Here is a 227,062-nt window from a genome sequence, read left to right on the forward strand (position 1 = left end):
GGCCGTGCCGCACCGATCGCCATGGGACTCGACCAATGGCAGGACCTGCGGAGCCCCCTTTCCGGCGGCGCCTTAGAGTGCTTCCGTCAGCGCTCTCCACCCACCCCCGGGAACCAGCCATTCACGCTCTCGCCTCCCGCATCCGCCGGCTCGCCCCCTCGTGCGGCCCGGTCCGGCTCGTCGGCGTCGACGGGCACGCCGGCTCCGGGAAGTCCACGTTCGCCGGACGGCTGGCCGAGGCGCTGGACGGGGCCCCGGTGCTGCGGCTCGACGACATCGCGAGCCACGGGGAACTGTTCGGCTGGACCGGACGGCTGATGAGCCAGGTGATCGAGCCGCTCGGCCGCGGCGAGACCGCGCACTACTCCCCCTACGACTGGCGGGCCCGCGGCTTCGGAGCGCCCCGCCCGCTGCCGCCCGCCCCCGTGATCGTCGTGGAGGGCGTCGGGGCGGGACGCCGGGCCCTGCGCCCGCATCTGGCGCTGCTGCTGTGGATGGACCTGCCCCGGGAGGAGGCGTGGTCCCGGGGACGGGCCCGGGACGGGGAGGAACAGAGGGAGTTCTGGGACGGATGGGTCGGGGCGGAGCGGGAGCACTTCGCCGGCGACCCCTCACGGCCCTTCGCCGACCTTCTGGTGCGGCAGTGCGACGAGGGGTACGAGGTGCTCTGCGGGCCTGCCGGGACTGCCGGATCCGACCGTCCGCTCACTCAGGGTGACGGGCCGTCCGCGGTGTGGTGATCCCGCGAAGGGGGGCGTCGAACAAGTTGCCGGAGTACCCCAACGCGGCTTGACCCGGGGGCCGTACAGGACTTACGTTCTCAATGTGCGGCCATTCGGAGCCGCCGACAGACACGAAGCCCCCGGTTGTTCCCCCGTGATCGGGGGCTTCGTTCTGTCCTTTTCACGTCCCGCGGGTGCCCACTGGCATATGACGATCACCCTCGGTCACGACACCCGCCCCGCGCCTCCCCCTCACTGCGTCCCCCGGCGTGCGCGGCACCCTACGGAGCTGACGCCGCCGCAGGTACGATGCCCTCGGTGCGACCTACGGACGCTGCTTCGCGCACCTTGCAACTCCGGTCCGCGGCACAGCGGTTCGACCAAAGGGAGCCGACGGGCGAGGGCCGGCCGGCACACCGACGGGGGCACGGTTCGTGGGGGGACGTGATGGACTTCGGCACGCAGGGCCCGCAGGCCCCGGCCGACCTCGCCTGGCTGCGGGGCGTTGACGCCTACACGATGGGCGCCTATCCGCAGGCGGAGGAGGAGTTCCGGGCCGCGGTGCGGATCGACCCGGGGATGGCCGACGGCTGGCTCGGGCTGCACGCGCTGCGCGTCGACACGACGACCGCGCTGCTGAGGATGTTCCGGCACCGGGACCGCTTCGGCGAACAGCGCTCCCGGCATCACCGTACCCTCAACTCCTGGTACTGGCTGGGCTGGTGGGTGCAGCCGGTGCTGGAGAGCCCCCGCGACCTGCTGCTGGCGCACGCCTCCCACTGGCTGGACGGACGCCACGTCCCCGAGCTGGACCGGGCGCTCGCCGGGCTCCCCCCGGTGGACGCCGATCCGCAGGTCCGCTTCCTGCACGCCTGCCGTGCCTATCTGGTCAAGGACTGGGAACAGCTCGTCCGGCACACCGATCCGCTGGTCGAGGACCCGGTGCTCGGCATCGAGGCGGGCCTGTTCGGCGGCATGGCCCGGGTCCGCCTGGAGATGTACGGACAGGCCGAACCGCTGCTGTCGGCGGCCCTGATGCGCTGCCGCAGCGAGCAGCCGCAGCGCAAGGAGCTGCGCTACTGGCTGGCGCGCGCCCACGAGGGGACGGGGCGCAGCGCCGCGGCACTCCCGCTGTACCGGGCCGTGCACCGGGTCGACCCGGCCTTCATGGACACCTCGGCCCGGCTCGCCGCGATCACCGAGGGCGACGGGTACGACGACTCCGCCGACCTCGCCGCGATCACGCTCACCGGCACGGGCCAGGACGCGATGGACGGTCCGGACACGCTCGACCCGCTCTTCGGCACCGAGGGCCGCGATCTCAGGCTCTCCGATCCCGAGCCGCCGCCCGCTCCCCTCCCGTCGGTCGTCGGCCCGGCGGTGCGCGAGAAGGCGGGCGCCGCGGCGCCGCCCCTGCCCACGGGCCCCACCGACCCCGGATTACTGGAGGAGGCGCTCGCCGAACTGGAGCGCATGGTGGGTCTGGAACCGGTGAAACGCCAGGTCAAGGCGTTGTCGGCGCAACTGCACATGGCCCGGCTGCGGGCCGGGCAGGGGCTGCCGGTGCAGCCGCCGAAACGCCACTTCGTCTTCTCCGGCCCCTCCGGCACCGGCAAGACCACCGTGGCCCGCATCCTGGGCCGCGTCTTCTACGCCCTCGGCCTGCTCGGCGGTGACCACCTGGTGGAGGCCCAGCGGGCGGACCTGGTCGGCGAGTACCTCGGGCAGACGGCCGTGAAGGCCAACGAGCTGATCGACTCCGCGCTCGGCGGGGTGCTGTTCGTCGACGAGGCCTACGCGCTCTCCAACTCCGGTTACGGCAAGGGGGACGCGTACGGCGACGAGGCGCTCCAGGTGCTGCTGAAGCGGGCCGAGGACAACCGCGACCACCTGGTGGTGATCCTGGCCGGCTATCCGGAGGGCATGGACCGGCTGCTGGCCGCCAACCCCGGGCTGTCCTCGCGCTTCACCACCCGCGTCGACTTCCCCTCCTACCGTCCCCTCGAGCTCACCGAGATCGGCAAGGTGCTCGCCGCCGAGAACGGCGACCTGTGGGACGAGGAGGCACTGGACGAACTGCGGTCGATCGCCGGGCACGTGGTGGACCAGGGGTGGATCGACGAGCTGGGCAACGGGCGGTTCCTGCGGACGCTGTACGAGAAGAGCTGTGCGTACCGGGACCTGCGGTTGTCGGTGTATCCGGGGTCGCTGACGCGGGAGGACCTGGCGACGCTGCGGCTGCCGGACCTGATGCAGGCGTACGGGGAGGTGCTGTCGGGCAGGGGGCCGCAGGACCCGCCGTCGACGTGACGCCGACGGGTCCCACGGCCCCGCACCACCGCGGTTCCGCGGCCCGGCGTCAGCCGGTGAGCGCTCCCTCCTGGGCACCGCTCCTGGGCTCGGTGAGCTTGACGCCGGCCGTGCCGTCCGTCCCGGTCCCCGGCGCGTCGCCCGGCGTCGCCCCGGTCCTCTCGCGGTGCGCGGGATCGCGCACCTCCCCCACCAGGAGCTCCAGTACGTCCTCCAGGGCGACCAGGCCCAGGACCCTGCCGGACGCGTCGGCCACCTGGGCGAGGTGGGTCGCGGCGCGGCGCATCACGGTGAGGGCGTCGTCCAGCGGGAGTTCGGGCCTCAGGGTCGTCATGGGCCGCCAGAGCCGCTGCGGCACGGCCCGGTCGGCGTCCTCCAGGTCCAGTACGTCCTTCACGTGCAGGTAGCCCAGGAAGGCACCGCCGGCCGCGGCCACCGGGAAACGGGAGTACCCCGTGCGGGCGGTGAGCTCCACGATCCGCTCCGGGGTGACCGCCGGGTCGACGGTCACCAGCGACTCGTGTCCCAGCAGCACGTCCGTGACCGGCCGGGAGCCCAGCTCCAGGGCGTCCTCCAGGCGTTCGGCCTCCTCGGGGTCGAGGAGGCCCGCCTGGCCGGCGTCCTCCACGAGCCGGTTGAGCTGCTCGCTGGTGAAGACGGCCTCGACCTCGTCCTTCGGTTCGACCCGGAACAGCCGCAGGACGGCCCGGGCGCAGGCGCCGAGCGCGAGGGTGACCGGCCCGCACAGGCGGGCGAACCAGACCAGGCCGGGGCTCAGCCACAGCGCGGCCTTCTCGGGCGCCGCCATCGCGAGGTTCTTCGGGACCATCTCGCCGATGACGAGGTGGAAGAAGACCACGACGGCGAGCGCGATGACGTAGCCGAGCGGGTGGATCATGCCGTGCGGCAGGTGGATCCACGCGAAGACCGGCTCCAGCAGGCGGGCGACCGTCGGTTCGGCGACCGCGCCGAGCGTCAGCGAGCAGACGGTGATGCCGAACTGGGCCGCCGCCATCATCTGCGGCAGGTGTTCCAGACCGTACAGGACCTGGCGGGCGCGGGTGGTGCCGAGCGGTTCGATCTGGCTGCGGCGGACCGACACGAGCGCGAACTCGGCGCCGACGAAGAAGCCGTTGGCGAGCACGAGCAGCGCGGCGAACAGGAGTTGCAGCACGCTCATCCGGCCGCCTCCACGAGCGGCAGCGGAGCCGTCCTGACCAGGCGGATCCGTTCCGCGCGGTAGTGGCCGACCCGGTGCACCGCCAGCCGCCAGCCGGGCAGTTCCGCGTGGTCGCCGACGGCCGGGATCCGGCCGAGCAGGTCCGCGACCAGGCCGGCGACGGTCTCGTAGGGCCCCTCGGGCACCTCCAGGCCTATGCGCCGCAGGACGTCGACCCGGACGCCGCCGTCGACGTCCCAGGCGGGGTTGCCGTCCTCCGGCGGGGCGGCGGCGAGCTCGGGGACGTCCTGCCCGTCGTGCTCGTCGCGGACCTCGCCGACGATCTCCTCGACGATGTCCTCCAGCGTGACGACGCCGGCGGTGCCGCCGTACTCGTCGACGACGACCGCGATGGGCTGCTCGCTGCGCAGCCGCGCGAGCAGCGGCCGTACGGGCAGGGTCTCGGGGACGAGCAGCGCCGGACGGGCGATGCGGTCGACGGGCGTGCGCAGCCGGTCGGGCGCGGGCACCGCGAGGGCGTCCTTGAGGTGGACCATGCCGGCGATCTCGTCGATCCGCTCCCGGTAGACGGGGAAGCGGGACAGACCGGTGGCCCGGGTGAGGTTGACGACGTCCTCGGCGGTCGCGGAGGACTGCAGGGCGCTGACCTTCACGCGCGGGGTCATGACGGCTTGCGCGGTCAGCTCGCCCAGGGACAGGGTGCGGACGAAGAGGTCCGCCGTGTCCTGTTCCAGGGCGCCGGCCCGGGCGGAGTGCCGGGCCAGGGAGACGAGTTCGCCGGGGGTGCGGGCGGAGGCCAGCTCCTCGGCGGGCTCGAGGCCCAGGGCGCGCACCAGGTGGTTCGCCACGGCGTTCAGCCCGGCGATGACCGGGCGGAACAGGCGTGCGAAGACGTGCTGCGGACCGGCGACGAAGCGCGCGACCTGCAGCGGGCGGGACACCGCCCAGTTCTTGGGGACGAGTTCGCCGATCACCATCTGCACGGCCGAGGCCAGCAGCATGCCGACGACGACCGAGACGCCGGGCACGGCGCCCTCGGGGACCCCGACCGCGGTGAACGGGCCGCCCAGCAGCCGGGCGAGCGCCGGCTGGGCGAGCATGCCGACGACGAGGGAGGTGAGGGTGATGCCGAGCTGGGTGCCGGAGAGCTGGAAGGACAGCTCCTTGAGGGATTCGACGACGCGGCGGGCGCGCCGGTCGCCGTCGGCCGCGGCCCGCTCGACGTCCGGTCGCTCGACGGTGACCAGGCCGAATTCGGCGGCCACGAAGAATCCGTTGGCGAGAATCAGCAGGAAAGCGGCTGCCAGAAGCAGCAGGGGCGTGGTCATGATGCCGCCGCCTCCGCACGGGCGCGTCCCTCGTGGAGTCGGTCCGCGCTATGTCGGCAGGGGGCGGCGCAGGTACTGCAGGACGATCCGTCCATCGCCGGAGAGGGTCACTCCTCGGGTAGCAGGAGCCCCTGGCGCACCGGGCGGGGCGGCAGGGGCGGAGGCGCTGTCGGCGCGCCTCCGCCCACCAGATTAATCACGACAGGGGCGACCGCGGCAGGGTGGACGACCCCGACACGTCCCGTGCGTCAGCCCCGGGGCGACTCGGGGCCGGCCGTGGAACGGGCCTCGACGAGCGCCCGCAGAGCCCGTGCGTCGGCGATGGCCTGCTGCTTGGCGATGCCCGGCTGGATGCCGAGCGTGGGCAGGCTGGTGCCGTCGCTGAGGTCGAGGAAGACCCACGGATCACCGGGCCGGAGATTCACCTGAAGGATCTCCGCCCATTCCAGGCGGCGCCTGCTCGTGATGTTGACGACGGTGACGCCCGTCTCGTCGGCGACGACCTTCGGCCGGGCCAGCAGGTACAGCACGCCGGCCAGCAGGGCGGCGGTGAACACGAAGCTGAGCTTCTCGCCCGGACCGAGCTGCTCCAGCAGCAGGGCGACCAGGGTGATGACCGCGAAGATGGCGACGGCGGCCGTGAGCAGCACCGCGCGGGTGCGGCCCGGCCGGAAGGTGACGGGCAGGGCGGGCGGTCCGCCCGGGCTGGCGTCCGACATGGTGGTGCTCCGGATCGCGGTCAGAGACGGCAGGCGTGGATGGCGGTGGTGAGGATGGCGCGCGCGCCGATGTGGTAGAGGTCGTCCATGATCCGCTGCGCCTCCTTGGACGGGACCATCGCGCGGACGGCGACCCAGCCCTCGTTGTGCAGCGGGGACACGGTCGGGGACTCCAGGCCCGGGGTGAGCGCGACGGCCTTCTCCAGCTGCTCGACCCGGCAGTCGTAGTCCATCATCACGTACGTCCGTGCGACCAGGACGCCCTGGAGGCGGCGCAGGAACTGCTGCACCTTGGGCTCGACGGCCTCGTCCACGGCGCCGGTGCGGCGGACGACGACCGCCTCGGACTTCATGATCGGCTCGCCGATGACCTCCAGGCCCGCGTTGCGCAGGGAGGTGCCGGTCTCCACGACGTCGGCGATGACCTCGGCGACGCCCAGCTCGATGGCGGTCTCGACGGCGCCGTCGAGGTGGACGACGGAGGCGTCGATGCCGTGGTCGGCCAGGTGCTTGGCGACGATGCCCTCGTAGGAGGTGGCGACCGTCATGCCGTTCAGGTCCGCCACCGAGTTCGCCGTGCCGGGCTTGGTGGCGTAGCGGAAGGTGGAGCGGGCGAAGCCCAGCGGCAGGATCTCCTCGGCCCTGGCTCCGGAGTCGACGAGCAGGTCGCGGCCGGTGATGCCGATGTCGAGGCGGCCGGAGGAGACGTAGATCGCGATGTCGCGGGGGCGGAGGTAGAAGAACTCGACCTCGTTCTCCGGGTCGACGATCCGCAGTTCCTTGGACTCGCGGCGCTGCTGGTAGCCGGCCTCATGCAGCATCTCCGCCGCAGGGCCGGACAGTGAACCCTTGTTGGGGACGGCGATGCGCAGCATGAGGTCGGCTTCCTTTGCGTGGAGGGGGTGTCTGTGGGGGACGTACGGTCACAGGTGGGCGTAGACGTCGTCGAGGGAGATGCCGCGGGCGACCATCATCACCTGGACGTGGTACAGCAGCTGCGAGATCTCCTCGGCGGCCGCCTCCTTGCCCTCGTACTCGGCGGCCATCCAGACCTCGGCCGCCTCCTCGACGACCTTCTTCCCGATGGCATGGACGCCCTTGTCCACCAGCTCTGCGGTGCGGGAGGTGGCGGGATCGCCGTGGGCGGCCTTGTGCTGGAGCTCGGTGAAGAGCTCCTCGAACGTCTTCTTGGACATGGTGGTCCTTACCCTACGCGGTGACGGGGGCTGCTCACCGCCAGGGTTCGGATACTGAACGCAAGCAGGCCGCGGTCGCCACCGCCGCGGTGACCGCCTCGTGCCCCTTGTCCTCGCTGGAGCCCTCCAGTCCGGCGCGGTCCAGGGCCTGCTCCTCGGTGTCGCAGGTGAGCACGCCGAAGCCGACGGGCACGCCGGTGTCGACCGAGACCTGGGTGAGGCCCTGGGTGACGCCCTGGCACACGTAGTCGAAGTGGGGCGTGCCGCCCCGGATGACGACGCCGAGGGCGACGACCGCGTCGTAGCCGCGTCCGGCCAGGACCTTGGCGACGACGGGGAGCTCCCAGCTGCCGGGGACCCGGAGCAGGGTCGGCTCGTCGATGCCGAGGTCGTGCAGGGCGCGCAGGGCGCCGTCGACCAGTCCGTCCATCACCTTCTCGTGCCACTGCGCGGCGATGACGGCGACCCGCAGGTCCCCCACGTCGCGTACGGACAGTTCCGGTGCACCCTTGCCGCTCACGTCTCTCCTCGGTGTTCTCTTACTGGTTGCCGCAGGCGGGCACGGTCGGCGTGTCCAGCCAGGGCAGGTCGTGGCCCATCCGGTCCCGCTTGGTGCGCAGGTAGCGGAGGTTGTGCTCGCCCGCGGTGACGGGCATCGGCTCGCGCCGGACGACCTCGATGCCGTGGCGGACGAGCGCGTCGGACTTGTCGGGGTTGTTGGTCATCAGGCGGACGCTGCGCACGCCGAGGTCGGCGAGGATCTGCGCGCCGGCGGCGTAGTCGCGGGCGTCGGCGGGCAGGCCGAGCTCGAGGTTGGCGTCGAGGGTGTCCCGGCCGCGCTCCTGGAGTTCGTAGGCGCGCAGCTTGGACATCAGGCCGATGCCGCGTCCCTCGTGTCCGCGCAGGTAGACCACCACGCCCCGGCCCTCGGCCTGGATGCGGTCCAGGGAGGCGTCCAGCTGGGGGCCGCAGTCGCAGCGCTGGGAGCCGAAGACGTCTCCGGTGAGGCATTCGGAGTGGACGCGGACGAGGACGTCCGCGCCGTCGCCGATGTCGCCGTGGACGAGGGCGACGTGCTCGACGCCGTCGACGGTGGAGCGGTAGCCGTGCGCCGTGAAGGTGCCGTGGGCGGTGGGCAGGTGGACCTCGGCCTCGCGGCGGACGGTCGGCTCGGAGCCCCGGCGGTAGGCGATCAGGTCCTCGATGGAGACGATCGTCAGGCCGTGCTTGCGGGCGAACGGGATCAGCTCGGGCAGCCGCAGCATGCTGCCGTCCTCGCCGGCGATCTCGACGATGGCCCCGGCCGGGCGCAGTCCGGCGAGACGGGCGAGGTCGACGGCGGCCTCGGTGTGGCCGTTGCGCACCAGCACGCCGCCCGGGCGGGCGCGCAGCGGGAAGACGTGGCCGGGGCGGACGAAGTCGGCGGGTCCTGCGGTGCCGGTCGCCAGCAGCTGGAGCGTGGTGGCGCGGTCGGCGGCCGAGATGCCGGTGGTCACGCCGTGGGCGGCGGAGGCGTCCACCGAGACGGTGAACGCGGTCTTCATCGACTCGGTGTTGTCGTCCACCATCTGCGGGAGTTCCAGCCGGTCCAGTTCCCCGCCCTCCATGGGGGCGCAGATCAGACCGCGGCACTCGCTCATCATGAAGGCGACGATCTCGGGGGTGGCCTTCTCGGCGGCGATGACGAGGTCGCCCTCGTTCTCGCGGTCCTCGTCGTCGACGACCACGACCGGCCGGCCGGCCGCGATGTCGGCGATGGCCTGCTCGATGGGGTCGAGGGCGAGGTCCTCGGCGCCGTCGGTGCTGTACAGGACGGGTGCCGCGGTCATGCGGGCGCTCCTTCCAGGGTGGGCCGCGCGTCCTCGCGGGAGCGCAGCCACCAGTCGCGCAGTCCCCACAGGACGAGCGCGCCGTAGACGACGTAGACGAAGCCGGAGAAGGCGAAGCCGTTGGCGAAGTTCAGGGGGACGCCGACGAGGTCGACGAGCAGCCAGGCGAACCAGAACTCGACCATGCCGCGGGCCTGGGCGTACATGGCGACGATCGTGCCGACGAAGATGTACGCGTCCGGCCAGGGGTCCCAGGACAGGGACGGGTAGAGGGTGAACAGCCCGCCGACGGCGAGGGTGCCGGCGGCCGCGGCGGCGGCCAGCACCGCGCGCTCGCGCCAGGTGGCGAAGCGGACCGCGATGGAGCCGTCCTGGGCCTGCCGCCGGCCGCGGTTCCACTGCCAGAAGCCCCAGGCGGCGACGAGCATCACGACGATCTGCTTGCCGGCGCTGCCGGAGAGGTGGGCGGTGGCGAAGGCCGCGAAGAGGATCAGGCCGGAGACGAACTGGGCGGGCCAGGTCCAGATGGAGCGCCGCCAGCCGAGGGCGAGGGCGACCAGGCCGATCACGTTGCCGATCATGTCCGACCACTTGATGTGCTGGTCGAAGAGGGTGAAGGCCTCGGAGTTGAGCCAGTTCACCGTGCGGCCCCCTCTCCGACGGCACGGTCGCCGATCATCCGCTCGACGTACTTGGCGATGACGTCCACCTCGAGGTTGACCGGGTCGCCGGGCTGCTTGAGGCCGAGGGTGGTCAGGGCGAGGGTGGTGGGGATCAGGCTGACGGTGAAGAAGTCGGGCCCGGCGTCGACGACGGTGAGGCTGATGCCGTCGACGGTGACGGAGCCCTTCTCCACGACGTAGCGGGAGAGGTCCGCGGGCAGCGAGATCTTCACGACCTCCCAGTTCTCGGACGGCTTGCGCTCGAGGATCTCGCCGGTGCCGTCGACGTGCCCCTGCACGATGTGGCCGCCGAGGCGGGCGCCCAGGGCCATGGGGCGTTCGAGGTTGACGCGGGAGCCGACGGCGAGGGCGCCGAGGCTGGAGCGGTTCAGGGTCTCGGCCATCACGTCGGCGGTGAACTCGTCGCCCTCGTGCTCGACGACGGTGAGGCAGACGCCGTTGACGGCGATCGAGTCGCCGTGCTTCGCGCCCTCGGTGACGAGGGGGCCGCGCAGGCGGAAGCGACAGGCGTCGTCGAGGGTCTCGACGGCGGTGACCTCGCCCAGCTCTTCGACGATTCCGGTGAACACTTCCCGGGTCCTCCTGCCTCTTCGGGCACGGACTCCGGGGCTGTCGATGACGACAGAGAACACGGGCGAGGACACCGGGAGCGACGCCGGACAGGGCTCGCCCCACGGGCGAACCGGTACGGCGGCGCGCATGGATGCCCGCCCGCCGCGCACTGCCTCCCATCCGGACTTTAACCGTCGGTCCAGGAATTTCACCTGGTCAACCGGTCGCTGGAGGCGACCGGGTCGCGGACTGTAACCGCCGGTTCGGACTTTCACCGACCCCGGAGTGCGCTGCTACTGGTACAGGGCCAGTGTGCCACGCCCGGGCGCCGTCCACGCAGGCGAGGGGTGTGGAGTGGCTCACAACGGGTGACGTCCGGTCCGCCGGGCACGGCGCGGTGCGGTCCGGTGAGCCAACTCCCGCCTCGCCGCCCGCGCTTGGACCCGTGCGAGATTGGTCCATACCTATTGACGCTGTGGTCTAGTCCTCTTAAGGTCTGCGCCAACTTCCGTGGAGAGGAACCCACTGTGCCGTCCCCCTCGCGCACCGGGGCGAGACCCGCCCTGCTCGCCTCCGCCGCCGCCGTCGCGGGCCTGCTGCTCGCCGGGCTGCCGGCCACCGTCTCGCACGCCGCCGACCAGGACTCCTGCCGTCCCGACGGCCTGTACAGGACCCCTGGTGCCGACGTCCCCTACTGCTCGGTCTACGACTCGGCCGGGCGGGAGAAGATGGGCTCCGACCACCAGCGCCGGGTGATCGGCTACTTCACCGGCTGGCGCACGGGCGAGGACGGGAAGCCCGCGTATCTGGCGTCCGACATCCCCTGGGACAAGATCACCCACATCAACTACGCGTTCGCACACGTCGACAAGGGCAACAAGCTCTCCGTCGGCCCGGACGGCGCGACCAACCCGGCCACCGGCATGACCTGGCCGGGCGTGGCCGGCGCGGAGATGGACCCGGACCTCCCGTACAAGGGCCACTTCAACCTGCTGAACAAATTCAAGAAGCAGCACCCCGACGTCAAGACGCTGGTCTCGGTGGGCGGTTGGGCCGAGACCGGCGGTTACTTCGACGACAACGGCGACCGGGTGGACTCCGGCGGCTTCTACACGATGTCCACCAACGCCGACGGCTCGGTCAACCAGGCCGGCATCGACACCTTCGCGGACTCGGCGGTCGAGTTCGTCCGGAAGTACGGCTTCAACGGCGTCGACATCGACTACGAGTACCCCACCTCGATGAAGGACGCCGGCAACCCGCTGGACTACCGGATCTCCAACGCCCGCCGCGCCGGCCTCAACCAGGGCTACGCCGCCCTGATGAAGACGCTCCGCGAGAAGCTCGACCGGGCCGGAGCCGCCGACGGCAGGCACTACATGCTCACCGTGGCCGCCCCCTCGTCCGGCTACCTGCTGCGCGGCATGGAGACCTTCCAGGTCCAGAAGTACCTGGACTACGTCAACATCATGTCGTACGACCTGCACGGCGCCTGGAACGAGTACGTCGGCCCCAACGCCTCGCTCTTCGACGACGGCAGGGACGCCGAGCTGGCCGCCGCGAACGTCTACGGCAGCGCCCAGTACGGCGGCGTCGGGTACCTCAACACCGACTGGGCCTACCACTACTTCCGCGGCTCCATGCCGGCCGGCCGCATCAACATCGGCCTGCCGTACTACACCCGCGGCCACAAGAACGTCCAGGGCGGAACCGACGGCCTGTGGGGCAGGGCGGCCGCCTCCTCCTGTCCGGCGGGCTCCGGCCTGACCAAGTGCGGTGACGGCGCCGTCGGCATCGACAACCTCTGGCACGACCTCGACTCCGATGGCGAGGAGTCCCCGGCGGGCTCCAACCCGATGTGGCACGCCAAGAACCTCGAGAAGGGGATCGTCGGCGACTACGTCACCGACTACGGCTTCCCGGCGGACACCGAGCTGACCGGGACGTACGCCCGCAAGTACGACCCGACGCTGGTCGCCCCCTGGCTGTGGAACGCCGAGAAGAAGGTCTTCCTGTCCACGGAGGACGAGCAGTCGGTCGCGGCCAAGGCCGACTACGTCGTGGACCGCGGCATCGGCGGCACCATGGTCTGGGAGCTGGCCGGCGACTACGACTGGAACGCCGCCAAGGGCCAGTACGAGACGGGCGACACGCTCACCTCGCTGATGTACGACAGGTTCAAGGCGGCCGCGCCGTACGGGGCGAGGAAGTCGAACGCGGACCTGCCGGCGGAGGCCGTGAACGTGGACGTGGAGTTCACGGACTTCAAGCTGGGCGACTCCAACTACCCGATCACGCCCAAGCTGCGGATCACGAACAACACGAGGACCGCGCTGCCGGGCGGCACGGAGTTCCGGTTCGACTACGCGACCTCGGCCCCCGCGAACGCCTCCGACCAGTCCGGCTTCGGCACCAGGGTCATCAGCAGCGACCACACGGGCGACAACGTGGGCGGCCTGAAGGGCGACTTCCACCGGGTGTCGCTGAAGCTGCCGGCGTGGCAGCCGCTGGCGCCGGGCGCGACCGTCGACCTGTCGTTCAACTACTACCTGCCCGTGTCGACCCCGTCCAACTGGACGGTGACGATCGGCGGCGAGAGGTACGCCCTCGCCGGGGACCTGGCGCGCGGGACGACCGTCGTCGAGCCGGGCGGCGGCACGACGCCGACGGACCCGCCCACGACGCCGCCGCCCGGCGACTGCACCGCCCCGGCCTGGGACGCCGCGGCATCGTACGGCGGCGGCAGCGTGGTGTCCCACGAGGGGCACACCTGGAAGGCGCAGTGGTGGACGAAGGGCGAGGAGCCCGGCACCACCGGCGAATGGGGGGTCTGGCGGGACCAGGGAGCCTGCTGACCTCGCGCGAGACCGGCCCGGCGGCGGTGACGACGGCCCTTGCCCGCCGCCGGGTCTCACCACATCACCGCGGCTCCCGCGGCACGCGCTCGAGCGCGTGCCGCGGGAGCCGCTCGCGCGCGGGCGACCGGTGCGACCGGTCGAACGGGCTCGTCCCCCGGGTGCGGGCCGCGGTGGACTCGGACAGGCTGGACCTCGTACGCCGTCGGCCGGCGCCGCCGCGGAACTCGCGGCGACGGCTCCGCGAGTCGATGTCACACGGCGCGGCGGCTGCCCGTCCTGGTTGACGGAGGGTGCCCCGGCAGGGCGGCGCCCGGTGTCCGAAGGGGCTGAACAGCATGACCACGATCCTGGTGACCGGCGGTACCGGAACGCTCGGCCGGCTCGTCACCGAGCGGCTGCGGACGGACGGGCACGAGGTGCGGGTCCTCAGCCGGCACTCCCGGCCGTACGCCGTCGACCTGCGCGAGGGCGGGAGCGCACTGGACACGGCCCTCGCGGGCGTGGAGACGGTCGTGCACTGCGCGACGTCGCCGCGCGGCGACGAGAGGGCGGCGGCGAACCTGATCGCGGCGGCCCGGCGGGCCGGGGTGGCTCACCTCGTGTACATCTCGATCGTGGGCGTCGACCGGGTGCCGTTCGGCTACTACAAGTCCAAGCTCGCGGTGGAACGGCTGATCGAGGAGTCGGGGCTGGGCTGGACGGTGCTGCGCACCACCCAGTTCCACGATCTGCTGCTCACGGTCTTCCGGAGCCTGGCCAAGGTGCCGGTCCTGCTGCTGCCGGCCCGGGTGAAGGACCAGCCGGTCGACGCCGCCGAGGTCGCCGAGCGCCTGGCGGAGCTGGCCCGGGGCGGGCCGGCGGGCCGCGTCGCGGACATGGGCGGCCCGGAGGTGCGGACGTTCGAGTCCCTGGCCCGCGCGTACCTGCAGGCCACGGGCCGTCGGCGTGCGGTGGTGAAGGTCCCCCTGCGCGGCGCGGCGTACCGCGCCTTCCGCGGCGGCGGCCATCTCGCCCCGGAACGGGCGGTGGGCAAGCGCACGTTCGACGAGTTCCTGGCGGAGCGGTCCGGGGGCGCGGGGCGCCGGTGAGCCGGTCCGCCCCCGCCGGCGGGCGGGCCCGGCCCGCGCCGGCGCCCTGACCGCACACGGCCGGGGCGGCGGCGCGGAGCCGTTCCCCGGCAGGACCTGCCGCCACGCGGGCCGGGTCGTCTCCCCGGAGCCCGGTACCGGCGCCGGGCACCGGGGAGGGCCACGGAGCGATGACGCCCGCGTCGGGCGTACGGCCCCGGGACGTCCCGGCCACGCGGCGGGGTGCCACGGGGCCGCAGCGGTCGCCGGCCCCCTCGCGCGGTTCCGTGACCGCCGCGGGCCGGCCCGGCCCGGAGCCTCCGAGTCCGGCGTGACCCGGAGGACCGGCGGGACCCGACGGGGCGGCGGGCACGTCACCGGGGGACGCGAAGGGGCCTCGGTGCGTCGACGGCCGGTGGGCCGACCGGGGTGAGCCCGCGCCGGGACCGGCCTGCCGGCCGACCGGATCACGGACCGCCGGCCGGATCACGGACCGCCGGCCGGTTCGCGGAGCCGCTTCGGAGGAACCGGCGGGCCGTCGCCGCGGACCCGCCCGGGCGGTGTCAGCCGACGGTGCCGGGGTGCCAGGGCTCCTGGACCCCGAAGAGTTCGTCCTGGGCGCGGTCCCGGGCGGTCAGCAACGCGCCCCGCAGGACCGCGCCGCCGCCCAGGGCGCCGGCCCGCACCTCGACGGGCAGGGGTGAGAGGACGGCCAGGCGGCCCTGCACCCGGGAGGCGAGCGCCTCCCCGCCGGCCTGCCCGATCTCCCCGCCCAGCACCACGCACCCGGGATCCAGCAGGGCGACCACCGAGGCGACGCCCACCGCGATCCGGTCGGCCAGCGCGTCGAGGAAACGCCCCCGGGCGGACGCCGGTCCGGCTCCCCGGACGGCCGCCCGCACCGCCCCCGCCGCCACCGGCTCGACCCCGGGATCGGCCACGACGCCGTACTCCTCCGCCAGTTCCGCGACCGCCGCCGCCCCGACCAGGGAGTGGAAACCGCCCGCGCAGTCCGCGGCCGACGGCAGGCCGTCCGTGCCCGGGACCGGGAGGAAGCCGATCTCGCCCGTGCCGCCGGAGGCGCCCCGGCGCAGGGCGCCGTCGAGGATCACGGCCGCGCCGGTGCCGTGGCCCAGCCACAGCAGGACGAAGGTGTCCCGGTCGCGGGCCGCCCCGTCGCGCTGCTCGGCCAGTGCGGCGAGGTTGGTCTCGTTCTCCACGCTGACGCGGGCCTCGGGAAGGCGTTCCTGGAGCGTGGCGACCAGGCGGCGGTGCCATTCGGGCAGGCCGGTGGAGTCGCGCAGTTCGCCGCTCGCGGGGTCGATCAGTCCCGGCGCGCCGATCCCGACGGTGTGCGGCCGGTCGGCGCCCGCCTCCTTCACCGCCCGCTCGACCAGCGCCACCGCCTGCTCCACGGCCGGCCCCGTCCCCGCGTCCCCGGTGATGGGCACGGACGCCTCGGCCAGGACCTCGCCGACGAGGTCGGAGACCACCACGGCGACGCCCTCGGTGCGCACGTCGAGCGCGGCCAGGTGCGCCCGGCCGGCGACGATGCCGTACAGCCTGGCGTTGGGTCCGCGCCGCTGCTCCCCCGCCTCCCCGACCACCGCGATCAGACCGGCGGCGGTGAGGCGCTCGACGAGGTCGGCGACGGTCGGCCGGGAGAGTCCGGTCAGCTGCTTCAGCTGACCTGCCGTCAGTGGACCTTCCTGCTGGAGCAGACGCAGGGCGAGCCGGTCGTTGATGGCTCTGGCGGTGCTCGGGGATGCGGCCATGCCGGGATCCTTCCAGATCGGCGGGACCGGTCGGGGCTCGGGACCGGCAGCGCGGGGTCAGCCGTACACCATTTATCTTTCAGGCAGGGACCCTGATAGTTTACGGCCGCGCGTAAGGGGACGGACGACCGAAGGGGCGGGACGATGAGCGAAGTGGTCCACGGGCGGCTCGAGGTGAGGCGGGCGCGGTACGCCGTGGCCGCCGTGTTCGCCGTGCACGGCGCCGTCACCGGCTCGTTCGCCACCCGCGTCCCGTGGATCCAGGACCACGCCGGGGTCGGCGCGGGACAGCTCGGGCTGGCGCTCGCCTTCCCGGCGCTCGGCGCGTCCGTCGCGATGCCGCTCGCGGGGAGCATCAGCCACCGCTTCGGCGCCCGCACCGCCCTGCGGGGCCTGATCGCCCTGTGGACCCTGTCGTTGGTCCTTCCCTCCCTCGCCCCGAACCTGCTGACGCTCTGCCTGGCCCTGTTCGTCTACGGCGCCACGGCCGGGATGTCCGACGTGGCGATGAACGCGCTGGGCGTGGAGGTGGAGAACCGCCTCGACAAGTCGATCATGTCCGGGCTGCACGGCATGTGGAGCGCCGGCGCCCTGGTCGGCTCGGCGGCCGGCACGCTCGCCGCGCACCTCGGCGCGGACGCCCGGCTGCACCACGTGCTCGCGGCCGCCGTCCTGACGACGGTGGGCGTCACCGCCTGTGCCTGGGTGCTGGACCTGCAGCCCGCCGAGGACGAGGAGCCGCCGCCGCGGTTCGCACTGCCGCCGCGCTCCGCGCTGCTGATCGGCGCGATCGGGTTCTGCGCGGTCTTCGCGGAGGGCGCGAGCCTGGACTGGTCGGCGGTCTACCTGCGCGACCAGCTCGGCACCTCGGCCGGTCTCGCCGCCGCCTGCACGACCGGTTTCACGCTGACCATGGCGATCGCCCGGATCGCCGGGGACCGGGTGGTGGACCGCTACGGCGCCGTCCGCACGGTCCGCGTGAGCGGTGTGCTCGCCGTCCTCGGCGGACTGCTGATCGTCCTCGCGCGGCACCCCGCGACGGCGATGGGCGGCTTCGCCCTGATGGGTCTGGGCATCGCGGTGGTCGTGCCGCTGTGCTTCGCCGCGGCCGGCCGCAGCGGTTCCAACCCGAGCCTGGCCATCGCGGGCGTCGCGACCATCACCTACACCTCGGGGCTGATCGCCCCGAGCGCGATCGGGCTGCTCGCCCAGGCGACCAGCCTGATGGTGTCGTTCGTCCTGGTCACGGTGTTGTCGTGCGGCCTGGCCGGCTTCGCGGGCGTGCTGCGCGCCGGCGACCGCACGAAGATCACGCGTCCGGACGCAGCAGTTCCCGACCCGCGGCCCTGAACGCCTCGCTCCAGGGCGCCGGGCGCAGCGTCCCGGCGTCCAGCCGCACCAGCACCCGGCTGCCCCGCGCGTACGTCACCGCGCCGTCCCGCGAACAGAAGCGGAACCCGTAGGTCAGCCCGGTCGTGCCGAGCCGGTCCAGCCAGAGGTGGACGGCGTAGGCGCCGGGCCGGGTGACCGGCGCCTCGTAGCCGATCCGGAACTCCTTGACCGCGTTGCAGGCGTCGCCGGCCGCGGCCCAGTCGCCCTCGAAGCGGATGCCCTTCTCCTGCCACAGCTCGGTCCAGGCCCGCTCGACCAGCAGCGGATAGCGGGCGTTGTGCAGCAGCCCCAGCGCGTCGAGGTCGTCGAAGTGGACGGTCACGGGGATCAACCGGCCGTGGGACGGGGCGGGGGCGGTCGGGGCTTCGGCGGTCACGGCGGGGCTCCTGGGAGGTACGGGATGAGTGCCGCCTACAACGAACAGCGGCGCGCCCTCATCCTAAGCAGACGCTCACCCGGGGCGGACGGGCCCGGCGGGCGGTCCGGAGCACCCCCGCCCACCCCCGACAATGGTCCGGACACGCTGCACGTACGACGAAAGCGACAGCCCATGAATCTCGGCGTCCGCTGGACACTGCACGGCGACGGACGCACCCCGGCGCCGGGGGCGGTGGTCCGCCCCGACGAACGGCTCTCCTGGCCCCGCACCGCCGGACTCGGCGCCCAGCACGTCGTGGCCATGTTCGGTGCGTCCTTCGTCGCGCCGGTGCTCATGGGCCTGGACCCCAACCTCGCGATCATGATGTCGGGGGTCGCGACCGTCGTCTTCCTGCTGGCGACCCGGGGGCGGGTGCCCAGCTATCTGGGCTGCTCGCTCTCCTTCGTCGGCGTCGCCGCGGTCATCCGGGCCGACGGCGGGTCGAGCGCCACCGTGACCGGCGCGGTGTTCGTGGTCGGGGCGGCGCTGTTCCTGGTGGGTCTCGCGGTGCAGCGCTTCGGGGCGCGGATCATCCACGCGGCGATGCCACCGATCGTCACCGGTGCGGTCGTCATGCTGATCGGCTTCAACCTGGCGCCGGTGACGGCCGCCACGTACTGGCCGCAGGACCAGTGGACCGCCCTGTTCGTGATGCTGTTCACCGGCCTCGCGGTGGTCTGCCTGCGCGGCTTCTGGTCCCGGATCGCGATCTTCCTCGGGCTGGTCTTCGGCTACGCCCTCTCCTGGGCCCTGGACCGGCTCTTCGGCAAGATCCACTCGGCGGACGCGAGCGGCCAGGTCACCGACCACTGGCGCCTCGACCTGTCCGGGGTGGGCCGGGCCGACTGGATCGGCCTGCCGACCCTGCACGGCCCGTCCTTCGAGTGGTCGGCGATCCTGGTCGCCCTGCCGGTGGTCATCGCGCTGATCGCCGAGAACGCCGGACACGTCAAGGCGGTCGGCGAGATGACCGGCGACGACCTCGACGACAAGCTCGGCACGGCGATCTCCGCCGACGGCGTCGGCTCGATGCTGTCCACGGCGGTCGGCGGCCCGCCCAACACCACCTACTCCGAGAACATCGGCGTGATGGCCGCGACCCGCGTCTACTCGACCGCCGCCTACTGGGCCGCCGCCGGCTTCGCCCTCCTGTTCGGCCTGTGCCCGAAGTTCGGCGCGGTCGTGGCCGCCATCCCGGGCGGCGTGCTCGGCGGGATCACCGTCATCCTGTACGGCATGATCGGCCTGCTCGGCGCCCAGATCTGGATCAACGCCAAGGTGGACCTGCGCAATCCGCTGAACCTGGTGCCGGCCGCCGCGGGCATCATCATCGGCGTCGGCAACGTCACGATGGAGTTCACCGACACCTTCTCGCTGAGCGGCATCGCGCTCGGCACGCTCGTCGTCATCACCGGCTACCACGCGCTGCGCGCCTTCGCGCCCGCCCACCTCAAGACGCAGGAGCCGCTGCTCGACGAGGGCACCTCCTCCTACGACACCGGCGACGGGGGCGACCCGGGCGGCGAGGGTCCTCAGCGCGCCAAGTCGTAGGCGTACGACGGGGTGAAGGTGCCCGGCGCCCCCTTGCAGCCGTCCGACTCCCCCGGCAGCTTCACCCACAGGTAGGCGTCGATCCCCGACTCTCCGGTGCTGAGCGTCGGGGCACGGCCGAGCTTGCGGCCCGCCGGGTCGCACCACTCGCCGTCGGCCGGGGCGCCGTTGCCGTTGCGGCTGGTGTCGATCACCGCGCCGAGACCGGGCGGACCGCCGAGGGCGTCGAGAACGGCCCGGTCGTAGGCGACCTCGTCGGCCGTGTCGTGGAAGTTGGACACGTTGCTGAAGACGCCGTCGGAGGAGGCGGCCGAGGCGGCCCCGGCCTGGCGCAGCCAACCGGCCTGCTTCGCGGGCGCGTTCCAGCCGGAGTGCCCGGCGTCGTAGTAGACGCGCGCCCTGGGGTTGGCCTCCTTCAGCACCCGCCCGGCACGGGCCAGCGAGGCGAACCGGTCGGCGCGCTCGCCGGCGGAGAGGCACTCGGACTGGGCGATGGAGTCCGGCTCGAGGATCACGATGACCTCGCCGGTCCCCAGCCCGGCGGCGAACCGGTCGATCCAGCCGTCGTAGGCGTCCAGGCCGGGCGCCCCGCCCTGGGAGTGCCCGCCGCAGTCGCGGTCGGGTATCGCGTACGGCACGACGACGGGCACCCGCCCCTGCGCGGCACCGCCCGAGGTGACCGCGCGCACCCGCGAGGTGACGGTGTCCGGGGAGTAGTCGGCGAACCACACCGCCGCCGGCCGGTCGGCGATCCGGGACTCGATGACCTCCCGGCGCGGGTCGTCGGGGTTGCCGCGCACCCAGTCCAGCACCTGGGACTCGGGGTGGAGGTAGAGACGGGTGGACGCGGGGGCCGCCTGCGGCTTCCGCCCGGTCCTCGACGCGGACGGCCGGGGGCTCGCCTTCTTCTTCGGGCTCGCCTTCGCCGTGGGAGACGGGGACCCGGTCACCGACGGGGAGGGCGACGGCACGGCGGGCAGCGGTTCCAGGAGCGGCGACGAGGTCACCTGCGGCCTCGCCACGTCCGGGCCGTCCCCGTCGCCGGCCGCCGCCATCATGCCGGTGACGCTGCCGACGGCGACCACCACGGAAGCCGCCGCGACCATCGTGCCGCGCCGGGCGGCGCCTCGACGCTGGGCCCTCCGCGCGGCCAGGCGCTGGGCACGCGAGCCTGACACAGTGCTGCTCCCCCCTCCCCCGCGACGGGCGGGTTCCCCCGATCCGGGGAAGCGCCGGGCCCGTCGCCTTCGGTCCCACCCTAAAGGTGGGACTCTGCGCTCATGGCGCACTGCGAGCAAGTCCTCACCCCCGTGGACGGGATCGTCTCCCGCATGCGCGCCCTCGACGCGGCCCTGCCCGCGCGGGACGGGGTCGCGGTGTTCAACCGCGTCTACCTCGCGGTCACCGAGGCCGTGGACGGGTGCGTCGACGCAGGCCGGTTCACGGACGCCCGGGCGGCGATCACGCTGGACGTGCGGTTCGCGGAGCGCTATCTGGACGCGGTCGACGCGGTGGCGAAGGAGCGGCGGCCACCGGCCTGCTGGCGTCCGCTGTTCCAGTTCCGCCGCCACCCCGGAGTACGTCCCCTGCAGTTCGCGCTGGCGGGGATCAATGCGCACATCGGCCACGATCTCGCGCTCGCCGTCGTGGACACCTGTCGTACCCTCGCCTGCGAACCCGTCGATCTGGAGGACGAGTTCGACCGGGTGGGCGACCTCCTCGTCTCGCTGGAGGAACGCATCCGCGAGGAGCTGATGCCGGGCCCCGATCTGCTCCGGATCGCCGACCCGCTGACCCACCTGCTCGGGGCCTGGAGCCTGGAGCGCGCCCGGGACGCCGCCTGGACGGCGGCCCGTGCCCTGTGGGCACTGCGCCGACTGCCGGACATCGCCGGGGAGTTCACCGAACGCCTGGACACGGCGGTGGGCTTCGCCGGACGCATGCTGCTCACCCCGCTGCCGGACTGATCCGGCCGCTTCCGCGCCGCTCCCGCGCCGTGCCGGCCGCCCCTTCCCGAACTCCCTTGCGAGCGTTGTGCGCTCGACAGGAGTGGACCTCTCGCAAAGGAGCGCAGGGCGCGGCGGCGCCTCGTCGACCGCGCCGACGGCCGGATGCCGGCGGGCACGGGCGCCGAGGCCGTCGCCGCGCAGTGGCGGGAACTGCGGGACCCGGCGGCCGAGCGCGGACGCCCCGAGCCGATCCGGACGGTCCTGCGGGCGAACGCGCAGTACGCGACCGCGACGTGCGACGGCTCCGATCGCGGCCCCCTCCAGGGCAGGGCCGCACGGGACGCCGAGGAGCTCGAGGACGTCGCCGCGCAGGTCCACGAGAGGGCGGGGCGGCCGGAGTCCGTACGTGCCGTCCGGCGTGGTCGCCGGACGGCACCTCTAGTCCTCCGGGAGCTCCACCGGGGCGATCTCGTCGTAGAGGTCGCCGGGGCCCGGGTTGGTCGGGTCGGTCTCGCCGCCGAAGTGGTGCATGACGCCCCAGACCGCGTTCAGCGCGGTCTGGACGGCGCCCTCGGCCCAGCCGGCCGTCCAGGAGATGTCGTCGCCGGCGAGGAAGATGCCCCGCTTGTCCTCGGGCAGCCGGTCCTGCATGAAGTGGGTGAACAGGCGCCGCTGGTAGCGGTAGTGGCCGGGCAGGTTGGCCTTGAACGCGCCCATGAAGTAGGGCTCGTTCTCCCAGGAGACCGTCACCGGGTTGCCGATGATGTGCTTCCTGATGTCGACCTTCGGGTAGATCTCGCCGAGCGACTTCAGCATGACCTCCATCCGCTCGTTCGCGGACAGCGGCAGCCACTTCAGGCTGTCGTCGCACCAGGTGTAGGACAGGCAGATGACGGCGGGCTTGTCCGGGCCGTCGTCCAGCAGGTAGGTGCCGCGGGTCATGCGGTCGGTGAGCGTCATCGACATGACGTCCCGGCCGGTGTCCTCGTCCTTGTCCAGCCAGAAGGGCCGGTCGACGGGCACGAAGAGCTTGCTGGACTCCATGTAGTGGGTGCGCTCGATCGCCGTCCAGTGGTCGATCGGGAACAGCGAGTCGTCGCAGGCGATCTTGGACAGCAGCATCCAGGACTGGGCGGTGAAGATCGCCGCCCGGTACGTGCGGATGTCGCCGTTCGCGTCCGTCACCGTGATGTGGTTGCCCGCGGTGCGGTGCAGCCGGGTCACGGCGGGGCGCGGTTCGCCGTCCACGTGCAGGGACTTCAGCGAGGTGCCGTACGGCCAGTGGACGATCTTCTCCGGCTCGCGCTCCCAGAGCCTGAGCGGCAGCTGCTGGGAGCCGCCGACGATGCCGCGGTGGTGGTCGTCGGCCTCGGTGTAGACGACCCGGAGGATCTCCAGGATGGAGTTGGGGAAGTCGGTGTCCCAGCCGCCGGTGCCGAAGCCGACCTGGCCGAAGATCTCGCGGTGCCGGAAGGACTTGAACGCCTCGGAGTCGCAGAGGAAGCCGTAGAAGGTCTGGTTGTCGAGCTTCTCGACGAGCTTCGACCAGATCTCGCGGATGCGCTTGACGTCCCGGTGCCGCAGGGCGCGGTTCATGTCGGAGAAGTCGGCGCCCTCCTCCAGGCACCTGGCCCAGGCGTCGGCCACGTCCCGGTAGACCTGGGGCAGGTCGTCCAGGGTCTCGGCGTAGTGCGTCTCGCCCTTGAGGTCGACGACGGTGGACGGGGTCGCCTCGGCGAGGGGGTTGGGGAAGGGACGGGTCTCGAGGCCCACCAGGTCGATGTAGTGCTGGAGCGCCGTGGAGGACGGCGGGAAGCGCATCGCGCCCATCTCGGCGGTCAGGGAGGGGTCGCAGCCCTCGAAGCCCACGGTCCGCAGCCGGCCGCCGATCCGGTCGGCCTCGTACACGACCGGCTTGAGGCCCATCTTCATCAGCTCGTACGCGGCGACGACGCCGGACAGGCCGCCGCCGATCACCGCGACCTCGGTGCCGTGTTCGGTCGCGGGCACCTGCCCGAGGCCCGCCGGGTGGGCGAGGAAGTCGTCGTACGCGTAGGGGAAGTCCGGGCCGAACATGGTGATCGGCGGCTGCTGCTCGTCGGCGTGCTCGACGGCGTTGGGCACCGTGGACGTCATGGGGTACGGACTCCTTGCACGAGAAAGACTGCGTGGGGGGGGGTACTGCGGAGAAGGTCAGACGAGGGACCCGTAGAGACCGGGGCGGCGGTCCTTCAGGTACGGGTTGTCCTCGCGGGAGGCGGCGAGGAACACGGGGTCCGCGTCGGCGAGGACGAGTTCCTCGGCGCGGCCGGCCCGGGTGCGGGCGACCCCGTCGGGGCCGGCCAGGGTGGACAGGCCCACGAACTCGAACTCGCCCTCCCGGCCGACCCGGTTGACGTACGCGACGTACATCTGGTTCTCGAAGGCCCGCACCGGCACGACCGACTCGGCGACGAACTGGAACGGGTGCATCTGGGCCGTGGGCACCAGCAGGAGGTCGGTGCCGGCCAGGGCGTGGGCGCGCACGTTCTCCGGGAACTCCACGTCGTAGCAGATCATCAGGCCGACGGTGAGGCCGTTCAGCTCGGCCTGCACGACCTGCCGGTCGCCCGGGGTGAAGTGGTCGCGCTCGAAGCAGCCGAAGAGGTGGGTCTTGCGGTAGTTCGCGAGCCGCGTGCCGTCGGCGGAGACGAGCTGGACGGAGTTGTACACCGTGTCGCCGGCGCGTTCCGGGTAGGCGTAGGCGATCGCGAGCCCGTGCCGGGTGGCCGTCTCGGCGATCGCGTCGGCCGCGTCGCCGTCGGCGGGCTCGGCGAGCCGGGCGACGTCGTCGCCGATCGCGTACCCGGTCAGGAACATCTCCGAGGTGACGAGCAGCCCGGCGCCCGCGGCGGCGGCGCGGCCGGCGGCCTCGTCGAGGACCTTGAGGTTCTCGGCGACGGATCCGGGCCGTCCGGAGCTCTGGAGCAGGGCGGTGCGCATGCGTGTTCCTCACCGGTACGCGGGGGGTTCGGGGGCCAGATAGACGGTACGGTCGGCCGGCTCGGCCGGACAAGGAGGAGCCGTTGCGCGCCGGTGAGCGGTTCGTTGCGTCCGGGGCGGGGTCGGCGGCGATTCGTTGCGCGACCCTCGTCGTACCCCGGCCCCGCCCGGAGGCGCAGGCCGGGGCGGGCGTTCCCCGCCGCACGGGGGAGGCGGGTCCCGCCCCGGGTGCGATGTGCGTCCGGGACGACGCCGGGACAGTGGTGACCGTCCGTTTCACCTGCGGAGAGGACCCACCGTGAACCGCCGTACGAAGCACACCCGGGCCGCCTTGCTCGGGGTCGCGCTGCTGCTCACCGCCGGTGCCGCGAGCACCGCGACGGTTTCCGCGTCCCAGGACCGCCCCCGGGCGTCCGCCGCCCCGGCCGAGCGGCCCCGGGAGGCCGCCGCGCTCACCGGGACCGCCGAGCTGTACCGCTCGGCCGGGGACGACATCACCTTCACCTTCGACGCGCACCTGGCGGCGGAGGACCGCGACGACCCGCTGGAGGCCACCGGCACCTTCGCTTTCGCGCACTACCTGAACGGCAGGGGCGCCCGGGCGGAGGCGAAGGTCGACTGCCTGCTCACCGGCGGCAAGGTGGCCGTCGTCAGCGGGGTCATCACCTCCTCGGACCTGCCCGGCGCCCGGGGCAAGCGGGTCGGCGTCACCGTCCACGACCGGGGCCCCGGTCACCGGGACCGCCTCGGCTACAGCTGGGCCGCGACCGGCAGCCCGGCCGAGACGGAGGGGCTGCCGAAGTGCGTGGGCTCGGCGCCGTTCGAGCGGGTGAAGCGGGGCACGGGCGACTTCACGGTCGTGCCCTGGCAGCCCGCGCTCTGACCCCCGCGAGCAGCAGCGCCGCCGTCGCCGGATAGACCACCGCGAACACCGCGAAGGCGGTGCTGTGCGCGTTCCCCGAGGCGATCACCGCGTAGCCGCCGAAGACCGCGACGGTCGCCAGCTCCGTGCCCAGTCCCGCGACCGAGGTGAGGGTGGCCCGCCCGGTGTCCTCGATGCGCCGCTGGAGCCGGGCGTCGGCCAGCACGGTCGCCGCCTGGAAGCCGCCGAAGGCGAGGGCGACGAGGACGAGTCCGGCCGGAGTGCCGGCGACCGAGCCGGCCGCCAGGGCGAGGCCGGCGCCCGCGAGCAGGGCCGCGAGCCCCGTCGTGCCGAGGCGCTCGCCCTCCCCGGCGAGCAGGCTGCCGGCGGTGGCACCGGCCCAGACCAGCAGGAGCAGCCAGGGAACCGTCGTGTCGGCGACGCCCGTGTCGCGGACCAGCAGCGGCGTGTACTCGTCGAGGGCGCCCCACACGGCGCTCACGGCCGGGACGAGCAGCAGCGCCCCGCGCACGGACCGGTCGGCGCGCGCCTCGGCGAGTCCGGCGCGCAGGGTCGCCGTCCAGCCGTCGTGTCCGGCGGCCGGGGAGCGGTGCTCGGGGAACCGGGTGGCCGCGGCCGCCGCCAGCAGGCACACCAGCACGCTGGCGGCGCCGACGGCGGTGTGGCCGCCCCAGGCGAGCACGGGGCCGGCGAGTCCCATGGCCGCCATGACGGCGACCAGTCCGGCCGCGCGGGCCCGGCCCATGACCCGGGCGTAGCGGTCGGCCGCGCCGAGGCGTTCCAGCTCGTCGTAGACGAGTGCCTCCAGCGCGCCGGAACCGAGCGCTCCGCCGACGCCCCACAGGACGAAGCCGACCGCGAAGGCGCCGTACGACGGCAGCAGCACCCACAGGGCGAAGCCGGCGGCGGTGAGCAGCGGGCCGAGCCACAGCAGCAGCCGGCGGGAGACGGCGTCGGCCCAGGCCCCGGAGGGGACCTCCAGCAGCACCCCGGTGACCGACCAGAGGGCGAACAGGGAGGAGATCTGCCAGACCGTGAGGCCGGTGTCGCTGAACAGCAGCGCGTACACCGGGTAGAGCAGGACGAAGTCTTCGAGGAACGCGTAGCCGTACAGCGTGGTCGTCAGACGTCGCACGCGGACGTCGGGCCCGTGCGTGGGCGTGAGAGTCATGAGGCCTTCCCGTGAGGGCGGTTCGGACACCGGACGTGGAGGACGTACGGCGCCCGAGGCGGCCCTCGGGAGGCACGGCTGGTGGATCAATGTCGCCAGGTCATGACACCGATGGTAGACGGGCCGGGGCGGGCCCGGCCCGTCGTTCTCGCGGTTCCCCCCGCGCGGATTCCCCCGCGGGTCTCCCCTCGTGTGCGGATCCCCCTACGTGGGCGACCCCGACGAGAAGCGCCGCAGCAGCGGGGACAGCACCAGCACGGACTTGGTCCGCTCGACGAACGGCTCCCCGGCGATGCGCTCCAGGACCCGTTCGAAGTGGCGCATGTCGGAGGCGAAGACCTGGGCGATCGCGTCGGCGTCACCGGTGACGGTGGAGGCGGCCACGACCTCCTGGTAGCGCTCCAGACCCCGCTGGATGGTCTCCGGGGAGGTGTTGCTGCGGCAGTAGATCTCGACGAACCCCTCGGTCTCCCAGCCCAGGGCGGCCGGGTCGACCCGGACGGTGAATCCGGTGATGGCCCCGGTGGCGCGCAGCCGGTCCACGCGCCGTTTCACGGCGGGTGCGGACAGGCCGACGAGCTGGCCGATGTCCGCGTAGGAGCGGCGGGCGTCCTCGGCGAGGGCGTGCACGATGCGTTCGTCGAGATCGTTCAGCACTGCGGGTGGTTCACTTCGCTTCTGACGGGGCCGGTGCGGCGAGCCGGGAGCGGCGGTAGCCGTACAGGAAGTAGAACACGAGCCCGACGGCCATCCAGACACCGAAGACCACCCAGGTGATCGTGGACAGGCTGCCCATCATCCACACGCAGAAGCCGAAGCCCAGCGCGGGCAGGACCGGCGACAGCGGCACCCGGAAGGTGCGGGGCATGTCGGGGCGGGTCCGGCGCAGCACCACGACGGCCACGTTGACCAGCGCGAAGGCGAACAGGGTGCCGATGCTGGTGGCGTCGGCGAGCTGGCCGAGCGGGACCGCGGCGGCGAGCACGCCGCAGAACAGGGAGACGATCAGGGTGTTGGTGCGGGGCGTGCCGGTCTTCGGGTGGACCCTGGCGAACGCCTTCGGCACGAGCCCGTCCCGGGCCATGGCGAACAGGACCCGGGTCTGGCCGTAGAGCACGGTCAGCACGACGCTGGCGATGGCGATGACGGCGCAGAACGCGAGCAGGGTGCCCCAGAAGGTCTGGCCGGTGACCTCGCGCATGATCTGGGCGAGCGCGGCCTCGGAGTCGGTGAAGTTCTTCCAGGGCTTGGCGCCGACGGCGACGGCGGCGACGAGGACGTACAGCACGGTGATGATGACGAGCGACAGCAGGATCGCGCGGGGCAGGTCGCGCTGGGCGTTCCTCGCCTCCTCGCCGGCGGTGGAGGCGGCGTCGAAGCCGATGTAGGAGAAGAAGAGCGTCGCCCCGGCGGCGCTGACGCCGGCCATGCCGAGCGGCATGAAGTTCTCGTAGTTGCCGGAGCGGAAGCCCTGGACGCCGATGGCGCAGAACAGCACCAGGGCGCCGATCTTCACGATGACCATGACCGTGTTGGCGCGGGCGGACTCGCGGGCGCCGCCCAGCAGGAACGCCATGGCGAGCAGGACCACGATCAGCGCGGGCAGGTTGAAGACTCCGCCGTCGCCGGGCGGGGCGGACAGCGCGGCGGGGATGGTGACGCCGATGGTGCCGTCGAGCAGTTCGTTGAGGTACTCGCCCCAGCCGACGGCGACGGCGGCGACCGACACGCCGTACTCGAGGACCAGGCACCAGCCGCAGACCCAGGCGACCAGCTCGCCCATCGTTGCGTACGCATACGAGTAGGAGGAGCCGGAGACCGGGATGGTGCCCGCCAGCTCGGCGTAGGAGAGGGCCGAGAAGAGGGCCGTCAGACCGGCGATGACGAAGGAGAGGGTGACGGCCGGACCGGCCTTGGGGACGGCCTCGCCGAGGACGACGAAGATGCCGGTGCCGAGGGTGGCACCGATGCTGATCATGGTCAGCTGCCACAGCCCGAGGGAGCGGCGCAGCGAGCCTCCCTCACCCTGGCCACCCTCGGCGACCAGGTGTTCCACGGGCTTGCGGCGCATCAGGCGCGCGCCGACGCCCGAGGCGGACGGCGCGGTGGGCCTGCTGTTGTGCGGGGGTGCGCCTTGGTCGAGCACGCGCTGGCTCCTTCGTCACTGCCGGTCTTCCGCGGCGGGGACCGGCGGCGCCCCGCGACAGCCGGGACCCGTCGAGCGGAGTCCCCGCCGCACCACGTACAGCGCGTAACCCTACGAGGTCGGGCGTTGCTGCTGAAATGCAGCAACCTTGCGCACCGCCGTAAGATCGTTGCGTTCCTCGCGCCGGAGCGGGTGTTCGTTGCGCCGGGGCTTTCGTCCGTTGCGTCCGGACCGGGCCGGGCCGCGGGTCAGGCCGGCTCCCCGGCGGGCAGTTCCCTGACCAGGAAGGTGCACGGATCGGCGCGCTCGTGGCGGGTCCCGTCGGCGTCCCGGTACGTCCAGCGGTCGAGGTAGTCGGTGAGGGGCGGTGGCCGAGCCGTGCGTAGAGGGCGCCCGCGCGCGGGGTGTGCCGGACGCCACCCCGAGACCGACGGCCGTGTGGCCGCGCTCCCGGGCCGGCGCCTCGGCCCTGCGGAGCAGCGCGCTGCCGATGCCCCGCGAGCGCAGGCGCTCCGGCCAGACGCCGAGACCGTTGATCTCCGGGCAGCCCGGCCGTGCGGCCCGTACACCGGGGTCCGCGCAGCCGCCCCAGCGCACCTCCGCGTGGCCCACGGGCCGTCCGTCCAGCCAGACGACGGGGGAGGTGCTCTCACCGGCCCGCTGGCGCGCGAACCGGCGGGCGTGGAAGGAGGTGGCTCCCGCGGAGCCGATGTACCGGTCCAGCCGTTCCACGTCCGCGGCCCGGCAGACGGTGATCCCCATGACGACGACCGTACGGGCCCGGACGCACCACGGCCCCCGTTCTTCCCGGCGGGCGGGGTCGGCGGGGGCCGTGGGGGGGGGAAGGCGGGCGCCGTCAGTTCCAGCTGGCGTGCAGCGGCTTGCCCTCGGCGTAGCCGGCGGCGCTCTGGATGCCGACGATGGCCTTCTCGGCGAACTCCTCGAGGGAGGCGGCACCGGCGTAGGTGCAGGAGGAGCGGACGCCCGCGATGATCGAGTCGATCAGGTCCTCGACGCCCGGCCGGGCCGGGTCGAGGAACATGCGGGAGGTGGAGATGCCCTCCTCGAACAGCCCCTTGCGGGCCCGGTCGTAGGCCGACTCCTCGGAGGTCCGGTTGCGCACGGCACGCGCGGAGGCCATGCCGAACGACTCCTTGTAGGCACGGCCGTTCGCGTCGTGCTGGAGGTCGCCCGGGGACTCGTAGGTCCCGGCGAACCAGGAGCCGATCATCACGTTGGACGCGCCGGCCGCGAGCGCCATCGCCACGTCGCGCGGGTGACGGACACCGCCGTCGGCCCACACGTGCTTGCCGTACTTCTTCGCCTCCGCCGCGCACTCCAGGACGGCGGAGAACTGCGGGCGGCCGACGCCGGTCATCATCCGGGTGGTGCACATGGCGCCGGGGCCGACGCCGACCTTGACGATGTCCGCGCCCGCCTCGACGAGGTCGCGCACGCCCTCGGCGGAGACGATGTTCCCGGCGACGATCGGGACCTGCGGGTCGAGGCCGCGCACCAGCTTGACGGCGTTGATCATCGACTCCTGGTGGCCGTGCGCGGTGTCGATGACGAGCGTGTCCACGCCCGCGTCCAGCAGCTGCTTGGCCTTCCCCGCCACGTCGCCGTTGATGCCGACGGCGGCGGCGATGCGCAGCCGGCCCCGGTCGTCGGTCGCCGGGGTGTACAGCGTGGCGCGCAGGGCGCCCTTGCGGGTGAGGATGCCGGCCAGCCTGCCGTCCCCGTCGACGGCCGGGGCGTAGCGGCGGTTGGCGTGGTCGAGGGTGTTGAAGGCCTCGCGCGGGTCCATGTCCGCGTCGATCAGCAGCAGGTCCTTGGACATGACCTCTTCGAGCTGCGTGAAGCGGTCCACGCCGGACAGGTCGGTGTCGGTGACCACGCCGACCGGCTTGTGCCCGTCGTCCACGACGACGCCCGCGTTGTGCGCGCGCTTGGGCAGCAGGGCGAGCGCGTCGGCGACGGTCTGGTGCGGGGCCAGCACGATGGGGGTGTCGAGCACCAGGTGGCGGCTCTTGACCCAGGAGACGACCTCGGTGACGACCTCGATCGGGATGTCCTGCGGGATGACCACGAGACCGCCGCGGCGGGCCACGGTCTCGGCCATGCGGCGCCCGGCGATGGCGGTCATGTTGGCGACGACGAGCGGGATGGTGGTGCCCGTGCCGTCCGGGGAGCTGAGGTCCACGCCCTGACGCGAGCCGACCGCGGACCGGCTCGGCACCATGAAGACGTCGTCGTACGTCAGGTCGTACGCGGGCTGGATGTCGTTGAGGAAACGCACGTGCTGCACATCCCAGTCGATCAGAGGTGGCCCCCGGACAGGTCTGCCAGGGGGAAGAGCACGTACTTCATTGTCCCATGTCGACCGGTATGCGGTCCCCGGGCACATCGTCCAAGCAGGTCAGGGGGTCTCGGGAGGAACCTCCAAAGCGGGAGGGGGGATGGGGCCGCCCGCGGGAGGGGGCGGCGGCGACCGCCCCCTCCCGCGGGGTCGTCAGTTTCCGTCGGGGTCGGCCCGGTTGAGCGCCGGCTTCGGCGTCGGTCCCGCCGTCATCAGGTAGTCCGCGGCCGAGGTGTCCGTCACCAGGCTGGTGACGAGCCCGGAGCGCAGCACCGCGTCGATCGCCGGTCCCTTGCGCTGTCCGCCCGCGATCGCGACGACCTCGGGGACGCGCCGGAGCTGGTCGGTCTTGACCGTGATGCACCGCTCCCCCAGGTCCCGGCCGACCCGGCGCCCCTCGGCGTCGAAGAGGTGCGCGGACATCTCGGCGGCGACACCGAGGGAGGCGTAGTGCGCGCGCTCCTCGTCGCTGAGCATGTCGTGCACCGTCGAGATGCCCGGCTCCCAGGAGCCGATGGACACACAGGCGACCGTGACCTTGTCGAAGTACTCGAAGGCCCGCGCGATCCCGGTCTGGTGGCGCAGCGCCGCCGCGGTGGCCGCGTCCGGCAGCAGCATCGGCGCGTAGATGGGGTGGGCGTCGCCGCCCGACACCTGCGCGGCGCGGCGCACGGCCTCCACCGAGCCGCGTTCGGCGGTCCCGGCGTCGTACACCCCCGTCAGCTGCACGACCGTGCAGGGCGGCAGCCGGTCCAGGGCCGCCGCCATGTGGATGGTGGACCGGCCCCAGGCCAGGCCCAGCACGTCCCCCTCGTTGACCAGCTCGCCGAGCAGGTCGGCGGCCACCTCTCCCAGGTTCTCGGGGTCGGGTGTCTCCTCGGCCTCGGCCGGGGACTCGACCACGACGGCGTGCCTGAGGCCGTAGCGGGCGCGGAGCGCGTCGGAGCGCTCGGCGTCCAGCTCGGCCGGCACGCGGATCTCGATCCGTACGAGATCCCGTTCGAGGGCGGTCTCCAGGACCCGGGCCACCTTGAAGCGGCTGACGCCGAACTCCTCGGCGATCTGGATCTTGGATTTGCCCTCGAGGTAGAAGCGGCGGGCCATGGCCGCCGCCTGCACCAGCTCAGCGGGTCCCATCCGCATGGCTGACCGGCCCGCCGACATACCCGACACGGCGATCTCCTCACTGCTGTTCACACTCTGGATTCGCCGTTCATCCTTGCAGATCCGGCGCGGTTGATCAGCCCTGCTGGGAGCCGTTCACGTTCCTGACGCTCAGTGGTCGCACGCCCACGACGCCTTGCCGGTGGCGGCCTCGGCCTGGTTGCGCAGTGCACGGACCGCCTCGGCCGGGTCCGACGCCCCGTACACGGCGGAACCCGCGACGAAGACGTCGGCGCCGGCGTCGGCGCACCGTTCGATGGTGGACGCCGAGACCCCGCCGTCGACCTGCAGCCAGAGCTCCAGACCGTGCTTGTCGATCAGTTCGCGGGTGCGGCGGATCTTCGGGAGCATGATGTCGAGGAAGGCCTGGCCCCCGAAGCCCGGCTCGACCGTCATGATCAGCAGCATGTCGAGCTCGGGGAGCAGGTCCTCGTACGGCTCGATGGGGGTCGCGGGCCTGAGCGCCATGGAGGCGCGCGCGCCCTTGGCCCGGATCTCCCGGGCGAGCCGCACCGGTGCGGTGGCCGCCTCGACGTGGAAGGTGACGGAACCGGCCCCCGCTTCCACGTACTGGGGCGCCCACCGATCGGGGGCCTCGATCATCAGGTGGCAGTCCAGCGGGGTGTCCGTCGCACGGGCGAGCGACTCCACGACCGGCACGCCGAGCGTGAGGTTCGGGACGAAATGGTTGTCCATGACGTCGACGTGGAGCCAGTCGGCTCCCTCGACCGCCCTGGCCTCGTCCGCGAGGCGGGCGAAGTCGGCGGACAGGATGCTGGGATTGATCTGCACGGCCATGGGACCAAGCCTGCCATGCCCGCGCCCGTATGTTCCCCCCGGTCCGGACCTGGTTTTTCATCGGATGTTCCGACGCCGCCGCCCGTGCCGGTGCTGTGGCTGACGGTGCTGTTCGTGACCGCGCCCCTCGCGCAGAGGCCGGCGGACGCCCAGGACGACGACGCGGCGTCCCGGCCGCCGGGGTCCGCGGAGTCGCCCCGGGTCCTGGAGATCTCCGAGGACTTCCGGCCCTGGCGGATCCCCGCATCGTGGTCCACGCCCGGGAGGCCGGTCCGCGTGCGGCGCGGGTCTTCGTGCCGATCGCGACGGACGCGAAGGGCTGGGAGCGGATCGCGCCCGTGGTCGACCCGGTCCGGGACGACGCCGGCGGGGGCGGCGACGGGCTCGCCGTGCGCTTCACGGGCCCGGGCGGCACCTCGGCCGGGCCCGGTCCCGGCCGCACCTTCGCCGCCCTCGGCACGCTCCCCGGGGCCGCCTCCGCCGAGGCCGGCCTCGCGGTCGCGCCGGGCGTCCCGCCGGACACCTGCGTCGTGCGGTCGGTGCCGGTCACGTCCCTGTTCCCGGACGTGGGCCCGAGGGTGTGGTGGCCGGACTGTGAGGGCGACCGGGACGACGGGGACGACCGGGACGACGGGACCGAGGCGGGGGCCGGAGGCGAGCGTCAGCCGGTCCGGCGGATGAGCGCCAGGTACATCGCGTCGGTCCCGTGCAGGTGCGGCCACAGCTGTACGTCGGGGCCCTCGCCCAGATCCGGCACGCCCGGCAGCAGCGGCCGGGCGTCGACCAGTCCGGTGTCCGGGAACTGCTTGAGGAGGTCGGCGACCACCGCCCGGGTCTCCGCGAGGTGGGGCGAGCAGGTGGCGTAGCCGACGACCCCGCCGACCCGCACGGACTCCAGGGCGGTGCGCAGCAGTCCGCGCTGGAGCGGGGCGAAGCCGTCCAGGTCCTCCGGCCGGCGCCGCCAGCGCGCCTCGGGGCGGCGGCGCAGGGCGCCGAGACCCGTGCACGGCACGTCGACCAGAACCCGGTCGAAGCTGCCGGGCCGCCACGCCGGCCGCGTCCCGTCGGCGGCGACGACCTGGTACGGCCCCGGATTGCCGGACAGTGCCTTCGCCACCAGCCCGGCCCGGTGCGGCTGCTTCTCCGAGGCGAGCAGGACGGCGCCCCGCTCGGCGGCGAGCGCCCCGAGCAGCGCGGCCTTGCCGCCGGGCCCGGCACACCCGTCCAGCCACATCCGGTCACGGCCCTCGACCGGCGCGTTCGCGAGCGCGAGGGCGACGAGCTGGCTGCCCTCGTCCTGGACACCGGCCCGGCCCTCGGCGACCGCCGCGACGGCGCCCGGCTCACCGCCCTCGGTCAGCCGCACGGCGTAGGGCGACCAGCGCCCCGGCACGGCCGCCTCCTCGCCGAGCAGTTCGCCGGTGGTGGCCCGGCCCGGCCGGGCGACGAGCGTGACCTCGGGCCGCTCGTTGTCGGCCCGCAGCAGGTCCTCGATGCCGGCCCGTCCGCCGCCGAGCGAGTCCCACAGCGCGGAGACGACCCAGCGGGGGTGCGAGTGCACGACGGCGAGATGGTCCTCGGGGTCCTCGTCGTAGGGCGGCGCGACGCGCTCCAGCCACCCGTCGAGATCGTCCTGCGCGACCTTGCGCAGCACGGCGTTGACGAACTTGGCCCGCCCGTCGCCCAGCACCACCCGGGCCAGTTCGACGGAGGCGGACACGGCGGCGTGCGTCGGGATCCGCGTCCCGAGCAACTGGTGCGCGCCCAGGCTCAGCACGTCCAGCACCGGCGGGTCGACCTCGCGCAGCGGCCGGTCGACGCAGGCCGCGATGATCGCGTCGTACGTCCCCTGCCGGCGCAGCGTCCCGTAGACCAGCTCGGTCGCCAGCGCCGCGTCCCGGGCGTCGAAGTCACCGCTCTCGCGCGCCTTGCGCAGCAGCGGCGGCAGCACGAGGTTGGCGTACGCGTCCCGCTCGTCCACGGCCCGCAGGGCGTCGAAGGCGAGGATGCGGACGGGGTCCTTCTGGGGCCGGCGGTAGGGCTTGGCGGGCTTGCGGGGCCGACGGGGCTGGTCGCTCACGAAAAAGGTGCTCCGGAAGTGGGGTGGGGTGCGCGGTCCAGCCTACGTCGTCGGGGCGGACCGCCGCCCCGCGGCGTCAGGCGCCGACGCCCTCCCCGGCGGCGATCCGCACCCCGCGCGCCCAGTCCGCCGCCCGCATCGGCTTCTTGCCCTGGGCCTGCACCCACAGCAGCTCCACGGCGTACGAACCGGTGCCGACGTACACGTTGTTCTTGCCGGCGGCCAGCTCCCCGGGCGCGAGGTCGGTCCGCCCGGGCACGGGGGCGGCCTGGACGATCTTGAGCCGCTCGCCCCGGAAGGTGGTCCAGGCGCCGGGCGCGGGGGTGCAGCCGCGCACCACGCGGTCGACCCGCAGCGCCGGGGTGTTCCAGTCGACACGGGCGTCCTCGACGGTGACCTTGGGCGCGAGGCTGACGCCCTCGGCGGGCTGCGGCACGGCCTTCAGGGTGCCGTCCTCGATGCCGTCCATGGTCGCGGCGAGCAGTCCGGCGCCGGCGAGGGCGAGCCGGGTGAGCAGGTCGCCGCTGGTGTCGGTGGGGCGGATCTCCTCGGTGAGGGTGCCGTAGACGGGCCCGGAGTCGAGGCCCTCCTCGATGAGGAAGGTGGAGGCGCCGGTGATCTCGTCGCCCGCCATGACGGCGTGCTGCACGGGGGCGGCCCCGCGCCAGGCGGGCAGCAGCGAGAAGTGCAGGTTGACCCAGCCCCGGGCCGGGATGTCCAGGGCCGCCTTGGGCAGCAGGGCGCCGTAGGCGACGACGGGACAGCAGTCGGGGCCGATCTCCTTCAGGCGCTCCAGGAACTCCGGGTCCCTGGGCCTGGCCGGCTTGAGCACCTCGATCCCGGCCTCCTCGGCCCGCTCGGCGACGGGTGAGGCGACCAGCCTGCGGCCCCGACCGGCCGGCGCGTCGGGCCGCGTGACGACGGCGGCCACCTCGTGCCGCCCGGAGGCGAGGAGTGCGTCCAGCGCGGGAACGGCGACCTCGGGGGTACCGGCGAAGACGAGCTTCATGGGGTGCTTCGGGCCTCTCGGGCAGGGACGGACACGGGCGGCGCACCAGTCTATGGGGGCGGTGACCGAAGCACCCGTGCGGGGAGAGCCGAAAGGCGCCGGGGAAAGCCGGGGAGAGCCGTCGGAGGTCGAGGCGCACGCACCCCACGGGGGCGTACGCATATGCCGCCGCGCCCCCACCCCGTGACCCGCGGAGCGAATCCGCGTTGGTCAAGAAAGAGTTGACCACGGGCCCCCGACACGGGCCCATTCCTTTCAACGCCGGTTCGAGAGGCTTGTTCATGGCCGACCACGCAACCCACGACGCCCAGGCTCGGGCCAGCCTGCACTTGCTGGTGCGGGACATCGAGCGGGTCCGCCGGCAGGTGGACGCACTGCGCACGCTCACCGCCCAGTTGGGCAACGTCTACCGTCCGCGCCGCTCCGGCCCCTCCACAGGCTTCGTCGTCTACGGGCGCGCCCCCGCTCCGACGGTCCGTCTCGCCCAGGAGCTGCGGGACAGTGTCGAGACCCTGGTCACGGCGGCCGTGGACTTCGACCGTTCACTGGGCTTCTCGTGGGACGCGGTGGGCTCCGCACTGGGCGTCACCAAGCAGGCGGTGCACCGCCGTTACGGCTCCCGCCGGGCCCCCGCGCAGGCGCCGAAGGCCGCCGAGGCCGAACGCGCGGCGGAGCCGTCGGGCACCCGTACGCTCAACGTGGGTGCCGGTCTCTCCACGGTGCCGACCGTCCCCGAGACCCGCTCCATGCCGACCCAGCCCACCGCGGGCAGCCCGTCCCTCCGCGACGAGCCACGGCCGACGGCCTTCCCCGGCCCCCGCAACGGCTGAACCGCCCGCTCACCCCCCTGGACCCGCCCTCCCGGACGCACCGCCTCCGGGAGGGCGGCGGCGTACCGCACGGCGTCCCTCACCCGATGTCCGGCGGGTCGATCCGCACCCGCACCGCCTCGCCTCCGCCGCGCGCCGTCCGCGCCGCCTGCGCGGCCTTCAGCGCGCTCGCCAGGGCGGCGCCCCTGCCCGGCGGCACCCGGATCAGGCCCCGCTCCCAGTGCTCCCCGGGAGGCGGTCCCCCCGGTCGCCGCGGTCGCCCCGCGGCGGTGACCGGCAGCGGCACCGGCCCCAGCACCTCCGCCTCCCTCGGCAGTTCGACCGCGCGGAGGAACTCGCCCACCGCCTGCCCCGGCCCCGACACCGCCGCCATCCGCGACACCGGGGGGAATCCCAGTTCGGCACGCTCGGCCAGCTCCCGCACCGCGTGCCCGACCGGATCCCACCGCACCAGTGCCTGCACGGGCCGCAGCGACGGCTCGGCGACCACCACCACCGTGCCCCCCGCCGACTGGGGACGGACGAGTGCCGCCGCGCCGATCCAGCGGCGCAGCGCGTCCTCCCCGGCCCGCAGGTCGGGGCGGCCCAGCATGGCCCACCCGTCCAGCAGCAGGGCCGCCGCGTACCCGCCCTCGGCGACCGGCTCCGCGCCGGGCGTGCTCACCACCAGCGCGGGCGCCGCCGGCACCGTGTCCAGCACGTGCTCGCGCCCCGAGGTGCGCACCGGGACGGCCGGGAAGGCGCGGCCCAGTTCCTCGGCGGTCCGCCGCGCCCCCACCACCTGGGCCCGCAGCCGGAATCCGCCGCACTCGGGGCAGTGCCAGCCGCTCTCCCCGCGCCCGCACCAGCCGCACCGCAGGTCGTCGGAGCCCTGCGCCTCCAGCGGTCCGGAGCAGTGCCGGCACCGGGCCGGTGCCCGGCAGCGGGCGCACGCCATCCGCGGTACGTACCCCCGCCTGGGCACCTGCACCAGGACCGGCCCGCGCCGCAGCCCTTCCCTGACGGCCTGCCAGGCGAGCGTCGGCAGCCGCGCCGCACGGGCGGCCTCGTCGCGCGCGAGGTCCTCGTCGCCCACGGTGCGCACCAGCGGCGCGGTGCCCCGCACCCGCTCCCTCCCGGCGACCAGCGGTCGGGCCCAGCCGGTCTCCACGAGCTGGGCGGCCTCCACGGTGCAGCTCCAGCTCCCCAGGAGGAACCCGCACCCGTCCTGCGCCGCCCTCAGCAGCAGCACCTCACGGGCGTGCGGCTGCGGGGCGTGCTGTTCGCTGTGGCTGTCGTCGCCGTCGTCCCAGACGGCGACCAGTCCGAGGTCCCGCACCGGCGCGAACATGGCCGCGCGCGTCCCGACGACGGCCCGTACGGATCCCCGCCGCACGGCGAGCCACTGCGCGTACCGCTTCTCCGGTCCGGCGTCGGCGGTGAGCACCGCGTGCCGCCCCCGGCCCAGCAGTGCGGTGAGCGCGGCGTCGACGCGGGCGACGGCCCGTCCGTCCGGCAGGACGACCAGCGCGCCGCGCCCGGAGGCCAGCGTCGCCGCGACGGCCCGCGCCAGTTCCTCGCTCCACTGCGGACCGGGCAGCGCGTTCCACACCGCCCGCGGGGCGCCGCCCGCGGCCAGCGACTCCAGGAACGCCGCCCCCTGTTCGTAACGGCCCCAGGAGCCCGGCTCGGGTGCCGGGGGCGGCGGCAGCGGGGCGGGCGAGGGCCGCTGCTCGGCACGGGCGTTGCGCGGCGGCACGGCGAGCTGGAGCACGTCGGCGAGGCTTCCGGCGTACCGGTCGGCGACCGCCCGGGCGAGCCCCAGCAGTTCCCCGCTCAGCACCGGCTCGGGTGAGACGACCTGGGCCAGCGCCGCCAGGGGGCCCGAGTAGTCGGACTCGGCGAGCCGCTCGACGAGGAACCCGTCGATCAGTCCGCCGCCCTCGCGCCGTCCCTCGCGCACCCGGTGCCGTCCGGCGCCGAACCGCACCCGCACCCGTACCCCGGGCTGCGCGTCGGCGTCCAGTTCCTCGGGCACGGCGTAGTCGAAGTACCGGTCGAGGTGGAGCACGCCCTTGTCGACGAGGACCCGGGCGACGGGCAGGTGCTCGGCGAGCGCGGCCCCCCGCCAGGTACGCGGCTTGGCCCGGGGTGTCCTGGCCTTGCGCACGCTCTCCCGGATGAGCGCGAGCTGCTCGGGCGGCGCGCCCTCCGCGCCCCCGTCCGCCTGTCCGTTCTCGCTGCTCACGCCTGCATTCTTACCAAACGCCACTGACAGCGGCACCGGCCCGAGATCGGCCGGGGCACGGATCGCGAACGCCGGACGGCGCTTCTGCCTTGGGCCACTCGGCCATGCCGGTCCGGGGACCGGCAGCAGGATTCGAACCTGCGGGGGATCACCCAGAAGTATCCGTGCCCGTCGCACCGGGCCGGGCGCCGCCGTGCTCCCGGGCGCGGCCGGGACCGCCGCACCGGGAGACCACCAGCGTAGGCGCCCGCCCGCACGGCGTGCGAACCGTTTGCGAAGCGGCCCGGCACGCGCCGGGGCCCGGCGCCCCCGAAGGAGCGCCGGGCCCCGCTGCCGGCTCCGGTGCGGCCGTACGTCCTACAGGCCCGCGGCCTTGCGCAGCGCGTCCACGCGGTCGGTGCGCTCCCAGGTGAAGTCGGGCAGCTCACGGCCGAAGTGACCGTAGGCGGCGGTCTGGGAGTAGATCGGGCGCAGCAGGTCCAGGTCACGGATGATCGCGGCCGGACGGAGGTCGAAGACCTCGTCGATGGCCTTCTCGATCCGCTCGCTGTCGACCTTGGCGGTGCCGAAGGTCTCGACGAACAGGCCGACCGGCTCCGCCTTGCCGATCGCGTAGGCCACCTGGACCTCGCAGCGGGAGGCCAGGCCCGCGGCGACCACGTTCTTGGCGACCCAGCGCATCGCGTACGCCGCCGAGCGGTCCACCTTGGACGGGTCCTTGCCGGAGAAGGCGCCGCCGCCGTGGCGGGCCATGCCGCCGTAGGTGTCGATGATGATCTTGCGGCCGGTCAGGCCCGCGTCGCCCATCGGACCGCCGATCTCGAACCGGCCGGTGGGGTTGACCAGCAGACGGTAGTTCTCGGTGTCCAGCTTGATGCCGTCGTCCAGCAGCGCCTTGAGCTCCGGCTCCACGACGAACTCGCGGATGTCGGGGGCGAGCAGCGACTCCAGGTCGATGTCGGAGGCGTGCTGCGAGGAGACCACGACGGTGTCCAGGCGGACCGCCTTGTCGCCGTCGTACTCGATGGTGACCTGGGTCTTGCCGTCCGGGCGCAGGTAGGGGATCGTGCCGTTCTTGCGCACGTCGGACAGGCGCTTGGACAGGCGGTGCGCGAGGAAGACCGGCAGCGGCATCAGCGTCGGCGTCTCGTCCGTCGCGTAGCCGAACATCAGGCCCTGGTCACCGGCGCCCTGCCGGTCCAGCTCGTCGTCGTCGCCCTCGACGCGGGTCTCGTAGGCGGCGTCGACGCCCTGCGCGATGTCCGGGGACTGCGCGCCGATCGACACCGACACGCCGCAGGAGGCGCCGTCGAAGCCCTTCTTCGAGGAGTCGTAGCCGATTTCCAGGATCTTGTTGCGGACCAGCGTCGCGATGTCCGCGTACGCCTTGGTCGTGACCTCGCCGGCCACGTGCACCAGACCGGTGGTGATCAGGGTCTCGACGGCGACCCGGGAGGCCGGGTCCTCGCGCAGCAGCGCGTCGAGAATGGTGTCGCTGATCTGGTCAGCGATCTTGTCGGGGTGACCCTCGGTCACGGACTCCGAGGTGAACAGACGACGGGACACAACGCTCCCTGGGGTTGCAGCGGCTGCTGGCTGATCATTGGCGGACGGCGGGGGCTGCACCCGGCGCCGTCCGTGGAACAGTTTATCGGTCGCGCTCCGCCGCCGGCCCTCCTGTCTCGCCTCTCGGGAGCGCTGTGACCTGCGGCACGGGCATTCTGCCCATGTCGAGCGATGTTGGCCAGAGGCACCGCACTCCGAGGGGCGGGGTTTCGGGGAACCGGACGGCGGATGCGCTCGCTCATCCGAGGCGCTCGGCCACCAGGTCCCACACGGTTTCGGCCAGGGTCTCCTTCGGGCCGTGCGCGACGGGGGTCTCGCTGCCGTCGGCGCCCAGCACCACGGCCTCCGTCTCCTCGGAGCCGAACGTCTTGCGCTCCCCCACCTCGTTCACCACCAGCAGGTCGCAGCCCTTGCGCTTCAGCTTGGCGCGGCCGTTGGCGAGGACGTCGTCGGTCTCGGCGGCGAAGCCGACGATCACCTGTCCGGGGCGCGTCCGGTCGCCGGAGATCTCGGCGAGGACGTCCGGATTGCGCACCAGGGCGACGGGCTCGGGCTCCTGGTCGTCCTTCTTCTTGATCTTCCCGGTCGCGTAGGCCGCCGGGCGGAAGTCGGCGACGGCCGCGGCCATGACCACCGCGTCCGCGTCGGCGGCGGCGGCGAGCACGGCCTCGCGCAGTTCCACGGCGGTCCCGACGGGGACGACGTCCACGCCGGCCGGGTCGGGCAGGGCGGTGTTGGCCGCGATCAGCGTGACGCGGGCGCCCCGGGCGGCGGCGGTGCGGGCGAGGGCGTAGCCCTGCTTGCCGGAGGAGCGGTTGCCGAGGAAGCGGACGGGGTCGAGCGGCTCCCGCGTGCCTCCGGCGCTGACCACGACGTGCCGCCCCGCGAGGTCGGGCTCGGTGACGCCGCGGGCCAGCACCCGGCGGCAGACCTCGAAGATCTCGGCCGGGTCCGGCAGCCTGCCCTTGCCGGTGTCGACGCCGGTGAGGCGGCCGACGGCCGGCTCGACGACGACGGCGCCGCGGCGGCGCAGCGTCGCCACGTTCTCCTGGGTGGCCGGGTGCTCCCACATCTCGGTGTGCATGGCGGGGGCGAAGACCACCGGGCAGCGGGCGGTGAGCAGGGTGTTGGTGAGGAGGTCGTCGGCGAGGCCGTGGGCCGCCTTGGCGAGCACGTCCGCCGTGGCCGGGGCGACGACCACCAGGTCGGCGTGCTGCCCGATGCGGACGTGCGGCACCTCGTGGACGTCGTCCCAGACCTCGGTGGAGACCGGGTGGCCGGAGAGGGCGGACCAGGTGGCGGCGCCGACGAAGTGCAGCGCGGAGGCGGTGGGGACGACCCGCACGTCGTGCCCCGACTCGGTCAGCCGCCTGAGCAGCTCACAGGCCTTGTACGCGGCGATGCCACCGCTGACCCCCAGAACGACCTTCGGCTTGTCCACCGTCTCTCCCCGGACCTCGGAAATGTGCGACCACCACCCATGAGACACCACAGGCCCGGCAGACGTGCTGCCGGGCCTGTGGAAAAGTCAGCCGAAATCAGCTGGTGCGACTTACTGACCGGGGCCCTCGACGGCCTCGGAGGTCAGCAGTCCCGCGTTGATCTCGCGCAGGGCGATCGAGAGCGGCTTCTCGTGGACGTGGGTGTCGACGAGGGGACCGACGTACTCGAGGAGACCCTCGCCGAGCTGCGAGTAGTACGCGTTGATCTGGCGGGCCCGCTTGGCCGCGTAGATCACGAGGCTGTACTTCGAGTCCGTGGCCTCGAGGAGCTCGTCGATCGGCGGGTTGATGATGCCCTCGGGCGCGGAGATGGAAGAGGACACGCTCTACCTTCCGATGGATGGGAAAGATTCAGTCGGGGTGACCGGTGAAGGACTGCTCACGATCACACGACGTTCATCAAGGCTAGCAGCTCGCGGGCCACGGCCTCGACGGAGGTGTTGACCAGGGTCTTGTCGAACTCCGGCTCGGCCGCGAGCTCGGTCTTCGCGGCCTGCAGGCGGCGCTCGATCACCTCGGGCGACTCGGTGCCGCGGCCCGTGAGCCTGCGCACGAGCTCCTCCCAGGTGGGAGGGGCCAGGAACACCAGCTGGGCCTCGGCCATCGACTCGCGGACCTGCCGCGCGCCCTGGAGGTCGATCTCCAGCAGGACGGGCACGCCCGCCTCCAGGTGCTCCAGCACCGCCGCGCGGGGCGTGCCGTAGCGGTTGCCGGCGAACTCGGCCCACTCCAGCAGCTCGCCGTTGGCGATCAGCTTGTCCATCTCCTCGTCGGTGACGAAGAAGTAGTGGACTCCGTGCTGCTCGCCGGGACGGGGCTTGCGCGTCGTCGCCGACACGGAGAGCCAGACCTCGGGGTGCTCCTTGCGCATATGGGCGACGACCGTGCTCTTGCCGACCCCGGAGGGGCCGGAGAGCACGGTCAGCCGCGGACGTGCGTCCGGGGGTTCGGGGGTCGTCCCCCGGGGTGTTGCAGCCATGCAGCGATTATTCCAGCAATCGCGGGATGCCCGGGACGTCGGTCCCGGACCGCCCGGGACTCAGGAGCCGGTGCTGCCGAACTCACGCTCCAGGGAGGCGATCTGGTTGGAACCGAGACCGCGCACGCGGCGGCTCTCGGAGATGCCCAGTCGCTCCATGATCTGCTTGGCGCGGACCTTGCCCACGCCCGGCAGGGACTCGAGCAGGGCGGAGACCTTCATCTTGCCGATGACGTCGTTCTCCTGGCCCTGCTTGATGACCTCGTGAAGGGAGGCGCCGGAGTGCTTGAGTCGATTCTTGACCTCGGCCCGCTCCCGGCGAGCCGCGGCGGCCTTTTCGAGCGCGGCTGCGCGCTGTTCAGGGGTAAGGGGCGGAAGAGCCACGCCTACGTCACCTCGGATGTCGAACTGTCGGATACGGACCGGTGAGGAACCTAGTCGCCCCACACCTGGGGAGCCACGAGCAACACGCTTGCCCGTTCTCCCCCACTGCCTGAAGGGCGTGGGAGGTACCCCCACCCGTCGGAGACTAGCGGGCAACTCCGTCTGAGTCAGCGAGAACAGCGGAAAAGTCCTGGTCAGCCTCCGTCAGGCCGGACATTTAAGACATATTGCCTCCGATTTGAGGATGTATCCAGGTCCGGGGAGCGCGGAATTCCTCGTCGGCCGGTTCAGGCCGGCGTCACGGCGGTCCGGATCTCCTCCGCGAAACGGTCCGCGGCGTCACGCAGCGTGACGGCGTCGGGACCGTGACGCAACACACCCCGGCTGACGTTCGGCACGACGTTGCGCACCGCGCGCCCGAAGACGGCCGGGAGGTCGGCCGCCGTGGCCCCCTGGGCGCCGATGCCGGGCGCGAGGATCGGGCCGCCCGTGTCCAGGTCGTACGAGGACAGGTCGCCGAGTGTCGCCCCGACCACCGCGCCGAAGGACCCCAGGGGCTCCTCCCCCGCGTTCTCGAGGGCCAGGTGTCCGAGCACGGTCGCCCCGACGGTGCGCCCGTCGGGACGGACCGCGTGCTGCACCTCGCCGCCCTCCGGATTGGAGGTCAGTGCCAGCACGAACAATCCCGTGCCGCTCTCCCGGGCCAGTGCGACGGCCGGGCTCAGCGAGCCGTAGCCGAGGTACGGCGAGACCGTGAGCGCGTCGGAGAACAGGGGCGCGTCCGGGTGCAGGAAGGACTCGGCGTAGGCGGCCATGGTGGAGCCGATGTCGCCGCGCTTGGCGTCCATGACGACCAGCGCGCCGGCCGCCCGCGCCTCCCGGACCGTCCTCTCCAGGACGGCGACGCCGCGCGAGCCGAAGCGTTCGAAGAAGGCGCTCTGCGGCTTGAGCACGGCGACCCGGTCGGCGACCGCCTCGACGACCGTGCGGCTGAACCGCTCCAGGCCCGTCACGTCGTCGTTCAGGCCCCACTCGGTGAGCAGGGAGGCGTGCGGGTCGATGCCCACGCACAGCGGACCGCGCTCGTCCATGGCCCGGCGCAGCCGCGCGCCGAAGGGTTCGAGGCCGCTCATGCCGTTGTCCTCGCGTCGGCGCCCACCGCGTCGGCGAGCGTGGCGTACGGGCTGGTGCGCAGGCGCGCGGCGAGCCCCTTGTGGATGGTGCGGGCCCAGAAGGGCCCCTCGTAGACGAACGCGCTGTAGCCCTGGATCAGCGTGGCGCCGGCCAGGATGCGCTGCCAGGCGTCCTCGGCGTCCTCGATGCCGCCGACGCCGACCAGCGTGATCCGGTCGCCCACGCGCGCGTACAGGCGGCGCAGCACCTCCAGGGAGCGCGCCTTGAGCGGGGCGCCGGACAGGCCGCCCGTCTCCTTGACGAGGGCGGGGTCGGAGCGCAGACCGAGGCCTTCGCGCGCGATGGTGGTGTTCGTCGCGATGATGCCGTCCAGACCCAGTTCCACGGCCAGGTCGGCGACCGCGTCGACGTCCTCGTCGGCGAGGTCGGGCGCGATCTTCACCAGCAGCGGCACCCGGCGGGCGGGGACCGCGCGGTCGGCGGCCTCGCGGACGGCGGTCAGCAGCGGGCGCAGCGCCTCGGTGGCCTGCAGGTCGCGCAGTCCCGGCGTGTTCGGGGAGGAGACGTTGACCACCAGGTAGTCGGCGTGCGGCGCCAGGCGCTCGGCGGACTTCACGTAGTCCGCGACGGCCTCGCTCTCCGGTACGGCCTTGGTCTTGCCGATGTTGACCCCGACGACCGTCCGGAAGACGGGTGTGCGGGAGGCCAGCCGGGCGGCGACGGCGAGCGATCCGTCGTTGTTGAAGCCCATGCGGTTGATCAGCGCGCGGTCCGCCACCAGCCGGAACAGCCGCTTCTTCGGGTTGCCGGGCTGCGGCTCGCCGGTCACCGTGCCGATCTCGACGTGGTCGAAGCCGAGCATCGCCATGCCGTCGATGCCGACGGCGTTCTTGTCGAAGCCGGCGGCGAGCCCGAAGGGGCTGTGCAGGCGCAGCCCGAGGGCCTCGGTGCGCAGCTCCTCGTGGCGGGGAGCGAGCACGGCGGCGACGAAGGTGCGCAGCACGGGGACGCGCGCGACGAGACGGATCCAGCGGAAGGCGAGGTGGTGTGCCTGTTCCGGGTCCATCCGTTTGAACACCAGACGGAAGAAGTACTTGTACATGCCTGTCCTCGAGAAGACCTCATGAAGAGGGGGACACCGTTTCCGGTGTCCCCCTCCTCGGCTGCTAGTCGCGGGCCGCGGTCAGGTGTTCCGCGTGTTCCTGGAGCGAGCGGACGCTCACCTCCCCGCGGCCCAGGGCGTCGATGCCCTGGACCGCGGCGGCGAGCGCCTGGACCGTCGTCAGGCAGGGGACGGACCGCGCCACGGCCGCCGTGCGGATGTCGTAGCCGTCGAGGCGGCCGCCGGTGCCGTACGGGGTGTTGACGATGAGGTCGACCTCGCCGTCGTGGATGAGCTGGACGATGGTCTTCTCGCCGTTCGGTCCGGTGCCCTCGGACTGCTTGCGCACCACGGTGGCGTTGATGCCGTTGCGCTTGAGGACCTCGGCGGTGCCGGAGGTGGCGAGCAGCTCGAAGCCGTGCGCGACCAGCTCGCGCGCCGGGAAGATCATCGAGCGCTTGTCCCGGTTGGCGACCGAGATGAACGCCCGTCCCTTGGTCGGCAGCGGGCCGTACGCGCCCGCCTGCGACTTGGCGTACGCCGTGCCGAAGACGGAGTCGATGCCCATGACCTCGCCGGTGGAGCGCATCTCCGGGCCGAGGACCGTGTCGACGCCGCGGCCGTGGATGTCACGGAAGCGGGACCACGGCATCACGGCCTCCTTGACGGAGATCGGCGCGTCCATCGGCAGCGTGCCGCCGTCGCCGTTCGCCGGGAGCAGGCCCTCGGCGCGCAGCTCGGCGATGGTGGCGCCCAGCGAGATGCGGGCGGCGGCCTTCGCCAGCGGGACCGCGGTCGCCTTCGAGGTGAAGGGCACCGTGCGCGAGGCGCGCGGGTTGGCCTCCAGGACGTAGAGGATGTCCCCGGACAGCGCGAACTGGATGTTGATCAGGCCGCGCACCCCGACACCGCGCGCGATGGCCTCCGTGGAGGCGCGCAGCCGCTTGATGTCGAAGCCGCCGAGCGTGATCGGGGGCAGGGCGCACGCCGAGTCACCGGAGTGGATGCCGGCCTCCTCGATGTGCTCCATGACGCCGCCGAGGTACAGCTCCTCGCCGTCGTAGAGCGCGTCGACGTCGATCTCTATGGCGTCGTCGAGGAAGCGGTCGACGAGCACCGGCCGGGAGGGGCTGATCTCGGTCGACTCGGCGATGTACGACTCCAGCCGGGCCTCGTCGTAGACGATCTCCATGCCGCGTCCGCCGAGCACGTAGGACGGCCTCACGAGGACCGGGTAGCCGATCTCGTCGGCGATGGCCTTGGCCTCGGCGAAGGTGGTGGCGGTGCCGTGCTTGGGGGCGGGCAGGCCGGCCTCCTTGAGGACCCGGCCGAAGGCGCCGCGGTCCTCGGCGGCGTGGATGGCCTCCGGGGAGGTGCCCACGATCGGCACGCCGTTGTCCTTCAGCGCCTGCGACAGGCCCAGCGGGGTCTGGCCGCCGAGCTGGACGACGACGCCCGCGACCGGTCCGGCCTGCTGCTCGGCGTGGACGATCTCCAGCACGTCCTCCAGCGTGAGCGGCTCGAAGTAGAGCCGGTCGGAGGTGTCGTAGTCGGTGGAGACGGTCTCCGGGTTGCAGTTGACCATCACGGTCTCGTACCCGGCGTCGCTCAGCGCGAAGGAGGCGTGGACGCAGGAGTAGTCGAACTCGATGCCCTGGCCGATGCGGTTCGGGCCGGAGCCCAGGATGATGACGGCCGGCTTCTCGCGCGGGGCGACCTCGGTCTCCTCGTCGTAGGAGGAGTAGAAGTACGGCGTCCTCGCGGCGAACTCGGCGGCGCAGGTGTCGACCGTCTTGTAGACCGGGCGGACGCCGAGCGCCTGGCGGACCTCGCGGACCACGTCCTCGCGCAGGCCGCGGATCTCCGCGATCTGCTGGTCGGAGAAGCCGTGCCGCTTGGCCTCGGCGATCAGGGCGGCGGTCAGTTCGGGCGCCTCGGACAGCTCGTCGGCGATCTCCTTGATGAGGAAGAGCTGGTCGACGAACCAGGGGTCGATCTTCGTCGCCTCGAAGACCTCCTCGGGGGTGGCGCCCGCGCGGATGGCCTGCATGACGGCGTTGATGCGGCCGTCGGTCGGGCGGACCGCCTCGCGCAGCAGCTCGTCCTTGTCGCCCGTCTCGCCGACGAAGGTGAACTGGCTGCCCTTCTTCTCCAGCGAGCGCAGCGCCTTCTGGAAGGCCTCGGTGAAGTTGCGGCCGATGGCCATGGCCTCGCCGACCGACTTCATGGTGGTGGTCAGCGTGGAGTCGGCCGAGGGGAACTTCTCGAAGGCGAACCGGGGCGCCTTGACGACCACGTAGTCGAGGGTCGGCTCGAAGGAGGCCGGGGTCTCCTGCGTGATGTCGTTCGGGATCTCGTCGAGGGTGTAGCCGACGGCGAGCTTGGCGGCGATCTTGGCGATCGGGAAACCGGTCGCCTTGGAGGCGAGCGCCGAGGAGCGCGACACGCGCGGGTTCATCTCGATGACGATGACGCGGCCGTCGGCCGGGTTCACCGCGAACTGGATGTTGCAGCCGCCGGTGTCGACGCCGACCTCGCGGATGACGGCGATGCCGATGTCGCGCAGGATCTGGTACTCGCGGTCGGTGAGCGTCATCGCGGGCGCGACGGTGATCGAGTCGCCGGTGTGCACGCCCATGGGGTCGAAGTTCTCGATGGAGCAGACGACCACGACGTTGTCGTTCTTGTCGCGCATCAGCTCCAGCTCGTACTCCTTCCAGCCGAGGATGGACTCCTCCAGGAGCACCTCGGTGGTCGGCGAGAGGGTGAGTCCCTGGCCGGCGATGCGGCGCAGCTCGTCCTCGTCGTGGGCGAAGCCGGAGCCGGCGCCGCCCATGGTGAAGGACGGGCGGACGACGACCGGGTAGCCGCCGAGCTCCTCGACGCCCTTGAGGACGTCGTCCATGGAGTGGCAGATGTAGGAACGGGCGGACTCGCCGTGCCCGATCTTCCTGCGGACCTCCTCCACGACCTCCTTGAACCGGTCGCGGTCCTCGCCCTTGTGGATGGCCTCGACGTTGGCGCCGATCAGCTCCACGCCGTACTTGTCCAGGACGCCGTTCTCGTGCAGCGAGATCGCGGTGTTGAGGGCCGTCTGGCCGCCCAGGGTGGGCAGCAGGGCGTCGGGCTGCTCCTTGGCGATGATCTTCTCGACGAACTCGGGGGTGATCGGCTCGACGTAGGTGGCGTCGGCGATCTCCGGGTCGGTCATGATCGTCGCAGGGTTGGAGTTGACCAGGACGACCCGCAGGCCCTCGGACTTGAGGACGCGGCACGCCTGGGTGCCGGAGTAGTCGAACTCGGCGGCCTGGCCGATGACGATCGGGCCGGAGCCGATGACCAGGACGGACTGGATATCGGTGCGCTTAGGCACGCTGGCCCTCCATCAGGGAGACGAAGCGGTCGAACAGGTAGGCGGCGTCGTGCGGGCCCGCTGCCGCTTCGGGGTGGTACTGGACGCTGAAGGCCGGCTTGTCGAGGAGCTGGAGGCCCTCCACCACGTTGTCGTTCAGGCAGACGTGGGACACCTCGGCACGGCCGAACGGGGTGTCGGAGACCTGGTCGAGCGGGGCGTCGACGGCGAAGCCGTGGTTGTGCGCGGTGACCTCGACCTTGCCGGTCGTGCGGTCCTGCACCGGCTGGTTGATGCCTCGGTGGCCGTACTTCAGCTTGTAGGTGCCGAAGCCGAGGGCCCGGCCGAGGATCTGGTTGCCGAAGCAGATGCCGAACAGCGGGGTGCCGCGCTCCAGGACGCCCTGCATCACGGAGACCGGGTGGTCGGCGGTGGCCGGGTCGCCGGGGCCGTTGGAGAAGAACACGCCGTCCGGGTCGACGGCGTAGACGTCCTCGACGGTGGCGGTCGCGGGCAGCACGTGCACCTCGATGCCGCGCTCGGCCATGCGCTGCGGGGTCATGCCCTTGATGCCCAGGTCGACGGCGGCGACGGTGAACTTCTTCTCACCGATCGCGGGGACGACGTACGGCTCGGTGGTGGCGACCTCGGCGGACAGGTCGGCGCCCTTCATCTGGGGCGCCTCCTGGACGCGGGCGAGCAGCGCGGCGTCGTCGCGCACGGCGTCGCCGCTGAAGATGCCGACGCGCATGGCGCCGCGCTCGCGCAGGTGCCGGGTCAGCGCGCGGGTGTCGATGCCGCTGATGCCGACGACGCCCTGTGCGGCGAGCTCCTCGTCCAGCGAGCGGCGGGAGCGCCAGTTGGACGGTGTGCGCGCGGGGTCGCGCACGACGTAGCCGGAGACCCAGATGCGCCTGGACTCGGCGTCCTCGTCGTTGACGCCGGTGTTGCCGACGTGCGGGGCGGTCATCACCACGACCTGGCGGTGGTACGACGGGTCGGTGAGAGTCTCCTGGTAGCCGGTCATGCCGGTGGAGAACACCGCTTCGCCGAAGGTCTCCCCCACCGCCCCGTAGGCACGGCCGCGGAAGATCCGGCCGTCCTCCAGGACGAGTACGGCGGGAACCCTGGCGGCTCCCCTGGTGGAGGTTGTCATCGTGCGCCTTCCGTCTTGTTGATCATCTGGTTCAGGGTCTCGACCCATTCGTTGTGCTCGGCCGCGTGGTCGGAGCGGAAGCCGGAGTCGATCAGCCGCTCTCCGTGCGCCCAGGTGACCACCAGCAGACCGCCCTCGGTGAGGACCTTGCCGGCGATGCCCTTGTCGAGCCGGGCGCCGCGCAGCGCGTGGGCCGGCACGAAGAAGTCGTCCGCTCCGGGACGCACGACGTCCAGCCCCGCGTCGGTGAGCGTCAGCTCGGCCCGGCTGCGGGTGCCCAGACCGTGCGCCACGATGCGGTCGAGCCACTGACCGGCGGTGGTGGAGCCGTGGTAGCGGCCGCTCATGACCAGTTTCACCGGGCCCGGATCGTCCGGCGCGCCGGGCAGCTCCGGCAGGTCGCCCTGGAGCGTGCCGCGCCACCGCCAGCCCTCGCGCATCAGCCAGTAGACGAGTGCGACGAAGAGGGCGAGGCCGACGACCCAGCCGATGCGGGCGGCCCAGTCGGTCACTTCCGCCGATTCCTTCTCGGCGGCCAGCAGGATTACAGGTGTCACGTGAGCTTCCCGTCGACGAGCGTGGCCTTGCCCCGGAGCCAGGTGTGCGTGACACGCCCCGGCAGCTCACGGCCCTCGTACGGGGTGTTGCGGCTGCGCGAGGCGAAGCCCGCGGGGTCCACAGGGCCACGGTATGCCGTGTCGACGAGGGTGAGGTTGGCGGGCTCACCTGCCGAGACGGGACGGCCGTGGCCCTCGGCCTGTCCGATGCGCGCGGGCGTGAAGGACATGCGGTCGGCGACGCCGGCCCAGTCCAGCAGGCCCGTGTCGACCATGGTCTCCTGGACCACCGACAACGCGGTCTCCAGGCCGACCATGCCCATGGCGGCGGCGGCCCACTCGCAGTCCTTGTCCTCGTGCGGGTGCGGGGCGTGGTCGGTGGCGACGATGTCGATCGTGCCGTCGGCGAGCGCCTCGCGCAGCGCCGTCACGTCCCGCTCGGTGCGCAGCGGCGGGTTGACCTTGTAGACCGGGTCGTACGTCCGCACCAGCTCGTCGGTGAGGAGCAGGTGGTGCGGGGTGACCTCGGCGGTGACGCGGATGCCGCGGGACTTGGCCCAGCGGACGATCTCGACGCTGCCCGCCGTCGACAGGTGGCAGATGTGCACGCGGGAGCCGACGTGCTCGGCGAGCAGCACGTCCCGGGCGATGATCGACTCCTCGGCGACGGCCGGCCAGCCGCCCAGGCCCAGCTCGGCGGAGACGACGCCCTCGTTCATCTGGGCGCCCTCGGTCAGCCGGGGCTCCTGGGCGTGCTGGGCGACGATCCCGTCGAAGGCCTTCACGTACTCCAGGGCGCGACGCATGATCACGGCGTCGTGGACGCACTTGCCGTCGTCGGAGAAGACGGTGACGCCGGCCGCGGACTCGTGCATGGCGCCCAGCTCGGCGAGTTTCCGCCCCTCCAGGCCGACGGTGACGGCTCCGACGGGCCGCACGTCGCAGTAGCCGTGCTCCTTGCCGAGCCGCCAGACCTGCTCGACGACGCCGGCGGTGTCGGCGACCGGGAAGGTGTTGGCCATGGCGAACACGGCCGTGTAGCCGCCGCTCGCCGCCGCGCGGGTGCCGGTCAGCACGGTCTCGGAGTCCTCGCGGCCGGGCTCGCGCAGGTGGGTGTGCAGGTCGACCAGGCCCGGCAGCAGCACCTTGCCCCCGGCCTCGACGACCTCGGCCCCCTCGGCGGGCAGCCCGGTGCCGACCCGGGCGATCGTCTCGCCGTCGATCAGGACGTCCTGCGGCTCGCCGCCGAGCACCTTCGCACCGCGGATCAGGATCTTGCTCATCGTTCTTACTTCTCCTCGGTGGTACGGAGTTCGGAGGCGGACGCGGAGCGCCTCGTCGCAGGGGTGGTGGGCGACGGGTGGGTGACGGCGGGTTCGTTGCCGCCGAGCAGCAGGTACAGGACGGCCATCCGGATGGAGACGCCGTTGGAGACCTGCTCGACGACGGTGCAGCGGTCGGAGTCGGCGACCTCGGCGGTGATCTCCATGCCGCGGACCATCGGGCCGGGGTGCATCACGACGGCGTGCTCGGGCATCCGCGCCATGCGGTCGCCGTCGAGGCCGTAGCGCCGCGAGTACTCGCGCTCGGTGGGGAAGAACGCGGCGTTCATCCGCTCCCGCTGGACGCGCAGCATCATCACGGCGTCGGACTTGGGCAGCGTCGAGTCGAGGTCGTAGGAGACCTCGCAGGGCCAGGTCTCGACGCCGACCGGCAGCAGGGTCGGCGGGGCGACGAGGGTGACCTCGGCGCCGAGGGTGTGCAGCAGGTCGACGTTGGAGCGGGCGACCCGGCTGTGCAGGACGTCGCCGACGATGGTGATGCGGCGGCCGGAGAGGTCCTGGCCGAGCCCGGCGTCCGGGCCGACGAGCCGGCGGCGCATGGTGAAGGCGTCCAGCAGGGCCTGGGTGGGGTGCTGGTGGGTGCCGTCGCCCGCGTTGATGACGTGGGCGTCGATCCAGCCGGAGGTGGCCAGGCGGTACGGGGCGCCGGAGGCGCCGTGCCGGATGACCACGGCGTCGACGCCCATGGCCTCCAGGGTCTGGGCGGTGTCCTTCAGGGACTCGCCCTTGGAGACGCTGGAGCCCTTGGCGGTGAAGTTGATGACGTCCGCGGACAGCCGCTTCTCGGCGGCCTCGAAGGAGATCCGGGTCCTCGTCGAGTCCTCGAAGAAGAGGTTGACCACGGTCCGGCCGCGCAGGGTCGGCAGTTTCTTGATCGGCCGGTCGGCGACCCGGGCCATCTCCTCGGCGGTGTCGAGGATCAGGACGGCGTCGTCACGGGTGAGGTCGGCGGCCGAGATGAGATGGCGCTGCATCTGTCAGGCTCCGTAAGGCAGTTCAATCAGGCGAAATCGGGCAGACGGGTACGCGCGAGGGCGTGCCGAGCCGGCGCACGCCGTCGACGTGCGCCCGATGTGCTACTGGGCGGTCCGCTTCGCACCGAGCAGGACGGTGTCGCGACCGTCCTCCTCGGCGAGCAGGACCTTGACCGTCTCCCGCAACGACGTGGGGAGGTTCTTGCCGACGTAGTCGGCGCGGATGGGCAGTTCGCGGTGGCCGCGGTCGACGAGGACGGCGAGCTGCACCGCGCGGGGACGCCCGATGTCGTTCAGCGCGTCGAGGGCGGCGCGGATGGTGCGGCCGGAGAAGAGCACGTCGTCGACGAGGACGACCAGGCGGCCGTCGATGCCGTCACCGGGGATCTCGGTGCGGGCCAGCGCGCGCGGCGGCTGCATGCGCAGGTCGTCGCGGTACATGGTGATGTCGAGCGAGCCGACCGGGGTCTTGCGCTCGGTGATCTGCTCGAGCTTGGCGGCGAGCCGCTGGGCGAGGAAGACGCCTCGGGTCGGGATGCCGAGGAGCACCACGTCGTCGGCACCCTTGGCGCGCTCGACGATCTCGTGGGCGATGCGGGTCAGCACCCGCGCGATGTCGGGACCCTCGAGAACGGGCCGCGCATCGGACTGCGTGTCCATGAGAAACGGACCTCCTTCTCCGCCTCACGGGACGGACCTTAAAGGACGTCGGATTGCGTCACTCAGGCTATCAGGCCGGGATCCGGGCGGAGCGACACCCCCGATCACCCCTATGGCGCAACCGACCTTCGCTACCACGGAAGAGTCGGTGTGGACCATTCGGCTTGACGCACGAGAGTAACGCTGCGTAACCTCACAGTGAGTTACCAGCCGCGCGGCATGGAAACCAAGCCAGTCGCGTCGCCACAGTGCCGGGGAGCTATATGTCCAGCGAATACGCCAAACAGCTCGGGGCCAAGCTCCGGGCGATCCGCACCCAGCAGGGCCTTTCCCTCCACGGTGTCGAGGAGAAGTCCCAGGGACGCTGGAAGGCGGTCGTGGTCGGCTCGTACGAGCGCGGGGACCGCGCCGTGACCGTGCAGCGCCTCGCGGAGCTGGCGGACTTCTACGGCGTTCCGGTGCAGGAGCTGCTGCCGGGCACCACCCCGGGAGGCGCCGCCGAGCCGCCGCCGAAGCTGGTCCTGGACCTGGAACGGCTGGCCACGGTGCCGGCCGAGAAGGCGGGCCCGCTGCAGCGCTACGCGGCGACGATCCAGTCCCAGCGCGGTGACTACAACGGCAAGGTGCTCTCGATCCGCCAGGACGACCTGCGCACCCTCGCCGTCATCTACGACCAGTCGCCCTCGGTCCTCACCGAGCAGCTGATCAGCTGGGGCGTCCTGGACGCGGACGCGCGGCGCGCGGTGGCCTCCCACGAGGAGAGCTGACCACTCCGCTCCGGAGCAGAGGAGCAAAGAAGCAGAAACGTACCGCCGGGGTGGCCGGACCTGCACGGTCCGGCCACCCCGGCGGCGTTCCGCGGGCCGGGCGCCCCGGTTCGCCCGGAGCCCGCGACGCCGAAGGGCCCGCAGCGTGAGTCGCTGCGGGCCCTTCGGCGTATCCGTGCCCGAGCCTCAGACCTCGTCGCGGCGCAGCGACGGCTTGAGCTCCTTGAGCCGGCCGAGCAGGCCGTTGACGAACGAGGGCGACTCGTCCGTGGAGAACTCCTTCGCCAGCTGCACCATCTCGTCGAGGACGACGGCGTCCGGGGTCTCGTCGACCCAGATCAGCTCGTAGGCGCCCAGACGCAGGATGCTGCGGTCGACGACCGGCATCCGGTCGAGCGTCCAGCCGACCGAGTACTGGGAGATCAGCTCGTCGATGCGCCGCGCGTGCTCCGCGTAGCCCTCGACCAGCTGCATCGTGTACTCGCTCACCGGCGGCTGCCGGGTGTCGGTCCGGGAGTGCCGGATCCAGTCCGCGAGGACCGTCAGGACGTCGGCGCCGCGCTGGTCGCCCTCGAAGAGGATCTGGAAGGCGCGCTTGCGGGCCGTGTTGCGGGCGGCCACGGTTAGCTGTTCACCCGGCCGAGGTAGTCGCTGGTGCGGGTGTCGACCTTGATCTTCTCACCGGTGGTGATGAAGAGCGGGACCTGGATCTGGTGGCCGGTCTCCAGGGTGGCGGGCTTGGTGCCGCCGGTGGAGCGGTCGCCCTGGACGCCCGGCTCGGTCTCCTGGATGGTCAGCTCCACGGCGGCGGGCAGCTCGACGAAGAGCACCTCGCCCTCGTGCTGGGCGACGGTGGCCTCGAAGCCCTCGACGAGGAAGTTGGCGGCGTCGCCGACGACCTTGCGGTCGATGTGCAGCTGGTCGTAGGTCTCCATGTCCATGAAGACGAAGTAGTCGCCGTCCATGTAGGAGAACTGCATGTCGCGCTTGTCGACGGTGGCCGTTTCGACCTTGACACCGGCGTTGAAGGTCTTGTCGACGGTCTTGCCGGAGAGCACGTTCTTGAGCTTGGTGCGCACGAAGGCCGGGCCCTTGCCGGGCTTGACGTGCTGGAACTCGACGACGGACCAGAGCTGGCCGCCTTCGAGCTTGAGCACCATGCCGTTCTTGAGGTCGTTCGTGGAAGCCACGGTTGAGGAATCTCCTGGACTGGACTGACGTGGACGACCCCGGGGCGGCGCACAGCGCGAGGCTAGAGCGCGAGCAGCTCCTTGGTCGTGATGGTGAGTAGCTCGGGTCCGCCGTCCGCCTCGGGGCGCACGACGAGCGTGTCATCGATCCGGACACCACCCCGGCCCGGGAGGTGGACCCCCGGTTCGACAGTGACCGGCACGCAAGCGTCCAGTTTACCCATGGCCGCGGGGGTCAGCCGAGGGTCCTCGTCGATTTCGAGTCCGACCCCGTGTCCCGTGAGGGCGGGGAGGGCGTCGGCGTACCCGGCGGAATCCAGCACGTGGCGTGCCGCACGGTCCACGTCACGGCAGGCGGCGCCCGGTACGAGGGACTCCCGTCCGGCGCGCTGGGCGGAGAAGACGAGGTCGTACAGCTCGATCTGCCAGTCCGCGGGGGCCGTGCCGATGACGAAGGTGCGGCCGATCTCGCAGCGGTAGCCGCGGTAGGTGGCGCCCAGGCAGACGGAGAGGAAGTCGCCCTCCTCGACGCGGCGGTCGGTGGGCCGGTGACCGGGCCGCCCGGCGTGCGGTCCGGTGGCGACGGAGGTGGGGAAGGCGGGGCCGTCGGCGCCGTGGTCGACGAGGCGGCGCTCCAGTTCCAGGGCGAGGTGGCGTTCGGTGCGGCCGACCAGGATGGACTCCAGCAGCTCGCCGAGGGCCTGGTCGGCGATCTCCGCGCCGATGCGCAGACAGGAGATCTCCTCCTCGTCCTTGACCACCCGGAGCTGCTCGACCGTGCAGCCGACGTCGGCCAGGCGCAGCCGGGAGGCGACCGAGCGGATGGCGCGGTGCCGGGCCACGGTGAGGTGGTGCTCCTCGACCGCGAGGGAGTCGGCGCCCTGGGCGGCGGCGAGCCCGGCCGCCGCGACGGCGGCGTCACCGCCGGCCCGGGGCACGACGTGCACGCGCAGCGCCTCGTCGGGCCGGGCCTGCGGGGAGCGGTCGTCGGGCGGTCCGGCGCACACCAGCACGTCCTCGGTCCTGCCCAGCAACAGCACGGCGCCCTCGGGGGCGGCACCCGCGAGGTAGCGCACATTGGCGGGCCGGGACACCAGCGCCGCCGCGCTGCCGCCCGCGTTGCAGCATTCCCGTACCCGCGTCCGGCGGACCGCGTACACCTCTGACATGACCCGAGCCTATGAGCGGTGGCCCGATACCGCCGGTCGGGAGGTCCGAGTGGGCGTCGCCGCCCGCGCCGCGCCGACCGGGCCGGTGGTCCGGGGCGGCGGTCCGGGGCGGCGGTCCGGGGCGGCGCCCCGGCCTCACCAGGCCGGCGGGCTCGCGATCGACCTGGCCAGGACGTCGTCCAGGATCCTCGCCGTCTCCGGTATGTCGAGCTGGGAGTTGTCGATGATCGGGAGCCCGGAGCCGTACCAGCCGGCCATGCGGCCGTGGATGCGGGCGACCTCCTCGTCGCCGAGGCGGCGGTTGCCGGAGCGTTCCGCGTTGCGCTCCAGGACGATGTCCAGGCCCGGCAGGAGGACGACCGGCAGCAGGCCGGGGCCCACGTGCCGCTTCCAGCCGCCCAGGCCGACGACCGGGCGGTCGGGGAAGACGGCGTCGTCGAGGATGCACGAGATGCCGTTGGCGAGGAAGTTGCGGGCGGCGAAGCCGCAGGTGCGGCGGGCCAGGCGGTACTGGGCCTCGGAGTTGTCGTTCCACCCCGTCTGCGGGTCGGCGAAGCCCGAGCGCACCCACTCGCGCACGTCGTCGAGGCTGATGTGCGCGGTCGGGACCCGGCGGTGGTCCGCCCAGTACTTGGCCACGCTGGTCTTCCCGGCGCCCGCGGGCCCGATGAGCAGCACGGCGATGGTCGTGCCGGCCGGGTCGGGGGGGACGGCGGCCTGGGGGGCGCTGGGCACGGCGACGGGGCCGCCGGGCGGCAGCGGCACATGGCCGGTGGTGTCCGGCGTCGGGGGCGCCGGGGCGTGCCGGGGACCCGCGGGGGACGGGGCGGGCCCGGGCGGAGGCGCGGGGTAGCCCGGTGCCGGAGGCGGCACGGGCACGGGGGCGGGCCCCTGGTGCGCTCCCGGGTGCTGACCCGGGTGGTGTGCGGCCGGTGACCAGCCGACGGCCGGTCCGTGCCCCGGCTGGTGGGGCGGCGGCAGCGGTGAACCCACTGCGTGCTGCATCCGGTGCCACTCCGTCTCGTACAGGCTATGGGGCGCTGACAGCAGGGGGGTACCCCGCGTGCTACCGAACGGTACCGCCCCCCGCCGTTGTTGTGTGAACGGCCGGGGGCGGCGATGAGTGCCCGGCGCGGCCGGCCGGTGGCCCGGCGCGGCGGGCGGACGCCGATCCCCGGGACTACTCCCCCACCTCGCCGTACGCGGCGAGCAGGACGGCCGGGTCCGGTCCCTCCAGCACGGTGGGCTTGGCGAGACCGTCGAGGACGATGAAGCGCAGCAGGTCGCCGCGGGACTTCTTGTCGACCTTCATGGTCTCCAGCAGCTTGGGCCACTGGTCGTAGCGGTAGTGCAGCGGCAGACCGACCGATTCGAGGATCGTGCGGTGGCGGTCCGCGGTGGCGTCGTCGAGACGGCCCGCCAGGCGGCCCAGTTCGGCCGCGAAGTGCATGCCCACCGACACCGCCGCGCCGTGACGCCACTTGTAGCGCTCGTTCTTCTCGATGGCGTGGCCCAGCGTGTGACCGTAGTTGAGGATCTCCCTGAGGCCCGACTCCTTCAGGTCGGAGGAGACGACCTCGGCCTTGACCCGGACGGACCGCTCGATGAGCTCGGCGGTGTGCGGGCCGGCAGGGGTGCGGGCGGCCTGCGGGTCGGCCTCGATGAGGTCCAGGATCACCGGGTCGGCGATGAAGCCGGCCTTGATGACCTCCGCCAGCCCCGAGACGTAGTCGTTGACCGGCAGGGAGTCCAGCGCGGCCAGGTCACACAGCACGCCGGCGGGCGGGTGGAAGGCGCCCACCAGGTTCTTGCCCTCGGCCGTGTTGATGCCGGTCTTCCCGCCGACGGCCGCGTCCACCATGGCCAGCACGGTGGTCGGGATCGCGATCCAGCGCACCCCGCGCAGCCAGGTGGCGGCCACGAACCCGGCCAGGTCGGTGGTAGCGCCGCCGCCCACACCGACGATGACGTCGGTGCGGGTGAAGCCGGACTGGCCGAGCGCCTTCCAGCAGTAGGCCGCGACCTCGGCGGTCTTGGCCTCCTCCGCGTTGGGCACCTGGATGGCGACCGCCTCGTAGCCCTGCTCGGCCAGGTCGGCGCGGAGCGCGTCGCCGGTCTCGGCCAGCGCCTCGGGGTGCACGATCGCCACCCGCTTGGCCCTGTCGCCGATCAGCCCGGCCAGCTCGCCGAGGAGCTGACGGCCCACCAGGACGTCGTAGGGCTCGGTGCCCGCCGTGCCGCCGATGTGGATCCGGGTCACTGCCTCGCTGCTCATGCTTCCTTCAACTCCAGTGCGTTCAGGGCGGCTTCGGCGACCTCTTCGGGGGTGCGGCCGTCCGTGGGCACGACGGCCGTGGCGACCTCCTCGTACAGGTGCCGGCGGGCCTCCATCAGCTCGCGCCACTGCTTGCGCGGATTGACCGCGAGCAGCGGCCGGGCGACGTTGAGTCCGGTGCGCCGGACCGCCTCCTCGACGTCCATCGACAGGTAGACGACCCGCTGCCCGGCGAGCAGCGCGCGCGTGTCCGCGTCGAGGACCGCGCCGCCGCCCAGCGCCAGGACGCCGTCGTGTTCGGTGAGCGCGGTGCGCACCGCCCGCTTCTCGAGCTCCCGGAAGGCGCCTTCGCCCTCGTCGACGAAGATGTCGGCGATGCCGCGGCCCTCGGCGGTGACGATGTCGTCGTCGGTGTCCCGGTAGCCGACGCCCAGCCGATCGGCCAGCAACTGCCCGACGGTGGACTTGCCGACCCCCATCGGACCGACCAGCACGATCACCGGTGAACTCATCGGACGGCCAGGTTCTCGAGGTACGACGTCACGTTGCGGCGGGTCTCGGTGACGCTGTCGCCGCCGAACTTCTCCGCGACCGCGTCCGCGAGGACGAGGGCGACCATCGCCTCGGCGACGATGCCGGCGGCCGGCACGGCGCACACGTCGGAGCGCTGGTGGTGGGCCGCGGCCTCCTCGCCGGTGGCGACGTCCACGGTCCGCAGCGCCCGCGGCACCGTCGCGATCGGCTTCATCGCCGCCCGCACCCGCAGCAGCTCACCGGTGGACAGCCCGCCCTCCGTGCCGCCGGAGCGGCCCGAGGCGCGCTTGATGCCCTCGTCGGTGGCGAGGATCTCGTCGTGCGCCTTCGAGCCGGGCACCCGTGCCAGGTCGAAGCCGTCGCCGACCTCGACACCCTTGATCGCCTGGATGCCCATGAGCGCGGCGGCCAGCCGGGCGTCGAGGCGCCGGTCCCAGTGCACGTGCGACCCGAGGCCCACCGGCACGCCGTAGGCCAGCACCTCCACGACGCCGCCGAGGGTGTCGCCGTCCTTGTGGGCCTGGTCGATCTCCGCGACCATCGCCTTGGAGGCGTCCGCGTCCAGGCAGCGCACCGGGTCGGCGTCCAGCCGCTCCACGTCGGCCGGGGTCGGGTAGACGCCGTACGGCGCCCTGGCCGCGGCCAGCTCGACGACGTGGCTGACGATCTCGATGCCGGCGGTCTCCTTCAGGTACGACCGGGCCACCGCGCCCAGCGCCACCCGGGCCGCGGTCTCCCGCGCGGACGCCCGCTCCAGCACCGGACGGGCCTCGTCGAAGCCGTACTTCTGCATGCCGGCGAGGTCGGCGTGGCCGGGCCGTGGACGGGTCAGCGGCGCGTTGCGCGCCAGGCCGGCCAGCACCTCCGGGTCGACCGGGTCGGCCGCCATGACCTGCTCCCACTTCGGCCACTCGGTGTTGCCCACCATGATCGCGACCGGGGAGCCGAGGGTGAGGCCGTGCCGGACACCGCCGAGGAAGGTGACCTCGTCCTGCTCGAACTTCATCCGGGCACCGCGACCGTAGCCCAGCCGCCGCCTCGCCAGGTGGTCCGCCACCATCTCCGTGCTGATCGGCACGCCGGCGGGAAGACCCTCCAGCGTCGCGACGAGTGCGGGACCGTGGGACTCCCCCGCGGTCAGCCAGCGCAACCTGCTCAACGGTGCTCCTCCGTGCTCGCGCCCCGGTACTGCCTGCTTACGCGTCTCCTCGCGTACGGCTGCGGCGTGACGGGGTGCGCGGCCCCGGTCCGCCACCTCCGATCCTCCCACGTCCGGGCCGCGTACCCGGCCGCCGGTCCATCAGGCGGACGGGCGGCGCACGGACCGGACGGCCGCGGAATCAGACCGGGCCGTCGCCCTGCCGCTGCTGCCGGGGCGCGTGGGCGCCGAGGAAGTCGGCTCCGCTCTCCTGCCGCCGGGGCGCGTGCGGGCCGGGGTGATCGGCCCCGCCGCCCTGCTGCTGCGGCGCGTACTGCCCCAGGTGGTCGGCTCCGCTCCCCCGCCCGTACCGGGCCGCCGCGTGGACCGGCTGCCCGGAGCGGACGGCGCGCCGGTGCGCGATCATGCGCTTGGTCTTGACGACCCAGGAGGCCACGACGGCGAGCACGACCAGGGCCAGCACCGTGATCTGCATCCAGTCGGGCAGGAAGCCCGGCGCGGACTCGAAGATCTGGGACTTCCACGATGCCAGCGGCACGGCTGCGGACATGGAACGCGTTCCCCCCGTTCCGCCCCCTGCGGAACCGGAGGTGGATCCTAGCGGGCGGCGAGGGCCCGTTCGCCCGCTTTCCGCATGGCCTCCAGCGGGGCCGGCGTCCGTCCCGTCATCTGCTCGACCTGGAGCACGGCCTGGTGCACCAGCAGGTCGAGCCCGCCGACCACGGCACCGCCGTACGCGGACCAGCGGGCGGCGAGGACGGTCGGCCACGGGTCGTAGAGCACGTCGAAGAGGGCCGCCGGGCGTTCCGGGACGGCCCGGGCGAGGCTGTCCGTGACGCCGGCCGGGGTGGTGCTCACGACCAGCGGGGCGTGCAGGGCCTGCTCGGCGTCGTCCCAGTCGGCTGTGCGCACCGTCACGTCGAGCCGCTCGGCCCACTGCCGCATCTCGGCGGCGCGGGCCTCGCTGCGGACGTGGACGACGACCTCGCCCGTGCAGATCCGCGCGAGCGCGGCGAGCGCGGAGGAGGCGGTGGCACCCGCGCCGAGGATCGCGGCGGTCTCCACCTTGTCAATGCCGTGCTCGCGCAGGGCGGCGACCATGCCGGGGATGTCGGTGTTGTCGCCGGTCCGGCGGCCGTCCTCGGCGAAGACCACGGTGTTCACCGCGTCGACCGAGGCGGCGGTGTCGCTGATCCCGTCCAGCAGCGGGATCACGGCCCGCTTCAGGGGCATGGTCAGCGACAGCCCCGCCCACTCGGACCCGAGCGTCCCGAAGAACTCCGGCAGCGCCTTCTCGTCGACCTCGAAGCGGTCGTACGTCCAGCCCTCCAGGCCCAGCTCCGCGTAGGCGGCGCGGTGCAGCACCGGAGAGAGGGAGTGCGCGATCGGGGAGCCGAGTACGGCGGCGCGGCGGGGTGCGGCCATCAGTTCTTCCTCGAGGCGTTCCACTTGTCGACCAGCTTCTGGTGCTCGGCGTTGGTCTTGGTGAACTCGCTCGTCCTGCCGTCGAGCGAGATGAAGTAGTACCAGCCTTCGTCCGTCGGGTTGAGCGCGCCCTTGATCGCGTCCTCGCCGGGGTTGCTGATCGGTCCGGGCGGCAGGCCCTTGTAGTAGTACGTGTTGTACGGGTTGTCGTAGTTCCTGAGCTCTTCGAGGGTCAGGTCGATCTTGCTCTGGTTCTTGATGTAGTTGTACGTGGAGTCGAACTCCAGCATGCCGTTGGTCTCGGTGTTACCCGGTTCGAGGCGGTTGTAGATGACCTCGGCCATCTTGCGGAAGTCGCTGTGGCTGGTGCCCTCGGCCTGGACGAGGCTGGCGACGGTGATCAGCTGCCACGGGTCCTCGAGGCCGAGGCTCTCGGCCTTCTTCTCGACGCCGAGCTTCTCGTAGGTCGCGGTGGCCTGGGCGACCATGCGCTTGAGGACGTCCTCGGGCTTCTGCCCCTTGGACACGCCGTAACTGGACGGGAAGAGGAAGCCCTCCAGCGGGTCCTTGACGTCCTCGTGGCCCTGCGCCCAGTCCGGCAGGCCGAGTTCCTCCCAGTCCTCCTTGGCGATCCTGGCGGTGGTGCCCGCCTTGACCTCGAGGCGCTTGTCGATGAGTTCGTAGATCTCGGCGTTGCGCCGACCCTCGGCGATTATCAGGTTGTCGCGGCTCTTCGGGCTGAGCATGAGCGCGACCGCGCTCTCGGCCGACATCTCCTTCTCCAGCGTGTAGACGCCGTCCTGGATGTTCTTGCCCTGGGGGTTGCCCGCTTGAGCCGCGACGAAGGCGTCGACGCTCTTGACGACGCCCTTCTTCTTGAGCTCCTGGCCGATGACGTACCCGCCGGCACCCTTGGGGATCGTGACGGTCACCTGCTCGCCGTTGCCGTCCCCCGCGAAGTCCGGGGCGCTGCCGAAACGATCCTGGTAGAACTGGTACCCGAAATATCCGATTCCGGCGATGCCGCCGCCGAGGACCAGGACCACCACCAGGCAGGCGGTCCCGTTGCGCCGTTTCTTCTCCTTGCCGCCCCGGCCCCGCCGCTCACCGCGCCCCCGGCGGTCGCCCGCGTCGTCGCCGTGGTCGTCGCTGTGGTCGTCGTCATCACCGCCTCCCGCGAAGAAGGCGTGCTCGCCCTCGTCGGGGCCCGGTTCCCAGTCGGTCCGCGGTTCGGGTTCGGCGCGCCGGCGGCCGGGCGGCTCGGGCGGCGGATAGGCGTCGGGGGTTCCGTAGTGGTCGGCCTGCCCCCCGCCGTACGCCCCGGTCTGCTGCCCGTACGGGTCCGTCGGGCCGGCGGCGTACGGATCCTGGGAGTGGGCACCGGTGTGCCAGCCGCCGGTGTCGTACTGCTGCTGCGGCTGTTGCTGGGGGGCGTACTGCTGGCCGTACTGCTGCTCGTACTGGGGGTACTGCTGCTGCGGCTGCCCGTAGCCGTCCTGCTCGGTGGTGCCCCAGTCGCCGTACTGCTGCTGCGCCTGCGGCTGCTGCGGATAGTGCTGCGGCTGGCCGTCGTGGGGGAACTGCTGACCTTGCTGGGCCTGCTGTCCTCCCCATCCGCCGTCCCCGTACAACGGGTCGTCCGGATGCCACGGTTCGGAGCCTTGGCCCCGGCCATACTCAGTCATCGATCCCCTAGAGCCGCGAGGCGGCGGTCACCCCGGCCACCTGAAGACCACGGCTCCCGTCCCGCCTCTCTCTGTGCGGCGGCTGTTCGAACACCGCCGCATCGCGCGGAACGTTACCGTATCGCGATCAGATGACCACTTCGACGCCCTCGCCGGGTGGTTTGCCTGACACCCGTTCGGATTCCAGCGCCTGCTGGAGGATGACCACGGCGGCCGCCTGGTCGATGACGGAACGTCCCTTCCGGGACCTCACGCCCGAGGCGCGCAGCCCCTGGCTCGCCGTCACCGTCGTCATGCGTTCGTCCACGAGTCTCACCGGAACGGGCGCGATCATGCGGGCCAGCTCCCGCGCGAAGCCGCGGACCTTGGCGGCGGCGGGGCCCTCGCCCCCCTTGAGGGAGCGGGGGAGACCGACGACGACCTCGATCGGCTCGTACTCCTCGACGAGCTGCCGCAGCCGGCGGTGAGCGGCCGGGACGTCCCGGCCGGGGACGGTCTCGACCGGGGTGGCGAGGATCCCGTCGGGGTCGCACGAGGCGACCCCGATGCGGGCGTCCCCGACGTCGATCGCGAGCCGGCGGCCGCGGCGCATCACCGGGCCGCCCGCCTGCTCGTCCTCCGTACCGCTCACTTGGCGGTGTCCGCCACGAGCCGCTCGACGGCGTCGACGGCCTCGCCGATGGCGGCGGGGTTCTGACCACCGCCCTGGGCGACGTCCGGCTTGCCGCCACCGCCGCCGCCGAGGGTCTTGGCGGCGGTGCGCACCAGGTCACCGGCCTTCAGGCCGCGCTCGCGGGCGGCCTCGTTGGTGGCGATGACCGTGAGGGGCTTGCCGTTGACCGTGGTGAACAGGGCGACCACGGCGGCCCGGCCGCCCTGGATGCGGCCGCGCACGTCGAGGACCAGCTTGCGCAGGTCGTCGGCGGTGGTGCCGTCCGGGACCCGGCCGGTGACGACGGCGATGCCGCGGACGTCCTTGGCGGACTCGGCGAGACCGGCGGCGGCCTGGAGCACCTTCTCCGCGCGGAACTTCTCGATCTCCTTCTCGGCGTCCTTCAGCCTGCCGAGCATGGCGGAGACCTTCTCCGGCAGTTCCTCCGAGCGGCCCTTGAGCAGCTCGGTGAGCTGGTTGACGACCGTGTGCTCGCGGGCGAGGAAGCTGTAGGCGTCCATGCCGACCAGGGCCTCGATACGGCGCACGCCGGAACCGATGGAGGACTCGCCGAGCAGCTTCACCAGGCCCAGCTGGGCGGTGTTGTGCACGTGGGTGCCGCCGCACAGCTCCTTGGAGAAGTCGCCGATGGTGACCACGCGGACGCGCTCGCCGTACTTCTCGCCGAACTCGGCGATGGCGCCCTGCTTCCTGGCCTCGTCGATGCCCATGATGTCGGCCCGGACGTCGAGGTCGCGGGCGAGCACCTCGTTGATCTTCTGCTCGACGTCGAGCATGACCGTCTGCGGCACGGCGGACGGGGAGCCGAAGTCGAAGCGGAAGCGGCCGGGCTGGTTCTCGGAGCCGGCCTGGGCGGCCGTCGGGCCGAGGGCGTCGCGCAGCGCCTGGTGGGTGAGGTGGGTGGCCGAGTGGGCACGGGCGATGGCGTGGCGCCGCTTGGCGTCGATCGAGGCGTGGGCCTTGGCGCCGACGGTGACCTCGCCGACCTGGACGACGCCCTTGTGGACGTAGACGCCCGGCACCGGCTTCTGGCAGTCGCGCACCTCGATCACGGAACCGGAGTCGGTCCTGATCCGGCCGGTGTCGCCGATCTGGCCGCCGCCCTCGGCGTAGAACGGGGTGCGGTCGAGGACGATCTCGACCTCGTCGCCCTCGGTGGCGGCCGGCGAGGAGACGCCGTCGACGAGGATGCCGACGACCGTCGACTCGCCCTCGGTGTCGGTGTAGCCGATGAAGTCGGTGGCGCCGGCCCGGTCGGCGATCTCGCGGTAGGCGCCGAGGTCGGCGTGGCCGGTCTTCTTGGCCTGGGCGTCGGCCTTGGCGCGCTCCCGCTGCTCCTTCATCAGGCGGCGGAAGCCGTCCTCGTCCACGGACAGGCCCTGCTCGGCGGCCATCTCCAGGGTGAGGTCGATCGGGAAGCCCCAGGTGTCGTGGAGCAGGAAGGCCTTGTCGCCGGGCAGGACGGTGCCGCCCGCGGCCTTGGTGTCGGCCACGGCGGTGTCGAGGATGTTGGTGCCGGCCTTCAGCGTCTTGAGGAAGGCGTTCTCCTCGGCGAGGGCGACCTTCTCGATGCGCTCGCGGTCGGTGATGAGCTCGGGGTACTGCTGGCCCATCATGCCGATCACGGTGTCGATCAGGTCCTTGACGACCGGGCCGGTGGCGCCGAGCAGGCGCATGTTGCGGATGGCGCGGCGCATGATGCGGCGCAGCACGTAGCCGCGGCCCTCGTTGCCCGGGGTGACGCCGTCGCCGATGAGCATGGTGGCGGTGCGCATGTGGTCGGTGACCACGCGCAGGGAGACGTCGGAGGCGTGGGCGTCGCCGTAGCGGACGCCGGTCAGCTCGGTGGCCTTGTCGATCACGGCCATGGAGGTGTCGATCTCGTACATGTTCTGCACGCCCTGCAGAATCATGGCGAGCCGCTCGAGGCCGAGGCCGGTGTCGATGTTCTTGCTCGGCAGGTCCCCGAGGATCTCGAAGTCGTCCTTGCCGGTGCCCTCGCCCCGCTCGTACTGCATGAAGACGAGGTTCCAGATCTCCACGTACCGCTCGTCGTTGACGGCGGGGCCGCCCTCGGCGCCGAACTCGGGGCCGCGGTCGTAGTTGATCTCGGAGCAGGGACCGCAGGGGCCGGGGACGCCCATGGACCAGAAGTTGTCCTTCTTGCCCAGGCGCTGGATGCGCTCCTTGGGCACGCCGACGACCTCGTGCCAGATCCGCTCGGCCTCGTCGTCGTCCTGGTAGACGGTGATCCACAGGCGCTCGGGGTCGAGGCCGTAGCCGCCCTTGTCCTGGGGCGTGGTGAGCAGCTCCCAGGCGAGCTTGACGGCGCCTTCCTTGAAGTAGTCGCCGAAGGAGAAGTTGCCGCACATCTGGAAGAACGTGCCGTGCCGGGTGGTCTTGCCGACCTCCTCGATGTCCGGCGTGCGCACGCACTTCTGCACGCTGGTGGCACGGTCGAAGGGCGGCTTGACCTCGCCCAGGAAGTAGGGCTTGAAGGGCACCATGCCGGCCGGGACGAGCAGCAGAGTCGGGTCGTCCGCGATGAGCGACGCCGACGGGACGACGGTGTGCCCGCGCTCCTCGAAGAAGCTCAGCCAGCGGCGGCGGATCTCGGCCGACTCCATCAGTGGTCCTCATTCCGGTTGTACGGGTACGTCCTGTACGTCGGCCCGGCCTCCGGGCCCGCGACGTACTTGGGGCTGTTGCGGTTCTCGATGACGGCGTGGTGCCGGGGTGCCGGGAGCCCGCGGTCGACGGGGGCGTTCAGCCCGAGCGCGTCGCCCAGTTCGGCCTCCCGCTGGGCCATGTTGTCGCGGACCTCGAGCGCGAAGTCCACCGCGCGGTCCCTGAGCCGGCCGCCGGCCTCGATCGCCTTGTTCGCCGCGGTCACGGCGAGGCTCTCGGGCGTCAGCTGCTTGAGCTTGCGGTTCACCTTGGTGGTGGCCCACACGCCGGCGGCGACGCCGGTGGTGAACCAGAAGGTACGACGGAACATCGCGGGTCAGTCCCTCTTTCCCCGGGTGCGCTTCTCCCGCCGCGCGCCCGGGACGGCGCGGCCCACGATCACGGTGCGCGCCGGCGCCTTGGCCCCGGCGTCCTCCTTGCGGCCGCTGACGGCCCGTCGGACGCCGTAGCCGAAGGCGGCGACCTTGACGAGCGGGCCGCCGAAGGTGGAGGCCACGGTGGTCGACAGCGCGGAGGCGTTGGAGGTGACCTCCTGGACGTCGGAGGCGATCGCGTCGACCCGCTCGATCTGGGTCTGCGCGGAGCGCACCGCCGCGGAGGCGTCGGCCAGCAGCGGGACGGCCTGGTCGGTCACGTCCGCCACGAGCTTGGTGGTCGCCCTGAGCGTCTGGGCCAGTCTCGCGAGAGCCACCGCGAGGAAGGAGACCAGGATCGCCCAGAAGACGGCCACCAGGATTCCGGCCACCTCTCCACCGGACACTGTGTGCACCCGCTCCCTGAAAACGTGCCTGAACATCGAGAAAGTCGTGTCACCGAGCCTATCGCGCCGGTGACGGGACTCCGTACCGGATTACCGTCCGGCGCCGGTGGAGTCGCCCGGGGCGATTGTACGGAGTGCATACGGTTCAGTACGCTGCGTATTCCATGCGGGACCTTCGGCACGATTCCACGCCGGCGCACGGCAATCTTCCCCTGGAGCCGGACCCCTTCGTGGGGCGCTCCGCGGAGCTGGCCGAGCTGTCCCGGGCGCTCGGCGCCTCGCGTCTGGTGACGGTGACCGGGGCCGGCGGGGTCGGCAAGTCCCGTCTGGCCGTCCGCGCCGCCGCCCGGTGCGCGCCCCGGGACGGGGCGTGGCGGGTGGAACTGGCTCCGGTCAGGGACCCGGAGTTCGTGGAGCACGCCGTCGTGGAGGCCATGGGGCTGACGGACCACACCACCCGGTCGCCGTGCGAGACGCTGCTCGCCCATCTCGCCGGGCGCGAGGTCCTGCTGGTGCTGGACGGGTTCGAGCACCTGGTGGACGCCTGCGCCTCGCTGGTGGCCGAGCTGCTGCGCCGGGCACCGGGTCTGCGGGTGCTCGCCGTGGGGCGGCGGGCCCTGTCCGTCGCCGGGGAGACGCTGTTCCCGCTGCCTCCGCTGGACGAGGAGGAGGCGGTGGCGCTGCTGGAGGTGCGCGCGGGGCAGCAGGCGGTGTCCGCCGGGGACGACCGTGAGGCGCGGGCGCTGTGCCGGCGGCTGGACGGGCTGCCGCTCGCGATCGAGCTGGCCGCGGGGCGGCTGGGGACGCTCTCCCCGGGGCAGCTGCTGGAACGGCTCGACGACCGGTTCCGGCTGTTGACCGGCGGCTGCCGGGACGCCCTGCCCCGGCACCGCACGCTGCGTACGGCGATCGGCTGGAGCCACGAACTGTGCACGGCCGAGGAGCGGTTGCTGTGGGCGCGGCTGTCGGTGTTCGCGGGGCGGTTCGACCTGGAGGCCGCCGAGTACGTGTGCGGCGGGAACGGTCTGCCCGCCGGTGACGTCCTCGACGTGCTGTCCGCGCTGCTCGCGCAGTCGGTGCTGACCCGCGAGGAGACGGCGGCGGGGGTGCGTTACCGGATGCTGGACACGGTGCGCGCGTACGGCGCCGAATGGCTGGAGGCGACGGGCGACGCGGACCGGGTCGGGCGGCGGCACCGGGACTGGTACGTGGGGCTGGCCACCTGGTGCGAGCTGGACTGGTTCTCGCCGCGGCAGGGTGAGATCGCCGCGCGCGTGGAGACGGAGCTGCCGAATCTGCGCCGTGCCCTGGAGCTGGCCCTGGCCGAGCCGGAGGAGGCGCACCTGGGGCAGTTCCTCGCGGGCTCGCTGTGGTTCTACTGGGTCGGCTGCGGGCGGCTGTCGGAGGGGCGGCACTGGCTGGAGCAGGCCGTCCGGCTGGACACCGGCCACGAGCAGTCGCGGCTCAAGGCCCTGTGGGTGCTGGGTTACGTGGCGATCCTGCAGGGCGACACGGTGCCCGCGCTGGCGGCGCTCCAGGAGTGCCGGGAGGAGGCGGAGCGGCTCGCGAGCGACAAGGCGCTGGCGTACGCCGAGCACCGCACCGGCTGTCTGGCCCTCGTCACGGACGACATGCCGCGCGCGGAGACGCTGCTGCGTTCGGCGCTGGACCGCTACGGGGAGATCGGCGAGCTCAACAGCAATGTCCTGATGAGCCAGGTCGAGCTGGCGATGGCACGCGCCTTCCAGGGCGACCTGCCGGAGGCGGTGCGGCTGTGCGAGGACGTGCGCCGGATCTGCGACGACCACGGTGAGCGGTGGGCCCGCACCTACGCCCTCTACGTCCTGGCGTACGCGGCCTGGAGCGAGGACGACCTGGACGGGGCGCGGGAGCTGCTGACGGACTGTCTGAAGGGCGCCCACGCCTTCCGCGACCTGCTCGGCGCCGTGCTGTCGCTGGAGCTGCTGGCGCTGGTCACGGCGGCGGAGGGGCACGCGGCCGAGGCGGCGGTGCTCCAGGGGGCGGCGGACCGGATGTGGCCGTCGGTGGGACTGCCGCTGTTCGGCTCGGCCCACTACAACGCGCCGCACGTGCTGTGCGAGGCGCGGGCCCGCGAGCACCTCGGCGACGAGCGCTACGAGGAGTGCCGGCGGAGGGGGACGCGGCTCGGCCGGGACGAGGCCGTCCGCCGGGCGCTGCGGCGGCCCGGGCCGCCCGCGCCGCGCGGGCCGGGCGCTGCGGCGGCCGCGGGTGCCCCCACGCACGAGCCCGCCGCCTCGCCCACCCGGAAGGGCGGGGAGACGGCGGGCTGAGGTACCGCGTGCCTGCCGGGGTCAGCGGGCGTAGTACTCGACGACGAGCTGCTCGTCGCAGATCACCGGGATCTCCTTGCGGTTCGGCTCGCGGTCCAGGCGGAACGCCAGGGCCTTGAGGTTCACCTGCAGGTAGCGCGGGATCTCACCGTCGGGGGCGAAGCCGCCCTCACGAGCGATCGTGAAGAGGGTCTTCTCCTTGCTGCGCTCGCGGACCTCCACGACGTCGTCCGGGCGGACGCGGAAGGAGGGCTTGTCGACCTTCTTGCCGTTGACCTGGATGTGGCCGTGGGTGACCATCTGGCGGGCCTGGTAGATCGTGCGGGCGATGCCCGAACGCAGGACCAGCGCGTCGAGACGGCGCTCGAGCTCGATGACGAGGGCCTCGCCCGTCTTCATCGACGTCTTGGAGGCACGCTCGTAGGCACGGACGAGCTGGCGCTCGGAGAGGTCGTACTGCGCGCGCAGGCGCTGCTTCTCCAGCAGACGGACCTTGTAGTCCGAGTTCTGCTTGCGGCCGCGGCCGTGCTCACCCGGCGGGTAGGGGCGGGCCTCGAAGTACTTGACGGCCTTCGGGGTCAGCGCGATGCCGAGGGCACGCGACTTCTTGACCTTGGGGCGGGACTGGTTCGCCACTTCTCTTCCTTTTCCTTTTCGGCTGCCTCAGGGTTACGGGAGGTCGCATCCGCAGCCGGGGAATTCCTGACGGGCCCGCGAGGGACGTGTCAGGCAGCCGCTCCCCTGGTCTGGGCACATACGTGCAGCACACGAACGGCCCACCGACCGCTCCCGGGACTACGGGTGGTGGTGGGCTGCCCGCGACACCTACGACGGTGCGCGACGCTCCTGGATCGAAGGATCCGGCTGGATGTCCCGCCTGAGGCGCCGACCGGAGCCGGACACGGGACGCAGCACTCCGGGTAAGTCTACAGGGCGTTCAGGGCCGCTTCCGACCGAGGTGCTTCCTGGTCCACTCCACGGCGTCCGCGTACCGGGCCTCGGCGCCGTGCCGGGTGGGTTCGTAGTACTGCCGGTCCTTGAGGGCGTCCGGGGCGTACTGCTGTGCGGCGATGCCCTCGGGCAGGTCGTGGGGGTAGACGTATCCCTGGGCGTGCCCCAGCTTGGCCGCGCCCTTGTAGTGCCCGTCGCGCAGGTGCGGCGGCACGGGGCCGGCCAGGCCCTTGCGCACGTCGTCGAGGGCGGCGCCGATCGCGGTGGTGGCCGCGTTGGACTTGGGGGCCAGGGCGAGGGCGATGGTGGCGTGGCTGAGGGTGAGGGCGGCCTCGGGGAAGCCGATCATGGCGACGGCCTGGGCGGCGGCGACCGCGATCGGCAGGGCGTTCGGGTCGGCGAGCCCGATGTCCTCGCTGGCGGAGATCATCAGGCGGCGGGCGATGAAGCGGGGATCCTCGCCGGCCTCGATCATCCGGGCCAGGTAGTGCAGGGCGGCGTCCACGTCGGAGCCGCGGATGGACTTGATCAGGGCGCTGGCGACGTCGTAGTGCTGGTCGCCGCTGCGGTCGTACTTCACCGCGGCCCGGTCGACCGTCTCCTCCAGGGTGGTCAGGGCGATCTCCGCCTCGCCCTTGTCGAGCGCGGCCCCGGCGGCGGCCTCCAGGGCGGTCAGCGCGCGGCGGGCGTCGCCGCCGGCGATGCGCAGGAGGTGGCTCTCGGTGTCCTCGGGGAGGGTGACGGCGCCGTCCAGGCCGCGCTCGTCGGTGAGGGCCCGCTTCAGCAGGCCCCGGACGTCGTCGTCGGTGAGGGGTTCGAGCGTGAGCAGGAGGGACCGGGACAGCAGCGGGGAGATGACCGAGAAGTAGGGGTTCTCGGTGGTCGCGGCGATCAGGGTGACCCAGCGGTTCTCCACGGCGGGCAGCAGGGAGTCCTGCTGGGCCTTGCTGAAGCGGTGGATCTCGTCGAGGAAGAGGACGGTCTCCTGGCCGTACCCGCCGGAGGCGCGGCGGGCGCCGTCGATGACCGCGCGGACCTCCTTGACGCCCGCGGTGATCGCGGACAGCTCGACGAAGCGCTTGTTGGTGGCCTTGGAGACCACGTAGGCCAGGGTCGTCTTGCCGGTGCCGGGCGGACCCCAGAGGATCACCGAGGAGGGTCCCGCGGGGCCCGAGGCCCCTTCGCCGACCAGTCTGCGCAGGGGGGAGCCCGGCTTCAGCAGGTGCTGCTGGCCCACCACCTCGTCGAGGGTGCGCGGGCGCATCCGGACCGCCAGGGGGCTGCCGGTCGGGTCCTTCTCCTGGCGTTCTTCTGCTGCGGCGGTGAACAGGTCGGGCTCCACGCCTGAAACCCTAAATCACCGCACCGACAGCCCCGCGGGGCGCCTCAGCCGGTCCAGAAGTCCCACCAGCGGGTCAGGACCAGCATGCCGATGATGCCGATGTGCAGGACCGGCGGCACCCAGGTGAACTCGCCGAAGAAGCCCTTCAGCCAGCCCGGGGCGGGCAGGAACCCCTGGCGGACGTTGAACGACGTCACGTACCAGAACATGATGATCGTGGCGACCCAGGCCAGGCAGCACCACAGGCACAGCGCGTTGATCCGGTACAGGGACTGGAACATGAGCCAGGCGCAGAAGACCGTGCCGAAGAGCGTGCCGGCGTTGAAGGTGAGCCAGTACCAGCGCGGGAAGCGGGCCCCGGCGAGCAGGCTCACGCCGACGCAGACGACGATGCCGTAGGTGACGAGGCCGAGCATCGGGTTGGGGAAGCCGAAGACGGAGGCCTGGTCGCTCTCCATCACGCTGCCGCAGGAGACGACGGGGTTGAGGCTGCATCCGGGGACGAAGGTCTCGCCCTTGACCTTGGCCTCGAGCAGCTTGAACTTGTCGAGCGTGATCACCCAGGCGGCGAGCACACCGGCCGCACCGGTGATCACCAGGAGCAGGGCGAGGGCCCGGCCGCTCCCCTCGGTGCGCCGCGCGGGGGCGCGCTCCGGCGAGTGCGAGCGCGGGGATTCGGGCTCCATGGCGACGTCCTTGACTGTCGTCTTGCTCATCACGCCGATTCCGTCACTAGAGAGTGTGGACCTGCTTCGGGCAGGGCCATTGTGCCGCACGGGACTGTGCGTGCACCGTCCGCCGGGCACAAGGACATACGCGTGGTCGCCCGTGGGCGTTCGGTTCCGGCCGACACGCGTTCGAGGGGGGCTCGCACGAGCGGACCCGTGCGCGCCCCCGCCGACCGCGGACCCGGGGAACGGCTAGCCGAGCCGTGACTCCAGCTCCGCCACGATCTCGTTGACGCCGACCGACGTCTGCTCACCGGACTCCATGTCCTTGAGCTGGACGACGCCCTCGGCGAGGTCGCGTTCGCCCAGGACCAGGGCGTAACGGGCGCCCGAGCGGTTGGCCGCCTTCATCGCGGCCTTCAGCCCCTTGCCGCCGTAGGAGAAGTCGGCGGCGACGCCGTTCTTGCGCAGCTCGGTGACCTTCGCGAACAGCACCCGGCGGGCCTCCTCGCCGAGCGGGACCGCGAACACGCTGGTGGTGGCGGGCAGTTCGAGCTCGACGCCCTCCGCCTCCAGGGCCAGCACGGTGCGGTCGACGCCGAGGGCCCAGCCGACGGACGGCAGCGCGGGGCCGCCGATCATCTCGGACAGGCCGTCGTAGCGGCCGCCGCCGCCCACGGCGGACTGGGAGCCGAGACCGTCGTGGACGAACTCGAAGGTGGTCCGCGTGTAGTAGTCCAGGCCGCGCACCAGCTTGGGGTCGTCCTCGAAGGCCACCCCCGCAGCCGTGATCAGCTCCCGGACCTCCTCGTGGTACGCCTTGCAGGCGTCGCAGAGGTAGTCGCGCAGCAGGGGGGCGCCGGTCAGCTGCTTCTGCACCGACTCGCGCTTGTCGTCCAGGACGCGCAGCGGGTTGATCTCCGCCCGGCGCAGGGTGTCCTCGTCCAGGTCCAGGCCGCGCAGGAAGTCCTGGAGCGCGGCCCGGTACACCGGGCGGCACTCCTTGTCACCGAGGCTGTTGAGCAGGATCCGGAAGTTCCGCAGGCCCAGGGAGCGGTACGCCTGGTCGGCCAGGATGATCAGCTCCGCGTCCAGCGCCGGGTCCTCCGCGCCGATCGCCTCGGCGCCGACCTGGGAGAAGTGACGGTAGCGGCCCTTCTGGGGGCGCTCGTAGCGGTAGTACGAGCCGGAGTACCAGAGCTTGACCGGGAGGTTGCCCGCCTTGTGCAGGTTGGCCTCCAGGGCGGCGCGCAGCACGGAGGCGGTGCCCTCGGGGCGCAGGGCGAGCCTGTCGCCGCCCTTGGTCTCGAAGGCGTACATCTCCTTGGTGACGATGTCGGTGGACTCGCCGACGCCGCGCGCGAACAGCTCGACGTTCTCGAAGCCGGGCGTCTCGATGTAGCCGTAGCCGGAGTTGCGCAGCGGGGCGGCGATCGCCTCGCGGACGGCCAGGTACTTGGCGGAGTCCGGCGGCAGCAGGTCGTACGTGCCCTTGGGGGCCTTGTAGGTGCTCACGGAAGTAATCTCGTCACATTCCTCGTCGGGGAGCCTCCTGGGCTCCCGGGCCGGCCGCCACCTGCCGCAGATACGGGTTGGTGGCGCGCTCCTGGCCGATGGTCGTCTGGGGGCCGTGGCCGGACAGCACCACGGTCGAGTCGTCGAGCGGCAGGCACACGCGGGCCAGCGAGTCGAGCATCTCGGCCATGTCACCGCCGGGCAGGTCGGTGCGTCCGATGGAGCCGGCGAACAGCAGGTCGCCCGAGAAGAGGACCGGCGGGATGTCCGCCGCCTCGGGCAGGCCGAAGGTCACCGACCCCTTGGTATGGCCCGGCGCGTGCGCGACCGTCAGCTCCAGGCCCGCCAGCTCCAGCTTCGTGCCGTCGGTCAGCTCCTTGACGTCGTCCGGCTCCCCGACGGTCAGCTCGCCCATGAGCGGCATGCCGATGGCGCGGCCTATCCCCTTCTCGGGGTCGCTCATCATGTAGCGGTCCTCGGGGTGGATCCAGGCCGGTACGTCGTGCGCCCCGCAGACCGGGACGACCGAGGCGACGTGGTCGATGTGGCCGTGGGTGAGGACGACGGCGACGGGCTTGAGCCGATGCTTCCGGACCGCCTCCTCCACTCCGGGGGCGGCCTGGTGGCCGGGGTCGATGATCACGCACTCCTCACCGGCGGCGGGGGCGACGAGATAACAGTTCGTCCCCCAGGCCCCGGCGGGGAACCCGGCAATGAGCACGATCGTCCTTCGTTTGTGTCGGTACGGGAGGCTTGCGACGGGGCTGCGCCCGTGGTCAGAGCCTACCGGCGCTGCCGATTCCTCAGCGAACCCATATACGGTACGGGGCACACGCAGGCGGTCGGCTCACCGCACGCACGCACGCGTACCGGCCGGCACACGAGACGCATGAGGAGAGAACCCGGTGGTCAGCCAGGAACAGCGGCGGCGTCAGCTCGCCCGGGAGAAGTTCTTGCGGCAGCAGCAGCGTCGCACCGAGGCGCGGCGCAAGGCGCGGATGCGCAACTCGGTGATCGCTTCCGTGCTCGGTGTGGTCCTGATCGGCAGCGTCGCGCTGTACACGACCGGGGCGCTCGAGCAGGACGACGACCAGGCCAACGCGAGCGCGGAGGTCACTCCGAGCGCGTCGGCCCCGAGCAAGGCGCCGGACCCGTGCGACAAGCCGGCGAAGGGCGAGCCCAAGTCGGAGACCTGGAAGAAGGAGCCGGCGATGTCCATCGACAAGTCGGCGAAGTACACCCTGAAGCTCGACACGACCTGCGGCGAGATAGACGTGGCCCTGAAGGCGTCGGCGGCGCCGCACACCGTCAACTCGTTCGACTTCCTCGCCGGCAAGGGCTACTTCGACCACACCAAGTGCCACCGGCTGACCACCAACGGCATCTACGTGCTGCAGTGCGGTGACCCGACGGGCACCGGCACCGGCGGTCCCGGCTACACGATCCCGGACGAGAACCTGAAGGACAAGAGCCTGAAGGACAACGTCTACCCGGCGGGCACGGTCGCGATGGCCAACACCGGGCAGAAGGACAGTGGCGGCAGCCAGTTCTTCCTGGTCTACCAGGACAGCCAGCTCCCGCCCAGCTACACACCGTTCGGTACCGTCTCGGAGGCCGGCATGAAGGTGCTGAAGAAGATCGCCGACGCCGGGGAGGGCACCGGGATGGGTGACGGGGCGCCCAACGCGACGGTCGTCATCGACAAGGCGACCGTCACCGAATCCTGACCCTCAACTGCGAAATTTCGGTCGCGCGGGATGCGGACAGGCGTCCCGTCGGTCGCCTATGTTGGCCGTGACGAAACTGTGGACGATGCCCGGGGGAGCTCGCAGGCCCCCTCGACGGCATCATGTGGAGGAGGCGCTGTGAGCAGCGACCCGTGGGGCCGCGTCGACGAGACGGGGACCGTGTACGTGCGTACGGCCGACGGCGAGAAGGTCGTCGGTTCCTGGCAGGCCGGCTCTCCCGAGGAGGCGCTGGCCTACTTCGAGCGCAAGTACGAGGGCCTGGTTGTCGAGATCGGCCTCCTCGAGAAGCGAGTGAAGACCACCGACCTGTCGTCCAAGGACGCGCTGACCGCGATCGAGCACCTGCGGGAGCAGGTCGACGCCCACCACGCGGTCGGTGACCTGGACGCCCTCGGCAAGCGGCTGGACAAGCTCGTGGAGCTGGTGGAGGCGCGTCGCGAGGAGCGCAAGGCGCAGCGGGCCCGGCAGTCCGACGAGGCGCGCCGGGCCAAGGAGGCGCTGGTCGTCGAGGCGGAGGAGCTGGCGCAGTCCGACCAGTGGCGGGCCGCCGGTGAGCGGCTGCGGGCCCTGGTGGACACCTGGAAGGGCCTGCCGCGGCTGGACCGGAAGTCCGACGACGAGCTGTGGCACCGGTTCTCGCACGCGCGGTCGGCGTTCTCCAAGCGGCGCAAGCAGCACTTCGCGCAGCTGGACGCGCAGCGCGAGGAGGCCCGCCGGACCAAGGAACGGCTGGTGGCCGAGGCCGAGTCGCTGTCGGACTCGACGGACTGGGGGCCGACCGCGGCGCGCTACCGCGAGCTGATGACGGAGTGGAAGGCCGCGGGCCGCGCCCAGCGCGAGCACGAGGAGGACCTGTGGAACCGCTTCCGCGGCGCCCAGGACGTCTTCTTCGCCGCCCGCAGCTCGGTGTTCGCCGAGCGTGACGCGGAGCAGGCCGAGAACCTCAAGCTCAAGGAGGAGCTGGCCGGGGAGGCCGAGAAGCTCCTGCCGATCACGGACCTGAAGGCCGCGCGGGCCGCGTTCCGCGCGATCAACGAGCGCTGGGAGGCCATCGGTCACGTGCCGCGGGACGCCCGCCCGAGGGTCGAGGGCCGGATGCACGCCGTGGAGCGCGCCCTGCAGGAGGCCGAGGAGGCCGAGTGGCGCCGGACGAACCCGGAGGCACGCGCGCGTGCCGCGGGTCTGACCGGTCAGCTCCAGGCCGCCGTGGACAGGCTGAAGGGCCAGATCGAGCAGGCCCGGGCGCAGGGCAACACCGCCAAGGCGGAGAAGCTGGAGCGGGAGCTGGAGGGCCGCCAGGCCCTGCTGGACCAGGCGCTGAAGGGCCTGCAGGAGTTCGGCGGCTGACGCACGGCCGACGAAGGGGCTCCCGTACTCGGTACGGGAGCCCCTTCGTCGTCGTACGCGGCCCTACGACCGGTTGCGGGCCGACGTCACGCGGTAGACGTCGTAGACGCCCTCCACGCCCCGTACGGCCTTCAGGACGTGTCCGAGGTGCTTGGGGTCGCCCATCTCGAAGGTGAAGCGGGAGGTCGCCACGCGGTCGCGGGAGGTCTGGACGGCCGCGGAGAGGATGTTGACGTGCTGGTCGGACAGCACGCGCGTGACGTCCGAGAGCAGCCGGGAGCGGTCCAGGGCCTCGACCTGGATGGCGACCAGGAAGACGGAGGACTGGGTGGGCGCCCACTCGACCTCGAGGATGCGCTCGGGCTCGCGGGAGAGCGAGTCGACGTTCACGCAGTCGCTGCGGTGCACCGACACTCCGCTGCCGCGGGTCACGAAGCCGATGATCGGGTCGCCGGGGACCGGCGTGCAGCAGCGGGCCAGCTTGACCCACACGTCCTCGACGCCCTTGACGATCACGCCGGGGTCGGAGCTGGAGCGGCGCTTGCGGCCGCGGCCGCGGGCCGGCGGGACCGCCTCGTCGATCTCCTCGGTGGCCGCCTCCTCGCCGCCGAGGGCCTGGACCAGCTTCTGCACGATGTTCTGCGCGGAGACGTGGCCCTCGCCGATCGCCGCGTACAGCGCGGAGATGTCCGAGTAGCGCATCTCGTGCGCGAGCGTGACCAGCGAGTCGCCGGTGAGGATGCGCTGGATCGGCAGGTTCTGCTTGCGCATCGCGCGGACGATGGCGTCCTTGCCGTGCTCGATCGCCTCGTCGCGGCGCTCCTTGGAGAACCAGGCGCGGATCTTGTTGCGGGCGCGCGGCGACTTCACGAAGCCGAGCCAGTCGCGGGAGGGGCCCGCGCCGGCCGCCTTGGAGGTGAAGACCTCCACCAGGTCACCGTTGTCGAGGGTGGATTCGAGCGGTACGAGGCGGCCGTTGACCCGCGCCCCTATGGTGCGGTGGCCGACCTCGGTGTGGACCGCGTACGCGAAGTCGACCGGCGTGGCACCGGCCGGGAGCGCTATGACGTCGCCCTTGGGGGTGAAGACGAAGACCTCGTTGCGGGACAGGTCGAAGCGCAGCGACTCCAGGAACTCGCCGGGGTCCTCGGTCTCCTTCTGCCAGTCCAGGAGCTGCCGCAGCCACGCCATGTCGTTGATGGCGTCCTTGTCCTTGCCGGACGACTTGGGCGCGTCGGTGCGGATCTTGGAGGCGCCGGCGACGGCCTCCTGCTTGTACTTCCAGTGCGCGGCGATGCCGTACTCGGCGCGGCGGTGCATGTCGAACGTGCGGATCTGCAGCTCCACGGGCTTGCCGCCGGGGCCGATGACCGTCGTGTGCAGCGACTGGTACATGTTGAACTTCGGCATCGCGATGTAGTCCTTGAACCGGCCGGGGACCGGGTTCCACCGCGCGTGCACGGTGCCGAGCGCCGCGTAGCAGTCGCGGACGGTGTCCACGAGGACGCGGATGCCCACCAGGTCGTAGATCTCCGCGAAGTCGCGGCCGCGGACGATCATCTTCTGGTAGACGCTGTAGTAGTGCTTGGGGCGGCCGGTGACGGTGGCCTTGATGCGGGCCGCCCGCAGGTCCTGCTGCACCTCGTCGGTGACGATGGCGAGGTACTCGTCGCGCTTGGGCGCGCGCTCGGCGACCAGGCGGACGATCTCGTCGTACATCTTGGGGTAGAGGATCGCGAAGGCGAGGTCCTCCAGCTCCCACTTGATGGTGTTCATGCCCAGGCGGTGGGCGAGCGGCGCGTAGATCTCCAGGGTCTCGCGCGCCTTCTTCTCCTGCTTCTCGCGCTTGAGGTAGCGCATGGTGCGCATGTTGTGCAGGCGGTCGGCGAGCTTGATGACCAGGACCCGGGGGTCCTTGGCCATGGCGACGACCATCTTGCGCACGGTCTCGGCCTGCGCGGCCTCGCCGAACTTGACCTTGTCCAGCTTGGTGACGCCGTCGACGAGGAGGGTGACCACGTCGCCGAAGTCGCGGCGCAGGTCCTCCAGGCCGTACTCGGTGTCCTCGACGGTGTCGTGCAGCAGTCCGGCCATCAGCGTGGCCGGGTCCATGCCCAGCTCGGCGAGGATGGTGGTGACGGCGAGGGGGTGCGTGATGTACGGGTCGCCGCTCTTGCGCTTCTGGCCGCGGTGCCAGCGCTCGGCGACCTGGTAGGCCTTCTCGATCTGGCGGAGCGTGGCGTTCTCGATCTTGGGGTCGTTGCTGCGCACGATCCGCAGCAGCGGCTCCAGCACCGGGTTGTACGGGTTCGCGCGCTGGACGCCGAGCCGGGCGAGACGGGCGCGGACGCGGTTGGAGGAGCCGGAGCGGGCGGGCTGGCCGGTGTTCGGGCGGACCACGGGGGCGCCGCGCTCGGACGACGGGGATCCCCCCGCTCGGGCCGAGTCGGGAGCGGGGGACGGCTTCGGGCGCGGCTGCTCGGGCTTGTCGGCGGGGGCGGCCTGGGCGTGCTGGACCGGCCCGCGGGTGTCGTTCTTCGCCTGCGGCGCGCTCGGCGCGGGCTTGGCCACGGCCGCCGAGGCGGACTCGGGCTTGGCGGCGGTCAGGTGCTGGGCCTCGTCTGGCAAGAGGGCTCCTCGTGCGCGATCCGGGTCCCCCGGTCAGGCTCCGGAGACCCCATGGTAGCGATCCCGTGCCTTCCGATCGCCTTCGGAACGGTGTGAGGACCGTCTACCCGGGAAACGCACGGGGCGGACACCGGATTCCTCCGGGTCCGCCCGTGTGTGACGAGGACTCCTCCGCCGGTGCCGGCGGCCGGTCAGACGGTGAGCAGCGCCTCCAGCGGTGCGCCCGCCAGGGCCGGTTCCAGACGGGCACGGCCCCCGAGGAAGCCCAGCTCCATCAGCACGGCGAGGCCCGCGACCTCGGCACCCGCCCTGCGGATGAGCTGGAGCGACGCCTCGGCGGTGCCTCCGGTGGCGAGGACGTCGTCGACCACCAGGACGCGGTCGTCCCCGGAGAGGTCCTCCGCGTGCACCTCGATCTCGGCGGACCCGTACTCCAGGTCGTACGCCTGGCTGAGGGTGGCTCCGGGGAGCTTGCCCGCCTTGCGTACGGGGATGAAGCCGAGGCCCGCGCGGACGGCGACCGGGGCGGCGAGGATGAAGCCCCGGGCCTCCAGGCCGACGACCTTCGTGGCACCGGTGCGCTCGGCGGTCCGGGCCAGGGCGTCGGTGAGCGCGGTGAACGCCGCCGGGTCCGCCAGGAGCGGGGTGATGTCCTTGAACACCACGCCCGGCTCCGGGTAGTCCGCCACGTCCCGGATACGGCTGAGCAGCAGCTCCTCGATGTCGGTCATCGGCGCTTCCCCTGGGTCCGGCCCCGGCCGCGGCCGCGCGACGCGGGCTGGCTGCGCGGACCGACGACGGCGGGGGCGGCCTCTTCGTCGTCGTACGCGTCGTCGTCGGTGACCGGGGCATCCCGGAGCTCGTCCTCGGCCGCGCCGTGCGCCCGCTTGGCCAGGACGCGCTTCCTGAGGGTCTTCATCCCCGGCTCGAGCTCCTTGAGGTCGGCGACGAGCGGGGTGGCGATGAAGATCGAGGAGTACGCACCGGCGGCGAGGCCGACGAACAGCGACAGGGAGATGTCGTTCAGCATGCCGGCGCCGAGGACGCCGCCGCCGATGAACAGCAGGCCCGCCACCGGCAGCAGCGCGACCACCGTGGTGTTGATGGAGCGGACCAGGGTGCTGTTGATGGAGCGGTTGGCGATCTCGCTGTAGGTCCAGCGGGTCTGTTTGGTGATGTCCCTGGTCTGTTCCTTCAGGCTGTCGAAGACGACGACCGTGTCGTAGAGCGAGTAACCGAGGATGGTCAGCAGACCGATCACCGTGCCCGGCGTGACCTCGAAGCCGACGAGGGCGTAGATGCCGACGGTGATGGTGATGTCGTGGATCAGCGCGACGAACGCGGCGACCGCCATGCGCCATTCGAAGGCGATCGCCAGGTAGATCACGACCAGGACCATGAAGATGCCGAGGCCCTGCCATGCCTTGTTGGCGATCTGCTCGCCCCAGCTGGGGCCGACGAGTTCGGCGTTGATCTGCTCGGCGTCGACCCCGAGGTCGTCGGCGAGCTCGTCCTTGATCTTGTCCGAGGTGCCGGTGTCGATGCCCGCGACCTGGATGCGCAGGCTGCCGTCGCCGAGCTTCTGGACGATGGCGTCGTGGCCGGAGGCGTCCTCCGCGTACTCCTCGGCGGTGGCGACCGAGACGCTCGTGTTCTTCGGGGTGGTGAAGACCGCTCCGCCCTGGAACTCGATGCCCATGTGCAGGCCCCTCACCGCCAGGCCGACGATGGCCGTGATGGTGATCAGGATGGAGATGCCGTACCAGATCTTGCGGTTCTTGACGAAGTCGTAGCCGATCTCGCCGTGGTGCAGTCGGGCGCCGAGGGTGCCGAGCTTCGACATCTCAGAACTCCTTCGTCTCGACGGGGCCGGCGGCGGCCGGGACGGGGCGGCGGGTGCGGCGCAGCGGCGGCTTGGCGCCCAGGGCCTTCGGATCGAGGCCGGACCACTTGTGACCGCTCGCGAAGAACTTCCGCCGGGCCATCAGCGTCAGCAGCGGCTTGGTGAAGAGGAACACCACCACGACGTCGAGCACGGTGGTCAGGCCGAGCGTGAACGCGAAGCCCTGGACCTTGCCGACGGTGACGACGAAGAGCACCGCGGCGGCGAGGAACGACACGAAGTCGGAGACCAGGATGGTGCGCCGGGCACGCGGCCAGGCCCGCTCCACGGCGGGGCGCAGGCTGCGGCCCTCGCGGATCTCGTCCCGGACCCGTTCGAAGTACACGATGAACGAGTCCGCCGTGATGCCGATCGCCACGATCGCGCCGCACACGGCCGGCAGGTTCAGCGCGAAGCCGATGGCCGGGCCGAGCAGCGACATGATCACGTAGGTCAGTGCGGCGGACACCATCAGCGAGAGGATCGCGATGAAGGACAGACCGCGGTAGTACACCAGCAGGTAGATGATGACCAGCGCGAGGCCGATGGCGCCGGCGATCAGGCCGGCCTGCAGCTGCTCGCCGCCGAGTGCGGCGGTGACGGTGGTGACGCTGTCCTCGCGGAAGGTCAGCGGCAGGGCGCCGTAGGACAGCATGTTGGCCAGTTCCTGGGCCGACTGCTGGGTGAAGTTGCCGGAGATCTCCGCGTTGCCGCCGGTCAGGGCCTGGCTGACGTACGGGTCGGAGACGACCTCGCCGTCCAGGACGATGGCGAACTGGTTCTGCGGGGACTGGTTCTGGGCCAGCCGGCCGGTGATGTCGGCGAACTTCTTGGCGCCCTTGTCCGAGAACTTCATCGTGACGGTCCAGCCGGCACCGGTCTGCGTGTTCAGGACCGCCTCGGCCTCGTCGACGTCCGTGCCGTCGACCGCGGCGGGGCCGAGGATGTACTTCTGCCACTGGCCCTGGGAGTTCTGGCCGCAGGCGACGGTCGACTCGGAGGCCTTGGCACCGTCACCGGCCTTGGCGCGGACGGACTCCTTGGTGCAGTCGAGCGCGGCGTACTGGGCCTGGAGCTCGCTGTCCGTCTCGCCGGAGGTGCCGCCGGTCGCGGACGGGGAGGGGGCGGCCTCGCCCTCGGCGGAGGCGCTCGCGGAGGCGGAGGGCGTCCCGTCGGCCTTCAGGGCGTCGGTGAGCGCGCGGCCCTGGGTGGTGGAGCTCGCCGACGGGCTGGCGGAGGCGGACGGGGAGGAGCCGTCGGTCGCCTTGTCCGTGGCCTTGTCCTTGCCGGTGTCCTCGCCCGAGGGGCTTCCGGAGGCGCTCGGCGTGGGGGCGGTCCCGCCACCGGCGATTTCGGTGGCGACGACCGGGCGGAAGTAGAGCTTGGCGGTGGTGCCGACCTGGTCCCGGGCCTGCTTGGAGTTCGTGCCCTTGGGAATGTTGACGATGATGTTGCGGGTGCCCTGCGTCTGCACCTCGGCCTCGGAGACGCCAAGACCGTTGACACGGCGCTCCATGATGGAGACCGCGGTGTCCATGTTGGTCTTGTTGATCGCCGACTCCTGGCCGGCCTCCGGCTCCGCGGCGAGCGTGATGCTCGTGCCGCCGGCCAGGTCGATGCCGAGGCGCGGAGTGGTGTGCCCGGTCGCGAACATCCCTCCGGTGAGCGCCACGATGGCGATCATGATCAGGGCCAGCGAGCGCCCGGGCTTGCTCTGGGCGCTCGCCTTCTGTCCCTTTTTGATTGCGGCCACCTTCTCGTACTCCCTCTCGGGCCGCTGCGCACCGGCTCAACCGGTGGCGCGGCCATGACATGGTGTCGGGACTCCGTGCGAGCCGGTCGCGCCCCAGGGCGCGCGGGCCGGGCCCGCGCGCCCTGGGAGACGACTACTTCGCCTCGGAGTCGCCGTCGGTCTTCTTCGGCTGGTCGTCCGCCTGCGCGTCGACGGCCGGCTCGTCGGCCGTGTCCTTCTTGCCGAAGTCGACGGGCTTGTCGTCGGGGGCGGCGGCAGCGTCGGAGGACTCGTCGGTCTCGGTGAGGGAGGAGGCGTCGTCGGGGACGATGTCGGCGTCGGACTTCAGGTCGTGCTCGATGCCGTGGACGATGCGGTTGTACTCGTCGTCGCTCAGGACGGCACCGATCGAGTTCTTGGCGAACAGCAGCTCCACACCCGGTCCGGCGTCGAGGAGGACCGTGTCCTCGTTGACCTCCTTGACCGTGGCGTACATGCCCCCGATCGTGCGGACGCCCGAACCGGGCTGCATCTGGTTCCGCATGTCGATGGCGGCCTGCTGCTTCTTCTTGGCCGAGCGGGTCATCAGGAACATGGCCCCGATGAGCACGATGAACGGGAGGAGGGTCACGAGGCTATTCACGGGACGATTTCCTTCGCACGACCGCGCAGGTGGGCGGCCTGTTGGCTGGGGGTGTGTCTGCCGCCGCGGAAGGGCGGCATCGGCGGAGTCTAAGCGAGTCCGCGCGCAGGGAACAACGCTCAGCATGGCACCCGGGTTCCTGCCCGGGCCAACGCCTCCGCCGTCACGCCCCGAACAAGTCCCCTTGTCCGTTTCCGGGGGCCGGTGAGCGGGGCGGGGTGAGGCCGAGGTGCGCCCATGCCGCCGGGGTGGCGATCCGCCCGCGCGGAGTGCGGGCGAGCAGGCCCTCCCGCACGAGGAAGGGTTCGGCCACCTCCTCCACGGTCTCGCGTTCCTCCCCGACCGCGACGGCGAGCGTGGACAGGCCGACGGGGCCGCCGCCGAACAGCTTGAGCAGGGCCTGGAGCACCGCGCGGTCGAGCCGGTCCAGTCCGCGGGCGTCGACCTCGTAGACCGCGAGGGCCGCCGCGGCGATCTCCTTGGTGATCAGGCCGTCCGCCTTGACCTGCGCGTAGTCGCGGACGCGGCGCAGCAGACGGTTGGCGATCCGGGGCGTGCCGCGGGAGCGGCCGGCGATCTCGGCGGCGCCCTCGGTGTCGATCTCGACGTCGAGGAGGCCCGCCGAGCGGTGGACGACCCGCTCCAGCTCGGCGGGTCCGTAGAACTCCATGTGCGCGGTGAAGCCGAAGCGGTCGCGCAGCGGGGGCGGCAGCAGGCCCGCCCGGGTGGTGGCGCCGACCAGGGTGAAGGGGGGCAGTTCGAGGGGGATGGCGGTGGCGCCGGGGCCCTTGCCGACGATGACGTCGACGCGGAAGTCCTCCATTGCCATGTAGAGCATCTCCTCGGCGGGCCGGGACATGCGGTGGATCTCGTCGAGGAAGAGCACCTCGCCCTCCTGGAGGGAGGAGAGGATCGCCGCGAGGTCGCCGGCGTGCTGGATGGCGGGGCCGGAGGTGATGCGGATGGGGGCGCCCATCTCGGCGGCGATGATCATCGAGAGGGTGGTCTTGCCGAGGCCGGGGGCGCCGGAGAGCAGCACGTGGTCGGCGGTGGCGCCCCGCGCGCGGGCGGCGCGCAGCACGAGGTCGAGCTGCTCGCGGACCTTCTCCTGGCCGATGAACTCGCCCAGGTCCTTGGGGCGCAGGGCGGCCTCGACGGCCTGGTCCTCACGGTCGGCGACAGATCCCACCAGCCGCTCCGCGGCGGGGGTGTCGGTCGTGTCGTCCCAGTTCATTGCTCGTGCCTCGCGGGTCGCGGTCGGATGGGTCGTCGTACGGGGAGCCGGTCGGGGTCCCGGTCAGCGCGCTCTGTTGAGCGTCTGCAGGGCCGCCTTCAGCAGCTGCCCCACCTGCGGGGCGCCCCCGGCCGCCTCGGCCTGCGGGGCCACGGCGGCCACCGCCTCGTCGGCCTCGCGGGTCGCGTACCCGAGGCCGATCAGGGCGGCGTGCAGCTGGTCGCGCCAGCCGGTGGTGACCGGGGCGCCGACGGCCGGTGCGCCGACCGGTTCGCCGAGGCGGTCCTTCAGCTCCAGGAGCAGCTTCTGGGCGCCCTTCTTGCCGATGCCGGGAACGGCGGTGAGTGCCTTCTCGTCGCCGGTCGAGACGGCCCGGCGCAGGGCGTCGGGAGTGTGCACGGCCAGCATGGCCTGGGCGAGGCGGGGGCCGACGCCGCTGGCGGTCTGGAGCAGTTCGAAGATCTGCCGCTCGTCGTCGTCGGCGAAGCCGTAGAGGGTGAGGGAGTCCTCACGGACGACCAGGGACGTGGCCAGCCGGGCCGGCTGTCCGACGCGGAGGCCGGACAGTGTGTTCGGCGTGCACTGGACGGCCATGCCGACGCCTCCCACCTCGACGACCGCGGTGTCGGGGGCGAGGGCGGCGACGGTGCCGCTGACGAAGGCGATCATGCCGTACGGCCTTTCGTTGCATGTGCTGCGTGCAGGGCGACCGCCTGCTGGAGTCGGTTCTGCGCGGGGGCGCGCCAGATGTGGCAGATGGCGAGGGCGAGCGCGTCGGCCGCGTCGGCGGGTCTCGGGGGCTCGGCCAGCCGCAGCAGGCGGGTGACCATGGCGCCGACCTGCGCCTTGTCGGCGCGTCCTGAGCCGGTGACGGCGGCCTTGACCTCGCTGGGGGTGTGCAGGGCGACGGGGATGCCGCGGCGGGAGGCGCACAGCAGGGCGACGGCGCTGGCCTGGGCGGTGCCCATGACCGTGCGGACGTTGTGCTGGCTGAAGACGCGCTCCACGGCCACGTACTCCGGCCGGTGCTCGTCCAGCCACTGTTCGAGGCCCTGCTCGATGGCGACGAGGCGGTGGCCGAGGTCGGCGTCCGCCGGGGTGCGGACGACACCGACCCCGAGCAGGGTGAGCGGCCGCCCTGCGACGCCCTCGACCACGCCGACACCGCACCGGGTCAGTCCCGGGTCCACCCCCAGTACGCGCACGCCCGGCCCTCCCTTTCGATCGCCTGTTTGTGCAGGCTATCGGGTGCCACCGACAACGTGGACAGAGCGACGGGCCGACGGGTGTGCCCCGTCGGCCCGTCGATCCGGCTGGAGCCCGTGGCGGCGTTACGCGCCGACCTTCTCCATGATCTCGTCGCTCACGTCGAAGTTGGCGAAGACGTTCTGCACGTCGTCGCTGTCCTCCAGCGCGTCGATCAGCTTGAAGATCTTCTTCGCGCCCTCCTCGTCCAGCTCGACCTGCATGGTCGGGACGAAGTTGGCGTCGGCGGACTCGTAGTCGATGCCGGCGTCCTGGAGGGCGGTGCGGACCGCGACCAGGTCGGTCGGCTCGCTGAGCACCTCGAAGGACTCGCCGAGGTCGTTGACCTCCTCCGCGCCCGCGTCCAGCACGGCGCCGAGGACGTCGTCCTCGGTCAGCTCGCCCTTGGGGACGATCACCACGCCCTTGCGGTTGAACAGGTACGACACCGAGCCCGGGTCGGCCATGGAGCCGCCGTTGCGGGTCATGGCGACGCGGACCTCGGAGGCGGCGCGGTTGCGGTTGTCGGTGAGGCACTCGATGAGCACCGCGACACCGTTCGGCCCGTAGCCCTCGTACATGATCGTCTCGTAGTCGGCGCCACCGGCCTCGAGACCGGCGCCGCGCTTGACCGCGGAGTCGATGTTCTTGTTGGGGACCGACTGCTTCTTGGCCTTCTGGATGGCGTCGTACAGCGTCGGGTTGCCCTCGGGGTCCGCGCCGCCCATTCGCGCCGCGACCTCGATGTTCTTGATCAGCTTCGCGAAGAGCTTGCCGCGCTTGGCATCGATCACGGCCTTCTTGTGCTTCGTCGTGGCCCATTTAGAGTGGCCGGACATCTGCCTGTCTCCTTCGCGTAACCCATCTCTGCAACGAACGCAGGAATCCTACAAGGACTCGGCCGTCCGCCACGCGCGCACCATTTCCACGAACAGGCCGTGCACGCGGTGGTCTCCGGTCAGTTCCGGGTGGAACGACGTGGCCAGCGCGTTGCCCTGGCGGACCGCGACGACGTGTCCGGCGTGCTCGGCGAGCACCTCGGCCCCGGCGCCGACGGACTCGACCCAGGGGGCGCGGATGAAGACGCCCTCCACGGGGTCCCCCACGACGCCCTTGAGGTCGACCGCGGCCTCGAAGGACTCGTTCTGCCGTCCGAAGGCGTTGCGGCGCACGATCATGTCGATGCCGCCGATCGTCTCCTGACCGGAGCGCGGGTCGAGGATCTTGTCGGCGAGCATGATCATGCCGGCGCAGGTGCCGTAGACGGGCATGCCGTCCCGCACGCGGGCGCGCAGCGGTTCCATCAGGCCGAAGAGGACGGCCAGCTTGGAGATGGTGGTGGACTCGCCGCCCGGGAGGACGAGGCCGTCGACCTCGGCGAGTTCCTCGGGGCGCCGCACCGGCCTGGCCACGGCGTCGGCCGCGGCCAGGGCGATGAGGTGCTCCCGTACGTCGCCCTGGAGGGCCAGGACGCCGATGACAGGTGCTTCGGTCATGAGGGGACTACCAGCCGCGGTTGGCGTAGCGCTCGGACTCGGGGAGGGTGTCGCAGTTGATGCCGACCATGGCCTCGCCGAGGTTGCGGGACGCGTCCGCGATGATCTTCGGGTCGTCGTAGAAGGTGGTCGCCTTGACGATGGCGGCGGCGCGCTTGGCCGGGTCGCCGGACTTGAAGATGCCGGAGCCGACGAAGACGCCCTCGGCGCCGAGCTGGCGCATCAGCGCGGCGTCCGCCGGGGTGGCCACACCACCGGCGGAGAACAGCACCACCGGGAGCTTGCCCAGCTCGGCGACCTCCTTGACCAGCTCGTACGGGGCGCGCAGCTCCTTGGCGGCGGCGTAGAGCTCGTGGTTGTCGAAGCCGCGGAGCCTGGCGATCTCGTTCTTGATCTGGCGCAGGTGGCGGACGGCCTCGACGACGTTGCCGGTGCCGGCCTCGCCCTTGGAGCGGATCATGGCGGCGCCCTCGGCGATGCGGCGCAGGGCCTCGCCCAGGTTGGTGGCGCCGCAGACGAAGGGGGTGGTGAACGCCCACTTGTCGGAGTGGTTGACCTCGTCGGCCGGGGTGAGGACCTCGGACTCGTCGATGTAGTCGACGCCGAGCGACTGCAGCACCTGGGCCTCGACGAAGTGGCCGATGCGGGACTTGGCCATCACCGGGATGGAGACGGCGTCGATGATGCCCTCGATCATGTCCGGGTCGGACATGCGGGCCACACCGCCGTCCTTGCGGATGTCGGCCGGGACCCGCTCCAGGGCCATGACGGCGACGGCGCCCGCGTCCTCGGCGATCCTGGCCTGCTCCGGCGTGACGACGTCCATGATCACGCCGCCCTTGAGCTGCTCGGCCATGCCGCGCTTCACGCGCGCGGTGCCGGTCTCGGGACCCTGGTTTTCGGAGAGCGTGCTGGACACGAATGACCTCGCTGGGGGGAAAGGGGGTTTCTGCAGCACCGAGGAAACGTGAGCGGACCAGTCCACAGCAAGGGCCAATGGGAAGGCGGTGGATCCTTTTCGGTCGGCGACGGCCTCCGGACGTCCGGGTCCCGCCCTACGCCGCCCGCCCCGTCAGCGCCGCCGGCGGCTCGTCGTCCATCTCGAAGGCCATCGGGAACGGCGCGTGTCCCGCCAGCCGGAACCAGCGCACCTTGCGGTGCCGCCGCAGTGCCCGCGCGGCCCGTACGGCGTCGTTGTGGAAGCGGCGGGCCATGGGCACCCTGCGCACCGCCTCGGCGAGTTCCAGGGCCGCCTCCTCTCCCCCGGGCGCCTCCCTGACCGCGTCCACCTGCTGCGCCTCGGCGAACACCGCGCGCAGCGCCTGGCTCAGCTCGCTCTCGGCGACCTCGCGCTGTTCCTCCACCGCCTGACGCGCGGCGTGCGCGGCCTCGTAGAGCACGATCGAGGCGGCCGGGTCGAGCACACCGGAGGTGGCCAGTTCCTGGGCGACGGAGGCGCGGCGCAGCAACTGCGCGTCGAGCGCGGCCCGGGCGGCGTCGATGCGGGCGTGCAGCCGGTCCAGCCGCCCCGCCGTCCAGCTCAGGTAGAGGCCGATCACGACGAGGGCGACGAGGATCCAGATGAGCGTTGCGGTCACGGGCGGCAAGGCTAGTACCGCCGGCCGCGGGTGCCGCCCCCGGGGGCCTCGCTCCCCGACGGGCCGGCGGCCGCCCTCAGTCGCGGGCCAGGCCGAACCGTGCCCGCAGGCCCGTCGTGCGGTCGTCCGCCGCCACCGCCGCCGCGCCCGCCGTCACCGTCTCGTAGACCGAGAGGATGTCCGCGCCGACGGTGGACCAGTCGAAGCGCCGGACGTGGGCGCTGCCGTGCTCGCGCAGCTTCGCGCGGCGCTCGGGGTCCTCCAGGAGGCGCACGGCGGCCTCGGCGAGCGCGTCGGCGTCCTCGTTGGGGAACAGCTCGCCCGCCGCCCCCCGGTCGAGGACCTGCGCGAAGGCGTCCAGGTCGGAGGCGAGCACCGGCGCGCCCGCGGACATCGCCTCGACCAGGATGATGCCGAAGCTCTCGCCACCGGTGTTGGGCGCCACGTACAGGTCGACGCTGCGCAGGAAGCGGGCCTTGTCCTCGTCGCTGATCATGCCGAGGAACTCGACGCGCGCGTGCAGCTCCCGCGGCAGCGACTCGACGGCCTCCTTCTCGTCGCCGCGGCCCGCGACCAGCAGCCGGGTCCGCGGCCGGGCGGCCAGGATCTTCGGCAGGGCCTTCATCAGCACCGGCAGGCCCTTGCGCGGCTCGTCGATGCGGCCGATGAAGCCGATGGTGTCGCCCTGCCACTCGGGGTTGGGCTCGGCCCCGGCGAAGAAGTCGACGTCGACGCCGTTCGGGATCACCACCGCGTCCCCGCCCAGGTGCTCGACGAGGGTCCGGCGGGCGTACTCGCTCACGGCGATCCGGGCGCTGATCTTCTCCAGGGCGGCCTGCAGGATCGCGTACGCGGCGATCATGGCCCGGGAGCGCGGGTTGGACGTGTGGAAGGTGGCGACGATCGGCCCCTCGGCCGCCCAGCAGGTCAGCAGGCCGAGCGAGGGCGAGGTCGGCTCGTGGATGTGGATGACGTCGAACGCGCCCTCGTGCAGCCAGCGCCGCACCCGCGCGGCCGACAGGAAGCCGAAGTTGAGCCGGGCCACCGACCCGTTGTACGGCACCGGCACCGCGCGGCCCGCGGAGACGACGTACGGCGGCAGCGGGGTGTCGTCGTCGGCCGGGGCGAGGACGGACACCTCGTGGCCGAGGCGGATGAAGTACTCGGCGAGGTCGCGGATGTGGAACTGGACGCCGCCCGGCACGTCCCAGGAGTAGGGGCAGACGATGCCGATCCTCACGGGGTCCCCTCCCGGGCCTTCGCGGGGTCCCGCGAAGGATCGAGGTCCTTCAGCCACAAGCGCTGCAGCATGTGCCAGTCCTCCGGATGCTCGGCGATCCCCGTGGCGAAGGCGTCGGCCAGCGCCTGTGTCATGACGGACGTCTTCTCGGCGCGCGTACCTGACCCGGGTACCTCGACCGGCGGGTGGACCCGGCCCCGCATCACGGGCGAGTCGTCGTACCAGAGCGTCACCGGCAGCAGCAGCGCACCGGTGTGCTGGGCGAGCAGGGCCGGGCCGGCCGGCATCCGGGCGGTCTCGCCGAAGAAGTCGACCTCGACGCCGGAGGAGGACAGGTCCCGGTCGGCGACCAGGCAGACCAGTCCCCCGTCGCGCAGCCGCCGGGCCAGCGTGCCGAAGGCGCTGCCGCCGCTGTGCGGGAGCACCTCCATGCCGAGGCCCTCGCGGTAGGCGACGAACCGGTCGTAGAGCGTCTCCGGCTTCAGGCGCTCGGCGACGGTGGTGAAGGGTATGCCCAGCTTCGTGGTGACCCAGGCGCCGGCGAGGTCCCAGTTGGCGAGGTGCGGCAGCGCCAGGACCACGCCCCTGCCGGCCGCCATGCCGTCGGTCAGGTGGTGGAGGTCCTTGACGTCGAGGCCGTCCGCGATGCGCTCGGCGCTCCAGGCGGGCAACCGGAAGGACTCCATCCAGTAGCGCAGGTACGACCGCATGCCCGCGCGGGAGAGCTCGGCGAGCCGCGCGGGGTCCGCGCCCGGCACCACGCGCGCGTAGTTGCTCTCCAGCCGCTCCACGCCCTTGCCGCGCCGCTTCCAGGCGAGGTCGGCGATGGTCCGGCCGAGGCGGACGGCGACCGGCTCCGGAAGCCTCCTCACCGTGCTCCAGCCGGCGCCGTACAGGGTGTCGGCCAGCCGTTCCCGGGCGCTCATGTCGCGGTCTCGCTGTCCTGGGCCCGCTGCCGGTCCGCGGCCTCGGCCTCCGCCTCGGCGGACTCCCGGCGCACGGTGACGACCCGCTGGACCAGCGTGACGAGGCTGCCGACCGCGACGATCCACAGGGCGACGGGCAGCAGGTACCGGACGCCGGGCACGCCGAACGCGTGCAGGCCCGCGAGACCGGCCGCGACCAGCGAGACCACGAGCCGTTCGGCCCGCTCGACGAGCCCGTTGACGGCCACCGGCAGACCGATCGACTCGCCGCGCGCCTTGGTGTACGACACCACCTGGCCGCTCGCCAGGCAGAAGATCGAGACGGCGCACAGGACGTTGTCGTTCCCGCCGCCCGCGTACCACAGGGCGAAGCCGCCGAAGATCGCGCCGTCGGCGACCCGGTCGAGGGTGGAGTCCAGGAAGGCGCCCCAGCGGCTGGAGCGGCCCAGCTGGCGGGCCATGTTGCCGTCGACGAGGTCGGAGAACACGAACAGCGTGATCACGACGGTGCCCCAGAAGAACTCACCCCTGGGGTAGAAGACCAGCGCGCCCGCGACCACACCCGCCGTGCCGATGAGCGTGACCGTGTCGGGGCTGACCCCCCGCCGGATGAGAAACGCGGCGAACGGTGTGAGGACACGCGTGAAGAATGCACGCGCGTACTTGTTCAGCATGGCCTTCCCGACGGTCGGTGGGGCCGTGCGGCCCCTGCTGGCCACCCGGCGGGCCCAATCGTAGCCACGCGCGCGCGGGGGCGGTGGCGGGGCACCCGGGCCCCTGCGCCGGGGCCCGTCGGGGCGGTGGTCCGCGGGGCCGTGAGCAGGGCCGGGCGACGCGGCGGCGTCCCTCGTATGGACGCGTCGTGACGGGAGTGGGAAGGTCGAAGGACCGCGGGCGCCGCCGGAGCCGCACCGCACGCGGATTCCGCCGGGTCCGCGCCCACAGTGACCTCACCGTGCACGGGAGGCAGGACCATGGGCGACAAGGCGCGCACACACCCCGGAGCCGCCGGCAGGGCACAGGCGGCCGACCACCCCGCGTCCGTACGGAATGTGGTGCTGGTCGGCCACTCCGGATCGGGCAAGACGACTCTGGTGGAGGCTCTCGCGCTGACCGCGGGAGCGATCAACCGGGCGGGCCGCGTGGAGGACGGCGGCACCGTCTCCGACTACGACGACATCGAGCATCGGCAGCAGCGCTCCGTCCAGCTCTCGCTGGTGCCGGTCGAATGGGACGGCATCAAGGTCAACCTGCTGGACACCCCCGGATACGCCGACTTCGTCGGGGAGCTCAGGGCCGGTCTGCGAGCGGCGGACGCGGCCCTCTTCGTCGTCTCGGCCTCGGACGGCGTGGACGGCTCGACCCGGATGGTGTGGGACGAGTGCGCGGCGGTCGGCATGCCGCGCGCCATCGTCGTCACGCACCTCGAGGCGGCCCGCGCGGACTTCGAGGAGATGACCCGGATCTGCGCGGAGGCCTTCGGCGGGGACGACCCCGACGCCGTGCTGCCGCTGTACCTGCCGCTGCACGGCCCGGAGGGACCCGACGGGCACGCGCCCGTGACGGGGCTGATCGGGCTGCTGTCGCAGAAGCTGTTCGACTACTCCACCGGCGAGCGCAAGGAGTCCGAGCCCGGCGAGGACCAGCTGCCGCCGCTCGAGGAGGCCCGTGGCCGGCTCATCGAGGGGATCATCGCCGAGAGCGAGGACGAGACCCTCATGGACCGCTACCTCGGCGGCGAGCAGGTCGACGTCAAGACGCTGATCGAGGACCTGGAGCGGGCGGTCGCGCGCGGGGCGTTCTTCCCCGTCCTGGCCGCCGCCCCCGCGGCCGAGGGCGCCCGCCAGGGGCTCGGCACGGTCGAGCTGCTGGAGCTGATCACGCGCGGCTTCCCGACCCCGCTGGAACACGGCACCCCGCGCGTGACCACCGTGGACGGCCGGCCGCGCGAGCTGAAGCCGTGCGACCCCGACGCGCCCCTGGTCGCGGAGGTCGTGAAGACCTCGTCCGACCCGTACGTCGGCCGGCTCTCGCTGATCCGGGTCTTCTCCGGCACCCTGCGCGCCGACCAGACGGTCCACGTCTCCGGGCACGGAATGGCCGACCGGGGTCACGAGGACCACGACGTCGACGAGCGGATCGGCGCCCTGTCCACGCCGTTCGGCAAGCAGCAGCGGCCGGTGTCGCACGTCATCGCGGGCGATCTCGCGTGTGTGGCGAAACTCAGCCGCGCGGAGACCGGGGACACCCTGTCCGCCAAGGACGACCCGCTGCTCGTGGAGCCGTGGGAGATGCCCGACCCGCTGCTGCCGCTGGCCATCCAGGCGCACAGCAAGCCCGACGAGGACAAGCTGTCGCAGGGGCTGGCCCGGCTGGTGGCCGAGGACCCGACGATGCGCCTGGAGCAGAACCAGGACACCCACCAGGTGGTGCTGTGGTGCCTGGGCGAGGCGCACGCGGACGTGGCCCTGGAACGGCTGCGCAGCCGCTACGGCGTCCAGGTCGACGTCGTACCGCACCGGGTCCCGCTCCGGGAGACGTTCGGCGGCAAGGCCGCCGGGCGCGGCCGGCACGTCAAACAGTCCGGCGGGCACGGGCAGTTCGCCATCTGCGAGATCGAGGTGGAACCGCTGCCGGGCGGCTCGGGCATCGAGTTCGTGGACAAGGTGGTCGGCGGAGCCGTGCCGCGGCAGTTCATCCCGTCGGTCGAGAAGGGCGTGCGGGCCCAGGCCGCGAAGGGGGTCGCGGCCGGTCACCCGCTGATCGACGTGCGGGTGACGCTGCTGGACGGCAAGGCGCACTCGGTGGACTCCTCCGACGCCGCGTTCCAGACGGCCGGCGCCCTCGCGCTGCGGGAGGCGGCCTCGGACGCGAAGATCCATCTCCTCGAGCCGGTGGCCGAGGTGAGCGTCCTGGTCGGCGACGACTACGTCGGCGCGGTGATGAGCGACCTGTCCGGCCGGCGCGGCCGGGTGCTCGGCACCGAGCAGTCGGCCGGCGGCCGCACGCTGATCAGGGCCGAGGTGCCGGAGATCGAGATCGGCCGGTACTCCGTCGACCTGCGCTCCCTGTCGCACGGCACCGCCCGCTTCAGCCGCCGGTACGCGCGGCACGAGCCGATGCCGCCGCAGATCGCCGAACGGGTCCGCGAAGAGGCGCGCGCCGCCTCGTAGCCGGCGCCGGGCGCCCGCGGACGGTCCCCGCGGGCGCCCGCGCACGCCGGTCCCTCCCGGGCGGCTCCGGAACGCCCCCTTCGTGCCGGCGGGCGGCTTCGGCCGTCCGCCGACGCGTGCCGGGGACTGCGGATACGCTGAATACCTGATCAACAGGTGTGCACGGCAAGGAAGTCGGGAAGGCCGCAAGACGACAGTCGCGGCGATCGGGGGCGGGAATGACCGTTGAGAGCGGTTACGCGGACTTCTTCGGTCCGCAGGTGCCGCGCATGGGCGACGAGGGGCAGACGCCGACGTTCGCGCTGGCCTCGGCGGCCTATCGGGACAACGAGGCCGAGGAGATACTCAAGGCCAACAACGAGTGGCACAAGTCGGCGGTCAGCAAGCCCCGGCTGAAGCTGTTCCGGCCGAACCTGGGCGAGGCGTTCTCCCGGGCGATCATCGACCGGATGCTGGGCCCCGGGCGCGCGCCGCTCATCCAGTCCTTCGGCACCCAGCCGCAGGTGGTGGTGGAGCACGCGCTCGCGGCGCACCGCATCCGCCGGGAGCGCGACAACTGGCTGAGCGCCGTCATGGTCCTGTGCGGCCTGCTGTTCCTGCCCGGCCTCCTCGTGTGGCTGCTGGTCTTCCAGATCCGCACCACCGTCGCCAAGCGGGAGGACAAGCGGGCCGGCGCGCTCGCGACGACGCTGCTCGTCGCGGTGGGCGCGCTCGCGGTGCTGTTCCTGATCCGCATGCCGTTCGGCGGGTTCTGGGGCTGGTACGCGCGCGCGGCGGTGATCGCCCCGGTGGTGGGCTGGTTCTGGGCCAAGCACATCTGCGAGCGCACCGCGAGGGACCTCAGGGAGCGCTGGGACAGCCTGCTCTCCGGCAGCAGCGTCGGCGCCAAGGTGCCCGAGGCGGTGCCGAGCAGCCCCGGCGAGACGGCGGCCGAGGCACTGCGCCAGTCCCTGGCCCGGCTCAGCGCCGAGCAGCAGTCCAACTCCGTGTTCTACGCCGGGCCCAAGGGGATCCTCGGCATGGGCACGCGCTGGGGCAGCTGGCAGTTGGCCGAGGACCTGGTGCAGGCCGACCCGGACCGGGAGATCCACCCGTTCCGCAGCTGGGACGTCATCAAGTCCATCCACGACCGGCTGCGGATGCTGGAGCGCGGGCCGCTGAACACCGGGGGCTTCCCCACACCGTCGATACGGCACTGGATCGTCACGCCCATCGGGGAGAACGCCGACGCGGTCTCCCGGCCCGAGGGCACGGACGTCGAGGCGTACCAGGTCAAGTCGCACGCCATACAGGACATCTGCAACAAGCAGCAGTTCGGCGCCGGCGACCGGCACTACCTGGGCGTCCAGTGGACGCTGTGGGACGGCCAGCTGGTCCTCACCATGCTGATCACGGTGACCGTGCTGCACGAGACGCTGCGCATCGAGGTGACCGGACACGCGCTGGGACCGGTGCACTCCCTGTTCACCACCAAGCCGGCGGCCAAGGAGAAGGAGGTCCAGAAGTCGATCAGGTTCTGGGAGACCCGGAAGGTGAAGCTCCCTCTGGTCGACACGGACGAGGTGGTGCGCCTGGCGGCCCGTGCGCCCCTGACCTGGTATCCGCCGCTGCTGTACTGGCTGGGCGGCAAGCTGACCCTGCCGGAGCCCTTCGGTCTGCGGCACGCCTGGGCGGACAAGCCGTGGCGGCACCGCTTCATGGCCGACGACGCGCTGCGCGCGGCGGCGCCGGTGCTGCGGGTGGTGCACGCGGCGGCGATCAAGGTGCTGGAGGAGAACGGCGTGGACACGGAGAAGTTCGGTGCGCGGTCGTCGTTCCTCAGCACGGCGGTGCAGGACGCGTCGCCGCGGAAGGCGGACGTGTACGAGGCGTAGGCCCCCGGCGGTCGGGCCGTGTGCGGGGGGCGGGACTGTGCTCCCGGCCCCCCACTGGATGTGGCTGGATGTGGCCGGCCCCCGCTGCGGGGTCATGCCGTCGGCCAGGCCTCCGCCAGCATCTTGCGGGTGTCGGCCAACAGCTGCGGCAGCACCTTCGTGTGGCCGACCACCGGCATGAAGTTCGTGTCGCCGCCCCAGCGCGGGACGATGTGCTGGTGCAGGTGGGCGGCGATACCGGCGCCCGCGACCGTCCCCTGGTTCATGCCGATGTTGAAGCCGTGCGCGCCGGAGGCGGTCCGCAGGGCGGTCATCGCCTGCTTGGTGAGCTCGGCGAGCTCGGCGGTCTCGTCCGCCGTGAGGTCCGTGTAGTCGGCGACGTGGCGGTACGGAACGACCATGGTGTGGCCGCCGGTGTAGGGGTACAGGTTGAGCACCGCGTAGACCAGCTCGCCGCGCCGGACGACCAGCCCGTCCTCGTCGGACTTGGCCGGGATCGAGCAGAAGGGGCAGCCGTCGTCGGCCCCGGGGCCGGTCGGCTTGTTCTCGCCCTGGATGTAGGCCATCCGGTGGGGCGTCCACAGACGCTGGAACGCGTCCTGCGTGCCCACTCCCGACTGCTGCTCCGGCTCACTCGTCATGCGTGCAGCATATGGCGTCGTCCGGGGGCCGCGGAAAAGGCCCCCGGGTCGTCCCCGGGGGCCTTCGCCGTCGTCCGTGCGGTCAGACCTGCGCCCGCTCCTCGACGACCTTCACGATCTTCGCGATGGCCTCGTCGACGGGGATGCCGTTCTCCTGTGAGCCGTCGCGGTAGCGGAAGGAGACCGCGCCGTTCGCCATGTCCTCGTCGCCCGCGATCACCATGAAGGGCACCTTCTGCTTCTGGGCGTTGCGGATCTTCTTCTGCATCCGGTCCGAGGAGGAGTCGACCTCGACGCGCAGCCCCTGCTTGCGGGCCGCCGCCGCGAACTTCTCCAGGTACTCGACGTGCGCGTCGCCGATCGGGATGCCGATCGCCTGGACCGGCGCCAGCCATGCCGGGAAGGCGCCCGCGTAGTGCTCGAGCAGCACGGCGAAGAAGCGCTCGATGGATCCGAACAGCGCACGGTGGATCATGACCGGGCGGGTCTTGGAGCCGTCCGCGGCCGTGTACTCCAGGTCGAAGCGCTCCGGCAGGTTGAAGTCGAGCTGGATGGTCGACATCTGCCAGGTGCGGCCGATGGCGTCCTTGGCCTGCACGGAGATCTTCGGCCCGTAGAAGGCGGCGCCGCCCGGGTCCGGGACCAGCGGCAGACCCTGCTTCTCGGCGACCTGGCGCAGCGTCTCGGTGGCCTCCTCCCAGGCCTCGTCCGAGCCGACGAACTTCTCCGGGTCCTTGGTGGACAGCTCCAGGTAGAAGTCGGTCAGGCCGTAGTCGCGCAGCAGGTTGAGGACGAAGGTGAGGGTCTTGTCGAGCTCCTCGGACATCTGCTCGCGGGTGCAGTAGATGTGCGCGTCGTCCTGGGTGAAGCCGCGGGCCCGGGTCAGGCCGTGCACGACGCCCGACTTCTCGTACCGGTACACGGTGCCGAACTCGAACAGGCGCAGCGGCAGTTCGCGGTAGGAACGGCCGCGCGCGTCGAAGATCAGGTTGTGCATCGGGCAGTTCATGGGCTTGAGGTAGTAGTCCACGCCCTCGTCGAGCTGCATGGGCGGGTACATGCCGTCGGCGTACCAGTCCAGGTGGCCCGAGGTCTCGAAGAGCTTCCCCTTCGTCGCGTGCGGGGTGTAGACGAACTCGTAGCCCTCCTCCTCGTGGCGGCGGCGCGAGTAGTCCTCCATGACCCGGCGGACGATGCCGCCCTTGGGGTGGAAGACGGCGAGGCCGGACCCGATCTGCTCGGGGACGGAGAACAGGTCGAGCTCGGAGCCCAGCTTGCGGTGGTCGCGCTTCTCGGCCTCGGCGAGGAACTCCAGGTGCGCCTTCAGCTCCTCCTTGGACGGCCAGGCGGTGCCGTAGATGCGCTGGAGCATCGGGTTCTTCTCGCTGCCGCGCCAGTAGGCGGCGGCGTTGCGCATCAGCTTGAACGCCGGGATGTTGCGGGTGGTGGGCAGGTGGGGACCGCGGCAGAGGTCCTTCCAGCACAGCTCGCCGGTCTTGGCGTCCAGGTTGTCGTAGATCGTCAGCTCGCCGGCGCCGACCTCGACGTCCGCGCCGTCGTCGTGCGAGGCGGAGCCCTTGAGACCGATCAGCTCCAGCTTGTACGGCTCGTCGGCGAGCTCCTCGCGGGCCTCGTCGTCGGTGACGACGCGGCGGGAGAAGCGCTGGCCGCGCTTCTGGATCTCCTGCATCTTCTTCTCGATGGCCTTGAGGTCATCGGGGTGGAAGGGCTTGTCCACGTCGAAGTCGTAGTAGAAGCCGTCCTTGACCGGCGGGCCGATGCCCAGCTTGGCCTCGGGGAACAGCTCCTGCACGGCCTGGGCCATGACGTGCGCGGTGGAGTGGCGCAGGATGTTCAGGCCGTCCTCGGAGGAGATCTCGACCCCCTCGACGGTCTCGCCGTCCTCGACCTCGTAGGAGAGGTCCCTGAGCTCGCCGGCCACGCGCGCGGCGATGATCGAGCGCTCGCCGGCGAAGAGCTCGGCGGCCGTAGTGCCCGTCGTCACCACGCGCTCTTCCCGCTCGGAATCGCGTTGGATGATCACACGGACGTCTGACACCGGTCTCTCCTGACTGAAGGTGGGGTTGCGGCGCCATACCGGAGCGCGCGCACGAGTCCCGATCGTACCGACCCGGACCCGCCCTTAGCGAAATCAGTCCTCGCAGTCCGGACCGCAGGCCTCGCCGAAGAAGGCCGCGGTCTCGGCGTTCTCCTGGATCGCCTTCATCAGCCGGTCCCGCTCGGCCTCGTCGACCTGCACCGGTGCGACCTCGCCGGCCCCGGTCACCCGGCGGAAGCCGCCCCGGCTCTCCAGCCGCCCGCGCACCCGCACCGGCAGCCCGACGAGGTGGGCGTGTCCGGCGATGCGGTAGTCCTCCTCGCCGAGCGTGATCCGGACGTGGCCGACCTCGGCCCCGGCGAGCACGCGCAGGCGTACCGTGCCCTCGCCGCGCGGCCCGGACCTGCGCATCCGCACCACCGTGCCGGTGATCCGCACCGGCACGGAGGGCTCCGCGCGCCGGTAGCGGAGGCCGGCCTCGCGCAGGACGGGCAGGTCGCCGGGGGAGAACTCGACGGGTTCGGCACAGGCCGCGCAGCCCTCGGGGACACCGGCCGACGGGGCCCACGCCACGGCGATCCGGGCGCCCTCCGTGCCCCGGACCAGGGCGACGAGGGCCTCGGTGAGCTCATGGCTGACGCCCGCCCCGACGGCCGTGTCGAAGGCGTCCATGCCACCGGTGGCCCGGCGGTAGTCGACGGCCTCGCGGGTCGCGTACAGGGCCTGGTGGAGGCGCACGGCGAGGGAGCGGCCGGTGACGACGGGGGCGAACGCGGTCAGCCGGCGTCCGCCCGCCGCCGGCCCGACCAGGACGGTGTCCAGCGCGGCGGCGGCCGGGCGCCGGTGCCGGGCGCCGTGGAAACCGGCGCGTGCGTGCAGGGCGAGCGCGGCGGCGAGCAGCGTCCGGCGGGCGGCGGAGCGCAGCTGCTCCTCGGATGTCCAGGCCGTGGCGCCGCCGGGGCCGGCCGGTACGTCGCGCCACCAGCGGATCTCGTCGCTGGGCACGGCGAGGGCGAGCAGGATCTCGCGGGCGGAGGACGTGGCGCTGCGGGACAGCGCGTGCAGGGCCTCGGCGAGCAGGTCCTCGCTGTCGGGGAAGGCGCGGCTCTCCGGCACCAGCAGGCTCGTGCCGCCGCCCGGTCCCGGCGGGGTCCAGCGGCCGTAGCGTCCGGCGGCGCCGCCGCGCCGCTGCCAGCCGTGCCGGTGCAGGAGGGCGGCGAGGACCGCCGGGTCGGTCTCGGCGGGCTCGGGCGGCCGGTCGGTCCGGGCGGCGTCGGCGGGGTGCGGACGTACGGGCCGCAGGGGTCCCTCGGTCGGGCGGTGCGTCACGGTTTTCCTCCCGTCCCGACCCGCGTCATGATCTCGCACAGCGCCCGGTCGTCGAAGATGCGTGAGGTGGGGATCCGCACGGTGGTGCGGTGCCGGCCGGTGACCGGATGTCCGGCGAGGTTGGTCCAGTAGCAGCAGTGCCGCAGGTCGAGCCGGTCGTGACCGGCCCGCAGCCAGTCGTCCTGCGAGCGCGGGACGAGCATGACGACGAGGATCTTGTGCACCGAGACCGGGGTGCGGGCGAGCTTCGCCAGGTGCGCGTTGTCGAGCGTGAAGGAGAAGGAGCGGCCGGGCGGGCCGGGCGCGATCTGGTAAGTCGCCTTGAGCTGCACCTTGATGGTCACCTCGTCGTCGACCGTGTGCCCGGGGGCGCTGTGGCTGACGTGCCAGTCGATGCCGTTGTCCGGGAAGGGCTGGGACAGCGAGCAGCCCGCGGCGGCCGCGACGGCGTGCAGATAGCCGACCTGCAGGGTCTCCATGCAGGCGGTGGTGGCGAGGGTGCCGCGAGCGGGTGGCGTGCGCTCGGGCAGCAGCCCGCCCCGTTCGGGCTGCGCGATGGCCATGGCCAACAGCCTTCCAGAACAGTCGAGTCCCCGTTGTGGGTCTCTGAACTGCAAAGACCCGTACTCCTGTTGTCTCCTTCCGGCGTACGGCGCAAACAGCCCGGGTATCACCGGATCGGGCAGCGGACGGTGCGTCGACTGCCGAAGGCGAACGAGGGGTTGTTGGGTATGACGTGCTGGTACGAGGGGCCGCTGGCCGCTTTCGACACGGAGACGACGGGTGTGGACGTCGAGGCCGACCGGATCGTGTCGGCCGCGCTCGTCGTCCAGGACGCCCCGGGAACCCGGCCGCGGGTGACCCGCTGGCTGGTGAACCCGGGGGTGCCGGTGCCCGCCGCGGCGACGGAGGTGCACGGGCTGACGGAGGAGCATCTGCAGCGCAACGGCCGCTGGCCGGCGCCGGTGATGTACGAGGTGGCCCAGGCGCTGGCGGAGCAGGCCCGGGTGGGCCGCCCGCTGGTGGTGATGAACGCGCCGTTCGATCTCACCCTGCTGGACCGGGAGTTGCGCCGTCATCGCGCCTCGTCGCTGGGCCACTGGTTCGAGCGGGTACCGCTGCTGGTGCTGGACCCGCGGGTGCTCGACAAGCATCTGGACCGCTACCGCAAGGGCCGCCGCACGCTGACCGACCTGTGCGCGCACTACGGCGTCGAGCTGGAGGGGGCGCACGACGCGGCGGCGGACGCGGTGGCCGCGCTGGAGGTCACCCGGGCGCTCGGGCGGCGTTTCGCGGCGCGGCTGGAGCGCCTGTCCCCCGGTGAGCTGCACACCCTGCAGGCGGTGTGGCACGCGGCGCAGGCCAGGGGGTTGCAGGCGTGGTTCGCGCGCACCGGCACGGAAGAGGTGGTGGACCCGGCCTGGCCGCTGCGTCCGGACCTGCCGGCGGCGGCGTGAGGACGCCCCGGGCGCAGAACAAAGCCGGTCCGTCGAGGACGGACCGGCTCTCCCGGTGGGCGATACTGGGTTCGAACCAGTGACCTCTTCGGTGTGAACGAAGCGCTCTCCCACTGAGCTAATCGCCCGGGAACGCACTGAACAATACAGGTCTCGGCGCGCTTCCTTCAAACCGCTTCCAGGTGGGCGGCCAGTCCGCGCCGTCCGGCCCGCATCATCAGGGCGTGGTTGACCCGGAAGACGGGCCGCCCCGGCACGGCGAGCCGCCGCAGCAGCGGCTTGCGGACGTCCACCTCCTGCTCGTAGTGGGCGAGGCTGCCGCCGGGCCCCAGCCGGGTGACGGTCCAGCGGGCCCAGCCGTCGATGTCCCCGGACAGGCCCACCTCCAGGATCCCGGCCTCCGCGTCGCGCCGCCCCTCGCGCAGGGTCGCCCTCAGGTCGAAGGGCGCCAGGGAGCGGATCCGGACGGTCCCGCTGGTGTCGTCGAGCCGGACGACCTCCCGCACCTGGGGCCACCACAGGGGGTAGTCCTCGATCCGCTCCAGGACCCGGTAGACCACCGGTGCGGGCGCGGGCAGGGTCCACAGACTGCGGAATCGGTAATGGTTCCAGTCCATGTACGGAGTGTGCCCGCCCGCGCCCGGAACGTTCCGCTACGGCATCCGGTCCCCCAGCAGCGCCAGGTTCTCGATGGCGGCGAGGCCGTAGAGCGCGGTGTCGTTGGTGGACACCCAGGGGGCCTCACTGCCCGCGACGAGTGCCGTCGGGCCGCTCACCTTCTCCGTCCGCCAGGGCGCCGACTCCTTGTACCCGTCGGAGTCGTAGAACTTCTGCCAGGCCCTCTTGGCCAGCTTGTCGTCGCCGGTCCGCACGGCGGCGTACGCGTCGAGGCGGGAGTGGCCCTGGAAGAGGATCAGGCTGCCGAAGTTCGAGCCGTAGCGCGCCGCCTGCTCGGCCTTGGTGGCGTTGAAGTAGCGGCAGTAGTCGTAGTACGCCTCCTCGAACTCCGGCATGTCGACCAGGTCGATGAGCTCGGCGCACAGCTCGTTCAGGCCGAAGACGGCCGACAGGTGGGAGACCTCGACCTTCGGGGTGTCGGCGACGGCGAACTTCCCGGTGTCGAGGTCGTACAGTCCGCTGCCCTGGACGAAGCCGTTGGGCTGGGCGGCGATGGTCTCCATGGTGGAGAGCACGCGTGCCTTCGCCTTCTCCCACTTGGGTCCCCTGCGCTCCCACTCGGTGAGCCAGGCGGAGACCAGTCCGCTCCAGTCGGTGCCGAAGCCGATGGACAGGGCGTTGCGGTCGGGCGTGTACGGTTCGGTGCGGATCTTGCGCAGGGGGTCGAGGGCGAGGAAGGTCTCGTCGGAGTCGACGTTGGCGTGCATGAGGTCGCCGACGCGTTCGTCGGCGGTGAGGAAGTAGTAGTAGCGGCGGTAGGTGGTGTTGGCGATGCGCTGCTGCTTGGCGCTGTCGGCGAAGTGCTGGACGCCGTGCCGGGTGCCGAGGCCGGCCCACTTGCCGAGGTGGTAGACGTCGACCTCGCCGGTGTGGCGGGTCATCGCCTCGGCGAAGCGGAAGATGTCGGCGCGGCCGCTCCTGAGGTACGCGTACCAGAGCCACAGGTCGGGCGAGAGCTCGGAGTTGTCCCAGGCGTAGCCGCCGACGTCGTACCGCCACTGGTGCCGCACGGTGTCGTAGGTGTGCATGATGTCGCCGTAGTCCCAGAAGCCGTACCAGCGGCGCTGCTCCACCTGGTCCTTGTAGTAGGTGAAGAGGAAGTCGAGGTGGTCCTCGATCTTCGCCTTGGCCGGGGTGGAGCGGTCCGGCTCGGAGAACAGGCCCTTGCCGAAGACGCCCGCCTCGATGAGCTGCTTGGGCGGGGCGGCGAGCTGCGGGAGGACGCGGACGGCCTCGACCTGTTCGGCGAGCTTCTCGGCGCTCGGGGTGGACTCGTTGGCCCAGAAGAGGAGTTCGGAGGTGCGGGCGATGCCGTACGGGGTGCCGAACCCGGGCTCGTAGTCCTCGTAGGTGATGTTGAGTCCTTCGAGCTGCTCGGGGAAGGTGTCCTGGCCCAGGCCGTCGTGGTAGAAGCGCAGGTCCATGGGCTGCGCCTCCGGCGACCAGAGCCACAGGGTGACCTCGGCCTCGTCGGTGTGGGCGTCGCGGACGTCGAGCTGGGCGGGGTGCTTCTCCCAGAAGTCGCGCAGGCCGAAGGAGAGGCCGCCGCTGACCCCGCCGACGTAGCCGAAGCCCGAGGCGCGCCGGCCGCCGCCCGCGCCGATCCAGCCGTGGCCCTTCTTGGTGCGCTTGCGCAGGGTGAAGCCGTCGGCGGAGAGCTGGGAGAGGGTGTAGTCGCCCCACTCGGGGATGTACTGCAGGCGGGTGGTGACCCGCTGGTCCCAGGTGGAGGGGTCGGGGAGCTTCTTCCCCTCGAACTGGGCCTGCTGCACGGCGGTGCCCGGGTCGCGGCGCAGTCCGGTGATGCCCTTGACGGCCTCGCGCAGCATCCCGGTGCCCTCGCCGCCGATGCGGACGTGGCGGTCGTAGGACTCGTCGCGCAGGGGCACGCCGAAGCGGACGCCGATGCCGCGGACGAAGTCGCCGCTCGCCTTTCCCGGTTCCTGCCTCCCGTCGTAGGTGATGGTGTGCACCATGCGGAAGGAGTCGGCGCCCGCGTAGAAGTAGAGGCGGACGGAGAAGGGCAGCAGTCTGCGGTCGCCCTTGCGGTGCCTGCCGTCGATGCGGACGACCGCGCGGACCGGTCCCTGCTGTTCGACGGTGACGTCGGAGATCGCCCCGTCGAAGCGCTCCGTCCTGACCGTGGTCTGGTCGCCGTCCTCGTACTCGGGCTGGCGCAGCAGGACGAGCCGGCCGTTGCGGGCGATCTCCGTCGAGCCGCGGGTGACCGACTTGATGACGGTGGTGCCGGACGTGCCGATCCTCGCGGTGATGACGCCGGTCGACACGTCGATGGTGCCGCCGCGCCGGCCGACGGTGACCCTCTGCTCCGGCGCGGCGGGCGTCCCCGCGGCCAGGGTCAGCTTGCCGGAGCCCGAACTCACCGCGTGCGCGGTCCACTTGAGGGACCCGTCCGGCCAGTAGGCGATCGGCCAGGACTGCACGGGGACGGACTTTCCGTCGGCGTCGGTCAGCGCGAAGGTCTGGTCCTCCCGGTGGGCGCCCTGGGGCCAGGGCACGCCGACGGTGGAGCCGGGCGCCGCGCCGAGGCCGCCGTCCTCCAGCCAGTCGAGGGTGACCGGATCGGCGTCGGCGGCTTCCGCGCGGGGCGCGGCGGCGGCGTTCTGCGCTCCCAGGGCCCAGCTGAACTGGGCGGCGGCTCCGGCGACGGCGGCCGCCTTGAGCAGGGATCTGCGGGGGATGGGGGACATGGCCTTTCCTTTCCGTTGCGGGGTGCAAGGTGATGTCAAGGGCATGACAGGCAGAGGCGCGGCGCCGAAGCGCCGGCCTCGCAGGAGGGCACCGCCCGTCAGCGGTGCCGGTACCGCTCCTCGACGGCGACGGCCGCCGCCGCGACGGCCCCCAGCACGGGGACCGCCAGCGGCGGGACGAACCACGCGGACAGGGCCACGACGGCCAGCCCGCAGACGACCAGGAAGGACCCGGCGGGATCGAGCACGGCCCGCCGGCCGGCGTCCGCGAGCAGTGCCCGCCAGGCCGCGCCGGGCGCCCAGACGGCGGTCGCCCGCAGCAGGGCCACACCGGCTCCGATCAGCGCGAAGACGCCGACGGCCCCGACGAGCGGCCCACCGGGGAGTCCGGCCCGCGCGGCCAGGACGTCCACCCACACCGCGACGGCCACCGCCCACCCGGCGAGCCCGACGACCCACCCGCCGCGCACGGCGGTGCGGAAGTCCAGGGCGAACTCCCTCAGGCCGCCGCCCTGGTGGGTGGTACGGCGCCGCAGGTGCCGCGCGCCGGCGGCGAAGGCCGCGGGGTAGGTGACGACCCCGAGACAGGCCACGGCGATCCACACGCCGGTGAGCAGGCACTCGGCGAAGACCGCGAAGCGCTCGCCGAACACGGACTCCTTGCGCGGGGTGCGGGCCCTCACGCGTGCTTGCGCCATGGTGACCGCCTCAGCCCTTCAGTCCGGAGGTCGCCATGCCGTCGATGAGATAGCGCTGGAAGGCCATGAAGAAGGCGATGACCGGCACCAGCGCCACCAGCGACATCGCGATCATGCTGCCGTAGTTCGAGATGCCCTCCTGGTCGCGGAACATCATCAGGCCGAGCGAGACCGTGTACTTCTCGGGGGTGTTGAGGTAGATCAACGGCCCCATGAAGTCGTTCCAGGCGTTGATGAAGGTGAAGATCGCGCTGGTGATGACCGCGGGCCGGCTCAGCGGCAGCACGATCGACCAGTAGGTGCGCAGATGACCGCAGCCGTCGAGCTTGGCGGCCTCGTCCAGTTCCCTGGGCAGTCCGCGCATGAACTGCACCATCAGGAACACGAAGAAGGCTTCCGTGGCCAGGAACTTGCCCGCGACGAGCGGCACCAGGGTGTCGGTGAGCTCCATGTTGCGGAAGAGCACGTACTGCGGGATGAGCAGCACGTGGTACGGCAGCAGCAGCGTGCCGATCATCAGCGTGAAGAGCAGGTTCCGCCCGGCGAACCGGATCTTGGCGAAGGCGTACGCGGTCAGCGAGCTGGACAGCACGACACCGACCACGGCGAGGACCGCGTACATCAGCGAGTTCCAGAAGAAGCTGCTGATCGGGATGCCGGAGATGCCGTCGGCGAGCCCGGAGAAGTTCGCCCAGACCGGCTCGGTGGGCAGCAGGTCGAGGCTGGCGATGATGTCCTTGCTCGGCTTGAACGAGGCGCCGACCACCCAGATCACGGGATAGAGGACGACCGCGAGGACGAGGAGCGCCCCCGCGTGCCAGGCGATCGATCCGAAGCGCCGCCGCTCGTTCGCGGTGTGCAGGGCGGGGCTGGTGGCACTGGTCACTTGGCGGCCTCCTCGTAGTGCACCCACTTCTTCTGCGACCAGAACAGGACCGCCGTCACGAGCGCCACCGCGATCACCAGCGTCCAGGCCATCGCGGAGGCGAAGCCCATCTGGGCCTCCTTGAAGCCCTTCTGGTAGAGGTAGCAGGTGTAGACGAGCGTGGCGTCGGCGGGCCCGCACCGGGTGTCGGAGACGACGTAGGCGGAGCCGAACACCTGGAACGCGTGGATGGACTCCAGCAGCACGTTGAAGAACAGCACCGGGGAGATCATCGGCAGCGTGATGTTCCAGAACCGCCTGAACGGTCCGGCCCCGTCCACCTCGGCGGCCTCGTACAGTTCCTGCGGGACCTGCTTGAGGCCGGCCAGGAAGATGACCATGGGCGCGCCGAACTGCCAGATGCTCAGGGCCACCAGGGCGTAGATGACGTAGTCCGGGTTGCCGATCCAGCCGCCCACGTCGAGACCGAAGACCTTCTGCGTACGGTCCACGATCGCGTCGTCCGAGAACAGCGCCCGCCACACGAAACCGACGGAGACGCTGGCGCCGATGAGCGAGGGCATGTAGAACGCGGCCCGGTACAGGCCCTGTCCGCGCCGCTTCTGCGCGAGCAGCAGCGCGACGCCGAGCGCGAGCAGCAGCTTCAGGGGGGTCGCCACGACGACGTACTGGAGCGTGACCTCGACCGACTTCTGCCAGCGCGGGTCCTGGAACATCGTCGTGAAGTTGTCCAGCCCCACCCACTGGGGCGGCGTGAACAGGTTGTAGCTGGTGAACGCGTAGTACAGCGACGCGATCATCGGCCCCGCCGTGAGCAGCAGGAACCCCGCGATCCACGGCGACATGAAGAGGTAGCCGGCGAGATTCTCGCGGCGCCGCCCGCGCCGCCCGGCGGCGGGAGCGGCGGGCCGCTTCCCGGCCGGGCGCACGGGCGCTTCCTTGACGAGCGTCATGGTGGTACGTCCCCTCAGCCGGCGAACGCGGCCTTGGCCTCGCTGAACAGTGCCTTGGCGGCGTCGGCCGGCTTGGTCTTGCCCTGGGCGACCTCGCCGCCGATACGCAGGAACGCCGCCTCGATGACGTCGGCGCCCGACGGGTGCGGGGTGATCCTGCCGAGGACGCCGGCCGCGGCGACCTCTTCCTCGTAGGCCGCGACACCCTTGTTGTTGTCGTCGGTGGGCTTGAACGCGTCGTACTGCTCGGTGGTGGCGAGGATGCCGCGGTCGTAGCCCATGATCCTGCCGACCTCGGGGTCGTGGACCATGAAGTCGATGAACTGGGCCACTTCCTTGGGATGCTTGGTCCCGGAGAAGGCGCTCAGCATCAGCGAACCGAGGTACTGGCCGGTGGCCTTGCCGTCCGTGGTGGGGATCGGCGCGAGCCCGTAGTCCGACTCGCCCTCGCCCTCGTAGCGGATGGAGAAGTTGTCCCAGGTGAACTCGGACGCGGCGAGGCCCGCCGAGAGCGCCGACTTGGGCTTGACCTGCTCGACCTTCTTCGGGTCGGCGACGAGCCCGGACCGCACGCGCTTGTAGCCGTCCTCCCACCACTGCGTCAGGTCGTCCTCGGTGAAGCCGAGATCGGTGTCCGTGAAGAAGGCCTTGCCGTTCTGGCGCAGGTAGAGGTCGTAGAGGTACATGATGCTGAAGTAGCCGGTGTCACCGGCGATCCTCAGCTTGTCCTGGATCGTCTGCAGCGCGTCGAAGTACTCGTCCCAGGTCCAGCCGAACTTCGCCTCCACCCCGGCCTTCTCGAACGCCTTGAGGTCGATGACGAGCGCCATGGTGTTGGCGCCGACGGGGACGGCGATCTGCTTGCCGTCGACCTGACCGTTCGCCAGCACGCCGTTGCGGAAGTTGTCCAGGCTCAGATTCCCGGCGTCCGCCTGCGCCTTGAGGTCCAGCAGGACACCGCGCTTGTCGTACTTACGCAGGAAGCCGACCGCATTCTGGAAAACGTCCGGCGGATTCCCGCCGGAGGCCTGGGTCTGGAACTTCTCCCAGAACGCCTCGTAGTCGGTGAATTCAGGCTTGATCTTGATCTTCGGGAACTTCTTCTCGAAGAGCGCGATCGTCTTCTTGATGGCGATGGTGCGCGGCTCGCCGCCCCACCACGCGTAACGGAGTGTGACCGTCCCGTCTCCGGAACCGCTGCCGCCGCCACACGCGGTGGCCGTCGCACCGAGCCCCGCGACGGCCAGCGAGGCCCCCGCCGCTTTGAGGATCGTCCGCCTCTCCACCCTGTCGCCCTGCTGCATGTGAGCCTCCCCGCGCCGTTCGCGTCCGCCTCATGAATCGTTTCAAGTAAGCGCTTGCTGGCACAAGTTACGGAGGGCCTACGGGCACGTCAATGATTCGGACAGGAATTGCCGACCGCCCGGACCGCGCGAGAAGGGCGACCGCTTCGGCCGCGCGCTCGTGCGTGCGGCGAAACCCGCAGGTCGGCACCCCGTGGTCGACCGACCGAACGTCGGCGGACCGGACCGGGAGGGCGCCGCGGAAGGTCACGGTTGGATGAAGACGGCCGGAAGCGGAACGGCTCGGCCGCCCCCCGGGCCCCGGACGACACCGGCGGCGGACGCACAGGGAGCGGGCGCGGAGGGAGCGGGCGCAAAGGAAGCGGGGCCCCGCCCCGTACACCACGGCGGCCCGGCTCACGTCTCGTGAGCCGGGCCGCCGTGTGGTCCGGTGGGCGATACTGGGTTCGAACCAGTGACCTCTTCGGTGTGAACGAAGCGCTCTCCCACTGAGCTAATCGCCCGGGTGCAGGAAGAACATTACCCCATGTCAGGGGGTGCCCGTGACCGGCGGGGGCCGGATCACCGCACCCCCGCCGGGGATCACTGGTCCTCGATCTTCCAGGGCATCTGAAGGCCGAACTTCCACAGATAGACCCCGGCCAGCGCCGCCACGATCACCACACCGATCGTGGTCAGGATGATGTTCCGGCGCCGCACCTTGGGGTCGAGCGCGCGCTGCGCCGCCTCGGTGACCTTGCGCTTGGTCCACCGGAGCACCAGCTGGGCCCAGACGAACTCGGTCGCCCAGATCGCCATGCCGCCGAAGATCACCACCCAGCCCGGCCCGGGCAGCACCAGCATCGCGGCGCCGGCCACCACGACCGCGAGGCCGACGATGAAGACGCCGACCTGCCAGCTCAGGTGCAGGACGCGACGCGCCTTGATGAATTCCGGTGCCCGCGAGCCGAGCCCTCGCGCCTCGTCCTGGCCTTCGTCCACTGTCACCCCGTGAGCCGCCACGGCGGCTTCGCCAGGCTTGTTACTCCCCGTGTTCATGCAGCCAAACCCTACCTGAGCGAAACACATCACCGGAATGGGTGCACGCCGTGGGCGACCTCTCGGCCGGAAGAGTTACGTAAACGCACGCAAAACACTCAGAGGGGTTTACAACGGCACCGTAGGTGGCATGTCGATTTCGCCGACGTGCGAATCCCCGAGCGCACACTGAGCGAAAGGCCCTGGCGCTTATGAACACCACGGTCAGCTGCGAGCTGCACCTGCGCCTCGTTGTGTCGAGCGAGTCCTCCCTGCCTGTCCCCGCAGGCCTGCGGTACGACACGGCCGACCCCTACGCCGTGCACGCCACCTTCCACACCGGAGCCGAGGAGACCGTCGAGTGGGTGTTCGCCCGCGACCTCCTCGCCGAGGGACTGCACCGTCCCACGGGCACCGGCGACGTCCGCGTCTGGCCGTCGCGCAGCCACGGTCAGGGCGTCGTCTGCATCGCCCTGAGCTCGCCGGAGGGGGAGGCACTGCTCGAGGCCCCGGCACGGGCTCTGGAGTCCTTCCTGAAGCGCACCGACGCCGCCGTGCCCCCCGGCACGGAGCACCGGCACTTCGATCTCGACCAGGAGCTCTCGCACATCCTGGCGGAAAGCTAGGCGAGGCTCGGCAAGCCGCCCGGCGCCGTCGACTCGGGGAGACGGCTCGGGCCCGGACACAGCCGCATCACGGACAACCGCATACGGCATACACCGGCGCCGGCGTCGTGGGGACCTCCCGCGGGCGGCGCCGTTGTGCCGTGCACCCGCCACGACCGACCGCGTGCGCTGTGTGACGGCTCGGGAACGCCACGGGGTGCTCCGACGTTGTATTCGAAGCCATGTGCGGAGCGGGGGCGGTGCGGTGCTTGCCGGAGCCACTACCATCGGCCAGCATCGACGGGCGCCCGCCCGACCCCCAGGCCAGGGAGCGAATCGTGCTGATCACCCACGACACCCGGTGCGCGCTGGACACCGTGGTGGATCTGGTGAACACCGCGCCGGAGGACGACGCGACGCCGGACGGACTGCCGGATGTCGCGGCTCTCGAGGTTTTCGTGCAGAAGCACGAGGTCAGCGAGGTCGGAGTGCTCACGGAGCTCGATCTGGCCGCGGTGCGCAAGATCCGCGGCCGGTTCGCGGCGGTGTTCGCCGCTCCCGACGCCCGCAGCGCCGCCGGGCTGATCAACGAGCTGATCGCGGCCGCGGGCACCACCCCCCGGCTCACGGACCACGACGGCTACGACTGGCACGTGCACTACTTCGCGCCCGGCGCCTCCGTCGCCGACCACCTGGCCGCCGACTGCGGGATGGCGCTGGCGTTCTTCGTGGTCGCGGGCGAGCAGGAGCGCCTGCGGCGCTGTGAGGCCCCGGACTGCCGGCACGCCTTCGTCGACCTCTCCCGCAACCGCTCGCGCCGCTACTGCGACAGCCGCACCTGCGGCAACCGCCTGCACGTCGCCGCGTACCGGGCGCGGCGCAAGGAGGCGGCGGGCTGACCGTCCGGGCAGCCCGGCGAGGCCCCTGGACGGAGGTCCCGGAACCGAGGTCCCGGAACAAGGGGCACGGGGCCGGTGGGCGGGTTCTCCCGGCGCTTCCCTGTGCCGTGCCGACGCGGTCCCGACGGGTGACGCCGGGTACCGCGGGTACGGCTCACAGCCACAGCAGGTCGTGCAGGGCAGCCGTGAGCAGCAGACACCCGATCACCGCAAGGAAGATCATCAGCGGTGGCTGGGATAGGGCGAAGAGGCATCCACGCGGCTCGTCCTGAGGCGGCGCGGCATCGCTCTGTTTCGTGTCCAGCATCTCGCGGCGATGATGACGCATCGGGAGCGTTGGAGGCGATCAAGACGCACGGGGTGAACGCGGGTTCGCCGATTCCGTGATCTACGGATCGGGTTGTGATCACTTCCGGACGCCGCGGGATCCCCTATGACGTTTCAGCCCGCTCACGCCCGTCGCCCGCGGTCAGGCGCACCGTCATATGCCGTGCTTCTTGAGGATGGCCTCGATGTCGCTGAAGTCGTCGTCGCCCCGGGAGGCGGGCGCGGGCCGGGTCGCCGGGCGGGAGCCCTGCCCCAGGGAGGGCGCCGAGGCCGCCGGGGCCACCGTCTCCGGCTGTGCCGCCGCCCGGGCCGCCTTGCGCTCCTTGCGCGTGCCACCGCGTCGGCGCTCCACGGTACGCGTGGTCGCGAACAGCACCCAGGACAGACCCAGCACGCCGAAGCCCGCCCAGGCCGTCGGGCTGAAGGCGGTGTCGGCCAGCCAGTCGACGACGCCGGTCATCACCAGACCGACGGGGACGAGCGCGTAGGCGGCGATGCGGGCCGCGGCGAGGAAGCGCTTGCGGTAGGCCGTGACCACCGCGATGCCCAGGCCCGCCGCGGAGACGGCGGAACAGACGGTCTCGGCAATCATCCGGTCCTCCAGGCGGCGTGCGGTCGCAGCGGGTGCTTCGTCCCTTCCATCCTGCACCTGCCGGACCCCGCCGGGCCATGCTCCGGCCGGACATCAGGGACATCTCCGGGTCGACTCCTCCGCAGGTGCCGGTGGTGGCGTACGACCGGCCGGGAACGGTTCCGGGGTTTCCGGGACCGCGCGGGGTCCGATTGGGTGGACCCGGGCGGGACTGGGAGACTGTGGCCATGAGCGACTCCTCCCCCGACCGCCCCGCCGCCCCCGTCCTCGACGTGTGGTGCGAGCTCCAGTGCCCGGACTGCCGCGACGCCCTCGACGACCTCCGCGCCCTGCGCGCCCGCTACGGGGACCGTCTGGAGCTGCGGCTGCGGCACTTCCCGCTGGAGAAGCACAAGCACTCCTTCGCCGCCGCCCAGGCCGCCGAGGAGGCGCTGGAGCAGGGACAGGGCTGGCCCTACGTCGAGGCGGTGCTGGGCCGGGTCGAGGAGCTGGACCGCCGGGGGGAACCCTTCCTGGTCGAGGTCGCCCGGGAACTCGGTCTGGACGCCGAGGAGTTCGACACCGCACTGATCGACGGGCGACACATCCTGGTCGTGGACGCGGACCAGGCCGAGGGCAAGGCGATCGGGGTGACGGGCACCCCGACCTACGTCATCGGCGGTGAGCGCCTCGACGGCGGCAAGAGCCAGGAGGGCCTGCGCGAGCGCGTCGAGGAGATCGCGGACCGGCTGCTGGCCGGCCGGGAGGGCTGACGGCCACGCGGTCGCGGCGTGCCCGGGGGCGGCTGGGCCCGATCGCGTGACGGCCGGCTCCCGGGGCCTGCGCGCCGCCGGGCGGCTCAGGGCCTCCCGCCGCTCTCCGGCCGCGGCCACGGGGCAGGTCGTCAGGGCTCCGCCCGCCCGGCTCGAACCGCGGACACGGTGCGTGCCGGTGCGCGGGTCCGCTCCCGCCCGCCGCTCAGGAGCGGTGGTCCGGGAGCCTCACCGGCTACAGCAGCGTCTTGTACATCGCGTACCCGACCGTCCCGTAGCCGAGTGACGCGTAGAGCCGCTCGGCCGGCGTGTTGCCCGCGAAGACGTTGAGGCCGAGGGTCCGTTTGCCCGCGGCGATCGCCTGGGCCTCGGCGAGCAGCATGAGGGAGCGTCCGTGTCCCCGGCCGCGGTGGGCGGCGTCGGTCTCGACGTCGAAGACGTAGCCGTGCTCCTCGCGCACCGAGAGCCACAGGGTGCCCACGGGCGTGCCCTCGTGCTCCAGGACGCTGAAGAGCATGCCCCCGGTGGCGCGGCCCTCGGGCAGCAGGACGGCGTTGTCCCTCTCCGCCTTGGCCCGCGCCTCGGCCTCGGGCACCCCGCGCGCGATCCAGTCCCGCGCGTACTTCTCGTCGCCCCTGGCCTTCCACGGCCCGTACTCGGCGTCGGTCATCGGCCGCGCCCCGCTGCCCTCCGGGAGAGCGGGCGGGGTGTCGCCGAGCGGCTTCTCCATGCCGCGGCTGCGCACGACGTAGCCGAGCGCCGTGGCGAGGCGGAGGGCCGGTCCGGCGTCGGCGGGGACGGCCACCTCGATGCGGCGGCACCCCCAGCCGCGCACCACCTCCTCCGCCGCGAGCGCGGCCACCGTGCCCCGGCCGCGCCGACGGTCCGGTTCCTCGATGTGCAGGCTCGTGATCCGGGCCACGGCGTCACCGAAGACGGGGTGCGTGCCGAGGTGGACCGCCCCGACGGGACGGCTGTTGACGCACACCTGGTAGCGGCGCGAGCGCGTGCCGTCGGGGTTCTGCTGAAGCGGCTCGGTCGGCCGCAGGGTCGTGGTCATCACGGGTGTTCTACCCGCTGCCGCGCCCCGGTTCAGCCGAATATCCGGGCCGCCGCGGCCGTCACGGATCGAGGTCGGCGCCCGAGCGCTCGTCGAAGATCCGCATGGCCTTGGCGGTCACCGGGCCCGGGGCGCCGGGCAGTTCGCGGTCGTCGACGCGGTGCACCGCCTGCACGTCGCGCAGGGTGGAGGTGAGGAAGACCTCCTCGGCCCGTTCCAGCACGTCCAGCGGCAGGTCGGTCTCCTTGGCGCCGGTCCACTCCACGGTCAGGGCGCGGGTGACGCCCGCGAGGCAGCCGGAGGCGAGCGGCGGGGTGTGGATCTCTCCGTCGAGGACGACGAAGACGTTGGACCCGGTGCCCTCGCAGAGCTGTCCGACGGTGTTGCCGAACAGCGCCTCGGAGGCGCCCCGTTCCCGGGCGCGGGCGAGGGCGACGACGTTCTCGGCGTACGAGGTGGTCTTCAGGCCGGTGAGCGCGCCGCGCTCGTTGCGGGTCCAGGGCACGGTGACGACGGCGGTGGAGTCGGGGCGGCGGGTGGTCTCCCCGAGGGCGACCACGAGGGTCGGACCGTGCTCGCCGCGGTCGGAGCCGAGCGGGCCGTGGCCTCCGGTGCAGGTGATGCGCAGCCGGCCGAGCGGCATCGGGTTGGCCTCGAGGACGGCGGCGCAGGCGCGGCGGACCTCGTCCAGGTCGGGGTCGGGCAGCCCGAGTCCCCGGGCGGACCGGGTCAGCCGGTCGAGATGCCGGGTGAGCGCGAACGGACGGCCGTCCACGGCCTTCACCGTCTCGAAGATGCCGTCGCCCACGGTCAGTCCGTGGTCGAAGACGGAGACGCGGGCGGACTCGATGTCCTGCAGCCCGCCGTCGAGCCAGATCTTCACCTCTTAGGTCCCTTCACTCACCTCGTACGTCCCCGACGCTACCGCGAGCAGCCGGGAAGCCTTCAGTTCGGTCTCCCGCCACTCCCCCTCGGGGTCGGAGCCCCAGGTGATCCCGGCGCCGGTGCCGAACCGCAGGACGGCACCGCCGCCGGCGTCCCGGTCGATCCAGAAGGTGCGGATGCCCACCGCCAGCTCTCCGGCGCCGCGGTCGGCGTCGACCCAGCCGACGCCTCCGCAGTAGGGACCGCGGGGCGCCGTCTCCAGCGCGTCGATGATCCGCAGTGCGCTCGACTTGGGCGCGCCGGTGACGGAGCCGGGCGGGAAGGCGGCGGCGAGCAGCTCGGGCCAGCCGGCGCCGGGGCGCAGCTCGCCCCGGACCGTCGACACGAGGTGGACCAGCCCCGGGTGCTTCTCGACGGCGCACAGGTCCGGCACCGTCACGGTGCCGGTGGCGCAGACCCGCCCGATGTCGTTGCGGACCAGGTCGACGATCATGACGTTCTCGGCGTAGTCCTTCTCCAGGAGGTCCGCCTCGGTGCGCCCGGTGCCCTTGATCGGTCCGGACTCGACGACACGCCCGTCGCGGCGCAGGAACAGCTCGGGCGACGCGGTGGCGATCTCCACCCCGTGCCCGGGCAGGCGAATCGTTCCTGCATACGGCGCCGGGTTGCCCCGGGCCAGCAGGGCCGTGAGGGCGTCCACGTCGGCGCCGGACGGCACGGGCGCGGACAGCACGCGGCAGAGGTTCGCCTGGTAGACCTCGCCGGCGGCGATGTGCTCGCGGACGCGGCGGACGGCCGCCGTGTACGCGGCGCGGTCCAGCGAGGACGTCCACTCGGCGACGCCCGGCCCCCGCCAGGCCCCCGGCCGGGGCACCGGCACCGGCTGCTCCCGGACGTCCCGGAAGCGGGCGCAGGTCAGACGGCCCTCGAAGCCGGCGACGACGGCCCAGAACCCGGTGGAGTCCAGGGCCGCGGGGTCGTCGGTGACGTCGAGGAGCCCGGTGGCGACGCGGTTGCCGAAACGGGCGAGAGGTGGGAGGTCAGGCACGCGACGAGTCTATGGCGGGCGCCCTCCCGGCGGCCCGGCCCGGCCCGTCCGGGCGCCCCGGCCGGGTCCGTGAACAGGCGCAACGCAGCACGCTGCACAAACGCGTTTTTGTACTGGCCCCGGAATCCGCTAGAGTTCAACTCGTCGCCGGGAAGCGCAAGCCGACCGAAACGACAGGCGGACGTAGCTCAGTTGGTAGAGCGCAACCTTGCCAAGGTTGAGGTCGCGAGTTCGAGCCTCGTCGTCCGCTCGCAGGAAGAGGGGGCTTCCCGGTCCCCTGCACTCCTGGTGGAGTGGCCGAGAGGCGAGGCAACGGCCTGCAAAGCCGTCTACACGGGTTCAAATCCCGTCTCCACCTCCAAGGACGATTAGCTCAGCGGGAGAGCGCTTCCCTGACACGGAAGAGGTCACTGGTTCAATCCCAGTATCGTCCACTGGATCTTCGGATCCCCCGCGCGATTAGCTCAGCGGGAGAGCGCTTCCCTGACACGGAAGAGGTCACTGGTTCAATCCCAGTATCGCGCACGCAGTGCCCGTGATCCGCTCCTCGGAGTGGTCGTGGTCCCGAGGACGATTAGCTCAGCGGGAGAGCGCTTCCCTGACACGGAAGAGGTCACTGGTTCAATCCCAGTATCGTCCACATCACACCGGAGCCCCCGGTCGCGACAGCGGCCGGGGGCTCGGTCGTCCTCGGGCCTTCAGGACGAGAACAGCATGTGGCCGAAGCTCTTGTGGCGGCGGTGACCGTGGTGGCCACCGTGCGGGGCGCCCCACGCGGGAGGCGGCGGGGCCGCCGGATACGCCTGCGGAGCGGCGGGCGGAGCGGGCGGTGCGGGCTGGGCCCACTGGGCCTCCAGCCGGGTCAGCGACTCCAGCTCGCCGTAGTCGAGGAAGATCCCCCGGCACCCGCTGCACTGCTCGATCTGGACACCGTTGCGGTTGTAGCTGTGCATCGGCGCACGGCACTTCGGACACTGCATGATCGATTCGACTCCTCGCCGGTCGGCCCTGCTTCACACGTCGCCAGGACAGACTCCGTCCGGCTTCGCTCGGTTGCACCCTAGTCCGTGGACGTGTGCGTCGACCGGGGCGGGAGCGCGGCCATGCGCGCACAGGCGTCGATCACGGACTGCTCCACCTCGTCCGGGGACCGCCCGTCCGCCGTGGCCTTGGCGATCATCCGCGCGGCGGTCTGCACGGTGAGGGCACGGGCCGGGACGTCCAGAACGGCCCAGGGGTCGCCGTCGCCGGGGACGGCCGGCCCGCCCGCGGCGCGATAGGCGTCGAGGAACCGTCCCCACTCCTCCCCCGGCAGCAGCCCGCAGGCGTACCAGGCCGCCGGACGCGCCAGGTCCCAGGCGGGGACGCCCACCCCCAGGTCGTCGACGTCGATCAGCCGCCAGGAACCGCCGGGGAGACGCACGAGCTGCCCCAGGTGGAGATCGCCGTGGCAGAGGGTGGTGCGGTCCGGCATCGGGGCCTCGGCGCGGGCCCACGGGGGCAGGGCGGCCCAGGCGCGCAGGACGGGGACGGCGGCCGGGGCGGAGCCGAGTGCCCGCAGCCGGGTGACGGCGCGGGCCGCCTTGGCCGGGCCCCGCATGGCGGACAGCGGCACGGGGGCGGGGGTGCGGTGCAGCAGGGCGAGCAGGGCGGCGGCGGCCTCCCACGGGGCGGTGTCGGGATCCTCCGGGTCGACCGGTGTGCCGTACGGCCAGAAGGTCACGAGCCGGCCGTGCAGGCCGACCGGGCCCGGACCGAGCGGGGGCAGGAAGACGTCCGGGAGGCGCGCGGCCACGGTGAGGCGCCGGGCCAGTTCCACGGGGTCGGCGTCCGGGGCGTGGGCCTTCGCGACGGTGTCCGCGTGGCGTACGACGGTGCCGTCGGGGCGGTCGGCCAGGGTGCCGGTCGCACCGCAGGGGCAGGCGGGGGTGCGTGCGTGGGCCACGCCTCTGACGCGGGCGGTGAGGTCGGGGAGGAGGGCGTCGGCGGTCATGGGGCTCCCTGGGGCGCGGGTCTGGAGGGAGGGTACGCGGAGGGGCGCGGTGCCTCCGCCGGCCCGCCGGAGGCAAAAGCAATGCCGGCGCAGCTCCCCAGCTGCGCCGGCATCTGTGCCGTCCGCCGCACCCCCGTCCCCACGGGGTTTCACGGGTGGATGTCCCCGCCCGGACCGCTCTTCCGGGCCTGGGGTCGCCGCTCAGCGCCCCAGCATCTCGCCCACGGACGACGCCTGTGTGGCCACCGTCTCCCACCCGTCGAAGACGAGGAGGAGCAGGACCGCCAGGGGAAGGGCCATCAGCGTCGCCACCAGCGGGTGGCGGCGGCCCTCGCGGCGCGGCCGGAACACGGCGGTGTCCGCCATCCGTTCCCGCGTGCGGACCAGTGTCCGCGGTGCCGTGTGGGCCATGGCCCCTCTCCTGACCGTTTCGGTTGTCGTGCTGCCGTGTTGTCGTGTGCTGTCGTCGGCAGCGGCGGGCGTCCGACCTCGGGGGACGAGTGCTGCACCCGCCGCTTGACCTCAAATCTAGGGGCCCGGCGCTCCCCGGACGTCATGCCCTCGTACCGATTGCCGGGCCTCCCGGAGGATGAGCCGTGACCTGCGGTGTACTCCCCTGGGTGGAGACGGGGTCCTACGTCTCAGGGACATCCCGGAAGGGCCGACCGCTCTGTCCGGCTTTCTCCGAGGTGTCCTCCCGCGGCACCGGCTGCTCCACCAGGGCGAGCACCCGGTTCGCCATGAAGCGGGCCGTCCGCACGACTGCCCCGGTTCGGGTGACTTCGCTCACTTCCACCACCCCCCGGCGGACCGCCGTCTCCACCCGGCGCCCGGCCCGGCTCGCCACCACCTCGTACGTGCGCGTCGTGTCCCCCGCGTCCACGACTATCTCCACGCGATCACCCTTCACGCGATCAATCCCCCTTCGGTGTCGGGTCGTTGGGATCATGCACCGCGTGGGCCCGGCCCGCCCGCGCGCTCCCTGACCACCCTTCAAGTCTCCCACCCGGCACTGACAATCGATCGGTCCGAGAGGGCGCGGCCTCTGCGCACGGGCGGCCGGGGAAACGTAAGCTGTGGCACGTCACAGGACCGGGCAGCGGGGATGAACATGGCGATGATGCGCCTGAGGCGCGAGGACCCGCGCGTCGTCGGCTCTTTCAGGCTTCACCGACGGCTCGGCGCGGGCGGGATGGGCGTGGTCTACCTGGGCTCCGACAAGAAGGGGCAGCGGGTCGCGCTGAAGGTCATCCGACCCGATCTGGCGGAGGACCAGGAGTTCCGCTCGCGGTTCGCGCGCGAGGTCTCGGCGGCCCGGCGCATCCGCGGGGGCTGCACGGCACGGCTGGTGGCCGCCGATCTCGACGCGGACCGGCCCTGGTTCGCCACGCAGTACGTGCCCGGCCCGTCCCTGCACGACAAGGTCGCCGGCGAGGGGCCGCTCCGCGCGGCCGAGGTCGCCTCCATCGGCGCGGCCCTGTCCGAGGGGCTGGTCGCCGTGCACGAGGCCGGCGTGGTGCACCGGGACCTGAAGCCGTCCAACATCCTGCTGTCCCCGAAGGGACCGCGGATCATCGACTTCGGCATCGCCTGGGCGACCGGCGCCTCGACGCTCACGCACGTCGGCACCGCGGTCGGCTCGCCCGGCTTCCTCGCCCCGGAGCAGGTGCGCGGCGCCGCCGTCACCCCGGCCACGGACGTGTTCTCGCTGGGTGCCACGCTCGCGTACGCGTCGATGGGCGACTCCCCCTTCGGCCACGGCAGTTCCGAGGTGATGCTGTACCGCGTCGTGCACGAGGAGGCACAGCTGCACGGCGTTCCGGACGCCCTGGCCCCGCTCGTCCGCGCCTGTCTGGCGAAGGACCCCGAGGAGCGGCCCAGCACGCTCCAACTCTCGCTGCGGCTCAAGGAGATCGCGGCCCGGGAGGCCCAGGGCCTGGCCGACGTCCGGCCGCCCGCGCCGCGCGCCGCCGAGGCGGAACGACTCACCGGACGCCTCGCCGACACCTCCCCTGACTCCCGCCCGGACCGCGCTCAGGGACGGCGGCCGGGCCGTCGCGGCACCCAGCCGGGCCAGGGGACTCCCGCGCCGCGCGGTGCGGCCGCCGGACGGGGCTCCCCCGCGACGGGGGGCGGGTCCACGCCCCGGCGCGGCACCCGCGGCGTGCCGCCGTCGCGGGGCGGCGGCACGTCCCGCGGCGGCGCCTCGCGCGGTGGCACGCCGTCCCGGTCCGGCGCCCGGCCCACCCCCGTGTCCCGGACCCCTGTCCGGTCCGGCGCCGGCCCCCGGCGCCAGGGGCCCCGGACGACGGGCACCGGTCTGCGTCCGGCCAATCCGCGGCTGCTCAGGCAGCGGTTGTTCGTGTTCGTCGTCGTGACGCTGGTGGTCGCGCTCGGCATCGCCCTGGTGCAGGGCTGCCAGGGGCCGTCACGGGGACTCGGCGGCGACGGGGACGGGGTGCGGGAGCAGCGGCAGGAGCAGGTGCCGGGCGGCGGCCACGAACCGCTGGACGAGGGCGGACTCATGTCCGAGCGGTACGTCTCGACCCTGGAGCAGGACGGCTGAAAGGCCGTCCCTACTCCTGCGGCCGCCCCGTGGCCACGGCGTAGAAGGCGACCGCCGCCGCGGCGCCCACGTTGAGGGAGTCGACGCCGTGCGACATCGGGATGCGGACCCACTCGTCGGCGGCGGCCAGGGCCCGGGTGGACAGCCCGCTCCCTTCCGCACCCAGCATCAGGGCCACGCGGTCCATCCGGTGGGGCGCGGCCTCGTCGAGTGACCGGGCCTTCTCGTCGGGGGTGAGGGCGAGGAGGGTGAAGCCCGCCTCGCGGACCGGGCCCAGCCCCTGGGGCCAGGGGTCCAGCCGGGCGTACGGCACGGAGAAGACCGCGCCCATGGAGACCTTCACGCTGCGGCGGTAGAGCGGGTCGGCGCAGTCCGGGGAGAGCAGGACCGCGTCCATGCCGAGGGCGGCCGCCGAGCGGAAGATCGCACCGATGTTCGTGTGGTCGTTGACCGACTCCATGATCACGACCCGGCGGGCGGTCCGCAGCAGGTCGGTCGCCGCGGGCAGCGGCCTGCGCTGCATGGAGGCGAGCGCCCCCCGGTGCACGTGGTAGCCGGTGACCTGTTCGGCGAGCTCCGGGTCGGCCACGTAGACCGGGGCCGGGAGTTCGTCGACGACGTCGCGCATGGCGTCGACCCACTTGGGCGAGAGCAGCATGGACCGCATCGCGTAGCCCGCGTCCTTGGCCCGTCTGATGACCTTCTCGCCCTCGGCGATGAACAGCCCCTCGGCGGGTTCGCGCCTGCGGCGCAGCTCCACGTCGGTCAGACCCGTGTAGTCGTGCAGGCGCGGGTCGCCGGGGTCCGAGACGGTGATGAGTTCGGCCATGTCACACCGCCCCGTGCGGGCCCACGCCGACGACCTCGCCGATCACGATGACGGCCGGCGGCCTGACCTCCTGCGCGACGACCGTCTCGGCGACCGTGGCCAGGGTGGCGTCGACCCGGCGCTGGGCGGCCGTGGTTCCCTCCTGGACCAGGGCGACCGGGGTGTCCGGGGACTTTCCGTGCGCCACCAGGGTCTCGGCGATCCGTCCGATCTTGTCGACGCCCATGAGGACGACCAGCGTGCCGGTCAGCTTCGCCAGGGACGGCCAGTCGACCAGGGAGCGTTCGTCGTCGGGGGCGACATGGCCGCTGACCACGGTGAACTCGTGGGCCACACCGCGGTGGGTGACCGGGATGCCGGCCGCGCCCGGCACCGAGATGGAGCTGGAGATGCCGGGGACGACGGTGCAGGGGATGCCCGCCTCGGCGAGCGCCTGGAGCTCCTCCATGCCGCGGCCGAAGACGTACGGGTCGCCGCCCTTGAGCCGGACCACCGACTTGCCCTGCCTGGCGTGTTCGATCAGCGCGTTGTTGATGGCCTCCTGGGCCATGAAACGGCCGTAGGGGATCTTCGCCGCGTCGATCACCTCGACGTGCGGCGGCAGTTCGGCGAGCAGGTCGCGCGGGCCGAGCCGGTCGGCGATGACGACGTCGGCCTCGGCGAGCAGGCGGCGGCCGCGCACGGTGATCAGGTCCGGGTCGCCGGGGCCGCCGCCGACCAGGGCGACGCCGGGGGTCCGGGTGCGGTGGTGCGGGGCGACGAGGGTGCCGTCGCGCAGGCCCTCGACCACGGCGTCGCGGACGGCGGCGGTGTGGCGGGGGTCGCGGCCCTTGGCGTCGGTGGTGAGGACGGCCACCGTGACGCCCTCGCTGCGTCCGGTCGCCGGGGTCCAGGCGGTGGCCCGGTCGGCGTCGTCGGAGCGGACGCACCAGACGCGGTGCCGCTCGGCCTCGGCGGAGGCCCGCTCGTTGGCGTCGGGGTCGCTGGTGGCGATCAGGGCGTACCAGGCGTCCGCGAGGTCGCCGTCGGCGTATCCGCGCCGCTCCCAGGTGATCTCGCCCGCGTCGGCCATCGCCTCGACGGAGGGGGTCGCCTCGGGGGACACGAGGAGGACGTCGGCGCCGGCCGCGACCAGGGCGGGGAGGCGGCGCTGGGCGACCTGGCCGCCGCCGAGCACGACCACTCGGCGGCCGGTGAGACGGAGGCCCACGGGGTAGGCGGGGTGTTCGGCCATGAGGGTACGGCTCCTCGTACGAGCGGCGTGCGGGGGTACGGCGCGGGGGGGCGCTACGGCACTGGAGCGGCCCTGACGTGCGGATTCTAGAGGCGGGGTTCAGCGTACGGCGGGGGTGGGTCCGTCGGCCGGGGTGGGCCCGACGGCGACGGTGCCCGTCCCGCCCGTGCCCACCCCGGCCGACGCTCCTCCCGGCTGCTTCTCGGCTACTTCTCGGTGACGCCCGCCGAGTCGAACGTCGCCACCTCGTGCATCGCCCGCGCCGTGCTCTGCACCAGCGGCAGCGCGAGCAGTGCGCCGGTGCCCTCGCCGAGGCGCAGGTCGAGGTCGACCAGGGGGCGCAGGCCCAGCTTGTTGAGGGCGGCCACGTGGCCGGGCTCGGCGCTGCGGTGTCCCGCGATGCAGGCGGCCAGGACCTCGGGGGCGATGGCGCGGGCCACCAGGGCGGCGGCGCCGGCGCTGACGCCGTCCAGGATCACCGGCGTCCGCAGGGACGCGCCGCCGAGCAGCAGGCCGACCATGGCCGCGTGCTCGAAGCCGCCGATCGCGGCCAGGACGCCGATCGGGTCGGCCGGGTCCGGCTGGTGCAGTTCGAGGGCGCGGCGGACGACCTCGGTCTTGCGGGCGAGGGTCTCGTCGTTGATGCCGGTGCCGCGACCGGTGACCTCGGCCGGGTCGGCGCCCGTGTAGACCGAGATGAGGGCGGCGGACGCGGTGGTGTTCGCGATGCCCATCTCGCCGGTGAGCAGGGCCTTGTTGCCGGCCGCGACCAGGTCGCGGGCGGTCTCGATGCCCACCTCGACGGCCTTCTTGGCCTCCTCGCGGGTCATCGCGGGGCCGGTGGTCATGTCGGACGTGCCGGCGCGGACCTTGCGCGGCAGCAGACCGGGCGTGGCCGGCAGGTCGGCGCAGACGCCCACGTCGACGATGCAGACCTCGGCCCCCACCTGGTTGGCGAAGGCGTTGCAGACCGCTCCCCCGCCGAGGAAGTTGGCCACCATCTGGGCGGTGACCTCCTGCGGCCAGGGGGTGACGCCCTGGGCGTGCACCCCGTGGTCGCCGGCGAAGATCGCGACGGCCGCGGGCTCCGGGATCGGCGGCGGGCACTGGCGGGACAGGCCGGACAGCTGGGCGGAGATGATCTCCAGCATGCCGAGCGCCCCGGCCGGCTTGGTCATGCGCTTCTGGCGCTCCCACGCCTCGCCGAGCGCCTTGGCGTCCAGCGGGCGGATCTGCGCGACGGTCTCGGCGAGCAGGTCGTGCGGTTCCTCTCCGGGCAGGGCGCGACGGCCGTACGTCTCCTCGTGCACGACCCAGGACAGCGGGCGGCGCTTGGACCAGCCCGCCTGCATCAGCTCGGGCTCGTCCGGGAACTCGTCGACGTAGCCCACGCACAGGTAGGCGACGACCTCCAGGTGCTCGGGCAGGCCGAGGGCGCGGACCATCTCGCGCTCGTCGAAGAAGCTGACCCAGCCGACGCCGAGGCCCTCGGCGCGGGCGGCGAGCCAGAGGTTCTCCACGGCGAGCGCGGAGGAGTACGGCGCCATCTGCGGCTGGGTGTGCCGGCCCAGGGTGTGCCGGCCGCCGCGGGTCGGGTCGGCGGTGACGACGATGTTCACCGGGGTGTCGAGGATGGCCTCGATCTTCAGTTCCTTGAACTGCTTCGCCCGGCCCTTGGGCAGCGACTTGGCGTAGGCCTCGCGCTGGCGCATGGCCAGTTCGTGCATGCTGCGCCGGGTCTCGGCGGAGCGGATGACGACGAAGTCCCAGGGCTGCGAGTGGCCGACGGAGGGCGCGGTGTGGGCGGCCTCCAGGACCCGGAGCAGCACCTCGTGCGGGATGGGGTCGCTGCGGAAGCCGTTGCGGATGTCCCGGCGCTCGCGCATGACCTTCAGCACGGCCTCGCGCTCGGCGTCGTCGTAACCGGGGGCGGCCGGGCCCGTGGGCCGTGCCGCTTCCGCCTCGGTCCCCTCCTCCCGCGCCTGCCGGTCGTCCACGCCGGCGCCCCGGGTGTCCAGGTCGTCCGCGTTCTGCACGCGGTCGGGGTCCGGCTCCGCGTCGGGTGCCGGTGCGGCGCCGGCCTCGGGCTCGCGGGGGGCGGGCACCGTGGCGGCCGCTTCCGGCGCGGGCTGTTCCGCCCCGGCCTGCTCCTCCACCGGAACGGCCAGGCCCCGGGGCGGGGTCGGCGCCAGCTGCGGAGTGGTGGGCACGGTCCCCTCCACGGGGACGAACTGCCCCAGGGGCTGGTCCGGCCCGGGCTCCAGGTGGACGGTGCCGGGGAGAGGGGTCGCGGGGCCGGCGGGCGCGCCGGGTGCGGGCACGGGCGTGCCGGGGACGTCGGCGCCGGGTGCGGCGGGAGCGTCCGCGCCGGGGAGCTCGGGGCCCACGGGGTCCGGCTGCGCGGGGACCGGCGCCCACGCGTCCTGCGGCCCGGGCTGCGCGGGCTGTCCGTCCGGGGCGGGCGCGGCCGGCTCCGCTTCCACCGGCTGGTGGGGTTCCGGCGGCTGGTGGGGTTCCGGCGGCTGGTGGGACTGCTCGGTGTCGGCCTGCCGCAGGGGCTGCCCGGCCGCCGCGGCGGGTTCCTGCGCGGACGGAGCCGCGACCGGGGGGCCGTCGACGGGCTGCGGGGTGACCTCGGCGGCCCCGGACGGGACGGGGGCCTCCGGGGCCGGTGCGGGCGGCACGGTCCCGGCGGGAGCCCCGGGCTCGACCGCGGGGGTGGTGTCCTCCGGCCGGGAGGCGGCCGCGGCCTCGGGGACGGGGGACACGGCGTCGGCGACGGGGCCCGGCACGTCCACGGCCGGGCCGGGCTCGCCGGCGGGAGCGGCGTCGGCCGCCCCGGCGGGGGCCTGGGGGGTGTCCTGGCCGACGACGACCGGGTCCTGGGGTGCGGGGGCCGCCTGCGCGGCGGTCCCCTCCCCCGTCGTCCCGGGGACGGGCGCGGCCTCTTCGGAGAGGACCGGTTCCGGGGCGGGCTGGGCCACGGGGGCCTCGTCCGCCGTCCCGGGACCGGGTTCCGCCTCCGGTGCCGCGGCAGCGGGTTCGGTGACGTCCGGTTCGGCGGCGACCCCCTCGGGGGGCGTGGCGCCGGGGGCGGTGGGGTGGGCCGCGGGCTCGGCGGCCGGCGCCGGCGAGGGGTCCTGGCCCCGGTCCGGCGCGGCGGCGGCCTCGGGAGACGGCACGGGCTCGGACGCCGGGCCGGTCCCGGGCGCGTGTGCGGCCTCGGCGACCTGTCCGGCCTCGGCGACGGGAGCCGGTGCGGGGGCGTGCGGGGGTTCCGCGTCCGGGGCCGGCGTGGGCACCTCCCCGCCCTGTGCGACGGCGGCCTGGCCGGCCTCGCCGGTCCCCGCGCCGGGCACGCCCGCGGCACCCTGCCCGGCGTCTTCGGCGACGGCGGCGGCCGTGTCGTGCCCGGTGCCCGCGACGGGGGCGCCCTCCGGGTCCCGCCCCGGCTCCGCGGGGGAGGCCTGCGCCCGTCCGGCGCCCGCCTCGGTGGCGACGCGGGCGACGACCGCCTGGGCCGCACCCACCGGATCCGCCGGAGGAACAACCGTTTCCGCGGGGGCCGCCCCCGCGCCCACCGCGGCCTGCGTGCCCCAGGGAGCCGCCGCCTGCGGGGCGGCCGTCTCCTGGGCGCGCGGGACGTCGAGGTACTCGGGACCCAGGGTCGGCGGCCCGGACTGACGGACCGGCACGTGGGCGGGGCCGCGGTCGGCGAGGGAGCGGACCGGGCCGGCGGAGAGGTCGGGGACGGGCGGCCCGAGGTGCAGCGGGCGGCGCGGCGCGGTCGGCGCCGACTGCTCGTGCGGGGCCGCGAACCCGGGCGCCGGCGCCTGCCCCTGCCCCGGGTCGGGCAGACGGACGCCGCCGAGGTCGACCGAGCCGCTGTCGCGGCCGGACGTCTCGTGCGGGCCCGGCTCGTGCACGGTCTCGACGACCGGCTCGGGAACGGGCGGGGCGACCTCGTTGCCCCAGGCTCCCTGGGCTCCGGGCAGCAACAGGTCTTCGTCCTCGGCGGGACTGCCGGAGAGGTAGGTGTACGGGTCGGGCGCGGGGACGCCCGGCTGTTCCACCATGCCTGCGTTCTCCGGCAGTCCCTCGGCCGGGACCTGGCCGGTGTCGGTCATGCGTACCCCTCGCCCATCGGTTAGTGCTCCCTACGACCAGCTCACCCGGAACGGCGCACCGACCGCCCCACACTGGAGAACGAGCGTGCGTCCCCAGCGGCACGAACGGCCCGCCCGAAAAGGCGACAAAGCCATTCACTGGCATTGTCGCGGCCGCACGGCCGCCGCGTCAGCTTGATCGGCGACGGTTCCGCTGTGGACTGCGCCACGTTGCGCGTCCTCCGGTTCTGCCGTACCACGACCCGCCCCAAAACGGACGCGTTTTCCGGACATTGGCCGACGAAGCACCGGGGGTCCGAGTGCGGTACAACAATCGGCCAGCCTACCGCGCGCGGTACGACAACCCGATCACGGGGACGGCACCCGGATCAGCCGCTGCGCGCGGGCAGCACCCCGCTGAGCAGGAACGCGACGCTCCGTTCCTTCTCCGTCCAGGCCCGGGTGTCGAGTTCGACGGACTGCAGCAGGGCGCACTCGACCTGGTAGCCGTGCTCCGCGAGGTTCCGGCCGATGAGTTCGGCCGCGTCGCGGGTGGCGGCGTGCGTGACGATGCGCTGCGGGCGGCGGTCGGCGACCGCGGAGACCACGGCCGCTCCCCCGCCGCCGACCCGGACGACGTCCGGTTCGGGGAGGTTCTCCAGGACCTGCGGGGCGGTGCCGTGGACGATCTGGAGCGGGACGCCGTGACGGCGGGCGGCGGACTCGGTGCGGGCGCAGGCCGCCGGGTCGCTGTCGACGGCGATGACGGCGGCTCCGGCGCGGGCGGCCTCGGTGGCGAAGGCGCCGCTGCCGCAGCCGATGTCCCAGACGAGGTCGCCCAGGTGCGGTCCGAGCCGGGCGAGTTGGGAGATGCGCAGGGGCTCCCGCTCGCCCTCGCCGAGTTCGCCGCCGTACGCCGCGGCGGGCAGCGACCAGCCGCGCGGGCCGACGGAGGGGTCGCGTCCGGCGATCCAGCCGGTGGGCTCACCGGCGCCGACCGGGCCGCCGATGACGATGACGACGTTGGGGTCGCGCCAGGTGTGGTCGGCGGCCTTGTCGGAGGTGACGACGGTGACCCGCTCGTGCTCGGTGCCGAGCTCCTCGCAGATGACGAAGGTGCGGTGGACCCCCTCCAGCAGCAGGCCGAGTTCGGCGGGGCCGGCGCCGGGTGAGGTGAGGACCGCCACTTTGCCGTGGGCCCGGCACACGTTCACCGCGCGTCGCAGGGTGCGCGGGTGTGCGACGACCACATGGGCGTCGTCCCAGGGCATGCCGGCGCGGGCGAAGGCGGCGGCGACGGAGGAGACGGCGGGGACGACCTCGACCTCCAGGCCGAACTCGGGCGCGCGCAGGGTCCGCACGACGCCGAAGAACCCGGGGTCGCCGTCGGCGAGGACGACCGCGGTGCCGCGGTGGGCGGCGATCCGGCGGGCGGCGAGGGCGACGGACCCGAGCCGGATGCGCTCGGCGCCGGCGGGCACCTCGGGGAGCGCCAGGTGGTGGGCCGCTCCGGCCACCAGCGTGGCGGCGCCCAGCGCGGCGCGTGCCGCGGCGGTCAGCGGCGAACCGTCCCAGCCGATCACCGTGACCCGGTCGGCCATCGTCGTCAGTCTCCTGGGGTCTTCGCAGGTCGTCGTCGGCTGTTCCCGCCCGGGGGCGGGTTCGGTGAGCGTACCCGGTGCGGGCCGCGGACCGCTCCGGCGGTACCGCCGGCCGGGGGGCGCGGGCCCCGGAAAGGTCAGTTCCAGTCGGCGTAGGCGGCGAACCCGCCCGCGTCGGCCGACTGCCCGTCCGCGCCCTCGACGTCCTCGGGCAGCAGGCTCCACACGATGAAGTCGGTGCGCACGTCGGTCCAGCCGCCGTCCTCGGTGCGGACGCGGGCTATGCAGGCGTTGCGCAGCACGCCCTCGTTGATGCAGCCGATCTTCTGGGCGACCTGCTGCGAGGCGGTGTTGTCGGCGGCGGTGCGCAGCTCGACGCGTTCGAGCTTCTGGTCGCCGAAGAGCCACTGGGCGGTGGCGAGCGCGGCCTCGGAGGCGTAGCCCTCGCCGCGCGCCCAGGGGGCGACGATGTACGACAGCTCGGTGGACCGGACGTGCCAGTCGGTCCTGGCGAGCCGGACGACGCCGACCAGGCGCTGGGTGAGGAACTCGGTGACGGCCAGGTCGAGTCCGCGTCCGGCCGTGCGTTCGGCGGGGGCCTCCTCGGTGATCCAGGTGTGGGCGGCCTGTTCGGTGAAGGGCTGGGGGACGTCGGTCCAGGCGGCGACCTGTTCGTCGTTCATCATCTCGGTCAGGGCGGGCACGTCGTCCGTGTCGAGGGGACGCAGCACCAACCGCTCCGTGCTGATGGAGATGTTGGGGAAGGTGCTCGTCATGCGCCGCTCCGTAACCTGAGAGACCGTCGGGTGCTGCTGAACTGCCCAGCATGCAGCATGAAGGCACTGAACCGCACCACGGGGTCTCCCCACCGCCTGAACGGCGTGGGGGTACCCCCACCCCACTGCCTGAACGGCGTGGGAGTACCCCCGCCATGTGGTCGGAGTGGACCCCGTGGGTGCCGCGCGGATCGTGCGGGACGCGTCGGTCAGAAGGAGGCGACGACGGAACCGGCGTACTTGTCCTCGATGAACTTCTTCACCTCGGGGGAGGTGAGGAGCTTCGCGAGCTTCTTCACGCGCGGGTCGTCCTCACCGCCCTCCTTGACGGCGAGGAGGTTGCTGTTCGGGTTGTTCTCGGCGGACTCCAGGACGAGGGCGTCCTTCGCGGGCTTGAGGTCGGCCTCGATGGCGTAGTTGCCGTTGACCACCGCGGCGTCGACGTCGTCCAGGGAGCGCGGCGTCTGGGCCGCCTCCAGCTCCTTGAACTCGAGCTTCTTGGGGTTCTCGGTGATGTCCGCGGGGGTCGCCGCGGTGCCGACGCCGTCCTTGAGGGTGATCAGCCCGTTGGCGGCGAGCAGCTGCAGGGCCCGGCCCTCGTTGACGGTGTCGTTGGGGATGGCGATCGTCGCGCCGTTCTTCAGCCCGTCGGCCTTCTCGACCTTGTGGGAGTACAGGCCGAGCGGCTCCAGGTGGACGTCGACGACGGACACGATGTGGGTGCCGTTCTTCTTGTTGAAGTCGTCGAGGTACGGCTGGGTCTGGAAGTAGTTGGCGCCGACCGAGCCGTCCTCCGTCGCCGTGTTCGGGGTGACGTAGTCGGTGAACTCCTTCACCTCGAGGTCGAGGCCGGCCTTCTCGGCCAGCTCGTCCTTGACGAAGGTGAGGATCTCGGCGTGCGGGACGGGGCTCGCGGCGACGACCAGCGGGCCGGAGGTGTCGGAGGCGGCGTCCTTCTCCGAGCCGCAGGCCGTGAGCCCGAAGGTGAGGGCTCCGGTGGCGAGGACGGCGGTGGCGATCTTGGCAGTGTTACGCACGAAAAGTGCCTTTCCTTGGGTGGTGCGGCCCCGTATCGGGTGGAACGGGGAGTCTTGGTGGGGGGCGTTACGCGACCTTGCCGACGTCGGCCGCCGCGGGCTCCTCGGCCCTCAGGAGCCGCAGCTTCGGGCCGGGGCCGGAGCGCGCGCCGCGGTGGTGCAGGGCGCGGGCGGCGTAGTCGCCGGCGAACTGGATGAGGGAGATGACCACGGCGAGGACCGCGACGGTGACCCACATCAGGTCGGTCTGGAAGCGCTGGTAGCCGTAGCGGAGGGCGAGGTCGCCGAGTCCGCCGCCGCCGACGGTGCCGGCCATGGCCGAGTAGCCGATGAGGGCGATGACCGTGGTGGTGGTGGAGGCGATCAGCGAGGGCAGCGCCTCGGGGACGAGGACCTTGCGGACGATCGTCCAGGTGTTGCCGCCCATCGCCTGCACGGCCTCGACGAGCCCGTGGTCCACTTCGCGCACGGCCGTCTCGACGAGGCGGGCGAAGAACGGGATGCCGCCGATGGCGAGCGGCACGATCGCGGCCTCGCTGCCGATGGTCGTCCCGGTCACCCAGCGGGTGAAGCCCATCAGGGCGACCATGAGGATGATGAACGGCATCGAGCGGCCGATGTTCACGACCTGGCCGATGACCTTGTTCACCACGGTGTTCTGCAGCAGTCCGCCCTTGCCGGTGAGGACGAGCAGGACGCCGAGCGGGAGGCCGCCGACGACGGTGATCAGGCTGGACCAGCCGACCATGACCAGCGTCTCGGTACCCGCCGCTTCCAGCAGCGGCTGCATCTCGGACCAGGTCACTTGGCCCCCTCCTTCACCAGCACGGGTTCCTTCCGGTCGACGACGTCGATCTGCAGGCCCTGTTCGCGCAGGAAGCCGATCGGCACGACGTTGTCCTCGTAGCGGCCGGGCAGTTCGATGCGCATCCGGCCGACCTGGAGACCGCCGACGGTGTCGATGGCGGCACCGAGGATCGATATGTCGATGTTGTAGGTGCGCGACAGCTGGGAGATGACCGGCTGGGTGGCGCTGTCGCCGTGGAAGGTGACGTCGACGACGGTGCGGTCGTCACCGGAGGCCTCGCCGCCGACCGGGAACAGCGCGGAGGCGAGTTCGGAGCCGGGGGTGGCGAGGAGGTCGCCGACCGTGCCGGACTCGACGATGCGGCCCTTCTCCATGAGGGCGGCCGAGTCGCAGATCGACTTCACGACGTCCATCTCGTGGGTGATGAGCAGGACGGTGAGGCCGAGCTGCCGGTTGAGGTCGCGCAGCAGGCCCAGGATCGAGCGGGTGGTCTCCGGGTCCAGGGCGCTGGTGGCCTCGTCGGAGAGCAGCACCTTGGGGTCGCCGGCCAGGGCGCGGGCGATGCCGACGCGCTGCTTCTGGCCGCCGGAGAGCTGGGCGGGGTAGGCCTTGGCCTTGTCGGCGAGGCCGACCAGGTCGAGCAGCTCCAGCGCCTTGCGGGAACGTTCCTTCCCCGATGTGCCGAGGATCTCGAGCGGCAGCTCGACGTTGTCCTGCACGGTGCGGGTCGACAGCAGGTTGAAGTGCTGGAAGACCATGCCGATCCGGCTGCGCGCCCGCCGCAGCTCCCGGCCGGCGCGCGGGCCGCGCCCGGCGAGGGCGGTGAGGTCCTGGCCGTCCACGGTCACGGTGCCCGAGGTGGGGCGTTCCAGCAGGTTGACGCAGCGGATCAGCGAGGACTTGCCGGCGCCGGACTGGCCGATGACGCCGTAGACCTCGCCTTCGCGGACGTGCAGGTCGACGCCGTCCAGGGCGGTGACCTCGCGGCCGCGTGAGCGGTAGACCTTCGTGAGGCCCGTGGTGGTGATCACGTGGGATTCCGTCACTGTCGAGTGCGCGGCGCGCCGTCGGGCGCCGGGCACGGGGCATTCAGGGTCGAAAGCAGCCGTGACACGGCGGGGTTTCCCCCGGGCGCGACGAGAGGGGCCGTGCCGTGGGGAAACGTGCGTGTGGGGGCGTGGCTCGGTCGCGCATGCGGGGCATGCGGGCGGACACGAACGGGCTCTCGCTTCGGGGCGCGAGGCTCAGATGGTGCAGGGGCCCTCTAGAAGGCACGCATTCGGCGCGGACACATACAACGAGCACCGGGCGGCACGGTCGCCTCGGTCGCGGGGATGCGGTCGCTCGTCGTGGTCATGCGATCAGTAAAGCAGACGTTCCACTCTGACCGGACACGGCCGTCCGCATAGTGGACAGCCGTGGACGCCGGTGTGCGCACGTCAGGGGCGTACGGAGATCTCCATCCCCGCGTCCGTGACCAGTACGGACAGGGCGGACAGGTCCTCGACGACGAGGTCGGCGGTGAGTTCGTGGGCCCGGTGGGTTGTGGCCAAGGCCACGGTGGTCATACCCGCGGCACGGCCGGCCTGGAGCCCGGCGGGGGCGTCCTCGAAGACGACGCAGTGGGCCGGGTCGACGCCGAGGGTGCGGGCGGCGAGCAGGTAGGGCTCGGGGTCGGGCTTGCCCCGGGTGATGTCGTCGGCGGCGACGAGGGTCTTCGGCAGGATGCCGACGGCGCCGAGCCGGGCCTCGGCGAGCCGCCGGGTGGCGGAGGTGACCACGGCCCAGCGCTCGGCGGGCAGCGCGCCGAGGAGGTCCTCGGTGCCCGGCAGCAGGTGCACGCCGCCGTCCGGTACGTCCTCGACCTCCAGGTCCTCGATCCGCGCGACGGCCTGCGGGACGACGTGGGCGGGCAGCAGGTCGGCGGCTATCTCCGCGGCCGGCCGCCCGTGCAGCTCGATCCGGCCGAACTCCTCGGCCGTGATCCCGTACTCCACGGCCCACCGCGTCCAGCAGCGGCGCACGGATTCGAGGGAGGACACGAGGGTTCCGTCGTTGTCGAACAGGAGGGCTTGTGCGTGGATCGTCATGCTCTCGACCCTACGGTGCCGCCCGGTCCTGCCCGGCCGCGGTCCGCGAGGACCACCGCGGCATGGGAGGTGAGCGCCTTCGCGGCGATCGGGCCGCCGCCCCGCCGGGAGGGGCCGACGAGGAGGAGGCCGAACGGCGGCAGCGGCGACCGGAGGAGGTCGCGCGACCGGTGGGCCTCGTCGAGGCGGAGGCCACGGCGGGCCGCTTCGGACCGGCCGGCTGCCACGGCCCCGCCCGGCCCCCGGTCCGTCCGTCCGAGGCCGCGCCGGGGCCGGTCCCCGCGCCCCGGCCGGCTCCCGGGGCGGGCGCGCACGCGCCGGTCCGGAGGCGGGCCGGGACGGCCGGCCTGGCGCCGGAGGGCGGGTGGCGGGGCGGCGTCCCGGGTGCCGCGGCACCCGGGACAGGGTCGAAGGGGGCCCGGTTTCTCCGGCGTAATAAGGTCGCTGCCATGCTTGATGTCCTGATGCCGGTGACCGGCGTCGCCGCGTTGCTGCTCGCCGCCTGGTGCGGCTGGGCCGCCTACCGTGATCAGCCGACGAAGGACTGGCACTTCATCGGCATGGCCGTGGTCACGCTGCTGGCGCTGGTCCAGCTGGTCGTCGGGATCGTGCTGCTGGCCCGCGGCGAGGAGCCGGGGCAGGGGACGACGATCTTCGTGGCGTACCTGCTGGGGTCGTTCGCGTGCGTCCCGGCGGCGGCCTTCATGTCCCTGGCCGAGCGCACCCGCTGGGGCTCGGTGACGGTCGCCGCGAGCGGTGTCGTGCTGGCGGTGCTCGAGGTGCGGCTCTATGACATCTGGGGAGGCTGAGATGGCCGGGACGCGGGAGGAGCCGGGCCGGACCCGGTTGATCGGCGGGCCCGGGCTGCTGCTGGTGTGGCTGTACGGGGTGATGGTCGTCGGCGCCGTGTCGCGCTCCGCGTACCAGATCGCCACCGAGTTCGACCGCGCGCCGCTCGCCTACACGCTGTCGGCGGTGGCCGGCGTCGTCTACGGCTTCATCACCTACACCCTGGTCCGCGGCGGCGAGACGGCCCGCAGGGCGGCGCTGGTGTGCTGCGCCGCCGAGCTGGTGGGCGTCCTGACGGTCGGCACCTGGACCCTGGTGGACCCGTCCGCCTTCCCCGACGCGACCGTGTGGTCGGACTACGGGATGGGGTACCTCTTCATCCCCGTGCTGCTGCCCCTCACCGCCGTGTACTGGCTGCGCCGGGCGCGCACGGAGCAGCCGGCCTCCTGACCCGGCGGTCAGGCCGTCGTCGCGTACGCCTCCGCCTTCTTCTCCAGGACGACCATCGGTACGCCGTCCGCGCCCTGGGACGTCCCCACCCGCTGGTAGCCGACCTTGTTGTAGAGCCGCAGGTTGCTCTCGCTGCGGTGCCCGGCGTGCAGCCGGAAGGTCCGGGCTCCGCGCTCGTCGGCGAGGGCCGTCTCCGCCGCCCGGAGAAGACGCGCGCCGATGCCGTGCCCCTGGAGGCGGGGGTGGACGCAGAGCTTGCCGATGGCGGCGGCGCCGTCCTCGGTGATCCTGCCGCGCACCGAGCCGACGACCTCGTCGCCGAGGCGGGCGACGAAGACGCAGTCGGCGGCGACCTCCTCGCGGACCGAGTCGAGGGTCTGGACGAGCGGGTCGATGCGGTAGTTGCCGTAGAGCGCCGCCTCGCTCTGGAAGCACAGGTACTGCAACCTGAAGATCTGCTCCGCGTCCTGCTCGGCCGCCGCAGAGATGGTCACGCTCATGCCCATGTGCGCACGCCTCCCGCTCACCTGATCACCTGTCGTCCCCCACTCCTATCCCCGTCCTCAGCGGGCCGCAACCTCCGGTGTGAGCAAACGACGCAGACATCCCAGGCATCTGGAACGTTCCGGGCCGAGACTGCCCTGTGAGATACCCAACTCCCCTGCGATTTCCCGGTATGTCGGGTCCTGCGGGGACAGCAGCGCCTCCATCAGCCGGGGGCAGCGGCCGGGCAGCCGCCGCACGGCGTCCCGCAGGTCGCGACGGCGGGCGGCGGCGAGTGCGAGGCGTTCGGGATCGTGGTCGCCGCCGTCGGCGGGTTCGCGGCCGAGCGGTGCCTCACGGCGGACGGCACGGCGGGTGCGGCGGACCTCCGCCCGGACGGCCCGGCGGAGCCAGCCCCGGGGATCGCGCGGCGGGTCCTGGGCGTCGAGGCGTTCGAGGAGGCGGAGCCAGACCGCCTGTTCCAGGTCCCCCGGTTCGGCCCCGGAACCGGGCGCCTCGGCGGCGGCCTCCGCGGCGAGCAGCGGACGGAGGGCGGCGACCAGGTCGGCGGCGACCGGGTCGTGCGTCGTGACCGGCACGTGTGTCATATGCGCAACGACTCGGCCGCCCCGGGCGAGGTTGCACGGAGCGGCCGAAGCTCACCCCGAACGGGGCAAGACGTCTCAGTCGTTGACGAAGTCCTCACGGGCCAGCAGGCCGGTGTCGGGGTGGTCGGTGAAGACGCCGTCGATACCGGTGGCGAAGTACGCCCGGTAGGCGCCGAAGACGTCGCCGTAGGCGTCGGGGTCGGTGCCCCTGCGGAAGTCGGCGGGCAGGAACGGGTTCTCGTTGCGCAGGGTGTAGGGGTGCAGGATCAGGCCCGCCCGGTGGGCGTCGCGGACCAGGGTGGTGGGCTCGGTGAGCCGGCCGTTCCTGTCACGCGGGATGACGAGGTCCAGGGTCGGGCCGATGCCCTGGGCGTAGGAGGCGATCTCCTCCAGGCCCTCGGGGGTGATGAGGTCGGCGACGGTGCGCGGGTCGCCCGCCTCGACGAAGTCCCAGGGGCGGCTGTTCGCGTTCGACAGGAGGACGACGAGCGGGTTGTCGACGAGCCTGCTGAACCGCCGGATGCTGGTCGGCTCGAAGGACTGCAGGATGACCGGGGAGTTCCGGCGGTCCTTGCCGTACCGGCGCAGCAGCTTCGCGACCCGCTCCTCCAGGCCGAGGCCCAGTCCGCGGAAGTAGGTGGGGTGCTTGGTCTCGGGGTAGATCCAGACCTGCTTGCCGCGCTTGCGGGTCTGCTCGTCCTGCCAGCGCAGCACCTCCTCGAAGGTGGGGATCTCCCAGCGGCCGTCGTAGAGGGTGTTGTGCGGGCGGTTGGCCGGGATGCGTTCGACGGCGCGCAGCCGCTTCAGTTCGGCGAGGGTGAAGTCCTCGGTGAACCAGCCGGTGACCGGGACGCCGTCCAGGGTCTTGGTGGTCCTGCGGTCCGCGAACTCGGGGTGGTCGGCGACGTCCGTGGTGCCGCCGATCTCCGGCTCGTGCCGGCAGACGATGTGGCCGTCCCTGGTGGGCACGAGGTCGCCTGCCTCGACGACGTCCGCGCCCATGTCGAGGGCGAGCTGGTAGGCGCCGAGGGTGTGCTCGGGCCGGTAGCCGCTGGCCCCGCGGTGGCCGACGATGGTGGGGACGGGCAGGCCCTTCAGCCCCCGGCCGCCGCCGTGCCGGGCGCCGGCGGCTCTCGCCGTGCCGATCGGTCCGAGGACCGTACCGCCGACGCCGAGCACCGCCGCGCCCAGGAGGGCCCGCCGTCCGGTTCCGCCCGCCTGCTCGTTCGACTCCCGCGTTCCCATGAGCGCCTCCTGCCGTCGACTCGTCCGATGCGGGCCGATCGTAGGGGGGCCCGGATGACGGGCGGGAGACCTCCGGCGGAACACATGGGTGACGTCGAGTGGCGTACGGCCGTCGCACGCGTGTCGTACGTCCGTCGTATTCCGCCGGGGATGTGAGGGCCCGTCGGATTCGTCCGGCCGGATCGGGGCACGCGTCCGGTGCACGGGTCCGGGCACGCCGCTACGGGTACATCCGTGTCAATAGTGCGTAAGACCTCGGTGAATCCCATGAGCCCGATGTGCGCGACTCCCGGAACCGCGAGTAATGTCCTCACCTGCACAGACTCATACGGCATCCATCGACGTCCGCTTCCCACCGGAGGGCCCGTTGTCCCGCTTCGCGCTCATCAAGGCAGTGCTCGGCCCGATCATGCGCCTGATGTTCCGCCCACGGGTGGAGGGCGCGGAGCACATCCCGGGCGACGGTCCGGTCATCCTGGCCGGCAACCACCTGACGTTCATCGACTCGATCGTCCTGCCGATCGTCTGCGACCGCCAGGTCTTCTTCATCGGCAAGGACGAGTACGTCACCGGCAAGGGTCTCAAGGGCCGGCTGATGGCCTGGTTCTTCACCGGCGTCGGCATGATCCCGGTCGACCGGGACGGCGGCCGGGGCGGTGTGGCGGCGCTGATGACCGGGCGCCGGGTGCTGGAGGAGGGCAAGGTCTTCGGCATCTACCCGGAGGGCACCCGCTCCCCCGACGGCCGCCTCTACCGGGGCCGCACCGGCATCGCCCGGCTCACCCTGATGACCGGCGCGCCCGTCGTGCCGTTCGCGATGATCGGCACCGACAAGCTCCAGCCGGGCGGCGCGGGCCTGCCCCGGCCGGGCAGGGTCACGGTCCGCTTCGGTGAGGCGATGGAGTTCTCCCGCTACGACGGCATGGACCGCGACCGCTACGTCCTGCGCGCGGTCACCGACTCGGTGATGGCCGAGGTGATGCGGCTGTCCGGGCAGGAGTACGTGGACATGTACGCGAGCAAGGCGAAGGCCGCGTAGGGCTCCGGCGGAGAGCGGACGGTCGACGGCGGGCCCTTCGGGGCCCGCCGTCGCCGCGTGCACGGCGGGCGGTGCGCGGGGAGAAGGAGCGGCGGGCCGTGCCCGCGCCCCGTCGGGGTCCGTGGCTCACGGGTGCTCCGCCGCGCCCTCCAGGCGCTGCCCCCGCAGCAGGAACCACGCCGCGACCGACGCGGCCAGCAGCACCGCCGCGCCCACGCCGGCCGCGAGCGCCAGGCCGTCGACGAAGGACTGACGGGCGGCGTCCAGCATCGCCTCGGCGGTGTGGGCGGGCAGGTGCGAGGCCGCCTCGACGGCCCCGCCCAGCGACTCGTGGGCCGCGGCGGGAGTGCCCGCGGGGCCGGCGAAGTCGCGGTAGACACCGGTCACGACGGAGCCGAGCACGGCGATGCCGAGGGCCGCGCCGAGTTCGTACGCCGTCTCGGAGACTGCGGAGGCGGCGCCCGCCTGCTCCCCGGGCACGCTGGAGAGGATCACGTCGGCGGTCACCGTGAAGGAGAACCCGGCGCCCAGACCGACCACCAGCAGCGCCGCCCCGAGCAGGGGGTAGCCGGTGGACTGCCCGATCACCGTCAGCGCGGCCAGCGCGAGACCGACGGCGGCGAGCCCCCCGGCGACGACCGACCGCACCGAGAAGCGCCGGGCGGCACGGCCCGCGACCAGGCCCGCCGCCACCGCGCCGATCGCGGCGGGCAGTTCGGCCAGACCCGCCTCGAGCGGGCGCCTGCCCTGGACGAGTTGCAGGTACTGCGAGAGGAAGAACACCAGCCCGGACAGTCCGAGGATGGTCAGCAGGTCGGCCAGGACGGCTCCGCTGAAACCGCGGTGGCGGAACAGCCGCATGTCCAGCAGCGGAGCGGGGAGGGTGAGCTGGCGGCGCACGAACCCGTACAGGGCGCCCGCGCCCAGCAGCCCGGCGGCCGGGACGAGCGGGCCGAAGCCGTGCGTCGCCGCCTCCTTCACCGCGTACACGACGCCGACCATGCCGACCAGCGACAGGACGACACCGGCCAGGTCCCAGGGGCCGGGGTTCGGGGTGCGGGACTCGGGGAGCAGCTTGGCGCCGACGGCCACCAGGACGGCCATCACGGGCAGGTTGATCAGGAAGACCGAGCCCCACCAGAAGTGCTCGAGCAGGAATCCGCCGACTATGGGACCGACCGCGGTGCCCGCGGAGGCGGTGGCGCCCCAGACGCCCACGGCGAGACTGCGTTCGCGCGGGTCGTGGAAGAGGTTGCGGATCAGGGCGAGGGTGGCCGGCATCAGGGTGGCTCCGGCGACACCGAGCAGGGCCCGCGCGAGGATCATCAGTTCGGGTGTCGTCGCGTAGGCGTTCAGCACGGAGAGCGCGCCGAACGCGGTGGCGCCGTAGAGCAGGATCCGCTTGCGGCCGATGCGGTCGCCGAGGCTGCCCATGGAGACCAGCAGGCCGGCGATCACGAACGAGTAGATGTCGCCGATCCACAGCAGCTGGCTGCCGGTGGGCCCGAGGTCCTCGCTGATGTACGGGGTGGCGAGGCCGAGGACGGTCGCGTCGACGGCCACCAGCAGCACGGCGAGCACGAGGACGCCGAGCGCGAGCCACCGGCCCGGCCGCCGCACCGCCCCGGCGGCGTCCGCGGTCTTCAGGGTGCTGCTCATGATTCCTTCCTCTGCGGTGCGGTGTCCGGGCGCCGGACGCCGCCGAGCAGCAGCTCGACGATCATGTGGGTGAAGTCCTTGGGCGCGACACGGCCCTCGGCCACCGCCCAGGCGGCGGAGGCGAGCAGCCCGTAGAGCGCCTCGGTGAGCCAGGCCGGGGTGAGGTCGATCCGGAACTCCCCGCTCGCCTGGCCGCGCCGGAACAGGGCGGCGATCCGGTCGTCGATCCTGGCCCAGCCCGCGTTCTGCTCCTCGCCCTCGAACAGCTGGTTCTCGGTGTAAAGAAAAGCGAGCAGAGGGGCGTGCGGCTCGATCCCGGCGACCAGGCGGCGCACGGCGTCACCGGCGGGCCCCTCGTCGGGCCGGGCCGCCTCCAGGGCGGCTTCGCACTCCGCGATCCCGAGCGCCTCCAGGGCCCGGACCAGCGCGTCCCGCCCGGCGAACTGCCGGTGGAGCGTGGCGCGGCTGATCCCCGCCGCCTTGGCGACCTCGTCCATGGTCGCGGTGGATCTACGGGTCAGCAGGGCGGCGGCGCTGCGCAGCACATGGTCACGGTCGACAGCCATGAGACAAAGATACCTCACATGAGACATCAGTGTCTCATTGCGGGCACGTACGTCTCACCTCGGCCATGCGCGTCCCACGTCACGCGCGACGGTGGGTGTGCCAGGGGTGCTCAGTGCCAGGGCAGCCGGCCGCGCCGCTCCCAGTAGGCGTGCGGCTCCTCGGTCAGGACGGCGAGACGGGAGAGGTGGTCGTCGGTGAGGTCGACGACGGCGGCGTGCAGGTTGGAGGCGAGCTGGGTGACGGTCGCCGCGCCGGAGAGGACGACACCGGCCCAGGGCTGCCGCAGGACGACCGCGAGGGCGACGGCGTCGCAGCCCAGGCCGGTCTCGTCGGCGACGGCCCGCAGCGCCTGCGGGGCGTTCGGGGCGGCCAGCCGGCCGTTGGCCATGCCCTCCTTGACGATCACCGTCAGTCCGGCGTCGTGCGCCTCGGCGAGCGCGGGCCCGGCGGAGGTCTCCAGCACGTTGTACGTGGACTGGACGGTACGGAACAGGGGCTCGCCGCCGACCGTGACGGCGAGGGCGGCGCGGACGGCGTCGGCCTGGGCCGGGCCGCTGGTGGAGAAGCCGACGGTGAGGCCCTGGGCCGCCGCGTCGGCGAGGCGGGCGTGCAGGTCCCGGTCGGTGAGGGCGGGGCTGTCCGGGGTCACCGAGTGGATCTGGTACAGGTCGAGACGGTCCCCGAGCAGCGCCTCGGACTCGGCGCGCTGCCGCTCGTACGCGGCGAGGGAGTGGTCCTTGACCTCGTGCCGCTCGGCGTCGGTGGACCAGTCGGCGGTGTAGGTGTAGCCCCACTTGCTGCCGACGACGACGTCGTCGGCGCCGGGCCGGTTCTTCAGCCACTCGGCGAGGAACTCCTCGGAGCGGCCGTAGGAACGGGCGGCGTCGACGTAGCGCACGCCCTGGGCGTAGGCGGCGTCCAGGAGTTCGTGGGTGCGGGTCCGCAGGGCGTCGACGCCGCGGTCCCCTCCGAGGTCGTGGTCCCGGCCGAGGTTGATGTAGCCGGGCCGGCCGACGGCGGCGAGTCCCAGGCCGAGGTGGCACGTGGGGGTCGTGGCTGAGGCCAGTCGCGCGAAGGGCATCGCGGGCTCCGTTCGGTCGGCTCCTTGCGGCTGCCGACCAACGTAACCCGCGATGCCCCCGCGGCACCCGATGAGCTACTTCTTGGCGTCCGCCCAGGCGTGCTGGACCGCCACGTCCGCCTTCACCTCGGTGAGCTGGACGGCGACCGCGCTCGGCGCCGTGCCGCCCCGGCCGCTGCGGGAGGCGAGGGCGCCGGGGACGTCGAGGACGGTGCGCACCTCGGGGGTGAGGTGGGTGGAGATCTTCGCGAACTGCTCGTCGGTGAGCTCGTCCAGCTCCTTGCCCTCGGCCTCGGCGACCTTGACGCACTCGCCGGCCACCTCGTGCGCGACGCGGAACGGCACGCCCTGCTTGACCAGCCACTCGGCGATGTCGGTGGCCAGGGAGAAGCCGGCCGGGGCCAGTTCCTCCATGCGCTCGCGGTGCACGGTGAGGGTGGCCATCATGCCGGTGAAGGCGGGGAGCAGGACCTCGAGCTGGTCGATGGAGTCGAAGACCGGCTCCTTGTCCTCCTGGAGGTCGCGGTTGTACGCGAGCGGCAGCGCCTTGAGCGTCGCCATCAGGCCGGTGAGGTTGCCGATCAGCCGGCCCGACTTGCCCCGTGCCAGCTCGGCGATGTCCGGGTTCTTCTTCTGCGGCATGATCGACGAGCCGGTGGAGAAGGCGTCGTGGAGGGTGATGAAGGAGAACTCCTTCGTGTTCCAGATGATGACCTCCTCGGCGATCCGGGAGACGTTCACCCCGATCATCGCGGTGATGAAGGCGAACTCGGCGACGAAGTCCCGGGAGGCCGTGCCGTCGATGGAGTTGGCCGCGCTGCCGTGTTCGAAGCCGAGGTCGCGGGCCACCGCCTCCGGGTCGAGGCCGAGGGAGGACCCGGCCAGCGCGCCCGAGCCGTACGGCGACACGGCCGTGCGCTCGTCCCACTGGCGCAGCCGCTCGGCGTCCCGGGACAGCGCCTGGACGTGGGCGAGGACGTGGTGGGCGAAGAGCACCGGCTGGGCGTGCTGGAGGTGGGTGCGGCCGGGCATGGCCACGTCCGGGTGGGCCTCGGCGAGGCCGATCAGCGCGTCCTGGAGGTCGGCGATCAGGCCGCCGATCGTGCGGGCGTGGTCGCGCAGGTACATCCGGAAGAGGGTGGCCACCTGGTCGTTGCGCGACCGGCCGGCGCGCAGCTTGCCGCCGAGGTCGGGGCCGAGGCGCTCCAGGAGGCCGCGTTCCAGGGCGGTGTGCACGTCCTCGTCGGCGATGGTGCCGGTGAACGAGCCGTCGGCGACGTCCGCCTCCAGCTGGTCCAGGCCCGCGATCATGCGCGTGAGCTCGTCCTCGGTGAGCAGCCCCGCCCGGTGCAGCACGCGCGCGTGGGCGCGGGAACCGGCGATGTCGTAGGGCGCGAGCCGCCAGTCGAAGTGGACGGACGCGGACAGCTTCGCCAGGGCCTCGGCGGGACCGTCGGCGAAACGGCCGCCCCAGAGCCGTACGTCACCGCTGTTGCTGCTCACTTGCGTTGCTCCTCAAGGCTGTCGATGTGCCGCCGCCTCCCCACGGTGGAGCGAGGAGGCGGCTGTCGGGCTGGTGCGGGTGAGGGCCCGCCGGGCGGTTACGCGAGGTCGCGCTTGGCGGCGATCTTCGACGACAGGCTGTAGATGTCGATGAAGCCCTTGGCGGCGGCCTGGTCGAAGGTGTCGCCCGTGTCGTACGTGGCCAGGTTGAAGTCGTACAGCGACGACTCGGAGCGCCGGCCGGTGACGACGGCGCGACCGCCGTGCAGGGTCATCCGGATGTCGCCGGTGACGTGCTGGTTGGCCTCGTCGACGAAGCCGTCCAGGGCGCGCTTGAGCGGGGAGAACCACAGGCCGTCGTAGACCAGCTCGCTCCAGCGCTGCTCGACCTGCCGCTTGTAGCGGGCGAGCTCGCGCTCGACGGTGACGTTCTCCAGCTCCTGGTGGGCGGTGATCAGGGCGATCGCGCCGGGGGCCTCGTAGACCTCGCGGGACTTGATGCCGACGAGGCGGTCCTCGACCATGTCGATCCGGCCGATGCCCTGGGCGCCGGCGCGCTCGTTGAGCTGCTGGATCGCCTGCAGGACGGTGACGGGCTTGCCGTCGATGGCGACGGGGACGCCCTCCTTGAAGGAGATGATCACCTCGTCGGCCTCACGGGCGAGCGCCGGGTTCTGGGTGTACTCGTAGATGTCCTCGATCGGGGCGTTCCAGATGTCCTCGAGGAAGCCGGTCTCGATGGCGCGGCCGAAGACGTTCTGGTCGATGGAGTACGGGGACTTCTTGGTGGTCGCGATCGGCAGGCCCTTGGCCTCGCAGAAGGCGATGGCCTTGTCGCGGGTCATGGCGTAGTCGCGGACCGGGGCGATGCACTTCAGGTCGGGGGCGAGGGCGACGATGCCGGCCTCGAAGCGGACCTGGTCGTTGCCCTTGCCGGTGCAGCCGTGGGCGACCGTGGTGGCGCCGTGCTTCTGGGCGGCGGCGACGAGGTGCTTGACGATCGTCGGCCGGGACAGGGCGGAGACCAGCGGGTAGCGGTCCATGTAGAGGGCGTTGGCCTTGATCGCCGGGAGGCAGTACTCCTCGGCGAACTCGTCCTTGGCGTCCGCGACCTCGGCCTCGACGGCACCGCAGGCGAGGGCGCGCTTGCGGATGACGTCCAGGTCCTCGCCGCCCTGGCCGACGTCGACCGCAACGGCGATGACCTCGGCGCCCGTCTCCTCGGCGATCCAGCCGATGGCGACGGAGGTGTCCAGACCGCCCGAGTAGGCGAGTACGACGCGCTCGGTCACGGGTTTCTCCTCACAGTGCATTCGCTGACATGCATGAGTATGCAGGAGTCCGCATGATTCGTCAATCCGCCGACGGATCCGGTGCCGGTTGAACGCGAAGAACCGCTTTCCCGTACGTGTCGCCGGACGCGGGCGCCGCGTCGACCGATCGGGACACCCCCGACCCGAGTGAGGCATCCGCATGTCCAGGGCCCTTCCGAAGCACGACGAGCGCCGCGTCGGTCCCGTCGGCGCCGCCGCCGTGGCGCTGCCCGGCGCGGTGATCGCCGGCTCCGCCCTCGCCGGTGAGCCGTCCGGGGACGGCGGCGAGGCGGACGCCCGGCCCCTCGCGGGACCGGGCACCGTCTCCTGCCCCGCCGTGGCCCCCGAACCGCCCGCCGTCCCCGCCTCCGCCCGGGCCGGGGCCGACCGCAACCTCGGCGACCTCGACCGGCAGACCGCCGAGGCGAACAAGCGACTCGCCGACACCGTCGGACAGGGCGGACCCGACTTCGCCCAGAACGCCGTCCTCGGCCCCCTCGAGGACGAGCGCACCGCCGCCATCAACCGCATCGCCGCCGCCATCGGCCGCACCGCCGAACGCCCCGCCGACCTCGCCCCCCCCCGGCCGCCTGCACGCTCACCGGGTGAGGTGGCAGGCGCCGTGGCCGCCCCGTGTACGCGCCGGCCGGGGCGGCCACGGTTCACCCGTCGCTCCCCCAATTCCTTAGACACTCGAAAGATCTGCGCCCATAATCGTTGGACATGGGAAAGACGTATGAGCGCATCGACGGCCGCCTCCGCACGTTCATCGAGGAACAGCCCGTCTTCTTCACCGCCACCGCTCCCCTGTCCGCCGACGGCACGGTCAACCTCTCGCCCAAGGGCCTCAAGGGCTCCTTCGCGGTCCTCGACGAACTCACCGTGGCCTACCTCGACTTCGCCGGCTCCAACGCCGAGACCATCGCCCACCTGCGGGAGAACGGCCGGATCACCCTGATGTGGTGCGCCTTCCAGGGCCCGCCCAACATCGTGCGCGTCCACGGCCGCGGCGAGCCCGTCTTCCGGGACGACCCGCGCTTCGCGGAGCTGCTCGCCCGCTTCCCCGGCATCGACCACACCACCCACGGTCTGCGCGCGATCGTCGTCGTGACGGCCGAGCTCATCCGCGACACGTGCGGGTACGCGGTCCCCTTCATGGCGTACGAGGCGGAGCGGGACCTGCACGGCAAGCGGTTCGCCCGGGAGGACGACGCCTCGCTGAACGCGTACTTCACCAAGAAGGAGCACGTCGCGACCAGCCTGGACGGACTACCCGGGCTGCCGTTGCCGCTGCCCCCGTCTACGGTCTGAGCCATGCGTCCAGGTGCCGCCCCCGCCGCCGTCCTCGCCCTCCTGTCCCTCTTCGCGCTCGGCGCCGGGCAGCCGTCCGCGCCGCTGCCGGACCGGATGGCGGACACCGGGGGCGGCACCCAGCTGATCACCGCCGTCGCCCCGGAGACCGGTCCGGCCTCCGGCACGGTCACCTGGTGGGACCTGGAGGACGGGCGCTGGGTGGCGGCCGGGACCGCCCCCGCCCGCTTCGGTGCGAAGGGTCTCGTCGAGGGGAGCGCGCGGCGGCAGGGCACGCACACGACACCGACCGGGCTGTACGGCATGCCGTACGCCTTCGGCACCGAGGCGGCGCCGCGCGGGACGGCCTACCCCTACCGCCCCGTGCGCGAGAACTCCTGGTGGTGCCAGGACGGCGACTCGCGCTCCTACAACCGGTGGACCGAGCCCCGCGCGGCCGACTGCCGGGCCGCCGAGGCCGAGCACCTGATCACCTACCGCGCGCAGTACGCCCACGCGCTCGTCGTCGACTTCAACTACCACCGTCCGGTGCGCGGCCGGGGTGCCGGCATCTTCCTGCACGTCGACGGGCGCGGCGCGACGGCCGGATGCGTGTCCGTGCCCGAGGAGGCGATGCGGAGGATCCTGCGCTGGGCCGATCCCGCGCAGCAACCGCACATCGCGATCGGGACGGAGAGCGGACGGACGGCGATCACGCGGTACTGAGCCGCGATTCGCCCCGAGCACACCGACGCTGAACACTCCCGCGTCACGGCACGTATCTGTGGGCCAAGGGTCAAGTCCCCACGGAGGAACCGTGACCACCACGCTCGCCGGCGGCCGTGCCGCCCGCCGCCAGACGATGCGCCGCATCCGTCCGCGCCGCTCCCCCGCCGTGCCCCTGCTGCTCGCCGTGGGTGCGGGCGCGGCGGCCGTGCTGTGGTTGTGGTGGACCAGCACACCGTCCATCGCGGACACCACGGGCAGGATCGTCGCCGCGGGCCGGATCACCGGTCTGCTCGCCGGCTACCTGATGGCCCTCGTGGTGCTGCAGATGGCGCGGGTGCCCGCGCTGGAACGCCGGGTGGGCTCGGACCGGGTCGCGCGCTGGCACGCGACGAGCGGCCGCTACACCGTCTGCCTGGTCGTCGCCCACGTCTTCCTCATCATGTGGGGCTACGCCCTCCAGGCGGGCAAGAGCCTCGGCGACATCGTGCAGCAGACGGTCGCCTCCGTCACCACGCTGCCGGACATGGGCAAGGCCGCCGTCGGCACCGGTCTGCTGTTCGTCATCGCCCTCCTCTCCGTCGGACCGGTCCGCCGCCGGCTGCCGTACGACGGCTGGTACCACGTGCACCTGCTGACCTACGCGGCCGTGTACCTGACGTTCTGGCACCAGATCACCACCGGCAACGAGTTCGCCGTCGAACCGTCCGCGAAGACCTTCTGGTACGGGCTCTACGGCACCGTGACCGCGCTGGTCCTGTGGTACCGGGTCATCACCCCGATCCGGCTGAACCTGCGGCACCGGATGCGGGTCGAGGCGGTCATCGAGGAGACGCCGGGGATCGTGTCGGTGCTGATCGGCGGGCGCAGGCTGCACCGGATGGGCGCGGAGGCCGGGCAGTTCTTCCGCTGGCGGTTCCTGGCGCCCGGGATGCGCTTCAGCTCCCACCCGTACTCGCTGTCGGCGGCGCCCCGCCCGGACATGCTGCGGATCACGGTGAAGGCGATCGGCGACCACAGCTCCCGGCTGCGCGAGCTGGAGCCCGGCACGCGCGTGTGGGCGGAGGGCCCGTACGGGGCGCTGACCGCGCAGCGCCGCAGCCGCGGCAAGGTGCTGCTGGTCGCGGGCGGTGTGGGCATCACCCCGATGCGGGCGCTGTTCGAGACGCTGCCCGGCGCCTCCGGTGACATCACCCTGCTCTACCGTGCCAACAGCACGCAGGACCTGGCGCTGTGGGACGAGCTGGCCAAGATCGCCGACGAGCGCGGCGCCCGGCTGATGTACGCGGTGAACAGCCCCGACGGGGAGCGCCCCGACATCTCCGCGGACAGCCTGCGGCGGAAGATCCCGGACATCGACCACCACGACGTCTTCCTGTGCGGGCCGCCCGGGTTCGCGCAGTCGGTGTACGACGCACTGCGCGGCGCCGGGGTCCCCGCGCGCCGCATCCACCACGAGTCGTTCGAGATGTGACCGACGGGTCATCCACACCCATCAGGAGCCTGAGAAGCGATGAGGAAGAGTCACCCCGTCCGGCGTGCCGTGCTCGCCACCGCCGCCACCGTCTCCGGGATCGTGCTGCTGCTGTCGCTGAAGCCGGCGTCCGACCCGGGGTCGGCCGCCGCCGGCGGCGCGGTCCCGCCCGCGGCGGCCCAGTCCCCGCAGGGCGGCGCCCAGCCCATCGGGAACGGCACGGTCACCGGTGACGCGGCGCAGACCCAGTACGGCGCGGTGCAGGTCCGCCTGACGGTGAGCGGTGGGAAGATCACCGAGGCCGAGGCCGTACGGGCGCCCCGGGGCGGACAGAGCGACCGGATCACCTCCGACGCCGTGCCCAGGCTCAACCAGGCGGCCGTCGCGGCACAGAGCGCCGAGATCGACGCGGTCTCCGGGGCCACCTACACCAGCGCCGGGTACAAGGAGTCGCTGCAGTCGGCGCTGGACAAGGCGCGCGCGGCCGGGTCCGCCGGGGCGCCGGGGGCGGCCGGATCCGGGCAGGGCCCGGGAAGCGCGCGGGCCCGGACCGTCACCGGTGACGCGGCGCAGACCCAGTACGGCCCGGTCCAGGTCCGGATCACGGTCGACGGCGGGAAGATCACCGAGGCCGAGGCCGTACGGGCGCCCCGGGGCGGACAGAGCGACCGGATCACCTCCGACGCCGTGCCCAGGCTCAACCAGGCGGCCGTCGCGGCGCAGAGCGCCGAGATCGACGCGGTCTCCGGGGCCACCTACACCAGCGCGGGTTACCGGCAGTCGCTCCAGTCGGCGCTGGACCGGGCCGGTGGCTGACACCGTGGCCGGGTCCGCCGAGGCTCCCGCCGCGGTACGTCATGTGGAGGAGACGATGGGGACCGTCTTCTCCCTCGACGTCCGCGGCGGGGAACCCGGTGCGGTGCGCGCGGCGCTGGAGGCGGCGGTCGCCGGACTGCGCCGGGTCGACGAGGTGTTCAGCACGTACCGCGACGACAGCCAGGTCTCCCGCCTGGCGCGCGGCGAGCTGACCGTCGCGGAGTGCGATCCCGAGGTCGCCGAGGTGCTGGCGCTGGCCGCGGAGGCGGAACGGGTGAGCGACGGCTGGTTCAGTCCGCGCTACCGGGGCCGGCTCGACCCCACCGGCATCGTCAAGGGCTGGGCCACCGAACGGGCGGCCCGCACGCTCGCCGCGGCCGGGGCGACGGGGGTGAGCGTCAACGGGGGCGGGGACGTCCAGCTGCTGGGGGCGCCGGGGGCGGGGCGGCCGTGGCGGGTGGGGGTGTCGGACCCGTTGCGTCCGGGTGGGCTGGCCGCTGTCGTCTCGGCGGCCGGGGCGGACGAACTGGCCGTGGCGACGTCCGGGACCGCCGAACGGGGGGATCACATCGTCGATCCCCGTACGGGGCGGTCGGCGGTGACCGACCTTGTCGCCGTGACGGTGGTCGCGCCTCGGCTGACCTGGGCGGACTGCTGGGCGACGGCGGCGTTCGCGATGGGCTCGCGGGAGGGGTTGCGGTGGCTGGAGTCCTTGCCGGACGCCGAGGGCCTGCTGATCACCGCGGGTGACGAGGTGCGGTGCACCGGAGGGCTGGCGGATCGGCTGGGATGAGCGGCGCCCCGGGGTGGACGGCGCCGCGGCTGAGGCGCCGGCGCGTCACCCACCGCGTTCGCGGGGTGCCTCCCGGGCCCTCGAGGCACCGGGGAGGCACGACTGCCCGCGGGCCGGGGCGGGGGCCGCTCGACGGGCGGTGCCGCACCCCCTCGGGGCGCGGGGAACCGCGCGACCGGCCAGGGCGCACCCGCGGTCGGCGGTCCGCCGCCCCGTCGTCCCCTTCAGTGGCCGTTCTGGGCCAGCCTGAGCAAGTGGTCCGCCAGGGCCTGGCCCCCCGTCGGCTCCCTGCTGATCAGCAGCAACGTGTCGTCGCCGGCGATCGTGCCGAGGATGTCGTGCAGTTCCGCCTGGTCGATGGCCGAGGCGAGGAACTGGGCCGCGCCGGGCGGCGTGCGCAGGACCACGAGGTTCGCGGAGGCCTCCGCGGAGATCAGCAGCTCCTGGGAGAGCCGCCGCATCCGCTCCTCCTTGGCGGACTCCCCCAGCGGCGCCCGGGGGGTCCGGAAACCCCCCTCGCTCGGCACCGCGTAGATGAGGTCGCCGTCGGTGTTGCGGATCTTCACCGCGTTCAGCTCGTCCAGGTCCCGGGAGAGCGTCGCCTGGGTGACGCTCAGTCCGTCGTCCGCGAGCAGCTTCGCCAGCTGGCTCTGGCTCCGCACCGGCTGCCGGTTGAGGATGTCCACGATCCGGCGGTGGCGTGCGGTGCGGGTCTGCGGCACGGCGGGCCCGGCGTTCCGGTCCTGGTCCTGCTCCTGGCTCATCGTCGTCTCATTCTCCGGATCGTCCTTCCCCGCCTGCCCGGCCGGCCTCGTCCAGGATGCCGGGCAGCGCCCCGAGGAAGGCGTCCACCGCGTCGTCCCCGAGGGTCAGCGGCGGCATCAGCCGTACGACATCGGGGGCGGGCGCGTTCACGAGGAAACCGGCGTCCTGAGCCGCCTGTTGCGCCCGGGGCGCGAGCGGCTCGGTGAGCACGATACCCAGCAGGAGGCCCGCACCCCGGACATGGGCGACCAGCGGGTGGCCGGTGGCCTCGATTCCGTCGCGGAGTTTCTCGCCCTGCCGCTTGACGTTCTCCAGCAGCCCCTCGTTCTCGATGGTGTCGAGAACGGCGAGTCCGGCGGCGCAGGCGACCGGGTTGCCGCCGAAGGTCGTGCCGTGCTGGCCGGGCTCCAGCAGGTCGGCCGCGCGCCCGAAGGCGACGGTGGCGCCGAGCGGCAGCCCGCCGCCGAGCCCCTTGGCGAGGGTGACGACGTCCGGCAGGACGCCCTCGTGGGCCTGGTACTCGAACCAGTTGCCGGTCCGCCCGATGCCGGTCTGCACCTCGTCCAGCACGAGCAGCGCCCCCGTGGCGGCCGTGATGGCGCGGGCGGCCTTGAGGTAGCCGGGCGGGGGCACCACGACCCCCTTCTCGCCCTGGATCGGCTCGATGATCACCAGTGCCGTGTCCTCGGTGACCGCGGCGGCCAGCGCCTGCGCGTCGCCGTACGGGACGTGCGTGACGTCCCCGGGCAGCGGCAGGAACGGCTCCCGCTTGCCGGGCTGGCCGGTGAGCGCGAGGGCGCCCATGGTCCGGCCGTGGAAACCGCCGTCGGTGGCGACCATGTGGGTCCGCCCGGTCAGCCGGCCGATCTTGAACGCGGCCTCGTTCGCCTCCGCGCCCGAGTTGCAGAAGTAGACCCCGCCCTCGCGGCCGAAGAGCTGGAGGAGCCGCTCGGCGAGCGCGACGGGCGGTTCGGCGACGAACAGGTTGGAGACGTGGCCGAGGGAGGCGATCTGCCGGCTGACGGCCTCGACCACCGCCGGGTGGGCGTGGCCGAGCGCGTTGACCGCGATGCCGCCCACGAAGTCGGCGTACTCCCTGCCGTCGGCGTCCCACACCTTGGCGCCCTCACCGCGCACCAGGGGCAGCCGCGGGGTGCCGTAGTTGTTCATGAGCGCCCCCTGCCACCGGGCGGTCAGTTCCTGGTTGGACACGGCGTTGCTCACGACTCCCCCTGTGCGTCCGGCGCTTCGTCTGTATCCGGCGTCTCGTCGGGCACGACCATGGTGCCGATGCCCTCGTCCGTGAAGATCTCCAGCAGGATCGAGTGCTGGACCCGGCCGTCGATGACGCGGGCGGTGGTCACGCCGCCCCGCACGGCGTGCAGACAGCCCTCCATCTTCGGCACCATGCCGGAGGACAGCTCCGGCAGGAGCTTCTCGAGCTGGGACGCGGTGAGCCGGCTGATCACCTCGTCGGAGTTCGGCCAGTCCTCGTACAGGCCCTCGACGTCCGTGAGGACCATGAGGGTCTCGGCGCCCAGTGCAGCAGCGAGTGCCGCAGCCGCCGTATCAGCATTGACGTTGTAGACATGGTGATCGTCCTGGGAGCGGGCGATCGACGAGACGACCGGGATGCGGCCGTCGGCCAGCAGCGCCTCGATCGCGCCGGTGTCGATCTCGGTGATCTCGCCCACCCGCCCGATGTCGACCGGCTCGCCGTCTATCTCGGGCCGGTGCCGGGTGGCGGTGAGGGTGTGCGCGTCCTCGCCGGTGAGGCCGACGGCGAGCGGTCCGTGCCGGTTGAGCAGTCCGACCAGCTCCCGCTGCACCTGCCCGGCCAGCACCATCCGTACGACGTCCATGGCGTCCTCGGTGGTCACCCGGAGGCCGGCCTTGAACTCGCTGACGATGCCGTGGGTCTCGAGTGCCCGGCTGATCTGCGGGCCGCCGCCGTGCACGACGACGGGCCTGAGGCCGGCGTGGTGCAGGAAGACCACGTCCTGCGCGAAGGCGGCCTTCAGCTCCTCGTCCACCATGGCGTTCCCGCCGAACTTGATGACGACGGTCTTGCCGCGGTGCCGGGTCAGCCAGGGCAGCGCCTCGACGAGGATCTGCGCCTTGGGGAGCGCGGTGTGTTTGCGGGTGGTGGTCATGACGAGTAGGCGCTGTTCTCGTGGACGTAGTCGGCGGTGAGGTCGTTGGTCCAGATGGTGGCGGTCTCGGAGCCGGCGGCGAGGTCGGCGACGATGTGCACCTCGCGGTAGCGCATGTCGACCTTCTCCCGGTCCTCGCCGACGCCGCCGTTCTTGCACACCCAGACGCCGTTGATGGCGACGTTCAGTTCGTCGGGCTCGAAGGCGGCCTTCGTCGTGCCGATCGCGGAGAGCACACGGCCCCAGTTGGGGTCCTCGCCGTGGATGGCGCACTTGAGGAGGTTGTTGCGGGCGATGGAGCGGCCCACCTCGACGGCGTCGTCCTCGGTCGCGGCGTTGATCACCTCGACCTTGATGTCCTTGCTGGCGCCCTCGGCGTCGCGGACGAGCTGCTGACCGAGGTCGTCGCAGACGGTCCGTACGGCCTCGGCGAACTCCTCGTACCCCGGGGTGGCTCCGGAGGCGCCGGAGGCGAGCAGCAGCACGGTGTCGTTGGTGGACATGCAGCCGTCGGAGTCGACCCGGTCGAAGGTGACCTTCGTCGCGGCGCGCAGGGCCTTGTCCAGGGTCCCGCCGTCGAGGTCGGCGTCGGTGGTGAGGACGACGAGCATGGTGGCGAGGCCGGGGGCGAGCATGCCGGCGCCCTTGGCCATGCCGCCGACGGTCCAGCCGTCCTTGGTGACGACGGACGTCTTGTGGACGGTGTCGGTGGTCTTGATGGCGATGGCGGCCTTCTCGCCCCCGTGCTCGGAGAGCTGGGCGGCGGCGGTCTCCACGCCCGGGAGGAGCTTGTCCATCGGCAGGAGCACGCCGATGAGTCCGGTGGAGCAGACGGCGACCTCGCCCGCGCCCGTCCCCAGCACCTCGGCGACCTTCTCGGCGGTGGCGTGGGTGTCCTGGAAGCCCTTCGGGCCGGTGCAGGCGTTGGCGCCGCCGGAGTTGAGGACCACGGCCGACAGCTGCCCGCTCTTGAGGACCTGTTCGGACCAGAGCACGGGCGCGGCCTTGACGCGGTTGGAGGTGAAGACGCCGGCGGCGGCGCGGCGGGGGCCGGTGTTGACCACGAGGGCCAGGTCGGGGTTGCCGTTCTCCTTGATCCCGACGGCGACGCCCGCCGCCGTGAATCCCTTCGCTGCCGTCACACTCACGGCGCAACTCCGATCGTCGTCAGCCCGGTGGTCTCGTCGAGCCCCAGGGCGATGTTCATGCTCTGGACGGCACCGCCCGCGGTGCCCTTGGTCAGGTTGTCGATGGCGCTGATCGCGATGATCCGCCCCGCGGCCTCGTCGTACGCGACCTGCAGCTGAACGGCGTTGGAACCGTGGACGGACGCAGTCGCGGGCCACTGGCCCTCGGGGAGGAGGTGGACGAAGGGCTCGTCGGCGAAGGCCTTCTCGTAGGCGGCCCGGACGGATTCGGCGGTGGCGCCGGGTCCGGCCTTCGCGCTGCAGGTGGCGAGGATGCCGCGGGGCATCGGCGCGAGGGTGGGGGTGAAGGAGACGGAGATCCGCCCGCCCGCGACCGCGGAGAGGTTCTGGATCATCTCGGGGGTGTGCCGGTGCCCGCCTCCCACGCCGTACGGCGACATGGAGCCCATGACCTCGGAGCCCAGCAGGTGCGGCTTGGGCGTCTTGCCGGCGCCGGAGGTGCCGGACGCGGCGACGATCACGGCCTCGGCCTCGGCGAGCCCCGCCGCGTACGCCGGGAAGAGGGCGAGCGAGACGGCGGTCGGGTAGCAACCGGGGACCGCGATGCGCTTGGACCCCTCCAGCGCGGCGCGGCCGCCCGGCAGTTCGGGCAGGCCGTAGGGCCAGGTGCCGGCGTGCGGGGAGCCGTAGAACCGCTCCCAGTCGGCCGCGTCCTTCAGCCGGAAGTCGGCGCCCATGTCGACCACGAGCACGTCCGGCCCGAGCTGCTCGGCGACGGCCGCGGACTGCCCGTGCGGCAGCGCGAGGAAGACGACGTCGTGTCCGGCGAGCGCCTCGGCCGTGGTCGGCTCCAGGACCCGGTCGGCGAGCGGCAGCAGATGCGGCTGCAGCGCTCCGAGCCTCTGTCCGGCGTTGGAGTTGCCGGTCAGGGCGCCGATCTCGACCCCGGGGTGCGCGAGCAGCAGACGCAGCAGCTCCCCGCCCGCGTACCCACTCGCTCCGGCCACTGCGGCACGTACGGTCATGGAACCTCCTCCTGGACGGCATGACTATACGCATCACTGCACTTTTATGCAACGCCATGCGCGGCGGCGCCGAGCCGGTCGGCCGGTGGTCGGAGGGCGCCTCACCCGGCGGACGGAGTCGGCCGGGCCTCCCGGAGGACGCCGGGGGGACGGGGCGGCCACGACGATCGAGGAGTACGTGAATCCCAAAGTCCTCGTCGATCGGAGCCATGTCGTGCTGAAGCCGGTTCTGCGCGCCGCCGCCGTTCTCGCCCTCGTCGCCGCGGTCGCGGCCCCGGCCGCCGCGTCGCCGCCGGCGCCGCCCTCGACCTCCGAGGTCTCGCTCCGGGGGACGGCGCGGCTGGGTTACCCGGTCGCCGAGGAGGAGGTCCGGGTGACCGTCGACGCCCACGCCGCCTTCGGTGCGGGCAGCTTCCCCACCCGCTCCTGGGGCACCTTCCGCATCTCCCACGTCGTGGACGGCCGGGACCACTGGGGCGTCTTCGAGGTGGACTGCCTCACCAGCGGCGGCCCCACCGCCACCGTGACCGGCCGGCTCGTCCGCACGAGCCCCGGCCACGTCTGGCGGAAGGAGCTGGAACCGCACACCCGCATGGGCCTCGGCTTCTACGTCCCCGGGGGCGGCACCGCCCGCGTGGGCCTGTCCGGAGCGACGGCCGAGGGGGAGCCCCTGCTGACCCGGTGCATGGCGCCGGCCGCCGACATGGAGGTGGTCGACGGCGGCTACAGCTTGCGGGGGGCGCGCTAGGCACCGCCCGCCCGGTGAGGCGGCGGGCCGCCGTCCCCACGGGGGTGGAACGGCGGCCCACCGCTTCCGCACTACCTCTGCTTGATCCTCAGGAACGTCACCGAGTTCGCCGGGAACGTGTACGTGAACTCGTCCGCGACTCCCCGGAAGGTGGACGTCACCGGGGTGACCGGGGTGTCCGTCTGCGTGTTCACCGCGTCCGCGTCGGCGGCCAGCGTGGTCACGCGGGCCCTGGAGGCGACCTCCGCGCCGCCGAGGTCGATCGTCGTGCGGGCCTCGGCCGGCTGGGCGTTGACCACCTTGACGATCAGGTCACCGGTCCGGTCGTCCTCCGTGACCACCTGGCGGAACGGCTCGGCCGGCTTGTCGTCGGTGAAGCTGCCCCACTCCTGGCCGTCGAGGTAGAGGGTGACCTGGCGGCCCCGCACCTTGACGTCGATGTCGTAGGCGCGGCCCGTCTCGATCGACCCGGCCTTGGAGATCAGCGTCGACTTGCCCCCGTCCACGGCCTGCTCGACGGCGGACTGGGTGTTGTTCCAACCGCCCAGGTTCCACCAGTAGTAGTTCCCGGTGTCCTTGACGCCGAAGGCGACGAGGAAGCCCTCCTTGCCGGACTTCTTGGTGGCCCTCACGTGCAGGTCGTAGTTCTGCCAGGCCGGGTCGCCCGCTGTGACCAGGGTGTTCTCGGCCGTCTCGTCGGTCTGGACGTAGGCCCCGTCCCGGACGGTCCAGCTGCCGCCGCCGCGGTGCGTCCACCGCGCGGCGTCACCGGAGAAGTCGTCGCTCAGCAGCGTCGTGCCGTCGGCGGCGGTCACCCTCACGTCGTCGTACGCGGCACTGGTCGCCCAGGTCGAGAGGCCGACGGCGCCGGCGATGGGGCCGCTGACGTCCGGCGTGGTGGTCGCCCTCGACGGGACCACGCGGTCCCCGACGTTGTTCATGAACAGCTTCTGGACCTCGTAGTTGGCCGAGCCCCAGGAGGCGTGGTTGTTGAACCAGATCATGTCCGGCGACCACTGGACGTAGTCCTCGTTGGCCAGCAGCGGCGCGTACGAGGCGAGTTCGACGACGTCCGCGTTGCGCTCCAGACCGGTCATGAACGCGGCTTCGGCGAGGGCGTTCTTCCAGGCGTTGCCCTGGGAGGCGTACTCGCCGAGGAAGACCTTCGGGCCGTTCCTGTCGTAGGAGTCGTAGCGGTCGTTGTTCTGCAGGAACCACTGCGGGCTGTTGTAGTAGTGCTCGTCGACCATGTCGACCTCGCCCTCGCGGTTGAGCTGCCAGGCGGTCTCGAAGGTCGTGCCGGAGTCGTCCGGGCCGGAGTTGGAGATCACGGTGATGTCCGGGTGCTCCGCCTCGATGGCGGCCCGGAACTGCTGGAAGCGGGCGAAGAACTCCCTGGGGAGGTTCTCCTCGTTGCCGACGCCGATGTGGGTGAGGCCGAAGGGCTTCGGGTGGCCCATCTCGGCGCGCACCTTGCCCCACTCGGAGGTCGCCGGGCCGTTGGCGAACTCGATGAGGTCGAGGGTGTCCTGGATGTGCCGCTTCAGCAGCGCCTCGTCGTCGGTGGCCCTGTTCTGGCCGCAGCCGGTGACCAGGGCGGGTACGACGGGCAGCGGCATGGCGCCGATGTCCTCGGCGAAGCGGAAGTACTCGTAGTAGCCGAGGCCGTAACTCTGGTTGTAGCCCCAGAAGTTCGCGTTGGTCGCGCGCTCCTCGACCGGGCCGACGGTGTCCTTCCACTGGTAGGAGCGCTTGCGCTGCCAGCCGGAGGCCTCGCTGTAGTCCTCCATGGATCCGGTGTTGACGATGCATCCGCCGGGGAAGCGCAGGAAGCCCGGCTCGAGGGCCTCGATCTTCTCGGCGAGGTCCTTGCGCAGGCCGTTCGGCTGCCGCTTGTAGGTGTCGCGCGGGAACAGCGACACCATGTCCAGGGCCGCGGCGGAGGAGGAGGCGACGGACAGACGGCCGCGGCTGCTGGTGCGGGACGCGGTGAACGTGGCCTCGTACTTGGCCCAGTCGCCCTTCACCGCCACCCGGCGGGCGGTCGCGAGCTGCCCCGCGGCGTCCTTCAGGCCGACGGTGAGGGTGGTGCCGCCCTCGGCGCGCGCCCACACGGAGAAGTCGTACCGCTTGCCCTTCTCCACGCGGATGCCGGTGTTGTAGCCGGCGTTCGTGACGGAGGAACCGGCGCCCAGGGAGAGGTAGGTGCGGTTGCGCTCGTTGAGTCGGCCGGAGTCGTTCACCGCCTCGGCCGTGCCGCCGACCGTCCAGGAGGTCAGGGGGGTGTAGGAGGCGTTGTCGGCGGCGGAGTACTCGAAGGACCGGTTCTGCACGAGCTCGGCGTACAGACCGCCGTCGGCGGCCCGGTTGAGGTCCTCGAAGAAGACGCCGTACATCGTGTCGTCGATCGCCGCGCCCCGGGCGTCCGGGTCGACGGTGATCGTGTAGTCGGTGACGTCCTCGGCGTGCGCGGGGGCCGGGACGAGGGCGGCGGCCGTCAGGAGGGCGGTGGCGGTGAGGCCGAGTCTGAGGCGGGCACGGCTTCGTGCGGTGCGTGACATGGATACTCCGCGGCTCTCTGGGAGTTGGACACTCTGGAGTCGTTCGATATATCGACCATTGACCAGCACTTCGAACGGCAAGATAGAGAGGAGGCAGGGGCGCGTCAATGGGGCGTGCGGTACGGAGACCACGCGAGGGCGGGACGGGATGGGCGAGTTCTGGCCGGTACCCGACGTGCTGGCCTACCTGAGCGGCCGCTGGCGCGTGGAGCGGACCGTGCGCGACCTGGCGAGCGGCGACCGCGGGCGCTTCGAGGGGACGACCGTTTTCGGCCCGCTGGAGGGCGGCGGCCTGCTGCACCGGGAGTCCGGCACCTTCACCTGGCGGGGCGTCGCCCGGCCCGCCGAGCGGACCCTGCGCTTCCTGCCGGGACCGGGCGGCACGGCGGACGTGCGGTTCGCGGACGGCCGCCCGTTCCACGACCTGGACCTCACGACGGGGCGGCACGTCGCCGGTCACCCGTGCGCGGCGGACCTCTACCGGGGCGAGTTCACCGTCCGCGACGAGGACCACTGGCAGACGGTCTGGCGGGTGCGCGGGCCGGCCAAGGACCTGGAGCTGACCACCGGCTACGCGCGCACGGGCTGAGCGGACACCCCGTCGAGGCAGAGGCTCCAGCGGCCCGGCCGGCCACACGGGTCGTCGGCAGCGGGCGGACGTCGATGTTCCAGTACGTCGCCGGCGGTGCCTGCAGCACGTGCACCGGGGCCGCGCGGATCACGGCCACCACCCCGCAGCCGTCCTCCAGGGGCGGGCCGGGTGTCGAGCCAGCCGCCGACGCGCCGGACGAAGTCCGGCAGCGACTCCCCGCCGTGCGGCGTGGCCCGCGGGTCGGTGAGCCAGGCTCCCCCGACCGCCTCCGGCTCCCGGGCCATCGCCTCGCCCAGGGGCAGTCCGCGCCGGCGGCCCATGTATGTCGCAGTCGCACAGGGCGAGCTGCGCCGGCGGGGCGTAGCCGAGGCCGTCCCCGGTGGCACGGCTGCGCGGGGTCGGCGAGCAGTAGCGCAGCTCGGCCGCGGCGAGCGGCAGCAGCTCGTGGGCGACCCGTTGCACCTCGCCCCAGCCGACCCGGTCCAGCGGCCGGTCGTCCCCGAAGCGTTCGGCGAGCGCCGAGGAGCTGCCCGCGGCGGCGACGAACGTGCCCCGAAGCGCCACGCCGCGCATCGTCGGCCGCGGAAGTACGCAGGTCGAGAGGTGTCACCACGAACGTCACCCGGGGTGCGCCACGCCCTGCCCACGGATCGGGATCCGCCGGACGAGCCGTCCGTGACGCGCACCGGCCGCGCGGTCACTCGAAGACGAGCGCCATCCAGTGGTCGGGCCGGTCCAGCGCCCGGAAGCCGAGCCTGGCGTAGACGCCGTGCGCGTCGTGCGTGGCGAGCATGACGCGCCTCAGTCCGCACGGCCGCAGCTCCTCCCGTACGGCCGCCACCAGGGCCGTGCCGACGCCCTTCCCCCGTACCGACGGGTCGACGTACACGTCGCACAGCCAGGCGAAGGTGGCCCGGTCGGTGACGACCCGGGCGTAGGCCACCTGCTCCCCCGACGCCGACACGTAGACGCCGAAGTTGAGCGAGCCCGCGATCGCCGAGTCCTGCTTGTCCCGGGAGCGCCCGAGGGCCCAGTAGGCGTCGGTGGACAGCCACCGGTGCACCCGCTCGGCGTCGATCCGGTCGGGGTCGGTGGAGATCTCGTGGCCCTCGGGGAGGCCGAAGTCGTCGGTCATGCCGGGAGGTTGCCAGGTCCAAGCGTCGGCGTCGAGTGGTTTTCGCAGGTCGGAGGCGCTGTCAGCGGGGGATCAGGTGCTGCGGGCAGGAACGGGGTCACGACCGCCGCCGACCACGACCGGCTGGAGGAGCGGTACGAGGACCTCGTGGAGGCGTACCGCGCCTCCCCCGTCCGCGGCTCGCCGCCGAGGAGCTGCTCCGGGAACCGGAGGCCGAACCGGCAGGCCGCGTCACCGGCGTGACGGCTCCGCAGGCGCCGTCGTACGAGATCGACGGCTGTCCCTTCCTCAGAGCACCTCGTCGCAGGCGGTGCGCAGGCGCCGTACCCCCTCCGTGATCTCCCCGGTGCCCGCCACCGCCGCGAAGCTCAGCCGCAGGTGGCCGGCCGGGGGCTCGGCGCTGAAGTAGGGACGGCCGGGGGCGAGGGCGACGCCGGCGCGCAGGGCGGCGGCCGTCAGGGCGGGCTCGGCCGTGCCGTCGGGCAGCCGCAGCCACAGGTGGTAGCCGCCGGACGGGACGTACGGCAGGGCGAGTTCCGGCAGGCGGAGGCGGAGCGCGGCGGTCATGGCGTCCCGGCGGGCCCGCAGCTCGGCAGAGACCGCGCGCAGGTGGCGGGGCCAGGCGGGCGAGCCGACGAGTTCCAGCGTGGCCTCCTGGAGGGGACGGGGGACGAAGAAGGTGTCGACGACCTGGATGGCCCGCAGCCGCTCCAGCACCGGGCCGTGCGCGACGAGGGCGCCCACCCGGAAGCTGGGCGAGGTCGCCTTGGTCAGCGAGCAGACGTGCACCACGACCCCGTCGGGATCGTCGGCGGCGAGCGGGCGCGGCAGCGGACCCGCGTCCTCGTGCACCAGCCGCCGGACGAAGTCGTCCTCGACCACGAAGGCGCCCGCCGCGCGGGCGATGGCCAGCACCTCGCCGCGCCGGTCGGGTGCGAGCACGGCGCCCGTGGGGTTCTGGAACAGCGGCTGGCAGACGAGGACCCGGGCGCCGGTCGCCCGGAACGCGTCCGCGAGCAGCGCGGGCCGCACGCCGTCCGCGTCCACCGGGACGGGCACCGGGCGCAGTCCGGCCGCGCGGGCGATGGCCAGCATGCCCGGGTAGGTGGGCGACTCGACCAGGACGGGCGCGCCGGGCGGCGCGAGTGCGCGCAGGGCGGTGGTCAGCGCGGACTGCCCGCCCGAGGTGACCAGCACCCCCGCCGCCGTGACCGGTCCCCCGACACTGCGCGCGAACCACTCGCGCAGCTCCGGCAGCCCCTCGACGGGCGGCCTCCCCCAGGCGCCCGGCCTGCGCCCGGCCCGGGCCAGCGCCGCCGCCATCGCCCGCTCCGGCTGCAGGGAGGGGTGCAGATAGCCGCCGTTGAACTCGATCACCCCGGGCGGCGGCGCGGCGAGCGAGACCAGCACCCCGGAGGCGTCCACCGAGCGCGGCACGAGGTCGGCGGCGCCGTCCGCGCTGAGGGCGACCTCCTGCCAGGAGGTGTCCCCGGCGGGAGCGGCCGGGACCCGGGGCTGCGCGCGGAAGGCGCCGGCGCCGGGCCGGGTGACCACCAGCCCCTCGGCGGCGAGCTGCGCCAGTGCCCGGGAGACGGTCACGGGGCTCACCCGGAACCGCTCCACCAGGGCCCGACTGGACGGGAGCTTTCCACCAGGTGAGTAGCGGTCGAGTTCCCGCCGCAGCTGCTCCGCCAGTTCACCGACACTGCTACGCTCGTGCATGAGAACACAGAGTAGCGCTACCGCCGCGCCCCCGATAGCGGTCACCGCCCACCGGGACCGCGCCGGCCTCGGCACCCTCCAGGCCGCCCTCGGCGTCGTCGCCTTCTCCCTCACCTTCCCGGCCACCGCCTGGGGCCTGGAGGGCTTCGGCCCCTGGTCGCTGGTGGCCGTGCGCAGCGTGCTCGCGGCACTGGTCGCGGGCGGCTGCCTGCTGGCCCTGCGCGTCCCGTTGCCGGCCCGGCACCACTGGCCCGGACTCGCGGTGGTCGGCACCGGGGTGGTCCTCGGCTTCCCGATGCTGACCACCCTGGCGCTGCAGACCTCGACCACCGCGCACGCGGCCGTCGTGGTGGGCCTCCTCCCGCTGACCACGGCTCTGCTGTCCGCCCTGCGCGTCGGTTCCCGCCCCTCGCGCACCTTCTGGACGGCGGCCCTCGCCGGAGCCGCCGCCGTCGTGGCGTTCACCGTCCAGCAGAGCGGCGGCGCGCTGACCACGGCCGACCTGTACCTCTTCGCGGCGCTGCTGGTGTGCGCGGCCGGGTACACCGAGGGCGGCCGGCTGGCCCGGGTGATGCCGGGCTGGCAGGTGATCGGCTGGGCCCTGGTGCTGTGCCTGCCGCTCACCGTGCCCGCCGCCGCGGTCGCGCTGACGCTCGAGCCGGTGCGGCTGACCGCGCACAGCGTGACCGGACTGCTGTGGGTGGCCGCGGGTTCGCAGTTCCTCGGGCTGATCGTGTGGTACCGGGGCATGGCGGCCATCGGCATCCCCAAGGCCAGCCAGTTGCAGCTGGCCCAGCCGCTGCTCACACTGGTGTGGTCGGTGCTGCTGCTGAACGAGCACCTGACGGTGGCCGCCCCGCTGACGGCCGCGGCGGTGCTCGTGTGCATCGCCGTCACGCAGCGGGCGCGCGGCTGAGGAGCGCGTACGACCCGCTGCCGGGCGGCGTGCTCCGCCGTAGACTCGAGGCCACGGACCGCCGCTCCCGCACCTGTGAGGAGGCCCCGATGCACGCAACCGTGGGTGACCAGCTTGTCCAGCACGGCAGGGTGGTCGGTCAGCACGACAAGGTCGGCGAGATCGTCGAAGTGATAGGGCAGGAGGGCAACCCGCCCTACCGCGTCCGCTTCGAGGACGGACACGAGGGCGTGTGCTCGCCCGGCCCCGACACCGAGATCCGGCACAAGACCCACCAGCAGTGAACCCGGCGGTGGACCAGCGCGGGGGTCCCGCCGGCCGCCGGTAGCGGTCGGCGACCACCCGCGCCATCGCCCCGACCGGGTCGGGCGCCGCCTCGCGGACGGCGAAGAAGACGTGCCCGCGGGCCGGTGCGTACTCCTCGGCCGGGGCGAGGTGCCGGGACGCCCCGGCCGGGTCCCGCCGGGGCGCCCGCCCTGTACAGCGCCTCCCCCGGGTGGAGCCGGGTCCCCGGGCCCCGTACGACCTCGGCCCGCCAGGGGAGCAGTCCCGCGTGGTCGGCGGTGAGGCCGATGCTCCAGTACCGCCGCGGGCGGACAGATGCAGCCGCTCCGGTTCTCCCGGGCCCACCGGCGGGTGCCCGCGTGCAGGTCGCCGTACGTCCGCACGCCCGCCCGGGTGTCCGAGCCGTCGGGGCCTCCCTGCTCGAGCGCGGTCGAGAGCTCGGGGAAGGGTCCGCGTCGCGCCACGCCCCGAAGGGGTTGGCCCCGAAGCGGGCGCCGGGCCGGATCTCCTTGGTCCCGGCCGCCGTCTCGCGCACCAGCCGGTCGACGTTGTCCCGCCGCCACGCGGCCCGGTCCGGGAAGGCGCCGCCGCGGGCCGCACCTGGGGGATCACGGTGTCGAGCCGGGCGCGGACGGCCGCGTCGAGGTGGGCGACCAGCTCGGCGCGCCGGAGCGCGGCGCCCGGCCCCGGCCGGAAGGGCCGGTCCCGGTTGGTCACGGTGGCCAGTCACACGCCCCGCGTCTCGCCGCCCGGCGCCGCGCGCCGCCCCGGCGCGGGGGTGCCCGCGGCACCGTGGCCGGTGCGGCCGGCGTCACCGCCGCGAACGCCCTGCGTGACACTCGCCCCGTCGTGCCCCCGTGGAACCCCGCCGGACCGCCCGGTCACGGTCCGTCCCGCGCCCGGGATGCCCCACCCGGGCGATCGATCATCGATACTTCGGAGTAACGTGCACGAACGGAGCAGGCACCGGGACCCGGCGGACCTGCCACAGCCGTAAGCAGTAGCGAAAGGGACGATGTGACCGACATCGAACGCGTCGGAGTGGTGGGCTGCGGTCAGATGGGCGCGGGGATCGCCGAGGTGTGCGCCCGGGCCGGACTTGACGTCAAGGTCGCCGAGACCACCGGCGAAGCCCTGGAGATCGGCCGTACCCGGCTGTTCAACTCCCTGTCCAAGGCGGCCGAGCGCGGCAAGATCACCGAGGAGGAGCTCGAGGCCACGCAGGCGCGGCTGAGCTTCACCACGGACCTCGGCGAGTTCGCCGACCGTGACCTGGTGATCGAGGCCGTCGTCGAGAACGAGCAGGTCAAGACGGAGATCTTCCAGGTGCTGGACCAGGTGGTGGCCCGACCGGACGCGATCCTGGCCTCCAACACCTCCTCCATTCCGCTGGTGAAGCTGGCGGTCGCGACCTCGCGGCCCGACCACGTGATCGGCGTCCACTTCTTCAACCCGGCGCCGGTGCAGAAGCTCGTCGAGCTGATCCCGGCGCTCACCACCTCCGAGGGCACGCTGAGCCGGGCCCAGGTCTTCACCGAGAAGGTGCTGGGCAAGCACGCGATCCGCGCCCAGGACCGTTCCGGCTTCGTGGTCAACGCGCTGCTGATCCCGTACCTGCTCTCCGCGATCCGGATGTTCGAGTCGGGCATCGCCAGCCGCGAGGACATCGACAACGGCATGGAGATGGGCTGCGCCCACCCGATGGGCCCGCTGAAGCTGTCCGACCTGATCGGCCTGGACACGGTGGCCTCGGTCGCGCACTCGATGTACGAGGAGTACAAGGAGCCGCTGTACGCCGCTCCCCCGCTGCTGCAGCGGATGGTGGACGCCGGCCGGCTCGGCCGGAAGACGGGGTCGGGTTTCTACACGTACGGCTGACGTCTCAACTGTGGGCCCTGAGCCGGGAGTTCGGCTCAGGGCCCACACGCTTGGCCGTCGTGTGCACGACGCGCCGACGGCCGGGCCGCCGCCGGGTCCTTCCCTGCGGTGCCGCACCGCCCCTCCTCGGGCGGAGCGACGTCCCCGGTGCGACCCTCGGACGATGGTCTTCGGCGTGGGACCCTGGCAGCGGGTGCACGTCACGTCACCGGCTCGGAAGACCGTGCGGCCGGCAGGGTTGATCCCGCACAGCCGGCCAACGGGCCTCCCGCTCCGGGGCCCAGGCAGGTGGTGCGTACACGAAGTGTCGACGGACCCGCATGTCCGGCCAGACCGAGCGCTTCGGCGCCGCGCCGGTGACACCCCTGCCGAAGGCTGTCCCGCGACCACTGGCCGGTGATCACGTCCGGTCGTCCGGGTCGGGCGCCGTGCAGGCAGTTCGTAACCGCTGCTCCTCGGACCGACCGTGTTGTCAGTGGCCCGGGACACGATCACGGCCTCGATGCGCCGGACGGAGATCGTGAGGGACTCGCGGCCGTGGGGGGCGTCGCACAGGCCCCGGCACCCGGCTCGGGACCGGAGGCATCTCGCCGTGACCCCACCCCTGCCTCCCCGCAACGTCCAGGCCGTATCGGGAAAGCAGTCTGCCGACAGACGCGGGCAGCCACCGATGACATGATCTTGATGTGACTGGCGTGATCACGGCGTCGGAGCCCTCCTGGACGGCCCCGTTCGCCGGACTGGGCCCGCGGCCGTTCGGCAAGCTGGTCACCGCACCGCGGGCGCAAGGGAGCCGTCCCGATCCGCGAGGGCCGGCCCTGGAGCCTGCCGTTCCAGGGCCGGGTCCTGCCGGTCGCCGCGTACTGGCGCACGGACCTCACCCCGCGACGACCGGTGCCTCTGTCGACCGGACGTTCGGATGCGTTGTTCGAGCCGGCCGATGCCGTGCCGTGTGCGGACGGCCCGGGGCGCCCGCTGGTGGAGCGGTCGCTGGCGGGAGGGCATCGCCGCGGACACGGTGGGCTGTACGACGCCCCGGCCGCGGGCCCGGCACCGGAAGTCCGGTGCCGGGCCCGCGCCGTTCCCCTCAGGACACCAGCGTCTGCTCCTCCAGCTCGGTCAGCCGCACCGTGCACAGGCCGCCCCGCTCCGCCCTGACGCCCGTCACCTTCAGCTGCGTGCCCGGCGCGAGGATGAACTCCTCCTCCTCGGTGAAGGCGGAGAAGTCGCGGATGCCCACCGCGCGGCGCGGGGTCACCTCGAAGAGCGTCCGCTTGCCCCGGCTGCCGAGGAAGCCCCGGGCCACCTCGAGCCTGGGCGTGCAGGAGGACACGCCCCACCAGGTCACGGTCCGGCCGAGCGGGTACTGTGCGCGCAGGTCGAGCGGCACCCCGCGCCACAGCGACCGCGTGTGCGCGGGGAGCTGCGCGACCGCCGAGAACAGCAGGCGCAGGTACGGGAGATAGGGAACGACCTGGGTCCGGTCGGGGGAACGCAGCACGGCGTTGATCCTCCGGTAGAACACCGACTCGCAGGTGTAGAGGTGGAGGGCGGCGATCGCGTCCGCGGACAGGGCGCCGGCCTTCTCGTCGACGCGCCTCTTGCCGAACGCGTGCGAGCGCTCGACGTGTCGGTCGAGGGTGGGGAGCAGCTCGGTGACCGGGCCGACGGCGTCCCGGAAATCCATGAGCGGGGTGTCGAAGACGCCGGTGATCCCGGGGAGGACGAGGCCCTCGTCCTTGACGCCGGAGAGCCGCTCCAGGTAGAGCTGGTGCAGCTCCATGGTGGACGCGATGAACGCGCCCATCCGTTCGGACACGCCGGCGTCGGCCGCGTCGGCCCCCTCCGCGGTCTTGTCCCATCCCCTGCTCGGCAGCCAGTCGATCGCGTCGGCGCCGACCGACGCGAGCGCCTCGTTGACCATGGCGAAGTGCTCGCCCTCGCAGAAGACGTCACCCTGCGCCGCCGGGTTCGGGTGGTCGAGGTGCCTGACCTCGACCTCGGGGTACTTCGCCGCCAGGCGCTGGACGACCTTCTTCAGGCTGCGCGCGTGCGCCCCCCACCAGGCGAAGACGACTCCGCGGTCCGCCTCGTCGGCGCTCTGCTTGGCCTTGAGGATCTCCTCGACGATCCGCTCGGCGACCGGTCGCCAGAACCTGGTGTGCCGGTCGGCCCCCATCGCCCCGTCCGCGCTGGCGGTGAGGGCCGTGTTCAGCAGCAGCACGCCCTGTGTGAGCATCGCCTGGAACCACTCGGGCGGCTGGACGGTGTCCTGCTGCTCCAGCAGGGCGCGTACGTCCGCGATCGGGGTCTTCTTGGGGATGCCGTACTTCCACATCGCCGCCGCCTTGATGATGCAGCGGATGCTGACGACCCGTCCGAACTGGCTGTCCTTCCAGTCGTGGAAGGTGTTGTCGAACATGGCGATGCCGGTGGCGCTCTCCGGCCGCGGGTACGGGTTCTGGCCGAAGACGACGACCTTCCACTTGTGCGGCGGGTTGGGCTTGAGCGCCTGGAAGGTCAGTTCGCGGACGGGGACGACGCCCGGCCCGCGCCCCGGACCGATGAAGCCGGCCGCTTCCGGCTGCGCCTCGACGACCGGTTTCAGCAGCGGGAGCCACGGTTCGCCGCCGCCTTTGAACAGTTCGGCGAGGGCCAGCGGGTCGCTCGGGTCGGGCGTGGCCGGGGTGTGGGCATCGCTCATGGTCAAGGCGCTCCGGGGAATCGATCCGTACCGACGGGACGCGGCCTGCGAGGCGAACGGTGCACGCGCGAAGTCGTCGCAGGCGGCGGGCAGTTGTCGAGGACCGTAACGGACGGCACTGACATTCGGCTCCGGTGCCGGCTCCCCGGGGGGCTTCGGGGACTCGTACCGCTCCCGATGTCAGTGGCGCGCAGTAGCGTTCCGGGCAGTGGACGCACCGCCTTCTGAACGGAGTTGACGATGACCGTGGACCGAGTGCAGTCGCCGCCCCTCAGGGTGGTCCTGACCGATCTCAACGCGAAGGTGGTGGAGGCGTGGCGGGCGGCGTTCGCCGACACCCCGGGGGTCGAGATCCGCAAGGGATCGATCCTCGACGAGCAGGTCGACGCCTGGGTCAACCCGACCAACTCCAAGGGCCGCATGGACGGCGGGGCCGACGCGGCCATCAAGCGGCACCTCGGGGCCGGCATCCAGCTGCGCGTCCAGCGGGCGATCCGCGACCGGTTCGCGGGCACCCTCCCGGTGGGCAGCGCGGTGTGCGTGCCGTCCGGCGCGGTCAATCCGAAGTTCCTGATACCGACGCCCACCATGGAGGGCTCCTCGCAGAACGTGAGCGAGACCCTGAACGTCGCCCTGGCCTGCGCCGCCGCGTTCCAGGCGATCCACCGGCAGAACGAGGAGGCGCCGGGCAGCATCAAGTCGGTGGCGCTGGTGGGCATGGGCGCCCGCACCGGCCGGGTGCCGGCACGTGTCTGCGCCAATCTGATGTGGACCGGTTACACGTTGTTCCACGACCACCGTTTCGAGGACTACGACGACCTGCGCAGCACGATCACCGCACAACTCGACGACATCGAGGCCGCCCCCGTCACCCGGCGCGTCCGCATCACGCCGCCCGGGTCCTCCCGGTCCCGGCGCTGACGGACGGGCGCCCGGGCCGGCGCCCGTCCCCCAGGACCACAGTGCCGTGCCCACCCCGGGCAGGCGTCAGGGCATGGTGTCCTGCCCGAGCCGGAGGTGGTGCAGCAGGAGCAACGCGGCCGCCATGCCGGCGCCCGGGACCTCGCCGCGGGCGACCAGGTCGGGGACCAGCTTGAGGGGCACCCACTCCCGGCGGTCCGACTCGAAGTCGTCCACGGGGTGGCCGACGTACTCGCCCCCGTCGGCCCAGTAGACGTGGTGCCGGGCGTCGGTGAGGCCGTTGGACGGCTCCACGCTCATGAGGTGGCGCAGGGGCCCCGGCCGCCAGCCGGTCTCCTCCTCCAGTTCCCTGGCGGCCGCCCCGGCGACGTCCTCGCCGTCCTCGACCACGCCCGCCGCGAGTTCCCACCCCCAGCTGTCGGTGATGAAGCGGTGGCGCCAGAGCAGGAGGACCTCGTTGGCCTCGTTCACCACCGTGGCCGCGGCGACGGGCCGCAGCCGTATGAGGAAGTGGTCGAGATGCCGGCCGCCCGGCAGTTCGACATCCGCGAGATTGACGCTGAACCAGCGGTTCGCATACACGGTTTGTTCGTTCTGCTTCGTCCACTGCACGGTTCTGCCACCTTCCGACGGGTCAGGGGCAATATCGCAGCAGAACGCGGCCCGCAGCAGGCGCACGGGAGGCCGCCCGTGGCGCAGCGGAAGGCGCGGGGGAGGCGCGTGCCGGGCGCGGCGTCCCCCCGGGCTGCGGCTGTCCTACAGCGGCACCCGCAGCGCCCCGTCGATGAGTTCGGCCGCCTCGGCCGTGCCGGCGCAGCCGCTGCGCACGAGGTGCTCGCGCACCGCCCGCAGCCTGTCGCGCAGCCGCTGCGACTCCATGCCGCGGGCCTGTTCGGCCATCCGCACCGCGATGGCCACCGCGCTGTCGGCGTTGCCCTGACGCAGTTCGATGGTGCTCAGCATGGCCAGCCGGTGCACCCGGCCCCGGTCGTGCGCGGGAGTGTCCACGGCCGCCGCGGCGTGCTCGCCGGCCGCCGTCAGCTCACCGAGGCTCAGCAGCGCCTCCGCCACCTGGACGTTGACCAGACCGGGCTGGACGTAGCCGGTCTCGTCGGGTTCGTGTCCGCGCCGGATGCGCTCGGCCGCCTGCTCGGCCCGCCGGATGCAGGACAGTGCGCTCGCGCCGTCGCCGAGGTGCGCATAGGCCTTGGCCTGCATCGCGTAGAGGTCGGAGGCGAGCGCCGGGGTGATGTGCCTGCCGGCCGCGCGCAGCGCAGCCTCCGCGAACGCGACGGCCTGCCGGTACTCCCGCAGGTACAGCGACTGGTTGACCAGCAGCGCTATCACGTACGCGCCGAGTCCCCGGTCCCCGCTGGCCTTCGCGAGCCGCAGCGCCTGGTGGAAGTAGCGCTGGGCGAGGCCGTGCGCGTCGGAGTCGTACGCGCAGATCCCGGCGATCGCCACCAGCCCGCCGGTGGCCCGGTGCAGTTGCCGGCCGGTGGCGTCGGTGTACCGGCCGCGCAGCAGCGGGGCGGCCTCGGCGTTGAGGAAGCCGACGATGCGGGCACGCGTCGCGATGCCGCCGGCCTTGCGGTACATCTGTTCGTAATGGGTGCGGGCGGCGCGCAGCATGTCGAGGTCGCCCTGGGTGACCCGGTGCCGGCCGCCGCGGGAGACGTCCACGTCCTCGGGCGGGTTCTCCCACTCCCACACGGGCATCACGGCGGGCGTACCGGTGACCGCGGGCGCGCCGAGGACGTGCGGGCGCTGCTGCTGGTCGGAGCGCCACAGCGCGGTGGCCCGCTCGACGAACCCGGAGAGCGAGCCGGTGTGCGCGGCGGACGGCTCCCCGGGCACGCCGAGCCCGATGTCGTCGAGGGTGACCGGGCGGTGCAGCCGGGCGGCGAGCACCTCGCAGATCAGGTCGGGCACCTGGCCCCGGGGCCGCTGCCCCTTCAGCCATCGGGCGACGGCCGTGTGCTCGTACCTCAGCGACAGTCCGCGCGCCCGTCCGGCCTGGTTGACGTGCGCGGCCAGACCCGCGTGCGAGATTCCGGCCTCGTCCAGGATCGCGTCGAGCAGAGTGTTGGGCTGCATTCGGGCCCCCGGGGGATCGGTGCCGTCAGAGTAGTGGCTGCCCGTTCACACGGGGTGTGAACGGAGTGCTCGAACCCGCAGGGTGCGCGCACTGTCGCGGAGGGTTTCCGGCCGGTTGACTGGATTGCCTCGAAAGAGGCCGACCGGGCCGTCGGCTCCCCCTCGTACAGTGCGGCGGCCCGTTTCCGCGCCGTCCGCCCAGCTGCCTGCCCGACATTCCGTGGCGGGGCGGACGGCGTACGGCCCCGCCGGTCGCCCCGGTGACGAGGTCGCGCGGTCACGCCGGGAACTGCAGGTGGTCGGTCGGGTGCAGGTCCGCCGCGGCCGATCGCGCGGGTCCCCGCGCCTCGGCGGGGGCGGGTCGGGGCGGACGCTCGTTCCCGAGGGCCAGCAGGGCCACGTCGTCCTCGGGCGGCCCGGCCGTGTGGTGCAGGAGTGCCTCGAGGACCGTGCGCAGCACGGCCCCGGGGGTGGGCGGGTGCTCGCGTGCGGCCTCGGTGAGGACGTCGCGCAGGGGGAAGAACCGGCCGTCGGCGTCCCGTGCCTCCTCGGCTCCGTCCGTGTGCAGGACGAGTGCGTCGCCGGGCAGCAGGTGCCCGCAGGGAACGACGGGGAGTTCGGGCGGCAGCGGGAACGGGCCGAGGGGCGGGAGCGGATCGGCGCGGGCGAGCGGATCGGCGCGGGCGCCGCTCAGCAGGTGCGGCCAGGGGTGCCCGCAGTTCAGGGCCCGCACCTCCCCGTCCGGGAGGATCTCCAGCACCAGCACGGTGACGAACTCCTCGGCGACCGGGCAGTCCGCGGCGGCGTCCCCGGGAGCGTGTCCGTCACCGGCCCGCTCCCTCAGGTGCCGGGCCACCGCCCGCTCCAGCCGACGCAGCACTCCGGCCAGTTCGGCCTCGTCGTGCGCGGCCTCGCGGAAGCTGCCGAGGACGGCGGCGACGGTCCCGACGGCGCCGATCCCGTGCCCGCGGACGTCACCGATGACGACCCGTACGCCGTGCTCGGTGGCGACGACCTCGTACAGGTCGCCGCCGATCCGGGCGCCCTGGTCGGCCGACAGGTGGACGGCCGCGACGGCCAGTCCGTCGACACGCGGGGGCGGCGGCCGCAGCAGCGCGCTCTGCACGGCCTCGGCGACCCGGCGGGTCCGCCACAGTTCGCGCAGCAGCCCGCGCCGGACGTGCAGCACCAGTCCGGTGCAGAGCGCACACAGCACGGCACTGCTGATGAGACGCGCGCTGAGGGCGTCGTCCCGGGCGAGCGGACAGGTCAGCCGGTAGGCGACCGCGGTGGCGCCCAGGGTCGTGGGCAGTGCGAGGTCGAGCACCCGGCGCCGCGGACGCCCCCCGCCCCGCCGGACGGCGGCACGGTGGTCGGCCGTGCGGGCCCGGAACGGAAGACGGAAGGGCGCGGGAGCCCGTGATGCGGACCGGGGCGGCACCCTGCGGGGGGTCCCAGCCTTGAAGCGGATCATGCCGATGGCCCCCCATATAGGCCCTGACAGCGCGGACCGGCCCAAAAAGGCCGGTCCGATTCTGTCGACCGCATGACCCGATCCGGGCGTATCACCCGAAATTGTCACCCGAACGAGTGAGGTGACCGGCGGTACGGGGACGTGCGGGGCGTGCGCCGTCAGAGGGACGCGTGGGGCCGCGCGACCGGCGACGGCACATGCGTGCCCGCCGCTCGGCACGGCCCCACGGTGACTAGCTCCGCAGGACGGCCCCGGTGCGCTCGCCCGCGAGGGCGACCGCCGACTCCCGGGCCGCCGACGCCTCGTCGACGGTCAGCGTCCGGTCGCCCGCACGGAACCGCAGCGCGTACGCCAGCGACTTGCGGCCCTCCCCCAGCTGCTCGGCGTTCTCGTAGACGTCGAACAGGCGGATGGACTCCAGCAGTTCACCGGCGCCCTCGCGCAGCGCGTCCTCCACGTCCGCGGCGGGCACGAACGCGTCGACGACCAGCGCGACGTCCTGCGTGGCGACCGGGAAGGTGGAGATGCCCGGCGCCTGCGGGGTGTCGTCGCCGACCTGCTCCAGGGCGTCCAGGTCCAGCTCCATCGCGCAGGTGCGCGCGGGCAGGCCCAGGGTCTTCAGGACGCCCGGGTGCAGCTCGCCGGCGTGGCCGACGACCTGCTCGGTGCCGTCGACGGTGATCGCCAGCTCGGCGCAGCGGCCCGGGTGCCACGGTCCGTACTGGCCCTTGCGGACGACGAGTTCGGCACCGGCCTCGCGGGCGACGGTCCGGGCGGCCTCGACCGCGTCGGCCCAGTCGGCCGGACGGCCCTTGCCCCACCAGCCGGCCTGCTCACGGGCCCCGGCGAGCACCACGGCGACGTGCCGCGGCTGGTCCGGCAGCGCGGCGTCCAGCCCGGCGAGCTCCTCGTCGGTGGGCCGCCGGTCGACGGGCAGCTGCGCGGCGGTCTTCCCCCCGTCACGCAACGGGGTCTCCCCTGCTCGAGCGGAGCCGAGAGCCCGGGGAAGGAAGACCAGACCCGTCTCGAACAGCGCGAGGTCGTGGCTGCCGCGTCCGTCGTTGCGGCGCAGCGCGCCGAGCAGGCCCGGCAGCAGCGAGGTGCGCAGGGCCGGCTCCTCGTCGCTGAGCGGGTTGGTCAGCTTCACCACGCGGCGGGCCGGGTCGGCGGCGTCCAGGGCGAGCTGGTCGAAGACCTGCTCGCTGACGAACGGGTAGTTCGGCGCCTCGACGTATCCGGCACCGGCCAGGGCCCGGCCGATCCTGCGGTGCAGCCGCTGCCGCCCGGTCAGGCCGCGCCCGGCGGGCGGCCTGGGCAGCGTGGAGGGCAGGTTCTCGTAGCCCTCCAGGCGGATGACCTCCTCCGCCAGGTCGTTCGGGTCGGTGAGGTCGGGCCGCCAGGACGGCACGGTGACGATCAGCTCGTCCTGCCCGTAGACGTCGCAGCCGACCTCCTGGAGACGGCGTACGACGGTCTCCCGGCCGTAGGCGACGCCCGCGACCTTGTCCGGGTGGTCCGCCGGGACGGTGATGGTGCGCGGCGCGGTCGGGGCGATGACCTCGGTGACACCGGCCTCGGCGGTGCCGCCGGCGAGCAGCACCAGCAGGTCCACGGTGCGCTGCGCGGCAGCGGCGGCGGCCTGCGGGTCGACGCCGCGCTCGAAGCGCCGGGACGCCTCGGAGGACAGCTTGTGCCGGCGGGCGGTGCGCGCGATCGAGACCGCGTCGAAGTGCGCGGCCTCGATGACCACGTCGGTCGACGCGTTCTCGCTGTCGTCGTGGTCGGCGATCTCCGTGTTGGCGCCGCCCATGACGCCGGCGAGGCCGATCGGGCCGCGCTCGTCGGTGATGACCAGGTCCTCCGGGTCGAGCGTCCGCTTGACTCCGTCGAGGGTGGTGAGCGTCTCGCCCGGCTCGGCCCGGCGCACGCCGATGGTGCCCTGGACCAGGTTGCGGTCGTAGGCGTGCAGCGGCTGGCCGAGCTCCATCATCACGTAGTTGGTGACGTCGACGGCCAGCGAGATCGGGCGCATGCCGACCTTCTGCAGCCGGCGCTTCAGCCAGATCGGGGAGCGCGCCTCGGGGCTGAGGCCGGTCACCGTGCGGGCGGTGAAGCGGTCGCAGCCGGTGGGGTCGGAGACCTGCACCGGGTAGCCGAAGGCGTTCGGGCCGGGCACGTCGAGCAGGGCCGGGTCGCGCAGCGGCAGGCCGTAGGCGGTGGCGGTCTCGCGGGCGACGCCGCGCATCGACAGGCAGTAGCCCCGGTCCGGGGTGACGGCGATGTCGAGGACCTCGTCGACCAGCTCGAGCAGTTCGACGGCGTCCTTGCCGACCTCCGTCTCCGGCGGCAGCACGATGATGCCCTTGGAGCCGTCGTCGCCCATGTCCAGCTCGTCGCTGGAGCAGATCATGCCGCGCGACATCCGGCCGTACGTCTTGCGCTCGGCGATCTGGAAGTCACCGGGCAGCACGGCGCCGGGAAGGGCCACGACGACCTTGTCGCCGACGGCGAAGTTGCGGGCACCGCAGACGATCTCCTGCGGCTCGCCGGTGCCGTTGGCCCGGCCGACGTCCACGGTGCAGAAGCGGATCGGCTTCTTGAAGCCCTCCAGCTCCTCGATGGTCGCGACCCGGCCCACCACCAGCGGGCCCTTGAGGTCGGCGCCGAGGTGGTCGACGGTCTCGACCTCGAGGCCGGCCGAAATGAGCTTGGCCTGGACGTCCCGGCCGGTCTCCGTCGCCGGCAGGTCGACGTACTCCCGCAGCCAAGAAAGCGGGACCCGCATCAGATCTCCATCCCGAACGGCCGGGTGAACCGGACGTCACCCTCGACCATGTCTCGCATGTCCTCGACGTTGTGGCGGAACATCAGCATCCGCTCGATGCCGAACCCGAAGGCGAAGCCGCTGTACTTCTCCGGGTCGACGCCGCAGGCGGTGAGCACCCGCGGGTTGACCATGCCGCAGCCGCCGAGCTCGATCCAGCCCTCGGACGAGCAGGTGCGGCAGGACCGGTCGGGGTTGCCGACGGACTCGCCCTTGCAGACGTAGCAGAGCATGTCCATCTCGGCGCTGGGCTCGGTGAAGGGGAAGAAGTTCGGCCGCAGCCGGGTCTTCATGCCCTCGCCGAACAGCGACTGCACCATGTGGTCCAGCGTGCCCTTGAGGTCCGCCATGGTCAGGCCCTCGTCGACGGCGAGCAGCTCGACCTGGTGGAAGACGGGGGTGTGGGTCGCGTCCAGCTCGTCGGTGCGGTAGACGCGGCCGGGGCAGATCACGTAGACCGGCAGCTCGCGCTCCAGCAGGGAGCGGATCTGCACGGGCGAGGTGTGGGTGCGCAGCACGACGCCGGACTCGGTGCCGCCCTTCGGGCCCTGCACGAAGAAGGTGTCGTGCTCACCGCGGGCCGGGTGGTCCGGGCCGATGTTGAGGGCGTCGAAGTTGAACCACTCGGCCTCGACCTCGGGGCCCTCGGCGACCTCGTAGCCCATGGCCACGAAGATGTCCTCGATGCGCTCCGACAGGGTGGTCAGCGGGTGGCGGGCGCCGGCCGGCACGCGGTCGTAGGGCAGCGTGACGTCCACCGCCTCCTCGACCAGCACGCGGGCGTCCCGCTCCGCCTCGAGCTCGGCCTGGCGGGCGGCGAGGCCCTTGTTCACGGCACCGCGCGCCTGGCCCACGCGCTTGCCGGCGTCGGCCTTGGCGTGCGGGGGCAGGGCGCCGATCTCGCGGTTGGCGAGGGCCAGCGGGGAGGTGGGGCCGGTGTGGGCGACCTTGGCCTCGTGGAGCGCGTCGAGGGAGTCCGCGGCGGCGAAGGCGGCGAGCGCCTCGTCCCGCATGCGCTCGATCTCTTCCGGTTTCAACGCCTCGACCTCGACAGGGTCGTACGACTTATTGGGTGCCGACATCTCTTCCCGTGCTTCCGAATTGGCTGGCTGATGGTCCCCGTCACCGACTCGTGGACGGCTCGTCACGGTTTTCGGGACACAAAGGTGCCAAAGGCCGAGTCTAACGGGGCTGGGGTACGCGGATGCGCCCGTGGTTCGTCAGGCGAGATACGCCGGTGCCCCCACGGGCAACGTAAATCGGAACTGAGCGCCGCCCTCGGGGGCGCGGCCGACCGTGATGGTGCCGCCGTGGGCCTCGACGATGCCCTTGACGATGTACAGCCCGAGGCCCGTCCCGCCGCGCTTGCTGCCCCGCCAGAAGCGGGTGAAGACGCGGTTCATGGACTCCTCCGGGATGCCGGGCCCTTCGTCGCTCACGGTGACCGACGTGGCTGCGTGCTCGGCGCCGCCTTGTTCGCGGTGGTCCCGTTCACGCGGGGACGCCGAGGGCGTGATGTCGATGGTGACGGTTCCCTCGCCGTGGCGCACCGCATTTTCCAGCAGGTTGCCGAGCACCTGGTCGATCTTGTCCGGGTCGGCCCACAGGTCGGGCAGCGGGTGCTGGACCCGCAGCAGGAACCGTTCGGCCGGCTGTCCGGCGGCGACGTACGCCTGGATGTGCCGTCCGACGGCGGCGCCGATGTCGACGGGCTGGCGCCGCACCTCCAGGCGCCCGGAGTCGATGCGCGATATGTCGAGCAGCTCGGCGATGAGCCGGGTGACCCGGTCGGCGTCGGCGTCGACGGTCTCCAGCATCAGCCGCTTCTGGTCGTCGGTGAACCGTTCCCACTTGGCGAGCAGGGTGGCGGTGAAGCCCTTGACGGAGGTGAGCGGGGAGCGCAGTTCGTGCGCGACGGTGGCGATCAGCTCGGCGTGGCTGCGCTCGGTGCGGCGCCGGGCCTCGGTGTCGCGCAGGGTGACGACGAGGCGGCGTACCGGTCCGGTGGGCCGGGTGCGGACGTAGCGCGCCGAGACGAGGACCTCGCGTCCGCCGGGCAGCAGCAGGTTGCGCTCGGGCTGGCCCACCCGGATGGCGAGGCCGCCGTAGGGGTCGGTGAGCTGCCACCAGCGGCGGCCCTCCAGGTCCTCTAACGGCAGGGCCGCCTCGAGCCGTCGGCCGAGGGCCTGTTCGGCGGGGACGGCCGTGATGCGGACGGCCGCCGCGTTGAAGCAGATCACCTTCCCGTGCTCGTCGGCGACGACGAGTCCGTCGGGCAGCTGGTCGGGGTCGATGCCGAGCTCGGCCAGATCACCGGGCCGGGGCGCGGGCGGGCGTGCCGTCCGTCGTGTTCCCGGTGCGCTGCTCGTGCCGACGCTCATCCCCGTATCCCACCTCTCGGACCTTCCTCGGGGCGCCCCGTGCTCGGGCCCGGCCGAGAGCTGGGGAGGGTCCCCGGGCTGGTCACCCTACTAGTTCCCGGTGACGGAGCGGCACCCTCCGGCGGCGCGCTGTGCACGCGCCGACGCGTAGAGACATACGGCGGCGGCGGTGGCCAGGTTCAGGCTCTCCGCCTTTCCGTGGATCGGGACGCGCACGACGGCGTCGGTGAGCGCGCGGGTCTCCTCGGGCAGCCCCCAGGCCTCGTTGCCGAACACCCACGCGGTCGGTCCGCCCATGGTGCCCTTGTCGAGCTCGTCGTCGAGGTCGCGGTCGCCGGCGCCGTCGGCGGCGAGCACCCGCACGCCCGCGTCCCGGAGTCCGGCCACGGCCCGCTCGACGGGGACGCCGACCGCGACGGGCAGGTGGAACAGGGAGCCGACGGAGGCGCGGACGGCCTTGGGGTTGTACAGGTCGACGGAGGCGTCGGTGAGGACGACCGCCTCGGCTCCGGCGGCGTCGGCGCACCGCAGCACGGTGCCGGCGTTCCCGGGGTCGCGTACGTGCGCGAGGACGGCGACGAGCCTGGGCCGGGCGGCGAGGACCCGCTCGAAGGGGGTGTCCAGGAAACGGCAGACCCCGACGAGTCCCTGCGGGGTGACGGTGGTGGAGATGTCGGCGATGACCTGCTCGGAGGCGAGGTGGACGCGGGCGCCGGCGCTCCGGGCCGCACCGATGATGTCGGCGTACCGCTCGGCGGCCTCGACGGTGGCGAACAGCTCGACGAGCGTGGGGGTGGTCCCCTCCCGGTGCGCGGCGGCCTCCCGCACGGCCTGCGGCCCCTCGGCGAGGAACAGCCGCTCCTTCCCCCGGAAGTTCCGCTTGGCCAGCCGCCGCGCGGCGGACACGCGGGGGGAACGGGGGGAGATCAGCTCGGGGCTGACGGGGGGCATCTGGTTCTTCACCTTCTGGAGATCGCAAGCACGCAGCACGTTCCGGGCAACGGCACAGCGGTTCCCCGGGGGCGCGGGGAACCGCGCGACCGGCCACGACGCGCCCGCAGCCGATCGACGGACCGCAACAGCAGGACCCGCAAGCGTTCAAGCCTGCGGGTCCTTCAGTCGCGTCGGCCTAGAGCCGACGCAGCGTCACGCGGCCTTGGGCGCGTTCACGTCCGCCGGCAGCGCCTTCTGCGCGACCTCGACGAGCGCGGCGAAGGCGGTGGCGTCGTTGACGGCCAGCTCGGCCAGGATCTTGCGGTCGACCTCGACGTTCGCGGCCTTCAGACCCTGGATGAAGCGGTTGTAGGTGATGCCGTTGGCGCGGGCGGCTGCGTTGATGCGCTGGATCCACAACTGGCGGAAGTCGCCCTTGCGCTTCTTGCGGTCGTTGTAGTTGTAGACCAGCGAGTGGGTGACCTGCTCCTTGGCCTTGCGGTACAGGCGCGAACGCTGACCGCGGTAGCCGGAGGCCTGCTCGAGGATCGCCCGGCGCTTCTTGTGGGCGTTGACTGCCCGCTTGACGCGTGCCACTTCTTAACTCCTTGTAGCGGGGCCGCGGTGGTGCTCACACGGCCCGAATTCGATTGGGTCCCGGTCTGACGTACGTACGGCGCTCGCGCGCCGGGGCGTCACTTGCCGAGAAGCTTCTTGATCTTCGCGGCGTCGCCCGGGGCCATCTCGGCGTTGCCGGTGAGGCGACGCGTCACGCGGGACGACTTGTGCTCGAGCAGGTGGCGCTTGCCGGCGCGCTCGCGGAGCACCTTGCCGGAGCCGGTGATCTTGAAGCGCTTGCTGGCACCGCTGTGCGACTTGTTCTTCGGCATAGCGCCGTTCTCTCCTCGTCGGTGGCGCTCCGGTGCCCGGTCACGAAAACCGGGCACGGTGGAGCGTCGTACTTGTTTCGGTTGCTTCCTGGGGCTCGCGCCCCGGGGAGTCACGCCTCGGCAGGCTCCTCGGCGGCCGCCTGGGCCTCGGTGTCCGCGGGGTTCTGCGAGCGGCCGGGGTTGGCCTTCGCCTCCGCCTTGCGGGCCTCCTGCGCCTGGCGGGCCTCGGCCATCGCCTCGGTCTTCTTCTTGTGCGGACCGAGGACCATGATCATGTTGCGGCCGTCCTGCTTCGGGTTCGACTCGACGAACCCGAGGTCCTGGACGTCCTCCGCGAGCCGCTGCAGCAGCCGGTAGCCCAGTTCGGGCCGGGACTGCTCGCGACCACGGAACATGATCGTGATCTTGACCTTGTCGCCCTGCTTGAGGAACCGGACGACGTGACCCTTCTTGGTGTCGTAGTCGTGCGGGTCGATCTTCGGCCGGAGCTTCATCTCCTTGATGACCGTGTGCGCCTGGTTCTTGCGCGCCTCACGGGCCTTCATGGCCGACTCGTACTTGAACTTCCCGTAGTCCATGAGCTTGCACACGGGCGGACGGGCGTTCGCCGCGACCTCGACCAGGTCCAGGTCGTACTCCTGCGCAAGCTCCAGTGCCTTCGCGAGCGGCACGATGCCGACCTGCTCGCCACTGGGACCGACAAGTCGCACCTCGGGAACGCGAATCCGGTCGTTGATGCGGGGCTCGGCGCTGATGGATCCTCCTCGGTAGCACCACGCGACGGTCTGGCGGACAGCCGCGTAACGTCTGTGTTCGTTAGACCTAACCGCGCCGAAGCAGCAAAAATGCCCCGGACGATCACAGGCGGGGCTCCTCGAACTACCGGAGCACCGCCGCGAGGGCCGCGGGGCGCGCTTTCGGGCGGATCGCCGTCACGGGGGACGGGACCGCCTGACCGGTGACCCGCCGCCCTGAGGGCGGTCAGGTGGGAGTTCGAAAGCCTCCACTTGTGGGCCGGGCTCGCGAGCCGTGAGGCATACGGGTCCGACCGGTCGTTACACAAGGTTAGCAGCTCCCGAGGGGGTGCGCTAACCGTCCGTCCCGCGCCTCCTGCCGTCAAGGGGACACGCGCGGTGCGCCTATCGTGTGGGGCATGAGTGACACCTCCGCCTCGGACACCCCCGAGACCCCCGGCAGCCCCGACTTCGACGCCATGGCCCGCGACATCGCCGAGGTCCCGGCGGTCGAGGTGATCGTGACGGTCGCCGTCAACCTGATGAGTGCCGCCGCCGTGAAGCTCGGTCTGACCGAGGAGGGCGACCAGCACAAGGACCTGGACGAGGCCCGCAAGCTGGTGCACGCGCTGGCCGGTCTGCTGGACGCCTCCGCGACCGAGATCAGCTCGTTCCACGCGGCACCGCTGCGCGACGGCCTGAAGTCGCTCCAGCTGGCCTTCCGCGAGGCCTCGCTGGTCCCGGACGAGCCGGGTCAGGGCCCGGGCGAGAAGTACACGGGGCCGGTCTACGGCTAGGGCTTCGGGGACGTGCGTGCGTCAGGGGCGCGCGTGCGTCAGGGACGGACGTACAAGGGCTCGCCCGGAGGCGTCGCCCCGGCCGGCAGGACTGCCAGGTCGAGGCCGCGCACCAGGCGGGCCCTCAGCGTCTCGTCGGCGGCCAGCCGCCGGGCCACGGCGCGGGCGGCCTCGGCGGCGGACACGGCGGGGTCGAGGACGAGGGCGAGGGTGCCGTCGGCCCGTCCCGGCCCGAGGTGGGCGCGCAGCACGGCGGGCTCCGCGGCCACGGCGGCCCGTACGGCCTCGACGACGGCCGGGTCGGCGAGCGGGTCGGTGCTCGTGCGCCCCTCGGCGAGCGCGAGCAGCGCGGGACCGGTCAGCTCGAAGGGCACGGGCCCCGCCATGTCCAGGACCACCGTGTCCGCCTTCTCGTGCGCGGCGGCCTGCAGGGCCTGGTGCAGGGGTACGGCGACGGGGCGGGCCGCCGGGTCCCAGCGGGCGAGCGAGTCGGTGGAGGTGAAGGCCGGCAGGGCGGTGCGGGGGCCCGCCTTGAGGGTGGGGACGGCCATGTCGCTGGTCTTCTCGCGGCGCAGCCCGTTCTCGTCCTCCTCGACCTCGCCGAGGACGGCCACCACCGGGACGAGCAGCCGGGCGCCCTTGAGCGCCTCGAGGACGGGGCCGACGGCTCCGCGGTCCTCGGCCCAGGCGGCGAGCGCCGCGCTCAGCCGGGGATCGGCGGAGCCGTCGTCGTCGCGGAAGCCGGGGTCGGGGATGTTCTTGTTCGCCACGGTCACCGACCTTATCGGCCACCCGCGGCCCGCCCGGACCCGGGCGGGCCGCTCGGGCCCGGGCCGTCGTGGCCCGCTAGGAGTCCTCGTCCGGCGTGCGCCGCCCCCGCCACAGGACCACCGCCGCGACCAGCAGGACGCCGCCGGCGCCGCCCGCGAGGGGGGCCGCCCAGGAGGCGGTGCCGTCGTCGGACGCGGCGGCCTCCGGGCCGGGGCCGAAGTACTTCTCGCCGTAGGACGCCGGCTTCAGGCCCTCGGGCTTCAGGCGGGCCGCGGCCTCGAGGGCGGCGGCCGGGTCGACGAAGCCGAAGCCGCGGGAGTCGTCGCGGCCGTCGGCGGGGGCGTTGCGGGCGGTGTCCTCCAGGAGCCGCTTGATCTGGGCCGGGGTCAGGTCCGGGTGGGCCGACCTGACCAGGGCGACGGCGCCGGAGACGAACGCGGCGGCGGCGCTGGTGCCCCAGCCCTTGTAGTACTTGCGGTCGGGGTCGGCGATGATCACGTCCACCCCGGGGGCGCTGACCGTGGCGTACCAGCGACGGGTGGAGAACGGGGCGCGGGTGCCGTAGCGGTCCACGGCGGTGGCGGTGATGACGCCCGGGTAGGCGGCCGGGTAGGAGACGCGGTCGCCCTTCTCGCCGCCGTTGCCGGCGGAGGCCACGACCACCACGCCCTTGCGCAGGGCGTACTGGATGGCCTCGTCCTCGCCGCGTTCGGGGTGCGCGGAGGCGGAGTCGTCGCCGAGGGAGAGGTTGATGACGTCGGCGCCGTGGTCGGCGGCCCAGCGGATGCCCTCGGCGAGGGCGTTGCCGCGGGTGCTGCGGGCCTTGGCGCGGGACGGGTCGCGGTCCTCCAGGATCACTCGGACGGGGAGGATCTCGGCCTCGGGCGCGATGCCCATGACGCCGTCGGCGTTTCCGGGACCGTGTCCGTGGCCGGCGATGATCCCGGCCATGTTGGTGCCGTGGCGGGCCCAGGCGGGGTCGCCGGGTTCGGCGCCGAAACCGACGAGGTCCGTGCCGGGGAGGACGTTCCCCTCGAGGTCGGGGTGGTCGGCGTCGACGCCGGTGTCCAGGACGGCGACGACGACGCCCTCGCCCTTGGTGGTCCGCCAGGCCTCCTCGGTGTGCATGGCCTCCAGGGCCCACTGCCGGGCGCGGATGCCGTCGGCGTGCGCGGCGGTGGCGGGCAGGAGGGCGAGGGAGGCGGCGAGCAGGACGCCGAGGGCCGCGGCGGGACGCCGCCGGCCGGTGACCGGCCTCATGAGGGTCGCTCCGTGGCGGTGCCGGCGTGCCCGCGCACGCCGCGCTCGACCCGGTCGGCCAGGCCCTGCGCCTCGTGACCGAGGCCGGCCTGCGCGGGGGCGGTGGTGACGCCGGACTCCATGGCCTCCTCGGCGGGCTGCGGGGTGTCGACGGTGCGGCCGTCGGCCCAGCCGGAGACGGCGTAGACGACGACGGGGGCGTCCGTGAGGACGGAGATCGTCCAGGAGGCACGCTGCCGGGCGCCGAATCCGGCGGCGGCCGTGTCCTTCGCGGCGTACGGCAGGGGCATCAGATCGGTACGGCGGTCCAGGCGTTCCCTGTCGAAACGGCGGGCGAGGGAGGCCATGCCGGCGGCGTCGGCCTCGGTGAACAGCAGGCCGACGGTGGTGACGTGGCTCTGGGTGGCGTCGGTGTAGGTGGCGCGCAGCAGGCGTGCGCAGCCGACGGGGGCGAGGACCTTGCGCAGCAGGGGGTCGAAGGCGCCCGCGCAGCCGCTGTCGGGGGCCACGGCGATGCGGGTCCAGGTCCGGTCGGCGCCGCCGGGGCCCGCGCCCTTGCCCGGCACGGTGGGCGGGAACAGCTGGTCGACCCGGACGTTGTGCCACAGGTCCCCGGCGGCGGCGAAGTCGCCGCGGGTCCCGGAGCCGTCGGAGTCCCCGACGAGCCAGCTCCCGGTGGCGGCACCGCCGATGAGGCCCGCCCCGAGGACGAGGCAGACGGCGGCGGCGACGGCCTGGGGGCGGCCGCGCCGTCCGAGCGGACGCGGCCGTGCGTCCCCGTCGTATCCCTCCGGTTCCCCGAACGACACGGCCGGCCGCCCGGTCCCGTGGGGACCGGGCGGGGCCGTGGGGGCACTCCACGAGAGGGCGGGGTCGGGGGCGCCGGGGCCCGGCGCGGACGGGTGGTCCGGGGCGGGGGGCCGGCCCGGACCCGGCCGGTCGCCCGGCGTGCGCGGCCGGGGCAGCCGGTCGGCCGGCCCGGGGGCCGGGCTCGCCGGGTCCGCGGGGATCGGGCGCAGGCGGGTGGTCTTCTCCGACGGAGTCTCCGGGGGCGTGATCGTGCGGCCCCCGGCGGGGCGGTGACCGGACGGCCGCGGCACGGCGGTGGAGCCGTCCGGACGGGAGGTGCCCGCGGGCCGCACTCCCCGGCCGGCGGTCGGCGGCGCGTCCGGGAAGCGGGCGGAGGCACGCGGGGGCGGTGGCGCCATGGGGTCCGTGCCGGCCGGCACGGCGGCCCCGAGGTCCGGGAAGCGGGGCCGGACCGGCGAGGAGGCGGGGGTGGCGGAGGAAGCGGGGGTGACCGTCCCGCTCCGCGCCGCGTCCCCGGACCCCGCGGCACGCCGGGGTCCGGCCGTGGCGCCGGAAGGGGACGTCCGGCCGGGACCGGCCGGACCGGCGGGGCCGGTCGTCCCGGCGTCCGCGTCCCCGCCGTCCCGGGCAGGCTCCCGCGCGTCGAACGCGCCGGTCCCCTCCGTGGTCCGCACCGGGGGCGGGGCTCCGTCCGAAGTCGCTCCCGGGGGCACGGCGCCCCTCGGTGCTCCGCGCCCGGGCCCGTCCCCGTCCGACGTCCCGTCCTCACGTCCGGCCGGGGGCCGGCCGGCGTTCCCGGACCGGCCGGAGACCGCGTTCGCGGGCCCGCCCTCGAACCCGGCCGGGAACCGGTCCGGGGCCCCGGACCGGTCGGAGGCGCCGTGCGGGGCCCCGGACCCGTACGGGGTCCGGCCCGTCGGCTCGTGGTCGTCCGGCGAGCCGTCCCGGGCAGCGGTGTCCGCGGCCGGTCCCTCCGCGGAGGTCGTGCGGGACGTCTCCCGTGGGACGGAGCGCCGGCGGTCCGGATCCGCCGTGCCGTCCTGCGCCGTCCGCGGCGGGTGCACCGGATGCGGAGGCGTGGCCGGGCGCGGAGGCGTGGCCGGGGGCGCGGACGGGGGCGTCGTGGGACGCGGGGGGTGGGAGGCGCGCCGCGCTTCCGTGCTCATGCACCCCCCGTTCCCTCGTGTCCGGGCCGTTCCTCGTGTGCGGGCCGGCGTTCTCCTGCCCGGGGCCCGGCGCGGACGCGTCCCGGGCACAGATACCCGCACCGGCGGCGCGTCATCCCGGTCCGGACCTCCGGCCGGCGCCGTTCCGCCGTGCGTGCGCGTCACTCTACGGCGTGCCCCCGCTCGGACGGGAACCAGTCCGCGGGGCCGCGGCATCTGCCCGGAACATCCCCTACCCTGCGGTAATCCCGTCTGGCAGGCTGCGCTCATGACTGCGCGCGCCTCCGACCGGGCCCGTTACGACCAGGCCACCGCCCACCTCGACGCCCCCCTGGCGATCGTGGACCTGGACGCCTTCGACGCCAACGCGGACGACCTGGTCCGCCGGGCCGGCGGGAAGCCGGTCCGGGTGGCCAGCAAGTCCGTGCGCTGCCGCGCGCTGCTCGAACGGGTCCTGGCCCGTGACGGTTTCGCGGGCATCATGTCGTTCACCCTCGCCGAGTCCCTGTGGCTGGCCCGCTCCGGTTTCGACGACGTCCTGCTGGCCTACCCCTCGGCCGACCGCGCCGGGTACGCCGAGCTCACCGCCGATCCCAAGCTCGCCGCCGCCGTCACGGTCATGGTCGACGACCCGGCGCAGCTGGACCTGATCGACGCCTCGCGCGCCGGTGGCGGCGAAGTCGTGCGGGTCTGCCTGGAGTTGGACACCTCCCTGAAGCTGCTGGGCGGGCGGGTGCGGATCGGTGCCCGGCGGTCCCCGCTGCACTCCCCCGGCGAGATCGCCGACGTGGCGCGTGCGGTGGCCCGGCGGCCGGGGTTCAGGATCGTGGGGATCATGGCGTACGAGGGCCACGTCGCCGGGGTCGGCGACGCGGTGGCCGGGCGTCCGCTGCGGTCCCGTGCGGTGCGGCTGATGCAGGCCGCCGCCCGGCGCGAACTCGCCGAACGGCGCGCGGCGGTGGTGCGGGCGGTACGGGCGGTGGTACCGGACCTGGAGTTCGTCAACGGCGGTGGCACGGGCAGTGTGCAGCACACCGCCGCGGAGGACGCGGTGACCGAGGTCGCGGCCGGGTCGGGGCTGTACGTACCGCGGCTGTTCGACAACTACACGTCGTTCACGGGGCGTCCGGCGGCCCTCTTCGCCCAGCCCGTCGTACGGCGGCCGGGCGTGGGGGTGGTGACGGTGCTCGGCGGGGGGTATCCGGCCTCCGGCGCGCCGGGCGCGGACCGGCTGCCGGTGCCGTACCTGCCCGAGGGCCTGCGCTACGACCCGCAGGAGGGGGCCGGCGAGGTGCAGACGCCGTTGCTGGGCTCGCCCGCCGACGATCTGCTGATCGGCGACAAGGTGTGGTTCCGGCACGCCAAGGCGGGTGAGCTGTGCGAGCGGTTCGACGCGCTGCACCTGATCGGGGGCGGGGCCGTGACGGCGACGGTGCCGACGTACCGCGGCGAGGGCCGCACGTTCCTGTGACCGCTCAGTCCGTCGGGCCGATGCTGCTGCCGACGCCGCCGCCGGAGTCGGCGTCGGTGACGGAGCGGATGCCCTCGGTGATCCGGTCCATGTCGGCCAGGGGCGGTCCGTCCTCGCCGGCGTCGAAGACGTACCGGACGAGGACGGGCGACCCGGTGCCGACGCTGGACGGGAAGACCAGCGACTGCACGTAGCCGCCGGGGCCCTCGGCGGTCGTCACGCGCCAGCGCACGAGGTACCCGGCGCGCCCCGCCACCGCGACCGGTCCGGACTTGACGACCTCGTGGGACTCGAGGCCGCCGTAGGGGCGGCGGCCGACGGCGTCCTCGTGGAAGGCCTCGTCGGCCGCCTCGGGGATGTCCTCCTTGGCGAGCAGTTCGGGCGAGGTCTCGTCGGACGCGGTCACCGTGCGGGAGACGACCAGGCCGTGGCGGCAGACGGAGCCTTCGCCGGGGCAGTCGTAGGTGCCGTCGGTGGTCATGACGACGTCGTCCTCGGCGACGTTCTCCGGGCGGACCCAGCCGTCGGGGAGCGGGAAGGTGATGCCGTTGAGTGGGTCCTCGACCACGGCCGGGGCCCCGGCCGGGGACTCGGAGGGGGAGGTGGACGGCGACGGGGGCGAGGTCCGCGGTGCGGGGGGCGGGGCGGTCGCCGTCGGGCCGGTCCTCGTCCCCGGGTCGCCGTCGTCCCCGCCGAGGAACACCGCTCCGGTGACGACCGCGGCGACGAGCACGGCCCCGGCGGTGGTGAGGGCCACCGCCTTGGCCCGGCCGCCGCCGGTGCCGCCCTCCCCGGGCGGCGGCAGCGGTCCCGCGGCGGCCTCGGGGGCGCGCCGGTGCTCGGTCCAGGCCGTGCCGTCCCACCAGCGTTCCAGGTGCGGGGCGTGCGGGTCGCGGTACCAGCCGGGCGGAGGCGTCATGCTCATTCCGGCACTGTAGGGCGAGCGCTACAGCGGTGTGACGTACGCGCCCGAGATTCCGCCGTCCACCAGGAAGTCGGTGGCGTTGACGAAGGAGGAGTCGTCGCTGGCCAGGAAGGCGACGGCGGCGGCGATCTCCTCGGCCTCGGCGAACCGGCCGAGCGGGATGTGGACCAGGCGGCGGGCCGCGCGCTCGGGGTCCTTGGCGAACAGCTCCCGCAGCAAAGGGGTGTTGACCGGTCCGGGGCACAGCGCGTTGACGCGGATGCCCTCCCGCGCGAACTGCACGCCGAGCTCGCGGGACAGCGCGAGGACGCCGCCCTTGGAGGCGGTGTACGAGATCTGGCTGGTGGCCGCCCCCATCCGGGCCACGAAGGACGCGGTGTTGATGACGGAGCCCTTGCCCTGGCGCCGCATGTAGGGGATGGCGGCCTTGCAGCACAGGTAGACGGAGGTGAGGTTGACCTCCTGGACGCGCTTCCAGGCCTCCAGTCCCGTCTCCAGGATGGAGTCGTCGTCGGGCGGCGAGATACCGGCGTTGTTGAAGGCGATGTCGACGCTGCCGTAGGTGTCGTGGGCCGCCTCGAACAGCGCCTCGACCTGCTCGGGGACGGTGACGTCGACGTGGACGAAGATCCCGCCGGTCTCCTCGGCGGCCGCCTTGCCGCGTGCCTCGTCGACGTCGCCGCAGACGACGCGGGCGCCCTCGGAGGCGAGCCGGCGGGCGGCGGCGAGGCCGATGCCGCTGCCGGCCCCGGTGACGACGGCGGTCCGGCCGACCAGGCGGCGGCAGATGTTCTCTTCGCTCATGAGCGGTCAGGCCTCCGTGCTGATGAAGACGTTCTTGGTCTCGGTGAAGGCGGCCAGGGCGTCCGGGCCGAGTTCGCGCCCGACGCCGGACTGCTTGAAGCCGCCGAAGGGCGTCCAGTAGCGGACGCTCGCATGGGAGTTGACGGACAGGTTGCCCGCCCGGACGGCCCGGGATACGCGCAGGGCGCGGCCGACGTCCCGGGTCCAGATCGAGCCGGACAGGCCGTAGTCGGTGGCGTCGGCCAGGCGTACGGCGTCGGCCTCGTCGTCGAAGGGGAGGACGACGGCGACGGGGCCGAAGACCTCCTCGACGGCCACGCGCGCGTGCGGTCCGACGCCGGTGAGGACGGTGGGCGGGAACCAGTAGCCGGGGCCCTCGGGCGCCTTGCCGCGGATGCCGTCGAGGTCGTCGGGGACGTAGGAGCGGACGCGGTCCAGCTGGTGCCTGGAGATCAGCGGGCCCATCTGGACGTGCTCGTCGGCCGGGTCGCCGACCCGGACGGACTCGATCGCGGGGGCGAGGAGGTCGAGGAAGCGGTCGTGGACGTCGCGCTGGACGAGGATGCGGGTGCGGGCGCAGCAGTCCTGTCCGGCGTTGTCGAGGAAGGACATGGGGGCGGCGGCCGCCGCGGCCTCCAGGTCGGCGTCGGCGAAGACGATGTTGGGGCTCTTGCCGCCGAGTTCGAGGGTGACGCGTTTGAGGTGCGCCGCGCCCTTGGCCCACACCCGTCTGCCCACCGGTGTGGACCCCGTGAACACGATCTTGGCCACGCCGGGGTGCTCGACGAGCGCGTCGCCGGTGACGGGGCCATGTCCGGGGAGCACCTGGAACAGACCCTCGGGGAGCCCTGCCGCGAGGGCGAGTTCGGCCAGGCGCAGGGCGGTGAGAGGGGTGGTCTCGGCGGGTTTGAGGAGCACCGCGTTGCCGGCGGCGAGCGCGGGTGCGGTGCCCCAGGCGGCGATGGGCATCGGGAAGTTCCAGGGGGCGATGACGCCGACGACGCCGAGCGGTTCGAGGAAGGTGACGTCCACGCCGCCCGGGACCGGGATCTGGCGTCCGGTCAGGCGTTCCACTCCCCCGGCCGCGTAGTCGAGCAGGTCGCGGACGTTGCCCGCCTCCCAGCGGGCGTTGCCGAGGGTGTGGCCGGCCTCGCGGACCTCCAGGCGGGCCAGTTCCTCGGTGTGGTCGTCGACGGCGGCGGCGAAGCGGCGCAGCAGCCGGGCCCGGTCGCCGGGCGCGAGGGCGGCCCAGGCGGTCTGCGCGCGGGCGGCGCGCTTCACGGCGGCGTCGACGTCGGCGGGGGTCGCGGCCGGGACGGTGGCGATCACCTCCTCGGTCGCCGGGTTGCGTACCAGCAGCTCGGGTGACTCGGGTGATTCGGGTGACACGTCGGGCCTCACATGCGTTCGAAGGAGCGGCGCAGCTCCCAGTCGGTGACCGCGGCGTCGAAGGCGTCGGTCTCGACGCGCGCCATGTTGCGGTAGTGCGCGACGACCTCGTCGCCGAAGGCGGCCCGGGCGATCGCGCTGTTCTCCCACAGTTCGGCGGCCTCGCGCAGGGTGGTGGGGACGTGCTCGTGACCGGCGGTGTAGGCGTTGCCGGAGCAGGGTTCGGGCAGCTCCAGCTTCTGCTCGACGCCGTGCAGCCCGGCCGCGACCATCCCGGCCACGGCGAGGTACGGGTTGACGTCGCCGCCGGGGAGCCGGTTCTCGAAGCGCAGGGAGCGGCCGTGGCCGACCACGCGCAGGGCGCAGGTGCGGTTGTCGCGGCCCCAGGCGACGGCGGTCGGGGCGAAGGAGCCCGGCTGGAACCGCTTGTAGGAGTTGATGTGCGGCGCGTACAGCAGGGCGAACTCGCGGAGCGCCACGAGCTGCCCGGCGAGGAAGTGGCGCATGACCCCGGACATGGCGTCCGGTTCCCCGGCGGGGTCCGGCATGGCGGTGGCGCCGTCGGCGTGCGCGAGGGAGAGGTGGATGTGGCAGGAGTTGCCCTCGCGCTCGTTGTACTTGGCCATGAAGGTGATCGACACGCCCTCCTGGGCGGCGATCTCCTTGGCCCCGGTCTTGTAGACGGCGTGCTGGTCGCAGGTGACCAGGGCCTCGTCGTAGCGGAAGGCGATCTCGTGCTGGCCCGGGTTGCACTCGCCCTTGGCGGACTCGACGGTGAGCCCGGCGCCGGCCATCTCGTTGCGGATGCGGCGCAGCAGTGGCTCGATCCGCCCCGTGCCGAGGACCGAGTAGTCGACGTTGTACCGGTTGGCCGGGGTGAGGCCGCGGTAGCCCGCGTCCCAGGCCTGCTCGTAGGTGTCCTCGAAGACGATGAACTCCAGCTCGGTGCCGACCTGGGCGGTGTAGCCGAGCGCGGCGAGGCGGTCCAGCTGGCGGCGCAGGATCTGCCGGGGGGCGGCGGCCACCGGGGAGCCGTCGGCCCAGGCGAGGTCGGCGACGGCCAGGGCGGTGCCCTCGTTCCAGGGCACGCGGCGCAGGGTGGCGAGGTCGGGGTACATGGCGAAGTCGCCGTAGCCGGTCTCCCAGGAGGACATCGCGTAGCCGTCGACGGTGTTCATGTCGGCGTCGACGGCGAGCAGGTAGTCGCACCCCTCGGTGCCGTGCCGGAGGACCTCGTCGAGGAAGAAGCGCGCGGCGAACCGCTTGCCCTGGAGCCGCCCCTGCATGTCGGGGAAGGCCAGGACGACGGTGTCGATCTCACCGCCCGCGACGAGGGCGTGCAGCTCCTCGACACCGAGCGGGGGTGTGCGGTCTGCCACGGGAGAGCCTCCTCGGGCTTCTTCGGCCTGCCGGGAGCCATAAGGTATTGCCGAGGACCATTGCTTGGGAAGGGGGCACGGCCACATGCCGGAGGAAGGGACGGGCGCGGTCGGGGACCGCCTCGCGCCGGTGCTGCGGCCGGTCCGCGCGGGCAACGGCTTCGAGGAGGCGCTGGAGCAGATCCTCCAGGTGGTGCGGCTGGGCCTGGTGGCGGGCGGGGAGCGGCTGCCGGCCGAGCGGGAGCTGTCGGAACGGCTGGGCATCAGCCGGGTGACGCTGCGCGAGGTGCTCAAGGTGCTCCAGGAGCAGGGGCTGGTGGAGTCCCGGCGCGGCCGGTACGGCGGCACGTTCGTGCTGCCCCGGCCGACGGACGCGGGCGAGGAGGAGCTGCGGCGGCGGATCGCCGGGGTCGACATCGAGGACGTGCTGCGCTTCCGCGAGGTGCTGGAGGTGGGGGCGGCGGGCCTGTGCGCGGCGCACGGCCTGACGGACGGGCGGGCGGCGCGGCTGCGCGAGGCGCTGGCCGGCACCCGGGACGCCCCGCTGGCCGACTACCGGCGCCTGGACACGCTGTTCCACCTCACGCTGGCCGAGCTGTGCGGCTCGCCGACGCTGGCCGCCCAGTACGCGGCGGTACGGGCGACGGTGAACGACCTGCTGGACTGCATCCCGCTCCTGGTGCGCAACCTGGAGCACTCCCAGCGGCAGCACGCCGCGCTGGTCGAGGCGGTGCTGGAGGGCGACGCGGACGGGGCGCGGGAGGTGATGCGCGAGCACTGCGCGGGGACGGCGGCGCTGCTGCGGGGGTTCCTGACGTGAGGGCGTGAGGACCTGAGGGCGTGACGCGCCTCGGGCCGGGGCAGGATTCACCGCGGCTCGACGCACGGGTCTTGCGCCGGCGCCGTCCACCCCACGAAGGTATGGGCCCACAAAGGTCTGGATCCGCCCCATTGCCCCTCATCGCCTCAGCCCTCTGGGGAGTCGCCCCGTGAGCCTTCCATCCGCGTCCCGTGAGACCGCCGGTGCGGCGGACGACTACCTCGAGCGCAGGAAGCTGCGCCGCGGCAGCGCCGGCTGGCTGCTGCTGACCGGTCTCGGCGTCGCCTACGTCGTGTCCGGCGACTACTCGGGCTGGAACTTCGGCCTGGCCGAGGGCGGCTTCGGCGGCCTGGCGATCGCCATGGTGCTGATGGGCACCATGTACGCCTGCATGGTGTTCGCCCTCGCCGAGCTGTCCTCGATCCTGCCCACGGCCGGCGGCGGGTACGGCTTCGCACGCCGGGCGCTCGGCCCCTGGGGCGGGTTCCTCACCGGCACCGCGATCCTCATCGAGTACGTCCTCGCGCCCGCCGCGATCTCCATCTTCATCGGTGACTACGTCGAGTCCCTGGGCCTGTTCGGCCTGGAGTCCGGCTGGCCGGTCTACCTGGCCTGCTTCGTGGTCTTCATCGGCATCCACCTCTGGGGCGTGGGCGAGGCGCTGCGCTTCAGCTTCGTCGTCACCGGCATCGCGGTGGCCGCGCTGGTCGTCTTCGCCCTGGGGGCGCTGCCCGAGTTCGACGCCTCCTCGCTCGACGACATCCCGGTGGACTCCTCGGCCCTCGGCGCGAGCTCCTGGCTGCCGATGGGGCTGCTCGGCATCTGGGCGGCGTTCCCGTTCGGCATGTGGTTCTTCCTGGGCGTGGAGGGCGTGCCGCTGGCCGCCGAGGAGACCAGGGAGCCGGCCCGGACGCTGCCGAGGGCGATCCGCTGGTCGATGGGCATCCTGGTGGTGCTGGCCGTGGTCACCTTCGTCGCGGCGTCCGGGGCGCGGGGTTCGGCCGCGGTCCAGGACGCGGGCAACCCGCTGGTGGAGGCGCTCCAGCCGGACGGCGAGGCGACGGCGCTGAGCCGGATCGTGAACTACGCGGGTCTGGCGGGGCTGGTCGCCTCCTTCTTCTCGCTCATCTACGCCGGTTCGCGCCAGCTGTTCGCGCTCTCCCGCGCCGGTTACCTGCCGAGGTTCCTGTCCCTCACCAGCAGCCGCAGGGCGCCCTACCTCGGACTGCTGGTGCCCGGGGCGATCGGCTTCGCCCTGGCCGCCGGGACGGGCAACGGCGCGCGCATGCTGAACGTGGCCGTCTTCGGCGCGACGATCTCGTACGCGCTGATGTCCCTCTCGCACATCGTGCTGCGCCGCCGCGAGCCGGAACTGCCCCGGCCGTACCGCACGCCGGGCGGGGTGCTCACCTCGTCGGTCGCGCTGGTGCTGGCCTGCGCGGCGCTGGTGGCGACGTTCCTGGTGGACGTGACGGCCGCGTTCATCGCCCTGGCGGTGTACATCGTGGCCGTGGCGTACTTCGGTCTGTACAGCCGCAGGCACCTGGTGGCGAAGGCGCCGGAGGAGGAGTTCGCGGCCCTGGCGGCGGCCGAGGCGGAGTTGTCCCGGGACTGAGTCGTCCCGGGACCGGCACGGACGGAGGGTGCACGGCATGACGGCCGGACCGCTCATCGGCATCAGACCACTCATCGGCATCAGCACGTACGCGGAGTCCGGCGTGCGCTGGGGCGTGTGGCAGCTGGACGCCGCGCTGCTGCCCGCCGGCTATCCCCGGCTGGTGCAGCGGGCGGGGGGACTGGCCGCGATGCTCCCGCCGGACGCGCCGGAGCACGCCGCGGCGACCGTGGCGCGGCTCGACGGCCTGGTGATCGCGGGCGGCCCGGACGTGGAGCCCGTCCGCTACGGGGCCGAGCCCGACCCGCGCACCGGACCGCCCGCGCGGGCACGGGACGCCTGGGAGCTCGCGCTGATCGGGGCGGCCCTGGAGCGCCGTCTCCCCCTGCTCGGGATCTGCCGGGGCATGCAGCTGCTGAACGTCGCCCTCGGCGGCACGCTCGTCCAGCACGTCGACGGTCACGCCGAGGTGCCGGGCGTCTTCGGCCGTCACCCGGTCAAGCCGGTGCCGGGCACGCGCTACGCCGGGCTCGTCCCGGAGGAGACCTCCGTACCGACCTTCCACCACCAGGCGGTGGACCGCCTGGGCGAGGGTCTGGTCCCGTCGGCCCACGCGGAGGACGGGACGGTGGAGGCGCTCGAACTCCCGTCGGCCCCCTGGGTCCTGGGCGTCCAGTGGCACCCGGAGATGGGCGACGACGTGCGGGTGGTGCGGTCCCTGGTCGCCGCCGCGGCGACCGCCGTCTAGGGGTGCTGCCCCGGGACGCCGGTGGCGGGCGGCGCCTTGTCGGCGCGGGTGAGCGGGCGACGGGGTGCTCCGCGCCTCCCGCGGGCGTGCGGCCCCGTCCGGGCGGCCGCCCCCGGACAGCGCGCCGGCACCGACGTCGTCGGCGGTGCGGTCCGTCGAAGCGGTGGGCGCGCCCCTCAGCCCCGGGTCAGCGACAGCAGGTCCCGCGCCGGGCCCGTGGGGCGGTGGCCGGTCGGCCAGACCGCCCGCAGGTCGCGGGCCAGCGCGATGCCGTGCACGGGGATGCGGACCAGGCGGCGCATCGCCAGCTCCTCCCCCACGGCCAGCTCGCTGAGGACCGCCGGGCCGGCACCGCTGACCACCGCCGCCTTCACCGCGGTGGTGGAGGACAGCTCCATCAGCGGGCGGGCCGGGCCGCCCAGCGCGGCGTCCAGGACCTGGCGGGTGCCGGAGCCCGTCTCCCGCAGGATCAGCGGGGTGGCCGCCAGTTCCGCCGCGGCGAGCGGGCCCCTGCGACGGGCCCAGGCGTGGGACGGCGCCGTCACGACGATCAGCCGGTCATGGGCGATCACCGCGGAGTCCAGCCCCGCCGGCACCGTCAGCCCCTCCACGAACCCCAGGTCCGCCTCGCCCGACAGCAGCCGCTCGGCCACCGCCGCCGAGTTGCCGGCGTGCAGCGACACCGCCGTGTCCGGCCGCTCGGCGCGCAGGGCGATCAGCCAGCCCGGCAGCAGGTACTCGGCGATCGTCATGCTCGCCGCCACCCGCAGCCGTGAGTCCCTGCGGTCCCGCAGGGCCTGCGCCCCCGCGTCGAAGGCCTCCGCCGCCTCCACGATCCGCCGTGCCCAGTCGGTGACCAGGGCTCCCGCGCCGGTCAGCCGCGATCCCCGCGGCGAGCGGTCCACCAGCGCCACCCCGAGCTGCCGTTCCATCGACCGGATCCGACTGCTCGCCGCGGGCTGGGTGATGCCCAGCTCCCGTGCCGCGCCGCCCAGGCTCCCCAGACGCGCCACCGCCAGCAGCAGTTCCAGCGCCCCGAGGTCCGGCACCCGGTGGGCCAGGGATCCGGTGGCCGGGGGGCGATCGCCGGCGTGGTCGTCCGTTGTGCTCATAAGGCCAGCTTATGTCGCCATAGGGGCACGCTCCCTGGCGGCCACCCTCCCCCGGTACGACCGTATGACCATGGTCATCGCAGCCCGCTCCCGTCCGCCTCTCCTCCGTGCCACCGCACGGCCCCGGCGCGCCACGGCCGTCCGTCACCTCGGGCCCAACTGGTACGCCTGTGTCATGGGCACCGCCATCGTGGCCGGTTCCGGAGCCGCGCTGCCCGTGCGCGTGCCCGGGCTGCGCACCGCGCTCACCGCCGTCTGGGCCCTGTCCCTCGTCCTCCTCGTGGTCCTGCTCGCCGCCCGCGCCCTGCACTGGGTCCACCATCGCGACCAGGCCCGCGCCCATCTGCTCGACCCGGCCACGGCCCCGTTCTACGGCTGCCTGTCCATGGCGTTGCTGGCCGTCGGCGGCGGCGCCCTCACCGTCGGGCGGGACTGGATCGGCACCGGCCCGGCCGTCGCCCTCGACGCCGTGCTGTTCACCGCCGGTACGGCCGTCGGGCTCGCGGCCGCCGTGACCGTCCCGTACCTCATGGCCGTACGCCACCGGGTCGGGCCGGAGCAGGCGACGCCCGTGTGGCTGCTGCCGCTGGTCGCGCCCATGGTGTCCGCCGCCCTCGGCCCGCACCTGGTCCCCCACCTGCCGCCGGGGCAGCCCCGGCGGACGCTGCTGCTCGCCTGCTTCGCGCTGTTCGGGCTCAGCCTGTTCGCGACCCTGGTGATGCTGCCGCTGGTCTTCGCCCGGCTGGTCACCGGCGGCCCGCCGCCCCTCGCGCTCACCCCGGCGCTGTTCCTGGTGCTCGGGCCGCTCGGTCAGTCCACCACCGCCGCCGGCGCGTTCGCCGACGTCGCCCCCGGTGTCGTGCCGGCGCCGTACGACGAGGGCTTCGGCCTGCTCGCGGTGCTGTACGGGGTGCCCGTCACGGGCTTCGCGCTGCTGTGGCTCTGTCTCGCCGGCGCCCATGTCGTGCGGGCCCTGCGCCGGGGGATGCGCTTCTCGATGACGTGGTGGTCGTTCACCTTCCCGGTCGGCACCTGTGTCACCGGCGCCGAGGCGCTGGCCCGGCACACCGGGCTGCTCGCCTACGACGGCCTCACGCTCTTCCTGTACGTCCTCCTCGTCGCCGCCTGGGTCACCGCCGCGGTGCACACCGCGCGGGGCCTGGTCAGCGGCGCGCTGCCCGCAGGGCCCGGCCCAGTACCGTCGGCGCCTCGGCCAGCGACGGCCCGTACCAGGTGAGGTGCCGGCCGCTGACCAGCGCGCAGGGCAGCCCGGGGAAGGCCTCCGGCCCGTCGTCCGCGGTGAAGCGGTACGGCTCGTCGGGGAGCACGACGAGGTCCGGGCCGCTCGCGCGCAACGCGTCGAGCCCGATCCGCGGATAGCGCTCCGGGTGGGTCGCGTACGGGTGGTCGACGCCGAGCCGGGACAGCAGGTCACCGGCGAAGGTGTCCCGGCCCAGCACCATCCAGGGCCGCCGCCAGACCGGCACCACCGCCGTCCGGCGCTCCGGCGGCGCGGGCAGGGCCGCCCAGGCGGCCTCGGCCTCGTCCAGCCACCGGGGCCGCGGGGGCGCCCCGCACGCCGTGAGCACCCGGGCCAGCTCGCGGAAGGCCTGCGGCAGCGTCCGCACCCGTGTCACCAGCACCTCGACGCCCGCCGCGCGCAGGGCCGCCAGGTCGGGCTCGCGGTTCTCCTCCTCGTTGGCGACCACCAGGTCGGGGGCGAGGGCGACGATCCGGTCCACCTTCGGGTTCTTCGTGCCGCCGACGCGCACGACGTCCAGCTCCGCCGGGTGCGTGCACCAGTCGGTGGCGCCGACCAGCAGGCCGGGGGCGGAGAGCGCCACGGCCTGAGTCAGCGACGGGACGAGGGAGACGACCCGGGTGCCGTTCATCGGCGCGGCCTGTCCCGCACCGCCTCGATGTGCTCGGCCACGGCGACGACGACGAGCCGCGTCTCCGGGACCGTGGCACGCCAGCGGTGCCGGACGCCTCCGGTGAGGTACAGGGTGTCGCCGCGGCCGAGGCGGTAGGCGCGGCCCTCCGCCTCGATCTCCACGGCACCGTCCGCCACGTACATCAACTGGTCGTTGCGGAACTGGAGTTCCCGGCCGGCGTCATGGTCGCCGGTGAACTCCGAGGCGTGCATCTGGTGGTGACCGCGCACCAGGGAGCGCACCCTCGGGTCGGGCTCCGGTTCACCGCCGGTCCCCTCGGCGCGGACGACGTCGACGCTGCACGCCGGGTCGGCCGCGGCGAGGAGCTCCACGGCGGTGGTGCGCAGGGCGTCGGCGACCTTCTCCAGGGAGCTCCGGCTGGGACGCGCCCGCTCGTTCTCGATCTGGCTCAGGAACGGTACGGACAGGCCGCTGCGCTCGGCCACGACGGCGAGGGTGAGGTCCAGCGCACGGCGCCGCCGCCGCACCGCCGCGCCCACCCGCAGGGGCTGTTCTTTGTGGTCGCCCATCGCTCCGGCTCCCTCCTTCGCCCATCGTCCCGCACCCGGCGCCCCGGTGTCCCGGCGCGCGTTCCCTGTGAGGTTGTCTGCACCCTACGCATGTCCGGCAAACCGTTTCAGGCGCCTGTCACGTCGCCGTCGCACAGGGCCGGGGCCGACCCCCCACTTCGCGCCGGCCGTCGAGCGGGCCGTTCGGTTCCCCGCGCGCGATACGGGATGTTCCCGCCATTGTTCCCCGGGGTCGGCCGAAGGTCACGGTGAGGTCCGGGGAGGGCATGGCGGTGTGTGGTTGTCCGGATTCTTGCCGTGACCGCGTGCGACGTCAGGCCCCGGACATGCCTCAGGGGCGGGACCGGCCGCGCCGTCAGGTGCGGGGCCGGGCCCGCCCCTGACGGCGCGGCCGGTACGGCGACTGCTACGGAATCATCCGCTCCGCTACTGCGGGGTCATCCGCTCCACCACGTCCGGGTGCTCCTTCAGCCAGGCGGCGACGGCCTCCTCCTCGTGACCCTGGCCGCGGTCCTTGATCTCGCGCTCCAGGGTGCCGAGCTCGTCCTCGGTCATCCTGAAGTTCTTGATCCACTCCGTGAGCCGCGGGTACCGCTCGGGGAACTCCTCGCTCGCGATGGTGTGGATCGTGTTGCCCTCGCCGAAGAGCTTCTCGGGGTCCTTCAGCTTGGTCAGCTCGTACTCGCTGTACGCCCAGTGCGGCGACCAGAGGGTGACCGCGACGGGCTTCCTCTCGGCGTAGGCGCGCTTGAGCTCGGCCAGCATCGCGGGCGTGGAGCCGTCGACGACCTCGTACTCCTCGTCCAGGCCGTAGCCCGGCAGGACCTTCGTCTTCAGCAGGTTCATCTCACCGGTGCCCGGCTCGATGCCGATGATCCGCCCGTCGAAGAGGTCGGCCTTTCCCTTGAGGTCCTCGAGGGACTTCACGTCCTTGACGTAGGAGGGCACGGCGATCTCCAGCGAGGTCGGCTCGTACCAGGTGCCGAGGTCGGTGAGCTTGTCCTTGTTCGGCTCCCAGTAGTTCTTCTGGGCGTGCGGCAGCCAGGCGTCGAAGTTGAGGTCGAGGTCGCCGGAGGCGAGGCCGGTGTAGACCGGGCCGACGTCCATCTGCTTCAGGTTCAGCCGGTAGCCGCGCCGCTCGAGGACGTTCTTCCACAGGTAGGTGATGGCGACGTCCTCCTCCCAGGGGAACCAGGCCACGTCCAGCGGCCGCTTCGCCTCGGCGGGGGTGGCACCGGAGCCGACCGGGGCCAGCTCGTCGACGATGCCCGGGTTGTCCTTCAGCCAGGCGCGGACGGCGTCCTGCTGCCTGCCCTTGCCGGCCTTGTTGATCTCGGCCTCGAGGCCGGTGAGCTGCTCCTCGGTCATCGAGAAGTCCTTCAACCACTTGCCCACGAGCGGGTTGTCCTCGGCGAAGCCCTTGCGGGACAGCGTGTGCACGCCGTCGCCCTCGCCCCAGGAGCCCTTGGGGTCCTCCAGCTTCTTCAGGTCGTAGTCGCTGTACGCCCAGTGCGGCGACCAGAGCGTGACGACGACCGGTTCCTTCTTGCTGTAGGCCCGCTTCAGCTCGGCCAGCATCGCCGGCGTGGAGCTGTCGACGACCTCGTACTCCCCGTCCAGGCCGTACTCCTTGAGGACCTTGCTCTTGAGCAGGCCCATCATGCCGGCGCTGGACTCGATGCCGGTGATCCTGCCGCCGAAGAGGGACGCCCTGCCCTTGAGGTCCTCCAGCGAGTCGACGTCCTCCATGTACGCCGGGACGGACAGCTCCAGCGACGTCTCGTCGTACCAGGAGCCGAGGTCCTCCAGCTCGTCCCCGTACTTCTTCATGTACGGCTCGTGGGTGGTGGGCAGCCAGGCGTCCGTCTGGAAGTCGACGGTGCCCTGCGCGAGCGCGGTGTAGAGCGGGCCGGCCTCGAACTGCTCGGCCTCGACCTCGAAGCCGCGCCGCTCGAGGACCTCCTTCCACAGGAAGGTGGAGGCGATGCCCTCGTCCCAGGGGATGTAGCCGATGGTGACCTTCTTGCCGTCGCCGACCCTCTCGCCGCCGGCGGTGGTGTCCGCGCCGCCGGCGTTGCCGCCGAAGAGGCCCGTGCCGCCCGCCACCAGGGCCAGGACGACGACGCCGATCACGGCGACCTGCGGGCGGGGCCGGTAGGACCAGATCTTCATCCCCTGGGCGGCGCGGGCCTTGGCGGCGGCGCGGCGGCCGAGCGGGGAGACCTGGGTGCCCAGGGCGCTGGTCATGCGGTCCAGGTAGATCGCCAGGATGACGATGGCGATGCCGGACTCGGCACCGAGGCCGATGTTGAGCTGCCCGATGGCCTCGATCACCGCGCCGCCCAGGCCGCCGGTGCCGACCATGCCGGCGATCGCGGCCATGGACAGGCCGAGCATGATGACCTGGTTGACGCCCGCCATCACCGTGGGCAGCGCCAGCGGGAGCTGGACGCGCAGCAGGGTGTTGCGGGGCGTGGCGCCGAACGCCTCGGCGGCCTCGACGAGCTCCTTGTCGACCTGGCGGATGCCCAGCTCGGTCATGCGCACACCCGGCGCGAGCGCGAAGATCAGGGTGGCGACGATGCCCGGGGCGGGACCGGTCCCGAAGAACAGGATCGCCGGGATGAGGTAGATCATCGCGGGCAGCGTCTGCATGAAGTCCAGGACCGGCCGGACGAAGGCGCTGACCCGGTCCGAGCGGGCCGCCCAGATGCCCACGGGCACCGATATGACCAGCGCGATCACGGTGGCGACGATGACCAGCGACAACGTCACCATCGAGTCCTCCCACAGTTCGAGGGAGTCCAGGAAGGCGAAGCCGGCGAAGGTGAGGACACCGGCGAAGGTGCCGCGCAGCCAGAAGGCGATCACCGCGAAGATGCCGGCGAGCAGCAGCGGCTCGGGTGCCTGGAGGACGGCGTTGACACCGTCGTAGGCACCGGTGAAGACGGCCTTGAAGAAGTCGAACAGCCAGGTCACGTTGGCGAGCAGCCAGTCGACCGCGCTGTTGACCCAGTCGCCGAGCGGGATCCTAGGCACGGGCCATCACCTTCTCGCCGCCCTTGTCCCGCGGGGAGTCGCAGGTGCCGGGGACCGCCTCCTCGTCGCCGAGGAAGCCGACGAGGCGCTGCCGGGGCACGACCCCGACGAGCGCGTCCTCCTCGTCCAGCACCGCCACGGGGTGCGGTACCCGGGCGCTGATCGCGCACAGGTCGGTGAACGGCGTCTCGGGCGTCGCGGTCTCGCAGCCGCAGTCGGCCTCGTCGCCGCGGACCTCGCGCTCCATCACCGCGCCGGCGGTGAGCACGCGGGAGCGGTCGACGTCCTGGGTGAAGGAGGCGACGTAGTCGTCGGCGGGGCGGATCAGGATGTCCTGCGCGGTGCCGATCTGCACGATGCGGCCGTCGCGCATCACCGCGACGCGGTCGCCCAGGCGCATGGCCTCGTTGAGGTCGTGGGTGATGAAGACGATCGTCTTCCTCAGCTTCTTCTGCAGTTCGATCAGCTGGTCCTGCATGTCGCGGCGGATCAGCGGGTCGAGCGCGCTGAAGGACTCGTCCATCAGCAGCAGGTCGGCGTCGGTGGCGAGCGCGCGGGCGAGGCCGACGCGCTGCTGCATGCCGCCGGACAGCTCGTCGGGCCACGACTTCTCCCAGCCGGCCAGACCGCACAGGGCGAGCGCCTCGTCGGCGCGGCGTTCGCGCTCGGCGCGGGGCACGCCCTGCACTTCCAGGCCGTAGGCGGCGTTGTCGCGGACGCTGCGGTGCGGGAAGAGCGCGAAGTGCTGGAAGACCATGCTGATCTTCTTCGAGCGGACCTCGCGCAGCTGCCGGCCGGACAGCGCGGTCAGGTCCTGGCCCCCGAAGCGCACCTGCCCGGCGGTCGGCTCCAGCAGACCGTTCAGCATCCGCAAGAGGGTGGACTTCCCGGACCCGGACAGGCCCATGACGACGAAGATCTCGCCGGGCTCCACGGTGAACGAGGCGTCGATGACGGCCGCGGTGGTGCCGTCGGCGCGCAGCTCCTCCCGGTCGGTCTCCTTCTTGCGCAGTCGTTCGACCGCCTGGTCCGGTCGTCTGCCGAACACCTTGTACAGATGCTCGGCCTCAAGCCTGGCTGACACGCGTACCTCTTGTCTCGACGGCAATGGCAAGGAGCGATGCGCGGCGGACGGTTCACACGGTCCGGACAGTTGAATCTGCAACCGGCATCGCTCCGGGGCCGCGCCTCCCCGGTTTTGCACAGGGCAAACACGTTCGTGCGCCGCCTCACACCGGCACCGCAGGACGCAACGCGTTGCGTGAAGCGCACAGCCGTGTCCGCGCACCGCGGGGCGCTGTCGGTGGCGTACGGCATGATGCGGAACGTGACCGGACGACTGATGCTCCTCGACACCGCCTCCCTGTACTTCCGCGCCTACTTCGGCGTCCCGGAGTCCGTCAGGGCCCCGGACGGCACGCCGGTGAACGCCGTGCGCGGGTTGCTCGACTTCGTCGACCGCCTGGTGAAGGACCACCGGCCGGACCGCCTGGTGGCCTGCATGGACGCCGACTGGCGCCCGCACTGGCGGGTGGAGCTGATCCCCTCCTACAAGGCGCACCGCGTCGTGGCGGAGCACGCGGCGGGTCCGGACCAGGAGGAGGTGCCCGACACGCTCTCCCCCCAGGTCCCGGTCATCGAGGCGGTCCTGGACGCGATCGGCATCGCACGCGTGGGGGTCGCGGAGTACGAGGCGGACGACGTGATCGGCACGTTCACCGCCCGGGCCGGGGGACCGGTCGACATCGTCACCGGCGACCGCGACCTGTACCAGCTGGTGGACGACGCGCGCGGGGTGCGGGTGCTGTATCCGCTGAAGGGCGTCGGCACGCTCCAGGTCACCGACGAGGCCGTGCTGCGCGAGAAGTATGGGGTGGACGGCCGGGGGTACGCGGATCTGGCGCTGCTGCGCGGTGACCCGAGCGACGGCCTGCCGGGCGTGCCGGGCATCGGGGAGAAGACGGCCGCCAAGCTGCTGGCCGAGTTCGGCGACCTGGCCGGGATCCTGGCGGCCGTGGACGACCCGCGGGCGAAGCTCACGCCGTCGCAGCGCAGGCGTCTGGACGTGGCGCGGCCGTACCTCGCGGTCGCTCCCAAAGTCGTCCGGGTCGCGGACGACGTCCCGCTCCCGGACGTCGACACGGCGCTGCCGGGTGCGCCGCGCGACCCGGCCGCGGTGGAGTCCCTGGCGGCCCGCTGGGGCCTCGGGGGGTCGTTGCAGCGCCTGCTGACGACCCTCGCGGGGTGAGCCGCGCGCGTCCTCAGCCGTCGGTGAACCGGACCGGCCTCCCGCCGACGGGGCGTCGACCACGAACGGAGTGCTAACTTAGGTAAACCTAACCACCACCGCTGGGAGGCCCGCATGGCAGAGCGACCGGCACGTGCTCCGCGCACGCCGTACACCGCCGAGGTCGTCCGCACCGAGCGGCTGACCCCGCACGTGCACCGCGTGGTGCTCGGCGGCGAGGGACTCGCCGGCCTCGCGGCGGACACCTGCACCGACCACTACGTCAAGCTGCTGTTCCCGGCCGCGGGGGCGACCTACCCGGAACCCTTCGACCTGCAGCGCATCCGGGACGAGTTCCCGCGCGAGCAGTGGCCGGTGACCCGGACGTACACCGTGCGCCAGTGGGACGCCGAGCACCGCGAGATGACCCTGGACTTCGTGATCCACGGGGACGAGGGCCTGGCCGGCCCCTGGGCGGCGAACGCCCGGCCGGGCGAGGTCGTGCGGTTCCTCGGGCCGGGCGGCGCCTACGCTCCGGACCCGGCCGCCGACTGGCATCTGCTCGTCGGCGACGAGAGCGCGCTGCCCGCGATCGCCCGTTCCCTGGAGGCGCTGCCGCAGGGCTGCGAGGCGTACGCCTTCGTGGAGGTCGCCGGGCCCGAGGAGGAGCAGAAGATCGACTCCGACGTGGAGATCCGCTGGCTGCACCGCGGGGGCCGCCCCGTCGGCGAGGCGCTGGTGGAAGCCGTGCGGGAGCTGGACTTCCCCGAGGGCCGGGTGCACGCCTTCGTGCACGGCGAGGCCCACTTCGTGAAGGAGCTGCGCCGCCTGCTGCGGGTCGAGCGCGGGATCCCGCGCGAGGACCTGTCGATCTCCGGTTACTGGCGGCTCGGCCACAACGAGGACGGCTGGCAGGCCTCCAAGCGGGAGTGGAACGCACGCGTCGAGGCAGAGCAGGAGGGGGCGGAAGCCTCTTCCTGACCTCCCGGTTCCGCCCGGGACGCGCCGCGTCACCGACGCCGGCCGGGTGAACCGGGGCCCCGTGCCGGCCCGGGGCGGCGTGGCGGGCCGGTTCCGGACGGACCGCTGCCCGATGATCCGGGCACGTGGCACACACCTTCGAAGAGCTCGTGGCCAAGCAGCGCGCGGCGGACGAGGCACACACCCGGGTACGACAGCTGGAGGAGGCCTACGGCCCGCCCGCCCGGGCCGAGTGGAGCGGGCAGCAGACCACCACCTGGGAGACCGCCTGGCGGGCCTGGCGCGATCTGGCGCGGGACGTCCGGGTCGCGGTGAACGAGTACGCGCGCGCCGAGGGCCTGCCGCGCCACGAGGTCGAGGCCCGGGTGCAGCGGGCGGTACGGCACGGGGAGCAGGGCGGGACGGACGCCCCGGACGCGTAGCGCCCCGCCCGGCACCCCCGCTCGCGGCCCGGCCTCGTACCCTTGCTCGCTGTGAGACGCAGACGCCCGGCCCCGCCCTCCCCCCTGCCGCAGCGCGACGGCGTGGACCCGGTGCGGGTGCGGCTGCCCGCCGGGGGGCCGGGGGCCACGGTGCGGGAGCACCTGGTGGGGCGGCTCGCGGCCGGGCCCGGTGTCGTCGACGGGATGTTCGCCGCGGGGCTGGTCGTCGGGGCGGACGGGCGGGCCGTGCCGGCCGACGCCCCGTACGTGCCCGGCATGTTCGTGTGGTTCCACCGGGAGCTGCCCGAGGAGGTGCCGGTGCCCTTCCCGCTGGAGGTCGTCCACCGGGACGAACACATCGTCGTCGTCGACAAGCCCCACTTCCTGGCCACGACCCCGCGCGGCGGCCATGTCGCCCAGACGGCGCTCGCCCGGCTGCGCCTCGAGCTCGGCGTTCCGGAGCTCGGTGCCGCGCACCGCCTGGACCGGCTCACCGCGGGGCTGGTGCTGTTCACGGTGCGCCCCGAGGAGCGCGGCGCGTACCAGACGCTGTTCCGCGACCGGCGGGTGCGCAAGGAGTACGAGGCCGTCGCCCCCCACGACCCCGGGCTGGAGCTGCCCCGGACCGTGCGCAGCCGGATCGTGAAGGAGCGCGGGGTGCTCGCCGCCCGGGAGGTCGCGGGCGAGCCGAACGCGCTGACCCGCGTCGAGCTCGCCGAGCACCGGGCGGACGGCCTGGGCCGGTACCGGCTGGTGCCCGGCACCGGGCAGACGCACCAGCTGCGGGTGCACATGAACGCCCTGGGCGTGCCGATCCTCGGCGACCCGCTGTATCCCGAGGTGACCGGCCCCGTCCCGGCCGGTGACTTCCGGCGCCCGCTGCAGCTACTGGCGCGGTCCCTGGAGTTCACCGATCCGGTGACGGGCGTGGAGCACCGGTTCACCAGCCGCCGGGGGCTCGCGGCGTGGTCCTCGTACGAGGACTGGGCCGCCGGTCAGTAGCCGCGCCACCAGAGCAGGAAGCGCCGCCACGCACCCCGCGGCCGGACCGGTTCCGCCGTCGGCTGCGGCGGTGGCACCGACCCGGGCTCCGGGGCCGGCACCGCCGCGGGCCGCGGGGCGGGGGCGGTGCGCTGCCCGGACGGCGCCGCCGGTGCGGAGGGCGCGGGGACCGGCGCGGGCTGCGGCCGGGCGGCGCCGATGTGCCAGTCCTGCTGCGGGGGCGACTCGTTCTGGTGGCTCGGCCGCTGCCTCACGTCCTGCTGCGGCCGCGGGGTGAACCGGACGGGCAGCGACACGAGATGACGCGAGGCGATGGACTCGGTGTATTCCAACTCGTCCTCGTCCACGTCGAGTTCGACGTCGGGCAGTCGCATGAGCAGCGCGTCGACGCCGACTTCGGCGATGAGGCGGCCGATGTCCTGGCCGGGACACTCGTGCATGCCACCGCCGAAGGCGAGGTGCGAGCGATTGCCCTGCATGTCGGCGGTCGGGTCGGGACGCACCCGGGGGTCGACGTTGGCCGGTGCGGGTGCGAACAGCAGTCCGTCGCCCTTGCGGATGCGCTGACCGCCGAGTTCCGTGTCCTGCTTGGCGTAGTAGGCGAAGATGGTGCTGAACGGCGGCTCGTCCCAGAGGAGTTGTTCCACCGCCTGGGGCACGGTCATCTGACCGCCGTTGAGCTGGGAGCGGAAGCGCGGGTCGATCAGCACCTGGCGCAGCACGTTGGCGAGGAGGTTGGCGGTGGCCTCGTAGGCGGCGATGAGCACCACTCTGAGGTGCTGGCTGACCTCCTCGTCGGTCAGCCCGGCCGGATGGCTGACGAGGTGACCGGCGAAGTCGTCCAGCGGCTCCACCCGGCGGCGGGCGGTGAGGCGTTCCAGGGCCTCCATCACGTAGGCGTTGCTCGCGATCGCGGTCTCGGTGCCGCGGATCATGTCACGGGCGGCCTCGACCATGCGGTCTTCGTACGCGTCGGGCATGCCGAGGACGTGGCACATCACGGCCATCGGCAGGTGCTCGGCGTACTGACCGACCAGGTCGGCCTCGCCCGCCTCGCAGAACCGGTTGACGACGCGCTGGACGCTGCGGTTGACGTGCCGGCGCAGGCCGCGGAAGTCGGTGGCCGCCACGGCGGCGTCGATGGCGCCGCGCCACCGCCGGTGCTCCTCGCCCTCGGCGTGGGCGCACATCGGCTGCCAGGCGATGTGCGGCATCAGGGGGTGGTCGGGCTTGACCAGGCCGTCCCGGAGCGCGGACCAGATGCGGCTGTCCTTGCAGAACTGCGCCGGGCTGCGCACCAGCTGCTGGCTCTCGGCGTGGCCGAGCACCACCCACAGCGGAACGTCGTCGTGGACGAGCACGGGCGCCACCGGGCCGTGCTCGGCCCGCAGTTCCTCGTAGAGCTTCTTCAGGTCGTCCGACCGGTGCAGCCGGGCCAGCCCTCCGGGGCCCGGGCCGTGCGCGGGGCACCCGGGGGGCGGGCCGGGCCGGGGGACGTCCGTGCCGGCCGGGGAGTCCGACGTCAGGGGGTGGGATTCAGGCGTCACTGTGGTCGCTCCGGAGAAGGGGAAAGGCAGAGGTCTGGGAAGGCGCGGGATCCCGCGCGTCAGGTGAGCGAGCCCGTCATGGCGAGCGAGTGCAGGAAGCGCATCAGGGTCATCAGGACGTCACGGCTGGAGGCGCGGCGCCGCACGTCGCACTCCACGATGGGGATCTGCTCGGACAGGTCGAGGGCGGCCCGCAGGTCGGCGATGGGGTAACGCGGCGCGTCCGGGAAGGAGTTGACCGCGACGACGAACGGCACTCCGCGCTCCTCGAGCCGCCCCATGACGTCGAAGCTGACCTCGAGCCGACGGGTGTCGACCAGCACGACCGCGCCGAGCGCCCCCTCGAACAGGCCGTTCCACAGGAACCAGAAGCGTTCCTGGCCCGGCGTGCCGAACAGGTACAGCACCAGCTCGTCCGTGATCTTGATGCGGCCGAAGTCCATGGCGACGGTGGTGGCCGTCTTGGACGCGGAACCGAAGTTGTCGTCGACCCCGATGCCGGCCTGTGTCATGGTCTCCTCGGTGGTCAGCGGTTTGATCTCGCTGACCGAGCCGACCATGGTCGTCTTGCCGACCCCGAACCCGCCCACGATCACGATCTTCACCGCGGACTGCGCCGTGTGGGGCAGCTGGTCCTCGGCGCGTGGGCCCGGGATGGTGTCAGAGCCTTTGAAGTCCATGCATCACCGCTTCGAGAAGGGAACGGTCCGGGAGCGCCTTGCGGACGATCGGGGAGCGCGCCTGGACCAGTTCCGCCGACAGCATCTCGGTGAGCAGCGCGGTCACCACGCTGAACGGCAGACCGAGATAGGCCGACAGTTCGGCCACGGACAGGGGGGCGGCACAGAGCCGGAGCAGCGCCGCCTGCTCGGGGGTCGCGGAGGGCGGGGGGTCCGGGGAGCGCGCCACGATCAGCGTCACGAGGTCGATGTCGGCACGCTCGCCGTCCGGACCGGCGACGACGTACAGCCGCTCCGGGTTGCCGCCCTCGCCCTCCTTCCCGGCCGGTGCGGCCGGTTGCGGAGGGGGGGCGTCCCGGGGGGTGCGCCTCAGGCGTTGCGGAGGAGTCATACGGTCTGCCCGTTCCGTCGCGGCGGACTGGTCAGATGGGCGCCGATGCGGACGACGAGGTCGCGCATCATGCCGCCCATGCGGCCGGGTTCGCAGGTCATGTCGGAGAGCACGGCGAGATAGGCGTTGGCGCCGGCCGCCATCAGGTAGAAGTAGCCTTCGTCGATCTCGATGAGCACCATCTTCATCTCGCCGTCGCCGTGCGGGAGTTCCTGGGCGACGGCCCCGGCGAGGCTCTGGACGCCGGCGCAGGCGGCGGCGACCCGGTCGGCGGCGTCCGGCTCACCGCCGTAGCGGGCGATGCGCAGGCCGTCGGCGGAGAGCACCACGATCATCTCGACGCCGGGTACGCCGTCGGCGAGCTCCTTGAGCATCCAGTCGAAGTTGGCTCGTTGCTGGATCACTTGAGGTCCCCCTCGTCATCGGCCTCGGTGCGGGCCGGTTCGTTGATGAGATGCAGGTAGGCGGTCGGGTTCCGGGTGAAGTCCGTGGGGTGGACGCCCGGGTCGAGGTCCTTCTTCAGGCCCTCCCAGAAGGCGTCGACCCACAGCCCGGGTTCACGATCGTTCTGCTTCTTCTTCTCGGGCTCTGCGGCCGCCCAGATGTCGTGGTACTCCTCGCCCCGCTCCCTGGCCTCCCGCTCGGCCCGTTCGACGGCCGCCTGCTCGGCGTAGCGCTGGGCCAGCGGGGTCTTCACCCGGCTGCGGCGCTGCGGCAGCCCGCCGGGGGTCCACTCGGTGACCTCGGGGACGTCGTCCTCCAGGGCGACCGTGTCGGGGATGCGGGGGCTGGTGGGGCGGCGCTTCTTGGGCGTGCGCTTCGGTCCCGGGAGGGCGTCGACCGGGCGGGGCACGGCGGTCGCCCCGATGCCGTGGGCGAGGCCCACGCCGGGCTGGTCGGTGATCATCTCGCTCGGCACGACGAGGACGGCACGGACCCCGCCGTAGGCGGAGGCGCGCAGCGAGACCTGCATGTTGAACTGGGTGCACAGCCGGCCGACGACGGCGAGGCCGAGGCGCGGGTTGGCGCCGATCTCCTGGAGGTCGACGCCCCGCTGGGCGCGCTCCAGGATGTCCTCGATCCGGGCGCGGGCCTGCTCGTCGAGGTTGACCCCGGCGTCCTCGATCTCGATGGCGACGCCGGTCTGCACCTCGGTGGCGGTGACGCTCACCTTGCTGGTCGGCGGCGAGTAGCGGGTGGCGTTGTCGAGGAGTTCGGCGGCGGCGTGGATGACCGGCTCGACGTAGATGCCCTTGATGTTGACCTTGGCGATCGACTTCAGGTCGATGCGGCGGTACTCGAGGATGCGGGACATGGCGCCGCGCAGCACGCTGTAGAGCGCGACCGGCTTGGGCCACTGGCGTCCGGGGCGGCCTCCGCCGAGGACGGAGATGGAGTCGGCGAGGCGGCCGATCAGCGCGGTGCCGTGGTCGATGCGCAGCAGGTCGTCGAAGACCTCGGGGTTGCGGCCGTGGTCCTCCTCCATCTCTCGGAGTTCCTTGGCCTGCTGGTGGACGATCGCCTGGACGCGGCGGGCGATGCTGACGAAGGAGCGCTGGGAGGAGTCCCGCAGGTTCTCCTCCTCGTCGATGATCCGCAGCATCGTGCTCAGCAGCTCGGTCTGGTACTTCGGCAGGTCACGCCAGGCCGGGTCGAGGCGGGGCAGGTCGCGGAGCACCTCGGCGGGGTCGTTCCCGCGGTGCAGGTGGTCCAGGGCCGCGGGGACGACCTGCTGCGTGAAGTGCTGCGTCTCCGTGTCGTGGGCGGCGATCCGCGCCTCCAGATACGCACGGTGACGCTCGTGCTCGGCCCGCGCGTCGCGCAGGACGCGGCCGCGGCGCACCGCCTCGGCCGCGGTGGCGATCACCAGCAGGGTGGCGACGGCACCGCACACGCCGACGGCGATCCGGGCGGGCTCCGCCACCAGGGCGACGGCTGCTCCGGCCACCGCGGCCATCACTATGGCCGGCGGCAGCAGCACGCGCGTGTAGGGAAGTTCACGACGACCGGGCGGGGATTGGACACTCACCATGTAGGCCTCTGAAACGAATCGGCTGGTGGTCGGGGAACGTACGGGGCATGTCGGGAAGCACTGTGGGCATTCCGCACCAGGGGGAACAAACGCACGAATTCATGCCAACCCGGTGCGCTGCGGGCGAGCTTAGTCCGACCGGATCATCGCCATGTCATATTCAGCGAGTACCGGAAACGACCCCTGGGACAGGAGTACGCTCGGGTTCATTTGCACAGCGGGGCACCGTTCGAACACGGCGAGTGACGTCGCACGGGCGCACGGAAACCCCTCACCGTCACGGGTGAAAGGGGCGGTGCGGTGGCACCGGGAGGCCCTTCGGCGGCGTCCTGGACGACGCCGGGTGCGCACGGATCCCGATCCTGCCCACGGAACCGGCCGGTGATGCCTCCCGAGGGGGCGCACAGGACGCGACAGCCCGGCGCGCACGGGGCGCGCCGGGCTGTACGGCGTACGGAGCCTCGGGTACGGGCGGAGGCACCCGGAGCGGGTCAGCCCACGGACGAGTAGGCCACCACGCCGCGCAGCAGCCCCTCCACCGCCTTGCGGGCGTTCTTCGCGACCGTCGAGCCCTCGACGGCCGGCGCCGCCGCCGAGATCTGGCCGAGCACGTCGATGACCTGCTTGCACCAGCGCACGAAGTCGCCGGCCGGCATCTCCGCCTCGCGCAGCACCTCGTCCAGGCCCTTGCCGGACGCCCACGTGTAGGCGGCCCAGGCGAAGCCGAGGTCGGGTTCGCGCTGGCCCACGCCCTCGGTCTGGGTGATCCGGAACTCCTCCTCCAGGGCGTCCAGCCGTCCCCAGATGCGGACCATCTCGCCGAGCGCGGCCTTGGCCTTGCCCGACGGCAGCTTGGGCGCCATCGCGTCGTCACCGACCCGCGCCTCGTACACCAACGCCGAGACGCAGGCGGCGAGTTCGGCCGGGGCCAGCCCCTCCCAGACGCCCTCGCGCAGGCATTCGCTGGCCAGCAGGTCGAGCTCGCCGTACAGCCGCGCGAGCCGCTTGCCGTGCTCGGTGACCTCGTCGCCGCGCAGGTAGTCCATCTCGGTCAGCAGCGCGACGATGCGGTCGAAGGTGCGGGCGATGGTGTTCGTCCGGCCCTCGATGCGCCGCTCCAGCTGCGAGGTGTCGCGCAGCAGCCGGTGGTAGCGCTCGGCCCAGCGGGCGTGGTCCTCGCGGTCCGAGCAGCCGTGGCACGGGTGCGCCCTCAGCGCCTTGCGCAGCCGGGCGATCTCCCGGTCGTCGGCCGCCTGGGAGCGCCGCTTGCGGTGCCGCTCCGGCTCGATGTGGCCGGCCTTGGTGCGCAGCGCGGAGGCGAGGTCCCGGCGGGACTGCGGGGAGCGCGGGTTGAAGGACTTCGGGATCCGCATCCGCTCCAGCGCCTCGACCGGCACCGGGAAGTCGATCGACGCCAGCCGCTTGACCTGCCGTTCGGCGGTCAGCACCAGGGGGCGCGGACCGTCGTGGTACTCGACGCCGCGGTGGCCGTTGGAACGGCCCGCGGGCAGCCCCGGATCGAGGACCAGTGCCAGCCCCGCGTACTTGCCGGTGGGCACGTGGATGACATCGCCCGGCTTGAGCTTCTCCAGTGCGACGGCCGCCTCCGCGCGCCGCTGCACCGCGCCCTGCCGGGCCAGCTCGGTCTCCCGGTCCTTCAGCTCGCGGCGCAGCCGCGCGTACTCCTCGAAGTCGCCGAGGTGGCAGGTCATGGAGGCCTTGTAGCCCTCCAGCCCCTCCTCGTTGCGCTGCACCTGGCGCGAGATGCCGACGACCGACTTGTCCGCCTGGAACTGCGCGAACGACGTCTCCAGCAGCTCGCGCGAACGGTGCCGGCCGAACTGCTCGACCAGGTTGACGGCCATGTTGTACGACGGTTTGAAGCTGGAGCGCAGCGGATACGTGCGCGTGCCGGCCAGTCCCGCGAGGTGCTCGGGGTTCATGCCGCGCTGCCACAGCACGACCGCGTGGCCCTCGACGTCGATGCCGCGCCGGCCGGCCCGGCCGGTCAGCTGGGTGTACTCGCCGGGGGTGATGTCGGCGTGCTGCTCGCCGTTCCACTTGACGAGCTTCTCCAGCACCACCGAGCGGGCGGGCATGTTGATGCCGAGGGCGAGGGTCTCGGTGGCGAACACGGCCTTGACCAGCCCGCGCACGAACAGTTCCTCGACGACCTCCTTGAACGTCGGCAGCATGCCCGCGTGATGGGCCGCGATGCCGCGCTCCAGGCCCTCCAGCCACTCGTAGTAGCCCAGGACGTGCAGGTCCTCGGCCGGGATGGAGGCGGTACGCTCCTCCACGAGCGAGCGGACCCTGGCCCGCGCCTCCTCGTCGTTGAGCCTCAGGCCCGCGTACAGGCACTGCTGGACGGCGGCCTCGCAGGCGGCCCGGCTGAAGATGAAGGTGATCGCGGGCAGCAGGCCCTCGGCGTCGAGCCGCTCGATGACCTCGGGCCGGCTCGGCGTCCACACGCGCGAGCGCTGCCGGCGCTCCCGCTCCCGGTCCGCCTCGCGCATGTTGTTCCGCCCCCGTCGCCGATCGCCCCAGGACGGGCGGCTCGCCTCCAGGCGGGCCATGCGCGTGAGGTCGGGGTTGACGGCCTTCTTCCGGCCCTCGCCCTCCTCGAACAGGTCGTAGATCCGGCGCCCGGCGAGCACGTGCTGGAACAGCGGCACGGGCCGGTGCTCGGAGACGATCACCTCGGTGTCGCCGCGGACGGTGTCCAGCCAGTCACCGAACTCCTCGGCGTTCGACACCGTCGCCGACAGGGACACCAGGGTCACCGACTCGGGGAGGTGGATGATCACTTCCTCCCAGACGGCGCCGCGGAACCGGTCGGAGAGGTAGTGCACCTCGTCCATCACCACGTAGCCGAGGCCGAGGAGGGTCTGCGAACCCGCGTACAGCATGTTCCGCAGCACCTCGGTGGTCATCACGACCACCGGGGCGTCGGAGTTGACGCTGTTGTCGCCGGTGAGCAGGCCCACCCTGTCGGTGCCGTAGCGACGGCACAGGTCGGCGTACTTCTGGTTCGACAGCGCCTTGATCGGTGTCGTGTAGAAGCACTTCTTGCCCTGCTGCAGGGCGAGGTGGACGGCGAACTCGCCCACGATCGTCTTGCCGGAGCCGGTGGGCGCGGCCACCAGCACGCCCTTCCCCGCCTCGAGCGCCCGGCAGGCCTCGATCTGGAAGGGGTCGAGGCCGAAGTCGTACATCTCGCGGAAGGAGGCGAGCGCGGTGGCCTGCTCGGCAGCGCGCCTGCGTGCTGCCGCGTACCGCTCGGCCGGTGAGAGGTCCTCTGTCATCGTACTTTCGAGCGTACCGGGCCCCACCGACAACAGGACGATCATTATCCGGATCGGCTCCTGCGAGGTCCGGGGGTCCGCCCGGCTCAGGGGCCGACGACCCGCACGGCGGCGCGCACGCACCGTGCGGTCAGCGGCAGCGGCCCGACCGGCTCCCCGTCCGCGTACCCGGTGATCCCCTCGGCGGCCAGCTCCACGCTCGCCGCCCGGAACACGGTGACCTTCGGATGCTCGACGTGCGTGCCCCGGTACACCGTCGGGAACACCCGCAGCAGCGTGCCCCGCCCGCAGTCCCCCACCACCGTGACGTCCAGCAGCCCGTCGGTGAGGTCGGCGCCGGGGCATATCCGCATGCCGCCCCCGTAGGACGATCCGTTGCCGACGGCGACCAGCGTGGCCTCGACCTCGCGGACCCCGCCGCCGTCGAGGGTGATCCGGTAGGGGAACGGCCGGAAGGCGGCGAGCTCGGCGATCATGGCGAGGTCGTACTTGAACCGTCCCGCGGGCAGCCGCATCCGGTTGCCGCGGTCGTTGACCCGGGAGTCGAAGCCGGAGGCGAGGACGGTGCCGAACCAGCGGTCGCCGACCCGGCCGAGGTCGACGTCGCGCACCCGGCCGCACTTGAGCGCGTCGGCGATCATCCGGCCGGCGGCGGCCGGTTCCCGCAGCGGCATGCCGAGGGCGCGGGCGAAGTCGTTGCCGGTGCCGACGGCGACCAGGCCGAGCGGGGTGCCGGTGCCCACGACGGCCTGCAGCGCCAGGTTCGCCAGGCCGTCACCGCCGACGGCGATCAGGGCGCCCGTGCCCTCGGCGACGGCGGCACGCGCGCGTGCCAGGGCGTCCTCGGCGTCCGTGCCGAGCACCGTCCGCACCGAGAATCCGGCGGCCCGCAACGCGGAAGCGGCCGGCCGCGCCGCCCGGGCGCCCCGGCCGCGACCCGCGGTGGGGTTGACGAAGAGGGTGATCTCGCTGGTCACGGAGTGACCCTACGAGCTGCGGCCCGATCCTCAGGTCACGTCGTCATAACCGTTGACCCGGTCCTTGGTCGCCTGCTCGGGCAGGGCTGCCACGGGTTCCACCGGCTCGACGGCCTCGGGGGTGAGGTCCAGCTCGGAGGCCTCGTCGTCGGCGGGGCCCGACGCCTCCCTGCGGGCGCGCCGTTTGTCGTTGACCAGTGAGAACGCCACGGCGACGAAGTAGAGCAGGATGATCGGTCCGGACAGCGCGATCATCCCCACCGGGTCGGTCGTGGGCGTCGCGACCGCGCCGAAGACGAAGACGCCCATGACGACAGCGCGCCACCAGCCGATCATGCGGCGGCCGGAGACGATGCCGACCAGGTTCAGCATGATCAGCAGCAGGGGAAGCTCGAAGGCCAGGCCGAAGACCAGCACCATCCTGATGGTGAAGTCGAGGACCTCGTCGAGCGAGAGGATGTTGGCCGATCCCCCGGGGGTGAGGCTGAGCAGCACCTTGATGCTGATGGGGAGGATGACGTACGACAGGTAGGCGCCGCCGACGAACAACGGAACCGCGGCCGAGACGAAGTAGTAGGTGTACTTCTTCTCGTGCTTGTGCAGCCCGGGTGCGACGAAGGCCCAGAGCTGGTAGAGCCACACAGGGCTGGAGACGATCAGGCCGGCCATGAGGCTCACCTTGATCGTCGTGGTGAACGGCGACGTCAGCGTGTTGAAGGACACAATGGCGCAGTTGCCACCGTCGCTGTTCGCCAGGTCCTCGCATTTCGGCACCGGCTCCGCGAGGAACTGCATGAGCTGCTCGCTGTAGAACGCGGCCGCGATCATCACCACGAGGATCGCGACGACGGCCTTGGCGAGCCGATTGCGCAGCTCACGCAGGTGTTCCACCAGGGGCATCCGCCCCTCGGGATCCCTCTCCTGTTTGCGGGCAGACTTGAGCAACCCACGTTCCCATCTCGTGCGGCGGGCCGGAGATCACCGGCCCTGCGTCAGCGCTTGGTCGTGTCCGTCGGCTCCGTGACCGGGCGGGAGCTGGTCACGTCGCCGGGGGCCGCCTGGATGGTGCGCTGCGCCGGGGGCTGCTCGTCGCCGGCCGGCGGATCGGCCGGGGCGGAGGACTTGTTGTCCTCCTTCATCGCCTTCGCCTCACTCTTGAGGATGCGGGCCGACTTGCCGAGCGACCGCGCCATGTCCGGAAGCTTCTTCGCACCGAACAGCAGAATGATGACGACGAGGATCAGAATGATCTCGGTAGGTCCGAGCCGTCCCATAAGTCTTTACCTTCTCACCGAGGCGGGTGGGTGGCTGTCCGACCGGTCGGACATGTGCCCGAACGACGGCGCTGGCAGCGATCGTAACGCTCAGGGGTGAACGTCCGGCAATCCCCGTGCGTACTCCCGTCCGCGGTCCGGGCCTCGTTCTCCGGTCCGCGTTCAGCAGCGTACCTGCCGGTTCCGACAACTCGACAGGGCACAGCGGCGAACCCGCGTCCGGAAAGCGCTCGGAGAACGCTCAGAGGGCTTCGGCGGAACGGGCCGCGCCGGCCGCCGCGCGCTCCAGGTCCTCCGCGGCCCGGTTGATGCGGCGCGCGGAGTCCGTGACCTGCCTGCCGAGCCGCTCCGCCTCGACGAACACCCGGACGGCGAACACCCCGAGCACCACGAGACCCAGAAAACCCACGGCAACCGCGAACATCGGCCAGAACATGGAGTCGAGCCTAGACCGTCCCCGCGGGCGGCGGGCGTCCGGCCACCCGCCCGGACCCGTCAGACCGTCGAGTGCAGCCGCAGCGTGCGCACCCCGCCGCCGGTGAGCAGCTCGACGATCCGCTCCCCGGCCGGCTTGCGGACGGCCGCCCCGCAGACGGGGCAGGTGAAGGAGTAGAAGGTAGTGCGGCTGCTGGCGCCGATGGCCAGGCGCAGCGCGCTCGCGGCGAGCTCGAAGCGTTCCCGGCAGTCCGGGCAGCCCGCGCGGAAGACGACCGGGGCCACGTTCCTCATCCCCGCGAACGCGGACGCCACCGTCATGCCCCGCCCACCGGGCACCGCCGACTCGCTCACAGCACCCGCCCCTGTCCGTCGTCCCGTCCGTCCCGTACCGCGTGCACCGCGTGCGCCCCGCGCGGCCTCATCCGGCGGCCTCGATCCCGTCGTACGCCGCCAGCGCCTCACGGGCCGCCTGCCGGGCGCTGTCGGCGAGCTCGGGCGGCTCGACGATCCGTCCGTCCCGCCCGAGCCGCAGCGCCAGCCGCCTGAGCGAGGCCGGGTCGGGGGTGCGCAGGGTGATGCGCAGCCCGCCGTCGGGGAGCTCGTCCGCGCTGTCGTGCGGGTAGTACTCGGCGACCCAGCGTCCGCCCGGCCCGACCTCGACCACGACCTCCGGGTCCTCGGCCGCGGGCTGCACCAGCGCCTCCGACAGGTCCCGCAGCTCGATCTCGGGCGGCGCGGAGGGCTCGTCGAGGATCCTGATCTCGGCGACCCGGTCGAGCCGAAAGGTGCGGCGCGCCTCGGAGCGGCGGCACCAGGCCTCGACGTAGGTGTGGCCGACGCTGACCAGGCGGATGGGATCGATCTCCCGTTCGGTGACCTCGTCCCGCGCGGGTGAGTAGTAGCGGATCCACAGTCTGCGGCGCTCGGCGATGGCCCGGTCGACGTCGGCGAAGACGCCGCCCTCGGACTCGAAGGTCACCGAGAGCCGGGAGCTGGCGCCGGCCGCCTCACCGGCCGCGGCCTCCACCTTGGCGGTGGCCCGCAGCAGCGCCTGCCGGTCGCTCTCGCGCAGTCCGGGCAGCGTGGCCACGGCGCGGGCGGCGACCAGCAGGGCGGTGGCCTCGTCGGCGGCGAGCCGCAGCGGCTCGGCCGCCTCCGCGCCGAGCGCGGCGGGGTTGTGCCACCAGATGCGCTCGCCGTCGGTGTCGATGTCCAGCAGGTCGCCGCCGCGGAAGCTGGTGCCGCACATGGGCAGCACGTCGAGGTCGGAGACCAGCTCGTCCTCGGTGATGCCGAAGGCGCGCGCCACGTCCTCGACGCGGGCGCCGGGGCGCTCCCGCAGGTACGTCACCAGGGAGAGCATCCGTCGGGTCTGGTCGATGGCGTTCACGGGCCTGACCGGTTTGCCTGCCACGTTGTCGTCCGCTCTCCCTCAGCCCTTGGCCACGGCGCGCAGCCGGTCCACCACGTCGGCCCGCAGCTCGGCGGGTTCCAGGACCACCACGTCCGGTCCGAACTCCACCAGCCAGGCGTCCAGGCCGTGTCCGTACGGAATCTCCAACTCGTCCCAGCCGTCGCCGAGTTCCCGCACCGCGGTGGCCTTCGCCCGAAGGGGGTAACCGGCGTTCGAACGCAGCCGGATCCGCGCCGAGCGGTCGGCGGTCTCCCCCGCCCAGCTCGCCACGGTCTCGCGCACGGTGACGACGTCGGGCACCGGCGCGGTGTACCGGCCGCCGCGCGAGCGCACCTTCCCGGTGATCCGGGAGAGCCGGAAGACCCGCTCGGCGCCCCGGTCGCGGTCCCAGCCGGCCAGGTACCAGTGGCCGCGCCAGCACTCCAGCGCCCACGGCTCCACGTGCCGCTGCTCGGGCTGGGCGGCGTTGGCCTTGCGGTAGTCGAAGACGACCGGCCGGCGGTCCCGGCAGGCCAGCATCAGCGGCTCGAACGCGGCCTCGTGCACGGGGATGCGCGGCTCCAGCGCGCCGTGGGCCCCGTACGGGTCGACGTCCTCGGGCAGTCCGGCCGCGCGCAGCTTCTGCAGGGCGCCGCTGGCCGCGCCCGCGAGCCGGGCCTGCTGCCACACCTTGGCGGCCAGTCCCAGCGCGGCGGCCTCCTCGGCGTCGAGGGTGATGGGCGGCAGCCGGTTGCTGTCGCGGCGGGCCAGGTAGCCGACCTCGCCGTCGAGGCTCTCGACGGTCTCGATGACCAGTCCGAGTTCGCGCAGGTCGTCCTTGTCGCGCTCGAACATCCGGTTGAAGGAGTCGTCGGACCCCGCTTCCAGATAGGCCTCGATGGACTCGCGCAGCTCGCGCTTGCTGAGCGGCCGTCGTGTCCCGAGCAGACACAGCGCCAGATTCATCAGCCGCTCGGCCTTGGCAATGGCCATCGACGCCCTTCGCCTCCCTGTGGTGCTTACGACGGACGACCGTACCGCTCCACGGTGTCCTGACAAAAGCCGAGGGCCCACGCCCGGACAGGCGTGGGCCCCAGGTGATCGGGTCCTGTCGTACGACGATCAGACCCCGAGCAGGTCGACCACGAAGATCAGGGTCTCACCGGGCTTGATCGCCGGGGTGGGGCTCTGGTTGCCGTAGGCGAGGTGGGCGGGGATGGTCAGCTGGCGGCGGCCGCCGACCTTCATGCCCTGCACGCCCTGGTCCCATCCCTTGATGACCCGGCCGGCGCCCAGCGGGAAGCGGAAGGGGGTGCCGCGGTTCCAGCTGGCGTCGAACTCCTCGCCCGTGCTGAAGGCGACACCGACGTAGTGGACGGTGACGGTCTGGCCCGCCTGCGCCACCTCGCCGTCGCCCTCCCAGATGTCCTTGATCTCGAGGTCCGCCGGGGGCTCGCCGCCCGGGAAGTCGATCTCGGGCTTGTCGATGCTCACGTCTGATGCTCCTGCTTGTCTGCGGAAAGGCGAACACGCACAGTCTTGCATCTCACGGGCATCACAGCTTCGCGAGGAGGTCGACCGAGAACACCAGCGTGGAGTCCTTCTTGATCTTGCCGCCCTGCGGCGGGGTGTCGCCGTAGCCCAGCTCCGGCGGAATGACGATCAGGACGCGGCTGCCGACCTTCTTGCCGGTCAGCCCCTGTGCCCAGCCCTTGACGACCTGCTGGAGCGAGAACGAGGTGAGCTGCTTCCGGCTGTACGTGGAGTCGAACTCCTCACCGCCGTCCCACAGCACGCCCTTGTACTGCACCAGCACGCTGTCCTCGGCGCCGACCTCCTCGCCGTCGCCCTCGATGACGTAGTTCGCCACGAGCTTCTTCGGCGCGTCCGCGCCGGGCACCTCGACGGAGGGCGCCTTGCCGTCGGTGTTGGTGCCGACCTTGGGCAGGTCGATGTCGTCCTGGGCGACCTCGGTGCCCTTGGCGCTGCTGTTCGCCTTGAACGTGTCCTTCACGTCCACGACGAACACCAGCGTGTCGGTGCCCTCGATGCCCGCCTGCTGGTTGCCCTGCTCGCCGTATCCCCAGGTCGGCGGGACGGCCATCTGGACGCGGCTGCCGGCCTTCTTCCCGATGAGGCCGTACCGCCAGCCGTCGATGATGGCGCCCTGGGTGAGCGGGAGCGCCAGGCGGGCCCCCCGGTCGTAGGAGTTGTCGAACACCTTGCCGGTGTCCCAGATCTGGCCGAGGTAGTGGGCCACCACGAAGTCGTTCTCCGCGACCGTCCTGCCGCCGCCGGCGATGACCGTCTTCACCGCGAGCTGGCCGGACGGGTCGCCGCTGCCCTTGGCGACCGTGGGCTTCTGGTCGAACTCCGTGCCCGCGGTGATCGCCGGCAGCGGGCCGTCGACGATCTTCGGCGGCGGCGCCTCGGACGCCTGGGACGCGGAGGGCGAGGCGCTGTCGCTGGCCTTGCTCGAGTCGGACTTGTCGTCGCCGCACGCGGCGAGGGTGACCAGTCCAGCGGGTACGGCGAGGAGAAGTGAGCGTCGGCGCACGGTGGGGGCCTCGTAATCGTCGATCTTGTGAATGGCGTCCGCGCAACTCTACGGCGTGAGAAGGGCGCCGTACGGTGTAACGTACGGCGCCCGTGTGACGTTCCGGGAATTTTCGGATCCCTGGCGGAACGCGCGGCTCACATTCCGGCGATCAGCTTCTCCACCCGCTCGTCCACCGAACGGAACGGGTCCTTGCACAACACGGTCCGCTGGGCCTGGTCGTTGAGCTTGAGGTGGACCCAGTCGACGGTGAAGTCCCGGCGCTGCTCCTGGGCCCGCCGGATGAAGTCCCCGCGCAGCCGGGCCCGGGTGGTCTGCGGCGGGACCGACTTGCCCTCGAAGATCTTCACGTCGTTGCAGATCCGGGCCGCCTGCCCCTTCTTCTCCAGCAGGTAGTACAGGCCACGACGGCGGTGGATGTCGTGGTAGGCGAGGTCTATCTGCGCGACCCGCGGATGCGACATGGTCATGTTGTGCTTGGCCCGGTACCGCTCGAGGAGCTTGTACTTCATGACCCAGTCGATCTCGGTGCCGATGCGGTCGAGGTCCTCGGACTCGATCGCGTCCAGCGTGCGGCCCCACAGCTCCAGCACCTGCTCGACGGTGCCGGTGCGGATGCCGCGGCGCTCGCAGAAGTCCAGCGCCTTCTCGTAGTACTCGCGCTGCACCTCCAGCGCGGAGGCCTCCCGGCCGCTGGCCAGGCGCACCTTCCGCCGGCCGGTGATGTCGTGGCTGACCTCGCGGATCGCCCGGATCGGGTTCTCCAGGGTGAGGTCGCGCATCACGGTGCCCGCCTCGATCATGCGCAGCACCAGGTCGGTGGCCCCGACCTTGAGCAGCATGGTCGTCTCGGACATGTTCGAGTCGCCCACGATGACGTGCAGACGGCGGTAGCGCTCGGCGTCCGCGTGCGGCTCGTCCCGCGTGTTGATGATCGGCCGGGAGCGGGTCGTCGCCGAGGAGACGCCCTCCCAGATGTGCTCGGCCCGCTGGCTGACGCAGTACACGGCGCCGCGCGGCGTCTGCAGCACCTTGCCGGCACCGCACAGCAGCTGGCGGGTGACCAGGAACGGGATGAGGATGTCCGCGAGCCGGGAGAACTCCCCGTGCCGGGCCACCAGGTAGTTCTCGTGGCACCCGTAGGAGTTGCCCGCCGAGTCGGTGTTGTTCTTGAAGAGGTAGACGTCGCCCGCGATTCCCTCCTCGTGCAGGCGTCGTTCCGCGTCCACCAGGAGTCCCTCGAGAATGCGCTCGCCGGCCTTGTCGTGGGTGACCAGTTCGGTCACGTTGTCACATTCGGGTGTGGCGTATTCCGGATGTGACCCCACGTCGAGATAGAGGCGGGCGCCGTTCCGCAGAAAGACATTGCTGCTTCGGCCCCATGACACGACACGGCGGAAGAGGTACCGCGCCACCTCGTCAGGCGACAGACGGCGCTGTCCCCTGAACGTGCACGTGACGCCGTACTCGTTCTCCAGCCCGAAAATGCGGCGGTCCATGAGGGAACATTACGCCCGATCCCCCGAACTGAAACGGGGTTCGACAGCACGATTCGGATCATTTTCCGAGCGGGCCGCAACCACCGCTGTTCCGGCGGGAACTGCCAATACCCGTCCGGTGGCGATCAAAACCAGCAGCGACACGCCGCCCGCGGCCCCCGGCACGGCGAACCCCCACAGCGCCCCGCCCGCCTCGACGACCGGACCCGTGAGCCCCGTCCCGACCGACGCGCCCACGGTGAACGTCGTCACCAGCCAGGAGAACGCCTCCGTGACCGTCCCGCGCGGCGCGTGCCGGTCGACCAGGACGAAGGCGCAGGCGATGACCGGGGCGAGGAAGAGGCCGGCGACCACCGTGAGCAACGTCATGGCCACCACGCCCGGCATCAGGACCAGCGGCAGGTAACACACCGCCAGAAGGGCCACCAGCACCTGAAGTCGCCGCGCGGGTTCGCCGAACCACTGCCGCGCCCCGTACACCGCGCCGCCGATGAGCGCACCGAGGCCCAGGCCCGCCATCAGCCAGCCGTACACCCGGTCGCCACCGTGGTCGTCCGCGTACGACACCGCCGCCACGGTGATGGACCCCAGCGCGATCCCCACGAACAGGAAGGCGCCCAGCAGCGCGAGCAGCCCCGGCGAACGCAGCGCGCCCAGCCAGTGCGCCTCGCGCGGCGCCGACCGCCACGCGCGCGAGGGCGGCGAGACGACCACGGACAGGGCGCCCAGCACCCCGATGACGTTCAGCACGAGCAGCGCGGCCTGGGCCGACCACAGCGAGGTGCACACCGTCACCAGCAGCGGCCCGACGGTGAACATCACCTCCTGCGCCACGGCGTCCATGGCGTACGCCCGGTGCACCTGGTCCTCCTTGGGCAGCACCGAGGCCCACAGGGCCCGCAGACCGCCCTCCAGGGGCGGTGTGAAGAGCCCCGCGGCGGCCACGGCGCCCCAGGCCACCGCCGCCGGTTCGGTCCCCACGAGGGCGAACACGGCCATCGCCAGCGCCGACAGCACGGCGGCGGGCAGCTGCACCCGCGGCTGCCCCCGCAGGTCCACCAGCCGTCCCAGCACCGGCTGCCCCACGGCGTTGGCGACGCCGTACACCGCCGCCAGCGCACCGGCCAGGCTGTACGTACCGCCCTCGGCCCGCACGAACAGCACGATCGCGATGGCGGCGGTCGCATTGGGCAACCGGCCCACCAGGGTGCCCGCGAGCAGCCGGGTGGCGTGCCGTGCCCGGAGGATCTCCAGGTATCCCGTGGCCATGCCGAGCCCTCCACTCATGCTCGTTCGTCGAGGTTTTACGTATAACGAGTCCGTCCATACGTACCATGTCCGCTGTTCACCAGTCCAGACGAAGGAGCGGCCCGACGGTGGCACGAGCCAGCACCCGCCCCACGAGCCGGGACGTGGCCCGGGCCGCCGGCGTCTCCCAGGCCGCGGTCTCCCTGGTCCTCGGCGACAAGTGGCGCGGCCGGGTCTCCCAGGCCACGGCGCAGCGCGTCCGCGAGGCCGCCCGCACCCTGGGCTACCGCCCCAACCTCGCCGCCCGCAACCTCCGCCTCGGCCGCACCCGCACGGTCCTCCTGGTCGTCCCCGCCCTCACCACGGAATTCTTCGCGGGCGTCTACACGGGAGCCGCCCGAGTAGCCTCCGAGCACGGCTTCGGCGTGGTCCTCTACCCCTCCCCCGAGGGCATCGGCCCCGCCCGCGACCCCTTCGCCTCCGCCCAGGCCGCCCTGGACGGCGTCATCGCCTCCTCCATGGCCGCCGAAGCCCTCACCGCGATCCGCGGCGACCAGCTCCCCCTGGTGATGCTGGACAGCGACCCCGACGGCCCCACGGGCGCGGCCACGGTCAACCTCGACATCGCCGACGGCGTCCGCCAGGTCACCGACCACCTCCTCGCCCTGGGCCACCGCCACTTCCTCCACCTGGCCGCGGACGTGGCCTCCTGGACCTTCGAGGTGCGCGCCCGCGCACTCGCGGCCCGTCTCCGCGAGGTCCCCGGGACCTCCCTCCGCACGACGAGGTCCCCCATCTCCATCAAGGGAGCGGAGGCCGCGGCGCACGCCGCGCTCCCCGCTCCCCACCGCCCCACCGCCGTGGTCTGCGACGACGACCAGCTGGCGGCCGGCACCTACAAGGCGGCCCGCCGCCTGGGCCTGCGCGTTCCCGACGACCTCTCCGTCACCGGGCTGGACGACCTGGCCCTGGCCACCGCGATCGACCCGGAACTCACCACGGTCCGCCTGGACGCGGAACTCTTCGGCGAACGCGGCATGCGGGCCCTCCTCGCCGTCCTGGACGACCGCACCCCCGAGGCGGGCGACATCCCGGTCGAGCTGGTGGTGAGGGGCTCGACGGGCCCGGCGAGGGCCGACTGAGCGAACGGCTGCCGACCGGCGCCGGCGCGCGGGTGCGCAGCCCGGCGCTGACGGGGTGCCGCCGCGCCCTCGGCTGAGCGGCAGCAGCGCGCCGCCCGGCGCGCGAGGGCGGCGGTGGGCGCCCGTCGGCCGCCCACGGCGGGAAGGGAGCGGGGCGGGGTGGCCGCCCGCGGCGGCCGGCGCGCCGACACCAGCGCTTCCACCGAGTCACCGGTCCCGCGCCGGACCGAGGACGGACACCTCCGACGCGGCCCCGACCCACCCACCGGACCATGGGCGCCGGCTGCCCGAGCCCCCGCCGAACCGAAAGCCGCGCCGCAGGCCTCGGACCCGCGCCCCCACCCACCCGCACACGCTGCGCGCCCCGGCCGACCGACCGGGGCGCTCAGCGAAACCTCGGGTGAAGCCGGGGCTACTCCACGTCTCCCCCGGACTCGGTGTCCGCTTCCGCCTCCGACGCCGTCTCCGCGCCGCCGGCCTCCAGCAACCGCGACAACTGCCGCCCGGTGATCCGCTTGAACTTCCGCTTCTGCGGCCGCGTGCGGTCCAGCACCGCCACCTCCAGCCGCTCCGCGGGAATCTCCCGCTCGCTGCCGTTGGTGTCCCGCGACAGCGACTGCACGGCCAGCTTCAGCGCCTCCGCCAGCGTCATCCCGTCCCGGTGCCGCTGGTCCAGGTACCCGCTGATCTGCTCCGCGTTGCCCCCCACCGCCACCGAGCCGTGCTCGTCCACGATGGAGCCGTCGTGCGGCAGCCGGTAGATCTGGTCCTGCTCCGGGGTCTCCCCGACCTCGGCCACCACCAGCTCCACCTCGTACGGCTTCTCCCCCACGCTGGAGAAGATCGTGCCCAGCGTCTGCGCGTACACGTTCGCCAGGCCCCGGGCCGTCACGTCGTCCCGGTCGTAGGTGTAACCCCGCAGGTCGGCGTAGCGCACGCCCCCGATCCGCAGGTTCTCGTACTCGTTGTACTTGCCGGCCGCGGCGAAGCCGATCCGGTCGTAGATCTCGCTGAACTTGTGCAGCGCGCGGGACGGGTTCTCACCGACGAACACGATGCCGTCGGCGTACTGCAGCACGACCAGGCTGCGGCCACGGGCGATGCCCTTGCGGGCGTACTCCGCCCGGTCGGCCATCGCCTGCTGGGGTGAGACATAGAACGGCGTCGACACCGGTTATCCGTCCCTTTCTGTCGAAGTCACTGGACCACCCTGAACAACCGAACCCGCCCGCGCCTACAGCAGCGCCGCCCGCGGACCGTCCGGCTGCTCCAGCCGCCGCTCCAGCACGGACCGGGCGATCCCGGACGCCTCGTCCTCGGTCAGCCGGCGGAAACCGTCCTCGGTGATCACGGTGACGATCGGGTAGATCCGGCGGGCGACATCGGGACCACCGGTCGCCGAGTCGTCGTCTGCCGCGTCGTACAGGGCCTGCACCACCAGCGTGGTGGCCTCGGCCTCACTCAGGTCGTCCCGGAACAGCTTCTTCATCGCACCGCGCGCGAAGATCGACCCGGAACCGGTGGCCGCGTACCCCTGCTCCTCCGAACGTCCGCCCGTGACGTCGTAGGAGAAGATCCGCCCCTTCTCCCGGTCCACGTCGTACCCGGCGAACAGCGGCACCACGGCCAGCCCCTGCATGGCCATGCCCAGGTTCGAGCGGATCATCGTGGACAGCCGGTTCGCCTTGCCCTCCAGCGACAGCTGCGCGCCCTCGACCTTCTCGAAGTGCTCCAGCTCCAGCTGGAACAGCTTCACCATCTCCACGGCCAGACCCGCCGTACCGGCGATCCCCACCGCCGAGTACTCGTCCGCCGGGAACACCTTCTCGATGTCCCGCTGCGCGATGACGTTGCCCATGGTGGCCCGCCGGTCACCGGCGAGCACGACCCCGCCGGGGAAGGTGACGGCCACGATCGTGGTGCCGTGCGGCGCCTCGATCGCGCCCTGGACGGGCGGCAACTTCCTCTTGCCGGGCAGCAGTTCCGGCTGGTGCTCGGAGAGGAAGTCCATGAAGGAGGAGGATCCTGGCGTCAGGAAGGCAGCAGGGAGACGCCCGGTGCTACGAGTGTTGGCTTCCACGCGATTCCTTCCACGTATGCGGCAGCCCGCCTTATGGCATCGGGCCGATCCTTGAACTGCCCCAGCACGGCATGACGGCTGAAGCACAGTACGCCACGGACCCTACCCGTCTTGTGGCGGTGATCCACATGCGCTGCGGGGGCCGGCGAAGGCCGCTCGCGGCACGGACCCGCCGCACCGCGAGCAGCCCTTCGTCCTCTGCTCTTCCTGCACCCACAGCCCCGACACACGACCTTCGGATCGAAGGCCGAAGCGGCCTACTGGCCACCCTTCTGAACGAAGGACCGCACGAAGTCCTCGGCGTTGGCCTCGAGGACGTCGTCGATCTCGTCGAGGACGTCGTCCACGTCGTCGCTCAGCTTCTCGTGACGCTCCTTGAGGTCCTCGGAAGCCTGCGCCTCCGCCGCCTGCTCCTCGACCTCCTCCGTGGACCGGGTGGCCTTCTGCTGTCCGCCGCCGGTGTCCTTGGTCGCCATCACCCTCACCCCGCTCGGTTCGCCCGACACAGTTGCTCGGTCAAGATCAGACCCTACAAGCCGGGTCCGACAATGCCCCCGCAGTTGCTCCAACGTACGGGGACCATCTCGATGGTTCCCGGCCCCGGGGTCTTCCACCCTGTCCGGCCGGACCTCACCGATGATCCGTGGATACCCACTCAGCCCCGGCTCACCCCCCGGACAACACCCTGACCAGGTCTTCCGCCGTGCGGCAGCGGTCCAGGAGCGCCTTGACGTGATTACGCGTTCCGCGAAGCGGTTCCAGGGTCGGGACCCGCTGGAGCGAGTCCCGGCCCGGCAGATCGAAGATCACCGAGTCCCAGGAGGCCGCCGCGACGTCGTCCGCGTACTGCTCCAGACACCGTCCGCGG

205 protein-coding genes, 7 tRNA genes, 4 pseudogenes and 1 riboswitch (1 of these 217 running past the window's edge) are annotated in these 227,062 nt (G+C 72.7%); of the genes and pseudogenes, 52 read left to right on the forward strand and 164 right to left on the reverse strand.

Annotated elements, in window-relative coordinates; all coding sequences use genetic code 11:
* Positions 1-119: 119 nt before the first annotated feature.
* Positions 120-740: a uridine kinase family protein gene (locus tag FHS37_RS22725; protein ID WP_184824851.1), complete on the forward strand. Its 621-nt coding sequence runs from the start codon at positions 120-122 to the stop codon at positions 738-740.
* A gap of 429 nt (positions 741-1,169) precedes the next feature.
* Positions 1,170-3,032: an AAA family ATPase gene (locus tag FHS37_RS22730; RefSeq protein WP_184824215.1), complete on the forward strand. Its 1,863-nt coding sequence runs from the start codon at positions 1,170-1,172 to the stop codon at positions 3,030-3,032.
* 49 nt (positions 3,033-3,081) lie between these two features.
* Here FHS37_RS22730 and FHS37_RS22735 read toward each other — a convergent pair whose 3' ends face one another.
* The 9 genes from FHS37_RS22735 to FHS37_RS22775 form a co-directional block, all read right to left on the reverse strand.
* A complete protein-coding gene (locus FHS37_RS22735) occupies positions 3,082-4,212 on the reverse strand; it encodes a hemolysin family protein (RefSeq protein ID WP_184824217.1) in 1,131 nt (376 codons plus the stop codon).
* Positions 4,209-5,540, reverse strand: coding sequence for a hemolysin family protein (locus tag FHS37_RS22740; RefSeq protein ID WP_184824219.1), 1,332 nt, complete (start codon positions 5,538-5,540; stop codon positions 4,209-4,211). Before FHS37_RS22740 ends, FHS37_RS22735 begins: the two co-directional genes overlap by 4 nt.
* A gap of 248 nt (positions 5,541-5,788) precedes the next feature.
* Positions 5,789-6,259, reverse strand: a complete 471-nt coding sequence (locus FHS37_RS22745; protein ID WP_184824221.1) for a PH domain-containing protein — start codon at positions 6,257-6,259, stop codon at positions 5,789-5,791.
* A 20-nt stretch (positions 6,260-6,279) separates the two neighbouring features.
* On the reverse strand, positions 6,280-7,134 hold the full coding sequence (gene hisG, locus FHS37_RS22750) for an ATP phosphoribosyltransferase (RefSeq protein ID WP_184824223.1): 855 nt from the start codon (positions 7,132-7,134) through the stop codon (positions 6,280-6,282).
* A gap of 48 nt (positions 7,135-7,182) precedes the next feature.
* Positions 7,183-7,455 carry a phosphoribosyl-ATP diphosphatase gene (locus FHS37_RS22755; RefSeq protein WP_004990764.1) on the reverse strand — a complete coding sequence of 91 codons (273 nt, stop codon included), beginning with the start codon at positions 7,453-7,455 and terminating at the stop codon, positions 7,183-7,185.
* A gap of 34 nt (positions 7,456-7,489) precedes the next feature.
* The gene (gene ribH, locus FHS37_RS22760) at positions 7,490-7,975 is read right to left on the reverse strand and encodes a 6,7-dimethyl-8-ribityllumazine synthase (protein ID WP_184824225.1); all 486 of its coding nucleotides are present in this window, start codon (positions 7,973-7,975) and stop codon (positions 7,490-7,492) included.
* A gap of 19 nt (positions 7,976-7,994) precedes the next feature.
* A complete protein-coding gene (locus tag FHS37_RS22765) occupies positions 7,995-9,284 on the reverse strand; it encodes a bifunctional 3,4-dihydroxy-2-butanone-4-phosphate synthase/GTP cyclohydrolase II (protein ID WP_184824227.1) in 1,290 nt (429 codons plus the stop codon).
* The gene (locus FHS37_RS22770; protein ID WP_184824229.1) at positions 9,281-9,925 is read right to left on the reverse strand and encodes a nicotinamide mononucleotide transporter family protein; all 645 of its coding nucleotides are present in this window, start codon (positions 9,923-9,925) and stop codon (positions 9,281-9,283) included. The genes FHS37_RS22765 and FHS37_RS22770 overlap by 4 nt, the downstream gene beginning before the upstream one ends.
* The gene (locus FHS37_RS22775; protein ID WP_184824231.1) at positions 9,922-10,536 is read right to left on the reverse strand and encodes a riboflavin synthase; all 615 of its coding nucleotides are present in this window, start codon (positions 10,534-10,536) and stop codon (positions 9,922-9,924) included. The genes FHS37_RS22770 and FHS37_RS22775 overlap by 4 nt, the downstream gene beginning before the upstream one ends.
* A gap of 145 nt (positions 10,537-10,681) precedes the next feature.
* Positions 10,682-10,812: riboswitch (FMN riboswitch) on the reverse strand.
* Positions 10,813-11,046: 234 nt separating this feature from the next.
* Here FHS37_RS22775 and FHS37_RS22780 point away from each other — a divergent pair.
* Complete coding sequence (locus FHS37_RS22780) at positions 11,047-13,374, forward strand: chitinase C-terminal domain-containing protein (RefSeq protein ID WP_184824233.1); 2,328 nt, start codon at positions 11,047-11,049, stop codon at positions 13,372-13,374.
* 338 nt (positions 13,375-13,712) lie between these two features.
* On the forward strand, positions 13,713-14,465 hold the full coding sequence (locus FHS37_RS22785) for an SDR family oxidoreductase (protein WP_184824235.1): 753 nt from the start codon (positions 13,713-13,715) through the stop codon (positions 14,463-14,465).
* A gap of 542 nt (positions 14,466-15,007) precedes the next feature.
* Here FHS37_RS22785 and FHS37_RS22790 read toward each other — a convergent pair.
* Positions 15,008-16,219 carry an ROK family transcriptional regulator gene (locus tag FHS37_RS22790; RefSeq protein ID WP_184824237.1) on the reverse strand — a complete coding sequence of 404 codons (1,212 nt, stop codon included), beginning with the start codon at positions 16,217-16,219 and terminating at the stop codon, positions 15,008-15,010.
* Between the two features lie 144 nt (positions 16,220-16,363).
* Between FHS37_RS22790 and FHS37_RS22795 the strand changes: the two genes are divergently transcribed.
* The gene (locus FHS37_RS22795) at positions 16,364-17,569 is read left to right on the forward strand and encodes an MFS transporter (RefSeq protein WP_184824240.1); all 1,206 of its coding nucleotides are present in this window, start codon (positions 16,364-16,366) and stop codon (positions 17,567-17,569) included.
* Here the strand turns inward: FHS37_RS22795 and FHS37_RS22800 are convergent.
* The gene (locus FHS37_RS22800) at positions 17,529-17,987 is read right to left on the reverse strand and encodes an acyl-CoA thioesterase (RefSeq protein WP_184824242.1); all 459 of its coding nucleotides are present in this window, start codon (positions 17,985-17,987) and stop codon (positions 17,529-17,531) included. The genes FHS37_RS22795 and FHS37_RS22800 overlap by 41 nt on opposite strands.
* A gap of 174 nt (positions 17,988-18,161) precedes the next feature.
* Between FHS37_RS22800 and FHS37_RS22805 the strand changes: the two genes are divergently transcribed.
* The gene (locus FHS37_RS22805) at positions 18,162-19,580 is read left to right on the forward strand and encodes a uracil-xanthine permease family protein (RefSeq protein WP_184824244.1); all 1,419 of its coding nucleotides are present in this window, start codon (positions 18,162-18,164) and stop codon (positions 19,578-19,580) included.
* On the opposite strand, the gene FHS37_RS22810 is transcribed toward FHS37_RS22805, so the two are convergent.
* Positions 19,562-20,686: a glycoside hydrolase family 6 protein gene (locus FHS37_RS22810; RefSeq protein WP_184824853.1), complete on the reverse strand. Its 1,125-nt coding sequence runs from the start codon at positions 20,684-20,686 to the stop codon at positions 19,562-19,564. The genes FHS37_RS22805 and FHS37_RS22810 overlap by 19 nt on opposite strands.
* A 174-nt stretch (positions 20,687-20,860) precedes the next feature.
* On the opposite strand from FHS37_RS22810, the gene FHS37_RS22815 reads away from it, so the two are divergent.
* The gene (locus tag FHS37_RS22815; protein ID WP_184824246.1) at positions 20,861-21,547 is read left to right on the forward strand and encodes a DUF5995 family protein; all 687 of its coding nucleotides are present in this window, start codon (positions 20,861-20,863) and stop codon (positions 21,545-21,547) included.
* 420 nt (positions 21,548-21,967) lie between these two features.
* Here the strand turns inward: FHS37_RS22815 and FHS37_RS22820 are convergent, their stop codons facing one another.
* Together FHS37_RS22820 and FHS37_RS22825 are read right to left on the reverse strand one after the other, a co-directional pair.
* Positions 21,968-23,665 (reverse strand): flavin monoamine oxidase family protein, encoded by a 1,698-nt coding sequence (locus tag FHS37_RS22820; RefSeq protein ID WP_184824248.1) that lies wholly within the window; start codon positions 23,663-23,665, stop codon positions 21,968-21,970.
* A 57-nt stretch (positions 23,666-23,722) separates the two neighbouring features.
* Entirely contained in the window at positions 23,723-24,511 is a 789-nt protein-coding gene (locus FHS37_RS22825; RefSeq protein WP_184824250.1) for a carbon-nitrogen hydrolase family protein, read from the reverse strand.
* Positions 24,512-24,809: 298 nt separating this feature from the next.
* Here FHS37_RS22825 and FHS37_RS22830 point away from each other — a divergent pair, with 298 nt between their 5' ends.
* On the forward strand, positions 24,810-25,394 hold the full coding sequence (locus FHS37_RS22830; protein WP_184824252.1) for a Repetin: 585 nt from the start codon (positions 24,810-24,812) through the stop codon (positions 25,392-25,394).
* On the opposite strand, the gene FHS37_RS22835 is transcribed toward FHS37_RS22830, so the two are convergent.
* The 7 genes and pseudogenes from FHS37_RS22835 to rpe all read right to left on the reverse strand — a co-directional run bounded on the left by FHS37_RS22835 (position 25,363) and on the right by rpe (position 33,032).
* Complete coding sequence (locus FHS37_RS22835) at positions 25,363-26,565, reverse strand: MFS transporter (RefSeq protein WP_184824254.1); 1,203 nt, start codon at positions 26,563-26,565, stop codon at positions 25,363-25,365. The genes FHS37_RS22830 and FHS37_RS22835 overlap by 32 nt on opposite strands.
* A gap of 204 nt (positions 26,566-26,769) precedes the next feature.
* A complete protein-coding gene (locus FHS37_RS22840) occupies positions 26,770-27,222 on the reverse strand; it encodes an Lrp/AsnC family transcriptional regulator (RefSeq protein ID WP_095748338.1) in 453 nt (150 codons plus the stop codon).
* A 10-nt stretch (positions 27,223-27,232) separates the two neighbouring features.
* Positions 27,233-28,711: an amino acid permease gene (locus FHS37_RS22845; RefSeq protein WP_184824256.1), complete on the reverse strand. Its 1,479-nt coding sequence runs from the start codon at positions 28,709-28,711 to the stop codon at positions 27,233-27,235.
* 248 nt (positions 28,712-28,959) lie between these two features.
* Positions 28,960-29,473 (reverse strand): annotated as a pseudogene (locus FHS37_RS22850) (GNAT family N-acetyltransferase).
* Positions 29,474-29,567: 94 nt separating this feature from the next.
* Entirely contained in the window at positions 29,568-31,010 is a 1,443-nt protein-coding gene (locus FHS37_RS22855) for a GuaB1 family IMP dehydrogenase-related protein (protein ID WP_184824855.1), read from the reverse strand.
* Between the two features lie 213 nt (positions 31,011-31,223).
* On the reverse strand, positions 31,224-32,267 hold the full coding sequence (locus FHS37_RS22860) for a sugar-binding transcriptional regulator (RefSeq protein ID WP_184824258.1): 1,044 nt from the start codon (positions 32,265-32,267) through the stop codon (positions 31,224-31,226).
* Between the two features lie 78 nt (positions 32,268-32,345).
* Positions 32,346-33,032, reverse strand: coding sequence for a ribulose-phosphate 3-epimerase (rpe, locus tag FHS37_RS22865; RefSeq protein WP_184824260.1), 687 nt, complete (start codon positions 33,030-33,032; stop codon positions 32,346-32,348).
* A gap of 84 nt (positions 33,033-33,116) precedes the next feature.
* Here rpe and FHS37_RS39775 point away from each other — a divergent pair.
* A pseudogene (locus FHS37_RS39775) lies at positions 33,117-33,454 on the forward strand (hypothetical protein); the annotation flags it as partial.
* Positions 33,455-33,693: 239 nt separating this feature from the next.
* Here FHS37_RS39775 and FHS37_RS22870 read toward each other — a convergent pair.
* A complete protein-coding gene (locus FHS37_RS22870; protein ID WP_184824262.1) occupies positions 33,694-35,112 on the reverse strand; it encodes an RsmB/NOP family class I SAM-dependent RNA methyltransferase in 1,419 nt (472 codons plus the stop codon).
* A gap of 76 nt (positions 35,113-35,188) precedes the next feature.
* On the reverse strand, positions 35,189-36,121 hold the full coding sequence (fmt, locus tag FHS37_RS22875; RefSeq protein WP_184824264.1) for a methionyl-tRNA formyltransferase: 933 nt from the start codon (positions 36,119-36,121) through the stop codon (positions 35,189-35,191).
* Between the two features lie 281 nt (positions 36,122-36,402).
* Here fmt and FHS37_RS22880 point away from each other — a divergent pair, with 281 nt between their 5' ends.
* Positions 36,403-36,951 carry a hypothetical protein gene (locus FHS37_RS22880; RefSeq protein WP_184824266.1) on the forward strand — a complete coding sequence of 183 codons (549 nt, stop codon included), beginning with the start codon at positions 36,403-36,405 and terminating at the stop codon, positions 36,949-36,951.
* Positions 36,952-37,030: 79 nt separating this feature from the next.
* On the opposite strand, the gene FHS37_RS22885 is transcribed toward FHS37_RS22880, so the two are convergent.
* The 14 genes from FHS37_RS22885 to pyrR form a co-directional block, all read right to left on the reverse strand.
* A complete protein-coding gene (locus FHS37_RS22885; protein ID WP_184824268.1) occupies positions 37,031-39,178 on the reverse strand; it encodes a primosomal protein N' in 2,148 nt (715 codons plus the stop codon).
* Positions 39,179-39,535: 357 nt separating this feature from the next.
* Complete coding sequence (metK, locus tag FHS37_RS22890) at positions 39,536-40,744, reverse strand: methionine adenosyltransferase (protein ID WP_184824270.1); 1,209 nt, start codon at positions 40,742-40,744, stop codon at positions 39,536-39,538.
* 238 nt (positions 40,745-40,982) lie between these two features.
* Complete coding sequence (gene coaBC / locus FHS37_RS22895; RefSeq protein WP_184824272.1) at positions 40,983-42,185, reverse strand: bifunctional phosphopantothenoylcysteine decarboxylase/phosphopantothenate--cysteine ligase CoaBC; 1,203 nt, start codon at positions 42,183-42,185, stop codon at positions 40,983-40,985.
* 111 nt (positions 42,186-42,296) lie between these two features.
* A complete protein-coding gene (gene rpoZ / locus FHS37_RS22900) occupies positions 42,297-42,569 on the reverse strand; it encodes a DNA-directed RNA polymerase subunit omega (protein ID WP_004933985.1) in 273 nt (90 codons plus the stop codon).
* Between the two features lie 62 nt (positions 42,570-42,631).
* Positions 42,632-43,225 (reverse strand): guanylate kinase, encoded by a 594-nt coding sequence (gene gmk / locus FHS37_RS22905; RefSeq protein ID WP_184824274.1) that lies wholly within the window; start codon positions 43,223-43,225, stop codon positions 42,632-42,634.
* Positions 43,226-43,285: 60 nt separating this feature from the next.
* Positions 43,286-43,609: an integration host factor gene (locus tag FHS37_RS22910; RefSeq protein WP_003977346.1), complete on the reverse strand. Its 324-nt coding sequence runs from the start codon at positions 43,607-43,609 to the stop codon at positions 43,286-43,288.
* A gap of 287 nt (positions 43,610-43,896) precedes the next feature.
* Positions 43,897-44,742, reverse strand: a complete 846-nt coding sequence (pyrF, locus tag FHS37_RS22915; protein ID WP_184824276.1) for an orotidine-5'-phosphate decarboxylase — start codon at positions 44,740-44,742, stop codon at positions 43,897-43,899.
* Complete coding sequence (locus tag FHS37_RS22920) at positions 44,739-45,845, reverse strand: quinone-dependent dihydroorotate dehydrogenase (RefSeq protein ID WP_184824278.1); 1,107 nt, start codon at positions 45,843-45,845, stop codon at positions 44,739-44,741. The genes pyrF and FHS37_RS22920 overlap by 4 nt, the downstream gene beginning before the upstream one ends.
* Before the next feature lie 64 nt (positions 45,846-45,909).
* Positions 45,910-49,218 (reverse strand): carbamoyl-phosphate synthase large subunit, encoded by a 3,309-nt coding sequence (gene carB / locus FHS37_RS22925; RefSeq protein WP_184824285.1) that lies wholly within the window; start codon positions 49,216-49,218, stop codon positions 45,910-45,912.
* Positions 49,211-50,353, reverse strand: coding sequence for a glutamine-hydrolyzing carbamoyl-phosphate synthase small subunit (gene carA / locus FHS37_RS22930; RefSeq protein WP_184824293.1), 1,143 nt, complete (start codon positions 50,351-50,353; stop codon positions 49,211-49,213). The genes carB and carA overlap by 8 nt, the downstream gene beginning before the upstream one ends.
* On the reverse strand, positions 50,350-50,910 hold the full coding sequence (locus FHS37_RS22935) for a PH-like domain-containing protein (RefSeq protein WP_184824295.1): 561 nt from the start codon (positions 50,908-50,910) through the stop codon (positions 50,350-50,352). The genes carA and FHS37_RS22935 overlap by 4 nt, the downstream gene beginning before the upstream one ends.
* Positions 50,907-52,193 (reverse strand): dihydroorotase, encoded by a 1,287-nt coding sequence (locus FHS37_RS22940; RefSeq protein WP_184824297.1) that lies wholly within the window; start codon positions 52,191-52,193, stop codon positions 50,907-50,909. Before FHS37_RS22940 ends, FHS37_RS22935 begins: the two co-directional genes overlap by 4 nt.
* A gap of 5 nt (positions 52,194-52,198) precedes the next feature.
* Positions 52,199-53,227, reverse strand: coding sequence for an aspartate carbamoyltransferase catalytic subunit (locus tag FHS37_RS22945; protein ID WP_184824299.1), 1,029 nt, complete (start codon positions 53,225-53,227; stop codon positions 52,199-52,201).
* Between the two features lie 102 nt (positions 53,228-53,329).
* Positions 53,330-53,887, reverse strand: coding sequence for a bifunctional pyr operon transcriptional regulator/uracil phosphoribosyltransferase PyrR (gene pyrR / locus FHS37_RS22950; RefSeq protein ID WP_184824301.1), 558 nt, complete (start codon positions 53,885-53,887; stop codon positions 53,330-53,332).
* Between the two features lie 263 nt (positions 53,888-54,150).
* Here pyrR and bldD point away from each other — a divergent pair, with 263 nt between their 5' ends.
* Positions 54,151-54,654, forward strand: a complete 504-nt coding sequence (gene bldD / locus FHS37_RS22955; RefSeq protein WP_004990661.1) for a transcriptional regulator BldD — start codon at positions 54,151-54,153, stop codon at positions 54,652-54,654.
* Between the two features lie 186 nt (positions 54,655-54,840).
* Here the strand turns inward: bldD and nusB are convergent, their stop codons facing one another.
* From nusB to FHS37_RS23025, 14 genes are all read right to left on the reverse strand, one after another.
* The gene (gene nusB, locus FHS37_RS22960; protein ID WP_184824303.1) at positions 54,841-55,275 is read right to left on the reverse strand and encodes a transcription antitermination factor NusB; all 435 of its coding nucleotides are present in this window, start codon (positions 55,273-55,275) and stop codon (positions 54,841-54,843) included.
* A gap of 2 nt (positions 55,276-55,277) precedes the next feature.
* Positions 55,278-55,844, reverse strand: coding sequence for an elongation factor P (gene efp, locus FHS37_RS22965; RefSeq protein ID WP_184824305.1), 567 nt, complete (start codon positions 55,842-55,844; stop codon positions 55,278-55,280).
* 62 nt (positions 55,845-55,906) lie between these two features.
* Positions 55,907-57,013, reverse strand: a complete 1,107-nt coding sequence (locus tag FHS37_RS22970) for an aminopeptidase P family protein (RefSeq protein ID WP_184824307.1) — start codon at positions 57,011-57,013, stop codon at positions 55,907-55,909.
* Positions 57,014-57,148: 135 nt separating this feature from the next.
* Positions 57,149-58,018 (reverse strand): Pro-rich N-terminal domain-containing protein, encoded by an 870-nt coding sequence (locus tag FHS37_RS22975; protein WP_184824309.1) that lies wholly within the window; start codon positions 58,016-58,018, stop codon positions 57,149-57,151.
* Between the two features lie 175 nt (positions 58,019-58,193).
* Entirely contained in the window at positions 58,194-59,288 is a 1,095-nt protein-coding gene (gene aroB / locus FHS37_RS22980) for a 3-dehydroquinate synthase (RefSeq protein WP_184824311.1), read from the reverse strand.
* Complete coding sequence (locus FHS37_RS22985) at positions 59,285-59,800, reverse strand: shikimate kinase (RefSeq protein ID WP_184824314.1); 516 nt, start codon at positions 59,798-59,800, stop codon at positions 59,285-59,287. Before FHS37_RS22985 ends, aroB begins: the two co-directional genes overlap by 4 nt.
* Entirely contained in the window at positions 59,797-60,981 is a 1,185-nt protein-coding gene (gene aroC / locus FHS37_RS22990; RefSeq protein ID WP_184824316.1) for a chorismate synthase, read from the reverse strand. The genes FHS37_RS22985 and aroC overlap by 4 nt, the downstream gene beginning before the upstream one ends.
* Before the next feature lie 181 nt (positions 60,982-61,162).
* Positions 61,163-61,531 (reverse strand): hypothetical protein, encoded by a 369-nt coding sequence (locus tag FHS37_RS22995; RefSeq protein WP_184824318.1) that lies wholly within the window; start codon positions 61,529-61,531, stop codon positions 61,163-61,165.
* A gap of 47 nt (positions 61,532-61,578) precedes the next feature.
* Positions 61,579-62,406, reverse strand: a complete 828-nt coding sequence (locus FHS37_RS23000; RefSeq protein ID WP_184824320.1) for a shikimate dehydrogenase — start codon at positions 62,404-62,406, stop codon at positions 61,579-61,581.
* Positions 62,406-64,091 carry an endolytic transglycosylase MltG gene (gene mltG / locus FHS37_RS23005; protein ID WP_184824322.1) on the reverse strand — a complete coding sequence of 562 codons (1,686 nt, stop codon included), beginning with the start codon at positions 64,089-64,091 and terminating at the stop codon, positions 62,406-62,408. Before mltG ends, FHS37_RS23000 begins: the two co-directional genes overlap by 1 nt.
* A 127-nt stretch (positions 64,092-64,218) precedes the next feature.
* Positions 64,219-64,683 (reverse strand): Holliday junction resolvase RuvX, encoded by a 465-nt coding sequence (ruvX, locus tag FHS37_RS23010; protein WP_184824857.1) that lies wholly within the window; start codon positions 64,681-64,683, stop codon positions 64,219-64,221.
* Between the two features lie 35 nt (positions 64,684-64,718).
* Positions 64,719-67,391 (reverse strand): alanine--tRNA ligase, encoded by a 2,673-nt coding sequence (alaS, locus tag FHS37_RS23015; protein WP_184824324.1) that lies wholly within the window; start codon positions 67,389-67,391, stop codon positions 64,719-64,721.
* Complete coding sequence (locus FHS37_RS23020) at positions 67,391-67,762, reverse strand: hypothetical protein (RefSeq protein WP_184824326.1); 372 nt, start codon at positions 67,760-67,762, stop codon at positions 67,391-67,393. The genes alaS and FHS37_RS23020 overlap by 1 nt, the downstream gene beginning before the upstream one ends.
* 6 nt (positions 67,763-67,768) lie before the next feature.
* The gene (locus tag FHS37_RS23025) at positions 67,769-68,221 is read right to left on the reverse strand and encodes a DUF948 domain-containing protein (RefSeq protein WP_184824328.1); all 453 of its coding nucleotides are present in this window, start codon (positions 68,219-68,221) and stop codon (positions 67,769-67,771) included.
* A gap of 155 nt (positions 68,222-68,376) precedes the next feature.
* Here FHS37_RS23025 and FHS37_RS23030 point away from each other — a divergent pair, with 155 nt between their 5' ends.
* Complete coding sequence (locus FHS37_RS23030; protein ID WP_184824330.1) at positions 68,377-70,524, forward strand: ATP-binding protein; 2,148 nt, start codon at positions 68,377-68,379, stop codon at positions 70,522-70,524.
* A 21-nt stretch (positions 70,525-70,545) separates the two neighbouring features.
* Here FHS37_RS23030 and rpsD read toward each other — a convergent pair whose 3' ends face one another.
* The 5 genes from rpsD to FHS37_RS23055 all read right to left on the reverse strand — a co-directional run bounded on the left by rpsD (position 70,546) and on the right by FHS37_RS23055 (position 75,721).
* Complete coding sequence (gene rpsD, locus FHS37_RS23035) at positions 70,546-71,160, reverse strand: 30S ribosomal protein S4 (RefSeq protein WP_019523761.1); 615 nt, start codon at positions 71,158-71,160, stop codon at positions 70,546-70,548.
* A 301-nt stretch (positions 71,161-71,461) separates the two neighbouring features.
* A complete protein-coding gene (locus FHS37_RS23040) occupies positions 71,462-72,817 on the reverse strand; it encodes a replication-associated recombination protein A (protein ID WP_184824332.1) in 1,356 nt (451 codons plus the stop codon).
* 44 nt (positions 72,818-72,861) lie between these two features.
* Entirely contained in the window at positions 72,862-73,533 is a 672-nt protein-coding gene (locus FHS37_RS23045) for a vitamin K epoxide reductase family protein (protein WP_184824334.1), read from the reverse strand.
* Between the two features lie 204 nt (positions 73,534-73,737).
* Positions 73,738-75,000: a histidine--tRNA ligase gene (gene hisS / locus FHS37_RS23050; protein ID WP_184824336.1), complete on the reverse strand. Its 1,263-nt coding sequence runs from the start codon at positions 74,998-75,000 to the stop codon at positions 73,738-73,740.
* A gap of 13 nt (positions 75,001-75,013) precedes the next feature.
* Complete coding sequence (locus FHS37_RS23055) at positions 75,014-75,721, reverse strand: MBL fold metallo-hydrolase (RefSeq protein ID WP_184824338.1); 708 nt, start codon at positions 75,719-75,721, stop codon at positions 75,014-75,016.
* Positions 75,722-75,905: 184 nt separating this feature from the next.
* Between FHS37_RS23055 and FHS37_RS23060 the strand changes: the two genes are divergently transcribed.
* Positions 75,906-76,727, forward strand: coding sequence for a peptidylprolyl isomerase (locus tag FHS37_RS23060; protein WP_184824340.1), 822 nt, complete (start codon positions 75,906-75,908; stop codon positions 76,725-76,727).
* 138 nt (positions 76,728-76,865) lie between these two features.
* On the forward strand, positions 76,866-78,095 hold the full coding sequence (locus FHS37_RS23065; RefSeq protein WP_184824341.1) for a DUF349 domain-containing protein: 1,230 nt from the start codon (positions 76,866-76,868) through the stop codon (positions 78,093-78,095).
* Positions 78,096-78,158: 63 nt separating this feature from the next.
* Here FHS37_RS23065 and relA read toward each other — a convergent pair whose 3' ends face one another.
* From relA to pgsA, 15 genes are all read right to left on the reverse strand, one after another.
* Positions 78,159-80,723: a GTP pyrophosphokinase gene (gene relA / locus FHS37_RS23070; RefSeq protein ID WP_184824343.1), complete on the reverse strand. Its 2,565-nt coding sequence runs from the start codon at positions 80,721-80,723 to the stop codon at positions 78,159-78,161.
* A 191-nt stretch (positions 80,724-80,914) separates the two neighbouring features.
* On the reverse strand, positions 80,915-81,454 hold the full coding sequence (locus tag FHS37_RS23075; protein WP_184824344.1) for an adenine phosphoribosyltransferase: 540 nt from the start codon (positions 81,452-81,454) through the stop codon (positions 80,915-80,917).
* Entirely contained in the window at positions 81,451-82,566 is a 1,116-nt protein-coding gene (gene secF, locus FHS37_RS23080) for a protein translocase subunit SecF (RefSeq protein ID WP_184824346.1), read from the reverse strand. The genes FHS37_RS23075 and secF overlap by 4 nt, the downstream gene beginning before the upstream one ends.
* 1 nt (position 82,567) lies before the next feature.
* Positions 82,568-84,358, reverse strand: coding sequence for a protein translocase subunit SecD (gene secD, locus FHS37_RS23085; RefSeq protein WP_184824348.1), 1,791 nt, complete (start codon positions 84,356-84,358; stop codon positions 82,568-82,570).
* Between the two features lie 133 nt (positions 84,359-84,491).
* Entirely contained in the window at positions 84,492-84,980 is a 489-nt protein-coding gene (yajC, locus tag FHS37_RS23090) for a preprotein translocase subunit YajC (RefSeq protein WP_268254580.1), read from the reverse strand.
* Positions 84,981-85,143: 163 nt separating this feature from the next.
* Entirely contained in the window at positions 85,144-86,214 is a 1,071-nt protein-coding gene (gene ruvB, locus FHS37_RS23095; protein WP_184824352.1) for a Holliday junction branch migration DNA helicase RuvB, read from the reverse strand.
* 63 nt (positions 86,215-86,277) lie between these two features.
* Entirely contained in the window at positions 86,278-86,883 is a 606-nt protein-coding gene (gene ruvA, locus FHS37_RS23100) for a Holliday junction branch migration protein RuvA (protein WP_184824354.1), read from the reverse strand.
* Positions 86,880-87,419, reverse strand: a complete 540-nt coding sequence (ruvC, locus tag FHS37_RS23105; protein WP_184824356.1) for a crossover junction endodeoxyribonuclease RuvC — start codon at positions 87,417-87,419, stop codon at positions 86,880-86,882. Before ruvC ends, ruvA begins: the two co-directional genes overlap by 4 nt.
* Before the next feature lie 126 nt (positions 87,420-87,545).
* Positions 87,546-88,298 carry a YebC/PmpR family DNA-binding transcriptional regulator gene (locus tag FHS37_RS23110; protein ID WP_184824358.1) on the reverse strand — a complete coding sequence of 251 codons (753 nt, stop codon included), beginning with the start codon at positions 88,296-88,298 and terminating at the stop codon, positions 87,546-87,548.
* 48 nt (positions 88,299-88,346) lie between these two features.
* On the reverse strand, positions 88,347-88,955 hold the full coding sequence (gene pdxT / locus FHS37_RS23115) for a pyridoxal 5'-phosphate synthase glutaminase subunit PdxT (RefSeq protein WP_184824360.1): 609 nt from the start codon (positions 88,953-88,955) through the stop codon (positions 88,347-88,349).
* Between the two features lie 7 nt (positions 88,956-88,962).
* The gene (gene pdxS, locus FHS37_RS23120; RefSeq protein WP_184824362.1) at positions 88,963-89,874 is read right to left on the reverse strand and encodes a pyridoxal 5'-phosphate synthase lyase subunit PdxS; all 912 of its coding nucleotides are present in this window, start codon (positions 89,872-89,874) and stop codon (positions 88,963-88,965) included.
* A 136-nt stretch (positions 89,875-90,010) separates the two neighbouring features.
* A complete protein-coding gene (locus tag FHS37_RS23125) occupies positions 90,011-90,553 on the reverse strand; it encodes a LemA family protein (protein ID WP_184824364.1) in 543 nt (180 codons plus the stop codon).
* A 76-nt stretch (positions 90,554-90,629) separates the two neighbouring features.
* Positions 90,630-91,793 carry a glycosyltransferase family 4 protein gene (locus FHS37_RS23130; protein ID WP_184824366.1) on the reverse strand — a complete coding sequence of 388 codons (1,164 nt, stop codon included), beginning with the start codon at positions 91,791-91,793 and terminating at the stop codon, positions 90,630-90,632.
* A complete protein-coding gene (locus tag FHS37_RS23135; RefSeq protein WP_184824368.1) occupies positions 91,790-92,719 on the reverse strand; it encodes a phosphatidylinositol mannoside acyltransferase in 930 nt (309 codons plus the stop codon). Before FHS37_RS23135 ends, FHS37_RS23130 begins: the two co-directional genes overlap by 4 nt.
* Positions 92,716-93,393 (reverse strand): phosphatidylinositol phosphate synthase, encoded by a 678-nt coding sequence (gene pgsA / locus FHS37_RS23140; protein ID WP_184824370.1) that lies wholly within the window; start codon positions 93,391-93,393, stop codon positions 92,716-92,718. Before pgsA ends, FHS37_RS23135 begins: the two co-directional genes overlap by 4 nt.
* A gap of 300 nt (positions 93,394-93,693) precedes the next feature.
* On the opposite strand from pgsA, the gene FHS37_RS23145 reads away from it, so the two are divergent.
* Together FHS37_RS23145 and FHS37_RS23150 are read left to right on the forward strand one after the other, a co-directional pair.
* Positions 93,694-95,892, forward strand: a complete 2,199-nt coding sequence (locus tag FHS37_RS23145) for an elongation factor G-like protein EF-G2 (protein ID WP_184824372.1) — start codon at positions 93,694-93,696, stop codon at positions 95,890-95,892.
* 218 nt (positions 95,893-96,110) lie between these two features.
* Complete coding sequence (locus FHS37_RS23150) at positions 96,111-97,766, forward strand: AbeC-like domain-containing protein (protein WP_184824374.1); 1,656 nt, start codon at positions 96,111-96,113, stop codon at positions 97,764-97,766.
* A gap of 92 nt (positions 97,767-97,858) precedes the next feature.
* On the opposite strand, the gene FHS37_RS23155 is transcribed toward FHS37_RS23150, so the two are convergent.
* The 4 genes from FHS37_RS23155 to FHS37_RS23170 form a co-directional block, all read right to left on the reverse strand.
* Complete coding sequence (locus FHS37_RS23155; protein ID WP_184824376.1) at positions 97,859-98,407, reverse strand: HIT family protein; 549 nt, start codon at positions 98,405-98,407, stop codon at positions 97,859-97,861.
* 82 nt (positions 98,408-98,489) lie between these two features.
* Positions 98,490-100,466 carry a threonine--tRNA ligase gene (thrS, locus tag FHS37_RS23160; RefSeq protein ID WP_184824378.1) on the reverse strand — a complete coding sequence of 659 codons (1,977 nt, stop codon included), beginning with the start codon at positions 100,464-100,466 and terminating at the stop codon, positions 98,490-98,492.
* Positions 100,467-100,559: 93 nt separating this feature from the next.
* Positions 100,560-101,795, reverse strand: a complete 1,236-nt coding sequence (locus FHS37_RS23165; RefSeq protein ID WP_184824381.1) for a hypothetical protein — start codon at positions 101,793-101,795, stop codon at positions 100,560-100,562.
* Positions 101,792-102,358 (reverse strand): DUF4365 domain-containing protein, encoded by a 567-nt coding sequence (locus FHS37_RS23170; protein ID WP_184824383.1) that lies wholly within the window; start codon positions 102,356-102,358, stop codon positions 101,792-101,794. The genes FHS37_RS23165 and FHS37_RS23170 overlap by 4 nt, the downstream gene beginning before the upstream one ends.
* A gap of 168 nt (positions 102,359-102,526) precedes the next feature.
* Between FHS37_RS23170 and FHS37_RS23175 the strand changes: the two genes are divergently transcribed.
* Positions 102,527-103,252: a 3'-5' exonuclease gene (locus FHS37_RS23175; RefSeq protein WP_184824385.1), complete on the forward strand. Its 726-nt coding sequence runs from the start codon at positions 102,527-102,529 to the stop codon at positions 103,250-103,252.
* 56 nt (positions 103,253-103,308) lie between these two features.
* Here the strand turns inward: FHS37_RS23175 and FHS37_RS23180 are convergent.
* The 9 genes from FHS37_RS23180 to FHS37_RS23220 all read right to left on the reverse strand — a co-directional run bounded on the left by FHS37_RS23180 (position 103,309) and on the right by FHS37_RS23220 (position 111,520).
* Positions 103,309-103,380: transfer RNA gene (locus FHS37_RS23180), tRNA-Val, on the reverse strand.
* Between the two features lie 39 nt (positions 103,381-103,419).
* Positions 103,420-103,869 carry an SRPBCC family protein gene (locus FHS37_RS23185; protein ID WP_184824387.1) on the reverse strand — a complete coding sequence of 150 codons (450 nt, stop codon included), beginning with the start codon at positions 103,867-103,869 and terminating at the stop codon, positions 103,420-103,422.
* Between the two features lie 36 nt (positions 103,870-103,905).
* Complete coding sequence (locus FHS37_RS23190; RefSeq protein WP_184824390.1) at positions 103,906-106,641, reverse strand: exo-rhamnogalacturonan lyase family protein; 2,736 nt, start codon at positions 106,639-106,641, stop codon at positions 103,906-103,908.
* Between the two features lie 98 nt (positions 106,642-106,739).
* Positions 106,740-107,339, reverse strand: a complete 600-nt coding sequence (locus FHS37_RS23195; protein WP_184824391.1) for a hypothetical protein — start codon at positions 107,337-107,339, stop codon at positions 106,740-106,742.
* Positions 107,340-107,349: 10 nt separating this feature from the next.
* A complete protein-coding gene (locus FHS37_RS23200; protein ID WP_184824393.1) occupies positions 107,350-108,225 on the reverse strand; it encodes a carbohydrate ABC transporter permease in 876 nt (291 codons plus the stop codon).
* Positions 108,222-109,178: a carbohydrate ABC transporter permease gene (locus FHS37_RS23205; protein WP_184824395.1), complete on the reverse strand. Its 957-nt coding sequence runs from the start codon at positions 109,176-109,178 to the stop codon at positions 108,222-108,224. Before FHS37_RS23205 ends, FHS37_RS23200 begins: the two co-directional genes overlap by 4 nt.
* A 14-nt stretch (positions 109,179-109,192) precedes the next feature.
* Complete coding sequence (locus tag FHS37_RS23210) at positions 109,193-110,482, reverse strand: ABC transporter substrate-binding protein (protein ID WP_184824397.1); 1,290 nt, start codon at positions 110,480-110,482, stop codon at positions 109,193-109,195.
* A 431-nt stretch (positions 110,483-110,913) separates the two neighbouring features.
* A tRNA-Val gene (locus FHS37_RS23215) sits at positions 110,914-110,985 on the reverse strand.
* 79 nt (positions 110,986-111,064) lie between these two features.
* Positions 111,065-111,520 (reverse strand): TIGR02611 family protein, encoded by a 456-nt coding sequence (locus tag FHS37_RS23220; RefSeq protein WP_184824399.1) that lies wholly within the window; start codon positions 111,518-111,520, stop codon positions 111,065-111,067.
* Between the two features lie 191 nt (positions 111,521-111,711).
* Between FHS37_RS23220 and FHS37_RS23225 the strand changes: the two genes are divergently transcribed.
* Complete coding sequence (locus tag FHS37_RS23225) at positions 111,712-112,125, forward strand: SsgA family sporulation/cell division regulator (protein ID WP_004002642.1); 414 nt, start codon at positions 111,712-111,714, stop codon at positions 112,123-112,125.
* Between the two features lie 317 nt (positions 112,126-112,442).
* Positions 112,443-113,003, forward strand: coding sequence for a CGNR zinc finger domain-containing protein (locus FHS37_RS23230; protein WP_184824401.1), 561 nt, complete (start codon positions 112,443-112,445; stop codon positions 113,001-113,003).
* Between the two features lie 154 nt (positions 113,004-113,157).
* Here the strand turns inward: FHS37_RS23230 and FHS37_RS23235 are convergent, their stop codons facing one another.
* Positions 113,158-113,310 carry a hypothetical protein gene (locus FHS37_RS23235; protein WP_184824403.1) on the reverse strand — a complete coding sequence of 51 codons (153 nt, stop codon included), beginning with the start codon at positions 113,308-113,310 and terminating at the stop codon, positions 113,158-113,160.
* A 174-nt stretch (positions 113,311-113,484) separates the two neighbouring features.
* Positions 113,485-113,922: a hypothetical protein gene (locus tag FHS37_RS23240; RefSeq protein WP_184824405.1), complete on the reverse strand. Its 438-nt coding sequence runs from the start codon at positions 113,920-113,922 to the stop codon at positions 113,485-113,487.
* A 227-nt stretch (positions 113,923-114,149) separates the two neighbouring features.
* Here FHS37_RS23240 and FHS37_RS23245 point away from each other — a divergent pair, with 227 nt between their 5' ends.
* The gene (locus tag FHS37_RS23245) at positions 114,150-114,674 is read left to right on the forward strand and encodes a DsbA family protein (protein WP_184824407.1); all 525 of its coding nucleotides are present in this window, start codon (positions 114,150-114,152) and stop codon (positions 114,672-114,674) included.
* A 235-nt stretch (positions 114,675-114,909) separates the two neighbouring features.
* On the opposite strand, the gene FHS37_RS23250 is transcribed toward FHS37_RS23245, so the two are convergent.
* From FHS37_RS23250 to FHS37_RS23260, 3 genes are all read right to left on the reverse strand, one after another.
* The gene (locus FHS37_RS23250) at positions 114,910-115,734 is read right to left on the reverse strand and encodes a GNAT family N-acetyltransferase (RefSeq protein WP_184824408.1); all 825 of its coding nucleotides are present in this window, start codon (positions 115,732-115,734) and stop codon (positions 114,910-114,912) included.
* A 61-nt stretch (positions 115,735-115,795) separates the two neighbouring features.
* Complete coding sequence (locus tag FHS37_RS23255; protein WP_184824410.1) at positions 115,796-116,617, reverse strand: aminotransferase class IV; 822 nt, start codon at positions 116,615-116,617, stop codon at positions 115,796-115,798.
* A 3-nt stretch (positions 116,618-116,620) separates the two neighbouring features.
* Positions 116,621-117,667 carry a chorismate-binding protein gene (locus tag FHS37_RS23260; RefSeq protein ID WP_184824412.1) on the reverse strand — a complete coding sequence of 349 codons (1,047 nt, stop codon included), beginning with the start codon at positions 117,665-117,667 and terminating at the stop codon, positions 116,621-116,623.
* 177 nt (positions 117,668-117,844) lie between these two features.
* Between FHS37_RS23260 and FHS37_RS23265 the strand changes: the two genes are divergently transcribed.
* The 5 genes from FHS37_RS23265 to FHS37_RS23285 all read left to right on the forward strand — a co-directional run bounded on the left by FHS37_RS23265 (position 117,845) and on the right by FHS37_RS23285 (position 118,307).
* A tRNA-Gly gene (locus FHS37_RS23265) sits at positions 117,845-117,917 on the forward strand.
* Between the two features lie 37 nt (positions 117,918-117,954).
* A tRNA-Cys gene (locus FHS37_RS23270) sits at positions 117,955-118,028 on the forward strand.
* A gap of 1 nt (position 118,029) precedes the next feature.
* A tRNA-Val gene (locus FHS37_RS23275) sits at positions 118,030-118,101 on the forward strand.
* A 19-nt stretch (positions 118,102-118,120) separates the two neighbouring features.
* Positions 118,121-118,192: transfer RNA gene (locus tag FHS37_RS23280), tRNA-Val, on the forward strand.
* 43 nt (positions 118,193-118,235) lie between these two features.
* Positions 118,236-118,307, forward strand: a tRNA-Val gene (locus FHS37_RS23285).
* Positions 118,308-118,365: 58 nt separating this feature from the next.
* Here the strand turns inward: FHS37_RS23285 and FHS37_RS23290 are convergent.
* From FHS37_RS23290 to FHS37_RS23305, 4 genes are all read right to left on the reverse strand, one after another.
* Positions 118,366-118,647, reverse strand: coding sequence for a TFIIB-type zinc ribbon-containing protein (locus tag FHS37_RS23290; RefSeq protein ID WP_184824414.1), 282 nt, complete (start codon positions 118,645-118,647; stop codon positions 118,366-118,368).
* Between the two features lie 80 nt (positions 118,648-118,727).
* Positions 118,728-119,660, reverse strand: coding sequence for a phosphotransferase family protein (locus tag FHS37_RS23295; protein ID WP_184824415.1), 933 nt, complete (start codon positions 119,658-119,660; stop codon positions 118,728-118,730).
* A 201-nt stretch (positions 119,661-119,861) separates the two neighbouring features.
* Positions 119,862-120,071 carry a hypothetical protein gene (locus FHS37_RS23300; protein WP_184824417.1) on the reverse strand — a complete coding sequence of 70 codons (210 nt, stop codon included), beginning with the start codon at positions 120,069-120,071 and terminating at the stop codon, positions 119,862-119,864.
* A 223-nt stretch (positions 120,072-120,294) separates the two neighbouring features.
* A complete protein-coding gene (locus FHS37_RS23305; protein WP_159530806.1) occupies positions 120,295-120,570 on the reverse strand; it encodes a DUF8836 family protein in 276 nt (91 codons plus the stop codon).
* Between the two features lie 195 nt (positions 120,571-120,765).
* Between FHS37_RS23305 and FHS37_RS23310 the strand changes: the two genes are divergently transcribed.
* Positions 120,766-122,226, forward strand: a complete 1,461-nt coding sequence (locus FHS37_RS23310; protein ID WP_184824419.1) for a serine/threonine-protein kinase — start codon at positions 120,766-120,768, stop codon at positions 122,224-122,226.
* 10 nt (positions 122,227-122,236) lie between these two features.
* Here FHS37_RS23310 and FHS37_RS23315 read toward each other — a convergent pair whose 3' ends face one another.
* The 9 genes from FHS37_RS23315 to FHS37_RS23355 all read right to left on the reverse strand — a co-directional run bounded on the left by FHS37_RS23315 (position 122,237) and on the right by FHS37_RS23355 (position 134,707).
* Positions 122,237-123,055 (reverse strand): TrmH family RNA methyltransferase, encoded by an 819-nt coding sequence (locus FHS37_RS23315; RefSeq protein ID WP_184824421.1) that lies wholly within the window; start codon positions 123,053-123,055, stop codon positions 122,237-122,239.
* Position 123,056: 1 nt separating this feature from the next.
* Complete coding sequence (gene cobA / locus FHS37_RS23320; RefSeq protein WP_184824423.1) at positions 123,057-124,289, reverse strand: uroporphyrinogen-III C-methyltransferase; 1,233 nt, start codon at positions 124,287-124,289, stop codon at positions 123,057-123,059.
* Between the two features lie 206 nt (positions 124,290-124,495).
* Positions 124,496-128,416: a nicotinate-nucleotide--dimethylbenzimidazole phosphoribosyltransferase gene (gene cobT, locus FHS37_RS23325; protein ID WP_184824425.1), complete on the reverse strand. Its 3,921-nt coding sequence runs from the start codon at positions 128,414-128,416 to the stop codon at positions 124,496-124,498.
* Between the two features lie 368 nt (positions 128,417-128,784).
* Positions 128,785-129,996, reverse strand: a complete 1,212-nt coding sequence (gene cbiE / locus FHS37_RS23330; protein WP_184824427.1) for a precorrin-6y C5,15-methyltransferase (decarboxylating) subunit CbiE — start codon at positions 129,994-129,996, stop codon at positions 128,785-128,787.
* A 137-nt stretch (positions 129,997-130,133) separates the two neighbouring features.
* Positions 130,134-130,772 (reverse strand): GNAT family N-acetyltransferase, encoded by a 639-nt coding sequence (locus tag FHS37_RS23335; RefSeq protein WP_184824429.1) that lies wholly within the window; start codon positions 130,770-130,772, stop codon positions 130,134-130,136.
* A 209-nt stretch (positions 130,773-130,981) separates the two neighbouring features.
* Positions 130,982-131,809 (reverse strand): MetQ/NlpA family ABC transporter substrate-binding protein, encoded by an 828-nt coding sequence (locus FHS37_RS23340; protein WP_184824431.1) that lies wholly within the window; start codon positions 131,807-131,809, stop codon positions 130,982-130,984.
* A gap of 67 nt (positions 131,810-131,876) precedes the next feature.
* Positions 131,877-132,614 (reverse strand): methionine ABC transporter permease, encoded by a 738-nt coding sequence (locus FHS37_RS23345; RefSeq protein WP_184824433.1) that lies wholly within the window; start codon positions 132,612-132,614, stop codon positions 131,877-131,879.
* Positions 132,611-133,648, reverse strand: coding sequence for a methionine ABC transporter ATP-binding protein (locus FHS37_RS23350; protein WP_184824435.1), 1,038 nt, complete (start codon positions 133,646-133,648; stop codon positions 132,611-132,613). The genes FHS37_RS23345 and FHS37_RS23350 overlap by 4 nt, the downstream gene beginning before the upstream one ends.
* 408 nt (positions 133,649-134,056) lie before the next feature.
* Complete coding sequence (locus FHS37_RS23355) at positions 134,057-134,707, reverse strand: HAD family hydrolase (protein ID WP_184824437.1); 651 nt, start codon at positions 134,705-134,707, stop codon at positions 134,057-134,059.
* Positions 134,708-135,156: 449 nt separating this feature from the next.
* Between FHS37_RS23355 and FHS37_RS23360 the strand changes: the two genes are divergently transcribed.
* Both FHS37_RS23360 and FHS37_RS23365 read left to right on the forward strand, forming a co-directional pair.
* The gene (locus tag FHS37_RS23360) at positions 135,157-135,516 is read left to right on the forward strand and encodes a hypothetical protein (protein ID WP_184824439.1); all 360 of its coding nucleotides are present in this window, start codon (positions 135,157-135,159) and stop codon (positions 135,514-135,516) included.
* A gap of 1 nt (position 135,517) precedes the next feature.
* Positions 135,518-135,946 (forward strand): hypothetical protein, encoded by a 429-nt coding sequence (locus FHS37_RS23365; protein WP_184824441.1) that lies wholly within the window; start codon positions 135,518-135,520, stop codon positions 135,944-135,946.
* An 8-nt stretch (positions 135,947-135,954) separates the two neighbouring features.
* Here FHS37_RS23365 and FHS37_RS23370 read toward each other — a convergent pair whose 3' ends face one another.
* From FHS37_RS23370 to FHS37_RS23380, 3 genes are all read right to left on the reverse strand, one after another.
* Positions 135,955-136,452, reverse strand: coding sequence for a GNAT family N-acetyltransferase (locus FHS37_RS23370; RefSeq protein ID WP_184824859.1), 498 nt, complete (start codon positions 136,450-136,452; stop codon positions 135,955-135,957).
* A gap of 57 nt (positions 136,453-136,509) precedes the next feature.
* Positions 136,510-137,037, reverse strand: a complete 528-nt coding sequence (locus FHS37_RS23375; RefSeq protein WP_184824443.1) for a sigma-70 family RNA polymerase sigma factor — start codon at positions 137,035-137,037, stop codon at positions 136,510-136,512.
* Positions 137,038-137,112: 75 nt separating this feature from the next.
* A complete protein-coding gene (locus FHS37_RS23380; protein WP_184824445.1) occupies positions 137,113-138,282 on the reverse strand; it encodes a glycerophosphodiester phosphodiesterase in 1,170 nt (389 codons plus the stop codon).
* Positions 138,283-138,649: 367 nt separating this feature from the next.
* On the opposite strand from FHS37_RS23380, the gene FHS37_RS23385 reads away from it, so the two are divergent.
* Positions 138,650-139,321, forward strand: coding sequence for a lysophospholipid acyltransferase family protein (locus FHS37_RS23385; protein ID WP_184824447.1), 672 nt, complete (start codon positions 138,650-138,652; stop codon positions 139,319-139,321).
* Positions 139,322-139,447: 126 nt separating this feature from the next.
* Here the strand turns inward: FHS37_RS23385 and FHS37_RS23390 are convergent, their stop codons facing one another.
* The 5 genes from FHS37_RS23390 to FHS37_RS23410 form a co-directional block, all read right to left on the reverse strand.
* Positions 139,448-140,980: an MFS transporter gene (locus FHS37_RS23390; RefSeq protein WP_184824449.1), complete on the reverse strand. Its 1,533-nt coding sequence runs from the start codon at positions 140,978-140,980 to the stop codon at positions 139,448-139,450.
* Entirely contained in the window at positions 140,977-141,546 is a 570-nt protein-coding gene (locus tag FHS37_RS23395) for a TetR/AcrR family transcriptional regulator (protein WP_221500183.1), read from the reverse strand. The genes FHS37_RS23390 and FHS37_RS23395 overlap by 4 nt, the downstream gene beginning before the upstream one ends.
* 110 nt (positions 141,547-141,656) lie before the next feature.
* Positions 141,657-142,628: an aldo/keto reductase gene (locus FHS37_RS23400; RefSeq protein ID WP_184824453.1), complete on the reverse strand. Its 972-nt coding sequence runs from the start codon at positions 142,626-142,628 to the stop codon at positions 141,657-141,659.
* Between the two features lie 75 nt (positions 142,629-142,703).
* Entirely contained in the window at positions 142,704-144,131 is a 1,428-nt protein-coding gene (gene argH, locus FHS37_RS23405; RefSeq protein WP_184824455.1) for an argininosuccinate lyase, read from the reverse strand.
* A 98-nt stretch (positions 144,132-144,229) separates the two neighbouring features.
* Positions 144,230-145,423 carry an argininosuccinate synthase gene (locus tag FHS37_RS23410; protein ID WP_184824457.1) on the reverse strand — a complete coding sequence of 398 codons (1,194 nt, stop codon included), beginning with the start codon at positions 145,421-145,423 and terminating at the stop codon, positions 144,230-144,232.
* Positions 145,424-146,167: 744 nt separating this feature from the next.
* Here FHS37_RS23410 and FHS37_RS23415 point away from each other — a divergent pair.
* The 5 genes from FHS37_RS23415 (at position 146,168) to FHS37_RS23435 (ending at position 150,543) form a co-directional block, all read left to right on the forward strand.
* Positions 146,168-146,755 carry a pyridoxamine 5'-phosphate oxidase family protein gene (locus FHS37_RS23415; protein ID WP_184824459.1) on the forward strand — a complete coding sequence of 196 codons (588 nt, stop codon included), beginning with the start codon at positions 146,168-146,170 and terminating at the stop codon, positions 146,753-146,755.
* A 3-nt stretch (positions 146,756-146,758) separates the two neighbouring features.
* On the forward strand, positions 146,759-147,460 hold the full coding sequence (locus FHS37_RS23420; RefSeq protein WP_184824460.1) for a L,D-transpeptidase family protein: 702 nt from the start codon (positions 146,759-146,761) through the stop codon (positions 147,458-147,460).
* A gap of 91 nt (positions 147,461-147,551) precedes the next feature.
* Complete coding sequence (locus tag FHS37_RS23425) at positions 147,552-148,934, forward strand: ferredoxin reductase family protein (RefSeq protein ID WP_184824462.1); 1,383 nt, start codon at positions 147,552-147,554, stop codon at positions 148,932-148,934.
* 39 nt (positions 148,935-148,973) lie between these two features.
* Entirely contained in the window at positions 148,974-149,750 is a 777-nt protein-coding gene (locus FHS37_RS23430) for an FMN-binding protein (protein ID WP_184824464.1), read from the forward strand.
* 55 nt (positions 149,751-149,805) lie between these two features.
* The gene (locus FHS37_RS23435) at positions 149,806-150,543 is read left to right on the forward strand and encodes an FAD:protein FMN transferase (RefSeq protein ID WP_184824861.1); all 738 of its coding nucleotides are present in this window, start codon (positions 149,806-149,808) and stop codon (positions 150,541-150,543) included.
* A gap of 224 nt (positions 150,544-150,767) precedes the next feature.
* On the opposite strand, the gene FHS37_RS23440 is transcribed toward FHS37_RS23435, so the two are convergent.
* From FHS37_RS23440 to argC, 5 genes are read right to left on the reverse strand one after another with little or no spacing between them, the layout of a single operon-like run.
* Positions 150,768-151,307, reverse strand: coding sequence for an arginine repressor (locus FHS37_RS23440; protein WP_184824466.1), 540 nt, complete (start codon positions 151,305-151,307; stop codon positions 150,768-150,770).
* A 7-nt stretch (positions 151,308-151,314) separates the two neighbouring features.
* Positions 151,315-152,520 (reverse strand): acetylornithine transaminase, encoded by a 1,206-nt coding sequence (locus FHS37_RS23445; RefSeq protein ID WP_184824863.1) that lies wholly within the window; start codon positions 152,518-152,520, stop codon positions 151,315-151,317.
* Between the two features lie 8 nt (positions 152,521-152,528).
* On the reverse strand, positions 152,529-153,461 hold the full coding sequence (gene argB, locus FHS37_RS23450; RefSeq protein ID WP_184824468.1) for an acetylglutamate kinase: 933 nt from the start codon (positions 153,459-153,461) through the stop codon (positions 152,529-152,531).
* On the reverse strand, positions 153,458-154,609 hold the full coding sequence (gene argJ, locus FHS37_RS23455; RefSeq protein WP_184824471.1) for a bifunctional glutamate N-acetyltransferase/amino-acid acetyltransferase ArgJ: 1,152 nt from the start codon (positions 154,607-154,609) through the stop codon (positions 153,458-153,460). The genes argB and argJ overlap by 4 nt, the downstream gene beginning before the upstream one ends.
* On the reverse strand, positions 154,606-155,634 hold the full coding sequence (gene argC / locus FHS37_RS23460) for an N-acetyl-gamma-glutamyl-phosphate reductase (RefSeq protein WP_184824472.1): 1,029 nt from the start codon (positions 155,632-155,634) through the stop codon (positions 154,606-154,608). The genes argJ and argC overlap by 4 nt, the downstream gene beginning before the upstream one ends.
* A gap of 214 nt (positions 155,635-155,848) precedes the next feature.
* Here argC and FHS37_RS23465 point away from each other — a divergent pair, with 214 nt between their 5' ends.
* Positions 155,849-156,382, forward strand: a complete 534-nt coding sequence (locus FHS37_RS23465) for a hypothetical protein (protein WP_184824474.1) — start codon at positions 155,849-155,851, stop codon at positions 156,380-156,382.
* A gap of 71 nt (positions 156,383-156,453) precedes the next feature.
* Here the strand turns inward: FHS37_RS23465 and FHS37_RS23470 are convergent, their stop codons facing one another.
* A complete protein-coding gene (locus FHS37_RS23470) occupies positions 156,454-158,943 on the reverse strand; it encodes an alpha-L-arabinofuranosidase family protein (protein WP_184824476.1) in 2,490 nt (829 codons plus the stop codon).
* Positions 158,944-159,091: 148 nt separating this feature from the next.
* On the opposite strand from FHS37_RS23470, the gene FHS37_RS23475 reads away from it, so the two are divergent.
* On the forward strand, positions 159,092-159,532 hold the full coding sequence (locus FHS37_RS23475; protein ID WP_184824478.1) for a DUF6314 family protein: 441 nt from the start codon (positions 159,092-159,094) through the stop codon (positions 159,530-159,532).
* Here FHS37_RS23475 and FHS37_RS39780 read toward each other — a convergent pair.
* The 3 genes and pseudogenes from FHS37_RS39780 to FHS37_RS23485 form a co-directional block, all read right to left on the reverse strand.
* Positions 159,514-160,099, reverse strand: a pseudogene (locus tag FHS37_RS39780) (histidine phosphatase family protein). The gene FHS37_RS23475 and the pseudogene FHS37_RS39780 sit on opposite strands and share 19 nt — an antisense overlap.
* Positions 160,100-160,232: 133 nt before the next feature.
* Positions 160,233-160,670, reverse strand: a complete 438-nt coding sequence (locus tag FHS37_RS23480) for a GNAT family N-acetyltransferase (protein WP_184824480.1) — start codon at positions 160,668-160,670, stop codon at positions 160,233-160,235.
* A 288-nt stretch (positions 160,671-160,958) separates the two neighbouring features.
* Positions 160,959-162,392 (reverse strand): aminotransferase-like domain-containing protein, encoded by a 1,434-nt coding sequence (locus tag FHS37_RS23485; protein ID WP_184824482.1) that lies wholly within the window; start codon positions 162,390-162,392, stop codon positions 160,959-160,961.
* Here FHS37_RS23485 and FHS37_RS23490 point away from each other — a divergent pair.
* From FHS37_RS23490 to FHS37_RS39790, 4 genes and pseudogenes are all read left to right on the forward strand, one after another.
* Positions 162,391-163,308: a DMT family transporter gene (locus tag FHS37_RS23490; RefSeq protein WP_184824484.1), complete on the forward strand. Its 918-nt coding sequence runs from the start codon at positions 162,391-162,393 to the stop codon at positions 163,306-163,308. The genes FHS37_RS23485 and FHS37_RS23490 overlap by 2 nt on opposite strands.
* Before the next feature lie 89 nt (positions 163,309-163,397).
* A complete protein-coding gene (locus FHS37_RS23495; protein WP_184824486.1) occupies positions 163,398-163,592 on the forward strand; it encodes a DUF1918 domain-containing protein in 195 nt (64 codons plus the stop codon).
* Between the two features lie 1,018 nt (positions 163,593-164,610).
* A complete protein-coding gene (locus FHS37_RS23500; RefSeq protein ID WP_184824488.1) occupies positions 164,611-165,471 on the forward strand; it encodes a 3-hydroxybutyryl-CoA dehydrogenase in 861 nt (286 codons plus the stop codon).
* A gap of 686 nt (positions 165,472-166,157) precedes the next feature.
* Positions 166,158-166,374: pseudogene (locus FHS37_RS39790) on the forward strand (IS5/IS1182 family transposase); the annotation flags it as partial.
* Between the two features lie 184 nt (positions 166,375-166,558).
* On the opposite strand, the gene FHS37_RS23505 reads toward FHS37_RS39790, so the two are convergent.
* Positions 166,559-168,175: an ADP-ribosyltransferase domain-containing protein gene (locus FHS37_RS23505; protein ID WP_184824490.1), complete on the reverse strand. Its 1,617-nt coding sequence runs from the start codon at positions 168,173-168,175 to the stop codon at positions 166,559-166,561.
* A 240-nt stretch (positions 168,176-168,415) separates the two neighbouring features.
* On the opposite strand from FHS37_RS23505, the gene FHS37_RS40585 reads away from it, so the two are divergent.
* Entirely contained in the window at positions 168,416-169,096 is a 681-nt protein-coding gene (locus tag FHS37_RS40585; protein WP_184824492.1) for a macro domain-containing protein, read from the forward strand.
* Positions 169,097-169,162: 66 nt separating this feature from the next.
* Here the strand turns inward: FHS37_RS40585 and FHS37_RS23515 are convergent, their stop codons facing one another.
* The 10 genes from FHS37_RS23515 to infC form a co-directional block, all read right to left on the reverse strand.
* Positions 169,163-169,708, reverse strand: a complete 546-nt coding sequence (locus tag FHS37_RS23515) for an NUDIX hydrolase (protein ID WP_184824494.1) — start codon at positions 169,706-169,708, stop codon at positions 169,163-169,165.
* 144 nt (positions 169,709-169,852) lie between these two features.
* Entirely contained in the window at positions 169,853-171,193 is a 1,341-nt protein-coding gene (locus FHS37_RS23520; protein WP_184824496.1) for an NsdA family TPR-like regulatory protein, read from the reverse strand.
* A gap of 277 nt (positions 171,194-171,470) precedes the next feature.
* Entirely contained in the window at positions 171,471-172,520 is a 1,050-nt protein-coding gene (locus FHS37_RS23525) for a PP2C family protein-serine/threonine phosphatase (RefSeq protein ID WP_229889768.1), read from the reverse strand.
* A gap of 379 nt (positions 172,521-172,899) precedes the next feature.
* On the reverse strand, positions 172,900-175,452 hold the full coding sequence (pheT, locus tag FHS37_RS23530; protein ID WP_184824500.1) for a phenylalanine--tRNA ligase subunit beta: 2,553 nt from the start codon (positions 175,450-175,452) through the stop codon (positions 172,900-172,902).
* Positions 175,452-176,573, reverse strand: a complete 1,122-nt coding sequence (gene pheS / locus FHS37_RS23535) for a phenylalanine--tRNA ligase subunit alpha (protein ID WP_184824502.1) — start codon at positions 176,571-176,573, stop codon at positions 175,452-175,454. Before pheS ends, pheT begins: the two co-directional genes overlap by 1 nt.
* Before the next feature lie 138 nt (positions 176,574-176,711).
* On the reverse strand, positions 176,712-177,872 hold the full coding sequence (locus FHS37_RS23540; RefSeq protein WP_184824504.1) for a sensor histidine kinase: 1,161 nt from the start codon (positions 177,870-177,872) through the stop codon (positions 176,712-176,714).
* 90 nt (positions 177,873-177,962) lie between these two features.
* Entirely contained in the window at positions 177,963-178,823 is an 861-nt protein-coding gene (locus FHS37_RS23545; protein ID WP_184824505.1) for a TrmH family RNA methyltransferase, read from the reverse strand.
* Positions 178,824-179,018: 195 nt separating this feature from the next.
* Positions 179,019-179,402, reverse strand: coding sequence for a 50S ribosomal protein L20 (gene rplT / locus FHS37_RS23550; RefSeq protein ID WP_004933571.1), 384 nt, complete (start codon positions 179,400-179,402; stop codon positions 179,019-179,021).
* Between the two features lie 98 nt (positions 179,403-179,500).
* Positions 179,501-179,695 carry a 50S ribosomal protein L35 gene (gene rpmI / locus FHS37_RS23555; protein WP_003977225.1) on the reverse strand — a complete coding sequence of 65 codons (195 nt, stop codon included), beginning with the start codon at positions 179,693-179,695 and terminating at the stop codon, positions 179,501-179,503.
* A 110-nt stretch (positions 179,696-179,805) separates the two neighbouring features.
* Positions 179,806-180,450, reverse strand: a complete 645-nt coding sequence (gene infC, locus FHS37_RS23560) for a translation initiation factor IF-3 (RefSeq protein WP_184824866.1) — start codon at positions 180,448-180,450, stop codon at positions 179,806-179,808.
* A 398-nt stretch (positions 180,451-180,848) separates the two neighbouring features.
* On the opposite strand from infC, the gene FHS37_RS23565 reads away from it, so the two are divergent.
* Complete coding sequence (locus tag FHS37_RS23565; protein WP_184824507.1) at positions 180,849-181,226, forward strand: DUF1844 domain-containing protein; 378 nt, start codon at positions 180,849-180,851, stop codon at positions 181,224-181,226.
* A gap of 38 nt (positions 181,227-181,264) precedes the next feature.
* On the opposite strand, the gene FHS37_RS23570 is transcribed toward FHS37_RS23565, so the two are convergent.
* The 3 genes from FHS37_RS23570 to FHS37_RS23580 all read right to left on the reverse strand — a co-directional run bounded on the left by FHS37_RS23570 (position 181,265) and on the right by FHS37_RS23580 (position 184,066).
* Positions 181,265-181,996: an SseB family protein gene (locus FHS37_RS23570; protein ID WP_184824509.1), complete on the reverse strand. Its 732-nt coding sequence runs from the start codon at positions 181,994-181,996 to the stop codon at positions 181,265-181,267.
* A gap of 76 nt (positions 181,997-182,072) precedes the next feature.
* Positions 182,073-183,257 (reverse strand): type VII secretion-associated serine protease mycosin, encoded by a 1,185-nt coding sequence (gene mycP, locus FHS37_RS23575; protein WP_184824511.1) that lies wholly within the window; start codon positions 183,255-183,257, stop codon positions 182,073-182,075.
* Positions 183,254-184,066, reverse strand: coding sequence for a hypothetical protein (locus FHS37_RS23580; RefSeq protein ID WP_184824513.1), 813 nt, complete (start codon positions 184,064-184,066; stop codon positions 183,254-183,256). The genes mycP and FHS37_RS23580 overlap by 4 nt, the downstream gene beginning before the upstream one ends.
* Before the next feature lie 1,435 nt (positions 184,067-185,501).
* Here FHS37_RS23580 and FHS37_RS23585 point away from each other — a divergent pair.
* Positions 185,502-186,704 carry an amino acid deaminase/aldolase gene (locus FHS37_RS23585; protein WP_184824515.1) on the forward strand — a complete coding sequence of 401 codons (1,203 nt, stop codon included), beginning with the start codon at positions 185,502-185,504 and terminating at the stop codon, positions 186,702-186,704.
* Between the two features lie 4 nt (positions 186,705-186,708).
* Here FHS37_RS23585 and FHS37_RS23590 read toward each other — a convergent pair whose 3' ends face one another.
* From FHS37_RS23590 to FHS37_RS23605, 4 genes are read right to left on the reverse strand one after another with little or no spacing between them, the layout of a single operon-like run.
* Entirely contained in the window at positions 186,709-187,623 is a 915-nt protein-coding gene (locus FHS37_RS23590) for a DUF2510 domain-containing protein (RefSeq protein ID WP_184824868.1), read from the reverse strand.
* 27 nt (positions 187,624-187,650) lie between these two features.
* Positions 187,651-188,433 carry a 3-oxoacyl-ACP reductase gene (locus FHS37_RS23595; protein ID WP_184824517.1) on the reverse strand — a complete coding sequence of 261 codons (783 nt, stop codon included), beginning with the start codon at positions 188,431-188,433 and terminating at the stop codon, positions 187,651-187,653.
* Between the two features lie 6 nt (positions 188,434-188,439).
* Positions 188,440-189,822: an aldehyde dehydrogenase family protein gene (locus FHS37_RS23600; protein WP_184824519.1), complete on the reverse strand. Its 1,383-nt coding sequence runs from the start codon at positions 189,820-189,822 to the stop codon at positions 188,440-188,442.
* A gap of 8 nt (positions 189,823-189,830) precedes the next feature.
* The gene (locus FHS37_RS23605) at positions 189,831-191,201 is read right to left on the reverse strand and encodes a glutamine synthetase family protein (RefSeq protein WP_184824521.1); all 1,371 of its coding nucleotides are present in this window, start codon (positions 191,199-191,201) and stop codon (positions 189,831-189,833) included.
* 85 nt (positions 191,202-191,286) lie between these two features.
* Between FHS37_RS23605 and FHS37_RS23610 the strand changes: the two genes are divergently transcribed.
* The 3 genes from FHS37_RS23610 to FHS37_RS23620 all read left to right on the forward strand — a co-directional run bounded on the left by FHS37_RS23610 (position 191,287) and on the right by FHS37_RS23620 (position 194,384).
* A complete protein-coding gene (locus FHS37_RS23610; RefSeq protein WP_184824523.1) occupies positions 191,287-192,021 on the forward strand; it encodes a FadR/GntR family transcriptional regulator in 735 nt (244 codons plus the stop codon).
* 169 nt (positions 192,022-192,190) lie between these two features.
* Positions 192,191-193,636 (forward strand): ethanolamine permease, encoded by a 1,446-nt coding sequence (eat, locus tag FHS37_RS23615; protein WP_184824524.1) that lies wholly within the window; start codon positions 192,191-192,193, stop codon positions 193,634-193,636.
* A gap of 37 nt (positions 193,637-193,673) precedes the next feature.
* Positions 193,674-194,384, forward strand: coding sequence for a gamma-glutamyl-gamma-aminobutyrate hydrolase family protein (locus FHS37_RS23620; protein ID WP_221500185.1), 711 nt, complete (start codon positions 193,674-193,676; stop codon positions 194,382-194,384).
* A 176-nt stretch (positions 194,385-194,560) separates the two neighbouring features.
* Here FHS37_RS23620 and FHS37_RS23625 read toward each other — a convergent pair whose 3' ends face one another.
* Positions 194,561-195,496: a LysR family transcriptional regulator gene (locus tag FHS37_RS23625; RefSeq protein WP_184824526.1), complete on the reverse strand. Its 936-nt coding sequence runs from the start codon at positions 195,494-195,496 to the stop codon at positions 194,561-194,563.
* 70 nt (positions 195,497-195,566) lie between these two features.
* Between FHS37_RS23625 and FHS37_RS23630 the strand changes: the two genes are divergently transcribed.
* Entirely contained in the window at positions 195,567-196,733 is a 1,167-nt protein-coding gene (locus FHS37_RS23630) for a TDT family transporter (RefSeq protein ID WP_184824528.1), read from the forward strand.
* Here the strand turns inward: FHS37_RS23630 and FHS37_RS23635 are convergent.
* From FHS37_RS23635 to FHS37_RS23650, 4 genes are all read right to left on the reverse strand, one after another.
* Complete coding sequence (locus tag FHS37_RS23635; RefSeq protein WP_184824530.1) at positions 196,660-197,388, reverse strand: helical backbone metal receptor; 729 nt, start codon at positions 197,386-197,388, stop codon at positions 196,660-196,662. The genes FHS37_RS23630 and FHS37_RS23635 overlap by 74 nt on opposite strands.
* A complete protein-coding gene (locus FHS37_RS23640) occupies positions 197,385-197,960 on the reverse strand; it encodes a helix-turn-helix domain-containing protein (protein WP_184824532.1) in 576 nt (191 codons plus the stop codon). The genes FHS37_RS23635 and FHS37_RS23640 overlap by 4 nt, the downstream gene beginning before the upstream one ends.
* 426 nt (positions 197,961-198,386) lie before the next feature.
* Positions 198,387-200,999: an ABC transporter permease/substrate binding protein gene (locus FHS37_RS23645; protein WP_184824535.1), complete on the reverse strand. Its 2,613-nt coding sequence runs from the start codon at positions 200,997-200,999 to the stop codon at positions 198,387-198,389.
* Positions 200,992-202,083 carry a quaternary amine ABC transporter ATP-binding protein gene (locus tag FHS37_RS23650; protein WP_184824537.1) on the reverse strand — a complete coding sequence of 364 codons (1,092 nt, stop codon included), beginning with the start codon at positions 202,081-202,083 and terminating at the stop codon, positions 200,992-200,994. Before FHS37_RS23650 ends, FHS37_RS23645 begins: the two co-directional genes overlap by 8 nt.
* Positions 202,084-202,341: 258 nt before the next feature.
* Here FHS37_RS23650 and FHS37_RS23655 point away from each other — a divergent pair, with 258 nt between their 5' ends.
* From FHS37_RS23655 to FHS37_RS23670, 4 genes are all read left to right on the forward strand, one after another.
* Positions 202,342-203,247: a 5'-3' exonuclease gene (locus FHS37_RS23655; protein WP_184824871.1), complete on the forward strand. Its 906-nt coding sequence runs from the start codon at positions 202,342-202,344 to the stop codon at positions 203,245-203,247.
* A gap of 114 nt (positions 203,248-203,361) precedes the next feature.
* Positions 203,362-204,207: a siderophore-interacting protein gene (locus tag FHS37_RS23660; protein ID WP_184824539.1), complete on the forward strand. Its 846-nt coding sequence runs from the start codon at positions 203,362-203,364 to the stop codon at positions 204,205-204,207.
* Between the two features lie 125 nt (positions 204,208-204,332).
* On the forward strand, positions 204,333-204,629 hold the full coding sequence (locus FHS37_RS23665) for a hypothetical protein (RefSeq protein WP_184824541.1): 297 nt from the start codon (positions 204,333-204,335) through the stop codon (positions 204,627-204,629).
* A gap of 51 nt (positions 204,630-204,680) precedes the next feature.
* A complete protein-coding gene (locus tag FHS37_RS23670; protein ID WP_184824542.1) occupies positions 204,681-205,631 on the forward strand; it encodes an RluA family pseudouridine synthase in 951 nt (316 codons plus the stop codon).
* Here FHS37_RS23670 and FHS37_RS23675 read toward each other — a convergent pair.
* The 17 genes from FHS37_RS23675 to FHS37_RS23755 form a co-directional block, all read right to left on the reverse strand.
* Positions 205,625-207,178 (reverse strand): cytochrome P450, encoded by a 1,554-nt coding sequence (locus FHS37_RS23675; protein WP_184824544.1) that lies wholly within the window; start codon positions 207,176-207,178, stop codon positions 205,625-205,627. The two genes, FHS37_RS23670 and FHS37_RS23675, sit on opposite strands and share 7 nt — an antisense overlap.
* A gap of 59 nt (positions 207,179-207,237) precedes the next feature.
* On the reverse strand, positions 207,238-207,858 hold the full coding sequence (locus tag FHS37_RS23680; protein ID WP_184824546.1) for a GTP-binding protein: 621 nt from the start codon (positions 207,856-207,858) through the stop codon (positions 207,238-207,240).
* The gene (locus FHS37_RS23685; protein WP_184824548.1) at positions 207,839-208,249 is read right to left on the reverse strand and encodes a DUF742 domain-containing protein; all 411 of its coding nucleotides are present in this window, start codon (positions 208,247-208,249) and stop codon (positions 207,839-207,841) included. The genes FHS37_RS23680 and FHS37_RS23685 overlap by 20 nt, the downstream gene beginning before the upstream one ends.
* Positions 208,246-208,653, reverse strand: coding sequence for a roadblock/LC7 domain-containing protein (locus FHS37_RS23690; protein ID WP_024885160.1), 408 nt, complete (start codon positions 208,651-208,653; stop codon positions 208,246-208,248). The genes FHS37_RS23685 and FHS37_RS23690 overlap by 4 nt, the downstream gene beginning before the upstream one ends.
* On the reverse strand, positions 208,650-210,281 hold the full coding sequence (locus FHS37_RS23695; RefSeq protein ID WP_184824550.1) for an ATP-binding protein: 1,632 nt from the start codon (positions 210,279-210,281) through the stop codon (positions 208,650-208,652). Before FHS37_RS23695 ends, FHS37_RS23690 begins: the two co-directional genes overlap by 4 nt.
* A 491-nt stretch (positions 210,282-210,772) precedes the next feature.
* The gene (locus FHS37_RS23700; protein WP_184824552.1) at positions 210,773-213,631 is read right to left on the reverse strand and encodes a DEAD/DEAH box helicase; all 2,859 of its coding nucleotides are present in this window, start codon (positions 213,629-213,631) and stop codon (positions 210,773-210,775) included.
* A 41-nt stretch (positions 213,632-213,672) separates the two neighbouring features.
* Entirely contained in the window at positions 213,673-214,563 is an 891-nt protein-coding gene (locus tag FHS37_RS23705; RefSeq protein ID WP_184824554.1) for a diacylglycerol kinase, read from the reverse strand.
* Positions 214,564-214,593: 30 nt separating this feature from the next.
* Positions 214,594-215,463 carry a twin-arginine translocase subunit TatC gene (gene tatC, locus FHS37_RS23710; protein WP_184824873.1) on the reverse strand — a complete coding sequence of 290 codons (870 nt, stop codon included), beginning with the start codon at positions 215,461-215,463 and terminating at the stop codon, positions 214,594-214,596.
* Between the two features lie 92 nt (positions 215,464-215,555).
* Positions 215,556-215,837, reverse strand: a complete 282-nt coding sequence (gene tatA / locus FHS37_RS23715) for a Sec-independent protein translocase subunit TatA (protein WP_184824556.1) — start codon at positions 215,835-215,837, stop codon at positions 215,556-215,558.
* Between the two features lie 241 nt (positions 215,838-216,078).
* Positions 216,079-216,273, reverse strand: a complete 195-nt coding sequence (locus tag FHS37_RS23720) for a hypothetical protein (RefSeq protein WP_184824558.1) — start codon at positions 216,271-216,273, stop codon at positions 216,079-216,081.
* Positions 216,274-216,332: 59 nt separating this feature from the next.
* A complete protein-coding gene (locus FHS37_RS23725) occupies positions 216,333-216,593 on the reverse strand; it encodes a hypothetical protein (RefSeq protein WP_184824875.1) in 261 nt (86 codons plus the stop codon).
* A gap of 100 nt (positions 216,594-216,693) precedes the next feature.
* Positions 216,694-217,689, reverse strand: a complete 996-nt coding sequence (locus FHS37_RS23730; protein ID WP_184824560.1) for a helix-turn-helix transcriptional regulator — start codon at positions 217,687-217,689, stop codon at positions 216,694-216,696.
* Between the two features lie 18 nt (positions 217,690-217,707).
* On the reverse strand, positions 217,708-218,661 hold the full coding sequence (locus FHS37_RS23735; protein WP_184824562.1) for a helix-turn-helix transcriptional regulator: 954 nt from the start codon (positions 218,659-218,661) through the stop codon (positions 217,708-217,710).
* A 129-nt stretch (positions 218,662-218,790) separates the two neighbouring features.
* Complete coding sequence (locus tag FHS37_RS23740; protein ID WP_184824563.1) at positions 218,791-219,162, reverse strand: FKBP-type peptidyl-prolyl cis-trans isomerase; 372 nt, start codon at positions 219,160-219,162, stop codon at positions 218,791-218,793.
* Positions 219,163-219,223: 61 nt separating this feature from the next.
* The gene (locus FHS37_RS23745) at positions 219,224-220,225 is read right to left on the reverse strand and encodes an FKBP-type peptidyl-prolyl cis-trans isomerase (RefSeq protein ID WP_184824564.1); all 1,002 of its coding nucleotides are present in this window, start codon (positions 220,223-220,225) and stop codon (positions 219,224-219,226) included.
* Positions 220,226-220,362: 137 nt separating this feature from the next.
* Positions 220,363-221,724: a Pup--protein ligase gene (gene pafA / locus FHS37_RS23750; RefSeq protein ID WP_184824565.1), complete on the reverse strand. Its 1,362-nt coding sequence runs from the start codon at positions 221,722-221,724 to the stop codon at positions 220,363-220,365.
* 9 nt (positions 221,725-221,733) lie between these two features.
* Positions 221,734-222,993: an MFS transporter gene (locus tag FHS37_RS23755; RefSeq protein ID WP_184824567.1), complete on the reverse strand. Its 1,260-nt coding sequence runs from the start codon at positions 222,991-222,993 to the stop codon at positions 221,734-221,736.
* 65 nt (positions 222,994-223,058) lie between these two features.
* On the opposite strand from FHS37_RS23755, the gene FHS37_RS23760 reads away from it, so the two are divergent.
* Positions 223,059-224,114, forward strand: a complete 1,056-nt coding sequence (locus FHS37_RS23760) for a LacI family DNA-binding transcriptional regulator (RefSeq protein WP_184824570.1) — start codon at positions 223,059-223,061, stop codon at positions 224,112-224,114.
* Positions 224,115-224,526: 412 nt separating this feature from the next.
* Here the strand turns inward: FHS37_RS23760 and prcA are convergent, their stop codons facing one another.
* The 5 genes from prcA to dop all read right to left on the reverse strand — a co-directional run.
* On the reverse strand, positions 224,527-225,285 hold the full coding sequence (gene prcA, locus FHS37_RS23765) for a proteasome subunit alpha (RefSeq protein WP_184824572.1): 759 nt from the start codon (positions 225,283-225,285) through the stop codon (positions 224,527-224,529).
* Between the two features lie 63 nt (positions 225,286-225,348).
* Positions 225,349-226,194, reverse strand: a complete 846-nt coding sequence (prcB, locus tag FHS37_RS23770; RefSeq protein WP_184824574.1) for a proteasome subunit beta — start codon at positions 226,192-226,194, stop codon at positions 225,349-225,351.
* Complete coding sequence (locus FHS37_RS23775; RefSeq protein ID WP_268254579.1) at positions 226,146-226,424, reverse strand: endonuclease domain-containing protein; 279 nt, start codon at positions 226,422-226,424, stop codon at positions 226,146-226,148. Before FHS37_RS23775 ends, prcB begins: the two co-directional genes overlap by 49 nt.
* Before the next feature lie 27 nt (positions 226,425-226,451).
* Positions 226,452-226,670: a ubiquitin-like protein Pup gene (locus FHS37_RS23780; protein WP_166461633.1), complete on the reverse strand. Its 219-nt coding sequence runs from the start codon at positions 226,668-226,670 to the stop codon at positions 226,452-226,454.
* 190 nt (positions 226,671-226,860) lie between these two features.
* A protein-coding gene (dop, locus tag FHS37_RS23785) for a depupylase/deamidase Dop (protein WP_364719590.1) crosses the window boundary here: on the reverse strand, positions 226,861-227,062 show its 3' portion. Its footprint extends 1,310 nt past the window's final position; 202 of the gene's 1,512 nt are visible here — the last part of the coding sequence; the start codon falls outside the window, past its right edge; it ends in the stop codon at positions 226,861-226,863.

The sequence above is a fragment of the Streptomyces griseomycini genome (assembly GCF_014203535.1).
Classification (GTDB): domain Bacteria; phylum Actinomycetota; class Actinomycetes; order Streptomycetales; family Streptomycetaceae; genus Streptomyces; species Streptomyces griseomycini.

What these genes read in the sequence shown, in the direction of transcription:
- FHS37_RS23540 (WP_184824504.1), bottom strand. Translation starts at nt 177,872, where the DNA reads ATGAGCGTCGGCACGAGCAGCGCACCGGGAACACGACGGACGGCACGC.
- FHS37_RS23235 (WP_184824403.1), bottom strand. Translation starts at nt 113,310, where the DNA reads ATGCTGGACACGAAACAGAGCGATGCCGCGCCGCCTCAGGACGAGCCG.
- secF (WP_184824346.1), bottom strand. Translation starts at nt 82,566, where the DNA reads ATGTCGAAGCTCGGCACCCTCGGCGCCCGACTGCACCACGGCGAGATC.
- FHS37_RS23135 (WP_184824368.1), bottom strand. Translation starts at nt 92,719, where the DNA reads ATGAGCGCCCGGGAACGGCTGGCCGACACCCTGTACGGCGCCGGCTGG.
- FHS37_RS23520 (WP_184824496.1), bottom strand. Translation starts at nt 171,193, where the DNA reads ATGCAGCCCAACACTCTGCTCGACGCGATCCTGGACGAGGCCGGAATC.
- FHS37_RS22805 (WP_184824244.1), top strand. Translation starts at nt 18,162, where the DNA reads ATGAATCTCGGCGTCCGCTGGACACTGCACGGCGACGGACGCACCCCG.
- FHS37_RS23210 (WP_184824397.1), bottom strand. Translation starts at nt 110,482, where the DNA reads ATGCAGCAGGGCGACAGGGTGGAGAGGCGGACGATCCTCAAAGCGGCG.
- FHS37_RS23490 (WP_184824484.1), top strand. Translation starts at nt 162,391, where the DNA reads ATGAGAACACAGAGTAGCGCTACCGCCGCGCCCCCGATAGCGGTCACC.
- FHS37_RS23680 (WP_184824546.1), bottom strand. Translation starts at nt 207,858, where the DNA reads ATGGACTTCAAAGGCTCTGACACCATCCCGGGCCCACGCGCCGAGGAC.
- FHS37_RS23430 (WP_184824464.1), top strand. Translation starts at nt 148,974, where the DNA reads ATGAGGAAGAGTCACCCCGTCCGGCGTGCCGTGCTCGCCACCGCCGCC.
- FHS37_RS22825 (WP_184824250.1), bottom strand. Translation starts at nt 24,511, where the DNA reads ATGCGCACCGCCCTGCTCCAGAGCTCCGGACGGCCCGGATCCGTCGCC.
- FHS37_RS22795 (WP_184824240.1), top strand. Translation starts at nt 16,364, where the DNA reads ATGAGCGAAGTGGTCCACGGGCGGCTCGAGGTGAGGCGGGCGCGGTAC.
- FHS37_RS23205 (WP_184824395.1), bottom strand. Translation starts at nt 109,178, where the DNA reads ATGACGCTCGTCAAGGAAGCGCCCGTGCGCCCGGCCGGGAAGCGGCCC.
- bldD (WP_004990661.1), top strand. Translation starts at nt 54,151, where the DNA reads ATGTCCAGCGAATACGCCAAACAGCTCGGGGCCAAGCTCCGGGCGATC.
- carA (WP_184824293.1), bottom strand. Translation starts at nt 50,353, where the DNA reads ATGACAACCTCCACCAGGGGAGCCGCCAGGGTTCCCGCCGTACTCGTC.
- FHS37_RS23420 (WP_184824460.1), top strand. Translation starts at nt 146,759, where the DNA reads ATGCGTCCAGGTGCCGCCCCCGCCGCCGTCCTCGCCCTCCTGTCCCTC.
- FHS37_RS22730 (WP_184824215.1), top strand. Translation starts at nt 1,170, where the DNA reads ATGGACTTCGGCACGCAGGGCCCGCAGGCCCCGGCCGACCTCGCCTGG.
- pgsA (WP_184824370.1), bottom strand. Translation starts at nt 93,393, where the DNA reads ATGCTGAACAAGTACGCGCGTGCATTCTTCACGCGTGTCCTCACACCG.
- FHS37_RS23480 (WP_184824480.1), bottom strand. Translation starts at nt 160,670, where the DNA reads ATGACCGACGACTTCGGCCTCCCCGAGGGCCACGAGATCTCCACCGAC.
- FHS37_RS23400 (WP_184824453.1), bottom strand. Translation starts at nt 142,628, where the DNA reads ATGCCCTTCGCGCGACTGGCCTCAGCCACGACCCCCACGTGCCACCTC.
- FHS37_RS22880 (WP_184824266.1), top strand. Translation starts at nt 36,403, where the DNA reads ATGGCCGACCACGCAACCCACGACGCCCAGGCTCGGGCCAGCCTGCAC.
- argC (WP_184824472.1), bottom strand. Translation starts at nt 155,634, where the DNA reads ATGACCGTACGTGCCGCAGTGGCCGGAGCGAGTGGGTACGCGGGCGGG.
- cbiE (WP_184824427.1), bottom strand. Translation starts at nt 129,996, where the DNA reads ATGGCCGACCGGGTCACGGTGATCGGCTGGGACGGTTCGCCGCTGACC.
- argB (WP_184824468.1), bottom strand. Translation starts at nt 153,461, where the DNA reads ATGACCACCACCCGCAAACACACCGCGCTCCCCAAGGCGCAGATCCTC.
- FHS37_RS23685 (WP_184824548.1), bottom strand. Translation starts at nt 208,249, where the DNA reads ATGACTCCTCCGCAACGCCTGAGGCGCACCCCCCGGGACGCCCCCCCT.
- FHS37_RS23000 (WP_184824320.1), bottom strand. Translation starts at nt 62,406, where the DNA reads ATGGCCGCACCCCGCCGCGCCGCCGTACTCGGCTCCCCGATCGCGCAC.
- FHS37_RS23505 (WP_184824490.1), bottom strand. Translation starts at nt 168,175, where the DNA reads ATGAGCGATGCCCACACCCCGGCCACGCCCGACCCGAGCGACCCGCTG.
- FHS37_RS23075 (WP_184824344.1), bottom strand. Translation starts at nt 81,454, where the DNA reads ATGACCGACATCGAGGAGCTGCTGCTCAGCCGTATCCGGGACGTGGCG.
- FHS37_RS23395 (WP_221500183.1), bottom strand. Translation starts at nt 141,546, where the DNA reads ATGGCTGTCGACCGTGACCATGTGCTGCGCAGCGCCGCCGCCCTGCTG.
- FHS37_RS22995 (WP_184824318.1), bottom strand. Translation starts at nt 61,531, where the DNA reads ATGTCCGCAGCCGTGCCGCTGGCATCGTGGAAGTCCCAGATCTTCGAG.
- FHS37_RS23620 (WP_221500185.1), top strand. Translation starts at nt 193,674, where the DNA reads ATGACGGCCGGACCGCTCATCGGCATCAGACCACTCATCGGCATCAGC.
- FHS37_RS23110 (WP_184824358.1), bottom strand. Translation starts at nt 88,298, where the DNA reads ATGTCCGGCCACTCTAAATGGGCCACGACGAAGCACAAGAAGGCCGTG.
- FHS37_RS23660 (WP_184824539.1), top strand. Translation starts at nt 203,362, where the DNA reads ATGGCAGAGCGACCGGCACGTGCTCCGCGCACGCCGTACACCGCCGAG.
- ruvA (WP_184824354.1), bottom strand. Translation starts at nt 86,883, where the DNA reads ATGATCGCCTTCGTCAGCGGCACCGTCGCCGCCCTCGCCCCCGACACC.
- FHS37_RS23725 (WP_184824875.1), bottom strand. Translation starts at nt 216,593, where the DNA reads ATGACGGTGGCGTCCGCGTTCGCGGGGATGAGGAACGTGGCCCCGGTC.
- FHS37_RS23295 (WP_184824415.1), bottom strand. Translation starts at nt 119,660, where the DNA reads ATGACCGCCGACGCCCTCCTCCCCGACCTCACCGCCCGCGTCAGAGGC.
- FHS37_RS23150 (WP_184824374.1), top strand. Translation starts at nt 96,111, where the DNA reads ATGACCGTTGAGAGCGGTTACGCGGACTTCTTCGGTCCGCAGGTGCCG.
- FHS37_RS22735 (WP_184824217.1), bottom strand. Translation starts at nt 4,212, where the DNA reads ATGAGCGTGCTGCAACTCCTGTTCGCCGCGCTGCTCGTGCTCGCCAAC.
- FHS37_RS23625 (WP_184824526.1), bottom strand. Translation starts at nt 195,496, where the DNA reads ATGAGCACAACGGACGACCACGCCGGCGATCGCCCCCCGGCCACCGGA.
- pafA (WP_184824565.1), bottom strand. Translation starts at nt 221,724, where the DNA reads ATGGACCGCCGCATTTTCGGGCTGGAGAACGAGTACGGCGTCACGTGC.
- FHS37_RS23170 (WP_184824383.1), bottom strand. Translation starts at nt 102,358, where the DNA reads ATGGCCATCGCGCAGCCCGAACGGGGCGGGCTGCTGCCCGAGCGCACG.
- FHS37_RS23590 (WP_184824868.1), bottom strand. Translation starts at nt 187,623, where the DNA reads ATGACGCCTCCGCCCGGCTGGTACCGCGACCCGCACGCCCCGCACCTG.
- FHS37_RS23245 (WP_184824407.1), top strand. Translation starts at nt 114,150, where the DNA reads ATGAGCGACTCCTCCCCCGACCGCCCCGCCGCCCCCGTCCTCGACGTG.
- FHS37_RS23220 (WP_184824399.1), bottom strand. Translation starts at nt 111,520, where the DNA reads ATGAACACGGGGAGTAACAAGCCTGGCGAAGCCGCCGTGGCGGCTCAC.
- rpmI (WP_003977225.1), bottom strand. Translation starts at nt 179,695, where the DNA reads ATGCCGAAGAACAAGTCGCACAGCGGTGCCAGCAAGCGCTTCAAGATC.
- alaS (WP_184824324.1), bottom strand. Translation starts at nt 67,391, where the DNA reads ATGGAGTCGGCCGAGATCCGCCGCCGCTGGCTGAGCTTCTTCGAGGAG.
- FHS37_RS23250 (WP_184824408.1), bottom strand. Translation starts at nt 115,734, where the DNA reads ATGACCACGACCCTGCGGCCGACCGAGCCGCTTCAGCAGAACCCCGAC.
- FHS37_RS23720 (WP_184824558.1), bottom strand. Translation starts at nt 216,273, where the DNA reads ATGTTCTGGCCGATGTTCGCGGTTGCCGTGGGTTTTCTGGGTCTCGTG.
- tatC (WP_184824873.1), bottom strand. Translation starts at nt 215,463, where the DNA reads ATGCCCCTGGTGGAACACCTGCGTGAGCTGCGCAATCGGCTCGCCAAG.
- FHS37_RS23695 (WP_184824550.1), bottom strand. Translation starts at nt 210,281, where the DNA reads ATGGTGAGTGTCCAATCCCCGCCCGGTCGTCGTGAACTTCCCTACACG.
- FHS37_RS23595 (WP_184824517.1), bottom strand. Translation starts at nt 188,433, where the DNA reads ATGAGCGAAGAGAACATCTGCCGCCGCCTGGTCGGCCGGACCGCCGTC.
- FHS37_RS22740 (WP_184824219.1), bottom strand. Translation starts at nt 5,540, where the DNA reads ATGACCACGCCCCTGCTGCTTCTGGCAGCCGCTTTCCTGCTGATTCTC.
- FHS37_RS23440 (WP_184824466.1), bottom strand. Translation starts at nt 151,307, where the DNA reads ATGAGCCAGGAGCAGGACCAGGACCGGAACGCCGGGCCCGCCGTGCCG.
- FHS37_RS23755 (WP_184824567.1), bottom strand. Translation starts at nt 222,993, where the DNA reads ATGGCCACGGGATACCTGGAGATCCTCCGGGCACGGCACGCCACCCGG.
- FHS37_RS23030 (WP_184824330.1), top strand. Translation starts at nt 68,377, where the DNA reads ATGCGGGACCTTCGGCACGATTCCACGCCGGCGCACGGCAATCTTCCC.
- FHS37_RS23375 (WP_184824443.1), bottom strand. Translation starts at nt 137,037, where the DNA reads ATGACACACGTGCCGGTCACGACGCACGACCCGGTCGCCGCCGACCTG.
- FHS37_RS23315 (WP_184824421.1), bottom strand. Translation starts at nt 123,055, where the DNA reads ATGGCCGAACTCATCACCGTCTCGGACCCCGGCGACCCGCGCCTGCAC.
- ruvB (WP_184824352.1), bottom strand. Translation starts at nt 86,214, where the DNA reads ATGAACTGGGACGACACGACCGACACCCCCGCCGCGGAGCGGCTGGTG.
- mltG (WP_184824322.1), bottom strand. Translation starts at nt 64,091, where the DNA reads ATGACTGAGTATGGCCGGGGCCAAGGCTCCGAACCGTGGCATCCGGAC.
- FHS37_RS23610 (WP_184824523.1), top strand. Translation starts at nt 191,287, where the DNA reads ATGCCGGAGGAAGGGACGGGCGCGGTCGGGGACCGCCTCGCGCCGGTG.
- FHS37_RS23780 (WP_166461633.1), bottom strand. Translation starts at nt 226,670, where the DNA reads ATGGCGACCAAGGACACCGGCGGCGGACAGCAGAAGGCCACCCGGTCC.
- FHS37_RS22975 (WP_184824309.1), bottom strand. Translation starts at nt 58,018, where the DNA reads ATGCAGCACGCAGTGGGTTCACCGCTGCCGCCGCCCCACCAGCCGGGG.
- cobA (WP_184824423.1), bottom strand. Translation starts at nt 124,289, where the DNA reads ATGGCCGAACACCCCGCCTACCCCGTGGGCCTCCGTCTCACCGGCCGC.
- FHS37_RS23310 (WP_184824419.1), top strand. Translation starts at nt 120,766, where the DNA reads ATGAACATGGCGATGATGCGCCTGAGGCGCGAGGACCCGCGCGTCGTC.
- FHS37_RS22815 (WP_184824246.1), top strand. Translation starts at nt 20,861, where the DNA reads ATGGCGCACTGCGAGCAAGTCCTCACCCCCGTGGACGGGATCGTCTCC.
- FHS37_RS23195 (WP_184824391.1), bottom strand. Translation starts at nt 107,339, where the DNA reads ATGGCGCAAGCACGCGTGAGGGCCCGCACCCCGCGCAAGGAGTCCGTG.
- FHS37_RS23470 (WP_184824476.1), bottom strand. Translation starts at nt 158,943, where the DNA reads ATGTCACGCACCGCACGAAGCCGTGCCCGCCTCAGACTCGGCCTCACC.
- FHS37_RS23655 (WP_184824871.1), top strand. Translation starts at nt 202,342, where the DNA reads ATGCTCCTCGACACCGCCTCCCTGTACTTCCGCGCCTACTTCGGCGTC.
- FHS37_RS23415 (WP_184824459.1), top strand. Translation starts at nt 146,168, where the DNA reads ATGGGAAAGACGTATGAGCGCATCGACGGCCGCCTCCGCACGTTCATC.
- FHS37_RS23565 (WP_184824507.1), top strand. Translation starts at nt 180,849, where the DNA reads ATGAGTGACACCTCCGCCTCGGACACCCCCGAGACCCCCGGCAGCCCC.
- hisG (WP_184824223.1), bottom strand. Translation starts at nt 7,134, where the DNA reads ATGCTGCGCATCGCCGTCCCCAACAAGGGTTCACTGTCCGGCCCTGCG.
- FHS37_RS23145 (WP_184824372.1), top strand. Translation starts at nt 93,694, where the DNA reads ATGGGCGACAAGGCGCGCACACACCCCGGAGCCGCCGGCAGGGCACAG.
- pdxT (WP_184824360.1), bottom strand. Translation starts at nt 88,955, where the DNA reads ATGACCGAAGCACCTGTCATCGGCGTCCTGGCCCTCCAGGGCGACGTA.
- FHS37_RS23365 (WP_184824441.1), top strand. Translation starts at nt 135,518, where the DNA reads ATGGCCGGGACGCGGGAGGAGCCGGGCCGGACCCGGTTGATCGGCGGG.
- FHS37_RS23175 (WP_184824385.1), top strand. Translation starts at nt 102,527, where the DNA reads ATGACGTGCTGGTACGAGGGGCCGCTGGCCGCTTTCGACACGGAGACG.
- gmk (WP_184824274.1), bottom strand. Translation starts at nt 43,225, where the DNA reads ATGGCTGCAACACCCCGGGGGACGACCCCCGAACCCCCGGACGCACGT.
- pheT (WP_184824500.1), bottom strand. Translation starts at nt 175,452, where the DNA reads ATGCGGGTCCCGCTTTCTTGGCTGCGGGAGTACGTCGACCTGCCGGCG.
- FHS37_RS22820 (WP_184824248.1), bottom strand. Translation starts at nt 23,665, where the DNA reads ATGACGTCCACGGTGCCCAACGCCGTCGAGCACGCCGACGAGCAGCAG.
- FHS37_RS23290 (WP_184824414.1), bottom strand. Translation starts at nt 118,647, where the DNA reads ATGCAGTGTCCGAAGTGCCGTGCGCCGATGCACAGCTACAACCGCAAC.
- FHS37_RS23355 (WP_184824437.1), bottom strand. Translation starts at nt 134,707, where the DNA reads ATGACGATCCACGCACAAGCCCTCCTGTTCGACAACGACGGAACCCTC.
- pyrF (WP_184824276.1), bottom strand. Translation starts at nt 44,742, where the DNA reads ATGAGCGGCCTCGAACCCTTCGGCGCGCGGCTGCGCCGGGCCATGGAC.
- FHS37_RS22970 (WP_184824307.1), bottom strand. Translation starts at nt 57,013, where the DNA reads ATGTCAGAGGTGTACGCGGTCCGCCGGACGCGGGTACGGGAATGCTGC.
- FHS37_RS23630 (WP_184824528.1), top strand. Translation starts at nt 195,567, where the DNA reads ATGGTCATCGCAGCCCGCTCCCGTCCGCCTCTCCTCCGTGCCACCGCA.
- FHS37_RS23240 (WP_184824405.1), bottom strand. Translation starts at nt 113,922, where the DNA reads ATGATTGCCGAGACCGTCTGTTCCGCCGTCTCCGCGGCGGGCCTGGGC.
- FHS37_RS23635 (WP_184824530.1), bottom strand. Translation starts at nt 197,388, where the DNA reads ATGAACGGCACCCGGGTCGTCTCCCTCGTCCCGTCGCTGACTCAGGCC.
- FHS37_RS22835 (WP_184824254.1), bottom strand. Translation starts at nt 26,565, where the DNA reads ATGACTCTCACGCCCACGCACGGGCCCGACGTCCGCGTGCGACGTCTG.
- tatA (WP_184824556.1), bottom strand. Translation starts at nt 215,837, where the DNA reads ATGGGACGGCTCGGACCTACCGAGATCATTCTGATCCTCGTCGTCATC.
- FHS37_RS23585 (WP_184824515.1), top strand. Translation starts at nt 185,502, where the DNA reads ATGACTGCGCGCGCCTCCGACCGGGCCCGTTACGACCAGGCCACCGCC.
- ruvX (WP_184824857.1), bottom strand. Translation starts at nt 64,683, where the DNA reads ATGCGCCGCGGCCGCCGGCTCGCGATCGACGTCGGGGACGCCCGCATC.
- FHS37_RS22985 (WP_184824314.1), bottom strand. Translation starts at nt 59,800, where the DNA reads ATGAGTTCACCGGTGATCGTGCTGGTCGGTCCGATGGGGGTCGGCAAG.
- FHS37_RS23545 (WP_184824505.1), bottom strand. Translation starts at nt 178,823, where the DNA reads ATGCCCCCCGTCAGCCCCGAGCTGATCTCCCCCCGTTCCCCCCGCGTG.
- FHS37_RS23475 (WP_184824478.1), top strand. Translation starts at nt 159,092, where the DNA reads ATGGGCGAGTTCTGGCCGGTACCCGACGTGCTGGCCTACCTGAGCGGC.
- FHS37_RS23045 (WP_184824334.1), bottom strand. Translation starts at nt 73,533, where the DNA reads ATGAGCAAGACGACAGTCAAGGACGTCGCCATGGAGCCCGAATCCCCG.
- FHS37_RS23735 (WP_184824562.1), bottom strand. Translation starts at nt 218,661, where the DNA reads ATGGCCATTGCCAAGGCCGAGCGGCTGATGAATCTGGCGCTGTGTCTG.
- FHS37_RS23640 (WP_184824532.1), bottom strand. Translation starts at nt 197,960, where the DNA reads ATGGGCGACCACAAAGAACAGCCCCTGCGGGTGGGCGCGGCGGTGCGG.
- FHS37_RS22765 (WP_184824227.1), bottom strand. Translation starts at nt 9,284, where the DNA reads ATGACCGCGGCACCCGTCCTGTACAGCACCGACGGCGCCGAGGACCTC.
- FHS37_RS23760 (WP_184824570.1), top strand. Translation starts at nt 223,059, where the DNA reads ATGTCCGCTGTTCACCAGTCCAGACGAAGGAGCGGCCCGACGGTGGCA.
- FHS37_RS23155 (WP_184824376.1), bottom strand. Translation starts at nt 98,407, where the DNA reads ATGACGAGTGAGCCGGAGCAGCAGTCGGGAGTGGGCACGCAGGACGCG.
- cobT (WP_184824425.1), bottom strand. Translation starts at nt 128,416, where the DNA reads ATGACCGACACCGGCCAGGTCCCGGCCGAGGGACTGCCGGAGAACGCA.
- rpe (WP_184824260.1), bottom strand. Translation starts at nt 33,032, where the DNA reads ATGGCCGTGCAGATCAATCCCAGCATCCTGTCCGCCGACTTCGCCCGC.
- FHS37_RS23360 (WP_184824439.1), top strand. Translation starts at nt 135,157, where the DNA reads ATGCTTGATGTCCTGATGCCGGTGACCGGCGTCGCCGCGTTGCTGCTC.
- FHS37_RS23435 (WP_184824861.1), top strand. Translation starts at nt 149,806, where the DNA reads ATGGGGACCGTCTTCTCCCTCGACGTCCGCGGCGGGGAACCCGGTGCG.
- FHS37_RS22945 (WP_184824299.1), bottom strand. Translation starts at nt 53,227, where the DNA reads ATGCAGCGCCATCTCATCTCGGCCGCCGACCTCACCCGTGACGACGCC.
- FHS37_RS22745 (WP_184824221.1), bottom strand. Translation starts at nt 6,259, where the DNA reads ATGTCGGACGCCAGCCCGGGCGGACCGCCCGCCCTGCCCGTCACCTTC.
- FHS37_RS23225 (WP_004002642.1), top strand. Translation starts at nt 111,712, where the DNA reads ATGAACACCACGGTCAGCTGCGAGCTGCACCTGCGCCTCGTTGTGTCG.
- fmt (WP_184824264.1), bottom strand. Translation starts at nt 36,121, where the DNA reads ATGAAGCTCGTCTTCGCCGGTACCCCCGAGGTCGCCGTTCCCGCGCTG.
- pheS (WP_184824502.1), bottom strand. Translation starts at nt 176,573, where the DNA reads ATGTCGGCACCCAATAAGTCGTACGACCCTGTCGAGGTCGAGGCGTTG.
- FHS37_RS23020 (WP_184824326.1), bottom strand. Translation starts at nt 67,762, where the DNA reads ATGTTCCGTCGTACCTTCTGGTTCACCACCGGCGTCGCCGCCGGCGTG.
- FHS37_RS40585 (WP_184824492.1), top strand. Translation starts at nt 168,416, where the DNA reads ATGACCGTGGACCGAGTGCAGTCGCCGCCCCTCAGGGTGGTCCTGACC.
- FHS37_RS23390 (WP_184824449.1), bottom strand. Translation starts at nt 140,980, where the DNA reads ATGAGCAGCACCCTGAAGACCGCGGACGCCGCCGGGGCGGTGCGGCGG.
- FHS37_RS23335 (WP_184824429.1), bottom strand. Translation starts at nt 130,772, where the DNA reads ATGACGAGCACCTTCCCCAACATCTCCATCAGCACGGAGCGGTTGGTG.
- FHS37_RS23485 (WP_184824482.1), bottom strand. Translation starts at nt 162,392, where the DNA reads ATGCACGAGCGTAGCAGTGTCGGTGAACTGGCGGAGCAGCTGCGGCGG.
- FHS37_RS23495 (WP_184824486.1), top strand. Translation starts at nt 163,398, where the DNA reads ATGCACGCAACCGTGGGTGACCAGCTTGTCCAGCACGGCAGGGTGGTC.
- FHS37_RS23370 (WP_184824859.1), bottom strand. Translation starts at nt 136,452, where the DNA reads ATGGGCATGAGCGTGACCATCTCTGCGGCGGCCGAGCAGGACGCGGAG.
- FHS37_RS22810 (WP_184824853.1), bottom strand. Translation starts at nt 20,686, where the DNA reads ATGGTCGCGGCGGCTTCCGTGGTGGTCGCCGTCGGCAGCGTCACCGGC.
- FHS37_RS23380 (WP_184824445.1), bottom strand. Translation starts at nt 138,282, where the DNA reads ATGGGAACGCGGGAGTCGAACGAGCAGGCGGGCGGAACCGGACGGCGG.
- pyrR (WP_184824301.1), bottom strand. Translation starts at nt 53,887, where the DNA reads ATGGACACGCAGTCCGATGCGCGGCCCGTTCTCGAGGGTCCCGACATC.
- mycP (WP_184824511.1), bottom strand. Translation starts at nt 183,257, where the DNA reads ATGAGGCCGGTCACCGGCCGGCGGCGTCCCGCCGCGGCCCTCGGCGTC.
- FHS37_RS22920 (WP_184824278.1), bottom strand. Translation starts at nt 45,845, where the DNA reads ATGTACAAGTACTTCTTCCGTCTGGTGTTCAAACGGATGGACCCGGAA.
- aroB (WP_184824311.1), bottom strand. Translation starts at nt 59,288, where the DNA reads ATGAGCAGCGAGGCAGTGACCCGGATCCACATCGGCGGCACGGCGGGC.
- FHS37_RS22785 (WP_184824235.1), top strand. Translation starts at nt 13,713, where the DNA reads ATGACCACGATCCTGGTGACCGGCGGTACCGGAACGCTCGGCCGGCTC.
- FHS37_RS23700 (WP_184824552.1), bottom strand. Translation starts at nt 213,631, where the DNA reads ATGATCGTCCTGTTGTCGGTGGGGCCCGGTACGCTCGAAAGTACGATG.
- FHS37_RS22790 (WP_184824237.1), bottom strand. Translation starts at nt 16,219, where the DNA reads ATGGCCGCATCCCCGAGCACCGCCAGAGCCATCAACGACCGGCTCGCC.
- FHS37_RS23185 (WP_184824387.1), bottom strand. Translation starts at nt 103,869, where the DNA reads ATGGACTGGAACCATTACCGATTCCGCAGTCTGTGGACCCTGCCCGCG.
- FHS37_RS22940 (WP_184824297.1), bottom strand. Translation starts at nt 52,193, where the DNA reads ATGAGCAAGATCCTGATCCGCGGTGCGAAGGTGCTCGGCGGCGAGCCG.
- FHS37_RS23300 (WP_184824417.1), bottom strand. Translation starts at nt 120,071, where the DNA reads ATGGCCCACACGGCACCGCGGACACTGGTCCGCACGCGGGAACGGATG.
- FHS37_RS22755 (WP_004990764.1), bottom strand. Translation starts at nt 7,455, where the DNA reads ATGTCCAAGAAGACGTTCGAGGAGCTCTTCACCGAGCTCCAGCACAAG.
- FHS37_RS23190 (WP_184824390.1), bottom strand. Translation starts at nt 106,641, where the DNA reads ATGTCCCCCATCCCCCGCAGATCCCTGCTCAAGGCGGCCGCCGTCGCC.